This window comes from Shewanella fodinae (genome assembly GCF_014651955.1).
GTDB lineage: Bacteria > Pseudomonadota > Gammaproteobacteria > Enterobacterales > Shewanellaceae > Shewanella > Shewanella fodinae.
In genome coordinates this window covers 167,908-398,593 of sequence record NZ_BMXW01000001.1, presented here as the reverse complement: position 1 = coordinate 398,593, position 230,686 = coordinate 167,908, and the positions used below count along the sequence as shown (strand labels likewise).

The following is a 230,686-nucleotide window of genomic DNA, read 5'->3' as shown; positions in this document are numbered from 1 at the left end:
AAGTTTAAAAAGGACAATCACTAAGATGTTTCTGCCTGCAACCATAGTCAGAGACACTCAGCAACGGCTGCCTAATATCAGTGAGTGGTTTATGTGCACTGTCTAATATTTTTATATTTGGCCGCATGTCTTTCGCTGGAAAAGCAGTACAATCTCTGCAGTACTTGCATGTTAGCAGTTTTGATGTGGGTCATTTTTTGATTATCTGAAATCCGGCTCGTTCCCTGTTTTTCTGACCAAGCACACAAAGTTGCTACAAACAGCAGTTTATTTTCATCTGGCCGTTTATTCCTTCAGGGTTTTGTCACATAATACGGACACAATTGAAAATTATTATCGTTTACAACTGGCGCTAATAATTCACGCGGAAGCAGTCGTGTTAGCGGCTGTAAGGCAGTCAAAGTGGTAGAGGCAATGAAGTTAAGTGAATTGAACCCCGGCGATCGCGCAAAAATCTCCGATATTGGACGTCTGGAGCTTCCATCCGCCGTTAAGCGCAAGCTATTGTCACTGGGTATCACGCCCGATACTCATTTCTCACTTATTCGTCGCGCACCGATGGGATCAGGTCTGGAACTTGAAATCCGTGGTAGTAAATTGTGTGTGCGCCAAGAATTGGCACAGATCATCGAAGTGGAGAAGGCCAATGATTAAGCAGTTTCATTGTGTCACGGTTGGTAATCCCAACGCCGGTAAGTCAACTCTATTTAATGCCCTGACGGGTGCTAATCAGCAAGTGGGCAACTGGGCCGGCGTCACGGTTGAGAAGAAAACCGGTCTGTTCACACTCAACGGTGTTGATGTTTACCTGACGGATCTGCCCGGCATTTACGATATTTTGCCATCAGAAAGTGACTGCGATTGTTCACTAGATGAACAAATAGCCCAGCAGTTTCTGGCAACCCAAAAAATGGATGGCATTATCAACATGGTCGATGCCACCAATATTGAACGTCACCTTTATTTGACCGTTCAGTTGCGGGAGCTCGGTATCCCCATGGTGGTGGTGCTGAATAAGATTGATGCGGCCATTAAACGGGGTATCAAAGTTGATACTGAGGCCATGAGTAAAGAACTCGGGTGTCCGGTGATTGGTGTGACGTCCCGCGAGCCTAAAGATGTTGAAAAAGTGAAGGCTTTGGTGGTGCAGTTTTTCGAAGGCCAGGTATCTTCAGCACCGTTAATCTTGGACTATGGTCAGGAAATTGAAGCAAGTGTAGCGGCGTTGCGTGCTGCCGAACCCAATCTAAGCCGTGGCCGGGCGCTGGCAAAATTGGCTAATGGCAAGGGCTGTAATGCTTGCCATCGCGGTAGCAATGATCAGGAAGTTGAGCAATGCACAGAAAGGTTGGCACGAGAAGGCAAGGACATTGAAGTTCATGCAGCCGCCACCCGATTTAATTTTGTCGAAGCATTATATCAGGCGGCGATTCACACAGAAGATAAACCCACCCTGAGCGACCGTTTGGATCAGGTTGTATTGCATCCGATACTGGGGGTACCGATCTTCCTGCTGGTGATGTATCTGACATTTATGTTCGCCATTAATGTCGGCAGCGCTTTTATCGATTTTTTCGATATTGCTGCGGGTGCCTTGTTTGTGGATCACCTGGGGGCTTGGCTACAGAGCGTTAATTCGCCTGAATGGCTGATCACCCTGTTGGCGGGCGGACTCGGACAGGGGATCCAGACCGTTTGTACCTTCATTCCAGTGATTGCCGCGCTGTTTCTGGCGTTGTCAGTGCTTGAGGGCTCAGGCTACATGGCACGTGCGGCGTTTGTGGTTGATGGCCTGATGCGGCGTATCGGCCTTCCCGGCAAAGCGTTTGTGCCCATGATTGTCGGTTTTGGTTGTTCCGTGCCAGCGATTATGGCGACCCGCACTTTGGGCAGCGAACGTGAACGTATTGTGACCGGCATGATGGCGCCCTTTATGTCCTGCGGTGCGCGGTTACCTGTATATGCACTGTTTGCCGCAGCATTTTTCCCTAACTCTGGTCAGAATTTGGTGTTTTTGCTGTACATCATTGGCATTATTGCTGCCATTGGCACTGGACTGATGTTACGTAAGACATTGCTGCCGGGTAACAGCAGTGCGGTAGTCATGGAGCTGCCAGGGTATGAGTTACCAAAGCCGCGTATGGTGTTAGGTCGTACCGGAAAACGTACCAAGAGCTTTATCCTCGGCGCTGGCAAAACCATTGTACTGGTGGTCACAGTGCTGAACTTCATCAACTCCATCGGGACCGATGGCACCTTTGGTCATGAAGATAGTCAGGAATCTCTGTTGAGTGTTGCCAGCCAGAAAATTACCCCAGTGTTTGCCCCCATGGGCTTGCAACAGGATAACTGGCAGGCGACGGTTGGTATTGTCACCGGTATTTTTGCCAAAGAAGCGGTTGTTGGCACTCTCAATAATTTATACAGCAGTCATGGGCAGGATAAAGGGGAACTGACGCCACTGACCGACAGCTTTAAAGAAGCGTTGGCCACTATTCCGCAGAACCTCTTGGGGATCAATCCGAGTGATCCTTTATCGTTGTCGCTTGGACACGTTGATAATCTGAATGAGGCAGCGGAAGAACAGGGTGTGGCACAAACTACCTTCAGTGCCTTGCAAACCGGGTTCAGTGGTCAGTTGTCGGCGTTCACTTACCTGTTATTCATTCTGTTGTATACCCCATGTGTGGCAGCAATGGGGGCGCTGGTGAATGAATTTGGACCGCGCTGGGCCGGTTTTGCTGCGAGTTGGACCTTAGCGCTGGCCTATGGTACCTCAACAGTGGTTTATCAAGCGGCCACCATTCCCGAGCATCCGTTGCAGTCAGCTGCTTGGATTGCATTTTTCGCTGCGGCATTGGTAGGTTTCTACGCTTGGCTGAAACGCAAAGGGAAACGGACGCAACAACTCATTCCTGGGATAAAAATTATCACCGAGTAATGATTGGACATTTGATTGAAAAAGCAGCGCTATTTGCTGCTTTTTCTTTTTGACAGAACGTTGACGGACGTAACGACAGTTTTTATCCTAGAAGCATTGTCAGCGGGCATGATCTGTAGGATCATGCCCGTTTTATAACGATTGCACGGTTCGCAAAGAGGAATTACATGAGTCAGCTGGACACTGAAGTACGTCCGAGTAACTTCATTCGCAATATCATTGATGAGGATTTGGCCAGTGGCAAGCACACTAGTGTGCACACCCGGTTTCCGCCGGAGCCTAACGGTTTCCTCCATATCGGTCACGCAAAGTCTATTTGCCTGAACTTCGGTATTGCCCGCGACTATCAAGGACAATGCAATCTGCGTTTTGATGATACCAACCCGGAAAAAGAGAATATCGATTACGTCAATTCCATTAAGGAAGACGTGCGGTGGCTCGGTTTTCAGTGGAGTGGTGATATTCATTATTCATCTGACTATTTCGATGCTCTGTACGGCTATGCAGTTGAACTGATCAACAAAGGTTTGGCTTATGTCTGTTTCCTTAATGGTGAACAGATGCGTGAATATCGCGGTACCTTGAAAGAGCCGGGAAAAAACAGTCCTTATCGAGATACGCCGATAGCAGAAAACCTTGCACTGTTTGAAAAAATGCGTGCCGGAGGCTTTAAGGAAGGCGAGTGTAGTCTGCGCGCTAAAATTGATATGGCATCGCCTTTTATGTGCATGCGCGACCCGGTACTTTATCGCATTAAGTTTGCCCATCACCATCAGACTGGCGATAAATGGTGCATCTACCCCATGTATGACTTCACCCATTGTATCTCTGATGCGCTGGAGCATATTACCCACAGTCTGTGTACGCTGGAGTTCCAGGATAACCGTCGACTGTATGACTGGGTTTTGGATCATCTGGACGATTTCAATTATGACGGCCGTACCCGTCAGTATGAGTTTTCACGGCTGAATCTTGAATATACCGTTATGTCCAAGCGTAAACTGAATGAACTGGTTACCCGTAAACTGGTGAATGGCTGGGATGACCCGCGGATGCCAACGATTGCCGGTCTGCGTCGCCGTGGTTTTACACCTTCATCTATTCGTGAATTCTGCGACCGTATTGGTATCACCAAACAGGATAACTTAGTAGAAATCGGTATGCTGGAAGCCTGTATTCGTGAAGAGCTGAACGATAACGCGCCGCGGGCAATGGCAGTGATTAATCCTATCCGCATGGTGATTGAAAATTACCCGCAGGGGCAGACTGAAATCATCAGTGCGCCAGTGCACCCGAATAAACCGGAACTGGGCGAGCGCCAATTACCTTTCAGCCGCGAACTGTACATCGACGCAGAAGATTTCCGCGAAGAGGCCAATAAGCATTATAAACGCTTAGTGCTCGGTAAAGAGGTCCGTTTGCGCAACGCTTACATCGTTAAAGCGGAACGTTGTGATAAAGATGAACAGGGCAATGTGACCACGGTTTATTGCAGCTATGATGCTGACACTAAAGGTACTAATCCCGCTGATGGTCGTAAAGTAAAAGGCGTGATCCACTGGGTAGAACAAGCCAGTGCCTTGCCAGCAGAATTCCGCTTATACGATCGTTTGTTCTGCCTCGCCAATCCCGCTGGCGCTGAGACATTAGATGAGGCATTGAATCCTGATTCGTTGCAGATTCGCCATGGCTTTGTGGAACCAGATCTGAAAGTCGCCGTTGCTGAAAAGGCTTATCAGTTTGAACGTGAAGGATACTTCTGTGCTGACTGTAAGGATTCTTCTGCAGAGCATCTGGTGTTTAACCGTACCGTGGCCTTACGCGACTCTTTCGCGTAATCGCCAATCCAAGAGGAGGCGCCTAATGGCGCCTTTTTTATGCTTATCAGCTGTTGTGTCATTTTATCGCTGTCATGCTGTTGCCAGCCATTCTAGTGTGGCGGACTTCAAGCCGTTGGTTCTCAGTAACCAAACCAATAAAATTGCATCAGTAAGCACTAGATAAGTTTAATCTTCCGCTATATATAGCCTCTACCGTTTCCATAAGTGGCTACGGCTCGCTGAGCCTTGCTGCCGACTGTATACCCGCTTAGCAAGATGTCGACGCCAGTTCAGGCTGTTGTCAGGGTGCGACAATATGCCACGCCAGCTGTGATCCAGCTCTCGTTATAATGCGCGCAATTTTCCCAGATGATTGACATTGAAGGTGATCATTGTGCGCAGAAATACTCAACAACAGGAATACCACTTTTACCGAAAGCCCTCTGCTATCGCGGTTGCTGTTGGCCTGGCATGGTCGATGCCTACGTTGGCTGACGACTATACCAATCAACCCATAGAACGACTACAAGTGCTGGGGCAGCAACCTGAACACCACAGTACTCTGGGGGCGGTCGATACCCTATTAACCCAGCAAGGTGTTGATTTTTCTGCTGCGGGCGGTATGTCAGCGCTGCCTGTGCTTAACGGCATGATGGGCGATCGCGTAAAAGTGCTTATCGATGGCAGTGATGTTACCGCCTCCTGTGCCAACCAGATGAACCCGCCCTTGTCTTATATTTCGGCAAATCAAGTCGCTACTGTTGATGTAGTAGCCGGGGTGTCGCCCGTGAGCGCTGGTGGCGATAATATCGCTGGCGTTATCAAGGTCAGCAGCGTTAATCCCATATTTGCCGATAGTGACACGCTGCAGTGGCAAAGTGGATATGTGTCAGCCGGATACCACAGCGTTAACGATGCTATGTTACTCGGGGCTGGCGTTAAATTGTCCAGCAACAGCGTTAGTGTTGATTATCAGGGCGCGTATGAAGATGCCAATAGTTATCGAGATGGTCATGGTGACAAAGTGCTGGACACCTTGTACCGGGCACAGAATCATGCGCTGACGGCTGCCTGGCGCGATCAAACTCAGCAATTTGCGGTGAAGCTAACACATCAAAACATCCCGTTTCAGGGTTTTGCTAATCAATATATGGATATGACGGACAACCACAGCTATGGGGTCCTGGCTCGCTATCAGCGGCAGTTAGCCGATGATGGTGAATTCAGCGCCCAGGCCAACTGGCATAGTGTCAGCCATAAAATGGGGTTTTTCAGCCCTGAGAAAACCGGCATGATGCCGATGAATACCGACGGCGATGATTACAGCTATCAGTTGCACTGGCGTTTGCCTGTTAGTGCCAAAGATACCTTGTTGTTGGGGCAGGAAACCTATGATTACCGACTGGATGATGAGTGGCCGGCGGTGGTAGGTTCCAGCATGATGGGGCCCAATAACTATATCAATATTAATGATGGTAGGCGCTTACGGGCGGCGGTATTTGGCGAATGGCAACAACAGTCGACTACGCGCTGGTGGTGGTCTGCCGGTGTTCGGTATGAATATGTGACGACCAATGCAGGCGACGTTCAAGCCTACAACACCATGGCGATGATGGGCATGATCAATGCCGATGCTGCGGCGGCCAGTGCGTTTAATGCCACTGATCGTAAACGTAGTGACAATCTGCTGGATGTCACCTTGTTGGCGCGCTACCAACTGACGACCGGGCAGCAACTGCAATTGGGACTCGCCCGCAAGAATCGTGCGCCCAATTTATACGAACGATACAGTTGGGGACGAGGGACCATGGCGGCCACCATGATAGGTTGGTTTGGTGATGGCAACGGTTATGTTGGCGATATTACCCTTAAGCCGGAAACGGCCGACACATTGAGCTTTGCTTACAAAGCCTTTGCCGATGATTGGCAACTGGCAGCAACAGTCTGGTACACCAAGGTAACAGATTACATTGATGCAGATGTGATAGGCAGTTTCAATAAAAGTGGTTTAGCCAATGGCCAGCGTAATTTGCTGCAATTTACTAATCTGGATGCGACGCTCTATGGTGGCAGTGTCAGCAGCGTTTATCGTCTGGCAGATAATTACACGGGACTGTGGCAGCTAAATGCCAGTGTCAGTGCGACACATGGTGAGCGAGATGATGGCGGTCAGCCTTTATATCAGATAAAACCTTGGCAAACAGAACTGGCGCTGCAGCAACAGTTAGGGGACTGGCAAAATAGTATTGCCTGGCAATGGGTTGCTGCTAAAGACCGTGTGGATATTAGTCGATTGGAAAATGCTACGGCCGCCTATTCGCTGCTCAATATCAGCAGTCGTCTGCAATGGCAGGGGGTTACTCTGACATTCGCCGTCAATAATTTGCTTGATCATAACTATGAGTTGCCACTCGGCGGCGTCAGTATTGCGGAATATAAGGCCGACAGCAGTCAGGGCTTCCCACAACTGGCTGGTGCCGGACGCTCTTTGGAGTTTGGCGTCAGCTGCGCTTTTTAATGTATGCTGTTGGCAAATAGATAGTGGAATAAACCGCAATGATGCTGTTGATCGTGATGCTGCTGTGGCGCCGGCCATCACCCAGGCAAATGCTGTTTCTGTTGCTGGCGGAAGTGCTATTGGTGAATACAGTGATAGCCATAAATGGTGCCGCCAGTAATCCATTTAATGCTGTGTTGTTGCTACCCGTAGTATTGGCTTTTATGTTGTTGTCTTGGCTTAGCGCCGCAATGGTGCTGAGTGTGAGTATTGCCTTTCAAATTGGCCAGTTATGGCTATTGCCTCGACATGGCGACCATGCGGCGATGATGCTCAGCCATTACTACGGTATGGTGGTGGGTTTTGTTTTGACTGCTGTGCTGGTAGCGGCAGTGGTGCGGTATCTGCGGCAGCGGTTAGCGTCACGCGAGGAAGCGATTCATCAGTTGCGGGAGCGGCAACTGCGTAACGAGCAGTTGCTAGCCATCGGAACTGCTGCCGCCCAGCTTACTCACGATGTCGCCACCCCGGTACAGTCTATGCGCTTATTGATCGACGAAATTAAAGAGCAACAAACTACCAGTGTTGCGCTGACAGAACTGGATGTGCAATTGCAGCGTGTTGAACAGCAATTGCGTAATTGGCGTGAGGTTGCTGACGATGTGCGCGAGTCCCGATTGCGACCTTACGCGATTAAACAGTTGTGGCATTCGTTGCAACATTTACTGTTATTAGCCCGACCAGAAACCCCCATCCGCTGGCACTGGCTTATTACCGCCGAGTCGAGACGAATATACGCCGACGGTACGCTATTGCCAGCGTTGAGCAATATTATCATCAACGCCTGTGAAGCTGCGCAGGGACAAGCTGCTGCCTTGGTTCACGTTTCTGCCAATACAACGGACAGCCACTGGCGGCTAAAAATTGAAAACCCTGCCAACGGAGTGTCACCAGACCTTCTGCTACAGCTTGGTTTCCGGTTATTGCCCAGCGATGGTGGTCATGGTGTTGGCGCGGTATTGACCAACGCAACCATTGAAAAATTTCATGGTGAGGTTAATTGGTGTCGTGAAGGCGATATGATAGTTACCCTTGTTGAGCTACCACTGGAGTTTCATGCAGAAAATCATAGTGATTGATGATGACCTTAGCTACTTGCAAGTGTTACAGCGGCGTTTGCAGCAGACGGGGGCCTATGAGGTGGCAATTTATACTTCGATTGCCACTGCCTTGTACCACCCAGCGCAGCGGGTGCACGCCATTTTACTGGATATGATGCTGGAGCAAGAATCAGGCATCGCGGGGATCCCCGCGCTCAAGGAGCATTTTAAGCCAACGCATCTCATTATGTTGACTGGCTATGCCAGTATTGCCACAACTGTCGAAGCGATGCGGCGCGGGGCCACCGATTATTTGGCAAAACCGGTTGGCCTGAACGAAATACTGCAACGGTTGCAGGGATGCGTTGAGGTGGACTCTGTTGGGGATACCCAACCGCTGACACCAGCGCAGGTCGAATGGGAACATATCCAGCGCACATTGCTGACAAATGACGGTAACATTTCTGCGACCGCCAAGGCACTGGGGTTACACCGGCGCACACTACAGCGTAAATTACAGAAACACTCGCCAGTACGCGTACGCCATTCCTGAGTTTTCGCTGATGATGGTGTGGTGCTGTTCCAGCGCATGGGCACCACGCAGGTTTTTGTGGCGGTTGGATTCCGTTGCCGATTAAGCGTTTTTTTGTTCTAAGCTCATCGTTTATCTTACTAAGGTATTACCCGTCTTATAACAATATGATTGCTTAATAATAAGCTGCTGTTTTTATTTAATTTGTTTAAAGGTGTGAACTCCCTCTTTGTTTCAGGTATTACGTTTTTATAGAAAATATTATTAAGTATGACTTTGATCAATTTTCGTAATACTAAAAGTCCTTAAACTTTTCCCTCGCGCTAATTTTCTAACCAAATAACAACTGATGTGAAATTGACTTCAACAGTAATTTACGGGGTGCCCGTGCTGTTTGTCGCGGCACTGGTGCAGGCAGAAGATACCACTCAAACATCTACCTCAGCCTCACAGCCCATTGAACGGGTAGCAGTTTTTGGACGGCAGCTCAATTTGTTAGGGCAGAGTAGTTCCGCATCTGAGGGCATAGTGGGCGAGGGCGAGATTGAAGCTCGGCCATTACTGCGTACGGGAGAGGTGCTGGAGTTTGTGCCGGGAATGATGGTGACTCAGCACAGTGGCTCGGGTAAAGCCAACCAGTACTTTTTACGGGGATTCAACCTAGATCACGGCACCGACTTCGCAACCTCGGTTGATGGTATGCCCATCAATATGCGCAGCCACGGTCATGGTCAGGGCTATACCGATCTCAACTTTCTGATCCCCGAGTTAATCGGGCAGATCCATTACTACAAAGGGGCATATTACCCTGAAGTGGGGGATTTCTCGGGCGCTGGCTCCGCGGCTATTTCACTGACAGACGATTTGCCTTATCGCCAAATGGCGTTAACGCTGGGGGAATATGGCTATCAACGCTTGCTGGCGACCGGGCAACAGCAGTGGCAGGATAACAAGTTTATTTTTGGCGGCGAATTGCAACGTTACGATGGCCCTTGGAGTGATGTAGAAGAAGATGTCCGTAAAGTGAACGCTGTTGGCCGTTATCTGACACACGTAGGTAATGGACAACTGGCCGTCACGGCAATGGCATACAGTAATGACTGGAACTCAGCCGATCAGATCCCTGAACGTGCGGTAACTGCCGGTATTATTGATGAATATGGTTCGCTGGATACGGATTTGGGTGGGGATTCCAGCCGTTACAGTTTGTCGGCCAGTTATGTTGACAGTGACTGGCAAGCCAGTGCTTATGTGATCCGCTCACGCTTGAACTTGTTTTCTAATTTCACCTATTTTCTCGATAATCCAGTAGATGGCGATGAGTTTCAGCAAATGGATAACCGCGAAATTTGGGGCGGCAAGTTGGCGCGTGACTGGCATGTAGCACCATTCGGCATTACGACGGATATCACCTCCGGCATTGATGTTCGCTATGATCATATTGGTAAAGTGGCGCTGTACCACACCAAAGCTAGGCAGCAGATTGGTACCGTGCGAGATGACGCAGTGGATGAGTTTTCCAGCGGTCTGTTTAGCAAGCTGGAAGCCGAGTTGACCAATGACATCAAGTTCCGCCTCGGCGCTCGCTATGACTACTACAACGCTGATGTGGATAGCGATAACACATTAAACAGTGGTAATGCTAACGATGGTATCTGGAGCCTGAAAGGTGGTCTGTCTTACTTGGTAAGTGATGATCTGGAGCTCTATGCCAGTGCCGGGCAGGGCTTTCATTCTAACGATGCGCGAGGGGCTACTATCAAAGTCGATCCGGCCACTGGTGAAGCAGTGAACAAGGTGGATTTGCTGGTACGTTCTACCGGGGCAGAACTGGGTTTTCGCTACTATGATCGGCGATACATCAATCTCTCGGCCGCATTTTGGTATCTGGATCTGGATTCTGAACTGCTGTATGTGGGCGATGCCGGAACGACTGAACCCAGTCGAGCTTCTCGGCGTTATGGACTCGAGATCTCTGCCTATTACTGGCTGAGTGATGCCTTCAGTGTCGATGCGGAACTGGCAGTAACCCGTGCCCGCTTTACCGAGGATGAGACCCTAGAGGGTAAGTATGTCGATGGCACTGTCCCATGGGTTGCCAGTGCCGGTATTAACTATGAGCCAGATGCCTCGGGCATCCACGCTGCGCTGCGACTGCGCTATCTTGGAAAACGGACGCTGGACAGTTTCAAAGAACATGAAGCTGATGCGACAACCCTGGTTAATTTGTCGCTCGGATATGCTTATCAGGATTGGGACGTGAAGGCGGAATTGCTTAACCTGTTTAACAGTGACGACCATGATATTGACTACTGGTACAGCTCTCGTCTGTCCGGTGAAGATGCCGAGGGTGTCGAAGATTTACACTATCATCCGGTAGAACCTCGCATGTTACGGTTGAGCGTCAGCTATCATTATTAAGAGTTTGTGTGTCCAAGCCTGCCGTGGAGGGCTGCCCGGCAGGCTTTTTTTGTGAGCATTATCTGGTATTTGCTAACACTTGCTGCAGTCTGATAAAAAGCTGTTACTGTCTGATTCATAACCATTAATGGTAAAATCAGGCGCGCTGTAATGACGTCAGACATTGATTTAGATGGGCAATGCGATGGGCAATAAAGGCTATCAGATACTGCTATCTCTACTGATACTAATGTCATCGGCAGCGCAGTCTCAGGTGTTGCTCACCGCAGATTTTCGTTTGCGACCGCCGTTGATGACCTATGGCAAAACACCAGGAACATTTTCCGGCGACTTGGTTAATATATTGGAACTTGCCTGTCAACGGGCCGGTTGCGAGCTGCAATGGCAGGAAATGCCATTCCAGCGCTCACTGCATCGGCTACAATCCGGCGAAGTGCATCTGGTGCCGCGGCTAATCCGTAATGATGAACGTGAGCACTATACCGCCTTTATTGGCCCAGTCGCGGTAGAAGACAACCCGATTATCTTCATCAAACATAAATACGCTAAGCTGGATACGGAACAGCAATTGTTTGCCGGTACGCTTGGCGTGAAGTTAGGCACCTATTATTCTGCATTTATCAATGACGATCCCCGGTTAAAAAAGTATCAGGCGGCTGATGACACCAATCTTGCCAAGATGTTTGCTGCCAACCGTTTTGATTATATTGCGGTAATTGATAAAAGCAGTATTGAAGCGGCATTTCAGCGTCTTGGATTCCGTGATTATGATTACGCTGCGCTGCATTATGCCAATCATGTACCCGTCTATTTTGGGTTTTCCAAACATGCTGATCACCAGGAGTTTGTTGGCAAATTGCAACAAGAGCTGCAGCAGATGGTCACGCGCGGCGAAATTGATAGGATGTTTGCTGTAGAGCTGCCTTCTCCGTTAAAACCCTAAGTTTTTGTTCTGACCACGCCTAGTAAATCTCTGCCGAATAGCACTTCATTAGTTAACAAATTTAGGTATACTGACTCGCGCCAAGGGGTGTTTTCCTGTTTTTGCAGGTGAACTGAGATGTCTTATGACGAACCCTTAGAACCTGATCCGGCTAGTACCGGCGTAGGAATGGGCCACAATTTGTGTACTTATCACTTCGCTTATCCCATGCCGGATCTCAAACATGCAAATATTTGAGGTCCAAATGTCTAAATTTTTTTATCCGGGTGTTATTGCCACTGCCGTACAACTGGCATTGAGTGCCCCGGTCATTGCCGCCGATAATCCCAGTAACAGTGATTCGCTCAAAACTGCAGACTCGCCCATTGAGGTGATGGTGGTCAGTGCTGACTTTCGAGGAACATCGGTCGAAAGCACGCCCTCCAGTGTAACAGTGGTTGATCAGCAGCGGATTGATGACCAGGCCGCCGAACACTTTGAAGACATGATCAACAATGTTGCCAACTTCAATTGGTCGGGTGCCACATCGCGGCCGCGTTATTTCCAGATCCGTGGTGTGGGCGAACAGGAAGACTACAAAGGCGCACCCAACTCCTCGGTGGGTTTTATCGTGGACGACATCGACCTTTCTGGTTTGGGAACTGTGTCCAGCCTGTATGACCTGCAGCAGTTTGAAGTGTTGCGTGGTCCACAGGGTACTCGCTATGGTGCCAATGCGCTTGCCGGGCTTATCTATCTCAAAAGTAATGATCCTACCCAAGTGTTTGAGCATGGACTGGAGCTATCGCTCGGGGATGACAATCTGCGTACTCTCAGCGGCTACAGTTCTGGGCCATTAACTGATTCGGGCAAGTTGCTGTACCGTGTGGCACTGCAACAGCATAAGCAGAATGGCTACATGGATAACCAGTATCTGCAGCGTGATGATACCAACCAGCGGGATGAATTCAGCGGACGTTTGAAACTGCGCTGGTACGCTACCGACAATCTGCAAGCGGATCTCACTGTGTTGCACGCCGATTTTGACAATGGCTATGATGCCTGGACGCTGGATAATAATGGCAAACACACGCTAACCGATCAGCCGGGTGTAGACAGTCAGCGCACCACAGGTGCCAGTCTCAAACTCAATTACAGCGGTTTTGAATCATTTGAGCTGATTTCTCTCACCAGTTGGGCGAATAGTCATTTCGATAATGGCTATGACGGAGACTGGGCCAATCCCGAATACTGGGCAGCGCGTGATTGTGACGGCGAGGCTTGTGAGTACAACTACTGGTGGGATAAGCAAGGCAAGCGCCGCACGGTTACGCAGGAATTTCGTATCACCTCTAATGAAGCTGGGCGAATTTTTGCTGGCAGCACTGACTGGCTTGCGGGCATCTATCTAATGGATTTGCATGAAGACAATGACCTGTATTCCGAATACAACGGCTGGCCGGATGAGGTACTGCAATCGGATTATAATGCGGATAACTACGCGATCTTTGGCCAGTTAGATAGCGCTTTAGGCCAGGGTTATCGTTTGTCCACAGGGCTGCGACTTGAGAAGCGTCGTAGTGATTACAGTGACAGCAATGCCGATAATTTCAGTCCATCCGAAAACATGTGGGGTGGTCATATCGCGCTGTCAAAACAGTTGACGACAGGGCAGGAGGCATATGCCCGCGTTGCTCGTGGCTATAAAGCTGGCGGTTTTAACATGACACTGCCACAGTCGCTAGCAGATAAAAAGCAGTTTGATGCCGAAACCCTTTACAACTATGAACTTGGGCTGAAATCACAGTGGCTTGATGGGGCAGCTGATACTCGTTTAGCGCTGTTTTATATGGATCGCCGCCACCAGCAGGTTTCAGCTTCTTTGCAAGATCCCGTCGACCAGCAGCGTTTTATTCTGTTTACCGATAACGCCGGTAGTTCGCGAAATTATGGTGCCGAACTGGAAGCTAACTGGTACCTGTCTGATTCTCTTGAGCTTTACGGCAGTGTTGGTTATTTGCAGACGGCATACGGGACGTACCTCTATCACGATAAATACGGCACTAGCGTCGATCTCAGTGGCCGTGAGCTGGCACATTCTCCACGCTGGGCCTATAGCGTCGGCGGCAGCTGGCATGCTGACAAGGGCTGGTTTGTCAATATCAATGCCAGCGGCAAGGATAAGTTTTACTACTCTGACAGTAACGATTCGCAATCTAAGCCTTACACCATTGTCAGTGCCAAGGTGGGTTACGATGCTCAAAGTTGGGCGTTGTATTTTTGGGGCCGTAATCTGTTTGACAAACAATATGGCGTCCGTGGGTTCTATTTTGGTAATGAACCGGATCAGGACTGGGCGGACAAGCAATACATCCGTTATGGCGACCCGCGTCAGTTAGGTGTCACCTTTAAGCTGAAATTCATCTAATACAGTATGTCCCTGCTGTCGGCCGGGACTCGTTGGAGGAAAATGTATGCAACTCACCGTTGATATCAGCATGTATCCATTGCATGACAACTATAAAGACCCCATCCGCTGGCTGATAAAGCGTCTGGACAGCTACCAAGGCATTGAACGGGTGACTAATTCGCTATCGACCCAGGTGACTGGTGATTATGATGCCGTGATGCAGATGTTGTCTGTGGAGATGAAAGCCGCGTATGAACAGTTTGGTACTGCGGTTTTTGTCTGCAAGTTTCTGCAAGGTGAATTTGACTTGCGGCGTAGGACCTGAACATGGCGCAACTGTGGCAGATGTTCAGCCAAGCAGTGACTGAAGCGCAGGGCATGGATCTGTGGGAAGGTCTCGCCGTTATACTGGCACTAGCGTATCTGTTGTTAGCGATGAGGGCCAGTGTTTGGTGTTGGGGCGCGGCGCTGGCTAGTACTGCCATCTATACCGTCTTGTTCTGGAAAGTGTCACTGTTGATGGAGTCGGTCCTCAATGTTTACTACATGGCGATGGCGCTTTATGGCTACTGGTTGTGGCGCCGTGATGGTGAGCAGCAACAGGGCATTACCATTAGCACTTGGTCGTGGCAACGTCATGCCGTTTTGAGCATTATCACCGCAGTATTGTCATTGCCGCTGGGCTGGTTTATGGCCAATCATACCCATGCGTCATTTCCCTATCTGGATGCTACCACCACCTGTTTTGCGGTGATGACCACCTGGTTGGTGGCGCAGAAAGTTTTGGAGAACTGGCTTTATTGGGTCGTGATTGATTTGGTGTCTATCTATTTGTACCTCAGTAAAGGGCTAATGCTGACCTCGTTATTGTTTGTGTTATATGTAGCGTTGGCAGTTGGTGGCTATTTCCTGTGGCGCGCTGACTGGCGAGCACACCAGCTATCGCTGAGTGAACGTTAATGGAACTTGTGAGCATCGTAGGTGAGCTTGCTGAGGCTGTACAACAGGCATTGCAGCAGTTAGATCTTCCCATGCCTAGAGCGATTGAGCGGCAGAGCCTGGGGCTAAGTAACCAGAGTTTTCGCTTGGATTTTCAACAAACTTCGCTGCTGCTGCGGCTGAATTCGCCAGTAACCGACCGTATCTGCAATCGCGAAAACGAGGTGACTTGCTGGCGTGTGGCCCAAGCTGCTGGGCTAGCACCACAGTTGCATTGGGTTGACAGTGCTAAACGTTTTTATCTGAGTGAATGGTTGACTGAATCTGCCAGCGGTGACGCTGCCGGATGTGTGCCTTGGCGTCAGCTCGCAGCCTCTCAGCCTCACAAACTGTCCACCGAGTCATTCGTCAGCTCGCGGCCAGTTGCGGCGTCATCAGCACCGGCCCAGCAGCTATTGCAATTGCTGCTGGGATTACGCGAGTTGCCACCACCTGCATTAGATATCAGCCTCCAATTACAGTGGCAGATTTATCTGGCGCGATTACAACAGATGGCCGCTGACGGTGATTATGCCGGAGCCAATACCCGTGACGCTGCGCAATGGTTACAACGGTTGCAATGGCTGCAACGGCTGTCATTGAATACAAGATTTGCAGTGCTGGATGCTTGCTTGTTGTCGCACCAATATTGCCATCGAGATCTCAGTGCCCACAACTTGTTGCTGCACCAAGATCGCTTGTATTGTATCGACTTTGAATACTGTTGCAGTTCGCATCCGTTGTTCGAACTGGCAGGCGTTATCGCCTGTCATCGATTATCTCCCTCCACCAGACAATGGTTGATACAACAGTACCTGGACAATCATCCACACCTGACGTCAAACAGCGTGCAGGCGTTAGGCGCCGCATTAGACATTTTCTGGTTATATTCCTGTGCCTGGGCGCTGCAAATGGCTGATAGACATTGCAATGACCACCATGAATTTTTCAGTTGGTTTGACAACTACCGGCAACTTATACGAGAGTGATTAGCATTCCGGTAAACAGAATGCCGATGATTATCAGGGATAGGTCAACGGATGAAACGATTCTTGCTACTGCTGACAGCACTGCTAATGCTCAGTGCCTGCTCTACCAAAATGAGCTATCACTTTCTCGATTGGGCGATTGCTTGGCAACTCGATGACTATGTGTCGTTAAATAAAGCGCAAGAGCAACAGTTTGAGCAGGCGTTGCAAGCTTTCATGCAGTGGCATCGGCAACAGGAACTGCCGCGTTACAGTCATGATCTGCGACAGTTACGCAGTGCCTTACAACAACATTCTTTAACACCTGAATTTCTCAGCCGTTTTACTGATAACGCTAGGCAGCATTGGTTGCGGATCTTTTCTCACACGTTTGATAACATCGTGCCGCTGGTGGCGTCGTTCGACGATGCTCAAGTGGCACAGATAAAAAAGCAGTTGGCAAAAGATCAGCAATCTTTGCAGCAAGAGTATCAGGATAAAACTGCCGAACAGCTGCTAACCCAAGCCGATGAACGCTTGCAGGAGCAGTTACAGGATTGGATTGGCCGCTTAACCCCTCCACAAAAGCAACTGATACACCAATATAATCAGCAGCGGCTCGATATCACCAAATTGTGGCTGGATTACCGTCACGAGTGGTATCAACAGTTAGTGATGGCACTGGAGCAGCGCCACGATCCCATCCTATTACGGCAGCGATTACAATTACTATTAACCACACCGGAACAATTGCGCTCGGTGGAATATCAACAACAGCTGGATACTAACCGTCAACGTTTGGGGTTGATGCTGGTACAGGTGGCGCAGCATATGAACGCCAAGCAGCAACGGCATATTCAACGTAAACTGGATGATCTTATCAGTGATTTGGACGACCTGAGCGGAGTGAATGGTTGAGTTCGCAGCAGTTGTTACTGCAAGCATTTTCATTCAGCGGCAATTTGTTATGCTAAAGCCACAAGGGTATCTGTTTTAAAGGACATTATTTTGGATGCTTTAACACTTCTTCTGACCCGTCAATCCTGCCCGCGCCTAGTAGCGCCAGCGCCGGATGATGCGCAACTGAAAGTCATTCTGGATGCGGCCGCCAGAGTGCCTGATCATGGTGGTCTAGCGCCTTGGGAGTTTATTATCGCGACAGGTGAGGGACTGAATCGACTGGCAGATGTGTTTGTTGCCGCGGCCACTGAGGCCGGCGAAGACGATGATTTTATTGCCAAGGCGGCCAACATGCCATTGCGGGCACCTATGGTTATTACCGTGGTCGCCAAGACCCGAAGTGATATTAAAAAAGTCCCAGAGCTGGAGCAACAGTTGTCGGCCGGGTGTGCAGTGATGGCAATGCAGCAAGCGGCCTTTGCACAGGGTCTGGGGGGGATCTGGCGTACCGGCAGTTTTGCTTTTGATGAAACGGTGAATAAAGCGTTAGGGTTGGACGACACCGATCAGATAGTAGGTTTTTTATACCTTGGAACTCCTGCCATTGAAATGCCGCTAAAACCGCAGAAAGATGGTAGCACGTTTGCTCGTTATCTGTGAGTGCTATTAACCGCGTAAAAATGCCGACAGTTATGTCGGCATTTTTGTTTCACTGGCAGTGATCCTTTGTTAAGCCATCCCATGTATGTTCTGAGTTACTGGTCTATGGCCATTGCTTATATATCTAATGATTAGATTTGTAACTATTTGATTTGAAATCGTAATTTGTTGCTAAGTCAGTGATTTCAGATTAGCTTCATGCTCCTTTTCTTGGTGTCTGATACAGTGGAGCAGCAGATGGCCGATATGAGCAATGAGGCTTTTTTTGATCGGGTAGCTGCGGCATTGGAACAACCTGGTTATTTGGTATTGCCACAACTGGTTGATCCGGCACTGGTTGCGCAATTGCAACAGCGTTTGACACAACAACATAGCGCTGAATTTCGTGATGCGGCCATTGGCCGTGGCAGCCAGCAACAGCAAAATCAGACAATTCGTGGTGATCGTATTCGCTGGCTTAGTCATGATGTACAACCAGATGCTCAGTGGCTGGTGCTCATGGAGCAGTTGCGGGTGGGACTGAATCAACGGCTATTCATGGGGTTGTTTGACTATGAAAGTCACTATGCTTGGTATCGCCCCGGCGCGTTTTATCGTAAACATGTGGATGCCTTACCCGGCAGTCGTAATCGCATTCTCACCACGGTGTTGTTTCTCAATGAACAATGGGGCGCAACTGACGGTGGTGAATTGCAGATCTTTGATACGGAAAACAATCTGTTGCAACAGGTGGTGCCGGAGGCCGGAACTCTGGTGATTTTTCTGAGTGAGCGTTTCCCACATGAAGTTCTGACCACTCACCGGGGCCGTGGCAGTATTGCCGGGTGGTTTCGCTTGAGCAATAGTCACTACGGTTTCTGATAGTGCTAAGTCCCTGAATTTGTATCTCAACAGCTTGTCCTTTTGTCTGAGTTTCATGCTAGTCTGATAACAAAAGGCCTGCCGCTTATGAACACTGCGGCAGGCTACCAAGAAAGATGACGCGAGAAGGAGAAACATTGTGGGACAGGACGGTTATTTATCTGGCGAGTATGTCATTCTTGAACCTCTGAGTATGGATCATTTACCAGCGCTATCACTGGCGGTTGCTGACGGTGAGTTATGGAATCTGTGGTACACCAGCGTACCTCATCCTGACGAGATGAAAGCCTATATTAAGGCCGCTCTGGAAGCTGAAAAGCGGGGCGAAGCCTTGGCCTTTGCGGTGCGTTGTCGTGATAGCGGGACGATAGTGGGCTGCACACGGCTGTGTCATTGGGATCAACCCAATCGCCATATCGAAATTGGTTACACCTGGTATTGCAAGAGTGTGCAGCGCACCGCCGTGAATACCGAAAGTAAATTACTGTTGCTCAGTTACGCATTCGAGACACTGGATGTGATAGCCGTGGAATTTCGCACCCATTTTCACAATGAAGCCAGTCGCCAAGCGATTGCAAGGCTGGGAGCCAAGCAAGATGGCATCTTGCGCAATCACAGAATATTGAAGGATGGCACCGTGCGCGATACTGTGGTGTATTCCATCATTGATAGCGAGTGGCCAGAGATAAAACAACACCTGAAAATCATGCTGCAACATCATAATCATAGTGAAGTGTGATTTAAGGACGATGTTGATGTCCTCTATCTAACCACTGCTGCAACATCGCTTGGCACATAGAAAAAGTGATCCAGATCAACTTGAAATTCATTTTTGACTAAAGTAGTTTTTGATCATCCAACCGAAAAGGAAGATCAGGATGACAGTCAAAAATATCGTGTGGGCAGCATTGGTACTCGCTAGCAGTTCGTCGGCTTGGGCGGGTGAGGCCGAGCAGGCATTTACTGGTGAATTGCACCAGTGTGCAGCCTATTATCAGCTAGGTTCGCAGATGGTGGCGGCAATGAATGCACCCCAAATGGCCGCTGTGGGTGAGCGTTTGAAAAACAATGCTAAGGAAGCGGAACAGCTGGCGGCAAAGTATGAAGCCGTTGATGCCACGCAACAAGCCGTAGCCAAAGCCACCGAGCAGATGATGCAGTCTACTGGCGGCAAAGGCATGGGGGCACTGATGCAGCAGTATAAAGATAAGTGTCAGGAAATACTCAATGATCCGCAAAAACGGCTGGATTACTGGGTGATGGCAAAAATGTAAGCATTTGGGGCCCGCGATTGCGGGCTCGACTTTTTACTAAGCTCCTTAATCTCTAATCAATTGTTGCTGTTTACCGATTATTCCTTGATTTTATTTATAATTAGCCTTCAAACTAGAGCCAGTTTCAGCCACTGGATACTCGGTTATGGATCAACGCATGAGGCATAAGTCGCTGCTGTATCATTGGTATCAGCAAGGGGCGCTCTCTGAAGAGACGATGCCGCAAGCACTGGCAATGACAAAAGCGCAACCGCAGCAATGGCAGTCTTTTATCAGCCAGTTGTTGCTGGGAGGTGTGGTGCTATGTTTAGGCTCAGCGCTGATCTGCTTTATTGCCTACAACTGGCAACATTTCGGCCGTCTGGGCAAATTGGCACTGCTAGAAGGTATCTGGCTGCTGTTAATGGTTGCGCCCCTGTTACTGCAGCAGTATTCCGCGCGTTTTGCCATCTGCAACATTGCGCTGCCTTGGGTCTGTTTGTTAACCGCGATAGTGACAGGTGGCGTGTTGGCGTACGTTGGTCAGGCTTACCAGCAAGGCGCGGACGACTGGCAACTGTTTGCTTTCTGGTCTCTGTTGGCGCTGCCGTGGCTTTGGCTTGGCCGTCGCGATTGGCACTGGGGACTACTGGCTGTTTTGTTGAATCTGACGTTGTCACTATGGTTTCAGATACATGGTTGGCCAGCGTTCCAACGTTGGTTTCCCGGTGAACAATCCACTTGTTTACTGTGGTGGCAGGTGCTGTTAAATCTAGCGTTGCACCTGACTTTATTTCGCCTTAACCGCCTGTCCATTGCTCAGTGGCCAACGGCTAAAGTGGCTGAAGCCTTATGTGGTGCCGCGCTATGGCTGTTGATGTTGGTAGCGATTGCTAATGCGATTTTCTCCGGTGATTTGTTGTTCGACGGCGGTGCCAGTCCAACATTCTGGTCTTGGTCACAAGCTTGCTGGTGGTTAATCTCAGCAATGATGCTGATGATTTATTGGCGGGCTCACTGTCTGTATGGGCTGGCTTTGCTGATGTTTGCCCAATTGTTTTATTTACATATGTGGTTGCTGCGTGTGCTTGGCGAATATCACCTTGAATCTTCCGGCTATCTGCTGATGTCGGCGTCGGCGGTGGGCTTGTCGGTGACGATAAGTTTATGGTTGATGAAGCTACAACGGCAATTCGGAGAAACGCCATGAGCCGACAGATATTGTGGCAGCAGTTAGTCGAGCAACATATAGTGCAAGGTGAAATGCCTGTGTTGCCCCCAGTACCTTGGTATGTGGTGCTGCTACAAACAATGGCTGCATGGGTAGCTAGCGGCTTTATGTTGGGGTTCCTCGGCAGCCTGATGTTGCTTTTACCAATCCGTGAAAGCGATGGTTTTGGGATTGGGGGAGTCACCAGTTTTGCAATTGCTATTTTTATTGTGACGCAGCAGCGACGTCGCGATAGCGGCTTGTTTGTGTCGCAGTTAGGTTTCTGTTTTGCTATGGCCGCCATTGCAGGAATCGCTATCTGGTTGGTGGAGCGCCTGCATCTGAACAGTAGTGACATCTACTTGATGCTACTGTTGTTGGGATTGCTGCATTGGTTGACACTAGCGCTTTTCAGTATTCGTTTTTGTTCAGCGTTACTGATGTTGGGTGCGGCTATCCTGTGGTTACTGGAGCAGGGCCTTGGCATGCTGTTATCGCCGATGCTACTGGTCAGCAGCTTTTGGCTATGGCGACAGGAACATGATTTTGGCTCTTGGCGGCAATTGCTGCGGCCATTGGCATATGCCTGCGCTGTATGGTTACCCTGGGTGCAACTTCCTTTGCTGGAGTATACCAGCCGGGCATTTCATCAAACCCAATGGTTGTTATCATCACCTTGGTCAGCGTTACTGAATCTATTGCTATTAGCTGCCATGTTTCATGTCATCTTAGCGTGGCGACCACGGACAACCGGACAAAAATGGATGACGGTGACACTGTTGCTGTTGTTGGGCTGGTGGTTATATTGGATCCCTGGGTTGATGGCCGGATTTGCCTTATGCGTGTTGGGTTTTGCTGTCGCTGAATGGCTGTTGTTAGCAACGGGCGTATTGTCAGTGTTGGGATTTAGCAGTTGGTTTTATTATTCTCTGAGTTATACCTTGCTGTTTAAATCCCTGCTGTTGTTGGGCCTTGGTTTAACCTTGCTGCTGTTGCTTGGGTTTATGAATACTCAGTGGTTTAAGAGAAAGCAGTGGCTAACGTTCACTATGCCTCAGGAGGCAGATTAATGGCTGCTACTTGCTATCAGCCACCGCGGAAGACCGTATTGTGGGCATTCATGCTGGGATTGTGCAGTTTGTTGCTGGTGAATTTTTCCGTGTGGCACAAAGAGCAGTTATGGCGCAATGGTGAGCCAATCATATTGGCGCTAGCACCCAAAGATCCTCGCTCGCTGATGCAAGGCGATTATATGGCGTTGGATTATGTGGTTGCCAGAGAGCTACGGCAGGCGTTGCAGGATGATGGTAACTGGCAGCCCAATTTGCAGGGCTGGCTGCTACTGACACTACAGCTGCAGGGGCCAGCGCTTTATCGTGGTTATCGTTTCAGCAATGCTGATACTGATATGACCGGACAACAGCGATTACTACCTTTTAAAGTGCGTAACAATCGGGTGCGTATTGCTAGCAATGCCTGGTTTTTTGAGGAAGGCCAGGCAGCACATTTTGATGCGGCCCGCTATGGTGAGTTTCGCTTAGCAAATGATGGCGAACTACTGTTGGTCGGTTTGCTGGATGAAAATCTACAACCGCTGTGAATTGCCGTCATTGTTAGCGCCCTCTGAGCAAATCATTTGTCATTAAAACAGGTCTGCCAGTGCCTGTTCCAGTTTCGGAAATTTAAAGTGAAATCCCGCTTGCATGGCTCTACTTGGGATCACATATTGACCTTCTATCAATAGCTCGGCCATTTCCCCAAACAGCAGTTTTAGCATAAAGGCTGGTGCGGGCAGAATTGCCGGTCGCTGCAATGCTTTCCCCAACGCGTGGGCAAATTCCGCATTGCTAACAGGATAGGGCGCTGTCGCGTTATAGACCCCTTGAGCAGTGGTGTGTTCCAGTAAAAACAGGATCAATTCAACCATATCCGCTAAATGGATCCAGCTCATCCCCTGTCGACCATTGGCAATGGGACCGCCCAGTCCGACCCGAAAGGCTGGCAGCATTTTGGCGAGTGCACCGCCTTTCGCTGCCAATACGATGCCCGTCCGCAAAATACACACGCGGGTAGCATTTGATTGCGCCGCCAAGGCACGGCGTTCCCATTCGGCACAGATATAGTGGCTGAATTCTTCTTGTGGCGTTGCGTCCTCGTCCAGCAGCGTATCATCTTGTCCACCGTAATAGCCGATGGCCGAACCACTAATAAAACAGCTAGGTGGATTACTTGAGGATTTTATCAATTGACTTAGTCTGGAAGTGATATCCCAGCGGCTGCGGCAAATCAGTTGTTTTTGGGATTCGCTCCAGCGTTTCCCCACAATAGGTTCTCCTGCCAAATTGATAACCGCGTCAATGTCGTTGAGATGTTGTAAGCCATCTAAAGACGGCAGGTATTGATGGTGAAACCCCAGTTTTTGTCTGGCAAGTAAGGGATTACGACTGACGATTAACAGCTGATGATCAGTTTCAAGGTTTGCCACCAGTGCAGTTCCAACTAACCCTGTGGCGCCGGTAATCAGTATCTTCATCACACTTCTCCCCGAGATATCACTGTCTATGCTGATGATAGGATTGGGCTGCAAAACTGCATGTAAATCATTCTGGTCGTTGCCAACTCAGTTGTAATGATACGGAATCGGCAAAACGCAGCGCATGTGGCTTGTCTACTTCCACCGTAGCGTATTCTACCCAGGGATGTTCACTGGCTATTTCCAGAATTTTGCCGGTAAGATGCTCCAGCAGTGAAAACCGGTTATCTTCTACCAATGTAATAATGGCTTTGGTGATTGTCCGGTAATTAAGCGCATGCTCCATGTCATCTGTTTTTCGTGCTTTTTCGGCGTAGTAATGCATGGTGACATTGATGATCACGTCCTGTCGGTTGTTGATCTCTTCATCTTTGATCCCGATAAAAGTGCGCAATCTGAGATTTTTAATGCGTATAATAGCCAATTCTGGATTCGTCATGTGATTACTTGTTGTTTGATTTGCAGTTTTATCTAAAAGATTAGCAACTTTATCTGGGAACAAGAAGGATTTTAGCAATGTCACAATCGTACAGTCCGTCAATGACGTTACGCACTTTTGCCTTGATGGCGTGTATGGTGGTGGTGCTGGCTGGCATCAAAGCTGCTGGCAGTATTGTCGTGCCGTTTGTGTTGTCGGTTTTTATTGCGGTGATCTGTACGCCAGCGATTGCGGCCATGACGCGTTATCGCCTACCGCGCTGGCTGGCAGTATTGTTGTTAATGGCACTGATTGTGCTCGCTGGTTTATGGCTCGCATCTGTAGTGGGTGGATCAATCAATGAGTTTTCCAAACAACTGCCGGTATACCGAGCGCAATTGGTTGAGCAGTTTTCCTGGGTGCTGGATAAACTGCAGCAGTTCAACATCCAGATCTCTAAAGAAAAAGTCCTAGCATATTTTGATCCCGGGATGGCCTTGTCGCTGACCACCAATACGCTATCCAGTGTCGGCAATGTAATGGCTAACTTGTTGCTGATTGTCCTGACAATTGTGTTCATGCTGTTTGAAGCGGAGTCGTTGCCGCGTAAGTTGCATATGGCGTTAGATGACCCTGATATGCGTTTATCACAAATAGACCGCTTCTTGCATTCTGTGAACCAATATATGGTGATTAAAACTCTGGTGAGTTTGGCAACTGGTGCCATCGTTGGTATCGGTTTGTGGCTGATGGGAGTGGACTATCCACTGCTATGGGCCGTGGTTGCATTTCTATTTAATTACATCCCCAATATTGGTTCCATTATTGCCGCGCTACCCGCGGTGTTGCTGGCATTTGTGCAGTTAGGACCGACAGGCGCTGGTGGCGTGGTACTGTTGTATGTGGCGGTGAACATGGTGATGGGAAATTTTGTAGAACCTCGTTTCATGGGGCGAGGCTTAGGCTTATCTACGCTGGTGGTCTTTTTGTCGTTAATTTTTTGGGGTTGGTTGCTGGGCTCTGTAGGTATGTTGCTTTCGGTACCTCTTACCATGATAGTAAAAATTGCACTGGAGTCAGGTGAGGGTAGCCGTAAGTTGGCGGTGTTGTTAGCTGACGACGCCAGCGCCTTTGCCTTGAATAGTGGAGAAAATGGCGCTGATGCTGCTACTGCTAAAGATAAAAAGGAAATTTGACCAATATGCAGTTGTTACTGGATGCTATCAAACAGCTGGCGTTACCCAGCGATGCTGGGCGTTTATTTCATGGGCGCGGCGGCCTTTATCCAGGGTGTGAACACCTGAATCTGGACTGGTATGCGCCGGTGTTGTTACTGACTTCCTTTAAACTGCTCGCAGAGACTGAATTACAAACGCTAGAGCAGGCGGTGTGTCAGCGATTAGGTGTGTTGCAGTATCCATGCAATTTGGTCTATCAGTATCGTGCTAGCTACCAGACCGAAACCCGATTGCTGTGTGGTGAAGTCCCTGAACCACACGTGGTTACCGAGAATGGCTGCCGTTTTCAGGTGCATTTGTTAAGAGGGCAGAACCACGGATTATTTCTGGATATGGCCAATGGTCGCGCATGGGTGAAAGCGCATGCTGCGCAGTGTAAGGTACTGAACTTATTTGCTTATACCTGTGGTTTTTCCGTTGCCGCTATAGCGGGTGGCGCGGATGAAGTGGTTAATATCGACATGAGCAAAGGCGCATTGGCTATTGGTAAGCAAAATCATCTGCTAAATAATATGCCTGCTGGTGTACGGTTCTTGGGCCATGACATCTTTAAATCTTGGGGTAAGTTAAAAAAACTCGGGCCTTATCAATTGTTGATAGCCGATCCCCCAAGTAATCAGAAGGGCAGCTTCGTTGCCACTAAGGACTATTTGCGGTTATTAAGGCGTTTGCCGGAATTATTGAGTCCAGGTGCAAAAGTGTTGTTGTGTCTCAATGCCCCGGAACTGGATCGTGCGTTTCTGCAGGCACAAGTGGCTGAGGCTGCGCCGCAGTTGTCGCTGTTATACCAGTTGGAAAATCCGCCAGTATTTGCCGATAGCAACCCAGAACGAGCCCTAAAGGCGTTGGTGTATTGTTATGAGGCGTGTTAGTAACGCAAATGATCGGGCACAATGCTCTGGCTGTCACTTTCTAATATAGATGCAATGCTAGCGGCGTCGGCATGGGTCATAGCGGCAAATTGAAATAACAACCGATCTTGTACATCCAACGGCAGATGAATGCGTTCCATAAACATCCTCATCCCGAGAATGTCGCCATTATCTATCAGACCAGCCAGTGTCCGTGCTTCCATGTCCAACAGATGATTCATGATGCAGATCTCCAAAACAAATTTAGCCATATATAAGCAATAGCAGATATATGCGGAAGGTGATGGAATAAATTGCTTTAAAAACATCTGCAGTCAGATCTTAAAAGCATTATTTTTGATTATAATTCTCAATTAATTTTGAAAGTATTACGAAATTTATTACTAAAATTGCGCAACATTGCGGCTTTAAATAGCATTTTTCATTTAAAATGCTGTTCAAAATTGAAACAAAACTGTAAGTCTAGCAACTTTGGCGCTATAATTTTCCTGCCAGTGCGTTAACAGACGTGCTGAATTATGCACTGTCATTGCCACTGGTAATAACTGCGAGGTGGCGTTGATGCTGATTGATTCACAACTGCCAGATGACACCGGAGATTTTATGGACTTGCACGAATATCAAGATGCTTACTATCAGATCCAGGACGAAGTGATTGATTCTTTACCAGTAGATGCTGATGAAGAATCATTTCTTGATTAATGTGCAACGGCTGCATTACTCCTGAAAGTAAACCCTCCACCGCTGGAGGGTTTACTTTTTCTATGCGTGTTGTTGGGTAATAACGACCAATGAATTATCACGTTACATGCGTTAAATCACGTTATAAAAACAACAATGCAAATGATAATAAATATCATTTGAAATAATTTTTGGATGTGTTATCGTCCCCCGAAATTTTGATGCTTCTACTGTTGAAACCAAAAAGACGCTGGATTTCAGCAGGATATTTTTGTCCGTAGATGTGGAATTAGGGGACTGAACATGCAAAAAGGTGTAACTGCACAGGTATTGAGCGTTCTGGCATTAGCGGTCAGCAGCCAACTATGGGCTGATGATGGGGAGATGGAGCGCATGGTGATTACCGCCAGTGCCAAGGATCAACAGTTGAGTACTGCCCCGGCGTCAATTTCTGTGATTGACGCTGATGAAATAAAACTGCTGCCGGTGAAAGACTTAGGGGATGTCTTGCGTTCAAGTGTTGGCGTCAGCGTTAATACCGGTACCGGCGGACGTAACGATATCTACATCCGTGGTATGGGGCAGGGTTATGTGCTAATGCTGATTAACGGCAAGCGCGTCTCGTCCTCCAATGGCTTGTGGCGTGGAGGTAACTTCGATATCACTGCCATTCCCGTTGATGCCATTGCCCGTGTTGAAGTGGTTCGTGGTCCAATGTCAGCACTTTATGGTTCAGATGCCGTTGGTGGCGTTATTAACGTCATTACTAAGCAACCGGATGAAAACTGGGATCTGACTTTGGATACAGAATATAGTGCGATGACTGACGGTGATGGTGGTGATCGTACTCGCTCAAACCTGTTTGGCACTGGAAAATTAACCGACACCCTCGGCATGATGTTCACCGCAGAGAAAGCGGATCAAGACACCTGGAATAATGATGAACTGACCCCAGGTTATGATTCCATAGAGGAGCGTAATACCAAAAAACTGTATACCGCCTTCAACTGGCAGGTGGCTGACAACCAGACCTTGGATCTCGATTATCAATATGATAATGACAAAGTCCCTCTGACAAGTTATTCCGCGACCGCCAACCGTGAGCAAAAAATTGAACGTAATACTTTCAGCCTGACCCATAAAGGTGAATGGGGCTGGGGTGGCAGTGAGTTGATGGCTTATCGCGAAAAATCACAGATGTATGACTATAACACTCAGTACCGTCTACAACCGCCTTTGGGTCGCAATATAGATGAGACTAATACGATTTTCCGCGGTACGGCATTTTTCTCGGCGCTGGCCCAAGACTGGACCGTCGGGGGTGAATACCATAAGACTGAGGTCGATGACATAGTGCAATATCCTGTCACTGGTGGTGATAGCACAGAGCAACATTCGCTATTTATTCAGGATCAATTGGATTTTCTGGAGCAGTTTAGTTTAACGTGGGGCGGCCGCTACGACGATAACCAGGATTACGGTTCACGTTTTAGCCCTCGAGCATATCTGGTTTTCAATGCTGAAAATGGCTTGGTACTTAAAGGTGGCGTCGGCACCGCGTTTCGTGCGCCATCCCTATTTGAGTCTTCGCCAACCTTTGCCTCGGTCAGCTGTGGGGGCGCCTGTAACCTTACCGGTAATCCAGATCTGGATCCAGAAACCAGTGTCAACTATGAGCTCTCAGCCATGTGGAGCCAACCTCGTTATGAACTGTCCGCTACCGTTTACCATAATCGGGTGAAAGATTTAATCACCGTAGGCGCTTGGGATCGCGTCAGCCCGACACGCACATACTATAACGAAGACAAGGTCACATTGCAGGGGATTGAGCTGACCGGCAGTGTTGACTTGACCGAAGATCTTAGCCTTAAAGGCAACTACAGCTATTTGGATACCGAGACTGGTACCGGTGAAGAACTCACTGGTCGGCCGCGGCAGACCGCTAACCTCAAGCTCGACTGGCATGTGACTGATGCCTTGATGTTGTATGCCGCGGGTAACTACTATGGGTCTCATCTTAACAGCAGTGCTGAACGCAAGAGTGGTTATACGTTGCTGGATTTAGGGAGTAGTTATCAGTTTAATGAGCACGTGAAATTCCGTGCCGGTGTCACCAATGTGACCAACGAAGAACCCGCTAAGGATGACGAGGACTCAGAAATCATTCTACCTGGGCGCGCGGTATTTGTCGGGCTAAGCCTCAGTCTGTAATCCGTTAAAACACGGTAAGCGGCCAACTGCAGTTATGCTGTAGATGGCCGCTTTTGTTTACGGCAATTCTGCATCATTGTGGTGTTTGCTGAATTAAAGTTCCTGTCTAACCCGGCATTGTTGGTTATATTCATCAGTAGATGAATTAAAGGAGCCCTCGATGCCAATCAAACCGGGAAGACCTAAAGGTGATCCGCAAACCCGTGCAGCACTGGTTGATGCCGCTAGGGCTTGTTTCTTACACAATGCCTATGAGCGCGTGTCTATTCGCGAACTCGCCAGACGGGCCAATGTTGACGCCGCCATGATCCGCTATTATTTCGGCTCCAAGGCAGGATTGTTTGAAACCATGGTGCGAGAAACGATAGCGCCAGTGGCACAAATACTTAAACACAACCTCAGTTGCGAACTACATTCTCCAGAAGAGCTGATGCAAGCGTACTACCAGATGATGGCAGCCAATCCGGCTTTACCACGACTGATTTTTCAGGTGCTGAATAATCAGAATGATAACGAAGCGTTTGCTGTTCTCTCAGGTGTATTTCGTGAAATGCTGGGCAACGCTTCTGGTTGGGTACAGCAATTGGCCGCTCGACGGCAACTTAATGTCAATCTGGACCCACAACTCATTCGTCTCAGTTTTATCAGCCTGATGGTGTTCCCTCTGATAGCCCCCAAGGTATTAATGCAGGAATTTGGTCTTGAGTTGACCGATAACTGGTTAACTAAGTTGCTTAATCATAACCGTATTGTAATGCGTGAAGGATTGTTTAACCCGGATAACTTGCCGCCTACCGGGCCAGGAGTATACAAATGAATTACCAACATTATTGCGGGGTGCTGCTGTTGTTATTGAGTGGCTGTTCAGGGGGAGATGGTAGCCGCGCTATGGGGACGCTGGAGCGAGACCGGATGATATTGTCGGCCCCGGTCGCGGAGCAGATCAGCGCTATTGATGTCACTGAAGGGCAGCAGGTACACGCGGGTGAGCTATTGCTGCAACTGGACAGTCGTAGTGCCAGTGCCGTTGTAGAACAGCGCCGCGCCAGTCTGGAGCAGGCCAGAGCGAAGCTGCTGGAGTTACAAACTGGTGCCAGAAATGAACAAGTTGCGGCGGCTGAAGCTGCTATGCAAGCGGCCAAGGCGCAGGCAGAGGATGCTGCCAAGCAATATCGCCGGGCACAAGAGTTGTATCATGCGCAAATGATAGGTAAAGCCGAATTGGACTCAGCTACTGCTCTGAAAAACCAGACTCAAGCACTTACCGAACAGGCGCAGCAGCAGTGGCTAGAATTGAAAAACGGAACCCGCAGCGAGCAACTGGCTCAGGCTCAGGCGCAAGTGGATGAAGCGGCTGCCGCCTTGGCTGCAGCCGAGAAATCGTTGGTCGATCTTAGCCTTAAGGCGCCGAGGGATGGCGAAGTAGACATTCTTCCATGGAAAACCGGCGATCGGGTTGCTGCCGGGGCACAATTGGTGACCCTCCTAGCATCCGATCGCGCCTATGCGCGGGTATATTTGCCGCAAACCGCGTTAGCCCAAGTGCATCGAGGCGATAAAGTGCAAGTGTGGGTAGATGGTCACTCACAACCGTTTGACGGCACTATCAGCAATATTCGCAGCCAGCCAGCGTTCACCCCCTATTTCGCTCTGAATGAACGGGATAGAGCGCGGCTGATGTATCTCACCGATATTGATTTACCCGGCGCTGCTAGCCTACCGGTAGGGATTGCACTGGAGGTGCGATTACCATGACCGAAGCCGCAACTTCCCCCGAACCTACCGTGGCCATTAGCGCCAGCGGATTAACGCGGCGTTTTGGGGATCTGGTCGCCGTCAATCAGCTGGACCTGACCGTTCCTAGGGGCACTATCTACGGTTTTCTTGGCCCCAACGGTTGTGGCAAGTCTACCGCGATTCGGTTGCTGACCGGGTTACTGGAACCCAGTGCTGGCGAGGTAACCGTTCTTGGGCAATTGCTGAGGGGGCATGAGGAAGCGCTTAAAAGCCGCATCGGCTATATGACGCAGAAGTTCTCGCTGTATGACAACTTATCAGTGTTGGAAAACCTGCGATTTGTCGCCGCTATTTATGGCGTCAGAGGCCAAAAAGGCCGTGACCGAATTGATGAATTGTTGCAGCAGTATGGGCTTGAGCACAGGTGCCAGCAGTTGGCAGGCACGATGAGCGGTGGTCAGAAGCAACGACTGGCGCTTGCCTGTGCCACGTTACATCAACCGGAGTTGCTGTTTCTTGACGAACCGACTTCGGCGGTCGATCCGCAAAATCGCCGTGATTTCTGGGAGCAATTGTTTGATCTCAGCGCCGCGGGAACCACCATTTTGGTGTCCACCCATTACATGGATGAAGCGGAGCGCTGCCACCGTCTGGCAATTATGGAACACGGCTTCAAACGCGCCGACGGTACACCTAGAGAGCTAATGCAATCAATGGGGGCAACGGTCATTGAAGTCAGTGGTGATGGTCTTCGGCAACTGAAACAGCAGTTGACCGTGCAAACCGCAGTAATTTCGGCATCCCAGGCGGGTAGTCGTTTGCGGGTGTTGGTGAAAGATGAACAACGGGATCCGCTTGGCCTGCTGCAACCCTTCTGTGGCGCACACCAGTTAGAGATCGTACGGCCCAGTCTGGAAGATGTGTTTGTAACATGTACCGGAGGCCGCCATGTGGGCTAGATTACTGGCTATCATCACCAAAGAGTTGAAACAGCTGGCGCGTGACCGCATGACCTTTGGCATGATTGTCATGATCCCGCTGTTGCAGTTGATGCTCTTTGGTTATGCCATCAATACCGATGTGCGGCATGTGCCTGCGGGTGTTGTTGATTTGAGTCAGAGTAGCTACAGCCGGGCGTTATTGCAGGCACTATCCGCGTCGCAGGTGGTGGATTTTACCCACAACTACAGCTCCGCAACAGCGGCAGAACGGGCGATTACTAATGGCGAAGTGAAGGCCGTATTATATCTGCCAGCGGATTTTGGCGAGCGATTAGTGAATCATCCCGCATTTGACAGTCACCGAGAACGTTCGGCGCTGACCCGCCCCGTTGCCCAATGGTTGGTGGATGGCTCAGACACCATGGTCGCAGCAACCATTCGGGCGCTTCGTACTATGCCTTTAGATGAGTTGGCTGACCGCAGTGTCAACGCAGTGGTGCCAACATTTGAGGTGGTGGAGTACTTTAATCCCGAGCAGCGTTCCGTGGTGAATATCGTGCCTGGCTTGCTGGCGGTGATACTGACCATGACCATGATTATGTTTACCTCTGCCGCCATCGTTCGCGAGCGGGAGCACGGCAACATGGAGTTTTTGATTGCCACGCCAGTAAAGCCGCTGGAACTGATGCTGGGCAAAATCATTCCCTATGTATTGGTGGGTTTGATCCAGGTAACCATCATTCTCTGTGTGGGTCATTGGGTTTTTGCCGTTCCTGTACGCGGAGGCCTGGATTCTTTACTATTGGCGTCACTGCTGTTTATCTGTGCCAGTCTAACGTTAGGGCTGGTGATAAGCACTATTGCACAGACCCAGTTGCAAGCGATGCAGATGACTGTCTTTGTGCTGATGCCATCGATTCTATTGTCCGGTTTTATGTTCCCTTATGAGGCGATGCCTTCAGCGGCGCAGTGGATAGCCGAAGCGCTGCCAGCCACCCATTTTATGCGGATGGTGCGGGGCGTAGTGTTGCGCCAAGCAGAGGTTATGTCATTGGGGGAAGATGCATTGTGGTTATTGGGTTTTACCTGTATCGGGGTGCTTATCGCCTCAAAACGCTTCCATAAGCGGCTAGGATGAGGCGTTTGTTAAGATTTAGTCGTGGTCAATGGGTTTTTAGGGCGGCGCGTTGGGGGAGTAGCACAATAAGCAATACAATGGTTGTTAATAGTGCCGCTGTGGCGGAATAACGGCTCAGATCCAACCCGCCTTGCGCCACCGGTTTATCCAGAAAATCCCCAACAACCGCCCCTAATGGGCGCGTTAGCACAAATGCTGCCCAGAACAATGCGGTACGTGATATATGACTGAAATAGGTGAGCAATACAATAAGTAACAGCAAACTACCGAAGACTCCAGCGGCAAACAGATACCCCAAATCAGCACTGTCTGCGGTCCAATCGCCGAGCGCCGTCCCCAGTGTTTGCGAAAACATGATAGTCAACCAGTAGAAAAACTGTGCTTTAACGCTGCTGACCGATGTAATGTCAATACTGCCAAGCTGTCGGTGCCAGAAAACTAACGTAAGCGCTAACAGCGTGAGTAACAGCAAAGTGCCACCACCATAACCAATGCCCAGTGAGCGGGTGGCAAAGTCGGCTAAGGTGGTGCCCACGGTGGTTGATGCCAGAATGGTGGCCCAGTAGCGCAGCGGCTGAAAATCCGTAGCACGGATCTGCCATAGCACCATAGCGACAAACAGCAGCATAAATAGAGCACTGCTGATGAGATAGCCCAGATCCATCGACATGGAAACGGCATCACCCCCGGTTTCGCCGAGCGTCGTTGCCAGAATCTTAATGATCCAGAACCCCAAGGTCACCGCGGGTACTTTGATTAATGTTGCTTGGGTAGTGCTATTCATCACAAGGTCTCTCCGTTAAGTCTGCGTTGTTCTGCTCACTGGCAGGCTCGGCCGTGTGGCGCTTCCATCATAAAATGCGATGGGGAAGCAATTTACTATTAAAAACGGAACGCCAAATTGACACCAAAGTAATGCCCTGTTTCACCGTCTTTGTGGACAGTGGGTGTCAGCAGATAGTGATCCGTGCTGTAACTGCCAATGAGCGCGCCAACCGCAAAACAACTGGCATCGAGCAAGGCTTCACCGGCGGTGTTATCGCCAACGGCAAATTCACGAAACTCTTCTAGTGTGCTAATTGTTGTTGGCAGCCAAAAACCATTCCAGGCTCTATCTTGTTGCGGTAGATAATAATTACTCAGTGCCGTGACGGCACCGGAGGTAAACAATCCCCCAGCAAAATGCCCAAGTTCGCTGTTCAAACTTGAATTACCGTTGGCATGTGCCTGAGTGCAGCACAACAGTAATCCGGCAATAACTAACCCTGTTTTCATGATGATGCCTTCCTAGTGAGCGCATTTGCTCTTTCATTACCCGCTTATCGCGTGATATCCACGGCGCAGCGTATGCTCGATAAACTACAATCTGCTTGTGCGTTATAGTGAATCTAGCCTTGGTATTCTTAACAGAGAGTTAAGGGAAACATTTGTTTGACACCGAGCGTGCCACCAGAGATTTGTGCTATTACAAGCCTTGCCGTTAATATGTTGCAACAATGAGCCTACTTAACTAATGGAGATTGCCGTGGCTCAACACCCCGTTGAACAACAGATTGCTATGGCTGATAAGGCGATAATGGCCGAAGATTTTGATACCTTAATGCAGTTTTATGCAGCAGATGCGTTACTGGTGATTAAACCCGGAATGAATGCCAGCGGTAAGGCCCAGATCCGTAAAGCCTTTGAAGCCATCGCCGGCTATTTTGAGCATTCATTGCAAGTCACACAGGCCGGAATGGTGTTACTGCCTGCGGGAGATACCGTGCTGGCGTTAGCGCGAACAATGGTGAGTGCTAATAATCTGCCAGCCACTGAGCGACAGGCGACTTATGTGTTTCGACTGATTGACGGACAATGGCTGTGTGTGATTGATAACTCCTATGGGCATGCGTTGTTAACGGAAACTGCCTAAAAGAACGCCGGCAAATGCCGGCGTAATCATTTATTTAAGATGACCTGCGTTATGCAGTTGCCGCTGATCTTTTGGCGGTGGATTCCATTGATACAGCCAGGTTTCTGATAATGGTTGTCCATCGGCCTCCAGATACAGGCGAATATTGATTGGGTCTGTGCTGTCGTCTGACGGTACCAGATCAAACATGGCGCGATAGCCATCGATAGCATGCAGTGGACGGGCAGATTCTATTTCTGTGCGACCACGAGACACTGAAATGACGGCTTTCACGTCAGTGTCTTTACTGAGCATTGGCAGTGAGCCACCGGCAAAATCCACGACGAAGCGTTTGCTGTAATAAGGGCGTTTTTTGCCGATTACGCCACCGATACCAGTGAAGGTGTCCACCACTCGTGCTTTGGGCGATTGTTCTGGTGGGATCCCCCCCCAATACATGTTGTAACTGAACAACAGCTCCTGACCTGCAGCTACCGGTTGTGCCGGATTCCAAAAAGCCACTATGTTATCGAACGTTTCATCTAAGGTCGGAATTTCCACTAGTTGCACTGAGCCTTTGCCCCAGTTGCTGGTGGGTTCAATCCATAGACTTGGACGTTTTTCATAGAAGACGCCATCATCCTGATAGTGATCAAAGTTACGGTCACGCTGTAGCAGACCAAACCCCTTGGGATTGTCATCGCTGTAAGCATTAAAGCGTAATTCTGCGGGGTTATTTAACGGCCGCCAGATCCACTCACCATTGCCGGTGTGCATCGCCAGACCATCCGAGTCATGGATCTCTGGGCGCCAGTCATAGTCGGTACGGCGATCGTTTTCGCCAACCATATACATGCTGGTTAATGGGGCAACGCCAAGCCGTTCGATGGTTTTACGAGGATAAATAGCTGCGTCAACTTTTATCTTTAATTTGGCCCCAGGCTGGATATCAAATCGATAAGCACCAGTGACACTGGGCGAGTCCATTAGTGCGTAGACAGTGGTCACATCGGAATTGTTTTGCGGATGTTCCAGCCAGAAGTCGGTGAACATCGGGAACTCTTCTGGATGATCCATCGCGGTATCCACGGCTAAGCCTCGGGCAGAAAGCCCGTATTGCATCTCCTGACCGACAGCGCGGAAATAACTGGCACCGAGGAAGGCAATAACATCACGTTCCCAGTCGGTGTGAAACTGCATTCTGAAACCGGCAAAGCCAAGATCTTTCGGCAGTGCTTTACCATCGACTTTGGATTTACCGTAATCAAACATTGCTGATGAATACTTGATAGGAGAGGCTTTGCCGTCCCGCAGTTCATACATCTGTACTGGCGTATCAAAATATAATCCGAGGTGAAACAGTTCCACCCGAAAATTCACATCATCATTACGCCACAGCGCCGCCTTTTTCTTAAAATGCAGCTGTTGATAATCGTCCCAATCCAGATGTTTAAGGTTGTCAGGTAATTCACCTTTGTGGCTGACATAAGCTTGCGTTGCCAGATTGCGGGCGTAGCCTTTAAGCCAGGCATAGCTAAAATTTTCTCCCTCTGCTGGTGACGCCTGCAAGCCAACCGCGCAGGCCGATAAACTCAGCAGCACACCACAGGAAATCAATATGCTGCGGGTAAATTTCAGCGCCCGCCGCCGTCGTCCCGGCATCTCCCTGTATTGACTCACAGGGCCCGTTACCAGTGAATTTTTCATAATTTCTTTTGCAGACAATAAGTTGAATTGCATAAGCAGACTCTGAGTTAGGTGACTTTCCGGTATCTCCCGCCTGAGCGGGTTCCTTAACGCTATATGTTACAGGTAATGATGAAACCTGTGGAGGTGCAGCGAGGGCAACTTTTGCCACAATCTGCATAAAAATCAGTACGCCAGAATCTAGCACATTTTTGTCACAATGGAATGCTGTCGCCGGATTAGGTTCAGGAAAAAGTGGTTTGCTATCAGCATTGTGAATAGTTGTGCTTAAATATTATGAGGTTGTAATAACTAGCTGAATTTAATTGTAAAAAAAGCCACCTCCGAAGAGGTGGCGACGGGTTGGAAAGTGCTAAATCTAGTGGATATCAATCTGATGTTTACTATCGACTTTCACCGCAGTTTTCGGCAATGTCAGATACAACATGCCATTGTCGAATTTCGCATCAATGGCATTTTCATCCACGTTTTCAGGTAACTGAAAACGACGGACAAACTGGCCGTAATAACGTTCGGTCAGATGCTGTTTGTCATCTGTATGTTCATGTTTACGTTCGCCACTAAGCACCAGACAGCCATCTTCTATATTAAGGCTGATATCTTCTTTCTTCATTTCTGGTAACTCTACTTTCAACAGATAGTTGTCAGCGTTTTCGCTGATGTCTGTTGCTGGCAACCAATGGCGATCACCCGCCATAAATGGCGTGGGCCAATTCACCAAAGATCCGAAACGGCTGAACAGGTTGTCGAATTCTTCTGCAGGATTCCAAGGACGTAATTTCATATGACCTCCTTATGAGTTGTTATCCCAAGTTGATTCAACATCTCGGTAATTCTCGATTACCTGTTTTGTAATATGGTAGCGCTAGGCGTTTTTTCAAGGATTAACCCACAATTTTTTTATGGTATTTTGTGCATAAAAGGTGGGTGCTTATGGCAAATATAAAGGCAGGTTCATTCCTGCCTTTTGCTATTGTTATTTAACGCTGGCTTTTTAGGCGGCAGCTTTCATCGCTTTAACAAATGTCCCCAGTTTTTCCAGCATCACTTTAGGGTTATCTAGGTTGGCCGCAATAATCTTGACTACTGCTGAACCAGAGATCGCGCCAGCGGCTCCGGCTTCAATAGCCGCGGTGATCTGTTGGGGTTCAGCGATACCAAAGCCCAGTAATGGTGGTGGTGCGTTAAATTGTTTCAACATATCCAGAATCTCATGGACCGGCATACCTGCGGCGTTGTCAGCCCCGGTAACCCCTGCCCGTGATACCAGATAAGTGTATCCTTCCCCGCTGTTCGCAACTTTTGCCAGCGTATCGGCATCGGCATTCGGTGGTGCGATAAAAATCGGTGCTATGCCAACGCTTTTGGCCGCCGTAACAAAGGGGACAGATTCTTCAACGGGCACATCGGCAACCAATACTGAATCGACCCCAGCTGCTTTGGCGCGCTGATAAAAATTCAGTACACCATTGGCATACACCAGATTGGCATAAAGCAACAGACCAATGGGCGTGTTTGGGTGCTTAGCGCGGATTTTGCTGATCATTTCAAAACAGCGACTAGGAGTGGTGCCACTGTGGAGTGCGCGCAGGTTTGCGCCTTGGATCACCGGGCCATCGGCTAGGGGATCTGAAAATGGAAAGCCTAGTTCCAGACAATCGGCACCGTTGGCAATTAGGGTATCGACAATTGCCAGCGACAGTTCAGGATTAGGATCTCCCAGGGTAACGAAAGGCACAAAGGCGCCGCGTTTTTCTTTCGCGAGCCGGGCAAAACAGTGTTGATAACGTTCGCTCATTTTAATCCTCCTGGCTGGCTTCGCGGGCGGCCAGTATGTCTGAAACGGTAAAGATATCTTTGTCGCCACGACCGGAAAGATTCACCACCAAGATGGTGTCATCGCTGCATTCGCGGGCATAACGCAGCGCGTAAGCGACTGCATGTGCTGACTCCAGCGCCGGAATAATACCTTCATGACGCGCTAACAGCTGGAACGCTTCCAGTGCTTCTTCATCGGTAGCCGATTCATAATTGGCGCGGCCAGAAGCATAAAGATAGGCGTGTTGAGGGCCCACGGATGGGAAATCGAGACCAGCAGAGATGGAATAGGATTCTTCAATCTGCCCCTCTTTATCTTGCATTATCGGTGATTTCATGCCGAAGAAAATCCCAGTCTTACCGTGGCGCAGCGGGGCCCCATGCATATGGGTTTCGATGCCTTTGCCTGCAGGTTCCACGCCTATCAGTTTAACGGATGGCTCATCGATAAAATCAGCAAACATACCGATAGCGTTGGAACCGCCCCCTACACAGGCGATTACTGCATCTGGCAACCGGCCTTCTCTTTCCAGCATTTGGCGTTTGGTTTCTTCGCCGATCATTTTTTGGAACTCTCTGACAATGGTCGGGAATGGATGCGGTCCGGCGGCGGTTCCCAACAGGTAATGGGCTCGTTCATAACTGCCTGACCAATCACGCATGGCTTCGTTACAGGCGTCTTTCAGTGTGGATGAGCCTGCGTGTACCGGGATCACTTCGGCGCCCATTAAGCGCATGCGGAACACATTAGGACTTTGACGTTCGACGTCTTTGGCACCCATATAAATACGGCATTTGAGCCCTAGCAATGCACAGGCGAGGGCGGTCGCTACACCATGTTGTCCGGCACCGGTTTCAGCGATGATCTCATTTTTACCCATACGTTTGGCCAGCAACGCCTGTCCAAGCACCTGATTGGTCTTATGGGCACCGCCATGCAGCAGATCTTCACGCTTTAGGTAGATTTTCACCTTAGGGTTGGGTGACAGATTGCGCGTCAACGTTAGGGCTGTTGGGCGCCCGGCATAGTTCTTCAGCAGATCGTGAAATTCCGCTAAAAAAGCTTTATCTTCCCGCGCTTCGACAAATGCCCGCTCCAGCTGTGTAAGCGCTGGCATCAATATTTGCGGCACATACATACCGCCATATTCCCCAAAATAAGGGTTGAGTAACATTTCGCTCATGCTATTTCCTTGAAGCGGCTTAGCCGCAGTCAAACAGGTGATTACGCTCTGACGGCAGCCAGTACGTCGTAAATTTTATCGCTGTCTTTGATCCCCGGTGCGACTTCAACCCCAGAGTTAAAATCCAGTCCGTAAAAGCCTTGCATCGCAGCCGCGGCCGCATTCTCTGGCCTTAAGCCACCCGCCAGCATTGCCTCGTGCTTACGGGGCAGTGGTTGTTGCCAATCAAAAACTTGGCCGGTACCGCCGAAGCTGGCACCACTTTTACTGTCATAAAGGATGCGGTCAGCAAATTGTGGCAAAGAGGTAATGGCGGTTTGTTGTTCAGTACTGACGGCGATGGCTTTCCAGATCTCTGTTGCCGTCATCCCAGCGTTATCAAGTGCTTGCCGCAGTTTTTCCAGTGTGGTGTCATCTTCGTTGCCATGCAGTTGCACGGCGCTTAACTGCAGTTCGGCAGCAATAGCCGCGATTTCGGCAACTGGGGCATCCACAAACACACCGACTAACTGTAATCGTTGTGCTTGCTGCTGATTGTTTTCGGCGAGTTGACGTGCTTGCGCTAAACTGACTTTGCGAGACGATTGCGGTGCAAAAATCAGTCCGCCGTATACAGCGCCCGCATCGGCAGCGGCGTGAATATCGCTGTTGCGGGTGAGCCCACAGATCTTGTGATGACCAAAAATCAATTTGCGGCAGGCCAGATCCAGATCTGTCTCGGCCATCAGTGAACTGCCCACCAGAAATCCATTCACCAGCGGTGCTAACTGTCTGACATCGGCATGGGTATAAATGCCGGATTCGCTGATGACCAGCATTTCCGGCGGCAGTTTCGGTGCCAGTCTTTCGGTGGTGGCGATGTCCGTGGTTAAATCGCGCAGATTGCGGTTATTGATCCCTACCAGCGGTGCATTCAGGGCGATCGCCCGATTCAATTCCTCTTCATTAGAGACCTCAGTGAGGACATCCAATTTGTATTTGGCCGCTTCTGCTGCCAATTGCCGGTACTGCACGTTATCTAAAACCGACAGCATTAGCAGAATGGCATCTGCCCCCTGATGCGCAGCGAGCTTCACCTGATAGGGAGAAATAAAAAAATCTTTGCACAGAATTGGCTGGTCTACCTGACTGCGAACCTGCGGGATAAAATCGAAATCCCCTTGGAAAAATTGCTCGTCTGTCAACACGGATACAGCACTGGCGTAATGACGATACACAGTGGCGATGGCTTGCGGGTCAAAATCGTTACGGATTAAGCCTTTTGAGGGGCTGGCCTTTTTGCATTCCAGAATAAAACTGGCTTTGGGGCCGCTAAGTGCCCGATACAGACTCCGGTGTGAAATCTGCGGCTGCAGGCTCGCTTCAGGAAAGCGTTGTTGCAGTTTGGCAATATGGTCTTTTTTGCTGTCGACAATCCGAGTTAACACATTACTCATTAGCCGTCTCCAGTTGACTGCCCACCGCCAGTTGCTGGACTAACGCAGCACCACGGCCGGCATCGAGTGTTTGCAGCGCCAGTGCGGTGGCACTGCGCAGATCATCCGCCAAACCACAAAGATAAAGGGCACAGGCGGCATTCACGGCAACGGCATTGCGCTGGGCAAGAGTGCCTTGACCGTTGAGCACCGCTTGGGTGATAGCGGCGTTATCAGCAGGTGAGCCACCTTCCAGATCTTTGATGGTGGCAGGTGCCACACCAAAATCTGAGGGCATGAGTCGGTATTCTTCAATATCTCCCTGCTTGAGCTCAGCGACAAGCGTTTCGCCGTGCAGCGCAACTTCATCCAGTCCCGCACCGTGTACCACCATCGCCCGTTTAACCCCTAGTGCCTGTAGAACTCCGGCAATCGGGCGGACCAGTTGCGGGCTGTATACTCCCAGCAACATATAATCGGGGCGCGAAGGATTGATCAACGGCCCCAGTACATTAAACAGGGTGCGGGTTTTTAATGCTTGGCGTACCGGTACCGCATGACGCACACCACCATGATAATGGGGCGCAAATAGAAAGCAGATCCCCAGTTCTTCTAGACAGCGGGCGGCCGTTGCCGGAGACATAGTGAGCTTTATTCCCAGCGCTGACAATAGATCAGACGCGCCAGATTTGCTGGAGACGCCGCGGTTACCATGTTTGGCGACTTTGGCGCCCGCCGCTGCGGCAACAAAGCAAGCAGTGGTGGAAATATTGATAGTGTTATAACCATCACCGCCTGTGCCAACAATGTCGATAACGCCGTGGCCGCTAACCGGAAACGGTTTAGCGGCGGCTAGCAGTGCGTCTGCAGCGCCGCTTATCTCATCGACCGTCTCCCCCTTAATCTTTAACGCAACCAATAGCGCCGATATAGCCGCTTCGCTGAGTTCTCCCGCTATCAGTGGTGTAAACAATGCCTGAGTCTGACTACGGCTCAGCGATTTACCCGCGTAAAGCTGTTCCATTAACGGTTGTATATCAGACATTGGTGGTCTCCCTGCTGGCAGATGTTAAATACTGCAGGGTTTGCACCAACAGTGTACTGCCCTGGGTGCTGAGAATAGATTCAGGATGGAATTGGAAACCTACCGATGCATGTTCGCGATGCTCTATGGCCATTGGCATGTCTTCAAAGCTGGCAATAACCTCAAGACAATCTGGCACCTTGGTTGCCACTAACGAGTGGTAACGGGCAACCGACAACGGCGATGGCAGGCCGGAAAACATACCTTGACCATTGTGGCTGACTGGGCTGGCTTTACCGTGCACTATCTGCCCCGCACGGCCAACGGTGCCACCGTAGTATTCGACCAATGCTTGGTGACCAAGGCAGATGCCCAAAATCGGCAGTTTGCCAGCGACTTTGCCTATCAGCGACAGCATACAGCCAGCTTCGGCAGGGGCACCTGGCCCAGGAGATAATACCAATGCTGTGGGCGCCGGTTCTGCCAGCATAAGTGCTGACAGATAATCGGCGCTGATGTCGTTGCGGTAGATGACCACTTCAAAGCCGAGGCTGCGGAACTGATCTACCAAGTTGTAGGTAAAAGAATCAAAATTATCCAGCAGGTAGATTTTCATAGTGCGCCTCCCATTTTGATTGCGCTGATAACGGCTTGCGCTTTCTGGCGTGTCTCTTCGGCTTCTGCCAACGGCTCGGAGTCATACACTACACCGGCGCCGGCCTGGATATAGGCGATGTCATTACTGACAAACGCTGAACGGATAACAATACAGGTATCCATATCACCCAGACCGTTGATATACCCCACTGCTCCGCCATAGCTGCCACGGCGTTTTTGTTCCACTTCGCGAACCAGTTGCGCGGCGCGTACCTTGGGTGCGCCTACTAACGTCCCCATGTTCATACAGGCTTGATAGGCATGAAGTGCGTCCAGATCCTGGCGTAATTGGCCAGTGACGCGGCTAACCAGATGCATCACATGTGAATAACGGTCCACTTTGAGTAAATCGGCCACTTTGCGGCTGCCACTCTCGCTGATACGAGCAATATCATTGCGCGCCAGATCAACCAGCATGATGTGTTCGGCTAACTCCTTTTTATCGAGCCTGAGTTCCAGCTCGATTCGACCATCCAGATCGGCATCAATATTACCGTCAATATCTTTGCCGCGTTTGCGGGTGCCAGCAATGGGATACATTTCCACTTGATTGCTATGGGTTTCATATTTCACGGCGCTTTCCGGTGATGCGCCAAACAGGGTGAAATCGGCGGCACGTAGATAAAACATGTAGGGGCTGGGGTTGGTCAGCCGCAGTGCCCGATAAGCGCCCAGCGTATTGGGGCAGGGCAGACTGAAGCAGCGAGATGGCACTACCTGGAAAATATCGCCAGCACGAATATGTTCTTTGAGTTGCGCCACTTGGGCACCATATTGCGCATCGCTGATGTTGGCCTCAACCTCAGCATGCACCCCTTTAAGCTGGGGAATTTCCTGTTGCTGTTGGCAGCGTTCGCTGATCTCAGCAACTCGTTGTTGTAGCTGTTTGTTGACTCGGCTGTCTGCGGTAAACGCATGACTGATCACTTCAGCATTTTGGCGCTGGTGATCAACGATAATCAGCGTTTCTGCCAAATAGAACAGGTAATCCGGGCAATGGTTGTTGCCACTTGCGACGTCTTGTAATGGTTCAACAGTGGCAATCAGGTCATAGCCTAGTACACCGCCAAGGAACAAGCCTTCAAAACAACTACCGCCGTCCATTGCTATGCCTTGTTGCAACAGTCGCAGACCTTCAAGCGGTGACAGGGCTTTAAGCCTAGCGTCTTCGTCCAACGCTTCGGTTACCTTGGTAAAGCTGACGATTAATAATCGGTTACTTTCACTCACTTGCGCTAATGGTTTGAAGTAGCTGGCAATCGCGGGTAACAGCGTGGCGCCATTTTCAGAAAGGGCGTTAAAGCTGACGGTTTGCCCCATGCAGGTGACGCTCAGCGCTGCATGGGTAAGAATGATGCTTTTAAGATGATCTTTACTGTCAATTTCGGCGGATTCCAGCAGCATGGTGTGCGGCCGGTTGTCGGTCAGTTGCTGATACAGTCGTAGCGGGTCGTCTTGATAGGGCAAAGGGTGATGGTTGTAATTGACTGTCGCGATTGGCTTAAGTCTGTTCATATATAGGTCCTGTGTTGCCTAACGTTTACCTGCTGCGGATCTTCTTGCTTCAGAAACGCAAGAAGCCCGCATTTCGCGGGCTTCTTCGTTGAATCTTACTGTTTTCGTTTAGATACAGCGCTTCACACCACCCGCGTTTAAGGGAAGTGCCACCACCATACGATGCTAAGAGAAGCGATGTTAAACATAACGAAAGATTCCTGTTCAGTGATTGGCTTATAGAAAACCGCAGTCGGCTGCTAAAGTCAACGAATTATTCGCAAGTTTTTCGAAATAATCTTGAGCCTTAATAAGATAAATCGCTTTTACCGGGCAAACTCAAGTACAATAAGCAGATGATTACCGAACAAACCTGTATTGATCTGCACTGTCACAGCAGCGCCTCTGACGGAGCTTTGGCACCATCTGAAGTGGTCGCCAGAGCCCTCAACAATGGCGTTGATGTCTTGGCGATTACTGATCACGACACCATTGCGGGGCTGGCCGCAGCTCAGCAGTTTAACCAGCAACAGCCTCAGCCTCTGCAACTGGTGACCGGTGTGGAGATCTCTACTCGTTGGCACGCGTATGATATCCATATCGTTGGCTTGGCATTTGACTGTGAGCATCCACCTCTGCTGGCTTTTTTGGCACAACAATGTCAGCTAAGAGAATTGCGGGCGCAGGAAATTGGCCAACGGCTGGAGAAAGCTGGTATTGAAGGCGCTTACCAAGGGGCCAAACTGCTGGCTGGCGATGCAGCATTGAGCCGTGGGCATTATGCTCGCTATTTGGTTGAAACTGGCGTGGTCGACGATATTAGCAAGGTATTTAAACGTTATCTGGCGCGTGGTAAGACTGGCTATGTACCCAATACCTGGGGCGATATGCAGACAGCGATTGCGGCGATCCACGCAGCGGGTGGTATCGCGGTATTGGCACACCCCAGTGGTTATCAGCTGAAAGGCAAATGGTTGAAGAAGTTGGTGCGAGAATTCAAAGACGCCGGTGGCGAAGCTATGGAAGTGGTGTTGGGACAACAGTCGCCTGACGACTTAGTGCAATTAGCGCAGTTAGCCAATCTCAATGGCTTGATGGCCTCGGTGGGCAGCGATTTTCATTTCCCCGGACGCTGGCTGGATCTCGGTAAAAATTTACGTCGGCCCAAAGGGTTGAATTGGGTCTGGCAAACAGAGCAATGGACAGTTGAGTAATGAGTCAGTTTTTTTATGTACATGAGGTCAATCCTCAACCGCGTTTGATCAATCAGGCGGTGAATATCCTCAAAAATGGCGGTGTTATCGTTTATCCCACCGACTCTGGTTATGCCTTGGGTTGCACGATAGGTAATAAAGACGCAATGACTCGCATTGCTCGCATCCGCCAGTTAGGAGACAACCACGAGTTTACTCTGGTATGTCGTGACCTGTCTGAATTGTCCACCTATGCCCGAGTGGATAATCAGGCATTTCGATTACTGAAAAATAATACCCCAGGCCCTTATACGTTTATTTTTAAGGCAACTAAAGAGGTGCCACGGCGGTTACAGAATGAGAAAAAACGCACTATTGGCATTCGGGTGCCAGACAATGTGATTGCGGCGGCGTTGTTGGAAGCGCTGGGCGAGCCATTGATGTCTACGACACTGGTGCTTCCAGGAAATGATGTGGCTGAATCGGATCCTGAAATGATCCGCGATGAACTGGAACACCAAGTTGATGCCATTGTGGCTGGTGGTTATCTCGGTGAAAAGCCCACCACAGTGATTGATATGTCAGAAGACAGCATTGAAATTGTCCGTGAAGGCGCTGGTGACATAACGGCGTTTCTTTAACCGATATTAGTCGTTATAATCGCGCGTTTGCTGGAAATGGCGTAGCAGCAAGGAGAAACGGATGGCCGAAGGCGTTCAGCAGAGTTTACCGCTTGCCATTGTGCGTGGTGAAGTGCTGCAGGAGTTGCCGTCCGATCTGTTCATTCCCCCTGAAGCGTTGGCGGTGTTTTTGGAAGCCTTCGAAGGGCCGCTGGATCTGTTGCTTTACCTGATCCGTAAACAGAAGTTGGATGTGGTCGATCTGCCGCTAACACAGATAACCGCACAATACTTGGAATATATTGAGATGCTGCAGGGCGCCAGAGTGGAACTGGCAGCCGACTATCTGGTGATGGCAGCAACACTGGCAGAGATTAAATCGCGGTTATTGCTACCAAAGCCGGAGCTGGAAACGGACGAAGAGGAAGATCCTCGTGCGCAATTGATCCGTCAGTTGAAGGCTTATGAGAGTATCAAGGATGCGGCCATGCAGTTGGATCAACTGCCACGGTTGCAGCGAGATGTGTTTCAGGCAGGGGCTGCGCCCTCGCCAGCAATTCGGCCGACATTGGTGCCACCGGATGTCAGCTTGTTGGAATTGGCAAGAGCCTTTGCTGATGTGCTAAAGCGGGTGGAAGCCTATGGCGATCATCAGGTACGCAAAGAGCAGTTATCAACCCGGGAACGCATGAGTCAGATCTTGGCGCAGCTTTCCAGTGAGCGATACACCTCTTTTAGCGAGCTGTTTTCCATCAGCGAAGGACGTGCTGGGGTAGTAGTGAGTTTTCTGGCGTTGATGGAATTGGTCAAAGGGCTGCTGGTGGAATTAGTGCAAAGCGAACCGTTTGCACCCATTTATCTGAAAGCATTTTAATCAGAACGGAGAGTTGAGTGCCTCAAATCAATGACTTGCAACTGAAACAATTGGTTGAAGCCACACTGTTTGTGTTGGCAAAACCGGTGTCAGTCAAAGCATTGCGAGACACGGTGCTGGCGGATTTCACTGTGTCATTGCCACGCTTGAAGGCAGTGCTGGATGAACTGGTTGTGGATTACCAAGAACGCGGCGTACAACTGGTGAATGTCGCAGGAGGCTACCGCTTTCAAACCCGTGATAGTCTAAGCGAGATACTGCAGACGTTGTGGCAGGAGCAAGCGCCTAAATATTCGCGGGCGACGCTAGAAACACTCGCGGTAATTGCTTATCAGCAACCGGTAACCCGCGGCGAGATTGAAGCGGTGCGGGGCGTGGCTGTCAGCAGCCAAATCATCAAGAATTTAACGGATCGCGGCTGGGTGCGCGTAGTGGGACACAAAGAGGTGCCGGGACGGCCTGCGTTGTTTGCCACTACTGCGGAGTTCCTAGCCTATTTTGGCCTCGATAAGCTGGCGGATTTGCCGCCGTTAACCGATGCTGAATCATTAGCGGCAGTGTTTTCAGGAATGAAGACCATGCCGGAAACCATAGAAGAGTCAATTAATGAGTGAAAAATTGCAGAAAATCTTGGCCCGTGCTGGCCATGGCTCCCGTCGTGAGATGGAGGCATGGATAGCTGCAGGCCGGGTGAGTGTCGATGGCGAAATTGCTAGTCTTGGTGACCGCATTGAAGCGGATGCCAAGGTCCGTATCGATGGTCGCCAGGTATCGCTCAAGTCAGCCGACGAAGTGATCTGTCGCGTGCTGGCTTATCACAAACCTGAAGGCGAGATTTGCTCTCGCAAAGATCCCGAGGGGCGTCCAACCGTGTTTGACCGACTGCCACGTACCCGTGATAGTCGTTGGGTTGCCGTCGGGCGTCTGGATATCAATACCTCGGGGTTGCTGCTGTTTACCTCTGATGGTGAACTGGCGAATCGCTTGATGCATCCCTCTAACGAAGTAGAGCGTGAATATGCGGTGCGCACCTTTGGTGAAGTCAGCGATCTGGTGGTGCAAAAGCTACGCACTGGCGTCATGCTGGAAGATGGCCCAGCACAGTTTGATCAAATCAAATCAGCCGGTGGTGAAGGTATCAACCAGTGGTGGCATGTAGCATTACATGAAGGCCGTAACCGCGAAGTTCGGCGCTTGTGGGAAGCGGTAGAAGTGCAGGTCAGTCGTTTGATCCGTGTGCGTTACGGCATGATTGAATTGCCTAAAACCTTGCCGCGTGGTGGTTGGATGGAATTACCGTTGGAGCAGGTGAATTATCTGCGGCAGCTTGCCGGACTGGAACCGGAAACCCGCTCTATGCTGGGTATGGATAAGCACAGTGTGGCACGGGCCAAAGTGCGTAGCGCTAAAGTGCGCCGAGCGGTGCGCAAACAGAAAACCACCCAAGGTAAACCAACCCAGCAATAGTCTGAAAATAACACAAAAGGCCACGGTGCAAGTGGCCTTTTCGTGAATTAAGCAGAAGGTTAACGGTTGTACCGCAGGAAATCGAGCGCGCCACAAACCGCAGCCACTTGTGCCTGATTGCAGATATCAGCCGTGGCTTTAGGGCTGTCTGGATACACTTCGGTGGTACAGGTGTAGGGAGCACCGCTGACACTGGCACATAAGCCCAATGCTTTGAGGGCATATTCGATAACCCCAGGTTGCACCACTGTTGAGCCAATGATATTGCCGTCCTTATCCGCCGGGGCGATGTGTGTCACTTTCGCAACTGCATCGATGATGGCTTTTTGAAATGCAGGTTGAGGGTGCGCGCTGTCATCAACCACATAAAAACCATCGGGAATTTCACCGGGCTCATAATCTTTGCCATCTCTGGCAGACAGTGCTGGCCGAAACTCGCTTTCATCGGTGTCAGTGGTTTCATGCAGATCGATATGCGCTAAAAATTCGCAGTTCTGCGCAGCAACCAATGCCATCAATGCGGCAGATTCCTCGGCAGGGCTATCAGCATAAAAGGAACGGTTAGGATCAATTGCCAGCGGATTCCAGCGGTTGATCACCTCATAGCCCCAGGGGCTGACGCAAGGAGCGATAAGTAAGTTAAAGTCGTTGATGTACTGCTTAGCTTGCGTTTGGGCAAACAGTAATGCCCCCTGAACCCCCGACGTTTCGTAGCCATGGACACCGCCGGTGATCAATACGCAGGGTTTTGCTGCATCCCAATCCTTTGATTTCAGTGCCAGCAACGGATAACGGGCGGGGTCATAGCTGAGCGCACCATATTGTAGTAGCTCAAATTGATCACCAAGTGCGTTGATTTTCTCGACCACTTGTTGCTGATAGCTACGCTTGATAACTTGGGATTGACGCCACTGTTGTTTTTCATTATCACCCCAGGGAATACCTGGTGTTCCGATGGGATAGCTTGATTCTTGACTCATCATCGATGCCTTGTTGTTGTGTTTCTTGTGAAATCATTGGGTGTTTAGGGCTTGGGCTGCGCGCTGAATTGCTGACCATTTTCGTGGCGACTGTCATCACCCATAAGGTACAAATATAACGGCATGAGTTGTTCAGCGGTTTTAAGTGTCAGCGGATCTTCAGCCGGGTAAGCGCTGGCGCGCATGGCCGTGCGAGTCGCACCTGGATTGATGCTATTGCTGCGCACCGTGCTGCCATCACATTCATCTGCCAGCACCTGCATCATGCCTTCAGTGGCAAATTTGGAGATAGCATAGGCGCCCCAATAAGCACGCCCCTTGCGCCCGACACTACTGCTGGTAAACAAAATGGAGGCCGCTGGAGCGCGTCGTAGCAGCGGCAGTAGCGGTTGGGTCAGTGCTAATTGGGCCACCACATTGACCTTTAACAGCTGTTCTAACGTTGTCATGGGAAGCTGTTCCAGCGGAGTTAGTGTTCCTAACAGACTGGCATTGTGCAATAAACCATCGAGTTGGCCGAATTGAACCGCAATCAGGTCTGCTAGGTGTTGGTAGTCATCAGGCGTTGCGGTGGCAAGATCCAGCGGCATGATAACCGGTTCAGGGCTGCCTTGAGCCATAATGTCATCATACACCAGCTCCAGCTTATGTTGTGTCCGTCCGAGTAGAATGACGGTAGCACCATATGCCGCGAAGGTGGTTGCCGCCGTACGGCCGATGCCATCGCCTGCGCCTGTTACCAAAATAATTTTATGCTGCAATAAATCTTTTTTGGCCTGATAGTCCAACATCCGTCTACTTCCCGTTTTTCCAATAACCCGCTACCAGATTGGTGTTGGCGGGGATTGTTTGGTTTGTTTAAAACAAATGACCGATTAATGGTGTAAAACCTTGGTTTCATTTGTTTCTGTTTGGTAGCTAAACTGATAATTTTGCATTAACTTGTTAAGGATTGAGACTTAGGTCTCATCTCTGTGGTCGCTGTATTTGGGGTATTGTGACCAATTTGTCAGGGAAACAAAACTACTACAACAAGACTTGGGGTTACAAACATGAACAGACGGATAGTAGTTGCTGCGGTGATGGCAGCATTCGGACTCACAGCCTGCGGCGGTGACAGCTATGACGAGCTGAAAGATAACACAGAACCATTGGTGCCAGAAACGCATCTGGTATTTGATCCCGCGAATTCAGCGGTACCGATACCGAATGATCTGCTGCTCAGTGGTACGCTCGACGGTACGCTGAACATGCCGGGTGAAAGTTCGGGCGATTATACCGACCCGCAACTGGCGTTGGGCGCATTGGACGGTTGGTCGACTACGCAACCTATCACGATAGGGTTTGCACCAGCAAAGGACGGTAGTGGCAATCCAGTAGGTTTATTAGCATCTTCCGTTGCCCAGCCTGGGGCGGTGCGGTTATTCGAGGCAACCAGTGGTGGCCCACTGTCAACCGACAGCAGTTGTCAGTCGGCACCAGCGGTCAGCGCTTGTGCTGTGGGCGATGAATTGACCTGGGGAGAGGATTTTGTTACGCAGGTTTCAGGTAACAATATTGTCGTGGTACCGTTGAAGCCGCTTAAACCTGCCCACTCTTACCTTTATGCTGCAACTACCTTAATCAAGGACACAGAAGGCCGCAGCGTCGCGCCTTCCACAACCTATGCTTTGCTGAAAATGGATATTGCAACCCATCCACTGGAAACGCCCGATCAGCTGATGTTACAGACACTGGTCAACAGTTACGAAAAAGGGTTGAGCAGCAGCCACAGTGTTGACAGCGACACTATTATATACGCTGGCTTGTTTACTACGCAGTCAGTCAGTGATGTTTATGAAACCGTCAAACTGCTGATGTTGCAAACTGGTTCACCCTATGCGCCAACTTGGGTACAAGCGCCTATGCCCGCTGGCTATACAGCCGCGACGGCAGCAGGACTGACAGCCGCCGATGGCACTGCGTACGTACTCGCGGATATGGCCGATATTTATACGGCAGCGATAAAATTGCCCATATACGGTGACTGTTCATCTGCCAGTTGCGATGGCATTGATGGCCACTGGCAAGCATTAGGTGACAGCCCGGTGGCAGTCTTACAAGCGTTGCAGAATGGCACTATGAGCCAAAGCCATTTCGCAACTCAGGCGACAAATTATGGCATAGATCCCAGTGCAACTCTGGCTAATCCCTCTTTGCTTGCGGGAAAAACTTGGACCTTGGACGATGGTAGTAATGCTGATGTGAATCGGCATCTGACACGTTTCAATCCTATTCCAGCTATTAAGGGCTATGAGACGGTTCCATTACTTATCAGCGTGCCTAACGCCACAAAACTCGCGTTATTTTATGCCAGTCAGGGCAAAACCTTCAGCGCGCCTGCCAGCGGATGGCCAACTACACTTGCTATGCACGGCCTCGGTGGTGGCAAGGAAATGGCGCTGGCTTATGCCGGCAGTTATGCCGCTGCAGGTGTAGCGCTGGTAGCGATGGATATGCCACTACATGGTGCTCGATCATATGATGCAAATAATGATGGTGTTTATGAGGTCTCTGCCTCCGACCCGTCATTTGGTGCTGTGATCGGCAAGCCTCACGCTTTTGATAATGGCAATGCGTTGGTATTTGTTAACATCGCTAGTACCTTATCTGTACGTGATAACTTCCGACAGGCGACAGTGGATCATTTGGCGTTGCGGCTAGCCATTGGCGGACTGAGTGCTTCTCAAGCCGCGGGTGGCGCCACACCGCTGTTTGATGTGAATAAGATCACCGCGCAAGGGTTAAGCCTCGGTGCTATTGTCGGTACTGATTTTGCGACTTATGCCAGCAGTGGATTGGTGGATCCCAGCAGTGGCAGTGCCTTGCCAAATTATTACGGGATAAAAGGCGTATCGCTGGTAGCACCAAGTGGTGGACTTGCTGGCAGTTTTGCTGGCTCCGCCACCTTCTCGCCGGTGTTGTTTGCCAATATCACAGCATCTAATACGTTTAAGGCGTTAGTCACTGCGGCTAATACTGCCGGTTACGCTGAGGATTCTGCTGAGTATGCCGCATTGGTGCAAACCGTGTATCAAAGCTTTATTCCAACCTTTGCTTTCGCGGTGCAGACAGCCATAGACAGCAGCGACCCCATCAGTCAGGCGGCAATGTTGCAGGCTTCTGGCTTGCCAGTGCATTTGATAGAGGTGGTCGGTGATGGTGCTGGTAATAAACCTGATCAGGTATTGCCAAATAGTGTGAGTGGATTTCCATTGTCGGGAACCGAGCCTTTAATTGCTAACCTTGGGTTGAGTTGTGTCGATAGCAGTGGTAGCAATGGGGCGGTACGTTTTACCAAGGGGCACCACAGCTCTATTGTCAGCCCATCTGAGATTAGTGGAGTGACTGATGGTATGGCGGCGGCAGCAACCGCAGAGATGCAGTCACAAGTCGCAACGTTTGCAGCGTCAGCGGCGGCTGGAGCACCCGCAATTGTGGTTACTAATCCGCAGGTGATCCAGAGTTGCGGCAGCTAAATTAAGCGAGTCACAAGGAAACGCCCGGCTTTAGCTGGGCGTTTTGTCATGTAGGGTCTTAGCCAGAAAGCTACGCTCTGCAGTCAAACGTGCTCCATATTGGCGCATGATCTGACGGTTTTTCCATGGCTCGCAATTCATAGTCAACGTCCGCTTCTTTCAAACGTTCCGCTAATGGTGGCGTTGCCAAAATGGTGTCTATACGCAATCCGCGATTCTCGTCAAAGCCTTTACTTCGATAATCAAACCATGAATAACGTTGTTCTCGCTCTGGGTGTAATTGCCTGAACGTATCGACTAGCCCCCAGTCCAGCAGCGTTGAGAACCATTGACGTTCTTCGGGTTGGAAACTGCATTTGCCAGTTTGTAACCAGCGGCGGGCATTTGCAGCGCCTATCCCAATATCCAGATCGATTGGCGAAATGTTCATGTCACCAATGATGGCAATATCTTGCTGCGGGCTAAAGCTGGTGTTAAGCCAATGCATCAAATCTGCATAAAACTTACGTTTGGCAGGGTATTTCACTTCATGATCAATGTTTTCGCCCTGAGGGAAATAGCCGTTGATAACGGTGAGTATCCGGCCATTAGGCTGCATAAATTCGCCCGCTATTAGGCGGCGCTGGGCATCTTCTGAATCGGTGGGGAACCCTTTCTGGATCTGCAATGGTGCAATTTTTGACAGCAGCGCTACGCCGTAGTGAGCTTTACCGCCGTGGTAATGTACTTGATAGCCCATGGCCGTGACTTCATCATGCGGGAAGGCTTCGTCGTGAACCTTGGTTTCCTGCAGGCCAATAATGTCGGGCTGATGGCTGTCAATTAAAGCTTGCAGTTGATGCAGGCGCGCACGCAGGCCATTGATATTGAATGAAACAATCTTCATTTATGGTAAAACCGGTTTGAAGGGTTTGACGACCACATTGGCATACACGCCAGCGGCGACATACGGATCGGCATCGGCCCAAGCCTTGGCTGCTTCCAACGATTCAAATTCAGCCACTACTAGTGACCCCGTGAAACCAGCAGCGCCAGGATTGTCACTGTCTACTGCCGGGTGCGGCCCCGCAACCATCAATCGACCATCATCGGCAAGCAACTGCAGGCGTGCCAAGTGTGCAGGTCTTACTGATAAACGGTTTTCTAAGCTATTTTCAACGTCTTGTGCTGAGATCATGTACCACATTATTTGAGTTCCTTCCGTTGCTCTTCCGGTATATGTTTAAACAGATATAACACTGTCGCGACAGTGTTTAGCAGCGTGACTGCTGTAAGGCCAAACACCTTAAAGTTCACCCAGGTGGCCTGGCTTAAGTGAAAAGCGACATAAATATTGGCGAGGCTACACAACATAAAAAATGCTGCCCAATACCACGTAACTCTAGCCCAGATATGGTCGGCAACTTTTAGCTCATTGCCTAACATGGATCTCAGTACTGGGCGTTTAAGCCACAGGCTGACAACTAATGCCAGAGCCATCAGCGCGTAGACGATAGTCACTTTCCATTTTATGAAAACATCGTTATGCAGAAACAGTGTCAGCGAACCAAAAATAGCGACCACCACAAATGTGATGATATGCAGCTTTTCTAACTTGCGGTATATCGCGTAGGTGATGACTAATTGCAGTGCGGTTGCCGCCACCAATACCCCACTGGCGACGTAGATGTCATATAGCTTATAGACAGCGAAAAAAATGATGAGCGGGAGAAAATCCAGTAACTGCTTCATGATTGACCAGGGAATTCCAAAACTTGCTCGAGTGTAGCACGCTCTGTGAGGAAGGATAACCCTAGACTAGAAGGCTCCGACGTTGGTTTTGCCTGTTTCTGGCACAATCTCAACAATTATCCAGCTGTTACCTCTTTTTTTTAGTTTAAGCGAACGGTCATCTATCCATTTTTCTCCTGCCTTTTTCCCTACCAGTTTTACGACTACGGTAACTTCGTCGGAGAACTTACGGAAAAAATCGATATCGATGTCTTCAATTGACAGTGTTACGTCAGTCATGGACAAGTTGAGCATATAACGCTGTACCGATGGCGCAATGTAATAGCTGCGCAGCACCTCTTTAATGGGCGCATCAACATATTGCATAGCTTCTTGGACATCACGATCCACATAGATCGCCTGAAAAAAGCCGAGTGCAACTTGTTCCGGTGATGCCTCGCCATCTTTGGTCGCATCGCTACAGCCAAACAGGCATATCATAAGGAGAAATATTACGTATCTCATGGCTTTACCGATGTAGACGGGTGTGGTCAGTATCCGGTTTTTTGTGGCGGACCGCAAGTCGCTGTAGAAAGTCGATGACCAATACTGAATTGCGGCTGAATAAACCTGATGGTTATCCACAAAATCTGTGGACAACTTTGTTGAATACTCACAGCGTCTTGTCTAACTTTTTGAAATAACGTTTAAATTACTGATGGTCAATTTTTGTCGCGCACGGAAAAACAGTTGCAATGTCACACTGCGGACTGACTCAAATAAAAAAGGCGCCACAAGGGCGCCTTTACTTATGCTCATTTAGTTCTGGGTCGCCTGGATGGCTGTTAACGCGATGGTATACACAATATCGTCTACCAATGCGCCACGGGACAAATCGTTAACCGGTTTACGCATTCCTTGTAGCATTGGGCCGATACTGATCAGATCAGCGCTGCGCTGTACCGCTTTATAGGTGGTATTACCTGTGTTTAGGTCAGGGAAGACAAACACTGTTGCTTTACCAGCAACTGGGCTATCAGGCGCTTTGGAGCGGGCTACGTTTGGCATTACCGCAGCGTCATACTGCAACGGGCCATCAATCACCAGATCAGGACGTTTCTCTTTCGCGATCCGCGTAGCTTCACGTACTTTATCGACATCAGAGCCGCTGCCTGAGTTACCGGTAGAGTAACTGATCATCGCGACTCTTGGCTCAATCCCAAAAGCCTTCGCGGATTCGGCAGACTGGATAGCGATGTCCGCTAACTGCTCCGCATCTGGATCTGGGTTGATAGCGCAATCACCGTAAACCAGCACCTGATCCGGCATCAACATGAAGAAGATTGAAGAAACCAGATTGGATCCTGGCGCCGTTTTAATCAGCTGTAGCGGTGGGCGGATGGTGTTGGCGGTGGTATGCACTGCGCCAGACACGATGCCGTCCACTTCGTCCTGTGCCAGCATCATGGTGCCGAGCACCATGTTGTCTTCTAACTGTTCGCGGGCAACAACTTCGGTCATACCTTTGCCGCGGCGCAATTCCACCATCGGCTGAACATAACGTTCGCGAACTTCATCAGGATCCACAATATCTATGCCGTCACCGAGCGTTACGCCTTGCAGGTTGGCAATACGCATGATTTCATCGCGTTTACCCAGTAATACGCAGTGGGCGATACCGCGCTCGGCGCAAATAGCAGCGGCTTTAATTGTGCGTGGTTCATCACCTTCTGGCAGCACCACGGTTTTATGGGCGGCTCTTGCCAGTTCTGTCAGTTTGTAACGGAATGCGGGTGGAGACAGTCTGTGCTCGCGAGGCGAGTTTTCGGTAACACTTTCAATCCAGTTCTGATCGATATGACTTGCGACATATTCCTGAACCAGATCAATACGAACGGCGTCATCGACAGGAACTTCATGGTCAAAGCGCTGGATGTTGAGCGATGTCTGCCAGGTATTGCTGTCAATCAGGAATACTGGAAGGCCGGTTTCGAAGGCTTGTTCACACAGTTCCATAATGGCTGGTTCCGGCTCGTAACCGCCACTGAGCAATAAGGCGCCGATTTTTACGCCATTCATGGCGGCGAGACAAGCAGACACTATCACATCTGAACGGTCACCCGAGGTGACTAGCAGCGAATCCGTTTTGATGTGTGTGACCATATTCGGTAAGGAACGAGCACAAAACGTGACTTTTCGCAGGCGACGAGTGTGCATCTCGCCAGCGTTGAGAATTCTGGCACTCAGATGTTTGGCTAAGTCGGATGCTCGTGGTGACACCAAGGCAAGGTTATAGGGCACGCTGCCTAAAATACGGAGCGGGCTCTTGCCGGGGAGTTGGAACATGCCAGCAGTATCAATATGCTGACTAGGATCATGGTCAAACATTTCAGACAGATCTGGACGCATCCGTCCTTCTTCATCTACCGGAGCGCCTATCTTGTTGACGATAGCACCGATCAGGCGACGATTCTGGGCACCGCCCCAGGAGTGATAGGCGATTTCTAAGCGGTTCATCAGTCCGATAGGGGTATCATTGCCTGGTGTTGCGACAAAAATGATATCGGCATCTAATGCTTTGGCAACGGCATAATTGATGTCATCGGCAAAGTGATGGCTACGGGTATGCACCAGACCTTCTACAATCAAGGTCTCAGTGGCACCAACCGACTCTGATACTCTGGCGATTATCTGTTCCATCAGCACATCTGTCTGATCGGCACGGATCAGTGATTCTGCATGCGCCATGTCAAATGGCTCGAGCGGATTAACTGTAGGTGATTTGCTGAGAATAGTGGTGGAACGCTCCGGCCCTTTATCGTCGGGGCGCAGTTGCGCAATGGGTTTGAAAAAGCGAACTTTGACGCCATGACGTTCAAGCGCACGTACCATCCCCAGACTAATTGAGGTAAGGCCGACGCCTGTACCTATGGGGATCAACATAATGTTACGGGACATAAAAACCTCTTCTGAAAACCGTTGCTGCGATAACTACTTGCCCGCAAGGTTTTGTTGTTTGTCCAGACACCGCGCCCCGCAAAGGTGAGCAGTTGACGCGGTATAACTGTTGATTACTCAATGAGTTTTAATGCATCTGCCGCAATAACCCATTCTTCATTTGTCGGGATCACCATGGCAACAGGGCTGGTATCAGCGGTAATAATGCCGCTGTTACCAAAGCGGGCCGCTTTGTTACGCTCATCGTCAACCTGGAATTTAAATATAGCCAAGTTTTCTAGCACCTTACGGCGTACCAAATCAGAATTTTCACCAATGCCACCAGTAAACACTACTGCATCCAGTTTTCCGAGCGGTACTGTGTATGATGCAATATATTTGGCGAGACGATAGCAGAAGATCTCTAGTGCTAATGTGGCACCTTTATGGCCTTCAGCATAACCCTCTTCGATCCCGCGACAATCGCTGGTTAACTCCGAGATCCCCAGCAGTCCACTCTGTTTATTGAGCATGGAGTTGACTTCATCTACTGTGTATCCCAACTGATGCACTAGGTGGTAGACAATGGACGGGTCCATATCGCCGCAACGCGTGCCCATCACCAGGCCTTCCAGTGGTGTCAGTCCCATAGAGGTGTCCACACTTTTGCCACCTTTGATAGCAGTAACTGACGCGCCGTTGCCTAAATGAGCTGAAATCAGACACAGCTCTTCGACAGGTTTTTCGAGCATTTGCGCGGCTTGGCGGCTGACAAACAGATGGCTGGTACCGTGCATGCCATAGCGACGGATACTGTGCTCGCGGTAAAGTTTATAGGGTAGGGCGTAGATATAAGCTCTTTCCGGCATAGATTGGTGAAAGGCGGTGTCAAACACAGTCACCTGGGGTAAGTCAGGAAAAGATGCGATAGCTGCGCGGATACCAATAAGATGCGCCGGGTTGTGCAGTGGTGCCAGTGATGCACACTCTTCAATACCATCAATGACCGTATCATCAACAATCATCGAATGGGTGAACTTTTCCCCGCCGTGCACAATGCGATGCCCGACGGCCAGAATTTTGGATAATAATTCCGGTAATGGCCCTAATATATTTTCAACAATAAATTCAACTGCTTCGCGATGAGCCGTATAAGCACCAAGTGACATTTCATGTTTTTCGCCATTGTATTTCCACTTGATGCGCGAGTCTTTTAGACCAAAACACTCTGCCAGCCCAGAAATTTCTGCATCGCCAGTGATGGCGTCGATGACCGCAAATTTCAGCGACGAGCTGCCACAGTTTAAAACCAATACCAGTTTATTTGACATCTTAATAAACCTTATGCCGTTTTAATAACTGATCCGGGAAAGCCAGCTTCCGAACCTGTGTTCATTTAGCATTTCCTTACCCAGTTCTATATTGGGTCAGTTTTTGGAAATGTGCTAAGGTAAAAGCATTCACTTCATTGCAGGGGCGTTCCTTGAATTCCGGCATCCTAAAGACCCTGAGCGACGGTCAGCACTATATGAAGACCTGGCCCATGGTGCGCCAACTGGGATATCACTTTCCCGAGTTTCGCGTGATCCGCGCAACCCGCTTAGCGACTACCCTTATGCCGGGCTTAGCCCTGCTTGCTGGTGGTAGCCAGCTGTATTTATACGGATGGGCTTATCTGCCGCAGGCACTTGCCACCATCCTGTTTTTTATTAGCATGCCGCTCCAAGGAATGTTCTGGTTGGGATGGCGAGCCCGTCATCCGTTACCCTTATCACTGCTGGAGTGGGGCAATCAACTCAACGCCAGGCTGGTAGAGCAGGGCGCAGGTTCGCGTCCACTTGGCGCAAAGGCCTGTTACATGGACATGGCGGTTATTCTGAAACTGGCATTTGAACGTCTTGAAGCCAGTTTCTGGGACGAAATCTAGCCTTAGTAACTGGCATTGATCCCGCGTTTTGTGAATACCGCTTTAATTTTTTCCATCGTATCGTGGCTGGGTGGGGATACTCCTTCTAACTCGTAGGTTTCTCCCATTGCCTGCCACTTATGTTTTCCCAGCTCGTGGTAGGGCAGCAACTCCACTTTTTCCACATTACTCATGGGCTGGATGAACTCAGCCAGCATCTCCGCTGACGCTTCATCTTCGGTGTAACCACCAACCACTACATAACGGATCCAGGTTTTTTGTCCCCGTTTGGCAAGGTATTGCGCAAACTGCAGCGTCCGTTGATTACTCACTTTGGTCAGATCGATGTGTTTGGCATCATCCATCTGTTTTATATCGAGCATCACCAGATCCGTGTTATCCAGTAATTCATCAATCACAGGTGTGTACTTACGTACAAAACCATTGGTATCGAGACAGGTGTGGATCCCATGTTGTTTGCAGGCTTTAAACCAGGCTGCCACAAATTCAGCCTGTAGCACGGCTTCACCACCGCTGGCCGTCACACCACCATTACTGGCTTCATAAAACGGTCGATAACTGAGGATCTGTTCCATCAATTCGTCGACCGTTACATCTTTGCCGTCGTCCAAATCCCAAGTATCACGATTATGACAGTATTTACAGCGCATCAGACAACCTTGCATAAACGCGATAAAGCGTATGCCGGGGCCATCAACTGTGCCGAAAGACTCTATTGAATGGATTCTTCCTGTAACTGTCATCAATACTCCTGAAAAGGCTGCAATGTTACCATTGCAGCCAATCTTATCAGACGGATTTGGTGAAAGTACGGGTAATTACATCTTGCTGCTGTTCAGGCGTCAGTGAATTAAACCGTACCGCATAGCCAGACACACGGATGGTGAGCTGAGGATATTTCTCAGGGTGCACCATGGCATCTTCCAGCATTTCGCGGTTCATCACGTTGACGTTCAGGTGTTGACCACCTTCGTGACCAGGTCTATGGGCAAAGTAGCCGTCCATCAGCGCCGCTAGGTTTGCACGGCGAGCACTATCTTCTTTACCTAACGCATTGGGTACGATAGAGAAGGTGTAAGAGATACCGTCTTGCGCATGGGCAAAAGGCAGTTTAGCAACAGAAGTCAGCGAGGCGACAGCACCTTTTTCATCGCGACCATGCATTGGGTTGGCCCCTGGCGCAAATGGCGCTCCGGCACGACGACCATCAGGTGTGTTACCGGTTTTCTTACCATAAACCACGTTAGAGGTAATCGTCAGAATTGACTGGGTTGGGATAGCGTTACGATACATCTGTTTGTGGCGGATTTTATCCATGAAACGATGTACCAGATCGCAGGCGATGTCATCTACACGGGCATCGTTGTTACCGAATTTCGGATAGTCACCTTCGATTTCAAAGTCAACGGCAATGCCGTTTTCATCACGTACTGGTTTTACCTTGGCATACTTGATGGCAGACAATGAGTCGGCAGCAATAGACAGACCCGCAATACCGCAAGCCATAGTACGACGTACGTCGCGGTCATGCAGTGCCATCAGCGCCGCTTCATAGCTGTACTTATCGTGCATGTAGTGGATGGTATTCAGTGCTGTGACATACTGAGTTGCCAACCATTCCATCATGTTGTCCAGACGGCCCATGACTTCGTCAAATTCCAGCACATCGGCTGTGATTGGGGCACTTTTTGGACCAATCTGCTTTTTCAGTTTTTCATCAACACCACCGTTGATGGAGTACAGCAGGGTTTTTGCCAAGTTGGCACGAGCACCGAAGAACTGCATTTGCTTACCAATAACCATCGGACTAACACAGCAAGCAATGCCGTAATCGTCAGATTCAAAATCGGGGCGCATCAGATCATCGTTTTCGTACTGGATAGAGCTGGTATCAATAGAGACTTTGGCACAGTACTTCTTGAATGCTTCTGGGAGATTTTCAGACCACAGCACCGTAATGTTCGGTTCAGGGCTGGGGCCCATGTTGTACAGGGTATGCAGGAAACGGAAGCTGGTTTTGCTCACCAGTGTTCGGCCATCTAAGCCCATACCACCAATGGATTCTGTTGCCCAGATAGGATCGCCAGAGAACAGTTCATCATATTCAGGAGTACGCAGGAAACGCACCATACGCAGTTTCATCACGAAATGGTCAATCATTTCCTGAGCCTGTTCTTCAGTCAGCAGGCCTTTCTTCAGATCACGTTCAATGTAGATATCAATGAAGGTAGAGGTACGGCCCAGTGACATGGCGGCACCGTTCTGGCTCTTCACTGCTGCCAGATAACCGAAATATGTCCACTGAATCGCTTCTTTGGCGTTAGTCGCGGGGCCAGAAATATCAATACCGTACTTAGCCGCCATGTTCTTCATCTGTGCCAAGGCACGATGTTGTTCAGCGATTTCTTCACGTAACTGGATAACGTCACTCAGGTTTTCACCTGCTTCCATCTGTGCTTGCAGCGAGGTGAATTGGGCAAATTTGTCCTTCATCAGGTAGTCGATACCATAAAGCGCAACACGGCGATAGTCACCGATAATACGACCACGGCCATAAGCGTCAGGCAAACCGGTCAGTACGCCTGACTTGCGGCAAGCGAGAATTTCTGGGGTATAAACGTCAAACACACCCTGGTTATGGGTCTTGCGCAGCTCACTATAAATATATTGCAACTGAGCATCTAATTCACGACCGTAAGCTTGGCATGAACTTTCTACCATACGGATACCACCGTTTGGCAACAGTGCACGTTTCAGTGGGGCATCGGTTTGCAACCCCACAACTGTTTCCAGTTCGCGGTCAATATAACCGGCATCATGCGAATCAATAGTGGAGACTTTATCGGTGTCAAAATCGACGGGGGCGTGAGTGCGGTTTTCCAGCTTGATGCCTTCCATCACTTTTTCCCACAAAGTGTTGGTGGCCGCAGTTGGACCTGCTAAGAAGGATTCATCGCCTTCATAAGGAGTGTAGTTGTTTTGGATAAAATCACGCAGGTTAACTTCAGATTTCCAGTCACCAGGTACAAACCCTTCCCAGGCTTTTTGGAACAGATCAGTTGTATCGGTCATCGTACTTCACCTTTTGTTTGATAAAGTGGGCGGGATTGCTGTCCTGTCTGTTTCCTCGGGACGTTAACCCCTGTTCAGTCTCGCTGCCTGGTTCTCTGGTCGGAGTGCCAAGCTTGCAGGTACAAAATCAACCAGTCTTTTACCGATTGAAGAATATCTGTAAATGCCCTTAACCATAAATTGGTAAGACCAATTGTCCAAAAAGATATTAACATAAGATTGCCAGTGGTCACACCACTAAACGAACTCTCGGCTTAAGTTAATGCTAAATTTGCTACTGAGTTATCAATTTTTGAACAATTAAGATCTGTATCTGCCAGTGATATTCACTATTAAAACGCAAAAATGTAGAGGATTCACATGGCAAATGTATGAGTAATTGCTCTAATCAGTTAATAACCAGCTGTTTACATTAATCTTTGAACAACTCCACAGACAAACAACTGATGGGGTTGAATAGCCTCAATTGCATTGCTCATTCAGTATCAACTCCCCTTGTAACATAAAAAATATGCACTGAATCACGGAACCGCCATGAATTTGTGTTATGACGGCGACAGTTATTTCAGTTGTAGCTAAATAATGGTGTTAGCGGCTAGCGATTTAAGTATGATGTATGGCGCACTTGATGGTTAATTATTGGTCAGCGTTTGTGAGTGGTAAAGCCTGATTGATATAGCGGAAGATGGTGCCAGATATGCTAGTTATGGGGCAAATTTTGAACTGTTAGTCAATATTAAACTGAACTGAGAGGCGGCTAGCATCTTTCGCAGTATTAATTGATTTCCGCTGGTAAAAAGGGGGATAAATACTTCGACGATGATGTAGTTTTGCAATATTTGTTTCTAAATCAAAAGTTTCTAATTTTTGGTAACTTTGCGGTCGAAAATTAATTAATGTTTCGGCAGACCGAAGTATTTATGGCCTGTTCGCTGAGTATGTGCCTGGCTAGGGCTTCGGTTACTGCCCAACAAGGTGGTAAAAAATGAAACTGTTTTCTGAACATTTGCAAACCGTCATCGCCAGTGGTGAAGGAAAAGTTAACAAGCCGTCCCTTTATCGCTTCATTCAGGCGATCTATGCCGGATTTTTTATCGGTCTGGCTTTCGTTTTTTATGTCACCGTGACTACTGGTAGTCCAGACGCACATTGGGGGACAGTCCACCTGATGGGCGGTGTTGTCTTCAGTCTGGGATTGATCCTAGTAGTGCTATTCGGTATGGAGCTTTTTACCAGTACAGTGTTGTCGGCCGTGGCTTGCGCGCAAGGGCGCGTCAGTTGTGCCCGGATGCTGTCTTGCTGGATTGAAGTGTATGTTGGTAATGCAGTTGGTGCGTTGATCTTGGTGGGATTGGTATGTGGCGGTGGCTTGTATATGACAGATGGTGGTATGTGGGGCCTGAATGTCATAGGAATAGCGTTGCACAAAGTACATCACACGTGGGGTCAGGCATTTGTACTGGGGATGATGTGTAACATCATGGTGTGTCTGGCGGTATGGTTTGCTTATATGAGCAAAGATATTGGTACCAAAGCACTATTGATGGTGATGCCTGTCGCCTTGTTTGTGGCAACCGGGTTTGAACATAGTATTGCTAATATGTTCATGCTACCTGTTGGTATTGCGTTTAAATATCTGTTACCGACAGAGCTGCTGTTGAGTCATGGTTACACTGAACAAGCACTTGAGGCGTTAAGCTTCAGCCATATTTTCACTGCCAATCTGATCCCAGTAACGTTGGGAAATATTGTGGGTGGCGCGGGCTTTATTGGCTTGGGCATATGGGCAACTGAAAAAGCCTCTGGGGCACAGGATCCTAAAGTGGTTGAAAATAGCAAATCCGCATCCGAGTTCCATAGCTAAAGCAGCGCTATTAAAAATTGCTTAGATTAAAAATGTATGGTCCGCCTCGTTGTTGCAAAAATAAAATTCAATAACGAGGTGGGTCTGCGCTAGTACCGCTAATGTATTCAGCGTCTCTGCTGTAGGTGCTTGCCTCCCATCCCACGATGAATTCCGCGCCGGAATATCCTCAAAGCCCAACGCATTTTTCTGCTGTTTTTTGTCAGGTTTTACGCCAGTGGCCATACCGTTTTCGTCGTCTTCTCTCTATTCATGGAACTCGGGTTAAAGCTTCACTGCATCAATGAAGTCGTTCGTGTTGCCTTTGACGTAGGGTTTTATATATTGCGGTGCGATAAGTTTGGCTTGCCTAAATTGATCCCGAGTACTTGAGTAAATATGGTGGTCTACCTCCTGTCTAAGCCTAATCTCGGTATAGTTGCTGAGAAAGGGGGCCGACGACCATATTAAGCCGATGATATGAGGTCATTGGATGTTGATCTTTTCAGCAAGAGTGTCACGTGTTCGCTCTTAACAGATCAACATTAGGCCATAGCCGATTTTGGTGTCAGATAGGTGCTAGAGACCGGATAATTCCAATCTTTGTGCCATTGCTTCCAGTCCTTTCAGCCCTTCAATATCGGTAGGCTGCAGCAGCAACCTGAACAGCGGCAATTGCTTGAAACGTTGTTCAATTTCTAGCAGATGTTTGTGCTCCTGCTCGCGTCTTTGTGCGAGAAAATGACCATCAGCAGTTTCAGGTAAAATCCGGTTGATCACTAAGCCTGCTAATGGGAGTTTTTCTGCCAGCAGACTGTCCACCGCCCGGCTAGTTTCAAGAATTGGTAGTTTTTCCGGTGTCAGCACAAACAATAACGCGGTGCGCTTGCTGTCTTGCAGAATTTCCCTGGTCCTTTGTAACAAACGTTGCCGCGCCAGTAATGTTTCGGCAATCGCTTTGTTGCGCGGATCCATGCCTGCGGTGGCATGTTCAGCGGGATCGTCAAACGGATTATCAATATCGCGGCCAGCTTTCGGCGTCAGATGATCCAGTACCGCGCCGAGTTTTTCTGAGCGCTCATTGGCTTTCAACAATCCTTGTGTCCAGGCTGCCATTGCTTCCGGCAGACTCAGCAGGCGCAGTGTATGCCCCGTTGGCGCAGTATCAAAAATAACCAAGTCATATTGTTGCTGCCCCAACTCAATAGTGTGGGCAATACGTTCCAATAACGCAGCTTCCTGGGCCCCCGGTGATTGACGGGTAAGCCGCATCTGCCGTTCAATTTCGCCATACATCTCTGGCCGGGTAAAACGTTTCAGTTGGCTGGTGACTTGCGCTAGATGCTGCTGCACTTCATGATCAGGATCGATTTCAAGGGCATCCAAATTAGGTGCCATGCGGGTGATATTATCGCCAATTTGTTTGGCAAACGCATCGGAGAGGCTGTGTGCCGGATCGGTGGAAACCAGCAGCACTTTCTTATTACGGTTAGCTGCCAGCAACGCCAAGGCCGAAGACACGGTAGTTTTGCCCACGCCACCTTTACCACCCACCCAAATAACTCGTTTATTGGTTAGAACGTCCATTTAACGGTACCACCGTTCTGTTTAACAACATTTGAACTGGTCAAGTGGCGAATGAGGCAGACCCATTCGCAGATGCCAGTCGTGAAACTTCTCCAGCATGATGGGCTGCAGCTCCAGCGTGTAATAGCTGGCTGGATTTGGCACACCCATCATTTCGGAGAAAATCAGTAGCATGAAAAGATCGTCCTGCTCCCGACGTGCGCGAGCCACTGCTGCGCGAAATGGCGCATTATAGGCTTCTTCAGCTATCAGGCTGACGTCACGGAGCAGTCGACGGATCTTTTCCAGTTTCATCATTCACCTTCGGTAGTGGCAGCGTTACGCTCTTTAATAGTTTTGCTGAGGGTAGCAACACATTCAAGCGTAATAATAATGGCGGCAATCAATACAATCAGATCCAGGGTAAACAGGAACCAATCGGCTTTGACGTAGAAGCCTTTGAGCTGGATAACCAGACCAGAAATGGTCATCACTAGCAGGAACACTAAAGGTGCTAGCGTATAAATCATTGGACGACCTAATTTCACCAGCATCACAGTAATCACCAACAGTGTCAGACCACCAAGCAGTTGGTTAGTCGTACCAAACAATGGCCAAATCAGCAAACCACCAGCACCATCGCCACCAGCACCAAACGCCAACAGCAGACAGGAACCGACCGCCAAGAACGTCGCAATGGAACCTTTGTTCATCCAGTTGATGTTATAAATGGCCCCCCATTCCTGGAAGATGTAACGCTGCAAGCGTAGACCGGTATCCATGGTGGTACCCGCGAACAGCACTACCATAACGGTTAACAGCGTTTGTGCCATGGTTTCATCTAGGCCTAGACCAGATTCAAGGATATTGGCGCCACCGCGAATAAAGGCGCCAACTCCACCTTGGCCGAAAGAGTGGTAGATATTCTGCCAATCGGCGAGGGTGGCAAATCCAGCAGTGGAAGCAATGATGGCGGCTAGCGCCAGCGAACCTTCACCGATTGCGCCGAAGTAGCCGACGAAACGCAGGTCGGGCTCTTTATCCAGCTGTTTGGAGGTGGTACCACTAGCGACCAGTCCATGGAAACCGGAAATAGCACCACAGGCAATGGTGACAAATAGCAGTGGCACAATCGATGGTGTTCCTTCTGGCACATTGGTATTAAATGCGGGGGCGACGATGTCAGGACCTGAGATAATCACGGCGCCATACAGTAGACCTAAACCGATGAACAGCTGAATACCGTTGATGTAATCACGTGGTTGCAACAGCATCCATACCGGTAGCAATGATGCGATAGCTGCATAGACAAACAGCAGGATAATCCAGGTTTCGTTATCGGTCAGCGGTCCTACCATTTCGGGTAAGGAGATCGGCATCATTGGTCCAACATAGATCATGGCGTACAAAGCAATTACACCGACAATCGATACCACCAGCAAATTGATAAGCTTGCGATAGATTAACTGGCCTACTACCAAGGCTACGGCAATGGCGCCCCAAACCGGGATGGTGGCACTGGGGAAGTTAATGAGCTGCTTGGCAATCACTACGGCAAATACAGCATTCACCATCAGCAATACTAAGAAAATAACCACCATGAAAATAGAACGTGCGCGGGAACCGATGACATCTCCGGTAACTGCGCCAATGGACTTGGCTTTATTGCGGTTACTGGCCCAGATAGCACCGGCATCATGAACCCCTGCGAAGAAAATGGTACCAAGTGTGACCCATAAAAATGCGGGTACCCACCCCCAGATCACCGCAATGGCAGGACCAATAATCGGTGCAGCCCCGGCAACAGAGGTAAAATGATGCCCCCACAACACGTACTTGTTGGTAGGTACATAATCCACACCATCCTGCATCGCATGGGCTGGCGTGACGAAGTTAGGATCAACCTTAAAGATTTTTTCGCAGATGAACTTGGAATATACGAAGTAGCCTACGGCCATCGCCCCCAACCCCATTAACATCAAAAAGATAGCATTCATGCATCACCTCTGGTGTGTAATTGTAAATGTAACTCATTGATGTTAATGGATACCACTTTTGGCTAATATCCGACCAATGTCTAAGTTGAAACGCCTTGGCAACAATTCAGAAACATTAATCAATAGCAAGGATAGCCATTAGCGCACAGTGTCTTTGATTTGCGATCCAATTGACAGGCGCCGTGTTAGCAGTGGACAGCAACCTCATAGCCAGTGAATTTACGGATATTGATAACACCGGTATCAAATAACAGATATTGGCCCTTGATGCCCTGCAAAGTGCCGGTAACGGTGGCAGTTTTATCAAAATTTAGAGAGTTCACTTTGGTGGGATACTGAAGCACGGGGTAATGAATGTGCGTGGTTGCCGCTGTCAGCGGCTCAATCATAAACTGCTTGGTACTATCTAGTTCATGTAATCGGTCGTGGATTTGTGGTAACAGCGATGCGGCTTCTGCCGCGAGATCCAGCGCATCGTTATCGCCTTTTAGCATGGCTTGCCAGTTGGTTTTGTCGGCAATTAATTGGGCCAACGTTATTTCAATCAGCCCTGACAGGTAGCGGGAATTGACACGAAACAGCGGCATTCCTTGAGTTGCTCCTTGATCCAGCCAACGGGTGGGTAACTGCGTATGACGGGTAATCCCGACTTTGATCCCAGAGGTGTTTGCCAGATATACAAAATGTGGCACAAAGCAGTGTTCGAGTCCCCATTGCGGTTCGCGACAGGTTCCTTGGGAAAAATGGCAGGTTTCCGGTTTCATGATACACATGTCGCAACTGGCCAGTTTCTGCATGCACACAAAACAGTGGCCCTGGGCATAACTTTTTTTGGTGGGTTTGCCGCAATGGCAACAGAGAATACGGCCAGTGAACTGTAACGTGAGAGTCTTTCCTAGCCGTGGGTTTAGCGGCAGTTGCTGTTGTCCTACTCGCAAAGCATATTGCGCCAGGCCGGAGTCATCCAGACTCACGGCCATTTTATCCAGCGTTCCTAACATCGTGTTTTAGCTTATTAAGTGATTTTTAGCAGTGTATCAGGTTAGTTGGACTTGCACTGACCGAAATTTTCGATTGGCAACACACAGTTAACGGCTGCGTACTTTATCAATCACCACGTCATCACCGATGGCATAGAGCGCCTCAGTCAACAGTTCTTCCTGATGCGGGTCACTCAGTCCCAAACTAATGGTGGCACGAAACAGCGCAATTCCGGTATGGCTGGCGCTTTCATATTTACTGCTGAAGCGTTCAATGTTGATCCCGAGGCTACTGAGCTTATTGGAAATCTCTTTCACCAATCCTGGACGATCATAAGCCACCAGATTGTAGGTGAGTCGTCGCCGTGGCGGGTTGAATTGCGCCGCCAAGGATGATGTCATGGTCAGACCATCAATGCATTCCAGAGAGTCTTGCAATTCGTCCCAATGCTGCTCGTCGATTTCCAGCAACAGAATCGCGGCAAAGATGCCATCGATGTGTCGCAGTTCAGAATCGAGCCAGTTACCTCCGTGATGACTGACGGCATTAGCAATCTGTTCGACCAAGCCTTTGCGGTCAGGAACCTGCAATGTAATGAGATATCGGCGCATATTGGGACGGCTCCTGTATGCTGTTAAAAACAGACGGTGTAACATTACTGTCATTTTTGCGTCATATAATCCGGAAAATGCCACCTGTGCGGAAGCAAACCGGTTTTGCTGGTCGCATTTGCAGATGATTGCGACCGGGCTGACACTAATAGTGACACGCCTTATAGATTAAATAATAGAGGTTTTCGATGGAAAGTCAGGTCTCTAAGCCTGCTTCAGCATCCCATGATTTTTTGATGGAAAAACGCGGCAATCGCCGGGCGTTGAAAGATCTGTTGGCCAAGATAGGTGTCACTGTAGGTGGCATCATGGTATTCGTGGCGTTGTTGCTGATATTTTTCTATCTATTATATGTCATTAAACCAGTATTTGATGCTGCAAAAGTAACACCTTTGAGCAGTATCCCGGTCGTGGCAGACAGTAAAACACTGATGGTCGGTACCGATGAACAGAATGAAATTATCTATCGGGCCAGCGAGCAAGGCTCCGTGGATTTTTATCGGATTGCCAATACCTCTAAACAGACTATGCAATTGCCAATCCCTGCTGGTGCCAAAGTGGTGAGCAGTGCGGCATCGGTGCCTAATCAGCAGTTATTTGCTTTGGGGCTAGATAATGGTCAGGCGTTGCTTGCCGGGGTTAATTTCAGTGTCAGTTATCCAGATAATAAACGACTGATTACGCCTGGGCTGCGTTATCCGATGGGTGAGCCCTTGATTGCGGTGGCGGAAGACGGTGCGCCGTTACAGCAATTAGTATTCGCTTACAGCAGTAGCAAAGTCAGCTTTGCCTATCGTGGCAATCAGCAGCAGTGGTTTCTTACGCGGCTTGATGGTGAACAAAATATGCTGACGGAAGAAACGGAATGGCAGCATCATAGTAAGCTGCTACCCAATACCCCTGCGTTAGTGGAGCATCAGTTGCTGACACCCGATCAACGCCAGTTGATGCTGCAGTCTGGCAATAAAGTCTTCATCTATGACATTAGTGATATTGACGATGTCAGCTTAATGCAAGTGCTGGACTTGGAAAGGAACAAGGCCAAGGTTAGTAATATCAGTCTGTTGGCGGGTGCCAGTTCCTTACTTGTCAGTTATAACACCGGTGTGGTCGCACAGTATTTTCAGGTGGCAGGTGAGCACGGCCGCTTGTATCAGTTCATTCGTGAATTTAAAGGCCTGGGCAATATAGAGGTGCTGGCCAGTGAATATTACCGTAAGAGTTTTGCCACTGTCAGCGAAGATGGTCGTTTAGAGCTGTTATATACCACCAGTGAACGCGAGTTATTCTCCAAGAAATTTGATTTAACTAAGCCGGTCGCTATGGGATTTAGCCCCCGAGCCAACGCGCTGGTAGTCCTGGCGGATGACAAGTTGCAACTGTTAGGTGTGAGCAACGCCCATCCAGAAGTGTCTTGGAGCGCGCTGTGGAATAAGGTTTGGTATGAAGGTTATCCAGAGCCGCAGTATGTCTGGCAATCGACTTCTGGCTCGGATGATTTTGAAGCCAAACTCAGTTTGATGCCACTGGCATTCGGCACCATTAAAGCGGCATTTTATGCCATGATTTTTGCGGTACCTTTGGCGATAGCAGGGGCTATTTACACCGCCTATTTTATGTCAGCAAAGGTCCGCTCATTAGTAAAACCGACCATCGAGATTATGGAAGCGTTGCCTACAGTGATCCTCGGTTTTCTCGCTGGCCTATGGTTGGCGCCTTTGATAGAAGACCATCTGCCGGGTTTGCTGATATTGCTGATCTTGCTACCGGTGACCATATTGCTCACTGCATTTATCTGGTCGAAACTCCCGGTGCGGATCAAACTGCTACTGCCAGAAACCTATCAAGAGTTATTGCTGATCCCGGTGATTTGTTTTTTCGGTTGGCTGTCATTTGCCATCAGCCCATCTATCGAATTGTGGCTGTTCCACGGCGACACCCGTCAGTTCATTACCAATACACTGGGAATGAGTTTTGACCAGCGCAATGCCTTGGTTGTCGGTATCGCCATGGGATTTGCGGTCATTCCCACCATCTTTTCAATTGCCGAAGATGCCATTTTTTCGGTGCCACGCCATCTTTCTAACGGCAGTTTGGCCTTGGGTGCTACCCGTTGGCAGACGCTTACCCGTGTGGTGCTGTTGACTGCCAGTCCCGGTATTTTTTCTGCCGTGATGATGGGGCTTGGGCGTGCAGTAGGCGAAACCATGATTGTGCTGATGGCAACGGGCAATACGGCAATTATGGATTGGAGTATTTTCCAGGGCATGCGCACACTTGCAGCTAATATTGCGGTAGAAATGCCCGAGTCAGCTATCGGCAGTTCGCATTATCGGGTGCTGTTTTTGGCCGCCTTTGTACTGTTTGTTTTCACCTTCTTTTTCAACACGATTGCCGAAGTGGTGCGCCAACGGCTGCGTGAACGATACAGCTCGCTGTAAGGGTATTGAGCAGATGACGCGTTTATATAAGCAAGGGGCTGTGTGATGGGGAAATGGTTTAAATCCGGTGCACCTTGGATTTGGATGACTGGCGGCGCCGTCAGCATTAGCCTGATTGCCGTATTAGGCTTGCTGTTGTTAATCGCTTGGCGCGGACTCAGTTATTTCTGGCCAGCGACTATTTATCAATGGCAGATGCAGGATGAGAACGGTAAACCCTATACGCTGATTGGGGAAATTCACGACCGCGAACAGGTGCCTACTGAGCGTTTAGTCGCCGCGGGGCATCACTTCGCCGCTAATCCCGGTGAGTTTGTGAATCGTTTCCTTGTCAAAACGGGTAATCGCGAATTTGTCAGTCTAGATTTTCGCTGGATCCTGCAAACCGACATTGTTAGCCGCAGCGCGCCAGTTGGCGTGGCAATGATCGAGCGCAGCCAAAACGGTAATTTTTATGGCTATCCCGTAGCGATTGTTGAAGCGGGGCAGCGCTTGCCGGCACAGGGCGACATTGCCGATACGTTGCAGCAGTATATTCAGCGGGCGGTTGGGCTGAATAAACAAGCAGAGCAGTTGCAGAAGCAGGACATCGGCTCAGTCAATTATGATCTGGAGCGGTTACGCCTTAAAGGTCGTAAATATGAACTGGATAATGCATTGACAGCAGAACGTCAGGCAGAACTGGCGCAGCAGCGTCAACAGTTGCAGCAAAAGTATCAGGTGTTGGAAAAACAGCTATTTTCTCTGCGTGAACAGGCCGGACGCGACGCCGTAATTGTTAAAGATATGCGCGGCCAGGAAGTGACTTTACCGCTGGATACGGTACTAGATGTCAGTTATGTCAATGGCATGGGCTTCTGGCAGAAATTGACCACATGGTGCGTGCGCATCGGCCATTTTGTCAGTGACGATCCCCGCGAAGCCAACACTGAAGGTGGAGTGTTCCCGGCTATTTTCGGTACCGTATTTATGGTGTTGTTAATGGCCATTATCGTGACACCTTTTGGCGTGATTGCTGCAATTTATCTGCATGAATACGCTCGCAAAGGGATTTTGACCAAAATTATCCGGATTGCGGTGATTAATCTTGCTGGCGTTCCTTCGATTGTGTACGGGGTATTCGGGCTGGGCTTTTTTGTCTATATGGTGGGCGGCTCTATCGACAAATTGTTTTATCCAGAAGCGCTGCCATCCCCCACATTTGGTTCGCCGGGCGTGATCTGGTCAGCATTGACTTTAGCTATTCTGACGTTACCCGTGGTGATTGTCTCTACTGAGGAAGGGCTGTCACGTATCCCGAGTGCTATTCGTCAGGGCAGTCTGGCGTTAGGCGCGACCAAGGCGGAAACCTTGTGGCGGATAGTGATCCCAATGGCAAGCCCAGCCATTATGACCGGCTTGATTTTGGCCGTAGCACGTGCTGCTGGCGAAGTCGCGCCGCTGATGTTGGTGGGAGTGGTGAAATTGGCGCCCAACCTGCCGGTAGACATGAATTTCCCCTTTGTGCATTTGGAACGTAAGTTTATGCATCTCGGGTTTCATATTTATGATGTGGGCTTTCAGAGCCCCAATGTAGAGGCCGCGCGGCCATTGGTGTACGCCACTTCGTTCCTGTTGGTAACCGTGATAGTGGCGCTCAACCTGACGGCTATTAGCGTGCGTAACCATCTGCGTGAAAAATATCGTTCGCTGGAAAACTGATAACCGCCAGTGCAAGAGACAGGACAGAAACAACCTATGATTTCGATTGATGCCTCATTAATGACCGCTGTAGCCAAGGTTGATCTAAAAAATCTGCCGCCGGAACAGACGGCGCTGGAGATCCGTGACCTTAATCTGCACTACGGTGACAAACAGGCGCTGTTTGATGTGTCGATGAAAATTCCCAAGAAGAAAGTTACCGCCTTTATCGGTCCAAGTGGTTGTGGTAAATCCACCTTGTTGCGCTGTATTAACCGCATGAACGACCTAGTAGATAACTGCCGTATCGATGGCGAAATTCTGCTTAATGGCCACAATATTTATGATAAGAAAGTGGATGTTGCCAAACTGCGGCGCAATGTGGGCATGGTATTTCAGCGCCCAAATCCGTTTCCCAAATCGATTTATGAAAACGTGGTCTATGGCTTGAGACTGCAGGGCATTAATAATCGGCGCGAGCTGGATGAAGCCTGTGAGCGCTCACTGCGTGGTGCCGCGATTTGGGATGAGGTCAAAGATCGTTTACACGATAACGCTTTTGGCTTATCAGGCGGTCAGCAGCAACGTCTGGTGATTGCCCGTGCGATTGCCATTGAACCAGAAGTGTTATTGCTGGACGAACCAACATCCGCGTTGGACCCGATCTCGACACTGACAATTGAAGAGTTGATCACCGAACTGAAAACCCGCTTTACCGTGGTGATCGTCACCCACAACATGCAACAGGCGGCGCGAGTGTCGGACCAAACTGCTTTTATGTATATGGGTGAACTGGTGGAATATGGTGATACCAACACCATTTTTACCACGCCACGGCAAAGCAAAACTGAAGACTATATTACCGGTCGTTATGGTTAACGGCTCACACTGAACCAAGGCAGATTTTATGGAAAATAAAAATCTTAATAAGCATATTTCCGGTCAGTTCAGTGCCGAACTGGAAGATATTCGCAATAAAGTGTTGGCGATGGGCGGTTTGGTTGAACGCCAGTTAGAGCAGGCACTGGATGCACTGGGCGCGCTGGATGCTGAGTTGGCACAACAAGTAATTGACGGCGACCATCGTGTGAATGGCATGGAAGTGGACATTGATGAAGAATGCACACGTATTATTGCCAAGCGTCAACCGGCTGCCAGCGATTTACGTTTGGTTATCGCCATCTCTAAAACCATCGCTGACTTGGAACGTATAGGCGATGCCTGTGTGCGGATTGCCAAAGCCGCTTTGGAAAAACGCAATAATAATCAGCAACCTTTGCTGGTGAGTATCGAAAGTATGGGCCGTCATGCCACTCGTTTATTGCACTCAACGTTGGACTCATTGGCACGCATGGATGCTGAATCTGCCATTGAGTTACATAAAGAAGACGCCAAGCTGGATAAAGAGTACGAGGGTATCATTCGCCAGTTAATGACCTACATGATGGAAGATCCCCGTTCTATTCCCGGTATTCTCGATGTGCTATGGGCTGCAAGGGCTGTTGAGCGAGTAGGGGATCGTTGTAAGAATATTTGCGAATACGTGATTTATTACGTTAAAGGCCGCGATGTCCGGCATGTCTCCTATGAAGAGATGGAAAAGGACTGATAGTGAAATCAGTCTGTGAACGCCAGCCATTGCTGGCGTTTTTTATGGCGGCGGCTTTTTGGACAAATGCCAGCCAATGTTCAGCATGATGCTGCTGAAATGACTGACAGAAGCGTTGTTGGCATAGAGGTCTATAGGGCGGCGGTGTTAAGATAAGCGCCGCAGCGTCATGTCGACGTTGTTGATGTGAGGGAAACATGAAACAAACCCTAATCCGTGGTCTGCTCAATCTGTTGCCGATGGCGCTCAGTCTGTGGCTGTTCTGGTCGTTGTTCGCATCATTGGATGAGCTGGGGAAATTATTGCTGACGCTGGTACATGCGCCCTCGTTATTTCTTGGCGCGGGTTTCCTGTTAGTGGTGGCCTTGGTATTCATTGCGGGATTGCTGTTTTCGGTAAGTCCTGTGGTGTGGTTATGGGGATGGATTGAGCGGCAACTGATGCGTTTCCCGCTGTTTAAATCCGTTTATGGCAGTATCCGCGATATCGCTTCATTGATGAATCGCGATCCCTCCAAGCCGAAGTCACAGCAAACCGTGTTAGTGCGCCAAGCTAATGGCGGTTATGTGGTGGGGTTTATTATGACAGATACGCCACCGCAGCCGCTGATAGATGCTTTACCTGAAGGCGATTGGGTGCCAGTTTTGTTTCAGTTGTCCTATCAGATGGCCGGGGTTACTAGCTTGGTCAAACGGGAAGATCTCATCAAAGTTGACTGGTCATTTGAAGAAGCCATGCGTTTTAACCTTACAGCGGGGATCTCGCAATCACCCGTGGCAGATCATGAACCTCACCACAAACTGGGCGATTAACCGTATAAACGGTTATAAACGTTCCCCCATCTAGGCAAAATTTGTGTATAATCGCTGCGAATTGTTGCCAAAACAGTAGTAATCTCAGTGGTTGATCGGTTCTGTACCCCGATAGCCAAAATTCCCGCCCCATAAGCCGGCGGGAGTGTTGCTCCATTTTCAAAGGTTGTCCTAGCCTTGCCGCGGAGCAGCGTAGTAGCTGAATTTCTTTTGCTGTTGCCCATTGGCAATGTTTTGGTTGCTGCAGTAAATAACAACATATCGGTAAAGGGTTGAACAAGCAGCAACCTGTCATCTGATGGGAGCATTTATGTCTAAAAAATCGAGTATCAATCCACCTGTGTTCTTTTCGTCCGTTATTTGTCTGGTGGCTTTAGTATTGACGGCGGCAATCTGGCCGCAACAATCACAGCTATTGTTCAGTAACGTGCAGACCTGGTTACAGCTAAAGGCTGGTTGGCTCTATGTATTGGCCGTTGCCATATTTTTGCTGTTTGTGGTGTTCATCATGCTGAGTCGTTACGGCGATATTAAGCTGGGACCCGATCATTCAGAGCCTGATTTCAGTTATAAAACCTGGATATCCATGCTGTTCTCTGCTGGCATGGGGATCGGGCTGATGTTCTTTGGCATTGGGGAGCCTGTGATGCACTTCCTCGCGCCTCCTGATGCGGATCCGCAAACGATGGCCGCTGCGAAAGAAGCATTAAAAATTACCTTTTTTCACTGGGGACTTCATGCCTGGGCCATCTATGCCATCGTGGCGCTGAGTTTGGCTTATTTTAGCTATCGCCATAAATTGCCTTTGCTGCCTCGTAGTGCGCTTTATCCACTGATCGGCAACCGGATATATGGGCCAATAGGCCACTGTGTTGATACTTTAGCGGTACTTGGCACCGTGTTAGGGGTTGCGACCTCTCTTGGGTTTGGGGTGGCGCAGGTTAACTCTGGTCTACATTTTTTGTTAGGCGATCGTTTTCCAATATCGGCGGCAGTGCAGGTAGGACTTATCTGTGTCATCACGCTGATGGCGACGGCTTCAGTGGTATCTGGGGTCAATAAGGGCATCAAGATTCTTAGCGAACTCAATATGGGGTTAGCATTTTTATTGATGATGTTTGTGCTATTAGTGGGGCCTACGGTGGACCTATTACAGCATTTTGTTCAGAACACTGGTGCATACCTCAGCGATATTGTTAATAAGACTTTCAATTTATATGCTTATCAGCAGAAAAATGATTGGCTTGGAGGATGGACGCTGTTTTATTGGGGCTGGTGGATCTCTTGGTCGCCTTTTGTGGGGACATTCATCGCCAGAGTTTCTCGTGGTCGCACTATCCGCGAATTTTTGGTCGGAGTGATGTTTGTACCAACCGGTTTTACCTTTTTATGGATGACGGTATTTGGTAATTCGGCCATTGACGCCATTATGAATCATGGTGCTCAATATCTCGCCGATGCAGTGTCTTCAGATGTTTCAGTGGCGCTATTTACCTTTTTCCAGCATTTGCCTTGGTCTGGATTTTTGAACATCTTAGGGGTGTGTTTGGTGGTAACCTTTTTTGTCACATCGTCAGACTCTGGCTCTCTGGTGGTGGATAACCTCACCTCAGGTGGTGATGAGAATGCGCCGGTCTGGCAACGGATCTTTTGGGCGTTGCTGGAAGGTGTAGTGGCATCGGTACTATTGCTCGCAGGAGGGCTGAAAGCGTTGCAAACCGCTTCAATCGCCAGTGCGATGCCGTTTCTCGTGGTGATGCTGCTGATGTGTATTGGCTTGTTTAAAGCACTGAAGGACGACAGACTGAAGCTGATGAGCGTGCGCTTACATAACACCAGCGTGCAGTATTCTCAGACCAGTGTCCCTTGGCAGAAGCATCTGGAGGTACTGGTTTCACACCCGAGTTATGCTGAAGCCAGAAGCTATTTGAACGAGGTCGCGGAGCCGGCGCTGAGCAACGTTGAGCGCGAATTCACGCAGCGTGGCATCGATGTCAAGTTACAGCATGAACAGGATCGTGTGCGACTGATGATCGATGATCCAGAGCTGCAAACCTTTGTATACGCCTTGCGAATTCGCAGTTTTATCCTGCCAGGATTGCCTGAAACCGAGGATAGACACTATTATCGCGTCGAAGTATTTCTCGAACATGGTGGTCAGTATTATGATGTCATGGGGTATACGCCTGAGCAGCTACAGGCTGATGTGGTGACCCAGTATGAGAAATACCTGCATTACCTGCATCTTTCCAATGCAGAGTATGTCAGTAATTAAGGTTGCAAACGTCGTAAAATGCAGGAATAGGTGGCATGACAACTCAGAGCAAACTGGATCGAGTTCTGGCTGAAGCCAGAGAGTACCGGGCTAATCGGGAAAAGGGATACCGAGAGCAGGCACTAAAGCTATATCCTTGGGTATGTGGTCGCTGTGCCCGTGAATTTACTCATAAAAATCTGAGTGAACTCACGGTGCATCATCGTGATCACAATCATGATAACAATCCAGCGGATGGCTCTAACTGGGAGCTGTTGTGCTTGTATTGTCATGACAACGAGCATGCCCGTTTTGAGGAGTTGGTGTCATACGGCGATACGTCTGAAACCAAGCAGGCTCCCGCAACTTTTAGTCCATTTGCCGATCTCAAGGCAATGATGGCCAAAAAGGATCAGAAATGACCAAGACGCACCTTATTTCGGGTGCGTTTTTTAGTGCGGTTGGTAAATGTCGGACAGTGGATGTGACCCACGCCATAATAAGCACTTTTTTGGTATAAAAAACACTCAGGGCTTTTGTAACAAAGTCTGTTTTGCCGATTTACAGCATTGGTTTACATCGGCGCTCGACTTATACTCTTGGCCTTAAACATTACTACAACAATGATGGAAGCAAGCAATATGACTCTTGGCGCAGCTAAGGTAAGCAAGACACACTCGTTTATGACTGTGTCCCTTATTGAACTATGGGAACGCTTTGGTTATTACGGCATGCAGGCGCTGATTGTGTACTTCATGGTACAGCGTCTCGGCTTTGATGACAGCCGTGCAAACTTGGTATGGAGTGCCTGCGCGGCATTGATATACGTTTCTCCCGCCATCGGTGGATGGGTTGGGGATAAAATCCTTGGTACTAAACGTACTATGTTGTTGGGTGCCGGTGTGTTGTCCGTTGGTTATGCACTGATGACGGTACCAACAGAGAATACTTGGTTCTTGTTTGGTGCCCTTGGCGTTATCGTGGTGGGTAATGGTTTGTTTAAACCTAACGCCGGTAACTTAGTCCGCAAAATCTATGAAGGCGACGATTCAAAAATCGATTCTGCTTTCACTATCTATTACATGGCGGTTAACGTCGGCTCTACCTTCTCCATGTTGTTGACCCCATGGATTAAGGATTACGTTAATGCAACCTATGGCAATGAGTTTGGCTGGCATGCGGCGTTTGCTGTTTGCTGCGTGGGCTTACTGGTTGGGTTAGGTAACTACGCTATTATGCGTAAGACCGTTAGTGAATATGGTTCAGAGCCAGATTCTCGCCCGGTGGACAAATCCAAGCTGGCTATTGTGCTGGCAGTTGCTGCAGCCTCTGTAGTGTTGTCTGCGGTAATTTTAGAATATCAGACAGTTGCGCGTATCTTTGTTTATGCTGCTGGTATTGCTGTGCTCGCGATCTTTGCTCATCTGATCCGCAGCAGTGAAGTTAGTGAACGCGCTGGATTGATTGCGGCCTTGGTACTGACTGTGCAAACGGTATTCTTCTTCGTGTTCTACCAACAGATGTCTACATCACTGGCATTGTTTGCGTTGCGTAACGTCGACTGGGAATTTAATGTGCTGGGCATGCACCTTTGGACTTGGTCTCCCGCACAGTTCCAGGCGCTGAACCCTATCTGGATTATGGTGCTGAGCCCTGTGTTGGCATGGACCTATTCTTGGGCAGGACGCAATAACAAGGATTTTTCGATCGCCGGTAAGTTCGCCCTTGGTTTTGCGGTAGTGGCCGTTGGCTTCTTTATCTATGGCTTTGCCGGGCAGTTTGCTGTTGACGGTAAAACTTCATCTTGGATCATGATTTGGGGCTATGGTTCCTATTCTTTGGGTGAGCTATTGGTGAGTGGGCTCGGTTTGGCAATGATCGCCCGCTATGTACCAGCTCGCATGGGCGGCTTTATGATGGGGGCTTACTTTGTGGCCTCCGGCATTTCTCAATATCTTGGCGGGGTAGTGGCAAACTTTGCCAGTGTGCCAGAAGATATTAAGGATCCGTTACAGACCTTGCCGATTTATACCAGCTTGTTCAATAAACTGGGGATTGCTGCTGTCGTTTGTACTTTGATCGCGCTTGCCGTATTGCCGCTAATGCGCCGTCTGACAGAAACTCACCATTCTCACAATGGTAATGGTCATGACGATAGCGCTGCTGCAGCATTATCAGATGTGAAAACCGAGCAATAAAATAGCACTGTCATTTTAGTCAAAAACCGGAGGCAATATGCTTCCGGTTTTTTTATGTAAGCATCAACATCCACTAGCTGCGTAGTTTTGGTTGGGTTTACCAAGGTTTAAAGAACGACAAGAATTGTCTGCTGATATAAGTTGGCCATGCAGCCTTCGACGTAAATCAGTTCTGCAGTCACATATCCAAACGAGGCATAGGCAGATTGCTTAAATAAAGCCGTTTGACGCTTAGTGTAAGTATATGCGTCGGAGTGAGAAGGTCGATATGCAGGTTTAGCATTAAAACGCTGTGTTGTTCCTACACTGGGGCAATGATGAATAGCCTAGAACTGCTTTTGATGCGCGGCATCAGGGAAAGAAAAACGGTGGCAGGAGAGGAGCCACCGTTTTGTCAATTAGCAATCGTAGATTAGAGTTTGAAGCTCACGGTAGTGTAGTAGTAACGCCCAACGTTATCGTACATGGCAGAACCTGTGCCGGTGCCGATTGTGCCGAATGGCAAATCACGGTCAAACACGTTGTCGATACCAAATTTCAGTCCTAGACCGTTATCGAACTGGTAGCCAACAGACATATCACTGATGAAATAGGAGCCGTAATCCATCAGACTATTGGGGTTGGCATTGCGTTCCAGATCCTGAGGTGTATACAGGTCTACGCTGTCAATATAGCGGGTGCGCCATTTTGCTTGCCAGTTGTCCAAGGTATATCTCAGGTCAACGTTAGCCTGCCATTCAGGGGTCCCAGAAGTTCCAGCGTAATCCTGATAATTAGTCGGGTCATCTTGGAAGTCATAGCTGCGATTGCGAATGAGCTTAGTGGCGATCAGGCTAGAAGACAAAGTGCCCTTACCTAGATCCATGTCGTATCCAAGGTCAAAGTCTACCCCGGAGGCCTCCAATTTTGCCAAGTTCAAAGAATGGCTCTGGATCAGAGTGATTTCGTGAGTATCTGGATCACGAGTGATCAACGCACAATACTGGTTGTTGATACCATTTTCTGAGTCAAGACATTTGTTAATAATGTCTTGAGCACCGATATTGCTAATGGCGTCATCAATCTTGATATTCCAGTAGTCAACCGATAAAGACAAACCAGATATTGCCGTAGGTTGGAAGACCGCACCCAACGTATAACTGGTGGACTTCTCAGGATCCAATTCATGATTACCACTTAGCTCACCTTTGATGGACGCTGCGTCGTAATTTGAGTTGAAGTCACCAGGAATACCCAATGCAGCACAGTTTTTACGACGTGTACTGGAGTTGGCCAAGTTATTCAGATTGTCGAGTTTACAAGAATCATCAACTCCGAAATAGGTCTCGCTGGAGGCGCCATAGAGTTCGCTGATATTCGGCGCACGAATAGCTTTGGAATAAGTACCGCGCATACGCAACTCATCAGAGATTTCCCAGTTTAAACCGGTCTTCCAAGTAGTTGCAGAGCCTATAGAGCTATAGTCGGCATAGCGTGCGGCTAGATCCAGATCCAGTTGACGAATTAATGGCAAGTCCGCCAGTAATGGGATAGAAAGTTCTGCGTAAACCTCTTTTACATTAAATGAGCCATGATCTTCACCTAAAGAGTTAAAGAATGTCTCTTTTGGATAATCTGGTTCGTGAATGGCACTTTCTTCCTTGCGATATTCAACACCAGTAGAAAATCCGACATAACCAGCTGGCAGCTCATATAAGCCAGAATTAGTGATGTTACCACCAACAACTGTCTGTTTGATGACGGAAGTTCCTGTCAGGTTAACATTGATATAATCAATAGCAGCTTGGCTAGGGGCACCTTCACCGAAAATGTTAATAGGTACACAACCATCAGCTTGAGCAGCTTCACTGCGACAAACGATGTTTCCATTTTCGTCCGTCACAGCATCCAGTGCATTAATATAGTTGTCGTATATCAGGTTGTTTTCGTTCTCACGTTTCAGGTCGGTCTGACCGTAAACGGCGTAAACATCGTAATTCCATTCGGAGGCAATTGTGCCTTCCATGCCCAATACATACCGCTGTGTCTCACGGGTATCGTTTTCAACACGTAAACCTGTATCTGTCATGAAGCGGTTAATGGTCAGCGATGTTTTCCCTGCATCTTGCATCATTTTGCGTAGCGCAGGATCCATAAACGCATTATCTATCGAGACTGTGTTAACGGGATCAAAGAAGAAGAATGCGGGCTGGAAGTTATTGGTTGCATCGCTACGTACATATTTCGTCTCAAAGTATACTGAATCGCTCTCAGTGATATCGTAGTTGCCTTTGAAGTTGAAGTTATAGCGTTTGAATTCTGGTTGTAGTTCGTTGAATTGATTCAAGTTAATGGAATCACAATCAGTACAGTAGTAGTTGTAAACATTACTACCTAGATTTACATCGCTGATGCTGCCATCGGAATTGAATTTTTTCCAACCATTCAGATTAAAGCGCCCATCGTTAGCGATGGCGTAGTAACCAGAATTTGCAGTATAGATTTTGTCTGGGTTGTTAGGATTGTTATCATCAATTCGCCCCGGAGTATTGTTAGCCATTGAGGCATAAGCAATGCTGGTTTGATTGCGATCCATTGCTGAAAGATTATTCTGGCCTGAATATTCAGCTGAGAATGCAATATTACCACGGCCATTATCTATATCTGTACCGTATGAGAAGGATGCACGTTTTTTACTAAAATCGCTATCGTCAGCTGTGCCAATGGAGGCATTAAAATCAAGACCGGTGATATTTTTCTTTAGGATGAAGTTCACCACCCCAGTCACAGCATCTGCGCCATATATTGCTGAGGCGCCCCCAGTAATAATCTCAACTTTATCGACCCATGCGCTGGGGATAGTGTTAACATCGACAGCCGCGGTGCCTGCCTCGCTAGATACATGACGTTTACCGTTTACCAGCACCAATGTTCTGGATGTTCCAAGATTACGAAGATCCAGAATGTTTAAACCCGCAGTACCAATAGAACTACCGCCCGAGTTTGCTAGTGAATAAGTACTTCCGAGAGCAGGTAGTTGGTTCAGCGCTTCACCTATGTTGGTGACACCAGTACCTAGTAGTTCTTCGCCAGTGACTACAGTTACCGGTGTCGGTGCATATGCACTTTCTCTGACGATGTGAGATCCTGTCACTTCAATATGTTCATACTTTTGTGAATCTGCATCTTTCTTATCGTTCTCGGCGGCTTGAACTGAGATGGATATTGCAGCGCTGCCCAACAGCGATATAGCAATCCATTCTGCCAATTTAGTTTTGGTTGGCATAGGTCTCCCTTTTTTATGTTGTTATATATTTGTTAATATAAATTAAATTTACAGTTAGTGAGTTAACTATACATTTATTGACAATAAGAAAGGAAATATATCATTCATCGTTAAAATCACAACGTTGCTATTACAAATGTTAGCTATATCTTAGGTGGCGGCTATCCGATATGTTGACAAAATATATATTTCGAGTTAACGCCTGTTATTTTGATAATCCATTCAATTTTTTTGCATATTCATTTTTAAATGTAAATTTATAGCAATTAAAAGATCATGTAATTGTTAAATTAAATATTGATATTTGTTAATAATTGTATGATTAATAATGGTTATAATAGAACTATTTGTATGGAATGAGATCTACAGCTTGTTTTCATCATTGTGTCTAATTGTGTTAAATGCCTTTTATTATTGTTGGACAGTTAATTTATTTATTTAAAATTAATATGTTATGTAATGGCTATTGTTTTTTTTGATAAACAAATGCGTCATTAACTATGGATGGTTAATAATGCAAATTTTTTATGATGAAAAAATATTTGAGCTATCAGTCTGGGATTTTTAACTGTTCACCGATTTTTTGTCGTGGCAGTTGCAATCTTATCGCTACGTTAACGACATATGCTGACGAGTATTCGTATTTCATCAAAGTCAGCAAATGTTATTGTTTAGTTATTAATTGATTAGAATGAAATCGATAAGTGAGTGGTATACTTAGCTTATTTGGATTCTGGATTTACTTTTGTAATACATAAAGTACTTGGTACTAATACTTGGTTTAATAAATAATTGGAAATACTATTGCTTGTTTATTGAACAACCCCTTCGGTTAGCATCATTAATAATAATGAACAATCTTCATTAGGAATAGTTGACGTAACTGTTCTTAAACGCGAAAATTTTTGCAGATGAACTCCTGCAGATACCAATATGTATACCCAATTGCTTGTTCCCATAGAGCGCTTTTTAGGCTGTAACACGCCGGACTCATGGATTGTTGAAGCGAGAAAGCCGGAAAATCTAGCAACGTTATTGATTGACCATTGTAATTGCGAATGGAAGGCAGCAGCGACTGCGGGCAAATTGCTGCGAAAATATGCCGTATCATCACAGGATGTAGTGGTGAATATGTTGAAACCTTACGAGTTTTTTCTGTTCCGCTTCGACAAGTGGTCCATTGATGAATTTCAGCATTGGTTTTTCCCCGAGAGTGCTGCAAATGCCAGCAGTAGTGATATTAAAGCCGCCAAACAGGCGTTATATCTGTTAGACAAACATGGGGCTGACTTGGATTCTGCATCAACGGTATTGCAATGGGCGAGGACTCAACCGAATTTACAGGTGCAACAGTCAACTGATACCAAGGAAATTGAGACGTTTTACAATCCATTGCAGGCGCGTACTGATTTTGCGCAAAGTGATGATCTCATTGCCAAGATGGTGCGATTAATTAAGGAAGAATTACATCATTTTGACCAGGTGTTAGAGATCATGCAGGCACGGAATATTCCGTATAGCAATCTGCTCGCAGGACGTTATGCCAAAGGTCTGTTAACACAAGTGATTACTCATGAGCCGCAAACCTTAATTGATAAATTAATTGTGGGGGCGCTAATTGAAGCGCGTTCCTGTGAGCGCTTTGCCAGACTTGCGCCCCATCTGGATGAAGATATTGGCCGTTTTTATATCTCCCTGTTGCGCTCAGAAGCCCGCCATTATCAGGATTACCTGACGTTAGCCCAATCAGTTGCTGGACAAGATATCAGTGGCAGAATTGCAGAGTTAGTTGCGTTGGAAGCGAGCCTTATCCAAGCCAAAGACACTGTGTTTCGTTTCCACAGCGGTATCCCAGCTTAGTCGACTCATTATCTAATTATGCGAAGGGCAGAGTGTTTAGTTCTATGGCATCGGCACTGACTTTCAACACACTGCCTTGCTGATACCAGTCGCCTACTACCGCACGTTGCTGCCCATGACCTAGTTCATGAATGGCGGGGCGGTGGGTGTGTCCATGGATCAGCAATGATGCGTTGGATTGGGCCAATAAGTTGGACACCTCATCAGCGGTGACATCCATTATTTGCTCAGGTTTCATCCGATTCTGCTGCTGACTATTGCGACGTAGTTTTGCCGCAATATTCAAGCGCAGTGGCTTCGGTAGATGACGATAACACCATTGTACAAACAGACGATTACGAAAGCGGCGAAAACGCTGATAATCGTCATCCAAAGTACATAGGCTGTCACCATGCAGAATCACGGTTTCTCGCCCATATAAGGATAGCTTTTGAATTTCAGGTAACAGTGTTAAACCTGCTTGCTCGGCATAACACTGGCCCAACAGAAAGTCGCGATTACCGTGGATAAAGTAGATGGGTAACTGATGACTGAGTGCTTTAAGATGTTGCGCAATGTCCATAGCAAATGGTTCTGCCAGATCATCACCCACCCAAACTTCAAACAGGTCGCCGAGAATATAAAGCGCTTCAGTCTCTTTGAGCTGAGTCTCGAGAAAATTGATGAATGCCTGCGTGATATCTGGGCGATCTGCGCTCAAGTGCAGATCGCCGATAAAGAGAGTGTGCATGCGCGCTTATTCGCTGATAGTCACTTTTTCAATGACCACAGCTTCTAAGGGCACGTCCTGATGCATGCCGCGATTGCCGGTGCTAACTTCTTTGATTTTGTTGACAACATCCATGCCTTCAATCACTTCCCCAAATACGCAATAACCCCAACCTTGGGTGGATTCACTTTTGAAGTCTAGGAAGGTGTTGTCGTTAACATTGATAAAGAACTGCGCGGTAGCAGAATGAGGATCGGAGGTCCGTGCCATTGCAATAGTGCCAGTCTTGTTTGATAGACCGTTGTTAGCTTCGTTTTTAATGGGAGCGTTGGTAGGCTTCTGCTGCATGTCAGCAGTAAAACCGCCGCCTTGGATCATAAAACCATCAATCACGCGGTGAAAAATAGTGCCATCAAAAAAGCCTTCACTGGCATATTGGGCAAAGTTGGCTGCTGTTTGCGGAGCTTTCTCTTCATTCAGGGCCAGTTTGATGTCGCCATGATTAGTGTGCAGTGTGATCATAATTTTACCTTTGAACAATTTTCGTGGGCGGATTCTAACTTATCCGGGAATGCCATTAAAGGGCGGTATTCAACTGCTTGCGCCAATGCTAAACTCTTGGGCCAGTTTACCCTTTTCGCTATTTTTGTTTAAGAGAACGTCAATGTTGAAGATCTACAACAGTCTGAGTCGCCAGAAAGAGGAATTCAAACCGATTATCCCCGGCAAGGTGGGAATGTATGTGTGTGGCGTGACCATTTACGATCTGTGTCATATCGGCCATGGCCGGACTTTTGTCTCTTTCGACATGATAGTACGTTATTTGCGATATGCTGGCTATGACGTTAACTTTTTGCGGAACATCACCGATGTTGATGACAAGATCATCAAGCGTGCTAATGAAAATGGCGAGAGCTGTGAGTCACTCACCGAACGCTTGATTGGTGATATGCATGCGGATTTTGATGCGCTTAATATGCTACGCCCGGATTTAGAGCCGCGAGCAACGTTGCACATTGCCGACATCATCAAAATGGTGCAACAGTTAATAGACCGTGGTCACGCCTATGTGGCGGCTGATGGCGATGTGTTATTCAGCGTGGAATCCTTCCCTGAATATGGTCGATTGTCTGGTCAGGATCTGGATCAATTGCAAGCAGGGGCTCGAGTAGAAGTCGACCAAAACAAGCGCAATCCGATGGATTTTGTGTTGTGGAAGATGTCCAAACCGGGCGAACCAACCTGGGATTCACCTTGGGGGGCCGGCCGTCCTGGCTGGCATATCGAATGTTCCGCAATGAACAGTAAGCATTTGGGTGCCCATTTTGATATTCATGGTGGTGGCTCTGATTTGATGTTCCCCCATCATGAAAATGAAATTGCTCAGTCCTGCTGTGCCCATGATACCAAGTATGTCAACTACTGGATGCACACCGGTATGGTGATGGTAGACAAAGAAAAAATGTCTAAATCATTGGGCAATTTCTTCACTATTCGTGATGTGCTGGCGCACTATGATGCCGAGACCGTGCGCTACTTTTTACTATCTGGCCACTATCGCAGCCAGTTAAATTACTCTGAGGATAATCTCAAGCAGGCGCGAGCCTCACTGGAACGTATGTACACTGCGCTGAAAGATCTGGATCTCACGGTTGTCCCGGCGGCGGCAACTGAATATGTCGAACGTTTCAAGGCGGCCATGGATGATGATTTCAATACTCCGGAAGCTTACTCCGTCCTGTTTGATATGGTGCGTGAAATCAACCGCCTGAAGGCCAATGATATGGCGGCGGCCGCAGCTTTAGCGGTGGCCATGAAGCAACTTGCGGATGTACTCGGTATTCTCAGCTCATCTCCTGAAGCTTTCTTGCAAGGAGAGGGTAGCGATGAAGAGGTTGCCGAAATTGAAGCGCTTATCGTTGAGCGTAATCGCGCCCGTAAAGAAAAGGACTGGCCCGCTGCCGATAAAGCCCGGGATCGCTTGAATGAACTCGGGGTTATTCTCGAAGATGGGCCAAGCGGAACCACCTGGCGCAAAAAGTGAGAGTGTTTGAAATGAACAAGGCCAGCAAATTGTTGGCCTTAATTTTAATCTATAGATTGCACCTCAGTCGTGATAGCGCTCTGCCGCGTATAACGTGTTTTCTAGCAGACTAGCAATCGTCATCGGGCCTACGCCGCCGGGCACTGGTGTAATAAATGAGGCACGTTCAGCGGCAACATCAAACTGTACATCGCCCACTAGGTGACCATCTTCTAAGCGGTTTATCCCCACATCAATCACAATGGCACCAGGCTTAACCCAGTCACCAGGTATAAAACCGGGTTTACCAACGGCTACGACCAACAGATCGGCGCGGCTGACTTTTTCCTGTAAATCGTGTGTAAAACGGTGACAAGTTGTGGTGGTACAGCCCGCCAGTAACAATTCCAGCGTCATGGGACGGCCAACAATGTTGGAGGCCCCAACCACCACCGCATCCAACCCATGAAGATCTACACCAGTAGATTTAATTAATGTCATAATCCCCATTGGAGTGCAGGCGCGCAGTTGCGGAATACGTTGGGCTAAACGGCCTACATTATAAGGATGGAAACCATCGACATCTTTATCTGGGCGGATACGTTCGATGACTTTGGCATCTTCAATCTGCTCTGGCAGCGGCAGTTGCACTAAGATGCCATCGATAGCTTTGTCATTATTGAGTGTTTCAATCAGCGCTAGTAATTCAGCTTCTGAAGTCGATTCTGGCATGTCGTAAGAGCGCGACACATAGCCTACTTCTTCACAGGCTTTACGTTTGTTGCCAACATAAACTTGAGAGGCCGGATCGTCACCTACCAGAATTACTGCAAGTCCAGGAAGACGCTTCCCGGCGGCTCGGCGATCGGCCACTTTTTGTTTCAGTTCTTTTCTTATGGATTGTGCTATCGCTTTGCCATCAATTAATTGGGCAGTCATGAGTGTAGGGTATCCTTTTTATATGGCGCGACGTGGAAATTTAAAACGCTAGTATTTTAACAGTGGGACTGCACAGTGTCATGATGAAACGCGACTACGAACACAGAATTTCGTTTTGTGGCGCATTAAAAAACAGCAGCTGGTAAGCACCACCAAAAAAATGATTGACGCTCTTAGGGTGAGTCGCTAAGATGCGCTCCGTTCTTGAGACACGCGGTAAATAATAGGTGTTTAGCCTCAGTTTTTGCTGCTGTAAAGATGATCAGAACAGTTCTCGGTGATTAGCGCAGTCCGGTAGCGCATCTGGTTTGGGACCAGAGGGTCAGAGGTTCGAATCCTCTATCACCGACCAAATTTTAGATAGCGTCAATGCGTTGTCTGGCCTGGTTAGGATGCAGGCATAGCCTGCAGACCCTGCGCCCGTAGCTCAGTTGGATAGAGCATCCGCCTTCTAAGCGGATGGTCGCAGGTTCGAATCCTGCCGGGCGTACCAATTTCAATGGTGACTGTAGCTCAGTTGGTAGAGTCCCGGATTGTGATTCCGGTTGTCGTGGGTTCGAGCCCCATCAGTCACCCCATTATTGATTTAAAAAAAGCGACCTAGGGTCGCTTTTTTTATGCCTTTCTCGGGCCAATGTGGCTCGACTCAATAGATAACCATCGATATAATGCTGCGTCTTGATAACTACGAACATTGTGCGACCGGAGCCGCAATTCAGTTGTGATGGGCATTCCAGTCAAATACAAGATCAAGAGACGAATACCTGAATAGTTGAATGAGTTCGGCTATTAAAAGGACGTTAGACACATTTCGAGGTAAAACAATGCAAGTTTCTGTTGAAACAACCCAAGGCCTGGAGCGTCGCCTGACCATTTCTGTTCCCGCCGAGCAGATCGAGAAATTGGTTAAAGACAGTCTGCAACGTGAAGCCAAGCGTGCCCGTATTCCCGGTTTCCGCCCAGGTAAAGTTCCTGCAAGTGTGATTGAAAAACGTTATGGCAAGGCCATTCGCCAAGACATCACTGGTGAAGTGATGCAACGTAACTTTGTCGAAGCCATTATCGCTGAGAAACTGAATCCCGCTGGCGCACCAACACTGGTGCCAGGTGCTAACAACGCAGAGAATTTTGAATTTACTGCCACTTTTGAAGTGTATCCAGACGTTGAACTGAAAGGCCTGGATATCATCGAAGTTGAACAGCCAGTGGCCGAAGTACTGGACGCCGACGTTGACAACATGATTGAAACCCTGCGCAAGCAGAACGCAACTTATGCTGCGGTAGAACGCGCAGCCGAAGACGGCGATAAAGTGGTTATCAATTTTGTGGGTAGCATCGACGGTGAGGAATTTGAAGGTGGTAAAGCCGAAGATTTCGAACTGCAGCTCGGTAGTGGCCGCATGATCCCTGGCTTTGAAGAAGGCATTAAAGGCCATAAAGCAGGTGAAGAATTCGACATTGACGTGAACTTCCCAGAAGAATATCACGCTGAAAATCTCAAAGGTAAAGCCGCCAAATTTGCGATCACTCTGAAAGAAGTGAAAGGCGCTGAACTGCCAGAAATCAACGATGAATTTGCTAGCCGTTTTGGCATTACTGAAGGCGGTATCGATGCGCTGAAAGCGGAAATCCGCAAGAATATGGAACGCGAGCTGCAACAGGCATTGAAGGGTAATGTTAAAGAGCAAGTGCTTAACGGTCTGCTGGCGGGTAATGAAGTTGAACTGCCGAAAGCCTTAGTGGATGGTGAAGTTGATGCGTTGCGCCGTCAGGCTCTGCAGCGTTTTGGCGGTAATAATGCGCAGATGCCAGAATTGCCAGCCGAGCTGTTCACTGAACAAGCCGAACGTCGTGTAAAAATCGGGCTGTTGCTGGGTGAAGTGATCAGAACTAACGAACTGCAACCAGAAGATGAACGGGTGCAAACACTGATTGCTTCTATGGCTTCTGCATACGAAGATCCGAAAGAAGTCATTGCATATTACAACAGCAATAAAGAGCTGATGCAGAGTATGCGTAATTTGGCGCTGGAAGAACAAGCTGTTGAAGTTATTTTGAAATCTGCCAAAGTGACCGAAAAGACTGTTGCTTTTGAAGATTTTATGAACAAGGCTGCCGGTCGTGCCTAAGCTGCGCTTGACTTGTTAAGCCGTTAGCCATTTATAATGGCCCGTATGAGGTCCCTCATGCGGGCCATTTTTTATCAGGGAATATCAGGAATGCACAAAGCACCGGAATCCATTATGAATGCGTTGATCCCTATGGTGGTGGAACAAACTGCTAAAGGTGAACGTTCTTACGATATTTATTCTCGTTTGTTGAAAGAGCGAGTGATTTTTCTGGTTGGTCAGGTTGAAGAACATATGGCTAATCTGATCGTTGCCCAGTTGCTGTTTCTCGAATCGGAAAATCCTGATAAAGAGATCTCCCTCTATATCAATTCTCCTGGTGGTTCGGTAACTGCAGGTATGGCCATCTATGACACCATGCAGTTCATTAAGCCAGATGTCAGCACGGTTTGTATTGGTCAGGCGGCCAGTATGGGCGCGTTTTTGTTAGCGGGCGGCGCTAAAGGTAAACGCCACTGTTTACCTAATGCTCGGGTGATGATCCATCAGCCCTTAGGTGGTTTTCAGGGGCAAGCTTCTGATATCGCCATCCATGCTCAAGAAATCCTTGGGATTAAAAACAAATTGAACCAAATCCTGTCTGAGCACACAGGTCAACCGCTGGAAGTGATCGAACGGGACACTGATCGCGATAATTTTATGAGTGCCATTCAAGCGATGGAATATGGTTTAGTGGACTCAGTTATCAGCAAGCGCGACTGATAAATATAGCTAAAGGCTGAATTTTGCTGTTTGCTGGGCTATGCTCAGAGAGTAGCGATAAGCGGTGCCAAGATGTTGCACTGCAGATGAGGAATAGTAATGGGTGACAATAAAGGCAACGGTGATAACGGTAAACTGCTGTACTGCTCTTTCTGCGGCAAGAGTCAGCATGAAGTACGTAAACTTATTGCCGGCCCTTCTGTATACGTATGTGATGAGTGTGTTGAGTTATGCAACGACATCATTCGTGAAGAAATCAAGGATATCTCGCCAAAGAGAGATCACGATAAATTGCCTACACCGCATGAACTGCGGGCACATCTGGACGATTATGTTATTGGTCAGGAACAGGCAAAAAAAGTGCTATCTGTTGCAGTCTACAACCACTATAAACGTCTAAAACACGCGGTACCCAAAGATGGGGTCGAGCTTAGCAAGAGCAATATTCTGTTAATAGGCCCCACTGGTAGTGGAAAAACCTTACTGGCTGAAACGTTGGCGCGCTTTCTCGATGTCCCCTTTACCATGGCGGATGCCACGACGTTGACTGAAGCTGGTTATGTGGGGGAAGACGTTGAAAACATTATCCAGAAACTGCTGCAGAAGTGCGACTATGATGTGGAAAAGGCGCAGCGCGGTATCGTGTATATTGATGAAATAGACAAGATCAGTCGCAAGTCTGACAACCCGTCTATTACCCGTGACGTTTCCGGTGAGGGCGTACAGCAGGCGCTGTTAAAGTTGATAGAAGGCACGGTTGCGGCCGTACCACCACAAGGCGGGCGCAAACATCCGCAGCAGGAATTCCTACAAGTGGATACCTCGCGTATTCTGTTTATCTGCGGTGGGGCGTTTGCTGGCTTAGAAAAGGTCATCGAACAGCGTTCCCATGTTGGCAGTGGTATTGGCTTTGGCGCCCAGGTGAAAGGCCAGGCAGACAAGAAAAATATCAGCGATACCTTGTTAGATGTTGAACCTGAAGATTTGGTCAAGTACGGGCTTATCCCTGAATTTATTGGCCGTTTGCCAGTAGTTGCTACCTTATCAGAGCTGGATGAAGCCGCTTTGGTGCAAATTTTATCAGAGCCTAAGAATGCCATTACTAAACAGTTTGCCACCTTATTTGAGATGGAAAATGTTGAGCTGGAATTCCGTGAAGATGCGCTGAAAGCCATTGCCCAAAAAGCAATGGCAAGGAAGACTGGTGCCCGTGGACTGCGTTCTATTGTGGAGGCCATTTTGCTGAATACCATGTACGATCTGCCATCGTTAAAGAATGTAGCAAAAGTCGTGGTAGATGAATCTGTGGTAAAAGGTGAGTCTGCACCTATCCTGATTTATGAAAGTAATGAGTCTCAGGCGGCCTCTGGCGAACACTAAATAAGCATGTGTTTATCTTCATAAAATAAAGGGAGTCCTCGTGGCTCCTTTTTTTATATTTGCCATTGAAAGCCATAAACACGCCCCAATATACTCACAGTAATATAGTTAACTAAAAACGGAATCGAACTATGACCATAGAGCGTGAAGCGCGAATCGAATTACCCGTGCTGCCACTGAGAGATGTGGTGGTATATCCCCATATGGTAATTCCGTTATTCGTCGGACGAGAAAAGTCCATCCGTTGTCTAGAATCGGCAATGGCCCAGGATAAGCAGATTATTCTGGTGGCTCAGCGTGATGCTGATCTTGATGAACCAACTGCCGATGATATCTTTGATGTAGGCACCGTCGCCTCTATTCTGCAGTTGTTAAAGTTGCCGGATGGTACGGTTAAGGTGCTGGTTGAAGGTGGTCGTCGTGCCAAGCTAGAGCGTTACATCCAAGAAGATGAGTTCTTTATTGCAACGGCACATTATCTGGAATCGGAACCGCTGGAAGAGCGCGAAGAAGAAGTGCTGGTGCGCAGTGCTATCGGTCAGTTTGAAGGCTATATCAAACTCAACAAGAAAATACCGCCAGAAGTGCTGACGTCTCTTAGCGGTATCGAAGAGGCAGATCGGCTTGCTGACACCATGGCAGCACATATGCCTTTGAAACTGCAAGATAAACAAGCAGTTCTTGAGATGGTAAACGTCGGTGAACGGCTGGAATATCTGATGGCCACCATGGAAGCGGAAATCGACCTGTTGCAGGTGGAAAAACGCATCCGCTCTCGTGTCAAGAAACAGATGGAAAAAAGTCAGCGCGAGTACTATCTGAATGAGCAGATGAAGGCGATTCAGAAAGAGCTCGGCGATCTTGATGAAGGGCATGACGAATTTGAAGTTCTCAGTCGCAAGATTGAAGAAGCAGGCATGCCAGAAGAAGCCAAAGAGAAGGCAACTGCTGAGTTAAACAAGCTGCGCATGATGTCCCCCATGTCTGCTGAAGCCACCGTAGTGCGCAGTTATGTGGATTGGATGACCTCAGTCCCTTGGAAACAGCGCTCCAAGATAAAGCGTGATCTCTCCAAAGCTGAGGTGGTGTTAGATACTGACCACTATGGCTTGGAAAAGGTTAAAGAACGTATTTTGGAATATCTGGCGGTACAGAGCCGGGTAAAACAACTTAAAGGCCCCATTTTGTGTTTGGTTGGCCCGCCAGGGGTGGGTAAGACTTCGCTGGGACAATCCATCGCCAAGGCCACCGGACGTAAATATGTGCGCGTGGCGTTAGGCGGGGTGCGCGACGAAGCGGAAATCCGTGGGCATCGTCGTACTTATATCGGTTCTATGCCCGGCAAGATTATCCAGAAAATGTCTAAAGTTGGGGTGAAGAACCCGCTATTCTTGCTTGATGAAATCGACAAGATGAGTTCAGACATGCGCGGTGATCCAGCTTCCGCCTTGCTTGAAGTATTGGATCCTGAACAGAATTCAACCTTTAACGATCATTATCTGGAAGTTGATTATGACCTGTCAGATGTGATGTTTGTAGCAACGTCGAATTCGATGAATATTCCGGGGCCGTTGCTGGATCGTATGGAAGTTATTCGGTTATCCGGTTATACCGAAGACGAAAAACTCAACATTGCCAAACAACATCTATTGCCGAAACAGATAGAGCGTAACGGTCTGAAGCCACATGAGATCAATGTTGAAGACAGCGCCATTGTCGGCATTATCCGTTATTACACCCGTGAAGCTGGGGTGCGTGCATTAGAACGTGAGTTGTCCAAGATCTGCCGTAAAGTAGTGAAGCAGATTTTGCTCGATAAGAGCGTTAAGCATGTGGATGTGAACCAGGAGAACCTTAAGTCTTTCCTTGGCGTGCAGCGCTTCGATTATGGTAAGGCCGAATCTCGTAATCAGGTAGGACAAGTGACTGGATTGGCCTGGACCGAAGTTGGTGGTGACTTGCTAACGATTGAAGCCACTTCCGTGCCAGGTAAAGGCAAACTGACATATACCGGCTCCCTTGGGGACGTGATGCAGGAATCCATCCAGGCGGCGTTGACAGTGGTGAGAGCGCGTTCTGAGCAATTGGGTATCAATGCGGATTTTTATGAAAAACGCGATATCCATGTGCATGTGCCGGAAGGTGCTACGCCTAAAGACGGCCCATCTGCTGGAGCTGCAATGTGTACGGCCTTGGTCTCAAGTCTGACCGGTAACCCGGTGCGAGCGGATGTCGCTATGACTGGTGAAATTACCTTGCGAGGGGAAGTATTGCCAATTGGTGGACTCAAAGAGAAACTGCTAGCCGCACATCGTGGTGGTATTAAATTGGTACTGATCCCCAAAGAGAACGAACGCGACTTGGAAGAAATTCCGGCAAATGTAATCGCAGATTTGGCGATAAAACCGGTACGCTGGATTGACGAAGTGCTTAAATTTGCGCTGGAAAGACCTGTCGAAGGCTTTGAAGTTGTAAAAAGTATGGGCTGACGCAAAAAATTGTCCAGCCAGCTGAAAAAAAATGAAAAAAGGTGCTTAACAAAGTCCCGAGCTGTGGTAGCCTAGGTTCGTGGAGAGCCAGTCGCTCCAATCCCTTGGAGTGACTGGCTTTGAGCTGTATCCGATTTCATAATTTTGGTTTTCCTACGGGGCTTGAACTTTCAAATCAAGCTTGTTATAAAAGCCTCCGCAGACCGCTCTAGATAAGGACTTGGTTGCGGCGCATAAAATTACATTCAAGGGGATGACATGAACAAATCTGAACTAATCGAGAAAATCGCTTCTGGTGCTGATATTTCCAAAGCCGCTGCTGGCCGTGCACTGGATTCCTTTATCGCTGCTGTGACCGAAGGTCTGAAAGACGGCGAAAAGATTTCTCTTGTTGGTTTCGGTACTTTTGAAGTACGTGAGCGCGCTGAGCGTACTGGTCGCAACCCACAGACTGGGAAAGAGATCAAAATTGCAGCCGCTAAAATTCCTGCTTTTAAAGCAGGCAAGGCTCTGAAGGACGCAGTAAACTAATTCGTCATAGCAGCCTTTGTAAGGCTTCTGTAATAGCACTGCCAATTGCAGTGCTTTTTACGGACTGAAGGACAGCGAGTTACATCCTGTCTGGAGTGTTTTATGAAGCTGGTGCAGCGTCTCTTGATACACTCCACTAATCATTACAGATAGGCGCATCCCTTCAGTGATGCGTCTTTTTTTTAGAATTTATCGCATAAGCGAGACCACTGATGTTAGATAAAATCCGCGACGGAGCACAAAGCGCCATTGCCAAAATCATTTTGGTACTGGTGATCCTATCTTTTGCGTTTGCCGGTGTCAGCAGCTACTTGGGTCGTTCTTCGCAGTCGGCTGCGGCGACGGTGAATGGCGAAGATATATCCCAGGCCGAGCTGGAAAAAGCATACCAGAACGAGAAAAATCGTCTTCAGCAACAGTTAGGTGACATGTTCGATGCGCTGTCCGGCAACGACGCCTACCTAGCCAATGTTAAACAGGGCGTATTGCAGCGTCTCATTGCGCAGCGGCTGTTAGATCAGGCGGCAAAAGATCTGGGGCTGCGCGTCTCTGACGAACAGATTAAAGAGTCAATTCGCAATGAACCTGCATTTCAGGTAGATGGGCAGTTTAATAACGATCGATATCTGGCTCTGCTGCAGCAGTTAGGTTTCACGCCCTCCAGTTTCCGCGAAACTATGCGCGCAGATATGAGCCGTAGTCAGCTGATTAATGCACTTATCGGCAGTGAGTTTGTGCTGAAAGGGGAGGCCAGTCAGTTAGCTAAACTGCAGGCTCAGACCCGTGATATTCGTTTACTGAAAGTGGATTCAGATCCATTTATTGGCGATGTAAAAGTCACTGATGATGAACTGAAACAATTCTATGATGCTAATCCAGATCAGTTCCAACGGCCGGAAATGGTGAGTCTGGAATATGTCGAGTTAAGTGCTAAGGCATTAGCAGACAAGATCAACGTCAGCGATGCCGATGCACAGGCATACTATGACGAACATAAAGCAGAGTACAAAACGGTCGAGAAACGTCTGGCGGCTCACATCCTGATTACCGGTGATGATGCAGCAGCAAAAGCCAAGGCTGAAGCTATCTATAAACAACTGCAAGATGGGGCCGACTTTGCAGCGCTGGCTAAGCAGGATTCTAAAGATACGCTGAGCGCTGAAAAGGGTGGTGAGCTAGGTTGGTTTGAACCTGGTGTTATGGATCCGGAATTTGACAAGGCGCTATTTGCACTTAAGAAAGGTGAATATTCTGACGTGGTGCAAACCTCCTACGGCTTTCACATCATTAAAGTGTTGGATATTCAGCCAAGTGTTATTGCCGCCTTTGCAGATGTCAAAGACAAGATTTTAGATAAACTGAAGATGGATAAGGCGGTTAACCAGTTCTATGGTTTGCAGCAGAAATTGTCCGATACCAGTTATGAAGTGCCAGACACGCTCGCTGAAGCCGCGAAAGCAGTTGATGCAACCGTGAAGTCCACAGAGCTGTTTAGCCGTGACTCTGCACCTGCGCCATTTAACGAGCCTGCTATTTTGAAGGCTGCGTTCTCCAGCGACGTGCTGTCAGGTATGAACAGTAATATGCTGGAAGTTGGCAGCAATGATGTCATGGTGATTCGCCTTAAGAAACATCAGCCAGCAGGGCTGATGGGGTTCGATGAAGTGAAAGCTGATATCGAAAAACGCCTGAAACAGCAGAAAGCGAATGAGTTGGCTAAGGCTAAAGCAGACGAGCTGAAAGGCAAGTTACAACAAGGCGCAAGCGATTTGGCGCTGGAAAGCCACTCAGCAGTCACTCGTACTGCACGTGATATTGACCCAGCGGTTGTGTCCAAAGCGTTTGAAATGGCTAAAAAAGCAGATGCTTTGAGTGTTGATACCGTAGCGCTGGCGAAAGGCTATGCGGTGGTGGTGCTGGATCAGATCCACAATGTGGATAGCGTTCCTGCTGATCAGTTGACTGCAGTACAACAGCGATTGTCTAGTCAATATAGTGAAGCGGATTACCGCGCATTGGTTGAGTTACTGAAAGCCAAAGCCGATATAAGTTATCATACCGCTAACTAAGATCTGATACTGAGAAAAGCCGACAGTTGTCGGCTTTTTTTATGGCGGTAATTTATTAGATTTGCCAGTTAATGGGTGTTTTTCCCTGTGATTGCAGATATTGGTTTGCCAAATTGAAGTGATTACAGCCGAAGAACCCCTTACTGGCCGATAATGGCGAGGGATGGGCGGCTTTAAGTACCAAATGTTTACGAGTATTCACGCGTTGTGCTTTTTCGCCCGCATGACGTCCCCATAAAAGAAAAGCTACGCCTTGCTGGTAGTTATCTACCGCTTCAACGACTTTATCGGTAAACTGCTCCCAACCTAAATGGGCATGAGAATGTGCTTTCCCTTCCTCAACACTGAGCACAGTGTTAAGTAGCAATACGCCCTGTCTAGCCCAGGCGCTAAGTTCACCATGTGTCGGATAGCTAAATCCCGGAATGGTATGGCACAACTCCTGAAAGATATTCTGTAGTGATGGTGGTGGCGCTACGCCTTCTTTGACAGAAAAACACAGTCCATGCGCTTGCCCAGGTCCATGGTAGGGGTCTTGCCCTAAAATCACCACTTTGACATGTGCCAGCGGTGTATAGCGCAAGGCGTTGAATGTGTCCGCTTTAGGGGGGTAAATGTGTTTATTTTGGGCGCGTTCTGCATCAATGAAATTCAACGTGCGAACAAAGTATTCTTGGGTTTTCTCAGGCCCCAGTATATCGGCCCAGGTCGGGATTTGCGTCATCAGTGGATTTGGTGGCGCAAAACGCCACCACCTTGTTTAATCTTCTACACCTACCATAACACTGGTCGCTTTGATCAGGGCATAGGCACTGCTGCCCACGGTTAATCCGAGCCGTTCAGCAGAGGCTTTAGTCACGACTGCGGTAATCTCGACTCCCGGTGCCAGTTCTATGACAACTTCGTTGTTAACCATACCGACTTCAATCGATTTAATGGTGCCACTTAAACAGTTACGTGCACTGACTTTCATCTTGTGGTTTCCTCTCGTTGACAGTAAGCCATTACAGTATAGAAACACCTATGTAGAATTTGGAAATAAAAACGCCACCTAGCGGTGGCGTTAGTCGTTACAGTTCGATAACGTCAAATTCTACTAACGGATTAACGTCCTGCTCATAATCAATTCCTTCGATACCGAAACCAAACAAGCGCAGAAATTCAGCTTTATATTCACGATAATCGGTCAGCTCACTGAGGTTCTCTGTGGTAATTCGCGGCCACAAATCACGGCAGTGCTGCTGAATATCTGCTCGTAATTCCCAATCATCCAAGCGTAAGCGGTTTTCATCGTCTGTCGCAGGTTTTTGTCCATCAGCACGATACAAGCGTTCACTGAACAGCCGGTATATTTGCTCCATGCAGCCTTCATGGAGGCCTTGTTCGCGCATCTTCTTGAACACCATAGCAATATATAGCGGCATCACCGGTATAGCAGAACTGGCCTGAGTGACTACGCTTTTTAACACGGCAACATTGGCACTACCACCTTTTACGGCCAGCTCACTGTCCAGTGCATGTGCCGCTCTGTCCAAGTCCATTTTGGCTTTACCAAGTGCACCATGCCAGTAGATAGGCCAAGTCAGCTCTGTTCCTATGTAACTGTATGCTACGGTCTTGCAGCCATCGGCCAATACCCCGGCCTTTTCCAGTGCATGCAACCACAATTCCCAGTCCTGACCGCCCATCACGGTCACCGTATCCTGAATTTCCTGTTCAGTTGCGGGTTCTACGGTTGCTTCAATGATAGTGTCTTTGTTGGTATCGACAGCTGTAGAGGTGTAGGGCTTACCAATCGGTTTGAGTGCGGAGCGCACCAGTTCGCCACTATCGGGCATTTTACGCACGGGAGAGGCGAGCGAATAAACCACTAAGTCTATCTGGCCTAAATCCTGTTTGATCAGCTCAACAACTTTGGCTTTCGCTTCATGGCTGAACGCATCACAGTTAAGGCTCTTAGCGTAAAGACCTTCAGCTTTGGCGAATTTGTCGAATGCTGCAGAGTTATACCAGCCAGCGGTGCCAGGTTTGCCTTCAGTGCCAGGTTTTTCAAAAAATACCCCGATAGTGGCGGCCCCTGAACCAAAGGCAGCAGCAATTCTTGAGGACAAACCATAACCACTGGAAGCGCCTACTACCAGAACCCGTTTGGGGCCGTTAGCAAGCTGTCCCTTAGTTTTGGTGTAGTTAATCTGTTCCAGAACATTGGCTTCACAGCCAAGTGGGTGAGTGGTGGTACAAATGAAACCACGAATTTTGGGTTTAATAATCATCTTGTTAACTTCTTCCAGCAAAATTGACACTAGGATAAGTATTTCCGCTGCAATTGGTACTTTTTTTTGCGTAAATAGCTGTCAGCGGACAGTGGTTGGAGCAGTTTGTTTAACCCCTGCGGCGGTTCAACTGCGCCTGTTCCTGCAGCAGTCTTTGAGTGTATTCATGCTGCGGATTATCAAATAGTTCCTCGGTGGTAGCAGACTCAACGATCATGCCTTTGTGTAACACGAGGACTTTATCGCTGACATGACGTACCACGTTTAAGTTATGGCTGACAAAAATATAAGCCAGTCCCAGCTCTCGCTGCAACTTCAGTAGTAGATTAAGAATCTGTGCCCGGACAGACAAATCCAGCGCACTCAAGGCTTCATCAGCGATGATAATTTTAGGATCAAGCATTAGTGCCCTGGCCACCGCAACTCGTTGTTTCTGACCTTCGGAGATCATATTGGGATAAAAGTCGCCATGCTCTGGTAACAATCCCACTTTACGCAACGTTTCTGCCACTAAATCATGACGCTCCTGGCGGGATAGTTTAGTGTTAAAACGCAATGGCTCATTTAGCAGTTCGCCGATGGTGAGTCTGGGGTTCATTGAGGTGTTAGGATCCTGAAAAATCATCCGAATTAAGCGGCAGCGCTGCTTGAGATTTTTCTTATCCCATTCTTGCCCTTGATAAAAAATCTCGCCTCCACTGCGATACTCAGCCCCCACCAGTATTCTCGCTAGGGTACTTTTTCCGGAACCCGCTTCTCCGACAATCGCCAGCGTTTCACCAGCGTTGAGTTCAAAGGAGACAGGTTTGAGCACTTCAGCATACTGGCGCTTGAAGCCACGATAACCCGTGAAATAGGTTTTGCTGAGGTCTTTGACTTTAAGCAAGGGGGTCATCTTCTATCGGCTCGCTCTGATACGGGAAATGACAGGCAAAATACCGGTCTTTGTAGTGTGAAAGCAGTGGCTGTGTGACACATTTCCTGCGTGCTTCTGGACATCGTGGTCCAAGACGACAACCGATGGGCAGATGCTGCAGCGCTGGCACTGACCCCGGTAAGGTCGGCATCAGGATCTTATGGATTTTAGGGTTAGTATAATCCGGCATGTTATCCAGTAGCGCCTTGGTATAAGGATGGTTTGGCTGTTCCAGCAGGTCGGCGGTTGGCCCTGATTCCATCACTTGACCACAGTACAACACTGTCATGCGATTACACCAGTTTGATAGGGTGTCCAGTTCATGGCTTATCAGCAAAATCGTGACATTCTGTAGCTGATTAAGCTGTGTCAGCAGCCGATAGATTTGTGCTTGTGTGCTTGGCTCCATCGACGCGGTAGGTTCGTCAGCAATCAGTAATCGTGGCTGTTTTGCCAGTGCCATGGCTATCATGACTTTTTGGCATTCGCCTTCTGATAACTCCCATGGGTAACTTGACAGCACTTTACGCGGGTGTTTTATCCCAACTTTATGCAACCACTTCTGTGCCAGATACATCCGCTCCTGTGGGCGGCGCCAGAATGGCAACTTACGATTTGGCGGAATAGCCTCTAGCAGCTGTTGACCTACGGTGAACGCCGGATCAAAACTTCCTGACGGGTCTTGAAAGATCATCGAAATATCTTCACCCATCAGGCTGCGGCGTTGCTGCCGATTCATATCCATCAGATTCTGAGCATCCCACATCATACGGTCAGCGGTGATGGTCCAGTTTGGTTCATAAAGCCCCAGAATCGCCCTTGCTAACATGCTGCGACCTGAGCCTGACTCACCGATCAACCCATGCACTTCGCCAGCATTGACGGTAAGACTGACTCGTTCTAACGCTCTGACCGGCCCATGCGGGGTGGCAAGTTCAATGGTGAGATTGCGAATATCAAGTAGTGGCATCGTCAGTTTCTCATTGGTGTCAGCGCAGATCTCAGCCCATCGCCGACGAGGTTAACGGACAATACACTGAGCAAAATGGCCAAACCTGGAATGGTGACAGTCCAAGGGGCGGTTAGGAAGCTATCTAGCCCCTGGAGCACCATTGTGCCCCATTCTGGTTGTGGCGCCTGAGCGCCCAGATTCAGGAACCCTAACGCTGCAATATCCAATATGGCCGCGGAAACTGCCAGTGTTGTTTGGATAATCACAGTTTCCCAAACGTTTGGCATAATGACGTACCAGAAAATCTGTAAGGCATTGGCACCATCAAGCCGCGCCGCCGTGACATATTCTTTCTGTAGTTCTTCGTGAACCGTCTGATGAATTGCGCGTACAAACTGAGGCGTCAGCGAGATCCCCACCGCCCAGAACACATTACTGAGCCCTGGGCCTGTGACTGCAACCACTAATATTGCCATTAGTAGCGATGGAATAGACAGCAGCGCATCCAGCAAATGTCCGAGAATACTGGATTTAAGTCCACTCATCATGCCCGAAATTGAGCCAATAATCACACCCACGACTAAGGCCGAACTGACGATAGCAACCGCAGTACCAAATGTGAGTTGGACACCATACAGCAGGCGGCTGAAAATATCGCGACCCAGATCATCGGTACCCAGAAAATGTTCCACCGTGCCGTTGCTGTTCCAAGAGGGCGGTAACAGCAGCGCATCGGGATCCTGGAACTCTGCGGCGAAAGGTGCAAGATAATGACCGACCAATGTCAGTAATAACAGCATGCCCACGCCCCATAAACCTGCCAATGCCTGCGGTTTAGATGCGAAAACCCGCCAGACTTTCATCGCTGGAGAGGGAATGGCATCATCCAGATAAATTTTAGTTTGAGCCATAAAATTCCTTGCGGCTTAGCGGGTTGGCTAAGGTGTACAACACTTCTATCAGAATACTGGAAAACACAATAAGCAATGCCACCGCCAGGATACCGCTTTGAATAACGGTGTAATCACGCTGATAGATACCGGAAACCAACCACGAACCTATTCCAGGCCAGGAAAATATCACTTCTACCACAATGGCGTAACTGGCAAAAGGGCCGAGCATCAGACCTATGTGCTTCAGTAGCGGGATCAGCGCATTGGGAAGCGCATGGCGTAGTACGATTTTAGAGTAGGGCAACCCACGAGCTTCTGCTGCGCGAATATAGGTTTGCCCCATCACGTTGACCATGGCAGCGCGGGTGATACGCACCACCACAGTAAACGGTAAAACGGCTAACGTAACAGCAGGCAATATAATGTGTAGCAGGGCATCACGAAAAGCGGCAATACGGTAAGGCGAGTCCGATAGCAAGGTATCCAGCAACATAAAACCTGTGACTGGACGGATCTCATAAAGCAGATTAATTTGACCGGAAATCGGCAGCCAGCCAAGTTTTACGCCAAACCATAAAGCGAGCGTCAGTCCGAGCCAAAATACTGGGATGGAATAACCGGTAAGCGTGCCCGCCATAATAAATTTTTTCAGCGCTGAGTGGTGCGTTAGCGCCGCAATAACGCCCAAGGGAACACCGAACACCAACGCAATGAGGCCAGCGACAAATGCCAGCTCAAAGGACGCAGGTAAGGCGAGTAGCAACTCTTCTGAAATTGGTCGTTTTGAAGTAACCGAAACGCCTAGGTTGCCACTCAGGCGTTCGCCCGTATAGGCAAGAAACTGGCGCACACTGCCTTTGTCCAGACGGTAATCCTCAATTATCTGGGCTTCTTGGGCATCGGTTGGATATTGAATACCACTGAGGGCGTACCCCAGATCCACCGGAAATAGATGGGTGGCATAAAATAGAATCCCTATCAGTAGCAACGAAGTCGCAATAAACAGGTTAAGGCGTCTTATTAGATAATTAGCCATTACTGCTGCCCCTTATTGCCCATATCATTAAAACCTATGCCGCCAAATGGCATCAGCAGAATGGGCGGCGCATCTGTGTGTTTGAGTAACATACGTTTTGCATACGCTAAAGGTACTAATGGTACCTCCGCATCGATGACTTCTTCTGCCTGTCGATATAATTCGGTACGCTCGCCCTTATCGGTAATCACTTTGGCACGGTTTATCAGCTTATCGTACTGGGCATTACACCAGTTTGACCGATTACTTTTTGAGGCCACTGAGCCACAACTGAGCAACGGGGTATAAAAATTGTCTGGGTCGCTATTATCAGCACTCCAGCCGATCAACACTGAATCATAGTTACTGCTGGATAATTTACGGGTAAATACGCTCCAGTCATAACTTACAATATTGGCCCTGACGCCTACGGCGGCCAAATCTGCTTGAATAAGCTCGGCCGTTTTTTGAGAATTAGGGTTATAAATACGTGCCACTGGCATGGCCCAGATATCAATGCTGAGATTACGTATTCCCGCTTGTTTTAGTAGATCACGTGCTTTTTGCGGATTGTATTGATAATCCAAAGCGGTTCCCGTATACGCCCAAGATGAAGGCGGGAGAATACCTGAAGCTTCAACGGCGGTATCCTGATATACGGCGCGCAGCAAGTTTTGTTTATCAATGGCATAAGCCAACGCTTGGCGTACTTTGATATTATCTAACGGCGGCTTGCGGGTGTTGAACGCCCAATAAGCCACATTCATCCCTGGCTGACTTTCAAGTGTCAGATTCTCATGAGCGGCCACCACTGGCAATTCTCCCGCTTTGGGGAGCGCGGAAATACTGCAGTCACCCACAATCAGTTTCGATAGGCGAATGGTGCTGCGAGGGGTGATATCAAACACCAATTGATCAGCGGATGGAATGGTGCCCCAATAACCTGGATGGCGGCGGAAACGGATATATTCGTTCTTAACGTAATCCACTAACATAAATGGGCCGGTGCCTACCGCCTTGCTGTCAATGTCTGACATATGTCCAGATGCCTGCAACTGGTCGGCATATTCCTTTGACAGGATCACGGCAAAATCAGTCGCCATGTTGGCCATAAATGATGCGTCAGGATAATTGAGCTCAAAGCGCACTTTGTCACTGTCGAGCTTAACAACCCGCTTGATTAGTTTTTCGAACCCAATGCTTTCAAAAAAAGGATAGCCGGTGCGTGATACAAAATGGAATGGGTTGTTCTTGTCGATGATCCGTTCAAACGAAAATACAACATCATCGGCATTAAACTGGCGGGTAGGATGGAAATAAGGACGATCCTGGAAATTGACGCCGTGGCGTAGCTCGAAATCGTAATTCAACCCATCTTTACTGACATGCCAGGATGTCGCCAGCGCGGGGATGAACTCGCCAGTGTAGGGGTTATCATCAATGAGGCGGTTATATATTTGATGTGAGGTGGCATCAATGGTGGTCCCAGAGGTCACTGTTTGTGGATTAAAAGACTCAGGGTTACCTTCGGAACAATAAACCAAGCCCGAAGGCACCGGCAGAGGGCCACAACCAACCAGTGCCAACCCCAGCAGTGTGCAGCTTGACAGTCGCAGTCTTAACTTGCCTGTGAACCTGAGCATTCTCAATCGTAGCCTTTTAACCAGTGAAATACCCGTAACGGCAAGCGTTGTCGGCCTGGTGTTGAACATCCGCAGATTCATTGCACATTGCTAATTATCGGTACATTGACCCGCAATTCTAACAGTGTCAGGTTGCCTTGGGCAATTCCCTCAGTTTTTGTCCAGCAAATTGTATTTTTTGAGGATCCCGCGTAGTTGATGATAGCTGAGTTGTAATAGGTCGGCGGTTTTTTTCTGATTGAACTGACTGGCGACCAGCGCTTTCTGGATCAATTCCACCTCAAATGCTTCGCAGCTTTGCTTAAAATCCACTGGGAATTCAAATGAACTGGGTTCACTTATGGTTCTGAGTTCATCATTAAGCGGTAATACTGGCTCTGATGGGCTAGCTGCAGTGGTGTCTGTGGCAATGACTGGTTGTCTCGACAAGGTACGGATCCGCTGTTGTGGCCGATAGGGCGAGTCAAACGGATCCAGCACAATTTCGCGGATCGGTTTTTCTTCATTGCCGTGGCGGTAGACACTGCGTTCAACCGTATTTTTTAACTCACGAATATTACCCGGCCATTCATAATTCAATAATGTATGCACCGCGCTGTTAGTAAATCCAGGAAAGAGCTTCAGCTTGAGCTGTTTAGCCATGCCAAGCGCGAAATGTTCTGCCAACGGCAAGATATCTTCCTGGCGGTAGCGCAGCGGTGGCAGGGTGATCACGTCAAATGCCAAGCGGTCCAACAAATCAGCTCGAAATTCCCCTGCCTCGGCTAAAGACGGCAAATCTTCGTTTGCTGCACAGATAAGCCGCACATCAGCAGTGAGCGTTTTACTGCCGCCAACCCGTTCATATTCGCCATATTCAATGACCCGTAGCAGTTTTTCTTGGATCAGCCCGGAAGTGTTGGCCAGTTCATCCAGAAATAAAGTGCCACCATCAGCCCGTTCGAAGCGGCCTTCATGGCGTGCACGGGCGCCGGTAAAGGCGCCAGCTTCATGACCAAATAGTTCACTTTCGAGTAAATTTTCACTGAGCGAAGAGCAGTTAAGTTTGATAAAGTTCTGTTCCCAGCGCTGTGAAAGAAAATGCAAACGCTCGGCGATAAGCTCTTTGCCGGTGCCGCGCTCGCCAATGATCAATACGGGTTTGGATAACGGCGCCAGCTGAGAGACGTGCTCCAGCACTTCCAGAAATGCGTTGGACTGTCCGATAAGATTATCTTGCTGATAGGATCTGCTCACGATAACTGTTGGTCTTTAACGCTAATAAGTGGTGAAATTCATAATATGTGGCTGGTAAAAATAAATAAAGAAAAACTTTATTTTAATCTAACATTATGAAAAATAATAACATATACAACTTGGCACGGTATCTGTATTACAATGTCCGCAACCCACAATAATTTTTGAGGACAGGATTATGGGAATTTTTACGCGTTTCGCTGACATCATTAACTCCAATATCAGTGCTTTGTTAGACAAAGCAGAAGATCCGGAAAAAATGGTGCGCCTGATCATTCAGGAGATGGAAGACACTCTGGTGGAAGTCCGTTCTACTTCGGCCAAAGTGTTAGCCGAGAAAAAAGAACTGCTGCGCCGCATTGCCAAAATGCAGACTCAGGTGCAGGACTGGCAGGAAAAGGCCGAACTGGCGCTAACTAAAGAGCGTGAAGACTTAGCAAAGGCGGCTTTGGTGGAAAAACAGAAAGTCGCAGCAACAGTACAAAACCTTGAAAAAGAGTTGGAAGTTGTTGAAGAACATATTGTCCGCCTGAAAGAGGAAGTAGGACAATTGCAGGAAAAACTGGCAGATGCCAAGGCTCGGCAGAAGACTATTATTATCCGTAAGCAGTCAGCATCTTCGCGCTTGGAAGTAAAAAAACAGCTGGACTCCAGCAAAATTGATAATGCTATGCTGAAGTTTGAACAGTATGAGCGGCGCATTGAAGGGCTGGAAGCCGAAGTGGAATCCTATGAACTGGGCGGGAAAAAGAACAGTTTGGATGCTGAATTTGCAGCCTTAAAAGCCGACGATGAAGTCAGCGAAGAGCTGGCGGCACTGAAAGCCAAAATGAAAGGCAAAGTCGCCAAGTCTGAAAAATAACAATTAGATAGAGCTGAGGTGAATTATGGATATGGATCTGTTGATGGCACCACTGATTTTGTTCATGATCTTTGTGGCACCCATCTGGCTGATTCTTCATTATCGCAGCAAGCGGCAGGTGGGCAAGGGGCTGACCGATGAAGAGTTCAAACAACTCAATGAGTTGGTTGATAAAGCTGAAAAAATGAGCCAACGTATTACCACGTTAGAGTCTATTTTGGATGCTGAGTCACCAGAGTGGAGGCAACGCCATGACAGATAAAAGAAAAACCTTATATCGCAATAAGCGTAACGGTAAAATTGCTGGGGTATGTGCCGGGATTGCCGACTACTTTAATCTCGAAACCTGGTTGGTCAGAGTGGCGGTTGTCTCTATCTTCCTGCTGGGAGGCTCCGCAGTCATGGTGGTAGCTTATGTGGCACTATGGATGATCCTAGATGAGACACCACGCGACTTTGATTCGGAATATCGCGAGCTAGGGATTAAGAAAAAAGTGTGGCAAGCGGGTGAACCTGCTACCCAAGCGCTCAGAGATCTGAACCAACGTTTTGCCGGGTTGGAACGCAAATTGCGGGATATGGAAACTTACGTCACCTCAGAACAGTATGAGTTGAAGCGCCAAATTAATAACCTGTAATCCTCATTGAGGGCGGTATAACCGCCCTTTTGTTTTTGGGAGCGCTATGAGCCACTGGCAGCAACTAAAGAACAAAGCCCTTGAACTTACCTATAGAACGGCTGATCAGCATGTACGTTTAGCGGTAACCGGGCTGGCGGGGGCCGGTAAAACCGCATTTATTACCGCCATTATTAACAAACTGATCAATGCCTCCCCTGAACATGCCAGTCAATTGCCATTATTTACGGTGTGTCTGGAACACCGTTTGCTGGAAACCAAGCGGGTACTACAACCCGATCTGCAACTGGCTAGCTTTGCTTATGATGCGGCGTTGGCGCAACTGACCGGGGAGCAAGCACAATGGCCTGCCTCTACAACGAATATCAGCGAGTTACGACTTGCCATAAAATATCGCCCGAAGCAGGGATTTCGAGGTCGTCTGCTCAATGGTGCCAGTGCGACATTACTCTTGGATATTGTCGATTACCCTGGTGAGTGGTTACTGGATTTACCCATGCTCGAACAGGATTATCAGCAGTGGTGTCGTACTATTTGGGCAACGGCAACTAACTTAAATCGTTCACCATTTTATGATGAATTCAAGGCCAGTGTGATGGCGCTACAGCCAGCGGCTGATGCCAGTGATGAGTTGCTCGCAGCGATAGCTAATCATTATCAACGATTGTTGCAAGATATGGTGCAACAACAGGGATTTTATCTGGCTCAGCCGGGACGAATGCTATTACCTGGCGACCTCGCTGGGGCGCCTATTTTGAGTTTTTTCCCGTTGCTTCCGGAACAGTTGACCGCAGCAGATGCTTTTGGTCGCAATAGTATCTACCAGATTTTGGAACATCGTTATCAGGAATATGTAGCCAAGGTTGTCCAGCCGTTTTACCACGACTATTTTGCCGGATTTGATCGGCAACTGGTGTTAGTTGATTGTTTCACAGCACTCAATCGTGGTAAGGCGCAGTTTGACGACATGACCAAAGCGTTAAACGCCATCACCCAGAGCTTTCGTTTTGGTCGCCGCAGCTTATTGCGACGCTTGTTTGCCCCAAAAATCGACCGTTTGTTGTTTGCCGCTAGTAAAGTGGACCAGATTACCCGAGATCAACAAGGTAATGTGCTGGCGCTGTTAAATGCCATTCTGGCTCCTGGACGTAATTTTGCCGACAGTGCAGGCTGTGCCGTGGAAACGATGGCCGTCAGCGCCATTCGAGCCACTAAACCCGGAATGGTCCGAGACAGTGAGTACGGTGAACAAGAGGTGGTTGTTGGTAATCGCCTTAGTGACCGACAACCGGTTACACTTTATCCAGGACAAGTGCCACGGCAATTGCCGGATGCTGCTTTTTGGCAGCAACAGGGCTTTCGCTTTTGTGACTTCGCGCCGCCGCAATTGCAGCCAGGGCAGACTTTTGAGCATATTCGCCTCGACTATCTATTGAACTTCCTGCTGGGAGATAAACTGCAATGACTCGCAAAATTGTCACCTCTGCAGAGGTCGCGGAATCTCAACCACCTGAGCACAGTAGCACCGATAACCTGCGACCTTTTCGTGAGTATCAACGTGATAAGGTTCAGTTTGAAGACCGCGAAACTTCGTTACTGTCGGTGACAGAAGATGCTGATATAGAAGCAATATTGGAGGGAGACTCAACTACCAAACAAGCGTCACTGCGGGCGTTACTTCAGCCCAAAAAACTCTCAGTACTGGCAAAGTTGGCATTAACAGGCTTGTTGGCCGCGGTGCTGGTGCAGACAGGACTCGGGTTAGCCGATGCCTGGCAACAGAGTCCATGGCTATTTGCATTTTACAGTGCTGTTATCTCTTTTGTGCTGGCATGGGCTGGCCACACAACTGTTGTCGAGTGGCAACAATTGCGGCGGCTACGGCAAGTAGAAGACGCCCGCGTACAAGGGGAGCGCTTACTTGGCAGCATGCAGATGGGCGAAGCTGTGCCTTTTATTCGCCACATCACCACCGCCATGCCGACGTCAGCAGCTGCATCTATTCGGCAGTTGGAGAAATTGTTGTCAGCGGAGCAGAACGATGCCGAGCAGGTGATGTTATTCGAGTCAATTGTGCTGCGTCAACGCGATAGCGCTGCGCGGAAAATTGTCCGACATTTTGCCGCAGAGTCAGCTTTATTACTGGCCATCAGCCCGTTTGCCATGCTTGATATGGCGCTGGTGCTATGGCGTAACCAGAAAATGATCAGTCGCATAGCAGAATGTTATGGCATAAAGCTGGGGTATTGGAGCCGCATTCGATTGTTTCGCGGCATTCTGCTCAATATCTTGTATGCAGGAACAACTGAACTGGCGATGGATATTGGCAATCAACTGTTGTCAGTGGAGTTGACTGGAAAATTATCGGCGCGCTTAGGGCAGGGTCTAGGGGCGGGTTTGTTAACGGCCAGATTAGGCTATCAGGCAATGGCGTTGTGCCGTCCGTTGGCGTTTGATGAAAAATCCCGTCCTCGGTTATCTGGCATTCATAAAGAGCTGTTATTGGAGTTACAACAACTAAGACACAAGGCAAAACAGTCTGCGGATGAGACGCAATGAGGTGATTAAGCTACTTCATGTTTGGCTAATTTTTAAGCATTAACTACACTTTCTTAGGGCCAGGGATTTGGAGATTTAGGCCCATTATGAATATGGATGATAAAAAGGAGAGAGTGATGAACCCATACCTGAAGACGTTTGTAATTGTCACCGCATTACTGACACCTACTCTTGCCGCTCCACTGTTAGCTGAAACCCCCAAAGCTGATATGGCGATGCAAAAGGTTAATCCTCAGAAAATCAGTATTAATACTGCCACTGCCGCCGAGTTGCAGATGCTTAAAGGAATTGGCGAAGCGAAAGCTAAGGCGATAGTGGAATATCGTGAGGCCAATGGCAAATTTTCGTCGCTGGAAGAACTGACCAAGGTGAAAGGAATTGGGGCTAAATTCCTTGAAAAGAACGCTGAATTGCTAACGCTATAAGCAATACTGCGATTATCAAAAAGTCTGCTTTGTCGGACTTTTTGCTTATCTAATGTGCAGTTACACCTATCTTTTTGAGGAATAGGGTATTTATCCTTGATCCTCTCGAGGCCTTCAGGGATAATCGGCGCCGTTGCAGTGGTTCTGCAAATCTGTGGCGACCCCAGGGTCCCCCCGCAATGATAACTTGTGAACCCGGCCAGGCCCGGAAGGGAGCAACCGTAGCAAGCGACTCATGTGCCGGGGTGTTGGCTCTGGGGGAGCCTCCAATTTTCCGCTCGTTTATTTATTCGTTCAGACCGCGGTCTTATCATCTTTAATGAGTTTTGATTTCAAAAATGCTCGTGATTTTTCCAGCGCATGGTAGATTTCCCGGCGCATCTGCTCTTGTTCATTGAGATCTTCATAAAAATAGGTATCCACCAGATGATGAATATAGCGCACCGGTAACTGATTTAGCGTTATGCAGGCTAAATCCGCCAGATAGCTTTCCGGCAGTTCATCAAGCAGTCCCTCATCAGATAAAATTTCCATCAACAGCACTTCATAATAGTTGCGGATATCCAATTGCATTCACTATTCTCCTTCAGTTAGCAAAACACTCGGTGGCGCCAAAGTATAACTGACTGTGTCCGGACACTAATTGTAGAATGTCCCGGCAATATCCGCCGCCACTAACGCAGACAATTGGGATCTCCATTGTAGTGGCAAGATGTAGTATCCACTTATATCTCTGATAAATATCCTGAACTGTCAGCGCCAATAGACCGAGTTCATTATCTTGGCGTACATCAACTCCAGCATCATAGAAAATTAGTTGTGGCTGGTGCCTTTGTAATATTAAAGGCAAGGTGTGCTGTAATGACACCAAATAGTGGCTCCCATCGGCACCAGGTGACAGCTCTAAATCGTAGTGTGAATGTGGTTTATGTGCTGGGAAGCTTTTGCTGCAGTGCCTGGTATTTCTGGTGCAGTGCTTGGTATTTCTAGATGGAAAAGCGAAGATGCGGAGGTAACGCCAGCTTTAAATAGCTGGCGTGGTAGATGACCGGGATCACAGCGTTAGCTTATTACAGCTGTTTAATCGCCCAACTCATAAACTCTTTGCGAGTGGCCGCATCAGCGTGTAACCACCAATACTGCAGCATCTGTCCGGCATGGGCCGCACTATCTGCTTTTGTGGCGGGAGAATTGGCTTCTGTCGTGGACATCGGTGCCGTCATAGCTTCTACCGCCGTTGGCTGTCGCATTGTCGCCACCGGGACCTCTTTGCCTGCAGTCACTGCCGCTGATGCAGAATCGATATCCACCCCAGTATCGGTGCCCAGCAACTTGCTTACGAAAGAATCTTCTTTCAACTGTGTTTGTACAATACTGTAATCTACCGTGCCGCCATCCTTACGGGTAATGACCACGTTCGGCGCTTTTGCATAGTCTTTGGGACTGACCACTTTGTTTTTGGGGGCGAGCAGATATTGATAATCACCATTAACGTTCAAGGTGACTATAAAAGGTGACGATTTCACGAAGTTAGGGCTATCACTAATGCCATCTTCATACACATCACTGTAACGTATCGCAATTTTATGCTCGCCTTCGCTTAACGTCAGCTCGCTCTTGTGGGTGAAATGGTTGGTTTCGACCTCTTGTCCATCCAGTGCCAGATATTCGAAAGACATAGGAATATTGAGATTGGCCGCAAATACAGAGGATGAACTAAGAAGCGCAAGCAGCGCTGAAGCGGTCAAAGTGAATTTCATTGTTGCTCCTTAACGATGGTTATTTTGCTGCGGACGTTCGAACACTTGAATGCGATCTTCAATGTAACTGATGGCCTGCCTGCATTTGCCCAAACGGCGGTGCATTAAAAGCAGGTCATTTTGAAGTGCAATTTTTGCAGTACTATGACAGGTGTCTAGTTGCGATTGCAATTGTTCGATTTTGAATAAAATTTTTTTCTCCCAATTCAGATGTTTATTTAGCTCCTCGTAGAGTCTGTGACTACTATGCATCACTTGATTGGCAATCCAGTCGAAGCCACTTGATTGATGCTGTTGCGATTGCTTGTTCTGGAAATAGCGTTGTTTGCTGTTTTTTTGTTGCTGCTGCTCTTTGACATCAATAGCAGTCGTTGCCATGGCTCGTTTCAGTGCCGAGAAGCGATCTTGGATCCTCTCACAGGTTCTGGCGACTGTGGCAGCAGACATCTGTAACTGCAGTTGTTTTTCCAGTTGATTAATATTGTCCCGGATCTGCTGCACACAAGGTGTGAGTTTGGCTCCATGCTGGTGGAATAACTCATCATTAAACCGTTCCAAATGTTCCAGCAGTTTATAATCATGTGCAGGCAATGAGGCATCATATTGGAGTACCTGCTGTTCCAGTTGTTGCAACTGTACTCTCAACTTGGCAATCAGTTGTGACTGGTTCATAGCCAAGCGCTCCAGGTCAGATGCAGCGCCATCGCTATTACCACAGTAATAAACAATGGTCGGATAAACGGCAGACCAAAGCGAATGGCTGAATGTGCTCCGACGAATGATCCAAGCATCATGCTTAGTCCCAATAACAACCCAATCGCAATATCGACCTTTCCCAGTAATAAGAATACCGTCAGTGCGGTAGTGTTACTGGCAAAGGTCATCGCGCGCGACAAGGCGCAGCTTTTCAGAAATGACAGTTTATGTAGTGCTTTGGAGCTTACTATCCAGATGGCACCAATACCAGGACCGGCGAATCCATCATAGCCACCCAATATTAACCCTTGCAGAATCTTACGGCTACGCTTGGGATATTTTTCATTGTCGCTGGTGGGACTTTCCTCAAGAATTTTTCGGCTCAAGAGACTGTATAGCGCAATCACCATTATCAACACTGGCAATAATTTTTCCAGCCAAGAGGTATCGACCAGATACACCAGAATGCTGCCACACAACGCACCGGTAGTTGTTGCCGCAAAGCTGGAACGCCACAATCCGGGCTGCAACAATTGCTGTCGATAATAGGTATAAGCCGCCATGGATGAACCAAAGCTTGCCGCGAGTTTATTGGTGCCAAGTGCCATATGTGGTGGCATGCCAATGGTCAATAATGCCGGTATTGACAGCAATCCGCCACCGCCGACGACGGCATCAATAAAACCGGCGATAACCCCAACTATGCTAAGCAACAGCCAATTGCCAGAATGAGTAACTAGTTCCACGAATTTCCCGGCTTATTCGATGACTCGGCGGTAGGGGGGCAGTGCATCCAACAGCGCTTTACCATAACGCTTGCTGACCAGACGGCGATCAAGAATGGTAATGCGGCCATAATCTTCCTCTTTCCGTAGTAACCGCCCACAACTTTGAATTAGCTTGCGACTAGCATCGGGAATCGTCAATTGTAAAAAAGGATTACCTCCTTTTAGCTTGATATATTCTGAATGTGCCTGTTCTACCGGGGAGGTGGGAACTGCAAATGGGAGTTTGGTGACAATAAGATTCGTCAGGTAATCGCCTGGTAAATCCAACCCTTCAGAAAAGCTGCCGGTGCCGAATAAAATACTAGGCTGCCCACTATCACAACGCTGCTTATGGGTTTCCAGTAGCAGTTGTCGCGGAGCATTGCCCTGAATAAGCGGCTCGGCTGGTAATTTGTCTTTAAGTAACTCTGTCACTTTCTCCATTTGCCAGTAGGACGCAAACAGCACTAATGTTGCTTGTTCTTCTTCGACCAACGCTTTGATCTGCTGTGCCAGTTCATCGGTATAAGCGTCATCAGCAGGCTCCGTTTGCATTTGCGGTAAAAACAACGTCGCGTTATTCGCAAAATCAAATGGTGACTGCAGTGCCAGATAGCGACTGCCATCATTGAGTGATAATCCCACTTGGTATGTAAAGTGTTCAAAGCTGTTAAGCGCTCGCAGCGTGGCACTGCATAACACGACGCCAGCGGCTTTCTCCCAAAGCATTTTTTCCAGCATGAATCCCACTTCAATTGGCGATGCACTGCACAGATAGTCAGGCTGCTTGCCAGAAATCACCTCAATCCAACGTGCCAGTGGGGCGCCTTTGGGATTATCTTCCCGAGCCATCATTTTCCAGAGCTTTTGCAGATTTTCTAGCCGCTGCAGCATAAAACCGCATTCAGTCAGTAAGGCTTCTGCCTGATGCTTAGGGAGTTCGCCGTCTTTAAAACTCTCATTGAGCAGCAACTGCATCTTGTTAAATTGTTTGACGGCATCACTGCTTGCCGTGGACAGGTTTTCCGCCAGGATTAATAAGGCCCCAGGCAATTTGCCGTGCTCAAAACGCCAGCGTTGATCTTCATTAGCAAATAACTTGGGTTGGGTTTCGCAAAAATGCGCCACCTTATTGAGTAATGATGTGAGCTCTGCAACGCGATCCAGCATGGCTTGGGCCGGAGCAATGATATTGTTGCTTTTTATCTGTGCTTGCAGCTTTCCTGCAAGTTTACCGACCTTTTCTAACCAGTCTGTTGCTCCCCGCACCGTGGCTTGCGCACTAGAGAAATCTCGCGCAACAATCGGCAGATGATGAGCCTCATCAATGACATAAAACAGATTTTCCGGTTCTGGCAGGATCACGCCGCCTCCCAACTCCAGATCGGCGAGAAGCAAACTGTGGTTGGCAATCAGTACATCCCATTCATCGAGATCTTCTCTCGCTTTGTGAAATGGACAGTTTGCATGGTTTGCCAATTGTTTATGACAACTGTGCTTATCTGAAGCTATCTGTTGCCACAAGTGATCAGGTAGCGGTGTTTCCAGCGTATCCCACTCACCATTCCAGCGTCCGGCGCGATAATCCTGTAACAGCTGTTGTAGCGATTGTATCTGCGACTGGTCTGGCTTGGTTTGCCACATCGCCATCTGTCCTGTACTGCTCTCGCCAATCAGCATCTCCAGCTTCGCTAGACAAACATAGCGTTGTCGGCCTTTTACTAGTCCGAATTTAAAATCGATACCCGAGTGCTGTAAAAAGAAGGGGAGGTCCTTGTGCAGCAACTGCTCTTGCAATGCTACAGTTGCCGTGGAGATGCAGACTTTTTTCTTAGACGCCAGTGCCAGCGGAATGGTACCGAGAATGTATGCCAAAGATTTACCGATACCAGTGCCAGCCTCGATAACGATGATACGCCGCTGCTTGTCATATTCCCCTGCCAACGTCTTTGAGATTTCTGCCACCATGTAATTCTGTTCCCGACGGGAACGAAAATTAGGCAGGGCGCTAGAGATTGCCTTATAAATCTCGCGGATCTGGTTTTTTACATTGGCAGCAAGCATTGAATGGATCCTGGAAAATAATCCTGTATATATTAACAGTAATTTCTTATCCTAATAAACCTTTAATGTCAGCGGATGTGTTTTATGCCCGCCAGTGGTTTTACAACAGTCAAAGGCCGCATTCTTACCCGGCAGACGTTATATTCTGCGGAGGGTATGAGTCTGCGTTACTGTTTGAAAACCGATTCAGGACCGTTGACCGTGGACGTCCCAGACCAGGCACAAGTGGCCTTTGTTCCACAATTTGCGGTCGCTGCGGTAACTCACAGATTTCCCACTATCTCCTGTCGCTCTTTGTCGCTCAAGGATTTTCAGCAGCAGCCTATGGCAGCGGTATATTGCCATAACCGTAAATTGTTTCGTGATCTGCAACGTTGGAGTCGGGAACATAATATCGCATTGCATGAAGCAGAAATTCGCCCTCATCAACGGTATCTGATTGAACGCTTTATCGCCTTGGATGCCGAATTTTTTGGACGATTTGCTGACGATGATGCAACCCATTTCATTGCTAGTAAAGCGCGCCCCGTGACCTTGGGCGATGATATCAAACTGAGAGTTGTGTCACTTGATGTGGAATGCAGTTTTACTGGAGAGCTGTATTCCATCGGCTTGTATGGCGAGGATGAGCAGAAGCAACCTTTACGCAAAGTTATTATGGTCGGGCCAAAGCAAACGGCCGAAGAGTGGATAGACTGGGTGGCGGATGAGCGACAACTGTTAGCGGCTTCGGTCGCTTGGTTTGCTGCGTGGCAGCCGGACGTGATACTTGGATGGTCGGTGGTGACCTTCGACTTGGCGCTGTTATGGCGGCGTTTCACCTTTCATAGCATACTCCCTGCTCTTGGCCGTGATGGTGCTGTGCTTGAATGGCTGGTAGAAGACAAATTTCGCCCTGAAACACTGCAATTGCCTGGAATCGTTGTCCTTGATGGTATTGATTGGCTCAAAGCCGCATTTTACAAATTTGACCGTTATTCATTGGAATATGTATCGCGACAACTGTTAGGTGAAGGTAAGCAGATCCATGATGTCGGTAATCGTGGACAGGAAATTACTCGACTTTTTCAGCAAGACAAATTGGCACTAGCCCGTTACAACCTTAGTGATTGTCGATTGGTCTGGGAGATTTTTGGCAAAACGCATTTACTGCCATTTGCCATTGCCAGAGCGCAATTAACCGGACTAGGGTTTGGTCGGGTAGGTGCTTCTGTTGCGGCGTTTAACAACCTATATTTACCGCATCTGCACCGCGCCGGGTACGTTGCCCCAGCGAGTCCGCTGAGTGACGGACTGGAAAGCCCTGGCGGCTATGTGATGGACTCCATACCAGGGTTATATCGCGATATTCTGGTGCTAGATTTTAAAAGTCTGTATCCCTCTATCATCCGAACCTTCTTGATTGATCCGTTAGGTATGATCCTTGGACTGCAGCAGCCAGCCAGTGAAACCGTAGAAGGTTATCGCGGTGCCCGATTTGCCAGACAACAGCATATTCTACCGCAGCTAGTGGAAAAGCTAGCACAGGCTCGAGAACAGGCGAAGCTAAATCAAGATGCGCCATTATCCCAGGCCATCAAGATCATCATGAACTCGTTGTATGGAGTGTTGGGTTCCCGCGGCTGCGTATTTCACGATGCGCGGCTTGCCAGTTCCATCACCATGCGCGGCCACTGGATCATGCAGACCACTAAGGCTTGGATTGAGCAGCAAGGCTATCAGGTCATCTACGGTGACACCGACTCCACATTTGTCTGGCTTGGTGAACATCACGGAATAGAAGACCCCGTGGCTTTTGGGCACCAACTTGCCGCGAACATCACGCAGAAGTGGCGAGAGCACATCAAACAGGCTTTTGCGCTGGATAGCTCGCTGGAGTTGGAATTTGACAGTCATTATCAGCGTTTTTTGATGCCGACGTTGCGAGGTTCCTCTGAAGGCTCAAAAAAACGTTACGTCGGTGCAGTTCGCAGTAGTGACGGAGAACTCGAACTGGTGTTTAAAGGGATGGAACAAGTGCGCAGTGACTGGAGCCCACTCGCTAAGCGTATTCAATATGAACTTTATCATCGCTTATTTAACGATTGCGATGTAACAGAGTATTTAGCAGCACAAGCGGAATTGTTACAACAAGGTAAATTGGATGAAGAGCTGGTGTTCAGCAAACAGTTGAGACGTTCACTCGATGCGTATCAATCCAATGTCCCGCATGTGAAAGCTGCTCAAATGCAGGTCGATGCTTTGAATGACCCGTCATATGGCAAAAAGGGCCAACGCATCGATTATGTCATCACCGTCAATGGCCCGGAACCTCAAGCGCTAAGGCGCTCTGCTATTGATTACTCCTACTATCTGGATAAACAGATAAAACCCATTGCGGAGCCAGTGCTTTCGCTTCTGCAGCTGTCCTTCGAGCAGCTAGTTCTCAGGCAGATGACATTGATCTGAGATCTGAAGCAGGTTTCCCTTCATTTTTCATTATTTAACTGATTTTCAATAATTAACATTCGTCGGGAGATATTGTAAGTAACTGTTAATTTGCCTATTTTTCAATTAAATTGCTCATTTGGTGTTTAGGTCTAATTTGAGTTGATAAATCAGAGTAAAAATCTATAAAATTCATAAAATTTACAAAAAAATATCGAAAATATTTATATTTTCAACATTTAATGCTTTTATGTGTTTCTTCCGGATTATTCTGGAGTGTTCTTCTGTGTTTATCAATAGTTTTATTTGCGTTGATAAAATGTTTTTTATGTGATTTTATTTGTGTTGGAATTTACATGATGTTCTTAAATGTGAGCATTGTGTTTACATAAATTGCGGCCAAAACGCTGACAATTATAAAATTGAAAAGTCCAAGGGAGAATAGTATGAACAACAAAGGTTTCCTTGCAAAATCGATAAGATATGCATTATTGGGAAGTGTGGTAACGGGTGTTTTTGCAAGTGGCTTTGCTATCGCTGCAGAAGAAGAAAAAAAAACTGATAAGGACGAAAATGCCAAGGTTGAACGCATTGAGGTTACAGGTTCTCGCATTAAACAAGTCGATATGGAGTCAGCTTCTCCTGTAACGGTTATCACTGCTGCTGACATTAAAGTTACAGGCGAAACTTCGGTGGCTGACGTACTGAATAACACTAGCGCCAACAGTTTTGGTTCTTGGCGCGGGATGTCTGGCTATGGCGCAGGCGCGAGCGCTACCAGTGATATCAATTTGCGTGGATTAGGGGCTCAAGCGACTCTAGTGCTTTTGGATGGGCGTCGTATGCCTGGTACCTCTTCCAGCTCTGGCACAGTGGCTGATACTTCCACTATCCCTATGGCCATTGTAGAACGCATCGAAATTTTGCGTGATGGAGCATCAGCTGTTTATGGCTCGGATGCAGTTGCAGGGGTAATTAATATTATCACTAAAAAAGATTTTGATGGTGTTGAGCTTAACTACGATGGTGAAGTTCCTAAAGTTGAAGGTGGTAACTCTAACCGTTTTTCCATTGCAACTGGTTTTACAACTGATCGTGGTAACATCAATGTGACTTTTGAGCACTATGATACTCAAGCGGTGATGGATCGTGATATATGGAAAGTTAATGACCCAGATTATTATGGGTTTAGTTCTTTCAGTTCTGTACCAAATGGTTATTACAATACCGGAAACTTAGATGAAGATGGTGACCCAATATACTCATATTACGGCAATTCTGATTTATGTAGTCAAACAGAAAATGTTGTAGATAGTACAGATGGCGTAAATAATGGCCGTTGTTTATATAACTATGGTCAAGTTACCAAGCTATTCGGTGATGTTAATAAAAACAACCTGCTTTCTAACTTTAATTATAAGTTAGGGGATGATTTAACTATGCGCGGTCGCTTGATGGCAAGCACATCTGAAACCCAGGCCCGTTATGCAGGTACTCCTGTCTCCACGAATTATCCAGTGATGGCAGCAGATAATCCAAACAATCCAACTGGTAAAGATATGACGTTGTATATGCGTTCTGTACAGATCGGTGAACGTGATTCAAGTATTGAAAATACGTCAATCGATGCTCTACTAGGATTGCAAGGTTATATTGATATTGGTAATGGCATTGACTGGGAAGTTAATGCACAACATACACGCTCGAAAACCAATGAATTTAGTTACAATCTGATCAACGACAATATTATTCAGTCGCTGATTGATACTGGTGATTACGATATCTTCAATACTACGGGCATGAGTTACACTGATTGGAATGCGCAGATGGAAGATCTGTATTACCAAGCGTCTCATACTGGTGCATATGAAGGTAAGTTTATCAGCTCACAAATTGATGGGCTTGTATCCACAACACTTGCCACTTCTGGTGATTTCTCCCTGGCTGGTGTACTTGGTTCTGAGTATGAAAAAATCAAGTATGTGCAGAAGAGTGATCCAGAATCGGCGCAGGGCATTATTTCTGGAGGATCTGGTGGTGATGACGTAGATGCCACGCGTGACCGCACCTCCGTGTATGTTGAGTTACAAGCTAACCTTCCATATAACATAGATCTGTCAGCAGCTGCGCGTTATGAAAAGTATGAGCAGGAAGGGAATATCGCCTCTGGTCATGCATCTTCGACCTTTGATGACTTAGTACCTAAATTGTCTGCCAGCTGGCGGCCAATAGATGATTTGCTAGTTCGAGCTAGCTGGGGTAAATCTTTCCGTGCCCCTAATATGGGTGAAATGTTTTCCGGTGAAGCGCTGAGTTTTGAAAGCACTTATGATACGGTTTATTGTTCCGACAATACAGATGCCAACTATTGTCGTTCTGGTCAACAGCATAAAACTCTCTACGGTGGTAACCCAGATCTGAAAGCAGAAGAAGGTGAATCAGCAACAGTAGGTTTTGTATGGAACATTCTGGACAACCTGAGTTTAGAAACATCTTATTACCACATTACATATGACAACAAAATTGAGGTTGTTGATGTAGCTGATTTGGTTCGCGAAGAAGTTGAAAACGGCGGGTCTCCATATATTGTTCGTGGTGACGATGGAAAGATTGAGACCATTCACTCTCAGTACCGTAACCTGTCAGGTGTGAAGACCAGTGGTATCGATTTAGTCTCACGTTACAAACTCGAAACAGGCGTGGGCGACTTCGGTTTCAAACTGGAAGCTTCGAAGATCTTTGAATACAAGCAACAGAATGAAGCCGGTGCCGAATACTTCGATTATTCTGGGCTGCAAGATTACCCAGAACTTCGTGGTAATATATCGGTAGACTGGAATTATGATAACTGGAGTGCTGCGTGGACAACTTATTATATTAGTTCACAGAATTCTGGTAATGAAGAATATGGCGTTGACTATCTGAAGGATATCCCTTCATATGTTAAGCATAACGTGCAGGTCAGTTATACACATCCATGGAATGGTAGCATTACACTTGGTGTTAATAACTTGTTTGATAAAGAAGCACCAAACTGGTACAACGATGGGTATGATTTCCGTGATGCTAATACTGGACTATATGACGTACTTGGCAGGACTCTTTATGTAACTGTTAATCAGAAGTTCTAGTCATTTTATTGGTTGTTTTAAGGTTAAGTCCTCGGCTTTGCCGGGGACTGTTTCTGAGCTTGATAAACATCCACTGTAGATAAAACATGCAATTAGTGATCTATGTCAGGAATAGAGCCTCGTACGGACATTTGTATTTTTAAGGGTTCTATAGGAGTATTTATGGTAGGTAAAATATTAATGGGGACTTGTGCTGCGGTTATACTGAGCGCTTGCACTTCGACAACAAAAGCTACAAAAGATGAACAAGCAAAAAGTGCGGCTAATGGATATCGTTGCGAAACCGTTACTGTTACTGGGTCAAGAATGCCCCAAAGGCGTTGCACCACTGAACAAGAACGTGAACAAGAGAAACGTGAAGCTGAAGCATTGATGCGTCAAAATAGGGTTCTTACGAAAGAGAATTAAGATTAGGAAGGATGTTTTCTAGCATGCATGCGAGGGCGTTCAAAAGTCTGTGTCAGCTAATTAGAGCTAGATAAGACGGAGGGGGTTCAATATTCCGTGTCAGATATAGTCAGAACTAATACACCAATCACAGTTCGATATGAGCGTCTAAGCGCCCCTCGAAGTGTATCGACAACTGTGACATTGTTAGATTACTGTCCGGTGAATAACTCATTGCCCAGCCTATTGGCTTGCGGGCAAACAGGTCGAGTACCACAGCCAGATAAGCCCAGCGGTTGCCCGTCCAGATGAAACTGACATCACCACACCAGACCTGATCCGGCGTTGTAACGGCGAACTGCCTGTCGAGCAAGTTTGGAATAGCAACGTGCTCCTGCGTTGCTTTCCTGTAAGTATGTTTTGGCAACTGACAGCTGAATAAACTCAGCGCTTTCATCAATTTTCCTGCACGGTATCGGCTCAGCGTAATGTCGTGGGACTCATCGTTCGTGATAATGTCTGAGAGGGTTCTGGCCCCGGCAGAACCGCCACTCTGTCGATACGCTTCACGTACTAAGCTACGCAGCCGGATAGCTTCCGTCGATGGTCGCTTATCGCGCTGCTGCCAGTATTTAAAGGTGCTACGGTGGACATCCAGTACCGCACACAGATGATTAACCGAATAACGGTGCTTATTTATTGCTCTGACTCAGCTTCTCGATTAACGAGAGTGTTTCATGGAGTCCGACATCAACAGAGCAGAAGCCTTTTTTAAAATTTCCTTTTCTAATTCAAGGCGTTCAATTTGCTTTTTCAGTTCACGAATTTCGCGTTGCTCAGGCGTCATGGGTGAGGCCTGAGGTGTTTTCCCCGCACGCTCTTCTCGCAATTGTTTAACCCATTTACCCAGCGTTGAATAACCAACGCCCATCGCTTCAGCGGCTACTCTATTCGTATAACCTTGGTCAACTACCAGTTGTGCTGTTTCCAGTCTGAATTCAGGGCTGAAATTCGGGCCACTCCATTAAATTTAGGGTTAAATTTTTACTGTTTTTTCGCCTCTCCATTAGTTGACACCGGTCAACATTTTATGAAATGATTCCTGCGGGTCTATGCCTTATATAAGGTATAGAAAGGGAAGAAAAATCTAACAATCACAAGAGAAAGATGTACTTATGGGCGGTAAAAGCTGAGTAAAAAGCAAAAAACGTCGATAAGTTGACCTGTTTATTCACTTCAAATTGGTTGGGAACTATGTCCAAGGTAAGCAATAGAACCAAAATCGCTTCTGCGCTTGTTGGCGCGCTGGCATTAGCCAGCAGCAACTTAGTTGTTGCCGATCCTCTTGCTGATGCCCAAAAAGCAGCTAGTCAGATCCATGCTGATGCTGCGGCGTCTCAGAAGAAGATCGATAAGTACTTTGATCAGGCTCAGGATATGCTTTTTGAATATTCTAACGTAGCAGATCAAAGAGAATCGCTGAAAGCCTATAATGATTATTTGGCAACGCTGGTTGCCGATCAGGATAGAACCATGAAGGGCATTCAGGACGACATCAACGGCGTAGATAAGCTGCGTCAGGGTGTTGTGCCTTTGATGTTCAAGATGGTAACTGCACTGGAAAAATTCGTAGCGCTGGATCTTCCTTTCAGAAGTGAAGATCGTCATGAGCGTGTAGAAAATCTCAAAAACCTGCTGAATAGCGCCGATGTTACTCTCGCAGAAAAATTCCGTATGATCTTGGATGCGTATAGCATCGAGCGTGATTATGGCAATTTTGTTGACGTTGAAACCGGTAAGCTAAATCTGGATGGCAAAGAAGTGCTGGTTGACTTCTTCCGCTTGGGTCGCGTTGCTCTGTATGCACAGAGTTTGGACCAGAAGACTGCCTGGATGTACAACACTGAAACTAAGGGTTGGGATAAGCTGGACGACGGCTATCTGCGTGACATCACCAAAGGCATTCGTATTGCCCGTAAGCAAGGGGCAATGGATCTGTTCGCGTTACCTATTCCAGCTGCGGAGGCTGCTAAATAATGAAGAAGTTAATCACTACAGCGCTAGTTGCTGCAAGTTTCTCTTTGGTCTCTGGAATGGTTAGCGCTGCTGACGCTCCAAAAACCATTGATCAGTTATTGCAACAAATCAAAACTGAACGTGCCGATCAGGGTAAGATTAACGCGAAACGCGAAGCTGAGTTTCAGGCTGAACGCGGTGACAAAGCTGCTTTGTTACAGCGTGAAAAGAACGCTTTAGCTGCCGAAAAGAAACGTGGCGAAGATCTGAATAAACAATTCAGCGACAACGAACACAAAATCGCCCAGTTAGAAGACGACCTGAAAACTGCTCAGGGTGACCTTGGTGAAATGTTTGGGGTGGTTAAAGGTGAAGCTGGTGATTTTGCCGGTAAGCTGATCAACTCTAACGTCAGTGCTCAATATCCAGGCCGTGACAAGTTCATCGCTGATTTAGGTGCTCGTAAACAGCTGCCGAAAATTGAAGAGCTGGAAAAGTTCTGGGAAGAAGAACTGTTTGAAATGAACCAGAGCGGTAAAGTGGTGAAGTTTGATGGTTCTGTGACTGATATTGATGGTAACGTTCAGACAACCTCTATCACGCGTATTGGTGCGTTCAACTTACTGGCTAACGGCAAGTATGTGGTATGGAACCCTAACCTGAACCTGATTCAGGAACTGTCTCAGCAGCCTGAAGGTTATATGGTTAGCGCTGCCGCTGACTTTGAAAAGGCGACTTCTGGCACTGCAAAGGTCTATATTGATCCGGGTCGTGGTGCTCTGTTGAACATCTTCACTCAGAAAGCCAGCCTTGAAGACCGCATTGAGTCTGCAGGTATTATCGGTTACATCATCATGGCAGTATTGGCCTTAGGTCTGGTGATCGCGATTGAACGTATGATTACTCTGTCAGTTGTTGCTGCCAAAGTTAAATCTCAGGCTAAGCACATTGACAAACCTGGTAATAACCCACTGGGTCGTGTCCTGAAAGTTTACTTCGATAATAAAGATATCGATGTTGAAACTCTGGAGTTGAAACTTGACGAAGCAATTCTGAAAGAAACTCCGGCGTTAGAAGCGCGTATCTCTATCCTGAAAGTGATGGCAGCGATTGCACCAATGTTAGGTCTGCTGGGTACCGTAACCGGTATGATTGCTACCTTCCAGTCAATCCAGCTGTTCGGTACTGGCGATCCAAAACTGATGGCGGGTGGTATCTCTATGGCTCTGGTAACGACAGTTCAGGGTCTGATTGCTGCGTTGCCGCTGATGCTGGCTCATGCTTTGTGCGTAACTCGTAGTAAATCCGTTGTTCAGATTATTGAAGAACAGAGTGCTGGTCTGATCGCGATGCATGCTGAGAAGAGGGCTGACTAATGATGCTATACCTGATGGACGTTTGGGCAACCGTCAGGGGCTTCATGGCCGCCGGGGGAAATATCCTTTGGCTGGTAGCGCTTGTGCTGTTCCTTATGTGGGCATTGATGCTTGAACGTTATTGGTACGTCAATTGGGTCGCACCGAAAGTTCATAAGCAGATCATAGCCTCATGGAATGCCAGAGAGGACAGACATTCTTGGTATGCACACCGCATCCGTGAGGCCTGGGTGTCCCAGGCAACTCAAGAGATTAGAGCTCGTATGCTGATCATTAATACCCTAGTAGCTATCTGCCCGATGATCGGGTTGTTAGGTACGGTAACAGGGATGGTGTCAGTGTTCGATGTGATGGCAGTTCAAGGGACGAGTAATGCTCGTCTAATGGCTGCGGGTATTTCATTAGCAACCATGCCAACTATGGCGGGAATGGTGGCAGCATTGTCAGGTGTGTTTTTTAGCACGCGTCTCGATGCCAAGATGAAGATCCGCATGGAAAAGTTAAAAGACAGACTGCCTCAGCACTAGAGAGAGATTTAACATGGCACGTAAGAAGCATTCCAGTATAGACGAGGAAGCGCAGATCGATATGACCCCGATGCTCGACATCGTGTTCATTATGTTGATCTTCTTCATCGTAACTACGTCGTTTGTGAAGCCATCAGGTTTGGACTACAACAAACCTCAGGCGGCACATGCGACTTCTAAACCATCGGCTAACATCTTTATCGGCGTCAGTAAAACTGGTGTGATTATGATGGAAAACCGTCAGGTTGATATTGAACGGGTGTCAGCAAACGTTGAACGTATGCTGGCTGAGGCTCCTGAAGCCGCAGTGCTGATCCAAGCTGACAAAGAAGCCAAACATGGTTTGGTGGTTCGTGTTATGGATCAGGTTAAAGCTGCTGGTGTAGACAAGATCTCGGTATCTGCGGGGAAAGACTGATATGTTTAGAGCACTAGTATCTATCATTATTGGTGCTGCTGTTACATTTGGTCTGTTTTGGTTTATGGCTACTCTGGTTGGTGGCGGCGCGAAACGTGCCGACACCTCCGCTGACTCGCCGGTCATTGAGATCACAATGGATAAGCAGGACTCCCAGGCGCAGAAGAAGGTCAGAGAAACCCCTAAACCACCACCACCACCAGAGCAACCGCCTCAGATGGATGAAACTCCACCTGATGACTCCTCCAATATTGATACTTCTATGAGTTTCAGTTTTGGCGCTGTTGCATCAGGTCCGGCTAGCACCGGATTTAAGCTGGGCAATATGATGACTCGTGATGGCGATGCGACTCCTATCGTTCGTATCGAACCACAGTATCCGATTGCTGCAGCACGTGACGGTAAAGAAGGTTGGGTGCAGCTGAGTTTCACGATTACTGAAACCGGTAGCGTTGATGACGTAGAAGTTATTGACGCCGATCCTAAGCGTATCTTCGATCGTGAAGCGATCCGGGCGCTGAGGAAGTGGAAATACAAACCAAAGATTGTTGACGGCAAGCCCCAGAGACAGCCTGGTCAGAAAGTTCAATTGGACTTTAAGCTGAATAAGGGAGGCAACTAAGATGCATAAAGTGACAAAACTTGCTGCAGCTTTAGTGTTGACTTTTTCAGGCAGCATAGTGATGAATACCGCAGTTGCGGCTGAGAAGTGTCCTATTGACCTTCGTCAGTCAAAAGCTGTGGGGGAATCATCTGCGCGTAAGGTTCAGAAGGCTTTTGAAGCATACCAGGCTGGTAAGTTGGATGATGCTATTGCAACATTGCTGGAAGCTGACCCACGTGGCGAGTTTGATAAAGCTTATGTCGACCGTATGCTGGGTAACTTCTACGCAGAGAAGGGTCAGATGGATAAAGCCATCAAGTACCTGAAAGTTGCAGTAGATGCTGATGTGTTGGGCGGTGTAGACCACGCTGCGACCTTGCGGCTTTATTCTGACCTGTTGTTGCAGGAGAAAAAGTACAAGGAAGCCATCACCTACTATCGTAAGTGGATGAATTTCACCTGTAAGAAAGATGCGATTGTCTATCGTCGTATGGCGATTGCTTACACAGAAATGCAGCAATGGGATAATGCGTTAAAGACCGTAAATGAAGGGATATCTGTTATGGATAAACCGGATAAAGGTCTGTATCAGCTGAAATTCCAATCACTGTTCAACCTGAAAAAATACAAAGATGCTGTTGGTGTGTTAGAGGTGATGGTACCGCTGTTCCCTGACGATAAACGTCTGTGGGTACAGTTGGCGCAGCTCTATCTGTTGACAGAAGACTATGACCGTTCTCTGGCTACCTATGAAATCGCCTATGAAGGTGGTTTCTTAGAAAAATCAGACAACATCGTTCGTTTATGTCAGCTGTTGGCTTCTAAAGGGTCACCATATCGTGGTGCAACAATCCTTGAGAAGCATATCAAGAGTGGCGTAGTGCCTAAAGATGAGAAAAACCTTAGCATGCTGGCAGGTTTCTTCCATCAGGCTAAAGATCTGAAGGATGCGGCTAGCTATTATGGTCAAGCTGCATCTATGAGCACAGGTGGAACCCTTTATCTGAAACAGGGACGTTTGTTGTCTCTGGATCAGAAATATAAAGAGTCTATCCCAGTGTTTGAACAGGCTCTGAAGGCCGGCTTGGATAATCCAGGTGAAGCTCAGTATGAATTGATGTTGGCGTATTTGAATCTGAAGCAATACAAGGAAGCATATCGTTATGCGGAATTGGCTGCCAAAGATAAGAAGACCGCAAAAAGTGCAACCAACTATATCTCCTATATCAAAGATAAGGCGCGTATTCATAAGGTTTCGCTGTAAATTGAAAAGCCCCGTAAGGGGCTTTTTTATGCGCATTAATTACCTGTGATATGCAACACATCGTTGTTGGTTCTATCATTTTTCATGCAGCGGCTTTCCGCTTCAATAAATAACAACTCCGGCTTTATGTCAGTATTTGGCAGACATAGACAAGCGGCAATTCTGTAGTCCAATCCAATACCATGATGTTGTTTGTATTCGGCTGAAAACTCTCGCAGCTGGAGGTTTATTCTTTCGAGAACGGTGCGAGTACCTGCCTCATCGGTATTAAATAGGCCAACGGCAAAAAGTTGTTGATTCAGCCTGGCGAGTAAGTCGGTGGCTCTTAATAAAGATGCTTGAACTCTGCCAGTGAAAAAATCGAGTAAATGCGGTTGATTAATCATCCCGGGCAATAACGGCGACAAATATAGCAACGCCAAGCTTTGCTGTTCACGTAAATGTCGATACCATTCGCGATGAAAAACTTCCATGAAATAGGTTTGGTTATATACGCCGGTTTCAGGATCACGAAAGCCTGAATTGCTAAATGAATAGATCATGGAGCCCCGCCCATAGTTTGGTGTTTTCAAAGTATAGTGGAGCTTTTGCGACGAAGTGTCGTCTTGGAGAATTATCATAATGAACAAAGGGTTTAAGTTGGCTGTGGTAGGTTTTGCGGCGTTAGTCAGCACAGCATGTAACGAGCGGACAAATGCGGCAGCGGTTGCTCCATTGGCAACAGCAATACAAGCTCAAACGGTAGACAAGCAATATCTGGATATTGTCGATCAATATTTCAAAGCGTACCTGAAGCTGGAACCTCTTTACGCAACTTTTGCTGGTGTTAACGACTATAACGCTGAGTTTGGCGGTGATCTTACCGAACAATATTTGCAGGACAGTCATCAGCTTAATAGTCGGTATTTGGCGCTAGTGACGGCGTTGGATAGAAACAAATTATCGCCACAGTTGCAACTCAGTTATGACATGTTCATCTATGATCGGCAGATGGCTTTAGCAGGAGAAACGTTTCCCAGTTATCTGATGCCTATTAGCCAATTTTACAGCACTGTTATCACTATGGTGCAGCTCGGCAGTGGTGAGAGCGCTCAACCATTTAAAACTTCGACAGATTATGCAAATTGGCATCATCGGGTCACCGGGTTTGTACATTGGATGACATTGGCGCAACAGCGAATGAACGAGGGCATTAGCGCCCGGGTGGTGCTGCCCAAAGTGTTGGTGGAACGCATTATTCCACAATTGGACGCCCAACTTGTCGCTGCACCGGAAGATAGTATCTTCTTTGCTCCCGTAAAACATCTGCCAGCGCAGTTGTCAGATGTAGAGCGTACTAAAATCACGGCAGAATACCGTAATATGATTGTCGCCGAGTTATTGCCGGCATTTAAATCACTGCGTGATTACTTTCAGAACACCTATTTACCAGCCGCCAGAGACTCAGCTGGATTTTGGGATCTGCCCGATGGCAAAGCCTGGTATCAATACTTAGCCAATTTTCACACCACGACCACCATGCCCGTTGAGCAGATCCATGCAATAGGTCTGCAAGAAGTGGCGCGTATCCGCCAAGAAATGGATAAAGTACGTCAGCAAGTAGGGTTCCAGGGTGATTTACCCGCGTTTTTTGCCTCGCTGTCTTCTGAACCGCAATATTTTTTCAGCACTCCTGACGAGCTAATTCGTGGTTATGACGTGATTAAACAGCGAATTAATGCAGTATTGCCGCATTACTTTAATGTGATGCCAAAAGCGGATTATGTGGTCAAGCCAGTAGAAGCGTTCCGACAACAGTCTGCGGCGGGTGCATCTTATGATGCGCCTGCGGTAGATGGCAGTCGCCCGGGAATATTCTACATCAACACCTATAATCTCAAGGCGCAACCCAAATGGGGGATGACTACTTTGTCACTGCATGAGGCATCACCTGGGCACCATTTCCAAATCTCTATCAAGCAGGAACTGACCGGTGTCCCCGAATTTCAGCGTTTTGGCAGTTATACTGCCTTTGAAGAGGGCTGGGCACTCTATGCGGAATATTTAGGGATTGAAATGGGGATGTTTAACGATCCGTACCAGTATTTTGGCAAGTTATCAGATGAAATGCTGCGGGCCATGCGCTTAGTGGTCGACACCGGGATGCATGCTAACGGTTGGACTCGTGAACAGGCGATTCAATACATGAAAGACAATTCCCCTATGGCCGAGAGTGACATTATTGCCGAGGTGGAGCGTTACATGGCAATCCCAGGGCAAGCGTTGTCTTACAAAGTCGGACAGTTGAAAATCCTTGAGCTACGGCATAAGGCGGAGCAGACCTTGGGGGATAAATTTGATTTGAAAGCATTTCATGATCAAATGCTGACCTCGGGATCACTGCCACTGGCAGTGATGGAAGCCAAGATAAACAGCTGGATAGCGAGTCAGCAGCAATCCTGAGTTATTGCTCGCCTTCTGGCGGCATTTTGTGGACATTTACCGCTGTTGCAATTAATGATAATTGTCAGAAATTGCAGCTTGGCTGGAGAGTTTACGATTGTCTTCCTACATCGCACTGAGTGAGCGTATTTGTCTGCGGTTGATGGCCGCGCAGGATTGGCCGATTTTTTTACGCCTCAATCAGGATCAACAGCTTAACCAATATATCCGGGAAGTCGATACGGCGGATGTTCTACTAGAACGCTTTAAGCAACGTTGCAAAGGTCTGGACATCGATTGTGGTGAGTGGATTTCATTGGTGGTGGAGTCCGTCAGCGGTGATTTTATCGGACTCATGGGAATTTGCCTGATTGATGAAGCGCTGCAGCAATGGGAAGTAGGTTATCTAATCGCTCAGGACCAGCAAGGAAAGGGTTACGCCACTGAGGCGTTACAACTGTTGCTGCCATGGGCTATAGCGCATTTTGCTGTTCATAAGGTCGTTGCTCGTTGTGTTGCAACTAATCTGGGCTCTGCAAGAGTGTTGCAAAAGTGCGGCTTTAAACAGGAGGGGCTGTTACGACACAACCATCGGATTTTTGGTGAGTGGTTGGATGAATGTTATTTTGGTTTACTGGCGGAAGATGAGGTGATTGCCGAGCAATCGAGGTGACGGTTCATATCTGTCATTGTTATAATCAGCCACAGTTTTTCTGATAAGGCAAACCGAGTGTCACAAATATCTGAATTTTCCCTGAGAGCAGACGAAGCGTTTATTGAGCTTTATAAACTGTTGAAGGCGGAAGGTCTAAGCGCTGATGGCGCTGAAGCCAAACATGTCATTGCCGAAGGCATGGTAACTGTTAACGGCGAAGTTGAAACCCGAAAGCGCAAAAAACTGCAGGCAGGCGATCTGGTGTCATACCAGGGCAAGCAGGTTAAAGTTGTGGCTGCGGCCTAAACGAGGATTAATGATGCAATTTCCTGATGATGATAACGGCCAGATGCTGCAGGCAATGAGCGATTCCGGTATGGATTTGAGCCGTGCGATGGCGGTGGATTTTTTTCTAGTGTTTGCTGACCAGCGTGATGCTGAATCGGCGCTGGAAGACTTAACCGCAACCGGTCACGGTGATGATATAGAACTTAATTTCAATGACGAAATTGAGAAATGGGAAGTGATCGTTTCGGTAGAGATGGTGCCAGAGTATGACGCCATTGTCGCCAAAGAAACGGAATTAAATGATTTCGCAGCAGAATTTGATGGTATGACCGATGGCTGGGGCGTGATGCAGCATCAGGACGGCGATGAATTTGCCGACGATGATGATGAGCATGAATGCGACGAACACTGTCACCATTAGTCACTGTTCCATCTGAAAAAACCACCTTCATCGGTGGTTTTTTTATCGTTGGTTCCTTTGCCTTTTACTACGAAACACCGTCTAATAACGGTCTTGCCTGAATATGCTGACAACAACTCAAGATGGAAATCGAATTTACCCTGCAATTAGCGTTAATTTTATTTTTGGTGGCATTAGTCGCCGGTTTTATTGATTCAATTGCAGGCGGCGGTGGGCTGTTGACCATCCCGGCGCTGATGTGGGCCGGCTTACCGCCTGCAGCCGCTCTGGCAACCAATAAGTTACAAGCTTGCGGTGGCAGTTTTTTTGCCAGCGTGTATTTCGTGCGTAAAGGCACGGTTAAGCTCAGCGACATGAAGCTTGCCATCGGCTGTGCGCTGGTTGGGGCCGCCATCGGTACCACCTTGGTACAGATGATCGATGCCAACATATTGAAGACGATACTGCCATTCCTGATCTTGGCGATTGGCGGCTATTTCTTGTTTTCCAAAAAAGTATCCGACGGTGATCGGGCTCGAGTACTCACTCCCACCGCATTTGCTTTTACTGTAGCGTTGGGGGTGGGGGTATATGATGGCTTCTTTGGCCCTGGAACCGGCAGTTTTTTTGCGTTGGGATTTGTGACGTTGGCTGGCTTTGGCTTGGCGAAAGCTACTGCGCATGCCAAGGTGCTGAATTTTGCTACCAATATCTCATCACTATTATTTTTTGCGCTGGGCGGTAAAGTAGTGTGGCTACTTGGCCTTATCATGCTCGCGGGACAAGCGCTAGGCGCTACACTTGGCTCACGTTTGGTGCTGACACAAGGTACTAAAATCATTCGCCCGCTGGTGGTGACAATGTCACTGGCGATGAGCATCAAATTGCTCGCAGAACAGTACCATTGGCAGCTGTTTTGACCTCAGCGGCATTGTCTTAATTAGCAGGGATAGTCGATGAAATTTATCCATACTTCTGACTGGCATCTTGGACGGCAATTGCATGGTGAATCTCTGCTAGAGCAGCAGCGCCTTGCGCTGGCGCAAATCGGCGCATTGGCCGTTGAACATCAAGTGGATGCACTGATTATTGCGGGGGACATTTATGATCGCGCGATTCCACCTGCTAGTGCAGTGATCTTGCTGTCAGAATTTCTGGATGAGCTGATTGAAAAGCATAAAATCCAAGTAGTTATCACTTCCGGTAACCACGATAGTGCCGAGCGTCTAGGCTTCGCCGCCAAGCAGATGCGCAGCAGTGGCCTGCATATGGTGGGCAGTCTGAGCTTGCCACTAACGCCGATAAAACTGCACGGCAAACAATCCGATGCATGGTTTTATCCCATCTCTTATGCGGAACCTGCGGTGGTGCGTCATGCGCTAGCAGATGACACTATCAACAGCCATGAGCTGGCGATGCAAGCGGTGCTAGAACAAGTGACGCAACATGATAGCGAAAACCTCCCCAAAGTGGTGGTGGCGCATTGTTTTTTGGACGGTAGCACTGAATCAGAATCAGAGCGGCCGCTGAGTGTGGGCGGTGCTGACCGTATTGCTCCAGCGTTATTTGCGCCGTTTGATTATGTTGCACTCGGGCACCTGCACGGGCCGCAATATCGCGGTGTTGAACATGTGCGTTACAGCGGCTCACCACTGAAATACTCTTTTAGCGAAGCCACCCAGAAAAAATCTGTCACCTTAGTAGAATTAAGCACCGGTAAGGCACCAACCATCAAACTACTGCCAATCAATACTGGCCGCGATGTGCGCATTATTGAGGGCAACTTGGCCGACCTGCTAGTGCGGGCTAAAGATGATACGCACGCCGATGATTACCTGATGGTACGCCTCAGCGACACCCATGCCTTGCTCGATCCTATGGGTAAACTGCGCAGTGCCTATCCCAACGTGTTGCACCTTGAGCGTACTGGTTTGATGGCGCAGCAGCAACAGCGCGACATCGGCCGTGACCGCATTAAAAAAGGTGAACTGGAGATGTTCAGCGACTTCTTTGAGCAAGTGGCGGGTGAGCCATTATCCGCTGCGCAGCAGCAACATCTACACCATTTGCTGGATGAACTGCATCAGGGAGAAGACGCATGAAACCGCTAGTATTGACCATAAGCGCCTTTGGCCCGTTTGCTGATCGCCAAACTATCGATTTTCGGCGCTTGGGTGATAACCCGCTGTTTTTGATTAACGGCCCAACAGGTGCCGGTAAAACCAGTATCTTAGACGCCATCTGTTTTGCGCTCTACGGCAAAACCACCGGCAATGAACGTGAAGCACCGCAAATGCGCTGCGATTACGCCGATGATAACTTGCTAACAGAAGTAAGCCTTGAATTTACACTAGGCGAACGACGTTACCTGATAAAACGGTTACCGGATCAGCAGCGGCCGAAGGCTCGTGGTGATGGTTTTACCAACCAAAGTGGCGAGGCAGAGCTACAGCGGCTGTATGACGACGGTCGCAGCGAAATTCTGGTCGCCAGTAAAGTGACCGAAGCTACCCAGATGATCGAGTCATTAACCGGGTTGGATGTCGATCAATTCCGCCAAGTGATGGTGTTGCCGCAAGGTAAGTTTCGTGAGTTATTGCTGGCAGATTCCAAAGCGCGCGAGAAGATTTTTAGTCAGTTATTTCAAACCAATATCTATAGCCGTATGGAAGAGCGCTTAAAGCTGCAAGCGGCAACCATTCGTAAAGATGCGCACGATTTGGAGCAAAAACGCCTTGGCATTTTAGAAGCGGCAGGCGTGGCATCAATCGAAGCACTGGCACTAGCTATCAGCGAACTAACACCACAATTCGAACAAGCCAAAGCCCAAAAACAGCAAGCCAACATAGCACTCGAACAAGCAAATAAACAGCTAGAGCAGGGCAAGCAACTCAGCGCTGAACTAGCAGAAAAAACGCGGCTTGCCGCCAGCCTGGCTGAGCAACAAGCACGTAAAGTAGAAATGGATGGCCTAAAGCAACAGTTGTCGTTGGCGCAATTAGCCCAGCAAGTGCTACCGGTGTATCGGCAGCAACAGCAACGTAGCCAAGAACTCATTAGTCAGCAGCAAGCTCTGCAAGCGGCAGAGCAGCAACTCACCCACACCACCACGCAAAAGCAGCAGGCAGATAAGCAAGCTGCCAACATTACTGAGTTAGATCAACAGCTACAACACAGCCGCAGTGAGTTGCAGCAAGCTGAGCAACTGCAACCATTGCTGCAGAGCTATTACCAACAGCAACAGCAGCTTAATCAGGCCAATCAGCAACAGCAGCAAGCGGCTAACGCCCACCAAGCGGCGGAACAACAACTGCAGCAATTGCAAACACAAAAGACACAACTGGCGCAAACCATTGCCGAATTACAGCAGCAAGCGAACCGCCAAGCCGAACTGCAAACCCGGCAATATCAGTTAGAGCGGCAGTGCGACCAAGGACGACAAATACTGGAACTACAGCGCCAACAGCAAACCTTGCAGCAACAACTGGAGCACAAGGCGCAGCATGGAAAACAGGCCAAGGCACAGTTTGATGCCGCCGAGCAGCAACTCACTACGTTACGCCTGCAATGGCATCAGGGCCAAGCAGCACTGCTGGCGCAACAGTTGGGGCCGAATACGCCATGCCCGGTGTGCGGCAGCGCCGAGCACCCCAATCCGGCCCACAGTGAAGTGGCAATTCCGTCAGAGCAGCAGCTAGAAGACGTACAGCAACTGCTTGAGAGTGAGCGCCGTCACTGCGAGCAGTTACGTAGTGACTATCGCAGTCTGCGTGAGCAAATTGCCGCGATTGATAAGCAGCTTACGCCGTTATTTACTGCCCTAAATGCTGATAGCAGCGTGGCGCTGCCAGTGACGGAATGGCAGCAGGCGTTGACGCAAACGCAGCAACAGTTGGCCAGCGCGCAGCAGGCCGCGCAACAACTTAAAAACCAGCAACAGCAACTGACGAACTTAGAGCAACAGCTTGAGGTGCAGCGACAACAGCTCAATGACGCCCAGCAGCAATTAGCTGCGCAGCAAAGTCGTAGCAGCAGTTTGCAAGGCGCGTTGCTGGAGATCCAACAGCGCTTGCCGACAGAGCTACAGAATTTGACCGCTGAGGTGGCGCTGGCGCAGTTAACCCAGCAACGAAAAGCGTTACAGCAACAGCAAGCAGCGTTGCAGCAGCAGATACAACAGCTACAGCAGGCGCAGCAAACAGCGGCGTCACAGTTGGCACAAGCACAAAGCGCGTTGAGCGAACGTCAGCAGCAGTTGCGCCAAGCAACACAATACCGTGAGCAGGCGCAGCAAGAGCTAGATACCGCGCTGCAACAGGCAGGTTTTACTGATGTGCAAGCGTTAACAGCGGCACAACGCGAGCCGCAGTTGCAGCAACAGTTAACTCAGCAAATTGAACAATGGCAGCAGCAATGCCATGCGTTAGCGGGGCAACTTGAAGCGCTAACACAAAAACTCCAAGGTGTGGTGGCACCAGATATTACCGCGTTAACGGCGCAATTGGCGCAACAACAACAATTGCTACAAGCCGCCGATGAGCAATATCAACAACTCAGTAGCCGCTTGAGTAACCTGAACAACTGCCAGCAAAAGCTCACCACGGATGCCAAGACATTAGCTGCATTAGAGCAGCAGTTCGCGGTGATTGGCACCTTGGCCGATATCGCCAACGGTAACAACCAAAGTAAACTCAGTTTGCAGCGCTTTGTCTTGAGTGTGTTACTGGATGATGTGTTGCTAGAAGCTTCTGAACGGTTGGCGCACATGAGCAAAGGCCGTTATCGCTTGCTGCGTAAAGAGGAACGAGCCAAGGGTAACCGCGCGTCAGGGTTAGATTTAGAAGTTGAAGATGCCTACAGCGGCAAAGTCCGCCCCGTGGCGACCTTAAGTGGTGGCGAGAGCTTTATGGCGGCCTTGTCATTAGCGCTGGGGTTAAGCAATGTGGTGCAAGCATACGCCGGTGGCATCAAGCTCGATACGCTGTTTATTGACGAAGGCTTCGGTAGTTTAGATCAGGATTCGCTAGAGCTAGCGATTCGAACCTTGACCGATCTGCAGTCGGCAGGCCGCATGATTGGGGTTATCTCCCATGTCACCGAAATGAAAGAGCAAATACTGACGCGAGTCGATGTGCATAAGCAGGCACGCGGCAGTCATATTCAGGTGGTTACACCGTGAGATAGTGTACAAAATTGGCGAAATTTGTATCTAATGTGACATAGGTAGCATGTAGCGCTTGTATCTCGACCTTTTTTTGATATAACTTTGGCGTTTCCCCCTATTTCTGAGGGGGTTTTATTGATGTCAGTGCAGGAGAGAAGTGTTGCAAGCAGAGAAAATCTCATGGTTGAATTTTAACCCGGTGATGCGTTTGCAGGCGCTTCCTTCTATTCATAAAACCTTATTGTTGGCTAGCGGCTTGTTAATCGGTGCCGCTATCTTGTGGCCCACGAGTCAGGACGTCAGCCCTCAGCGTGTACCGTTGCAGCTAGATGTTGAATCCATTCTGACCCAGCCCGCACCGATAACTGCCCCTTTAATCAAACATCCTTCCTTTGTGCATACTATTGAGCCTGGTGATACTTTGAGCGCTTTGTTTGCCAAGGCCGGGGTCGATCAGCAAACTATGTATAAAGTGCTAGAAGCGGATCTGGATGTGCTGGCATTAGACACCTTGATGCCGGGTAACCGCATCAGTTTCTGGCAGGATGAGCAGGGCAACCTCAGTAAGTTGGAATTGTACTTTAACGCCGCGCGGCAAGTGGTGTTCAACCGCTATCCCGAAGGTGGTTACGAAGTTAATGAAATCAACATCCCCGGGGATTGGCAGGATCGTATTATCAGTGGTGGCATCCAAGGGTCTTTCTATCGTTCCGCTGAAAAAGTTGGTTTGAGTGCGGCAGAAATTCAGCGTATTGAAATGCTGCTGAAAGATAAACTAAATTTTGCCAGAGATTTACGTGCAGGCGACAGTTTTTCAGTCTTGCTCAATGATCAGTATGTGGCAGGAGAATCTACCGGGGTTAGCCGTATTCTTGGTGTCAGCATCAATATGGGCCGGAGCCATGTCACGGCGTTTCAGAACAGTGATGGCAACTTTTATGACGAGAATGGCCAGAGTCTGGTTAGAGCGTTCCAGCGTTTTCCATTATTGAAGCAGTATCGCGTCAGCTCGGCATTTAACCCCCATCGGCACCATCCGGTCACCGGACGCATTGCACCGCATAACGGCACTGATTTCGCGACACCAGTGGGCACCAAAGTGGTTGCGACCGGTGATGGCGTGGTAACGCTGGTGACAAATCACCCTTATGCCGGTAAATACATAGTGATTGAACATGACAGTAAATACACCACCCGTTACTTGCACCTGTCAAAAGCGCTGGTACATAAGGGGCAGCGCGTTAGTCGTGGCGATGTGATTGCCTTATCTGGTGCTACTGGGCGTATTACCGGGCCACATCTGCACTATGAATTCCATATTAATGGTCATCCGGTGAATCCGATGACAGCTCAAATCCCAATGGCAGGGCATTTGGCTGGTCATGATAAACAGTCATTCGAACAGTTAGTTGCTTCCCGTAAACATATGATGAATCTTGGCTGATGCCATGTGAATGAGATAAAACAAGGCTGCCATCAGGCAGCCTTGTTATTTCTAGCATTGTCAATGCGTACCTGCGTGGTGGGCCGCGGGTTACGACTGATATGGGTCGCTGTCTGTATCTGCCAGCATCAGGTACAGCCGTAATTCAAATTCCAATTGATGGTAATCCGGCTGCATATGGCAGCAAAGCTGATAAAAAGCTTTGTTGTGTTCTTTCTCTTTCAGATGCGCCAGTTCATGTACGACCAACATCCGCAGAAACGCCTCAGGTACCCGTTTCAGGCGTGACGAGATACGGATTTCATTTTTGGTTTTTACCTTATTACCTTGCCGCCTAGCGGCGTAGGTATGCAGGCCTAATGCTTGGTGACTAAGGGTGATTCTGTCGTCAAAACATACTTTTGCTAATGGCGCTGCTTGCCGCAAATAGCGGTTTTTTAGGGCTATGGTGAAGTCATAAAGCGCACGATCGGAGCGGATTTGATGCACATCTGGATGGCGCTGTAACAAAAATGGCGCTAGCTGACCCTGCTGCTGTAATGCGGCGATTTTAGCGCGCACCTCTTCACTGTAATGGGCCAGATAGTCAATTACCATCAGTCTTCTTTGGCAAAACGTTTTTGGGTGAGGTAGGCGTAAGCGGCTTCAAAGGCCGGTTGCTGGAACTTACGCAACTCCAATGCTGCAAAATCTACCAGTGGTGGATTCCGTTTGTTCTGTTCGCGGATGGCTTGGGGGGTCAGCATCGCGACTGGTGTCTTTCCGAGCTGGATAGCACTCTCTAGCTTGTAGCTGACGGCACTACCAACAAACTTACCTTTGTACTCGCGGGCAATCACGACCACTTCGTCAACCTGATAGTCTTCCAGCAATTTATGAAACGCGAAATGAAATTCGCGAATGGCTTCCAAATCAGCCGGGTCTGTCAGGGTAAAAGAGTGGCGGCGGCATTCTGGGACGTTATAGCTGTCACCTTTATAGCTCACCAAACAGATAACAGCTTCGCTGCCTTTTAATTCAACACCACAAACGCGCATAAATATCCTTGCATTGGTTGTTGGCTTATCGCCATTATTCTTCTGATTCATCAGTATTTACCGTCTGCGCCGGTTTACGGCGCATCGGCATATCCCCAGCATCTACGGCCGTGAGGAAACGCTTGTCGCGAGCCTGTGATTTACGAGGTTTATCAACAGTCGCGCCTAGCTTAGCGGTAGACTTACTCGCAACTCGACGCTTGGCCTGTGGCTGTTTGGGTGCCAGTCCGTTAAATGTCGGTTCCAGGCCTGCTATCACCGCTGTTTCCGGCGCTTGTGCCAAGAAGGCAACCACGCGGGTATAGGCCGCCCAGTCCTTTGGGCCCACTAATGATATAGCATCACCTTTTGCACCTGCTCGTCCCGTCCGTCCGATGCGATGCACATACTCTTCGGCAAACTTCGGCATATCGAAGTTTATCACCAGCGACACGTTGAGCAGATCCAAGCCTCGGGAGGCAACATCGGTTGTCACTAGGATCTGCTGCTGACCACGACTGAACTGATCCATAATCTGGTTACGGCTAGCTTGTTTCAGTTCACCACTGAGCGCGATGGCCGAGTAACCTTGCTGATCCAGTTTAGTCGCCAGTCTTTCAGTATCATCTCGGGTAGCGGTAAAAATCATTATCTGCTTGTGTATCCCCGCTTTTAGTAGTGCCAGCAGCAAGGATTCTTTATGATCTAGATGGTCGCACAGATAGACCCGCTGATGAATGTCCTGATGGGTTTCATGACTGGAACCAATGGCCACATGCTCAGGCGAGTTCAGTAACTCTGCCGCCAGTTCGTGAATATCATCATGAGCCAGTGTGGCAGAAAACATCAAGGTCTGCCGTCGCCGATGATCAGCAGCCTGATGAATAGCGCGCAATTGCGTGGCAAATCCCAGATCCAGCATACGGTCTGCTTCGTCGAGGATCAGCAATTCCAATCCGTTAAGGTAAAGATGACGTTGCGCCAGATGATCAGCGATACGCCCTGGCGTTGCCACAATAATATGGGGATTCCTTGCCAGCGCCTTGGCTTGATCGTTGAAATTCTCGCCACCAAGAATGCTTACGGCTTTGAACTGAGTATTGGCCACTAACAGCCGTAATTGACTGTATACCTGATTGGCCAACTCACGGGTAGGCAGCAGGATCAACGCGCGCGGGTCTTGTTTACTGAGGGCGCGGGTCGCCATCAGCCTTTGCAATGCTGGCAACAAAAATGCCAGGGTTTTACCCGAGCCAGTTTGGGATGACGCCATCAAATCGTGTCCTGCCAGCGCTATCGGGATAGCACTAGCTTGGATCTCGGTTGGCTGATCAATACCCAAATGTTTAAGGGATTGCAGCAGGCGTTTATCCAACGAAAAATCGGAAAATTGCAAAGATTGTCTCCATAAAATTCAGCGGCGCGTATTATAGCGGTTTTTACAGCGTTAGGCAGTTTTCATGTTAGTTCTGTTGGAATTTTCTGCCAGTCAGCATTTGATATGCTTGAGTTTGATTTTGTCACCCCGATAGAATGGGGGCGCTATAACCTTGCATGAGTTATTGCCAACGAGGAGAAACACACAGATGGAAAACGCTTCACCCATCATAGGTATTGCCTTGGGCAGTGGCGCCGCCAAGGGCTGGGCACACATTGGTGTGCTTAAAGGGTTGGCGGATATGGGGATCCATCCGCAAAAGATTGCCGGTTGTTCCGTTGGTGCTTTGGTCGGGGCTGCCTATGCTAATGACCGACTGGAAGAGTTGGAAGAATGGGTCTGCAGTTTTTCCAGCTGGGATGTGCTTGGCCTAATGGATATTAGTTGGCGCCGAGGTGGACTTATCAGCGGCGATAAGGTTTTCGATGCGATCCAGAGCCGGATTGGTGACTTGTTAATTGAAGATCTGAAAAAACCGTTTATCGCGGTTGCCACAGATCTGTATTCAGGGCAAGAAGTCTGGTTTCGTAATGGCGATTTACGGCAGGCGGTGCGCGCTTCTTGTTCGATGCCGGGCTTCATGTCGCCAGTACGGCAGGGCAAACGGTGGCTGGTGGATGGTGCGGTGGTGAATCCTATTCCGGTATCTGTGGCGCGAGCGATGGGCTGTCAGGTGGTGATTGGGGTGGATTTACATGGCTACCGACGTGAAAAGCTGCAAGTGTTGCCCGTGAATGTGCAAGGTAAAAATACCCGCCAGGAAGTCGTGACAGCGACTGCAAAATCAGGCAACCACAATGACTCTGGCTTTATGGATCTGTTGGCAAAAGGGAAAGACTACATTGCCGGCCTCACCAACAAGTTCTCCTTGGGGAATAAAACTGAGCCCGGTATGCTGGCGGTGATGTCGCAATCGATGGATATTTTGGAACAGCGTCATAAACGTGCGCGATTGGTGGGCGATCCACCAGACTTCTGCTTGCTGCCCAAAGTATCGGAAATTGGGACTATGGAATTTCATCGCGCAGTAGAAGCCATTGCCGCTGGAGAAAATGCGGTCAAGCAATCAGCGCATTTAATTGATGCGGTATTGGGTGAGTTATAACACGCGATCCAGTTATACACAGCCGCCGGTTCGTATGACCGGCGCTTGTGTTTGGAGTCAGATATTTTCCGCAGCATTTGCGTTACTATCGCTGACTGGCCATTGGGTCAAGTAGCAAATGGTCACAATTAGCTGACCGCAACAACAATTTCTGCCAAGTTACGACAGCCGTCCTTTTACATGATCCAGATCAATATATCCCTAGTGGTTTTGTAGCCTAATCTTACCACATATAGTGTTTAGCTAAAAAATGAGCACTATATATGGTGATAACAATGACAAAACGGAGTGAAGATCATGCCAGTAGTGATAAAGAGGGATGGGTGCCGTACCCAATTCGATGAAAACAGAATCCGGGATGCGGTGCTGGCAGCCTCGACGCACTGTGGTATTAACGATGTCGACTATGCTGCAACTGTCGCTGCTGTTGTCTCTGCGGCAGTGAGAGAAAAACCAGAGGTTGCTATCCAAGAATTGCAGGACCGAGTAGAAAACCTGCTGATGGATGGCCCCTATAAAACTGTTGCTCGAGCTTATATCGAATACCGTCACGATCGTGACATCTGCCGGGAAACCGGTAGTAAACTGAGCCTAGAAATCCGTGGCTTAGTGGAGCAGACCAATACTTCACTACTGAACGAAAATGCTAACAAAGACGCCAAAGTCATTCCAACTCAACGCGACTTGTTGGCCGGAATTGTGGCAAAACACTATGCCAAGCACCATATCCTGCCCAAAGACGTGGTGGATGCCCATGAACGTGGCGAAATCCATTATCACGACCTGGATTATGCACCTTTCTTTCCGATGTTCAATTGTATGTTGATCGATCTGGGTGGCATGCTGAACCATGGTTTCAAAATGGGTAATGCGGAAATTGAAACCCCTAAATCTATCTCTACCGCCACAGCGGTGACAGCACAGATTATTGCGCAGGTAGCCAGCCATATTTATGGCGGTACTACCATCAACCGTATCGATGAAGTATTGGCACCTTTTGTGACCAAAAGTTATGAAAAACATATGGAAGTGGCGCAAAAGTGGGGTATCGAAAACGCGGCAGCTTACGCTGAAGAACGCACTGAAAAAGAGTGCCACGATGCCTTCCAGTCGCTGGAATATGAAGTCAATACGCTGCACACTGCCAATGGCCAGACTCCCTTCGTTACCTTGGGGTTTGGATTGGGCACTAGCTGGCAGTCGCGTCTGATCCAGCAGTCAATCCTGAAAATCCGCATGGAAGGCTTGGGGAAAAATCATAAGACTGCGGTATTCCCGAAACTGGTATTTGCCATTCGCGATGGCGTTAACCATAAGCCCGGTGATTGCAATTATGATGTGAAACAGCTAGCGCTGAAATGCTCTACCATGCGCATGTACCCAGATATCCTGAACTACGACGAAGTGGTACGGGTAACCGGCTCCTTCAAAACGCCTATGGGATGCCGTAGCTTCCTCGGTGCCTACGAGCAAGATGGCCAGTTACAGCACGAAGGTCGCAATAACCTAGGGGTGGTTAGTCTTAACCTGCCACGGATTGCACTTGAAGCAAAAGGCGATGAAAAAGCTTTTTACCGGATACTGGATGAACGTCTGGCGATTGCCCGCAAAGCGCTGGATACCCGCATTGATCGCCTGAAAAATGTCAAAGCTCGGGTGGCTCCAATCCTGTATATGGAAGGCGCCTGTGGCGTGCGTTTGCAAGCGGATGACTGCATTGCGGATATCTTCAAAAACGGCCGCGCTTCTATTTCACTCGGTTACATTGGTGTGCACGAAGCGATCAATGCCCTGTATGGCACTGCAACCCATGTTTATGACAGTGAACAACTACGGCAAAAGGCGGTAGATATAGTGGCCTACCTAAAAGCGGCTACCGTGCGCTGGAAAGAGGAAACCGGCTATGGTTTCAGCCTGTACGCTACACCTAGCGAAAACCTCTGTAACCGCTTTGCTAAACTCGATGCAAAAGCATTTGGTTTAGTGCCGGGGGTAACTGATAAGGGCTACTATACCAACAGTTTCCATCTGGACGTGGAAAAGTCCGTTAATCCTTACGATAAAATCGACTTTGAACAACCTTATCCAGAAGTATCGAACGGTGGCTTCATTTGCTACGGTGAATATCCGAATATGCAGCACAATAAGGAAGCGCTGGAAAATGTTTGGGACTACAGTTACAGCCGTGTTCCGTACTATGGTACCAATACACCGATAGATGAATGTTATGACTGCGGCTTTACCGGTGAATTCAGTTGTACCAGTAAAGGCTTTGTCTGCCCGAAATGTGGTAACCATGATCCCGCTCGCGTCTCGGTTATCCGCCGTGTGTGTGGTTATTTGGGAAGCCCTGATGCTCGTCCGTTTAACCAGGGTAAACAGGAAGAAGTCAAACGCCGCGTTAAACATCTCTGAGCTGACACAGGTGCGCCCATCGGGGCGCACTGGAGGGCAAGTACCATGAATTATCATCGTTATTATCAGGTCGATGTTGTTAATGGCCCCGGAACGCGGTGCACGTTGTTTGTTGCTGGCTGTGAACACCAGTGTCGCGGTTGTTATAACCAGTCCACATGGGATCCGCGCTCAGGTCATCTATTTGATCAGCCAATGGAAGATCAGATTATCCATGACTTAAACGATAACCGTATTCATCGGCGAGGATTGTCTTTATCGGGCGGCGATCCATTATTTCCTGGCAACGTTCCGGCGGTGTTGCAGTTAGTGAAACGGGTTCGGCAAGAGTGCGAAGGCAAGGATATCTGGTTATGGACCGGTTACAAACTCAATGAATTAACTGCCGCGCAACGCGCGATACTGCCTTATATTGACGTATTGATTGACGGTAAATTTGAGCAGTCGCTGGCAGACCCTTCACTACTGTATCGCGGTTCCAGTAACCAGATAGTGCATCATCTGCACGAACATCAGTAATGACGTGAGGTTTAATCGGTTATATCGAACAATAAACTTCATTTTTTGCGTCTGCAAAACACTGTCGCGGTGGTTGGAAGTTGCTATACTGCCGAACCAGCAGATTCAGCTAACGGTAAACACCCGGCAGTGTTATCTGGGTAATCCCAAGCCAATGCCTTCGGGTATTCCTATCCGTTGTGAAACAGCCTAAAATGGCCCGCTTGAATCAATGTATATGTAAAGTCTCTTCAACGAGAGACATTAACCGTCTCATGATCTGAGAGCAGTAGTTAAGGTTAATTCATGTCAATTAAATATATCGCCACCGCCAAGTTGCCCACTCCCTGGGGTATTTTCTCTATGCACGGTTTTGAAGACAGCGAGACCGGCAAGGAACACGTGGCGTTAACCTTTGGTGAACTGAGTGCCGATGAGCCTATGCTTGGACGTATTCACTCTGAATGTTTGACCGGAGATGCGTTATTCAGTCTGCGTTGTGACTGTGGCTTTCAGTTGCAAACCGCGATGCAGAATATTGCGGCTGAAGGTCGTGGATTTATTCTGTATTTGCGTCAAGAAGGACGCGGTATTGGTTTGTTGAACAAAATTCGCGCGTACGCGTTGCAGGATCAAGGTGCCAATACCGTTGAGGCTAACGAGCAGCTCGGATTTCCGGCGGATATGCGTAAATACGATATGATCGCGCCGATGCTGGAAAAAATTGGAGTGCACAAGGTGCGTCTGATGACCAACAATCCGCGTAAAATGAAAGCGATGAAAGATTTCGGGATGGAAGTGGTAGAACGTGTGCCGCTGCAGGTCGGTAAGAACCGCTATAACGAGTTTTATCTTAAAACCAAGTCACACGAATTAGGCCATTTGATCCCCGATTCCTATTTTGAGGAACACCAGGATTAACTGTTGCTCAATTGTCAACTTTAAGGCCGGGATCCCGGCCTTTGTTGTTTTTGCGCCCCATCAATCAACTGTGCGCAGAGAACACCTAATAATCGAGATACCCACTTTTGACGCCAATGCTTCCTGACCGACAACCATGTCATGTTTGGCTCACGCCGGACAAGTGGTAACTATTCCGCTGTCGATAGCAATATCCAGTGTTGCTATCTGTGGGAAAAATAATGTTGCTTGCTAGGCCTGATGTCAGCATCTGTGTGTATAACTGCGCTTGGTGCGAACGAGGTGTGAACCTTTACACTTGCAATCTTTTCTTGGTCGTTATAGATCATGAAAAGCCATGTGCCGAGGACTGTTGCATAACGCAATATCGTTTAGAAAAAAGGAACATAATTGCAAGAATCAATATGGAAATGCCAATTTATTGAGGATATATCCAAGGTTCCTGCCACCGCATGGGATGCCTGTATGGCCTCGACTAATCCATTTACCCATCACGCGTTTCTGCTAGCGTTGGAACTGAGTGGCAGTGTGGGAGGGGACAGCGGCTGGCGCCCATATCATCTGTTGTTATACCGTCATCAGCAATTAGTGGCCGTGATGCCGCTATATCAAAAGTCAGATTCTTGGGGCGAATATGTGTTTGACTGGGCTTGGGCGGATGCTTATCAGCGCTATGGTGTGGCCTATTACCCTAAACTGGTGGCGGCCATCCCATTCACCCCCATCAGCGGTAAGCGCCTAGGCATTCATCCTCAGGCAGCGGCTTATGCTACAGAGATATATCAACAGGTAAATCATATTATTGCGCAACAGTTGTCGCAGTTTTCCTCTTGGCATGGCTTGTTTTTAGCGCCGGTTTCCTGTGAACAATGGCAAGGTGCCGGTGGTTTAAAATTGCTGCGCCGTGAAGGGTGTCAGTTTCATTGGTTCAACCGTAACTATAGTGATTTTTCAGATTTTTTGGCGGCTCTTACGTCGCGTAAGCGTAAGAGTATTCTCAAAGAGCGCGCTAAGGTGCAGCATCTGCATTATCACTGGTTTGACGGCGCGGCGGTCTCTGCTGAACTGTGGCAGCGTTTCTATTACTGCTATCAGATGACGTACCTGAAGCGTGCCGGTCATGGCGGCTATCTGTCCGGCGATTTCTTTGTGAAATTAGGGCGCTTGCTGGCTGAGAACGTACGTTTGTTGTTGGTGTGTCGCGATAATGAACTGCCAGAACAAGCAGTTGCTGCTGCGCTGTATCTCACCGACGATCGACAACAAGTACTCTACGGCCGATACTGGGGCACTTTACAGGATGTGGATGGGCTGCATTTTGAAGCCTGCTATTATCAGGGAATTGATTACGCCATCCGTCATGGTTTTAGCTGTTTTAACGCGGGGGCTCAGGGCGAACATAAGCTAATTCGGGGTTTTGAGCCGGTGATAACGCTGTCACTGCACGCGATTGCGGACGAGGCTTTTTGCCAAGCTATTGAGCGTTTTTGTGAACAAGAACGGCAACATAATCAACAATACTTCAGTGCTATGCAGGCGGCGTTGCCGTTCAAGCAGCAAGTGGCTGACTAATCAGCGACGATCAGCACTTGCCGATAATCCAGATGATGCATGATTTCCCGTAGGATCAACAGTGCCGCATAAGCCTGTTTGCTGGTTTGCAAATTGTCGGTCGTGGTTGCGCGTCCCATCGATAACCACGCATAGCGAGTGAACAACTGCTCTACCTGTTCGCGGCTGAACTCCGCCATTCCCTTATCCACGTCAAATAATGCCGCATGCAGCTTGTCGGCACTGATCAGTTTTCGGCCACCACTAGTTAGCACCAAATTGCGCATCAGTTCATCTTCAATACAGTTGATTGCATGGTCCAGTTCCGGTTCACCAGGAATATCGTGCTGAAAATAGTCATTAGCAAGCTGTTCGACGCCGATGTGAATGTCATGGGATAAAATGCCGAACTCGATTTCTTTCGATTGTGGCTGGGGCAGTGGCACAAAGGTGGTGCTGTTTCGCCCCAGATGCACCAACACGCTTTCGTTTTGCGGTAGCCGATGTTGTATTGCGGCAAGTTGCGTATCCAGATTCTGCTCTTCAACAGTATACATAGGTTTCATCTTATGCGGGTGACGTGAGCGCTTTGTGTAAATCATGGCGCGGATACCGGGATCATGAAACCTGTGACCGCCAAAATCCAGTACAAAAACGGTTTTTAGTGGCTTGCTTGCGAGCCATATTTGCTGAAATCCGGTCTGAACCGCTGATAATCGCTAGATTAGAGTAATCGTTTACACTTTATAAATTTATTAAAAACAATAATATATATTTTCTGTTACCTGATTTTAGACTTTTGTATAGTAAACGTTTACCTTATGCTGCGGTAGATTTGTCTTCGGTGTGGACCTCTGCACATATATTTACAAGTAAAAGCACCGTGCCTGGCGTGATTGGGGATTTTTCGCCAAGTATCTGAATTTCCAGAAAACAAGAACTATTGCCTGCCTAAGAAAGGGGTAAAAATGAAACGACAATTCAAATTGAGTCTGACTGCATTTGCAATCGCTCAATGCTTGTCTCTGGCATCTGCACAAGCACAGGAAACAGTACAAGAACAACAAGCCACCACAACCAATAACGCTCAGAAGGTTAAACCTAAAGACACGGACAAACAGCAGAATATAGAAGTACTGACGGTCCAAGGCTTTGGTGCCACCTTACAGCGTTCCTTACAGAACAAAAAACTGGCGGACTCTACCGTAGAAGTGATTTCCGTAGACGATATCGGCCAGTTACCAGATGTGACTATCACGGATGCACTGGCGCGGCTACCGGGGATTGCCGCTGAACGTGACCGCGGTAATGCCAGTACCATCTCTATTCGTGGTTTGGGGGAACGGCTGAACTTAGCCACCATGAATGGCCGTGAAATCGTGAGTGGCGAACCGAGTCGCAGCGTGCGTTTTGAACAGTTCCCCGCTGAACTGATCAATTCGGTAGAAGTATATAAAAGTCCACTGGCCAGCAATATCGAAGGGGGTATTGCTGGATTGGTGAACATGAATTTTGTCAATCCGCTGGATAAAGACAAACGCCAGGTGAATGTCAGTGGCCATGTTATGGATTATCCGATGGCCGATGATATCCCAACGGCTGATAGCAAGGGTTATCGCACCAGTTTCAGCTACGTGGACCCGATTGCTGACAATTTCGGTGTGGCATTTGGTGTCGCTTATCAGGATCAGCCATCGATTCAACGCGATGTGACTTCTTGGTCTTATAACAAGCAGACTGCGGAGCAAGGTGATGTCAATGGTGACGGTATCACCGAAGCGGCCCCCTGGGGCGCGCAAACCGCGACTAAAGGTGGTACTAACAAGCGCCTTGGCGCGATGACCGTTTTACAGTGGCTGCCAACCGACCGCCTGCAACTGAAATATGACCTGTTTTACTCCAAGTTTGATATTAAAGAACGTGAAGATCAGATGTGGTTTGACGGCTGGGGTAACTGGGGAGGCGGAAGTAACTGGGGATATCAAAACTCCTCTCATCCCACGCAGATAGTGACCAAAGCGGATGGCTCGGAGCAGATCACCGCTGGTGGTGTTAAGCTTTGGCGAGGTGATGATAGTAGCCCGATTAGTGCTAATAACTCGACTTGGTTCCAGAAAAATGAGTTAGTGAGTACCGGTCTGAATGCGGAATGGCAGGGCGATGACTGGACCGTGGTTGCTGATGTCGGATATTCCGAAGCGTCTATCAAATCCCGTTGGGTTAACATCTCATCGCTATTTTGGAACGATAGTCTGGGGACTCCTGGAATTGATGTTGGTTGGGATGCCACCGGCGATAAGCTAGGAATTACTACCGATTATGCTTTGGACAACAGCAGCGATTACGGACTCAACTACTTGCAGGTAGATAACGACCGTATTCTAAAAGACGATATGATCAATGCGCGGCTGGATTTCTCGCGGATGGTGGAGTGGGGCATCATTGACAAAGTCAGCTTTGGTGGGCGCTGGGCTGATCGTGAGAAAGATAATGATGTGGTGAGTTGGAAGCAGACCAACCCTAGTGCTGCCAATGTAAACTCATCTTTTTATGGCCTGGGTAGTGGTTACAATGTGCCGGTGATGTACACCATCAATAATTGGTCTGAAGTAGTCGACAGCGCTTTTGGCGGTATCGACAGTCGTAACGATCATGCCAAGCTCACCAGTGATTATTTGGATAACTGGAATGTGCAGGAAACCAATAAGGCCCTGTATGTGATGTTTGATCTCAGGGGCGAGCTTGGTCGTATCCCTTACACCGGTAATATTGGTGTGCGTTATGTGCGTACCAACTCTACCTCCAGTGGTTTCGATCAGGTGCCGAATACCGGCACAGTCACTCCGGTGTCTTTTGACCATGATTATGATGAAATTCTGCCCGCGTTGAACCTGCGTTTCAGCGTTACGGAAGATTCACAGGTTCGCTTGGGACTATCTCGCGCCATGTCTCGACCACCGCTGGTGGAGATGCGTTCTGGATTGGGGTTGAATAAGTCTTCTACGGTAAATAGCGCTTCCAGCGGTAATCCTAATCTGAATCCGTTTATCGCCAATCAGGCGGATCTGGGTTACGAGTACTATTTTGCTGAAGATGCCGCCTTTACAGTGCAATTGTTCTTCAAGGATCTGAAGAAACATATCGGCGAGTCCACCAGTACCATTACCGTGGACGGTGAACAGTATCAACTGAATGCACCGGTCAACGGCGATGGTGGACAAATCCGTGGCTTTGAAGTGCTCTATCAACAGGCCTTTAGCATGCTGCCTGAGCCTTTTGATGGCTTAGGTGTATATGCCAACTATAGCTATACCAACAGCAACGTTAAGGAATTCCAACCCGTAGATAATCCGCTGCCTTTGGCGGGACTGTCAAAAAATGTGGGTAATCTGACACTGTGGTATTACAAAGCTGGTGTCGATGCCAAGGTGTCTTACAACTACCGCAGTGAATACACTCGCGTGGGGAGTTGGGATCCAACCGAGATTTACACCATTGGGTCAGAAGCGACGGTAGATGCCAGCATCTCCTATCAGCTGACTGACAATTTCAAAGTGATGCTGCAAGGGCAGAATCTGACCAACGAAGCATCCACTTCCTACTTTGATAACGATCCATCCCGCCCTCGTGGTTACGTGGAATGGGGCCGCCGTTACCTGCTCGGCTTCCAGTTCAACATGTAATGACACGGCAAGCTGTTCCGGTTGATTGCCGGAACAGCTTCAACCCAACTGCTGTCGGCAGATGGGCGCAAATTTTATCCGGAGGATGTTTCAGGGTGCGAATGACCAAGCAGTTAACGGCCATATTACTGGGCTTATGTCTTCTCAGTGGGTGTCAGGTAGAAACCACCGACACTGATATTTCGACCACCAAGGCGACAGCAGCGAGCAGCAGTCAGAACTTGGCGTTCAATCAACACTGGCAGTTTAAGAAATCTGCTCAGGCGCTACCGTTGGCACAGCTGACCGTTCCGTGGCAATCCGTGAGCTTGCCGCATACCCCACGACTAGAACCCGAAGTTGTTAATCAGCAGTGGCAGGGGATTGCCTGGTATCAGAAGCAGTTTGATGTACCTGACGCTTGGTTGCAAAAAGTGGTGTTAATCCGTTTTGAAGCGGCAATGAATCAGGCCGATGTCTGGCTCAACGGCCAGAAAGTGGGTAGCCATTTGGGTGGCTACCTGCCGTTTACCTTAGATCTCAGTCATGCATTAAAGCCTGGTAGCAATACGCTACTGGTGAGATTGGATAACCGCGATAACCCCATAACTGGCCCTAAACCTTTGCATCTGTTGGATTTTAACACTTATGGTGGTCTGTATCGTAGCGTCTCTGTGCAGATCAAAGATAAGCTCATGATCACCGATGAAATGTTGGCTAACAGTGTGGCGGGCGGTGGTGTGTTTGTCACCTATCCTGAAGTGAGCGACCAGCGCGCCACGATTGCGATCAAAACGCAACTACAGAATCAGTATACCGAGAATAAAACGCTGCAATTGACACAAACCTTATTGTGGCAAGGGCAGACGATTGCCAGCACCACCCAGCCGTATCAATTGGCTGCAGGCGAAGTAGCGGATGTCAATCAGCAGATAACAGTGACAACACCTAAACTGTGGAGCCCGCAGTCACCCAATTTATATACCCTGCAAACAGAGTTGTTCAGTGGTGAGCAACTGATTGAACAGCAACAACGGCAGATAGGCATTCGCAGTTTTACCTTCAACGCCAAGCATCAATTGTTGATCAATGGCAAACAAACGTTTTTGCGCGGGGTGAACCGCCATCAGGAATACCCGTTTGTCGGCTATGCGTTGTCTGCTCAAGCAGATTATCGTGATGCGGTCAAAATCAAGCAAGCCGGTTTTGATTATGTGCGACTGTCACATTATCCCCATTCTCCGGCCTTTATGCAGGCGGCCGATAAGCTGGGGCTGGTGGTGTTGGACGCAGTACTTGGCTGGCAGTATTACAATCCTGATCCTGCTTTTGCCAATCATGTGGTAGACAGTTGTCGCGATCTCATCCGGCGCGATCGTAACCATCCGAGTGTGCTGGCGTGGGAATGCTCGTTAAATGAAACCGAGATGCCAGCGACACTGATCAAGCGTCTCAATGATGCGGTACATCAGGAATTTCCCGGCAGTTTTTCCGCTGGCTGGCAAGCTGGCTATGACATTTTTGTACAGGCACGCCAGCATCGGCTGCAGCATTATCAAACGCCGCAGCAGCCCTATATTGTGTCCGAATATGGCGATTGGGAATATTACGCGCAGAATGCGGGTTTTAACCAGGATAGCTGGGGCAACTTGAAAGAAGAGCAACGCAGTAGTCGGCAGTTGCTGAACAGTGGCGAAAAACGGCTACTACAGCAAGCGCTGAATATTGAAGAAGCCCACAATGACAATTTCACCGTACCAGCGTTTGCTGACGGTTATTGGGTGATGTTTGATTACAACCGTGGTTATACCGATGATATAGAAGCGTCCGGTATTATGAGCCTCTACCGTCAACCCAAGTACAGCTATTACTTTTTTGCCAGTCAGCGTGATGCCGCAGAAGTCAGCCCGCTTTCCCAAAGTGGGCCGATGGTGCATATTGCTAGCGAATGGCAAGCGGACTCCAGTACCGATGTACGGGTGTTCAGTAACGCCGATGCGGTGGCGCTGTATCTCAACGGGCAGTTAATTGCTCGGCAAGCCGCAACGCGGGATCACTACTCGCAACATCTGGCGCACCCACCTTTTATCTTTCATCTAGGAAAGTTCACCGCCGGAACATTGCGCGCTGAGGCCATTATTGACAATAAAGTTGTCGCCACCCATGAAGTGTCTACACCCGGTAAAGCGGCTTCCATCCGCTTGCAACTGGATACCAGTGGGGTTGCACCTGTGCCGGGCGTCAACGACATACTGTTTGTTTATGCGCAGTTACAGGATAAAGATGGCCACCCTCTGTGGCGCAACGATATCCCGCTGCAGGCCAAAGCCAGTGGCGATATCGAAATTCTTAACCAAACTCCGATAGTGACTTCTATGGGACAAGGGGCGCTGTTGATCCGTATTGGTAATAGTCTCAAACATGCGCAAGTTACGGTTACGGCAGCAGGCCTGCCGCCCGCTACCTTAATGTTAGCGCCGGAGGCACACTGATGCAGATCCTTGTTACCGGTGGTGCCGGTTATATTGGGACTCATACTTGCGTTGCGTTGTTGCAAGCGGGGCATCAAGTTGTGGTGCTGGATAACTTCAGCAACAGCCAGCCACAGGCGTTAGTGCGGGTGCAGCAGATTTGCGGCCAGCCGTTGCCTTTATATCGAGGAGACGTCGGCGATGCGGCACTATTACAACAGATTTTTGCGGAATGGCAGATTGATGCAGTAATGCATTTTGCGGGGGCTAAAGCGGTTGGTGAGTCGGTGGCGCAACCCTTGGTTTACTACCGTAATAATGTCACTGCGAGCCAAACGTTAATCGAGACGATGACCGCAGCCGGAGTTAAGACATTGGTTTTCAGTTCGTCGGCCACGGTTTATGGCGATCCACATAGTGTACCAATTCTTGAGGATTTTCCGTTGGCACCAACCAATCCTTATGGCCGCAGTAAGTTGATGGTGGAGCAGATTATCCGCGATCACTGTACCGCAACCCGTGCAGACCTTGGATTTAATGGTATTATCCTGCGTTATTTTAATCCGGTGGGCGCGCATCCCAGCGGTTTGATTGGCGAAGATCCTCGCGGTATCCCCAATAATCTGATGCCGTTTATTGCCCAGGTCGCCGTGGGGCGACGTCGAGAACTATCGGTGTTTGGCAACGATTATCCAACCGTTGATGGCACCGGTGTGCGCGATTATATCCATGTGTGTGATGTGGCTGAATGTCATGTGCGGGCGCTAACGCAACTGCACGGGCAGCCGGGCTGCCATGTGTTTAATCTCGGTACTGGCAGTGGCGTCTCGGTGTTGCAACTGCTGCAGGCCTACGCCAAAGCCAGTAGTTGTGACATACCCTATCGGATTGTGGCGCGGCGTGCTGGTGATGTGGCGCAGTGTTTTGCCGATGCCAGCCTCGCCCGAGAGGTGCTGGGCTGGCAGGCAACTCGAAATTTAACCGATATGGTGGCTTCCAGCCGGCATTGGCAGTCAATGAATCCAGACGGTTATTGCAGTACAACAGTTTGACAGAAATTGAGGTTTGTATGTCAGAGTTTGACGTAAAAGATCATCCCCATCGCCGTTATAATCCGCTAACGGGTGATTGGGTGCTGGTATCACCACACCGGGCAAAGCGGCCATGGCAGGGGCAGGTAGAAGCCCCGGCAACGGATGATATTCCGCATTACGACAGCAGTTGTTTCCTGTGCCCGGGAAACAAACGTATCACCGGTGATATCAACCCGGTTTATAGCAAGCCTTATGTATTTACCAACGATTTTGCCGCGTTGCATCAGGATACGCCAGTGGCCAGTCGCAATGATGATGGGCTGTTTGTGTTGGCATCTGAGCGCGGTACCAGTCGGGTGGTGTGTTACTCGCCGGATCACAGCCTGACCATGCCGGAGTTGTCGAACGAACAGCTTGTTGCGCTGATCCATGAATGGATCCAACAGTATCGAGAGCTGTCACAGCACTATGCTTGGGTTCAGGTGTTTGAAAACAAAGGCGCGATTAACGGTTGCTCGAATCCGCATCCACACGGACAGATCTGGGCCTGCTCTTCGATACCCACCTTGCCAGCCAGAACCGATGCGGCGCAACAACAATATTTGGCGCAGCACGGTAAAAATCTGCTGCTAACCTATGTGGAACGTGAACTTGCCGATGGCGCACGTACTGTGGTGCAAAATGAGCATTGGTTGGTGGTTGTGCCTTATTGGGCATCTTGGCCGTTTGAAACGCTACTGCTGCCTAAAACCCACGTAACGCGGATGGAGGAGTTGTCAGCACCACAACAAGCGGCACTGGCTGATATCCTTAAACAAATCACTATCCGTTATGACAACCTGTTCCAGTGTGCATTCCCGTATTCAATGGGATGGCATGTTGCGCCTTATACTCAACAATTTCAGGAAGCTGCAGCTCGGGCGCACTGGTTACTGCACTGCCATTTCTATCCGCCACTATTGCGTTCTGCTACGGTGAAAAAATTCATGGTGGGTTACGAAATGATGGCGGAAATCCAGCGTGACATGACCCCCGAGCAAGCGGCAGAACGTTTACGCCAACAATCACCCATACATTATAAATCTGCACAAAAAGGTGACGCATGAGTCTGACAGTCGCTGAGCTACATCAGCTATTTTCATCACATTTTTCGGCGACTGCCGATTACCATTTTCGCGCCCCAGGCCGAGTTAACCTGATTGGTGAGCATACCGACTATAACGATGGTTTTGTGCTGCCCTGCGCAATCAACTTTGATACCCATGTGCTGGCGCGCAAGAACGGTCTAAACCTTATCCGTGTCGTGGCGGCAGATTATGCTAACCAGATGGATGAAATCCCGCTGGATCAGGTGATTGCGCATCATCTTGACTATCAATGGGCTAACTATGTCCGCGGAGTAGTGCAGAGCTTGAAGCGTCAGGGCATCAGCTTAGTGGGCTGTGATCTTGCTATCAGCGGCAATGTGCCGCAAGGCGCCGGTCTTAGTTCATCGGCGGCGTTGGAAGTGGCCTTGGGACTGACCTTTACCACGCTAGCCGAACAGGCGATGAGCTTGAGTCAGATCGCGCTCACTGGGCAGCAAGCTGAGAACCATTTTGTGGGCTGTAACAGTGGCATCATGGATCAGTTGATCTCCGCGCAAGGGCAGGCGGGTAACGCGGTGTTGATTGATTGTCGTTCGCTTGAATGCCATGCCGTTGCTATGCCACAGGAACTGTCGGTCGTCATCATCAACTCCAATGTTAAACGAGGACTGGTGGGCAGCGAATACAACACTCGCCGCGCACAATGTGAAGCAGGTGCGGCCCACTATGGTGTGAAGGCGCTGCGGGATCTGGATACTGCGGCTATCGGCAATATCTTCAATGAACTGGATGATGTGACTGCACGCCGTGTCCGTCATGTGGTGACTGAAAACGCCCGGACACTGGCGGCCGCCAAGGCGCTGGCCAACGATGATATTCGTACCCTTAGCCAGTTGATGGCACAATCTCATGCCTCGATGCGTGACGATTTTGAAATCACCGTCGCGCCTATCGACTATCTGGTGTCTTTGGTCGACAGCATTATCGGTAATCGTGGCGGTGTACGTATGACCGGCGGCGGATTTGGCGGTTGTGTGGTGGCATTGGTGCCACACGATTTAGTTGCCGACGTCAAAGCGCAGATTGCGGCCAACTATCCTGAACACTTTGGTTTGATGGCCGATGTGTTTGTCTGTCAGCCGTCGGCCGGTGCCGAGATCGTCACCCAACCTTAAAGACGCCAAGGAGAAAGCTGTATGTTGTTAGCCCCATTGGATTTTGCCATTTTGGCGGCCTACGTGGTCATTCTGCTTGGACTGGCCTGGTGGGTGTCGCGGGATAAACCCGGGCACGATAAAAATACCAGCGATTACTTTCTGGCCAGTAACAGTCTGCCATGGTGGGCCATCGGTGCGTCGTTGGTGGCCTCCAATATTTCCGCCGAGCAAGTTATCGGTATGTCCGGTTCTGGCTATGCGATAGGTTTGGCGATTGCCTCTTATGAGTGGATGGCGGCCATCACTCTGATCATCGTTGGTGCCTGGTTTTTGCCGATTTTCTTGAAACGCAAGATTTACACCATGCCGCAGTTTTTGTTGCACCGTTATGACAATCGGGTGCGGCTGACGATGGCGCTGTTCTGGATGGCGGTGTATGTGTTTGTGAATCTGACGGCGGTACTATGGCTTGGCGCCTTGGCAATCAATACCCTGACCGGACTGAATATTACTGCGAGTCTGGTACTGCTGGCGGCATTATCACTGGCTTATTCGCTTTATGGTGGCCTCAAGGTTGTGGCGCTGACCGACATTATCCAGGTGCTGCTGCTGGTGGCCGGTGGCCTGTTTCTGTCCTATGTGTCGCTGCAGATGGTCAGTGACGGGCAAGGCGTGATCGCTGGTTTTGATATTCTGATGACCCGATTACCGGAAAAATTCGACATGATCCTCACGCCGGATAATCCCAATTACGCCAGCTTGCCGGGGATTTCGGTATTGATTGGCGGGCTGTGGGTCATGAATCTGTCTTACTGGGGCTTTAACCAATACATCATTCAACGAGCGTTGGCAGCCAAGGATTTGAAAGAAGCCCGCAAAGGGATTGCTTTTGCCGCTTTCCTCAAGCTATTGATGCCGGTGTTGGTGGTATTGCCGGGGATTGCCGCGGTGCTGTTGTTACCGCCGCTTGACCGACCGGATCAAGCATATCCACAGTTGATGGGGTTGATGCCTGTAGGCCTGAAAGGGCTCATTTTCGCCGCGCTGGTGGCGGCAATCCTGTCCAGCTTAGCCTCTATGACTAACAGTATTTCCACGATTTTTACCATGGATTTGTATGCGCAGGTGCGCCGCCACCAAAGCCAGCATCATTATGTCAAAGTTGGCCGTATTGCCAGTGTTACTGCACTGGTAATCGCGTTGGTGACCGCGCAACCACTGCTGGGTAAATCGGAGCAGGCATTCCAGTTTATCCAAGAATTTACTGGGTTCTTCACTCCGGGAATTGTGGTGTTGTTTGTGCTCGGCATGTTTTGGAAAAAGGCGACGGCTAACGGGGCCTTGGCGGCGGCTATCGGTTCGGCGGTGTTATCGGCAGCGGCTAAATTCTGGTTGCCACAAGTGCCATTTATGGATCGGGTTGGCTATGTGTTCCTCTGCTGTTTGCTGCTGGCGGTAGTGATTTCGCTGCTGGAAGGCAAAGGTAAAGACCATGAGCACAGTATTCCGCTACATGATATCGACTTCACGACTGACGGCAGTTATCGCGTTTGTGCTGTGGTGATCAGTCTGATCCTTATTGGTTTCTATACAACTTGGTGGTGAACATGATGCTGACAGTGACCGTCCGACAATCGCTGGTGGCTATCACCGCCACCATACTGACTGCCGTAACCTCGCCACTGTTGGCGCAACCAACGCCGATGAGCGTTAGCGTTAAAGACGGTGTGATGCAATGGCAAGACGGCTCGCAGGTAGCGCTATTTGGCGTAAACTATGCCATGCCGTTTGCCTATGGTTATCGCTCAGTGAAACAATTGGGACTGGACCCTCAAGCGGTTATTGATATGGACGTTGCCCATATTGCGCGTATGGGATTGGATGCTTATCGGGTGCATGTGTGGGACCGGCTTATCAGCGATAAGCAGGGTAACCTGCTGGATAACGAACAATTACGTTTGTTTGATTATCTGCAACAGCAATTGGCACTGCATGGTATCAAAACCATTATCACGCCCATTGCTTGGTGGGGTTCAGGTTATCCGGCGCCCGATCCCCAAGAGCCAGGTTTTGCGACCGATTACAGCAAAGCGCAGATGAATCAGGATCCGCAAGCCATTGCCGCCACCCAAAATTACTTACGGCAGTTGCTGACTCACAAGAATCCCTATACTGGGAAAACCTTGGCAACCGATGACAATGTTATCGCTTTTGAACTGTTCAATGAGCCGAAACATACGCAATCGGCCGCACAAAGTGCCGCCTATGTGGAACAACTGCTGGCAACCGTACGTGATTTAGGTGTGACTAAACCGCTGTTTTACAATATCAGCGAACAAGGTAATGATCAGGCATTCGCCAGCGCCTTATGTAACAGTTCTGTCGATGGTGTGGCGTATCAGTGGTATCCCACGGGCCTAGTGAAAAACTCGTCACTGCACAGCAATATGTTGCCAGCCGTGGCGCACTACACCGATCCGTTTAAGCAGATCGCCGCCTGTCAGCATAAAGCCAAAATGGTGTACGAATTCGATGCGGCCGATGTGACCCGCAGCGTAATGTATCCGGCGATGGCTCGCAGTTTCCGTGAGGCCGGCTTTCAGTGGGCGACTCAGTTTGCTTATGATTCAGCAGCACTCGCTCAGACCAATTCTGAATACAACACTCATTATCTAAACCTGCTGTACACGCCTGCTAAAGCTATTAGCTTTATGATTGCTGCCGAGGAGTTCCGGCGGCTGCCTTTGGGGTATCAGGCTAAGGAGTATCCTGCCAGCAATCGCTTTGATTATACTTTGCTGGATTATCAGGCAGATCTCAGTCTGTACGATGATGGCCGTCACTATTACTATTCCAACAACACTCAGCAGGCACCAGCGGATACGGCTCAGTTACAGCATATTGCTGGGGTTGGCAGTTCGCCACTCGTGACTTACCGTGGTAATGGTGCGTATTTCCTTGATAAACAGCAAGATGGCGTATGGCGACTGGAAGTTTATCCTGATTTATTGCCGTTGCAGGACCCGCATCAGCCACCTAGTTTGCAGCGCGAAGTCGGCAGGCTGTATCTGCATCAACGGCCAATGACACTCACATTAGCCGATTTGGGGCCAACCTTCGCGATTAAAGGGATCAACGCCGGTAATCACTATGTTGCTAACGCCGAGCACGGTCAGATAACCGTGCAGCCGGGCGTTTACCTGCTAGGGCGTACGGCAGCACTGGTCAATAATGCCAAGCAAGCCACGGCTCCTTATTACTTGCCAACCATTCCAGCGCCTGAACTCGCTTTGGTTCATCAGCCGCAACGTCAGCGCAATTTGGGGGATAAACTCAGTTTTACTGCACAAATTGCGGGAAAGTTGCCTCAGTATCAAGTGACGCTATATCTGCGCTATCAGGGGTATAAAGACTTTACGGCTTTACCCATGACAGTGGTTAATGGTGACACCTATCAACTGACGTTACCCAATACAGCTGAATGGCAACATCCTGGCGTGCTGGAATATGCCATTAGTGTCAGTGACGGCCAGCAACAGGTCACTTGGCCGGGGGCCAAAGCGGGCACTCCCGCTGATTGGGATTACGTTGACGCCGGTTATTGGCATACCTTGCTGACACCTGAAGGCACACCGGTAACTTTATTGGCACCGACCACCGATCGCGGCGGTTATTACACACCGAAGAACACGGTTTCTTGGCCCGCGACGTCAGCCACAGTTGAAGGTGCCACCTTAAAATTATCAGTGGAACCACAGGCAATCAGCACCGGCGGCACATTATTGCGGTTGGATCTTGCTAACGACAATCAACTCATAGGCCGTGATTTGCATGGCTACAATGCTTTGGCATTGCGGCTCCGCTCTCTTGGTAAAGATGATCGCTTACAGCTGGGTATTATCGCCAACGATGGCCTAGCTTGGGGCACAGATTTCCTCGTGGCTAATGATTGGAAGACCTTGTTGTTACCACTGGATAAGCTTAAACCGATGGGCATCATGCTTGGTCAGGCTTACCCGACTTTTATGCCGGTTGCCGTGGGGCCATTTGCGTCACAAAAGGCATTTTCACTGAACGCCATTGAGGGCATGCAACTGCTATTGCCAGCGTTGGGGCCGCACCAGACTATGCAACAGCGTGGTATTGAGATTGCAGAGGTGGCGCTGGTACAGATGTAACGTAAGATAACCCTAGGCTAAACCAAAGGCGGACTGGCACCATCGCCCACGCAAGGTATAATCCTGCCAGTACTGATATTTTTCAGGGAGAGGGTGGTTGGTTGACAGTGTTTTCAAAGGGTTAACCCAGCAAAAACTGGCACTGGGTGCCGGCTTTTTTGCCATGCTGTTTGCCAATCAGAGTGTTCAGGTACTAGCGATCCCGTTTTACCAGATGCAGTTAGGCGTGGATCCATTCCTGCTGAGTCTGGCGCTAGCAGTGCCAGTGGTTGTTGGCACGCTGATAACGCCTTGGATCGGTTATGTCAGTGATCATTGGCAAGGGGGAACGGCTAAGCGACAGCCGCTGATCATTGCGGGTAGCTTGTTGAGCGCAGTGTTATTTGGTTGTATTTGGATGGTGCCTGCACATTGGCCAATGTTATGGCAGCTTTGTTATTTTGCGTGGTTTTATTTGCTGTTTTCGTTAGCGGCGGCGTTGGTGGCAGTGCCGACGACCAGTCTCAGTTATGAGATCACTCACGATGAGCGACAGCGCGCCGCTATCATGGCGGTGAACACCTATTTTATTAAGCTGGCCTCAGTGTTGTATCAGTGGTTATTTCCGTTAGCGAGTTTAGCGCTGTTCGGCTCAGTGGTAATAGGGATCCGCTGGGTTGGTTGGGGGGTTGGGCTGTTGTTAATCGGGGGGCTGGGTCTGCTACCGGCATTGTTTTGTCGAAGTCGCGCTATCACTATCAGTCACGCGGCCACGCCAGGATTCGCAACAAGTTTACGGCAGCTGGTGCGCCATAAATCGCTGATGTTGCTGATGGCTATCTGTTTATTACAGCTTGGTGGTAGCGTGTTTGCCGCCAGCATGGATTATTACCTGTTGGTGTATTACGTCTGTCATGGCGATATTGCTCAGGGAGCTTATCTAAAAGGCGTGCTGTCCAGCGCTTATGCATTGGCAGGTTTTGCCAGTGTACCCTTGGTGAATTGGCTGCGTAGTCGCTGGGGCACTGTTGCGGCGCTGCGATGGGTGTTGCTGCTGTCGCTGCTGGGGGGCATAGCCAAGTGGTTTTTGTTTGTGCCAGGCATAGGCTTGTGGATTGCGTTGGATGCTGTGTTATGCACCAGTATTTGGACCGCCATGACCATCATCATTCCGTTATTAAATGCCGGATTGAGCGATGCTGAAAGTCAGCGTCAGCGTCATCCCACTGCTGGAATATTTGCCTCCATACATAATGCCGCTACTTCACTAGCGAGCATTCTGGCATTACTGGCTTCTGGTTTAGCGTTGAATTTTATCGGTTTTGATGCCACCGCAGGCGGAGCGCAGAGCAACAGTAGTATCACCGCTATGCGCTTGATCCTCGCCGGTGGTACGGTGTTATTCGGATTTTTATCCTTGTGGTGTTTACACAAGTATCATATTGGTTCACAAGATAAACTTGCTTCATCTGGAGCAAAGGACTGACGAGAGAGAAGTTATGGTAACCATCAAAGATGTTGCTCGGATCGCCGGAGTTTCGACCGCTACAGTATCGCGTGTCATCCATAATGGTAGTCAGGTGGGCGATGCTTGCCGAGCCAGAGTGAAGAAGGTAATTGCTGAGCTGGGTTATCAGCCGAATGCTAATGCGCAAGCGTTAGTGAGTAAGACGACTAATACCATAGGCGTAGTGACACCGCGTCTGTCTATGTCCTTTTTTGGTACCTTGGCCAGCGGCGTTGAAAATGCGGTCAGAGAAAATGGTTATAAGCTGCTGATGGCCAACTCCTTGTATGAGACACAATCCGAGCTTGATGCCATTCAGTCGCTGCGACAACACAACTGTCAGGCGATTATTCTGCACAGCGAATATTCTGACGAAGCCACACTGATCCGTTTGGCGGCGGAAATTCCTGGATTAGTGCTGGTCAATCGTTATATTCCACAAATCGCTAATCGCTGTGTGTGGTTGGATAACATCCGTGGCGGGCAGTGGGTAACTGAGTATCTGTTGTCCAAAGGCCACAGGCAATTTGCCGCCATTACCAGTATCTATCAAAACCGCGATCCAGCGGAGCGCTTAAAGGGCAGTCGTCAAGCGTTGCTGGAGCAAGGTTTGTCATTACCGCAAGAACTGGTGGCGGAAGGGACCGCTAATATGGCAGGTGGCGAACAGGCGGTGAAGGAATTATTAGCGCGTGGACAGCGGTTCACGGCATTGCTGGCCTATAACGATTTAATGGCGATAGGTGCCATTCATGCACTGTTTGCGGCGGGCATTCGGGTGCCTGAAGATGTGTCGGTGGTTGGTTTTGACGATTTGCCAGTAGCCCGCGCCTGTCGCCCAAGGTTGACGACCATGCATTATCCCATTGAAGAGATGGCCGCCTATGCTGTGAACCTGGCCATTAAACTCAGTAATGCTGACAATAAAGCGGTGGGGCAAACCCATCTGTTTATGCCTCAGTTAGTGGCGCGCGATTCCGTATGTGGCATTGCGACAGTCGCTCATGGCTTGTAGTGACATATTGTGTTTAAAGATAGTGCGGTGTAGCACTCAATTGGAGAGCGTATCAGCTAATGCAAGGCGTTTCCGCCTGTGTTTAACCAATGCCAGAGCTGAATGTAGGTGAATAGCGCATTTCGGCTGCTATCGATACGCGGCTTTATCCTCGTGGGCACTGAGGTGGTGGAGTTTTGCAAGATTATTGTATGGCGACTCTTGGTGTTCGGTGTTCCCAAGTTATCGTGCTTATAGCAGTAATTCTTCATCAATCTCCATAAAACGGCTGGCGGCATTCACCAATGAAATAGCGCTTAGCTGTGGCACGCCGTACACCTCTACGGTTTTACCATGATTCTGCCGTAAGGTATCGACCAGTAAACTGAAATCGCCATCGCCTGTCACCAGAATGACCACGTCTGCTGCTGCGGTCTGCTCTAAAGCATCAATCGTAATGCCAACATCCCAGTCACCTTTCGCCGAGCCGTCAGATCGTTGAATAAAGGGTTTTAATTTCACCTCAAAACCAATGGCGCGCAAAATATTCTGAAATTCACGTTGTTTTATATCACCACGATCAATCGCATAAGCATAAGCCGCTACCACTTCACGCCCGTCACTTATCTGGGCCCAGAAGCGGTTATAGTTGAAGTGACGACCATAAGCCTGCCGCGTGGTGTAATAGACATTTTGTACATCCACAAACAGGGCAACTTTATCCATCAAAATGCTTCCAACAATGCTATATCGGCCAGTACCTTAACACGTTATAGAGTGGTTCACACAGTAATCGTTGGCCGCGATTCACTTGCCTGAATTGAGCGCTTAACGGGTCTAAGGTAGATACGGTAACCAAGCCCCATACGTTGCGCGACAGAATGGGATGCTGTTGCTAACACGATGCAGTCAGTGCTGATGTCTGAAAATATCCAGAGACAAAAATAGCGGTTAACAGTTTTATTTGGTGAGCTTTGTGTGTTTTATGAGCATTGTGAAGCGTTGCCGGATTTCCCGACAACGCCTAAAGCATTAAAGTGCTATATCGGCCATATTGCTGGGCGGCAGCATAAAGCTGTTATCAGGCTCTGGCACTTTGGTGATCGTGGCTCGTGCCTGACGGCGTAATTGTAACACCTGACTGGTGTAAGCCAGTTCCTGCTCAGTGGCTTCTGCATTACCATCCAGACGTATGCCATAAGATGGAATGATCTGCTGCAACTTGCTACGCCAAGCGTTGCTAGCAACTTTCTCAGGGAAAACTTTCTCCAGCAACTGCAACATGATGGGGGCTGCTGTTGACGCGCCGGGAGAGGCTCCTAGCAACGCGGCAATGGTGCCAAGTTCATCACTGACAACTTCGGTTCCCAGTCGCAACACGCCACCCTTGTGAGGGTCTCGCTTGATTATTTGAACCCGTTGTCCGGCCGTCCACAATTTCCAGTCGGTTTTAGTCGCATCGGGATAATATTGTTTCAGCGCGTTATAGCGATCATTTTCCGATAAACGAACCTGGCTGATGAGGTATTTCACCAAGTCGAAGTTATCTAGGCCAACGCGAACCATGGGCATCAGATTCGACGTATTCGTGGATTTTAGCAAATCCAGCAATGAGCCATTCTTCAGAAAACGGGTTGAGAAAGTGGCAAAAGGGCCAAATAGCAGAACTTTTTTACCGTCGAGTATCCGTGTATCGAGATGGGGCACTGACATTGGTGGTGCACCCACTTCGGCACGGCCATAGACTTTGGCTGAGTGCAGCTTGACGACATCTTCGTTTTCGGTGACGAGAAACTGGCCGCCTACAGGGAAGCCCGCGTAATCTTTGGCTTGAGGAATACCCGATTTTTGCAGCAATCGTAACGCAGCACCGCCAGCACCAATAAACACAAAACGTGCCCGGATCTTGCGTTTGTTGCTGCGATCTTTGGTATCGGCAACGGTCACCGTCCAGCTGTTATCGCTGTTACGCTCCAGATCGCGCACTTCGGTATTGAGCTGCAGTTTGAAATCCGGCTTTTTCTGTAATGATGCCACCAACTGCCGAGTGATTTCGCCAAAGTTAACGTCGGTGCCATTATCTGTGCGCGTAGCGGCAACTTTCTGTGCGGGATCTCTTCCTTCCATGACCAGTGGCGCCCACTGACGGATCTGTTCATGGTCTTCGGAATACTCCATTCCGGAAAACAGGGTGCTGGCCTGCAACGCTTGGTAGCGAGCCCGCAGAAAATTTACATTAGCATCACCCCAGACAAAGCTGATGTGAGGTTCACTATTGATGAACTTATGAGGCTCTTGCAGCACATTCTGGCTGACCTGATAAGCCCAGAACTGGCGTGATACCTGGAAAGCTTCATTGATGTCGACCGCTTTTTGGATATCGACACTGCCATCAGGTTGTTGCGGTGTGTAATTCAGTTCCATTAGCGCGGAGTGTCCGGTACCCGCATTATTCCAGCCATTGGAACTCTCTTTCGCTACGCCATCAAGGCGCTCGATCATGGTCATTGACCAATTTGGTTCCAGAGTTTGCAAGAAGGTACCCAAGGTGGCACTCATGATGCCGCCGCCGATAAGTAATACATCGACGGGGGGCTCCTCACGGGCATTTGCCTTGGAGGGGGCTCCGGAACTTACCAAAGGAGTAAGCAGCATTACGGCAGTCTATCTCATACGTCCAAGAATAGGTGGCCGGATTTTTTACCTTTCCCAAGTTCCTGTCAAGATGCTGAAAAATGGAATAACTCTCTAGAGTTACACAAAAAAATCAGCTTTTACTGGGCTAAATCAAGTCATCTTTTACAGGCTTTTGCGAGCGAAAAAGCAAACTCGTAACGCGAGATAGCCAAGTCATTTTTATGCCTGACAACTACATCTTAATTAGCGTAAATACACTAACTTAATAAGTGATTCAGATCACTTTTTTACTGGTTTTTTGGCGTTATGTCGATACTATCGATTGATGCTTTTAGCTCTTTCGTAAGGGATATTGGCAAACGATCTTGATCGTTTGTTTTTTGGTCTATTGGTCTGACCAAAAAATTTACAAACTTTTACAAATTTAATGAAAAGAACTTGGCGTTTTGGTTTTTGCATGTTCCTATTTTATCTAGGATGAATATAACTGGTCTTTAAGACCAACAGGGAAGTTGTGCTATGCAATGGTTCGCAAGATTTATAGTCGCTGGAGCGCTGGTTGTAGCTTTGCTGCTTTTCATGCGCGTATCTGAGGCGCCACATTCCACACATCATCAAACGGATCCTCAGTTGTTGTCGGCACTGCAAAGGCAGCGAGCGCTCTATATACAATTGATGGGGATGTATCGGCAGGATGCCCCGTTATTTTCAATAAATTCGCAGTTTATGGATCCTGAACACGCCGTCGACGAAGGGCGCTGGCAACAGTATCAACAGTTGTTTTCGCTACTGTCCCTAGACGGTGGCATGCGTGGCTGGGGCCAAGGCGGTATTATGTTCATCCGCTCTATACTTCCCGTTGCCGAAGGCAATAGTACTAAGGGGTACGTGTATCACCCACAAAATCCTCTGCCAATATATGCTGACTTGGATAAGGCTGCGGCACAGATCCCTATAAATACGGTGGCGTACCGCAAAATAGATGATGACTGGTATCTGTTTTATCTAAAAAGCCACTGAATTCTGAAACATCCTATTGATTGTTTGGTGCGGTTAAATTGCTAATGGTAAAAAGAACAGACCATTTTTGTAGAATTTTGTGGTTGTCAACATTGGAGAATCATCTTGAAAGTATCAACGACAGAGAACATTGCCGGTTATCGGGTCATCCAAACCGTGGGAGTCGTTACCGGTAATGTGGTGCGGAGTAAGCATATTGGTCGGGATATCATGGCTGGTCTAAAGACTATCATTGGCGGTGAGATAGTCGGTTACACCGAAATGCTAGCGGAAGCGCGTGAAGTTGCTACGCAGCGAATGCTGGCGCAGGCGGAACAGCTGGGAGCCGATGCCGTAGTGAACGTTCGTTATACGACCAGCGCCATTGCGCAAGGTATGTCGGAAATGCTGGCGTACGGGACGGCAGTAAAGCTTGGCATTGAAGCCTGAGAGATGCTGCTTTTGATTGCTGGTGCTCGCTACCCGTATCGAGGTGGCTGAGCGCCAGCCGAGCTTGAGCAGCGCTAATTACCTGCTTCTGTCAGTTTGGCTAACTCGGTGGGGGATAGTTGCAGTTCCATCGCTTTGGCAAAACTGTTGATATGACTGACTTGGGTGGCACTGGCGATTGGGGCTGTTACACCTTTAGCGGCAATCAACCATGCAAGGGCCACTTCGGCTGGTTTTACATGGTGTTGCGCTGACACTTCATCCAGTGCCGCCAGAATACGCATACCTTTGGCATTTAGATACTTGCTAACACGGCTGCCGCCGGCACTTTTACTTAAGTCGGTGTCACCGCGGTATTTGCCAGATAGAAAACCGGATGCCAAGCTGAAATAAGTCACTACACCAATATGTTCTCGTACACATAGTTCCTGTAGCGCGCCTTCAAAACTGCCGCGGTCGTACAAGTTATATTCGGGTTGTAACACTTGGTAAGCGGGCAACTGTTGGGCTTTTGCAACATCCAATGATGTTTGTAACTGCTCGGCATTAAGGTTGGAAGCGCCAATGGCGCGAATTTTCCCGGCGTTAAGTAGCTTATCGTATGTGCCTAAAGTTTCAGCATAATCAACTTCTGGATCGGGCCAGTGGGAAAAATAGAGGTCGATATAGTCTGTTTGTAAGCGTTTAAGCGAATCTTCAACCGCCTGTGCAATCCACCTGGCAGATAGCCCCTTATGACCCGGTTGCCCCATATCGGAACCAACTTTAGTGAAAAGTTTCAGCTTATCTCGTCTACCTGGACGCGCTTTTAGCCAACGACCGATGATCGTTTCTGATTCGCCACCTTTGTTATTGGGTGCCCAAGCGGAATATACATCGGCTGTATCTATGGCATTAAAGCCAGCATCAACGAAAGCATCAAGAATGGCGAAGCTGGTCTTTTCGTCTATGGTCCAACCAAACACATTGCCACCAAATACTAGCGGCACGATGTTGAATCCTGTCTTGCCTAATGCTGTTGTTTGCATATTCATTCTCCTTTCTAGCCATTGTTGCGAGTGTTGATGCGTGCTGTATGCTATGTATCAACAAGCGGATAACCTCATTAAAAGATCGCCACTAAAATATTGCGGGAGTCTTGAAGTCATTGGCGGTTGCCTTACAGAATAACATCACGCTATGTCCTGGATGCGAGTTACTGACGGGGGTAAGCGACAGCCGCTGCGTTGCGGTCAACATCGCCGCTGCTGTTTGTCGCAACGCTGAAGCGTACAACGAGTGCTTAACTAGCCGTAATAATGTTGTATGCTCATTGCTACACAATATCATCGACCACGCCACCATCTACTCGTAATGCCGCACCGCTGGTGGCGGACGCCTGAGTCGAACAAACATAAACCACCATATTGGCCACTTCTTCAACAGTTGCCGCCCGTTGAATAACCGAGCTGGGACGGTTTCCCATCACAAACTCCTTGGCGAGTGTGTCTATAGATTTGCCTGTTCTGGCCATTTCTTCAGCCATCATCGACTCAAAACCGTCAGAGATGGTCGGGCCAGGAAGCACACTGTTAACGGTAACGCCGCTGCCCGCCAACCGTTTTGCCAATCCGCGAGCTAATGCAAGCTGCGCGGTTTTTGATACGCCGTAATGCACCATATCGGCTGGGATATTGAGGGCTGACTCTGAGGAGATAAATACCACTCGTCCCCAGCCTTGCTGCTGCATGGCGGGCAGATATGCACGTGCCAAGCGCACGCCCGACATGACGTTGGTTTGCCAGTAACGTTCCCAAGTATCATCACTGGTTTCAAAGAAATCTTCTGGTCCGTATATGCCGGCATTATTGACCAGAATATCGACGGTTGGCACCTGCGTGCACAAAATGTCGCAGCCATTCGCATTGGAAAGATCTGCTACCGCGGCGATAATACTGGCGTTGGGATAGTCTCGCAGTAGGCGTTCTTTGGCGGCATTGACGGTCTTTTCGCTGCGGCCGTTAAGCACAATTTCGGCACCGCTGGCTGCCAACTCTTTTGCTATCGCAAAACCAATACCACCACTAGATGCGGTAACTAATGCTCTCTTCCCGTCTAATCTGATATCCATTTTCCCCTCCATTTGTTGTTGATATCGCAGTATTTCGCGAATCAATTACTGCTAAGCAGGTGGTGCTTATTGTAGAAGTGCTGCTGACTTGATTAAATGGACATAATCTGAATTCATACTTTCCCAAAGGTTAACAATGAGTGGCTTGGATGATTTACCTGCGTTAAGGGTATTTGAAAGGGTGGTTAGCCTTGGCAGTTTGACGGCGGCAGCGGCAGAACTTGGCCTGTCGCTAGCGGCAACATCAAAACGTCTGGCCAATCTTGAACGGCGCAACGGCATACAGTTGCTGCACCGCAGCACCCGCAAGTTATCTATAACGCCTGAGGGACAAACACTTTATTTGCATGCGCAGCGGATCCTATCTGAAGTCCGGCATGCTCAGGATGCCTTATTGCAACAGCAACAGTTATTATCTGGAAGTCTGCGGATCACCTCTCCTAACAGTTTTGGTTATCGCCATCTGCTACCATTAGTAAGCGAATTTAGCCAGCGCTACCCGCATATTCAGTTGCAACTGCTAATGAGTGATGATGTGAAGGATATGCTGGCGGAACGGCTGGATTTAGCGATCCGTTACGGCTCCTTACCCGACTCTCGGCTGGTGGGCCGACATCTACTCCCCAACAAGCGGGTGTTATGCGCAGCTCCTAACTATTTACAGCAATACAGGGCACCGATGTCTCTGACTGAGTTAGCTCGACATCGCTGTATTGTTATTGGCACACGTAATGAAACTGAATGGCGTTTTCGTGATAGTAGTATCCATGTGAAGGCATTCATCCTGTGCAACGATGGTGAAGCGTGTCATCGATTGGCGTTGCAGGGATTAGGGGTGGTGATGAAGTCCTATTGGGATGTCGCCGAAGATCTGCAAAAGGGGAATTTGGTACAGTTGCTGGCGGACGAAGCTGTTGCTGATGCTCCTATCAATCTGATATACCCTCGTAGCCAGGATTTGGCACCTCGGGTTAAAGTGTTTATGCGTTTTTTGCAGGAAAAGATGGCGCAACTCGCGCAACAGATGGGCTGAATTCAGGTTTAGCCGAGTAGTGCATTTCACTTTAATAATTGGCATACAAATATGTATCACTCTCTGTTTCTATCCATGTAGCGTTATTTGAACATCACGGACCGTAGCGGCGCAGCTATCAACGGTTGCAAGAGACTATTAGCCTGTAAAAAGCTGGTATATTATTTCGATTTCTAGCATATGATAGAAACTATTGATTTGCATGATATTTTTCTAATGTTTAATGATGAACTATGCAATGATTAATATAAAATTAATTAAATAAAATCAATATTTATATATTTAATGCTGTTACCATTTTCTTATAGTTTTACGTTTAATAATTAGCTTATCTAGTGATGGAATAAAATAAATATACTACTGTAAGTAGATAACGGTTATGGAATGTTTTTATTATTAATAATTTACAGCATGCTATATATGAAGTTAATGTTTTATTTCAATAAATTATAAAAATTAAATTCACTACGTTGACTTTTTGTACATGCGTTATTGTAGCGCTGTGTAACGGCTAACATATAACCTTTCGCTTTAATGAAACAATAAGTATCACTATTTGAGATAAATAAAAATTTATCTCGCTATTCACTAAATAGCTGGATCTGATAAATATTCAGGAGTAAGGTTAAACCCGATAGTAATGATGATGGAAATATCATCATTATTTTCCGTGTAATACGGATAATAGATCAGGAGGTCTTATTTATGAGTTATGCAACCGTTAACCCTTACACCGGTGAGCTGGTAAAGAAATTCCCAGATGCAACAGATGAACAGGTTGAGCAGGCGATCACTGATGCTCACGCCGCATTCTTGAAATGGCGTGAAACCTCTTTTGCTCATCGCGCTGAGATTTTGCAACGTGCCGCTAACATTCTGCGTGACAACAAGCGTAAATATGCTGAAGTACTGACCCTAGAAATGGGGAAGGTGATTGCTGAAGCCGAAGCTGAAGTTGAATTATCAGCACAGATCCTTGAATATTATGTGAAATACGCTGAAAAACTGTTGGCCCCAGAAAAACTCGCCGTTGCCGATCCTGCAGAAGGTCAGGCCACATTGGTGCATGAACCTCTGGGTATCATTCTGGCGATTGAACCTTGGAACTTCCCCTATTATCAGATTGCTCGTATTTTGGCACCGCAGTTGTCAGCCGGAAATACCGTCATACTGAAACACGCATCCAATGTACCTCAAGCCGCCGCAGCATTTGAAAGCCTGATGCGCGATGCGGGCTTGCCTCATGGCGCGTTCCAGAATCTGTATGCGACCCGTTCCCAGATTGAAAAGATTATCAACGATCCTCGGGTACACGGTGTGGCCTTGACTGGTTCTGAAGGTGCGGGTGCCGTGGTTGCCGCCCAAGCCGGTAAAGCCATGAAAAAATCCACACTGGAACTTGGTGGCGCCGATGCTTTTGTGGTGCTGGAAGATGCCGATATGCCAAAAACCGTTAAATGGGCGGTATTTGGTCGACATTGGAACGGTGGTCAAGTGTGTGTATCGTCTAAGCGCATGATTATTGTTGATAAGGTATATAACCAGTTCCTGAGTCAATATACAGAAGGTGTCGCTGGCCTGAAAGCAGGTGATCCAATGGATCCAACCACCACCTTGGCGCCTTTGTCATCTCAATCTGCCGCAGATGAAGTGAAAGAGAAAATTCGGCAAGCGGTTGCTCACGGTGCAACTGCGACTGAAGTCGGGCCTAAAGTGCCGCAAACCGGTGCTTTTGTGCAGCCAACTATTCTCACCAATGTAACGTCTGATAACCCAGCATTCTATTGGGAATTTTTTGGTCCGGTATCGATGATTTTACGGGCTAAAGATGAAGATGATGCCGTACGTATTGCCAATGATTCCCCGTTTGGCCTTGGGGGCTCGGTATTTACTTCTGATCTGAAACGCGGTGAAAAGGTAGCGCATCGGATCTCTACCGGAATGGTGTTTGTAAACCATCCAACCATGGTGAAAGCCGATTTACCGTTTGGCGGTATCCGTAATTCCGGTTATGGCCGTGAGTTGCTGGGACTGGGTTTGAAAGAGTTTGTGAACCACAAACTGGTTGATGTAGTCGATATTGACGCACCGTTCTAGGCGCGCTGATAGGGCAAGAGGGTGGCATGATGCCACCCTTTTTTATGATGACTTGTTGTTGCAAAAGCGATTATCGGCGGTGGTTATCGTTTTAGCATGTTCAAACCACCCAAATCTAGCTCCCTGGCGATGATCAAATTCACCCACATAAGGTTTGATATCAAGCACGGGAGTCCCATCCAGCAGATCCAAATTCTGGATGTGCAGCAGATTGTTTTCGATTGATAATAATTCGACAACAGAGAGACCTATTGGGTTAGGGCGACGTGGCGAGCGAGTTGCAAAGAGTCCCCGTTGATTGTCGTCCAGATAAGGGGTCACCTTCATCTGAAAACCACTGCATTGGTGCAGATGACATAGCAGTACAATATGGGAAAAACCTTGCAGATCGGCTAAACCTTCAACATATTGGGGCAATAATTCAATATGCCCCTGTACATTATTAGCCCTGGATGGCTGCACTGGTGTCCCCGCTTGTTGCTGAAATGGGCTATGAACAATACCAATAGGAGAGTACTCAATTTTCATCCGAAATCATTCCTGTTAAAGCAGTTACGGCCTAATTGCATCTTCGGCGCAATTATCCTCGTGAACAAGCGACCACATCACAACTTGCCTGATACTATCAATCAAATGCCAACCACAGCCCCACAGTTATCATTAATACTGCGGAAATCCTATTCATCCAGCGTACATTGTTGCCTCTGCTTAAAAACAGTCGCAGACCTTTTCCACCACTGGCATAAGTCAACAGACAACTAAATTCTGTCACCAAGATGATACCAACTAACGCCGTCAATTGCGGGGCCATTGCCATATCACGGTCAATAAAGGGCGGTAACAGTGAGATCATAAACGCCCATCCTTTAGGATTGGCGATAGCGGTAACAAACCCTTGGGATATTAAGGTATAAGGGCGAACATCTGCTAACGGTAACGCCGCACCTATATCGGTATGGGTGCGCCACATATTGATACCTACCCAGATGAGATATGCGCCACCTAAATATTTCAGTCCCTGAAATAGCTGTGGATGTTGCAGCATCAACGCCGCAACCCCCATTGCCGAGGCTACTGCGACAAGCGCAACGCCAGTCAGTTCGCCTAACATCATCCATAGGGTGCGACGAACGCCTATGCTCATCCCCAGCGTCATCGCCAGTGTCATACACATGCCAGGCGTAGCAGAAACCAGTAGAAATGTTGGAATAAATGCTGCTAACAGAGAGTAGTTTTGCATCTGTCGTTAGGAATTAAATCAAAATGAAGCCTAGTCTAAACTGGTTGGTGCTGGAAACAAGTATCGAGAGCCTTCGGCTACAAGCATCTGAAGTCTTAGTAACAACTATACGTAGTAATTTTTTCTGCATCAGCCAAATCATAATTGCCACCTATGACATTTTATGTCATAACAACAGCACAATCGATTAGGCTACTGAGGGCAGGGCTGCCTGCCAAAACGTGAGGGATGGTAAATGAGCAAACGTTGTCATGAAGTGGATTACGAAATCATTGGTGAAAGCATGCAACTGGTTGAGGTAGAGCTGGATCCTGGCGAAACCGTAATTGCCGAAGCTGGCGCGATGACATACATGGAAGAAGGGATCAGCTTTGAGGCGCGTATGGGCGATGGCTCGGAACCTGAATCCGGTTTCTTCGGTAAGCTGATGGGCGCCGGTAAACGAGTGCTTACCGGCGAAAGTCTATTTATGACTCATTTTACGAATGCGGGTTATGGTAAGCGGCGAGTATCGTTTGCGGCCCCCTATCCAGGGACAATTCTGGCGATAGACCTCGAACAAGTGGGCGGCGAGTTAATCCTGCAAAAAGACAGTTTCCTCGCGGCAGCGCTAGGGACCAATGTCAGTATGAAATTTAATCGTAAACTCGGTGCGGGTTTTTTTGGCGGCGAAGGTTTTATTTTACAGAGCCTTAAAGGTGATGGGATGGCCTTTATTCATGCTGGTGGCACCTTGATCCGTAAAGAACTGCAAGGGGAAACGCTACGGGTGGATACTGGCTGCCTGGTAGGGTTTACGCCTGGAATTGACTATGACATTCAGCGTGCTGGCTCATTAAAATCGATGTTATTTGGTGGTGAAGGGTTGTTCTTGGCAACATTACAGGGGCATGGCACCGTTTGGTTACAGAGCTTGCCGTTCTCACGTATGGCCGACCGGATTATTGCCCACGCACCGTCAATGGGGGGCTCTGATCGGGGTGAGGGGTCTGTGCTGGGCGGCATTGGCCGTATGCTCGATGGTCGTTAGTCTATTGTGTTGGCATATTTAAAAAGCACCGCTGACTGTGGTGCTTTTTTGCTGAAAAACGGTTGTCGTCAGTGGGTAAGAATCTCAACAATTTGCCGGGTTTTCTCGTGTAAACGAAACAGGGTTCCTTCAATGCTTACTGTGATAAGTCCATCACTATCAAGTGGTATCACCACTTTGGCCCGACCATAGATATCATTATCGAGAATATCTCCCTTGTGATAACGTTTTTGCCACCCTGGTGGTAACGGTTTACCTTGCTGCACCTTTTTTTGCAGTCCTGGTGGTAAATCCTGATGTGGGTTAGCACTGGCGGCTAACGGAGTTATCAATAGCGTCAACGATATTACTGCTAACGCTGACATGATTACGGTAGATTTCATTTTTCACCTCCCATTGCCATTATATGTTGCCATTCTTGAGCGCTAACGGGCTAAATGCTCAGATAACCACACTTGCTGACTAACCCCATATCCGCAAATGCGGGATCTGCTTATAATTGTTTCAGTGTCAGGGGTGTTTTAAATTGGCTACTAAAACGCAGATAAACCATCAGCCAGCAATTCAAGCTTGCATCGCCTCGGTTGTTATATGGCACCTTTGCCAATTGATAAAGATCTATTCATTAGGATGTTTTGAAGCATAGATTTTGCCATCACCGGTGACAAATCATTCTTGTTTAATTGTTATAAAAATGTATTAAACATTGTCAAGGTGTTTTCAATCTAGCCGGATAACCTAATGAGCAAATGGCTGTGATTTAGCTGTTGCAGTCGTGGAAAGGGGCCGAATCGGTAGGACGATTTGCGGCAGCTCAGCTGTCACTGTTTTCAAACAGGCAACAAGCTAGGCTGTTTCTTCAGCGGCTCGTGTCTATTGCAATTGCGAATATGGCCTCCGTGTTTATGAGAGGCCTCAGGAACGTTAATGTGAAGACACTACTGTTTTACCAATAGGTGTCAGACTTAACAATGCCAGTTTCAGATGCTGGATACCAAAAGGGATTCCTATGATGGTAATAAAGCACCCCAATGCATGGACGATGTGACCTATTGCCAGCCAGATACCAAACAGAACGAACCAGACAAGGTTGCCAATGAATCCCAAAGGGCCAGTACCTATATCTTCACGACCATAAAGCTGATCACGGCTGACGTGTTCTTGACCGAATGGCCAGAATGTCATCTCTCCTATAACAAAGCAGGCGCGGCCAAAGGGGATGCCGATGATGCTGATAAAGCAGATCAGTCCCGCCAGCCACCAAGCTAAGCCCATCACAAAGCCACCCAGTACAAACCAAGCGATATTAAAGAGAAGACGCAAAACGCCCATGTCATAGCTCCTGTTATCATAATTAGGATTTATCACTTATCTAAGTGTGACATTAGCTATATTTGTGCCAAAGTTTAACTATTTGAATATAAATGAATTATTATTTTATGTGGAATCTCATTGGTAGATTTGACCAGTTAGTGGTTGTTTTAACTTGGCGCTGTGACGGCGGGTATTTTACAATCGCAAGTACTGAAAAACCGTTGTTGCATCTATGCTGATAGCCCCATTTTTACTGGCACAAACCCCAGTGCAGTCTTTTGAATTTCGTGGACAGCAGTTTTATCTAAAACGCGATGATCTGTTGCATCCGCAATTTAGTGGGAATAAAGCCCGCAAATTTCGTTATTTCCTAGATCAGGATTTTTCAGAAGTTCGTCTATTGATAGGCCATGGTTCAGCTCAGGCCAACTCCTTGTACTCTATGGCGGCGTTAGCGGCACTAAAAGGTTGGCAATTAAAATTTTATGTTGATCACCTGCCACAGTGGTTACAACAAACTCCGTCAGGTAACTATAAAGCAGCACTGGCTCTGGGGGCGGAAATTGTTCCAGTGGCTGCGAAGGAACTATATGGCCTAACGGTTGGTGAATATCTGCGTGAGTCCATTTTACCAACATTGTCAGCGGCATTGTTTGTACCCGAGGGGGGGCGTTGCCAAGCGGCAGAATATGGCGTTAGGCAATTAGCACAGGAAATCCATGACTGGGCTGTTGGTGAGAATATTACCGGACTTAAATTATTTCTGCCGTCGGGAACTGGCACTACCGCATTATATTTAAGCAAATATTTTTATGACAATAAAATTAATATTGAAGTCATCACCTGTGCTGTGGTGGGCGGAGACAATTATCTGCGACAACAGTTTGCAACGCTTTGCCCAGATGACCGTTGTCATCCCAGGATAATAAGTTCCCCCAAAAAATATCATTTCGGCAAGCTCTACCCTGAGTTTTATCAAATATGGCAGCAGTTGGCTCAGGCAGGGGTGATGTTTGAATTATTATACGATCCATTAGCGTGGTTATTGATGCTGAATTACAAACAACAGCATCCTCAACAGCCCATAATGTATATTCATCAAGGGGGATTATTGGGCAACGAATCCATGTTGCCAAGATATATGCGAAAGTTTGATAAAAAGTAAATTTATACCAATTTGTTACGTTGCAATATTTTGAAAGTTCGCTGCGCCAGTTGTTGCAGGTTTTTTAAATCTGCCAATGAGGGTTGCTGCCATTCAATAACAGATTCCCAATAACCTACTTCGGTATCCAGTAACTCCAGCATTTTCTTAGAGCAGCCGCGACAATCACCACCGCAAATTGTGGTTTCAGGTAGATCAAAAGGGATCTTTGTCCTGATTTCATGCAGCATCAGTAACATCGCATCGTGACAATTAGGTTTAGTCAAGGGCATTTCCTAACAACTATCGCTAGTACTTAGCGCATTATAACGCTTTCGATGGGTAATTTAGATGATGATTATAGAACTTGCAGAATATTCCCATTTGGTCAGGCAGTCATCCGTGAACGGATCCAGCCTGAACCAAATGTGATATTGCCCGATTGCTGATCTGTTACATCAGTCCCATCTGCACAAGGCATTCGGTAGTTTGAGAGGATTATTTACCGAACCGGCGATAAAGCAGGTTTACTTGTTAGCGCTTACCAGCCATTTCATAAAAGAGATGACATCGCTGCGTTTTGAGAAGGTTTGTTTTTTCTTGCCTTTCCTGTCGGTGAAGGCGATTGAATTTTTATTTATGGAAATAGAATCTACAGGGAAATTAACTGTAATTTCATGTCCGTCTACTTTGTATGACATAGGCCACACTCCTTTTTTACTTGAAGCCACGCTGGCTTTTTAAATTTAACTATAGAATATCCTTAGCTTTTTTAGCGAAAGAACTCATTGCCTGACAAAACACTGTAATCGCCTTTTTAAAAAAATTCAAGCACCTGCATACCAATCTTGTGCTTAATGATTTTACCGCAACATTTCAGGTTTGCTAAAACAACCCATACTCCATCATATCTTTATGACAGCCATATGATAACTATGCCCTGATAAGCGATTTCCACTTGATATTATCGACAAAAAACTTACTTTCTTTAATTGAGATGTCACGGCAGCGTAGGATATATAAGGATTGGGGCAAATAAATTCAAGTATGGCTATCAGAGGAAGTTTATGAAACTTAATAAGCTGGAACGTTATATCGTCCGTCATCCTGCAAGGTTATGGTTGCAAAAGCAGCTGGAGCAGCCTCTGTTGTTGGGATTGTTTAACCATAATCTACCCTCAGTAGAACATGCGTTGGAGATTGGTTGCGGCTTTGGTCAGGGGATTTCACTGATCCGTGAGGGTTTTGGTGCGGGGACGGTTACTGCAGTTGATCTGGATGACGAAATGCTCAAATACTGTGGGGCTCGTTATCAGCAGAAGTCCTGGTTAAGCTTGTTTCAAGCCGATGCCACACGCTTGCCTTTTGCCGCTAATAGTTTTGAACTGGTGTGTGATTTTGCGGTGTTTCATCATGTCCCAGACTGGCAGGCTGCAGTGGCAGAAGTCTTCAGAGTGCTGCGCCCTGGTGGTGCATTTGTCATCGAAGAGTTGTACCGCGCCGCTATCTGTAACCCGCTGAGTCGCCGTTTATTTGAACACCCGCAGCAAAATCGCTTCAATCATGCAGAATTGCATGACTGCTTGCGTGCTAACGGGTTTGATATCATGAACAGTCGCCATTTGTGGGGGCTTGCTGGCGTTACACTGGCAATCAAGCCCAGTGGCATCTGTCAGCTGGATTATTCTGCCGGTGTCAGCGCCGGTGTCTGAGCTACCCAAATAAGCTGTTGAGGGTTAACGCCTAAAGCCGCCGCTTGTTCAACAAAGGTTTGTTTGACATCGTCGCTGACTTGCCGCTGGCGTGACAATAGCCACAAATAACTGTTGTTAGGTCCCATGATAATTGCATTTTGGTACTGACCATTTTGTGGCTGAGATGGTAACAATGCGTGTATCTGGTAGGCTCCGTAGAAGGGACGGAAAAAGCTGACTCTTAGCAGTCCTTTATCGCGTTCGTCAATGAAGTAGGCGATACCATTGGCACTTTGCCACTTTTCGGTTTGTGGATCATAGCCCTGATTCAGTACCAGCAGCGCATCTCCCTGTTCGCGATAGCTTGCTTGTACATGAGTTAATCCTCGTTCAAAGCCGTGATCAAGTCGGGCGATTTCATACCAGGTGCCTAGATAGGCATTTGCTTGAAAATGACTGACAACAGGGATCTGTCGATCGATAACGGTGCAGGCTATGATTAGCAAGGGCGTCAGTAACAGCAGCAACAATGTACGTTTGGTCATATGCAAATGGCTCCAGCGTGGTTATGCTCTTTTTATCGTGTACCTACAACATTATGTTGCATAAGAAAATTTGCTCTGGCTCATGCAGAGCATTTCATTATGTCGTTATAATAGTCGCCTATTCTGTACATTCAATGCAGTCGAGTGGGAAACTTCAGTTATGGCAAATATTTTGGAATCAGTGGACCAACATACGCAACTGGTGGGTGAAAACCGTCTAGAGCTGCTGTTATTCCGTATCAATTCAACCCAGCTTTTTGCCATTAACGTGTTTAAAGTTAAAGAAGTGGTGAAATTACCGCGATTGTCGCAGATGCCAGGCAGTCATCCCTGTATTTGTGGGGTGGCCAATATCCGGGGGACTTCTATTCCGGTTATCAACTTGCGTCAAGCGATTGGTTTTAAGCCGATGCCGCTGGATGCTGATACCAATCTGATCATCACTGAATATAACCGCAGCGTGCAGGGATTTCTGGTGGGGAAAGTCGAGCATATCGTTAACATGAACTGGAACGAGGTGATGCCACCACCACAGAATGCCGGTCACAACCATTATCTGACCGCTATTACCAAAGTGCAGCATCAGGAACGTACCGAACTGGTGTCGATTATTGATGTCGAGAAAGTGCTGGCGGAAATTATCCACTATAACGTGCGCTTGGACGAATCAACGCTGGATGAAGCGCTGTTGCAGCAGATGCTCGGGCGTAAAGTGCTGATAGTGGATGATTCGCCCACTGCGCGGCATCAGGTTCGTGACACTTTGGGACAGATAGGATTGGAGGTCATAGAGGCGTGTGATGGGCAGCAAGCGTTGGATATGCTGCAAGGCTGGTGTGATAAAGGACTGAAGCCGACGGACGAAATCCTGATGATGATCACCGATGCAGAGATGCCGAAGATGGACGGTTATCGCCTTACCCATGAGATCCGTTCCGATAAACGAATGGCTGGATTATTTATTGTCCTCAATACGTCATTAAGCGGCAGTTTTAATCATGCAATGGTGGAGAAGGTGGGATGTGACCGCTTTATCTCTAAGTTCCAGCCAGATTTGTTAGTGGAAACGGTACAGGAACGCATGCGTCAGCTTGCGGTTGACTGATCCTGCAACAACTCTCTGATAACTTGACGTTTTGTGGCAGCATCGGACACAAGATGCAAGCGTGCTAAACGAATAGCGTAACCAAATCGTTGTTTGCCGATGATAGCCACAATACCGCTGAGAAAACTCTTATCCAGCGCCATGGCTTTACCGTAATGCTCAATGGCGGCAAAAACGGAACTAAAGTTTATGCCATCGAAGCTAAAACGTGTATCAGGCAACGTCTGTGCTAACGGAACGCCATCAAGTACCAGCGGCCATCCTGCAAAGTTAATCCGGTCTTTTGCAATCTCGTACATGAACCAAGCGCTACGCTGAAAACTCTGCAGGGTTTTACAGGTGAAGTCAGCCTGTTCTAACTCCTCTTTGGTCCAATTAAGGCCAATAGCTAAATGTTTAACATAGCGGCGCATCAGGGCATCTTTTACCGCAGTGCGGCATTCATAGAGGGAGGTCAGTGGCTGAATCTTTGCCAGATCACGGCATTCTTTACAGGCAGGAACGGACAGCGATGGATGGCCGGCATGCGTGGGCGCATGATAATCAAACTGCAAATTACAAGGTTCGCCACAGAACCAGCAGTGGTGACGAACCTCAAAGGGGATATCGACAAGCGGCAGAGACATCAGTCTTCGTCGGCTTCTACATCCGCCAACAGTTGCCCAAGGTCAAATGCTTCTATTTCTTCGCAGTCGTCATCGCTGCGCCAGTCAATACCAACCAGCACATCATCCTGGTTCAGATCTTCAACCCAAAACTCCAAGAAATCATCGACACTGATAGCAACTGGCACAAATCCACTCCAGTCTTCCGTACAATGAGTCTGCGCCAGCGTCGCTTCCGACCACAAGGGCATCACATCAGCATCTTCGTATTCGCCGGAATCGCACACTAACCACTCTTCATTGGTGGGATCTTGCAATCCCCAGAGCTGTTGAGATTCACTAATGGTAGCGATAAAGCGTTGTACAACCGGACTTACATCATTCATGGTTAAGGTTCCCTAAAAGGTTATCGTGCCATTATACGTTATCGACAGCGCCAACCAAGGAGTTCTTGGTGTTGATGCGCAATCGTTCAAAATTCAGCTGATTGGTACGGGATTTGTGTCGTGGGGCTTAAAAAACACCGAACAAGGAGTTCTTGGGATTGATGCGCAATCGTTCAAAATTCAGCTGATTAGTACGGGATTTGTGTCGTGGGGCTTAAAAAACACCGAACCTGTGGGTAGGATGTGTAGCAGTACCCAACGGCAGCAAGGAGTCTGTTTGTGGTGAAAGTGATTACATGGTTACCCTTGGTGTGGGTCGTGCAGGCCTGTGCCAGCTCTTCCGCTGCAGATATTGATTCGGCCGCCGCCAAGGTCGAGGCGGATTTTCCCCAATGTATCGTGACATTTGCCGATAAGGCCCGTAGTGAGGGGATTTCTGAAGAGACCATCAAAACGCATCTGCAGAATCTGCAGTTTGTTCGGCGGGTTATCGAACTTGATCGTCAGCAACCTGAATTTACCCAAACCTTCGCAGGTTACTTCAATCAGCGAGTAACGGATTGGCGAGTGATGAAGGGGCGGCAATTACTGACAGAACATCGACAGTTTTTGCAGGAACTGCTGCAAAAATATGGTGTTCCACCGCAGTATCTGCTGGCGTTCTGGGGGATGGAAACCAATTTCGGGGGTTACAAAGGCAAGATGCCCGTGCTGGATTCATTGGCCACACTGGCCTGCGATCATCGCCGCAGTGAATTTTTTACCCAAGAACTGATCACCGCCTTAAAACTCAGTCAGCGTTATGGTTTCCCCGCATCAGAGATGCAGGGCTCTTGGGCGGGCGCCATGGGGCATACCCAGTTTATGCCTAGTGCTTATGCCAGTTATGCAGTGGATGCCGATGGTGACGGCAAAGCTGATTTGTGGAATAGCGTTGAGGATGCGTTGGCATCCGCGGCGAATTTCTTACATCATCTCGGCTGGCAACGTAACGAGCGCTGGGGCCGAGAAGTTCGGCTACCTGCCGGGTTTGATTATCGGCTATTGGGTGACAAACAATCGTTAGCTCAATGGCAACAACTGGGCGTGACGGATGCAAATGGACAGCCGTTGCCGCAGACAGAGATGTTGGCGACCTTGTATCTGCCAGCCGGCCACTCTGGTCCGGCATTTCTGGGTTATGACAATTTTGATGTCATTAAACGTTGGAATCGTTCTGATTTTTACGCGATCAGTGTCGGTCATCTGGCGGATCGTATTGTCGGTGCCAGCAAACTGGTCAAGGCGCCACCTCAACAACCGCGTTTGAGCCATCAGCAGATTAAGGCGTTGCAGCAACGCCTTAATGAACTGGGGTTCGATACCGGGAAACCCGACGGTATTCTCGGCAGTAATTCGCGCAACAGTTTGCAGGCGTTTCAAGTAAGCAAAGGGTTGGTGGCCGATGGCTTTCCCGATAAGCAGACTTTTAAGGCGCTGGGGCTTAATTAATTGCTAATCAAAATGATTGCTTGAAAGTTGTCTTTTGGTTAACGTGGTGTTTATCTTTAGGTTCGCAAAGAGAACATCATGGAGCCATTACAAGCGTTGAATCATGGTCAGCGCCAACGGCTGGCCTTTATAGACTTCTGCCTGCAGTATTTCGGACAGATTAGCCGTCAGGATTTGATAGGTAAATTTGCGACAGGACTGGCGGCGGCTACCCGCGACTTCAGTCTTTATCGAGAATTGGCTCCAGAGAATATGAGACTGGTGCATCCTTCGCGCCATTATCAACGGCAACCCGGATTTAAAGCGCTATTTCAACACGATGCCGAAGCTGTATTGAGCGGCCTAGCGCGTGGTTTTGGCGATGGTCTATCTCAGCCGCTGGTGCCAAGTCAGGTGTGTATCGATGCGGTGCGTTTAATTCACCCAGATACTGAGATCATCGCAGCATTGATGCGGGCAATTCAGCAGGGCGAAGCGCTGGATATGCAGTATGTCTCAACGTCTTCGGGGGAAAGCCAAAGGCAGATTGTGCCCCATGCCTTGGTGAATAACGGCCAGCGTTGGCATGTGCGGGCATATGATCGGCAGTCTCGGCAGTTTACCGATTTTGTCGTGACCCGTATCAAAGCGTTGCAGCCTTGTGCTGAATCGCCGAAAACAGCCGAGCAACCCGCAGCTGATAGCGCCTGGTTACAGCCGATAACATTAGTGTTAATCCCCCATCCAGGATTAAAACATCCTGAAGCGATCATGTTGGATTATCGGATGCAAGACGGTGAACTACATCTTAACAGTAACGCCGCCTTGGCCGGATACTTGCTGCGCGCTTGGAGTGTTGATTGTTCGGCCAGACATCAACTTAGTTCCGGGGTGTGTCAATTGGCGCTGAAAAATTTGGACGTATTGTCCAGCATTGAACATCTGGCGATTGTGCCCGGAGCCGGACACTAAGCTGCCGCAAAGACACTAAGCTGCCGCCAAGTAGTGGTGAAGGCGGGTAGCTTCTGCTAAGCTGCGGCGAAATTTTTTGCGGTCTTGAGGATGATTTATGAGTATTACCAAGGACAAAGTTGTGCAGTTAAATTACACCCTGAAGGATGAACAGGGTAACGTGATTGAAAGCAATGAAGGGCTGGCACCAATTGCTTATTTGCACGGGCACAAGAATATGATGCCAGGGGTGGAAAAAGCCTTAGAAGGCAAAGATACCGGTGATAAATTTACCGTGACACTGCCCGCGGCCGAAACTTATGGTGAACGGCTTGCTGATGCTGAGCAGCGGGTTGCCGTCAAACACCTACAAGGTGCTAAAGTATGGAAGCCAGGTATGATTGCGGTGATTAACACCGATCACGGACAACGGCAAGTAACCGTACTCAAGGTTGGCAAATTCATGGTAACCGTTGATACTAACCACCCGCTGGCTGGCCGTGAATTGACATTCGATCTGGAAGTGATCGATGTGCGTGACGCGAGCGCCGAAGAAGTAGCACATGGTCACGCGCATGGGGATGGTGGTCATCACCATTAAATCCTGCGGTTTTACCGATAACAAAACGGCCTCAACATGGAGGCCGTAACCACATCAGCGGAATTATCAAGTACTTCAAGAAGCGTTTTGAGGATTAAGCGTCCTAGGTCGGGTAAACAACTGACAGACTCCAACCAGCATGATGGCTGCCAACATGATGGCCGCAAAGGGAACCGCCGTTCCGGTATAAAAGAAGGCCAGAATTGGGCCCGCCATTGCGCCAATGCCAAAACGCAGCGTGCCGATAACAGCCGTTGCGGTACCGGTTTCCTGCTTGAATTTCATCAACACAATGGCATCGGAATTGACGGACATAATCCCAAGCGACCCCATCAGCGGTGCCAGGGTAATCACGGTCCAGTAATATTCGAGTCCCAGCAGATTAACCAATACTAAGGCGCTGGCGGAGATAGTTCCTGTGAGCGTTGCCACCGCCAGCATACGTTTGGGGCCATAACGACCGACCACCCGTGAGTTAATAATGTTGGCCAGCGCCAGCGCTCCCACATTGCAGCTGAATAAAATCGCAAACAGCGACTTATCCAGATGAAACACCTCCATATAGACAAATGGCGATGCTGTGAGATAACAGAAAAATGCCAAGGCACACAACAGACCGCTGCCAAGGTAGGGTTTTACCCCGGCGCGGGTCAGCACCACTGCATAGTTGCCAAAAAATGAGCGAGTACTGTGCGGCGCGCCTTTTGCGTCTGACGGCAGTCTAAGTTTAAGGCTGACCAATAGCAGTAGCAGTCCGGCATAAACCGCTAGGATGAAAAATATTAAAGGCCATTGACCAAATCCCAGAATAAAACTGCCGATGCCGGGTGCCAGCAACGGCGCCAGCATCATGATCAGACTGACATAAGACATGCCTTTGGCGGTGTTGTCACCGTACAGTTCTTTGATATAACCGGGAACCACAACCGTAGCGGCTGCACCGATAAATGCCTGCACGAAACGCAGCACCATGAACAGCTTGAGTGACGGTGACAGCGCTAACCCAATACAGCACAACAAAAAACCGCTGAGGCCAACGATCACCAGTGGGCGACGACCAATGCGATCTGCCAGCGGGCCAAAGGTCAACATACCGATGGAATATCCCGCCAGATAAACACTCAGTGATTGTTGTACCGTTGTGACATCCGAATGAAAACTTGCCGCAATAATTGACATTGCTGGCAGGTACATATCAATGGTAAGCGGCGTGATGGCCATAATCGCCGCCAGCATTGGCAAAATTAACATCAGCGGCAAGCCGGGTGTTGTTGACGGTGTCGAAACTGTTGCGCTCAAGGAAACCTCAGGAATAACTCTCAACCCGATGCGGGTTTTGCGGGACCGACATAGTAAAGCGTCTGTATGGGTCTGCCAACCAGTAAGAGTGTTACAAACTACGTCTCTGAGCACTGCCATCAGCCTTGTCATCGCCCGTTAATATTTCTGCCTTCTGACTGTCATCAAAGCCCTTTAGCGTGTTGCTGATTTGTAATAAACATGGATGACAAAATGAAACTGCAACGCTCTGTGATTTGCTTATCATTGACACTTGCACTGACGGCCTGTGGCAGTGGTGATGACGGTAAAGATGGTAATAATGGTGCCAATGGCAGTAATGGTCTGAACAGTTTGGTGAACGTCACCGAACTTACTGCTGGTAATGTCGCCTGTCCTTATGGCGGACAGCAGATTGACACTGGGCTGGATAGCAATGGCAATGGCACCTTAGAAACCGATGAAATTACGGCTACCCAGCAGTTATGCAAAAATAGTGGCGACACCTTGAAAATGGAGCTGATGGCACGTCATGTCAGCGGTGTTTACGGGTTGAGTGCAGCCGAAATTGTTGATTATGACTCCGTGGCTGCCAAGGTTTTGGTGGTAAATGCTCGCAGTGGCAAAGTCGATATTCTAGAGGCTTCTGGACTAGCGAACACCACCGCCGTTAGCGGTGACGCGGCTTTGGCACTGAATAACATGCCATTGCTGAATGAATTGGATGTGGCTGCTGATATAGGACTGGAACGCTTAGGCGGAGTTAACAGTCTGGCACTGCATGGCGATTTGTTAGCGGTTGCTATTGAGCGTGCGGATATCAACGGCAATAAAACACAGGATAAAGGCTTTATCGCCTTTTATCGTCGCGGCGACAGTGGCTACAGTTACCTTAGCGCTGTAGAAGTTGGGGCGTTACCTGATAACGTGGTCTTCAGCCCTGATGGCAATTGGGTATTGGTTGCCGATGAAGGTGAGCCTGCTACCGATTACAGCGTCGATCCAGAAGGTTCGGTCGCCATTATCAAGATCACCGGTGGCGTTCCGGCAAGCAGTGCCACATTAGTTTCCTTTACTGATTTTAACGTAGGCGGCAGCCGCGCGGCAGAAGTCAGCCCAGAGATTAAAATCAACGGTCCTGGTGCGTCTGTTGCACAAGATCTGGAGCCGGAATATATCACCGTCAGTGCCGATTCAAAAACCGCTTGGGTAAGCCTACAGGAAAACAATGCGTTAGCTCGAATAGATATTGCATCTGCAACCGTCGAGAAACTGATTGCACTGGGAGCCAAAGATTATGGGCTCGCGGGAAATGCCCTTGACGCTAGCGATAAAGACGACGGCGTTAATATTCGCAGTTATGCCGGGGTTTATGGCCTGTATCAACCCGACACCGTTGCCAGCTATCAATGGCACGGCGCCAATTTTGTGGTGATGGCTAACGAAGGTGATGCTCGTGATTATACGGCGTTCTCGGAAGAAGCTCGCGCCGCTGATCTCGTGCTCGACCCGAATAATCCTGAAGTGGCCGCTGCTGCTGACAAAACCTTGTTGGGGCGTCTGAAAGTGACTACCTCAATGGGGGATGAAGACGGTGATGGTGATTACGACAAGCTCTATTCATTTGGTGGTCGTTCATTCTCTATTCGCGATGCAGACGGGCGTATGGTGTTTGATTCTGCCAGCGACTTTGAGCGCATTACGGCCGCAGTGCTGGGGAATGACTTCAACAACAATAATGATGAAAACAAGGGCGACAGCCGCAGTGACGATAAAGGCCCAGAGCCAGAAGCGCTGGCAGTTGGTCAGGTTGGCGATAAAATGTATGCATTCGTCGGGCTGGAGCGTACCGGTGGCATCATGATTTATGACATCACCAATCCATTTGATGTTAGCTTTGTCGATTACGTTGTAAACCGTGACTTCAGTACCGACTTTTCAGTCGATACCGACACTGGTGAATATCAGGGGAATATTCAACTGGCTGGCGACCTGGGGCCTGAAGGCATGAAGTTTGTGCCTGCCGACAAGAGTCCATTTGGTACACCTATGCTGGTGATTGGTAATGAAGTCAGCGGTACTACAGTGGTTTACCGTTTTCGCTAAAGGCGTGCGCATATGATGTGCACGCGACATGTAATAATCATCAGGGCTGGCATTGCTGGCCCTGTTTGTTTTAAATCGTTGTAATTTTCATCAAATACATTCAAGGGGCTCGCAACTGCACAATTTCCATGTCATAACTTGTGAAAAGACAGTTTTCCATATTTGTTGACGGGAGCAACATGGATAGCAAAGTCACCTTTTCCGCCATCACTCAAAATTCCAGATTTTCCCAGTGGTTTCCCGGCCTGGCTGGATTACTGCAGTATCAGCGTGACTGGCTGAAAGATGACTTGCGCGCTGCACTGTCGGTAACCGCAGTCGCCTTGCCAGTGGCTATCGCTTATGCCCAACTGACCGGTGTCAATGCGGTAGCTGGGCTATACGCCTGTATTTTGCCTATGCTCGCCTATGCGATATTTGGCACCTCAAAACAGTTGATCGTCGGCCCCGATGCCGCTACCTGCGCCGTGATTGCGGCGGTCGTCACGCCGCTTGCGGGTGGCGATGCTGTACGGCAATGGCAGTTGGTGATGACCATGACGTTATTGACCGGATTTTGGTGTTTGCTGGCGTCACGTTTCAGCTTTGGGGTATTAGCGGAATTTCTTTCAAAACCAATTCTTATCGGGCTGCTCAACGGGGTGGCAATTACCATCATTGTTGGGCAGGTGGCGAATATTTGTGGTTTTACCTATACCGACCGTTACTTGTTGGAACGTTTGTATCACAGCGTTGAATATTTGCAGTTAACCCACTTGCCAACGCTAGGCGTCGCCTTGGTGACGTTAGGGATTTTTTTGCTCTGTCGCTGGCTAAGTCCACAATGGCCTGCCGCCATGGTTGCCATCGCAGGCGCAACCTTGTTGTCGTGGTTGTTGAATGTGGCGCACTATGGTGTTGATGTGGTGGGTGAAACCAAAAGTGGTATTCCAGAGTTTCAAAGTCCGGTGTTTGATTTGGGACTCATTCGTGAATTAGTTATGCCAGCGCTTAACTTAGCCATGGTTAGCTTTATTAGCATGATGCTGACCGCTCGCAGTTTTGCAGCTAAAAACGGCTATGATATTGATGCGGATAAAGAATTTAGGGCGCTTGGTATTGCCAATATTGCAGCCGCTATCTCGCAAGGATTTGCGATCAGTGGTGCCGATTCGCGTACCGCAGTGAACGATGCCAACGGCGGCAAAAGTCAGTTGGTATCGGTATTCAGCGCCTTAATGATCTTGCTGGTGGTGCTGTTTTTTACCGCCCCGTTGCAATTTATTCCCGCACCAGCCTTGGGGATTGTGTTGGTGATAGCATCGTTGTCGCTGATTGACTTTCATGCGGTTTGGAGCCTCCGAAAACGGGATAATGGCGCTTTTACGCTGGCCACGATAACCTTGTTCGCGGTGCTGTTTATCGGGATCATTCCCGGCATTACGCTGGCAGTTTTGCTCGGACTATTTCAGTTTATTCGGTTGGTGATGCGTCCTTCCGACCAACTGCTGGGTATCAGCCAGAAGGGGATCCTGCGCAGCCTAGACAAAACGGACAAAGCTAAACCTATCCCCGGGATCCTGATCTATCGTTTTAACTCACCCTTGACCTATTTCAACGCGGTCTACTTCAAGCGCCAGCTATTACACCGTATTACCGAACAGGAAACTCCAGTGGAATGTGTGGTCGTAGATGCCGTGAGCTGTTTCAGTCATATGGATATCAGCGTGATGTCAATGATTGATGAACTGCAAAAACAGTTGCGCAAACAAGGTGTTAATTTGATTCTTGCCGGCCGCAAACGTGAGTTAATCAAATGGTGCGAAATGGCTGGCATTAAAACGGGCGGGGAAGGGCGGTTAACTATCCGCTCAGATCTCACGATGGCAGTGCGTATGCACCAGAACTATAAACAGGCATTGCAGCAGGGGATTGCACCGCAATTGCGGAGGTCTGAAGACCCAGATCAGGCACTTACTCATGCCATCCTATAGTTATTCCTCGCAAAACAGTTCACTGGGGAGAAATCCTTGCACAGTATAATAGCCAATCGGGCCGAATATCAGGCTGGCCATCAGCCAGTGATAACGCCGACTGAAACTCAACCGCAGGCGGCTAGTGTACGCGCGCCAGGCAAATAGAAGATTGAGTGCTACCAGTATTGCGGCTCCCACTAAAATGGCGATATCCATAAATGCGTTCCTTTTTATTAAACGCAGACGAGAGAACTCCCGTTACAACAGCGCTCCATTTACAACTTCCTTGGTATCGGTACAACTTGTACTGATAACGACAATCTAGGTTTTGCCACACTTTAGAAAAGATGAATTTGATTTAAAACAAATTTGTCAATTTTTCGTCTCAGACTGTGACACAGGTTTCCCTTATATATCAATATGTCGAAGTGGATGTGACGACTCCTTGGCCGCAGTATTCATTAAGGTGTTGCCTTCCATAAAACGTAGACCGTGAGCTTTTTATCGGCTACGTCAGCGAAAGTATGGAATGGCTCCTAATTACAACAATGAACGGGCTCATCAGGGGAAAATGGGTAACTGTCAGATCAGGTCTGAGCTAGTACATATAAGTCACTTTAGCGATGCCAAATATATGAGTTCTTGAACTACATTCCTTATATCTGCCATGACGTTGTCTATGTCCCTTCGCTGAGCGATAAATCTTCTACTGTGGGCTGATTTATCGCCAATATCTTTAAGTGCTTTGAGCGATTTTTTTGCATTCCGCCCAATATTCCATGAACTCTCAGACAAAGTAGCTGAAATTAGGTCACTTAAATAAATAAAATCTCCGGTTGTATTTTGTATCTTGTGCGCGATACCTTTCGATTCAAAACACTCAATGATAAGAGTTTCTATTAATCTGCGAATCATTACCGCGCAGCCATCATACCAACCGTTTTCATAGGTGCCATTAATTTGATGAGACAACTTTTCTATGTATCCACGTGTACCTTGGACTAGAGACATATAGATTATTGGCTGCTCAGTACTATGCCCGGTATCTTCAGGAGGGAGATTATTAGCCCTTAATTCATCGTTCAGTACTTTTACCTTAGCTAGTACATTCGAGATATTATCTTCCAACATTAGCTCTTGAAGTCCTTGAGGTGCTTAGCCATAGATTCAAATATCTTATCAATTTGCTCAGGCGAACTTTCTGGAGAGATATGCACTTGAACGTCGATATGCAAACGAGGGGAAAACCCATGTGCTTTTCCAGCATCTGCTGGATTCGAATTTGGTGCATCAGAAGGCTTAGGTTTACTCTCTGGCTCTTTTTTCTTTGTTGTCGCTGCCTTTTTGGGACTGTCGGCCTTTGGTTTAGCTGCCTTGGGCTTGGTGACATCTTTAGCAGCTTGAGGCGTTTTCTGAAGAAGCATAATGTAGGTGGTCGCGAACATTTTTGCTGCCGGCTCCCCAACTTTTGCATCTCTCATAAACCAAGAAGTCACATCTGATAGCTGGGCATCTGGAGTGTGAAAAAGATCCTGCAATTCTTGCGGATAAATTGATTCAATTATCTTTTCGCACACTTCTGGATATTTGGAATCATCACGCCAATCGTAAGCGAGTTCGGTTGGCTTAGAATCCTCACTAACTATTCCAAGTGCCTTCAGCGGGGAAACCACATTAGCTCTGGCCGATCCCTCTGCCATTCCCATTGCACTGGCGACATAAGATGCACTCATTTCTCCAGGGACTCTTTGCTTCAATTTGTCCCGTAGTCCAAACCAGTTCGCTTGCGCAATTTTTGGATATCCCTTTTTCTTTTCTTCTGCCATCTTGTGATTTCCTACATTGTTTCGATTGACTTATAACGTCGCAAATCACCAGCGCTGAGCGAAAGCGAAGCGTCCGAGTGGATTTGCCTTGTTATGCCTAGCATACAGAAGAGACCCATTGCTCCTGCTTCTCTGAAAGAGGGTATTCCAGGCGCGAAAGATATTTCCGTTCCATTTCAAATAATTTTACTCTCTTCGTCTGGTTGCCATCGTACGAGATACGTGACAAATGGCATTCCCGCCCCCTATCTATCCAAAGGTCTTCATAATTTTCCACCTCGGTTTCGTAGAAGAAGCAGAACTTCAATTTTCGTTGCTTATTACGGCTTTTGCTAGGAAGAAAATTGATTAGCGTCACGTACACATAAGGAAGAAGCGCCGGATCCAAATCCACATACCCATAGACGTTAATTCGCCTGCCCTCCTCTAGAATTGAAACAAACTCCCTCAGATCTAGGTAGGGAACCATTTCATTTAACCTACTCCATATAGCGTTGATATTGCTCCTTGCAAACTCGCGGTTCCGTGCGGCGGCAGCTGGATCTGCGTTAGCAGGGGTTTTACCAAGATACGGTCGTGACGCAGGATCTTTAGTTGGACAGAACAAGCTGTCATTGTGATAAAAATGCCCGTCATCTTTTTTGTGACCAGCCCTTACCTTCATTCGCCTTTTGCAGACGGGGCAACGGCCACCCACATATTCATTGGGCAATTGGAAACCATTCTTAGCAGCAAGCTGAATATATTCCGGATGAGTAATTAGTTCGTTTTTGTGCGGGTGAAGTACTTCAAACATAGTTTAGCTTCCTTGTTTACAAGGCATAACGCTTTGCTAAGGGGCCGGAGCAGCGAAGCTGCGTAGGTCCCACGGAGGGCCAAAGGCCCGGAGTAAACTTGAGGAACTTGTTAGCCGTCGCGCGTTCTTTGCAAGATGAACTCAACCCTTTCCTCAACCGAAGCCTTGGGAACTTCTATTAGCTCATAACCAAAATATTCGTAAGCCCTCACCATTTCATCATACGTTGCAACAGCCTCATTAAAGTCCTGTTTACGCTCCTTATCATTCTCGTAAATCAGCTCCCATGGAGGAAAAATAAAAACCTTTAGGTTATAGGCCAATTCATGGCAACTCTTTAGCAAGCAATCGGATATTGGTATTTCCTCAAGCTTACTGTACCCGTATGAGTCAATTATGCTTCGGTCAAAAAAGGTAAGAATAGAACTACCATAGTTTTTGTAATTGCTAATTTCTTCAGAAACCATCTCGTCTCTAAACGCTTTCTTATCCATCCAAGGTAACGCAACACCTTGAGAGTTAACTTGTGACTGGATGACTTTCCGCCCCACCTCTGGCGCACTCTGATAACCAAGACGACATAGAAAGTCAATGACGGCGGTTTTCCCTGAGCCAGGTCCACCAGTAAAAACTACTCGATAATTCAAGCATACCTCTCTAGACGGCTAACGCCTGAATTAAGCCGACCCGAGAAGCGGGTTCGGCTTGAATGAATTGTTAGGGGATAGACGACGCACTGTACGAGCAAGCCACCAGACGATTGCAGCAGCGAACAAATTGAATCCAATAGACCAAGTTTGCTCGGGTTGCATAAGCGAGTAGTTAAATTCGCTGCCAATCATGAAATTGCCATTGAGCTTAAGAGGCGCTACTTGCAGCGATTCACCGTTACGTGGAAGCCGCTTGATAAGAAGTAACCAATAATTGGTGAGCTGAAGGACGGGACCTGCACGAACCAATACTTAAGCGTGGCGCGCTCCGCGCCCTTTGCCGCCTCCAATAGACGCATCCCGCAGAAGACGGCCATAAATGCGATACAAAACAACCACTCGAGTGGATTGCTGCGAGATATGAGCAGCGTCAATCCCGCCGCGAAGCCAATGGCACCGCCACCAAGAGTAAGAATTCCAATTGTCCGACGCAGCCAAAGCTTCATCCTGTCCCCTAGACATAATGATTCCCTGAGCAGGTGTCGGCCTCCGTGTTTTCTCGTGGATTAGTTAAACCAGAACCACACTGTTTGTTGATCCAATAGGCAAACAATCACAGGAGGCCGACATGTCTAAAGCTAACACACTTTTTATCGGGTTGGACGTACACAAGGAGACCACTGACGTGGCCTGGGTTTCTGATAAGTCTGCTGAGACTGTGCATTACCATGGCACAATCCCAACCAACCTGCGTTCATTCGATAAACTCATTAAGAATCAAATAGCCAAGACCAGCAAGCTCTGTGTTATCTATGAGGCCGGGCCCTGCGGCTTCTGGCTCTATCGTCATCTGTTGCGCCGTGGCATTGAATGCTGGGTGGTAGCACCGGCACTCATCCCCAAAGCTCCGGGCGACCGGGTCAAAACCGATAAACGCGATGCCATGACATTGGCCAGGTTAGCGCGTAGCGGCGATTTGCACTCTATTTATGTTCCGGATGAGCGGGATGAAGCTATCCGCGACCTTATCCGCTGCCGGGAAGATGCCATGCTCGATTTGCGCCAGGCACGGCAACGGCTGAAATCCTTTCTGCTGCGTCATGGTCATCCCTGCACAGGTCGGCAAAACTGGACCGAGGCCTATCGACGCCACCTGGCTGATATCAACTTTCCGCAAAGTGCTACTAAAATCACCTTTCAGCATTACATTCATATCGTTACCGAGCGCTATGAGCGCTTGCAACGGCTGGAATTGGAACTGCAAAGCCTGGCCGAAAGCTGGCGTTGGTACCCACTGGTGCAACGTCTGACGGTACTGCGTGGAGTACGTTTCTTATCCGCTATGACCCTATTGGCGGAACTGGGTGACCTCAGACGCTTTGCTTCTCCGCGTTCACTGATGAACTTTGTCGGTTTGACACCCAGCGAACACTCCAGTGGTCAGCGGGAACGGCGTGGTGGCATCACTAAGTGCGGCAATAGCCACGCCAGACGCATCCTTATTGAATCGGCCTGGGCCTATCGTTTCCCTGCTCGGGTCTCAAGGGAATTGGAAAGTCGCCAACAAGAGCACTCTATCAAACTGCAAACTCGCTCATGGGAAATCCAGCAGCGCCTATGTCGACGTTTTCATACCTTAAAAGCAAGAGGCAAAGAATACAATAAAGTCGTTACCGCTGTGGCTCGCGAACTGACAGGTTACATTTGGGATTTAGCCCAAGGTTTTGATGCCGATATGCCACAACAAGCGTACTGAATTACATTTAAAAATCACTCTGGCAGCGCCGGACGGCGGCAGCGGTGCGAGCAACCCTCGAGGGCGTTAAGCGGTCACATCCGCGCTCCTAGACTGAGGCAAGGCTCCTGCGGCGAACACAAGTAATGCGAATAACCAAACTCGCGGATATCAGCAAGGTCAACCGCCGACACTTACTCGCCAAAGTCCGACTGTCAGAGTGTCCTTACCGGAGATTTTTGGGTCTCCGGTAAGGACACTCTTATCTATTTGACAATGGGAATCATATCAACGCCCGCCTAAACGGCGAGCAACTTGTTGCGAGTCCAGCGGCCGCAGGCCGTGTTGTTTAAGGCGCTTGTTATATTTTTCTTTCAATGACGAACTCTGATTCGTCGCCGTTATGAATGAATATTTCGCCTTCGCCTTTAAAAGGAGTTGTGAACTCGATTTTTCCACGACCACACAGATCATCGCCTTCACATTCACCTTGCCATGAAAACTCCATATAGGGTAAGCGTGTAGATACACGGGCATCAACCCAGCCTTTTACCGCACCGAAAACAAATTCCCCTAAGCCGTCATCAGTAAATTCAAAGTAACCGGGTTCAACTAAATCTACATAGTCTTGACCCCAGTTTGACATCCAAGTGATACACCACTTACCAACGAAATCGTGCACTTAAACTCTCCGAAAAATATAACGTTTGAGTTCAGCGGATGGCAAAAGCGGAGCTTTTGACAGTCCGCTGGAACGCATTGTTAGCCTAGAGTGCGTTGTTCATGTCAACAACATATCCAGAATTTAACATTTCTTTGGCTACAGCAAAGCGCCATCCACCGTTGCCGTCAAGCTGGACATAGACAACGCCGCTGATGTCGTTTGGAGTTTCAACATCACCTTTTACTAAAGCGCAAACGTTCGAGCGACCTAATTTTCCGATCAGGTAGCCATGCTCGAATACAACATTTTGTCGGGCTCGTGGCTTGGTACTGCTCTCCCCAGCAATGCATCCAATATCGCAGGGCGTATACAATACAATGGCAAAGCCGACGTTTGTATGGGCCTCAATTTTCTCAATTATTGTTTTTCCGGAACTCGCCTGCTCATGGAGAATAATTGCACTAAAACCTAGTTTTTCAACAAAGCGCGCCACCTCTGTTTTTGCATGATCATCCCTGCCATGCACAATAAAAACCTTGTTTTTATCTGCTCGGATTGATTTTTCAGACGAGGTGCTTGGCTTTAAGATTTCACCTACGGATCTAAGAGCTTCTTTTGTGATGTCATGGACGTATCTATCGTTATTCACAACAGTTATCGCTGTGTGCACATAAAATACGTTCGGGCTTACTTGGCTCTGGGCGATGTCGCGCAACTCTGCTAATGACCTGTCAGATGACTTTATTTTTAGTGACCTAATATTCTGGCGGTTTATGTGCCTGCCGTTGACGTAAATTTGTTCGCTTTGTGAATACGGTCGAACAATAAGATCAATAATATCGTCAAGATTTTCGCAATCCAGTTCATAACAGCGTTCGTAATCACCCTTTTTGTTCTTGTCTGTGGTTTCTACTATTGCGTGGTAATACATATTGTCTCGCTTTAATTTAGCTAGTTTCGACGGCGGCTAACTTCTGTGGATTATGGCTAACGTTAGCCGTAACCGGCGCATTTGTAGTGAGCGCAGCGAACGAAAAATGCGTCCGAGTTTACGGCATTGTTAGCTTGCTGCGCACCATGCGTTAACCCCCATTTTCCCAACTAGGTGCAGCAACACAGCTACAGCAGGCGCAAGTAACGTGGCTGTATAGCCTAGCGTAGCGCCAAGTGCAGTTGATATAACGCTCACATAGATTGTTTTAACAACAGGCGACTCTGCGCCAAGTTGTTTACGAAAATCTTCATAAGCCTCATCACCACAGATAAACTTGCGAAATTCCTCCATGAAACGGTCGAAGAATGGTTCGGGATTAGACACACCGCCAAATCCTACTGTAGAGCTTGGCCCTTGTGCAGAAAGCCATTTTTTCGCTGTTTCTTCTTCGCTGCACTGATTGGTAAGCGCTCTGATTGTAGATTTCTGATACGGCTTAAGAGTGTCAATCCATTCATCAAGAGGAGAGTCTTCGATGTTCATTAGATCATCTCCTTTATGTATTCAGCTGATATACATTGGGTCGTTTGATGCAACTCTCTTGGATTAATTCCACCAAGAGAAATTCCAGCTCCCTCTGGAGCGTATGCACCATTAAGCATTCCAACGATTTTTTGCAGTTTAGGGGAGAAAATTAGAGAGCCAGACTGTCCTGGGCGTGCTTGAGTATTAATAACAGCATATTTACTTTTAATGCCAGTAGATTCAAGTAACACCTTTGAGCCTATCTCGGCTCTTTGGAAGGTCAATACGCGACGTCCCTCAACGCAATGCGGAAAACCAAAAATACCCACGGATTCCGAAACCTCTACCTCATCAAAACTTCCTATTGTTGGTAGCTGCCCATTAAATTGAGCGTCAACTTTTAGGATTGCGAGATCCTTGACCGGATCAATTTCTTGTATTTTTACTGGCATAGCCTGACAGCTTGTGTCAGAGGTATCTTGAAACGCATTAATATCGTTGATGTGGGGCGCCAGAATTACTAGACCTTGCTCTGAGTCTCCAACCACATGTCTAGTAGTAGCTATCAATCCATTATTCTTTACAAAGAATCCTGTACCAAGCATAGATATGCCATTTGTTCCGACTCGTCCTATCACTACTACTATTTGTGTGAAAATCTGCATGCGTTCTCCATGGTTTGATTTTGCAAGCTAACGTTGCCAACAGCGGCCGAAAAACCGCGTAGCGGGTTTGAGGTCCAGCGACCAAAGGGAGCGATGCTGCTTGGCCTTGTTAAGCACTGAACCTCTCCGACAGTGATTTACATTGAGCCAACGAGAATTCCTTTGCCCATTTTATTGATTCTTGAATTTCTGGTTCATCGCGTTCAAGAGCCTCTTTTGACCAATATTGCCTAGGTGCACCTATTGGCAGATGATCAATTTCAGAAGCGACAGCTGTGAATGCTAAAAAATCTTGATCGTCTTCTGATACCTCAACTTCGAATCGAAGTGAGGCTAATTCAACTACTCCTTCAAGATAATGAATAGACCCATCAAGCATGCCCGAGGCAAGCTCGTGAACTCTTGCCCTCTTTTTCTCGACGTATTCTTCGTGGCTCATTTTCATAGGGTGCTTAACGCCCAAAGCACAGGCGCGAACGCAGTGAGCGTCCAGCCGCGCTTTTTGCGGGCGATTGTGCCTTTGTTTGTTAGGCATTGACGGTTGCAGTTTGACCAATATGAACAGCGATACGCCAAAAATAGAAAGCCGTAATAACAGTAGTAATCAGTACATCCCACATAGTAGTTCCTTCAGGAATGTCAAAGCCAACGCTCGTCATCACAATTCCAGTAACTACGGCCAAAGGAAGAATAACAACCAGAAGCCTAACAGTGACGACCCACCCAATAGCAAAATACTTGGCGAGGAAATTAGTTCCTGAGTCACCGCCATTGCTGGAATATGCGTATAGAAGACCTATCACCGAAACAGGAATAAGAAGTAATGCTGAAAATAAATCAAATTCATTCGTCTCACTGAAGGGAATCATGGCCAAACCTACAAATATTGTGTAGGCGACTAAGTATTTGAGCATGCTTTTCTCAGATACATTCCCAGCAATAAAGTCCTCTTTTAGTTTATTAATTTTCCAAAAGTACATCGTTTCTCCTTGGTTTAGTTTTAATATTACCTAACGCCGCCAACACGGGCCGAGCGAAGCTAGGTCCAGCCCAATGCGTTTTTTTGCATTGGGCGCCTGTGCTTGGCCTTGTTAAGCTTTTTTAGAATTCTGGTAAATTCTCTAGATTATCTTCTTCCTTGCCGTTATCCACCGTTTTTAAATAGCCAACCCCTTTTACAGTTATGACGTAAACTTTTTGCCCTTTGTCATAATTTCCTGAACTATTTTTGTAGATCGTAACGAATGTGGTTCCATTTTTTATTGCGTCGACGATTGTTTGGCGAGCGTACACTTTGCCCTCACCAACTGAGTCTCCTGTATCTTCATGAGCTCTAACCTGATCAATATGGGTATGATCTGAGTTATACCGTACAGCTGAAATAAGATAATCTGCCCACTTTGCCATGTACCTTTCTCCTTGGTTGTATTCGGTTTGAAGCTTAACAGTGTATTAGACGACAAAATGTCGTGTTTAATTCCGACATTTTGTCCAAATTCGTGAATTTACATAAATAAGATCTTACTGACATTCTTTTGATATATAAAAATATTTTCATTTTTTGAACAATCTTTCGTACGTCAAAATACCCCGAAGTGTCTAAAATTTGCCCATTTTGCGACATATGGGTAATACTGTTTATAAATACAGTGTCGAAGGTTGCTATGACATCACCATTTTTACAGGCATTTGCCGAACATATGACCACGCGCCGATATGCCAAACGAACAGTACAAGGCTACCAGTATTGGGTCGCGGTCTTTATTCGATATCACCAGATGCGGCATCCTAGTGGGTTACATAATGCGGAAGTCGAACAATTTCTATCCTACTTAGCCAATGAGCGAAATATGGCGGTTAAATCTCAGGCCACCGCGCTGAATGCATTGGTGTATCTGTACCGAGATTTTTTAAATAAGCCATTGTCATTGCAACTCGCATTTGTCAAAAGTACTCGCCAGATGAAATTACCCACTGTATTGACGAAATCTGAGATTAGCCTTGTGTTGCAGCAGGTTGCACTCCAACACAAGTTATGTATTTCGCTGCTGTATGGCAGTGGTCTGCGGCTGATGGAGGCCGTAAGACTACGTGTAAAGGATATCGATCTGGATTATCAATGTATCCGCATTTGGAACAGTAAAGGTGGTAAACATCGCACGGTAACCTTGCCACAAAGCCAGTTATCTTCCTTAAAGCAACAGATTGAAACTGTGGTTCAATATCTACAACATGACATCATTCATCGAGATTGGGCCGGCGTATGGATGCCACACCGTTTGCGTGATAAATACCAAAGTCAGAGTCGCTCACTTGCTTGGCAGTATCTATTCCCCTCAGCAAAATTAGCGGTAGATCCAGAGTCTGGACTCGTTCGACGCCATCATATTAATGAAAAACAGATACAACGCACCATATCCGCCACGGCTAAACGAGTGGGCATTCAGAAACATGTTTCGCCACACACATTGCGGCACTCTTTTGCCACACATTTACTGGAGTCGGGAGCAGACATCCGTACTGTACAAGAACAGCTCGGTCATGCCGATATTCGAACTACGCAGATTTACACCCATGTTTTATCGCGAGGAGCTAACAGTGTGAAAAGTCCGCTAGACGGGCTAGAACTTAATTTCTAACAAACTGTTATGTATAGCTACCGCACGGGTGAGATATTGCAATATCCATCCTTGATAATTGTAATTGTTGGCGTCCTTTACTTATTGATAACAATTTACTGCAGATAATGGCCATGAACAAGTGGCATTTATGGGAATGCGGAATGTCGATGATGCACATACGATAGCTGTGAATGTTAGCCTCATGATGAGCTATCCCATACTAAGTCAGTGAGCGGCGAGAGCCCCACGAACGGATGCGTTATAACTTGAGCGATCCCATTGCAGTTACTCATCAAGCATACCTCTGGCGCGTAGGATCGCAGTTTTAAAGTCCTCCACATAGTCTTTCTGCAATCCGGGGATTGGCTGATTTTTATCGGTTTCACGCATTTTGAGGTGATAAATCAATACATCATCGGATAAATCCTGAAGCTCGCCTTTATAACCCGCTTCTTGCGCCAGCTGTGCCAATAATTGCAGTAAACTCAGGTCTGGCGATTTTTGCCAGACTGGGGTCAGCAGTTCCAATAATTCGTTGATACGATGGCAATTCATTACATTATCCTTGGTGGCGGCATGACCATCAACATAGCAGTGATAGTCGCCTCTGCAAAGCGGAATGGGTGAGTGTGGAGTGATGTGACTCAGAATTAAGGATTAAGCCAATAAGGTTTAGCGCTAATAACCAATGAGCAACACGAAGGGGTACCCATTGGTTAATTCTACTGTGTATTTATAAGATGATTGCGCTCATGCGCCCAGCGCTGCGTGATAGCGAGTAAACGCGGCTTGTAGATCAGCAATCAGATCCTCGGTGTCTTCCAGACCAATATGTAGCCGGAACATCGGTTTACTGCTGTCCCACTGGGTCACTGTGCGAATTTTATCGATGCCAAATTCAGCAACAATTAGGCTTTCATAGCCGCCCCAAGAAAAGCCCATCTTGAAATGTTCCATGCCTTCGACAAAAGCCTTCATCGCTTGGCGATCGCCGGTTTTCAATACAAACGAAAACAGGCCGTTACTGCCGAGATAGTCACGTTTGAAAAACTCATGACCGGGGCAGGAGGGAAAAGCGGGGTGGCGGATATGATCTACTTCTGGACGAGTTTCTAGCCAATGGGCAATCGTTAACGCATTTTTCTCTTGCTGCGCCATGCGTACGCCCAATGTCCGTAGACCGCGCAGTGCTAGGTAGGCATCGTCGGCTGAAACACACTGGCCAAGCAGATAGCTGTTTTCCCGTAGCTGTTCCCAATGCTGTTCATTAGCGGTGGCGGTCCCCATCATTACATCGGAATGGCCAACAATATATTTGGTGGCAGCTTGAATCGAGATATCAACGCCTAATTCAAATGGACGGCAATTGATGGGCGATGACCACGTGTTGTCCAGCATTGCAACCAGCCCATGTTGATGGGCTATTTGGCATAGTGTTGGCACATCCTGAACTTCCATGGTGATAGAACCGGGAGATTCCAAATACAGCACTTTAGTGTTCGGCTGTATCAGCTCAGCAATGCCAGCGCCTATCATCGGGTCGTAGTAGGTGGTCGTAATGCCCAGCCCGGCCAGCAGTTTGTCACAGAGGTCGCGGGTAGGTTCATAGACGCTGTCAACCATCAGCAGATGGTCACCACTTTTTAGAAAAGATAACAGCGCGCCGCTAATGGCGGCAGCACCGGAAGGGTAGAGCGCGGTACCCACACCGCCTTCAAGTTCAGCGATTGCGGCTTGCAGGGCGAAGTGGGTGTCGGTGCCTCGACGGCCATAAAACAGTTCACCTTTGCCACGACCCTCGGCGGCTTTGGCGAGATGTTCCAGACTTTCAAACACAACGGTTGAGGCGCGGACGACCGGCGGATTAATAACACCTTTGGTCCATTTTTTATCCCGTCCGAGGGAAACAATTTTTGTCGCTCTTTTCATTATTGGGCTCTTGCACGGCTTGGCATTCTGAATGGTCAACAGTTTCCCCAATATTTAGGGAAGTAGGCATCTTAACACTGAAATCGCTGTTGAGAAGCACTGCGTGGCTGAGAGTTGTTCATGTTAGCCCGGTAAGGGCAGGGTCAGGGTAAACATTACGCCGGAACCATCGCCCAAGTTGGCGGCTTTTATGGTGCCACCATGAAACGCCGCAATCAGCCGCGCAATATACAATCCCAGCCCCAGATGGGGTTTTTCCTGAGCCCCGGCTGGCCGCACGGATACCATGGACTCGAAAATCTGCTCACTCATGTTTTCTGGTAGCAGTGGTCCTTTGTTTTCCACGGTGAGAATGGCCTGTTTTGCCTGAGTACGCAGCACCAGATTGATAGGCGTTTCTGGGCTATGAAATTCCAGTGCGTTACTGATAAGTTTATCCAGTAACTGAGCAATGTATTCTGGCACGCCGAGCATCATCAGCGGTTCATCTGGTTGTTTTAAAGTGAAATGTTGCTGCGGATAGGTCATTTGATAACCCGCCACACAGCCACTGACCACTTTAGTCAACGGAAATTGGTCGGCGTCGCTATTGTTAAGTGATTCTTCCAGGCGCGTGGCTTCACTCATATTGGCAAGGATCAACGACAACCGTTTTACCCCTTCCTGTGCCCGGTCAACATATTTCATGGCATCGTTGTCGATGGGTTGCAGGCTGAGATGCTCCAGCGAGCTACGTACCACGGCAACCGGCGTGCGCAGCTCATGGGATAACCGCGACGACATGTTTTCTAAGTAATGCGTATATTGTCCGAGCCGTGACACGATATTGGCAAAGCTGCGTGACAGATCGCCAATTTCATCGCGAACCGCTGAAGACGGAATGGTATCGCGCACGCGCCCCTGGCTATCAATGGCCTTTTCGGCCTGATCCCTAAGTTTACGGATGCGGCTGGAGATGCTAGAGGCAAAAAAGAACAATGACAGAGTGCCGACACTCATCACGATCAGAATGATATTGAACAGTTTTTCCAGTGCCCGGTTACGCAAGGTACGAATGCCGTGGGTGGTTTCTTCAGCCACTACCGCGCCCATTACCTTGTTGTCTATCCAGATTGGGCTGGCGGCGGATAACACCACCGCTTTGCTGTCGGGCGTCAAACGCCAAGTGGAGGCTAATTTGCCCGCCAACGCTTGCTGAATTTGACTGCCTTGCAGTTCGGTTGAGTCCTGCAAGGCGTCAATGAAATCGTTGGGTGGGCGGGTCAATATTTTGTAGTAGATGGGGTTGAGATACTGTTTTTGTAGACGGCTCCAAAAGGTTTCGGGTTCGTCGTCTACTTCGCCCCAAACACCATTACTATTGCGAATGTCGCCAGATTTTGCCAACACCCGCCCATGGGTATCAACGACCCAGATGCGTGAACTGTTATGGCTCATGCCTTTAATGATGTTTTCAATTTCAGGTGACGGAACTAACACAGTACCGAGCCGATCGACGCTATCGGTGGCGGACGTGCCAACAATCGCTTCTAGCTTGCGAGTCTTGCTGTCATTGACATCGTGAATGGCAAATCCCAATTTACTGCCCACCATCTCCAGCGGCATACGCAGTTCAATGTTGTAACCTTGTTCGGTCTTGCGCCATTGTCCCTGGATACGATTTTCTGGCGTGGCGGGAGAACTGAGGCTGGCATCGGCAGGCAGTTCATAACTGCTGAGCCAGCCGTCTTTCATGTTGGCCACCACATAGCGGTGAAAGCTGCCATCCTGGGCTTGGGTGGCAATATCCAGATAATCATTACGATCAACGGCTAAGCTATTACGGCCGCGGTAAACTACATGCGGATCGGTGACTTCAAAAAAGCCATAAAGATAGCCGCTGTATTTACCGACCATATGACGGAAAGACAGCTTGGAGTCGCTGTTCTGTGCCAGAAATAGGCGGTAACCATCGCCATATTCCATAGACTTACTGCGGTATTGCTCCCAGTCATCCAGCTTGCCGTCCAGTTGAATGGGGCCTTGCAGCGGATACGCGTAAAGATCGCGACCTTTTTCCACTTGTTTGAGAAAACTTGCTTGGGAATCAAACAGCTTTGGCCGTTCGTGTAATGCGGTAGCTAATGCCTGTGTGGTGCCTTCGAGGGTCTTTTCTTGGCCGTGGCGCAAGTACTTTTCCATCTCCCAGACGTACTGATAACCGAGCCAAGGCAAGCCTAACAGAAATAGCGACAGCACCAGAGTTTTGCTGCGTAGCCCAATGGGCGGATGATAAACCGGTATCTTCACGCGTGACTATCCCAACGATAACCCATGCCATATACCGTATCGATGCAGTCAAATTCTGGGTCCAGCGCCAGAAACTTTTTGCGGATACGTTTAACGTGAGAGGTGATGGTACTGTCATCTACATAGATCTTGGCTTCCTGCATTAGATCGCCACGACTGCGTACATGGCCGGGATGTTTGGCTAAGGCATGCACCATCCAGAATTCGGTAACCGTGAGTTCAATCGGCGTGTTTTTCCAACACACCTGAATGCGGTTGGCATCAATGGACAGATGCCCACGTTCCATTAATGATTCGCTGGAATTGCTGTTGTCAGCCAAATCGCTACGGCGGAATAGCGCTGCTAACCGTGCTAGCAAGTGGGGAAAACTCACATCTTTGCTGAGGTAGTCATCGGCTCCGAGTCGCAGCCCACATACCGTATCAAAATCGCTGTCGCGCGCCGTCAGGAAGATAATTGGCAGAGTCCCGGACATGGCCCGCAACGCCTGACACAGGGTAAAACCACCATCAATTTCATGCTCCAGCCCAATATCAATAATGGCCAGATCTGGCAACCGAGTATTGAACGCTAACATCGCCTCAGCGCGGTTCGCATAACCTTGCACGTTATAGCCCTGATTCTGTAATACGTCCTTATAGTTCTCACGAATGGCGGCTTCATCCTCCACGATAGCGATGCGTTTCATATGCGCGGAAATCTCTTGTTCTGAGTGATTAGCCGTGACTATACAACAAATTGCCTGATAAAAAAGCGCCTGTAGGCAAATGCCATTTTGTTGCCACAATTGATCGCCGAACTGCCACTTTTGCTCCCTTTCACTGCCATTTCACTCCGGTTTAATGACTCCATCGACACCTCAACACATTAACGTTTACAACAAGGAAACCGTGAAATGAAACAGCACATTATCTCTGCTTTAGTGATCTCTTCACTCATGACGCTGCCCGCGATGGCTCAGGAACGTCAGGACAATCAAACCGAAGCCGCCGTTGGTTTTGGCGGCGGTATGGTTTTGGGCGCGGTGATTGGTGGACCAGTGGGCGCGATAGTTGGTGCGTTCAGTGGCAGTTTGGTGGGAAAAAGTGTTGGCGATGACAAATACATCCAAGCGCAGCAACAAACGTTAGAGACTCAGGCAATACAAATCACCGCGCTTACTCAAAAACAACAGTCACTGGAACAGTTACAAGCACAATACACCGAAGCACAGCGGCAACTGAAAACATTGCAGGCGGCAAGGGTCTCCAAACTGGAAGAGTTGACCGTTGGTATGAACGTGCAGTTTCGCACTGGCACCGCAGAAATTGAACCACATTTTGCCGCGCAGTTGAAAGACATTGCTTATGCCATGAGCCTGGCACCGGAACTGACATTGGATCTTTCTGGCTATGCGGATCGCCGAGGTTCTGCAGAATTCAACCAACAGTTATCGGAACAGCGAGTACAAGCGGTACGTGATTTTCTTATTCAGCAAGGTGTAGATGGTGAGCGTCTAACCGCGAGTGCTTATGGTGCCAGTGCCCCACTGAGTCAAAAAGAAAGTCTGGAAGGCGATTTCTTTGACCGTCGGGTGACACTGCGCCTGCAAAATCCCGATGCGGCATTAGCTGCCAATAATCAGCAATAAGCCGAGGATGCGCCAATGAAAAAGGAATTTTCCGCCTCTTTGGCGGCAACGACCACGGGCGATGATTGTGCGGTGGCATTAGCGCCCAATCATCAGTGGTGGCCTGATTGGCTATTCGACCTGCTGCAAGGCTGCGGTCTGTTGCTGTTAGCGGTGTTGCTGTTTAATTTGTTGACATCGGTATCTGCTATTGCATCTACACAGAGCCCTGAAGATATGGTGCTTAACCCCGAATGGCCGGGGGCGGGGACGCTGGAGTGGCAAGGGGATAACACCAACAATAATATTGCGCCGGGTTTGAAAACCGATGTGAATATGCAGGTGTCTGGGCTGACCAACAGGGTTACCGTTACCCAGCATTACACCAATCATAGTGAGCAGTGGCTCAATGGCCGCTATCTATTCCCATTGCCCGAAAATGCGGCGGTGGACAGCTTGCAGATGAAAATAGGCGAGCGGCTGATAGCAGGGCAGATCAAACCCAGAAAAGAGGCGCGGCAGCTCTATGAACAGGCGAAAGCTGACGGCAAGCGCGCTAGCTTGCTGAGTCAGCAGCGGCCAAATCTGTTTACCGCCGAAGTAGCAAATCTGGGACCGGGACAAACGCTGGAGATCCGTTTTAGTTATCAGCAGGCGCTGGATTATCGGGATGGTCAGTTTAACCTGCGATTCCCGATGACGCTGACGCCACGCTATATTCCGGCAGCTATGCTGACATCCGCAGCAAAATTGCCAGAGGTGTTATCGCTGCAAACACTCATGGTGGATAACACGGCATTGCGACAAGAACAGGCCAGTGCCAACCGTACCAGCATTAACATCGTACTGGATGCCGGTCTGCCGTTGGCTTCGGTGAGTTCTGCCAGCCATCAGATCCAACAGCAGCCTCAGGATGATGGCAGCATGGTCATTACACTGTCGAACGCTTTGCCAGATCGGGACTTTGTACTGGACTGGCAACCGCAGGCCGCTAATGCCCCCACCGCGGCGCTATACAGCCAGTTAGGGCAGACCTACAACCACAGCTCTGACAATCATGATGCGCCTGACACCAGCCGCTACAGCCTGCTTATGATGATGCCTCCGGCCGTCAAACCGCAGACAGACAACCCCAGAGAACTGATTTTAGTGATCGACACTTCGGGTTCGATGGCTGGCGACGCGATGGCTCAAGCCAAAAGTGCCGTGCTTTATGCGCTGTCAGGTCTTAAGCCTCAGGACAGTTTCAACATTCTGGCATTTAGCTCAGATGTGCAGCCATTAGCCCCCCAGGCGTTACCGGTGACCGCACACAATATTGGCCTAGCGCAGCAGTTTGTGCGCAGTTTGGAGGCTAATGGCGGTACCGAGATGGCCAAAGCACTGCAACTGGCGTTGCCATTCACAGGTGATACCGTGGCGAATGAGTCTGATGCGGCATTGCGACAAGTGATCTTCATGACCGATGGCGCGGTGGGTAATGAAGATCAGCTGTTTACGCTGATCCGTGACCGCTTGGGAAATAATCGACTGTTTACCATCGGTATTGGCAGCGCTCCCAACAGTCATTTTATGCGACGCGCGGCGGAATTGGGGCGGGGCACTTTCACCTATATCGGCAACATGCAGCAAGTGGAACAGCAGACGGTATCGTTACTCAACAAAATTGCTGCGCCAGTGCTCACCGATGTGCAGTTGCATTATGCCGATGGTACGGTGCCAGACTATTGGCCGGCGCATATTCCCGATCTGTATATGGGCGAGCCGATGTTACTCAGTTTGCGTGAGCGCAGTGCCGAGCAAAAGGCGTTGATTGTTTCGGGCAATTTGCAAGGCCAGTTTTGGCAGCAACAGGTGTTGTTGCAAGCTGACACTGAAAAACGCGGACTGGATCTATTGTGGGCAAGGCAACAGATAGCTTCGCTGGAATTAGCCCGCAGCAGTGACAATGCTGAGCGCACCGCTAAACAAGTCACAGCATTGGCACTGACCTACCATCTGGTGAGTAGTTATACCAGCTTGGTGGCGGTGGACATCACGCCAGTCAATACCGATCCTCAGCACAATGCTGTAGGCGAAGTAGCCAATATGAATCCCGCCGGTTGGCAAGCGCCGGGCAACATGCCACAAACCGCCACCAACAGCCGTCTACGGCTACTGATGGGAACATTGTTGCTTATTGTCGCAATGTTGCTGGGGATCTGGAAACGGCAGTTTGCAGCGACAAGGAGTTGCTGATGTCATTTACCAATATTTGTCGCCCATTATTTGTGTGTGATTGGTCAGCCGAGATTAAGCCGTTGTGCGTCAGTCTGGCAATGATACTGCTGTTATTGTCGGGACTGGTGTTGGTAGCAAAAGGAGGATATATGCAGGCTAAGGCAATGTTTGCCCAGTACCTGATTGAGGATGCCTGGAATAAAAGTTTGCAGGATGGGCAATCACACAAACCCTGGTTCTGGGCTGATACTCACCCTGTGGCCAAATTATGGATTGGTGACAATCCGCCGTTATATGTATTGGCGGGGGCCAGTGGTCGCAATCTGGCTTTTGGCCCAGCGCAGATGATGGGCGGCGCGAAGCCTGGGGAACTGGGAAATACCGTGATTGCTGGGCATCGAGATACCCATTTTGCGGTGTTAGCTTATGCTCGGCGCGGACAGATAGTGCGGTTGCAGACGATGAACGGTGACACACATTTTTACCGAATCCGAGCTACCCGTATCGTCCATGAGTCACAAACCCAGTGGTTGGCCAATGGCGACGAATCGCTGTTGACGTTGGTGACCTGTTACCCCTTTAATGCCTTAACGGGCGGTGCGGAATTACGTTTTTTAGTGGAAGCGGAAGAATTCATACCTTTGCAGCATTCTGCCTGACATAGCGTTTTGTCGGGAAAATCAAAAAGAGTCGCTGTAGCTGTTGATGCTACGGGCGTGTTCCTTGTCGTGGTGAATCTCAATATACCAGCGGCTAAAACGTTAACGCTCTGGCTGATGATAGCCACCTAAATAGCTGTTCCTAATTGCGTGTCACCCGAGGAATAGAGGTTATTCCGATAAGTCTACCCTCCGCGTCAGGGATGACGCGGTGGAGCCTCATGGATGGGGTTATGCGTGTCGACGCTACTTATTTAGTTGCAAGAGCTTTGGAATACCAATATAGCTGCAGTGAGCTCATAGGTGACCGTTCGTTCCTAATGCTTTGTGGCCGGTGATATAGAATTTGAAGATACTTTCCGGTATCTTGGCGGTTTTATTCTGGTCGCCACTGTTTTGGCATTACCTTCACGAACAAAGGCTTAGGCGTAACTTCTGCAATGACTGACAACTGCTGCTTTGATGACATTCGCCCGTACCATGATGGCGAGGTGTCTGAGGTTCTGGCGCGAATCATGGACAGTCCCGATCTGAGCCTAGTTCTGGCTCGTTGGCGTTTCCCTCGATTGTCCCGCTGGCTACCCGCTGTAATGGCTTGGGCGGTGCGCCGCCATCTGCGGCGGCAGCTAGGACAATTAACCTCTGTGACAGAGGTGCAATTGGTGGTTGCCCGCTACATGCAGCGAATGATGGATGCCACTGTCACTGAACTATCGGTTTCAGGGTTTGACCGATTACCAACCGATAAGGCGTACCTTTTTATCAGCAATCATCGAGATATTGCGCTAGATCCGGCATTCGTGAATATGGCGTTGTATCAGTACGGCCAACAAACCGTGCGGATTGCTATTGGGGATAATCTGCTCACCAAGCCGTATGTGGCGGATTTGATGCGCTTGAACAAGAGCTTTATTGTGAAACGTTCAGCAACTAGCCCAAGGGAAAAACTCAAAGCATCAAAGCAATTATCGGCTTTTATTCAGCATTCGTTGCAGCAGGAGCATAGCCATGTGTGGTTAGCGCAACGAGAAGGGCGGGCAAAAGATGGTAACGACTGCACTAATGCCGCGATTATCTCGATGTTGACGTTAAATCGCCCTAAAACACAGGAATATGCCGACTATATCCGCGAGCTTAACATTGTGCCGGTGGCTATCTCCTATGAGTGGGATCCTTGTGATGCCGCTAAAACCCAAGAGTTGTTCAGCTTGTGTCAGACGGGGGAATATCGCAAACAGGCCCATGAGGATATTGCCAGCATCGCCGCCGGGATTGCTGGTTTCAAAGGGCATGTACATCTGGCTTTTGGCGAGCCTTTACAGGGCGATTACGCCAACGCTGAGGCGGTAGCGGCCGAGATAGACCGCCAGATCTGGCAAAATTACCGCTTGTATCCCAGTAATCTGCTGGCGTATCAGCAAATGACAGGCAAAGACTATACGGCAAAGGATATGGTTGCTTTAACGGATTGCCAGCAACAGACCGCGCAATTTCAGCGGCGGCTGCAGTCGATTGCCAGTGACCAACAACAAATTTTTCTGGCGATGTATGCTAACCCGGTTTTGAACAAACAACGTGAAGTGCCACAGGCCATACCGAGTGAACAGGAAGCGCCATTGTCATCGGCCAATGCAGTAAATTAAACTTGGGACTTGCGTCAGGTCAGCCGTTTATGGGCATCACCCGGTTACGTCCCAGACGTTTGGCTTCATACAAAAGTTGATCAGTACGTTCAATCAGACTGGCAGTTGAATCTTTGGGCTGCCACTCACTGACACCGAAACTGGCACTGATATTACCCACACTGGCGTGTTGCTTTCTATCCCGCACGGTTACTTTTTCCAGAGAGCGTCGCATCGATTCAGCGAGCTGTCTGGCAATGCGCTGCCGACTTTTTGGCACAATAATGGCAAATTCCTCACCGCCAAAACGGTACAGTTTGATACCGTCACGACAACTATCTTGCATTCGCTTGGATACCGCTTTTAATACTTGATCGCCCAACACATGGCCGTAGGTATCGTTAAACTCTTTGAAATGATCGATATCGCTGAGGATTAAACAGGTGCCTTCCGGCGATTGTTGCAGCAGCGCGTTCAGATCCAGATTAAAGGCGCGACGGTTAAAACAACCGGTTAGGGCATCATACATGACATCGTGTTCTGCCGCTGACAGCCGTTGCCGCAATGCTTCGATTTCTTGCTGGGCTTTATCCAACTGGTGGGTAAAGTAGGCGGTACTGTTGATAATGTCATCCGAGTCTTGTACCAGATTCCGCACCATGTCCATCACCTGCTCCAGACTGATGGCCTCTTGCTCTAACAGACTCAGCTTACCAAAGTTTGCTTCCAGTTTGTTGCGGAACGAATCAGTATCGATACTGGTATCACGCAGCGATTGCGACAGTTCCGTGGTCATCGCTTCCATATTCTGTCGTAGATTATGTACGTCAAGGTCCTTCGGATCGCCGATATGCTGCTGGTACAGCACTTCTGCGGTGGTGGGCGGACAGGTTTGGTATTGCGCTATCACTTCATCAAGCTGTGAATTGAGTTGCGAGTTCTGTTCGCTGACATAGGTGTACCACAACGTATAGTTGGTGGGCGTAGTCGGTATCTGATATTTAAGCATCAACGGTAGTGCTTTTTTCAGATATTTTGCCGCTTGCTGCAGTAGTGACTGGGTCATTGAGGTTGCCGCCGATGGTTATGCCGACATGTTAACACGTTGCGAGCAACTTATTACAATTTTACAGTAGGTTGCCCGAGGTTAAGATTGTCGGCAGCTTATTCGCTGTTACAATGAAAATCCAACGGAAAAATATCGAAAGTAAGGAATAAGTAGTGAAACCCTCACATCTGGTCGGTTTGCTGGGCATCTTATGCTTGCCAGCTGTCAATGCCGCCACTTTTCACTTTGATGCACCCACCTATCGGCAGGATGTTAAAACGCTTGCCAGTGATAAGTTTGAAGGGCGTGGCCCCTTGTCTGAAGGCGAAAAGCTCACCATCAGTTATCTGGAAAAATCGTTTCGCGAAATAGGGTTGAAGCCCGGATTCGGTGACAGTTACGTACAGGATGTGCCGATGGCCAAAATCACGGCGGATCAGCAGATGCAATTGCGGGTCGGTGGTCTGACGTTTACCAATGGTCGTGATTTTACCGCACGTACTGAGCAGGTAGTGCCGCAGGTGCAGTTGGCTAATAGCGATGTGGTCTTCGTCGGCTATGGGATTAACGCGCCGGAATACGGCTGGAATGACTATGCCGGTGTTGATGTCAAAGGCAAAACCGTTATTGTGCTGGTGAATGACCCTGGCTTTGCTACTCAAGACCCGCAGGTGTTTAAAGGCAACGCCATGACCTATTATGGCCGCTGGACATATAAATATGAGGAAGCCGCGCGGCAGGGGGCTAAGGCGGTGTTTATCGTGCATGAAACTGCGCCTGCCGCCTATGGCTGGAACGTGGTAGAGAGCAGCAACACCAACAGCAAATACACCTTGGTCGATGACCAGAAAAATCTCTCGCATATCGGCGTCATGGGCTGGATCCAGCACAATGTGGCGCAGCAGATTTTTAAGGCGGCAGGATTGGACTACGACCAGTTAAAGCTGACTGCCGTAAAAAAGGGTTTTAAAGCGGTTACGTTGCCGTTGCAGGCTAATCTGACTATCAACAATCACATCGAATTGGCCACTTCCCATAACGTTGCTGGATTATTGCCAGGCACAACGCAGCCAGATGAATGGCTGGTGATGCATGCTCATTGGGATCATCTGGGCAAGGCTATAGTTGATGGCAAAGAAGCCATCTACCACGGTGCGGTTGATAACGCTTCTGGAGTCGCTGGTGTGTTGGCGTTAGCGCGTCACTTTAAAGGCTTACAAGGTAAGGCTGCGCCTAAACGCTCCATTCTATTTGCCAGTTTTACTGCAGAGGAAAACGGTTTATTGGGCGCGCAGTATTTTGCTGAGCATCCACCAGTTCCTACTAAACAATTGGTGGCCTTTCTCAATATTGATGGCATGAATGTTGGCAAGCCCACCCACTACGTGTTGCGCTACGGCGAGGGCGTTTCTGAGTTGGAAGGTTATCTTGCCGATGCCGCCAAAGCGCAGGGGCGTGAAGTCAAAGCTGATCCCAGACCGCAGAATGGTCTGATGTTCCGCTCAGATCATTTTGCATTAGCAAAAGAAGGGGTGCCGGGATTGCTGTTTCTCAGTCTTGGTGATACTGACCCAGATTATATTGCCCATAAATATCACCAGCCCGCAGACCGTTACGATCCTAACTGGAACTTAGGCGGTGTAGCGCAGGATCTGGATTTAATGAGTGATATCCTCGACAAACTGGCCAATAGCGATGACTGGCCTAGATGGCTAGAAGCGTCAGATTTTAAAAAGCGTCGCGCGCAGGATGGGCTGTAACGCTTGCGGTAATAACATAAGGGAGGCGTAACGCCTCCCTTATTCTGAGTCAGCTAAGCGAAAGATCAGGCCTTTTCTTCCGCTTGGGGTTCCTCATCTTCGTCAGCAACATCGGAATCGGTGTCCAACAAATCCAGATATACGTCGGCTTCAGATGGCCGAACCAGATTGGTGCCAACAACCGCATAAAACGGCCGTCCTTGCGCCAACGTGGTGTATTTTATCCAGAGTTTTTCCATCGGGCTGGATGCTGCCTGCAATCCCTTGACGACATCAACAAAACGTTGTTCATCAATGGTGCGGGGCAATAGACTGCCATCTGCCAGTGATTTCATGGCAACGCCATGTGCCTCAAGCAGCTCGGCTTCTTTTTGGGTAAAATCCCCACAACGACGGAAACCTTTGGGAAAGTTAGCATCATCATAGAAACGGCGTGTCGAGGAAAAGCTCACGGCATTGTTCTGTGGCACTGACGATGATGAAGAAGTCGTAGTTAACATGGTCATATCCTTGCAAAATTACCGGTGACAGAGATTTGCAAGCAGAGTATTGGCTAGTATGATTGATTTATAAATCAAAAAAATTTGTCTTGTTTGATAAAGAATTTTTATGGATACCGATCTGCTTAAGACTTTTCTGGAAGTCTCACACACGCGTCATTTTGGCAAAGCCGCTGAAAATCTCTACCTGACTCGGAGTGCTGTTTCCTTTCGCGTTAAACAACTGGAGATGATTCTGGGGGTGGAGCTGTTTGAACGGCAGCGGAATAACATTCAGCCCACACCTGCCGGTGAACGTATGCTGGTGCATGCAGAAGCGGTGTTGCTGGCGTGGGAGCGCGCCAAGCAAGATGTGTCGTTGAGCCAGGTACAATCTGTACAACTGGCAATTGGTGCGGCCCCTAATATTTGGGACGCTTACCTGCAAGACTATCTGCAAGGGCTGCATAAGGGACTTTCCGGGGTAGCATTACGCACCGAAGTGCAAAATCAGTCGGTGATGACTCGGCAACTGATGGAACGCACCTTAGATCTGGCGATTTCATTTGATCCCCCCAAACTGGAAGAGTTTGAGTTACTGCAGGTGGGCGAAGTGGTGTTGGGGCTGGTGAGTAATATTGCCATCAACTCATTAGCGGAAGTGCTGCAACAGCAATACATCAAAGTTGACTGGGGCACCGCCTTTAATATTCAACATGCGCGTGATTTTACTGAGCTGCCGTTGCCAGTGCTGCATACCGGCTCAGCTAGAATTGCACTGGACTTCCTATTGAATAATGGCGGCAGTGCTTTTCTGCCTCAGAAAATGGTGCAACCTTATATTGATAAAGGACAACTGCATTGGGTGCCAGCTACTGACACTATCCGTCGTAATGTTTATGTCTCTTATCTGACCGGCAACGATCGTCTGCCGCAGATTATACAGGCAGTCAATTATTTGAAAGCGCAGATATGATGCGGAACGCCTTTACATTGCGGCCTTTAGCAAAGGCCACAAGATAACCAACCAAGTGACACCACATAGGCACAGACTCATAAAGACCGCGGCTGAGGCAATGTCTTTGGCTTGGCCGCTGAGCGGATGATATTCATCGCCGATGCGATCCACCACCGCTTCCACGGCGGAGTTCAGCAATTCGACGATCAGCACAATAAATACTGTTAGGATCAGCCAAAGCTTTTCAACAGTAGGTACGTTTACCCATAAGGCAAATGGCAGCATGAGCAGCGCCAGGATTGCTTCCTGACGGAATGCGGCTTCATGCACCCAAGCTGATTTAAGTCCCTGCATGGAAAAACCGGTTGCACGAAAAATTCGCTTAATCCCGTGGTTATTGGCTGGTTTCATAATCTCGATATGGGCCCAAACTAGAGGAAATACCCCACAATCACAGTCATTTACTGGGTTGCGGCGAAAAAACCGCGACAGTATACCATCTGTTGCCGCTAGGGAAAGTGTCAGCGATGATTTACCTCTCTGCGGGGTGATACGCTAGACTGTCACAATACCCATTCAGGCATGGAGGCCGACAATGCGCTTAATTATCTCAGCAACAAAATTCGCAATACTGCTTGGCATAATAGCCGGATGGCTAGTGATACCTCTGGTTGTGGCCGCCACTATGCCTGCGCCGGAACTTGCTAAAGTCTGGCAGTCGCAGGACGATATCCGTGCTTTTTTAGTCAGTGAAAAATTGGATGGCGTCAGGGCGCGCTGGGACGGCTCGCGGCTGCTGAGTCGTTCGGGATTGGTGATTAATGCACCAGAATGGTTTACCCAAGGATTTCCACCACAGCCGTTAGAAGGCGAATTATGGGGTGGTTACGGCAGTTTTGAGGCGGTCTCTGCCGCCGCTAGAAGCAAGGGCAACGATGAAGCTTGGCGTGCCATCAAACTGTATCTGTTTGATGCGCCCACCATTGCTGGCGGTTTTTCAGAGCGTTACCAGCAGTTTGTCGCATTTTCTGAGTTTACACCTTACCTTACGGTGATCCCGCAGCGTGACATTGCGGATAATGCTGAGTTACAGCGTTGGTTGAAAGAGGTTCTGGCCCGCGGTGGCGAAGGTTTGATGCTGCATCGCCGCAATGCGCTGTATACCAGTGGTCGCAGTGATAATCTGTTTAAACTCAAAGCGGTGCTGGATGATGAGGCGCAGGTGCTGGCGGTGCTGCCAGGTAAGGGCAAATACCAAGGCATGATGGGGGCATTACTGGTGGAGACAGCAACTGGTGTGCAATTTCGTCTCGGCAGCGGCTTTAGCGATGCTGAACGCGCTAATCCTCCGGCTATCGGTAGTTGGGTCACTTTTGCGTACTCGGGGTTAACCAGTAAAGGTAAACCCAGGTTTGCCAGATTCCTTCGACTGAGATCTGACTATCAATTAACCCATGAAACAGCGACTGTTCCCGCGGCCAATACTGGTACACCGCCAACCAATCCAACCACTGAAACGGAACCTTGGTGAAAGATATACTCTTTGGCCAACGCTTGGCGCGGCAAGGTAAATACAGACAACCGCCATTGCAGGAAGCATGAGCACTCGACGTGTCATCGAAAATCGCGTTATGCAAAAAAGTGGCAATGATCATCTGCATTTAGCCACTCTTTGACTTGGTCGCGAGTTAAAATATGGCGAGGCTAGTGTGTGATGATGTGAAGGATGTATGGCACATTTTAGGCCGGCTGGCTGACGAGCTTTAGTTTGAGATTGCCTCAGTGACCGCCAGATAGCCCCGCGTCTTGTGGGGAGCCTCTGGCGCGACCTAGAGTTGCTGTGAGCAATGACGCTACTACTGACACCATCACAGAAAATCCGTTAATTGATAGAGACAAACTGCTGAACATCAACCCAAGGGAAGTGCTTTTGCAGAATATGCAGCTCGCTGTCTACTATTTCTTCAGAAAGGGTGATCTCGATAGCATGAGCCTCGGCGTTATGCTCATATTCATGCCAGTCATTCAGGTAAGAAAACAGTGCTTCCAAGCGTTCCGGTGCATCCTGCGGATATCTCAACTGTAATTCATAAGTCATCGTTGGATCCAAGCACGCAGTAAACGTTAATATGAGTATAGATCAGGTGAGGTCACTGGTTATCTCATTCGACCAGTGGCCAAAACTGTGCTGGGACGCCGGACTTACTGATTAGCGACCAACCACCTGCCGTGGCAGGTGGTGATTTATTGGGATGATTGGGAAATAGTGTTGATTAATGGCGTTTACCGGAATGCTTACGTTTTAGTTCAGCGCGGCGAGCTTCTTTTTCAGCTTCTTTCAGCGCCAGCATTTCAGCAACTTCGACCTTCTCTTTTTCGGCCATGGCTGGCGTTTCCAGCGACAGTAAGCCAATTTTCCCGGCGCGGTATTCGTGCAATAACAATTCTGATGCTTTATGCAGATCCAGATAACCACCAGAGCGCAATGCGCCACGGCGGCGACCAATCTCTTCTAGCAGTTCAATATCGGTTTGCGGCAGTTCATCCAGCTTATAACGTTCTTTGATCTGTTCTGGATAGGCTGCCAGGAAATAACCAGCGGCAAACATGGCAACATCGTCATATTCAATCGCAGTATCTTTGATGGCACCAGTCACTGCCAAACGATAACCTGATGCCTCGTTATCCACTTTGGGCCACAGGATGCCTGGGGTATCAGACAGTACAATGCCGTTTTTCAGATTGATACGTTGCTGGCCTTTAGTCACCGCCGGTTCATTACCGGTTTTTGCCACGACCCGACCCGCCAGCGTATTGATGATGGTGGATTTGCCTACATTGGGAATGCCCATGATCATGGTGCGGATGTCGCGTACATTACCTTCGGCTTGTGGCACTAGTTTACGGCACAGATCTGGTAGCGCCTTTAAGGCCCCTGGCTGCAAGGTGGTTGAGATGGCTTGAGCTTTAACCCCTTGTTCTCGCTCTAAATATTCAATCCATTGGGCGGTCACTTGCGGATCGGCCAAATCGGCTTTATTCAGCAATTTTATACAAGGTCGGTCACCACGCAGCTTGGCCACCATAGGGTTTTCGCTGCTGTAGGGAATGCGGGCATCCAGCACCTCGATCACTAGATCGATTTGTGGCATTGCCTCTTCAATCTCTTTGCGGGCCTTGTGCATATGCCCCGGATACCATTGAACCGCCATCGCTTGTTCCTGCTGAATCTGAAAAGTCGCGTATTGTACCATCCCATTTAGCAAAAAGCGCCCGCAGGCGCTAAGCGTAGTCTCAGATAACGCCAAGCTCTCGGAGGCGTTCTAGCAGGTAGCTGTCTGCTGTATACCGTTCCGATAACACAACTTCTGGCCGAGGGTGCAGAAACAATGGCAGCGAAATCCGCGATTTGGCCATGTCAGCACCTTTAGGATTTATCACTCTATGAGTGGTAGACGGAAAATAACCGCCGGACGCTTCCTGTAACATATCGCCGATATTGATGATGATATTGCCAAAATCACTGGGCACATCCAGCCATTCGCCTTCCAGCGATTTAACCTGTAATCCCGGCTCATTTGCGGCGGGCAGTACGGTGAGCAGGTTGATGTCTTCATGGGCCGCAGCGCGGATAGCGCCCGGCGTTTCATTACCCGTCATTGGCGGGTAATGCAGCACTCGTAGCAGCGTTTTCTGGCTGTCTTTAATCATCTGCGACAGTGGTTCACTGTAGTTGGCGGCAACTGCTGTCGGAGAGTAACGTTCGACCCAATCTAATAACTGTGCGGCAAAGGCATTGGCTTGCTGGTAGTAATCCAGAATCTTGGTTTTTAGCTCTGGCGGGATCTGTCCCCAAGGATAAACATGGAAGTACTCTTTGATATCTTTAACACTATAACCCTTGGCGGTTTCCGAAACGCGTGACGGGAAAAATCCATCTTGGGTGCTAGGATTAAACAGATATTGCTCTTTGGCTTCCGAAAGGAAAAAAGCCTGCCATTCTTGATAAATTTCTTGTACCAGTTGTTGTGCAATAGGATGGTTGCTCAACACGCCAAAACCGGTGTGGTGCAGCGACTCAACAAAACGTTGTGGTGCATCTGCCGCACGAAAGTCTATGGTTTCTAATTTCATGTTTACCCTGCGTTTGTCAGATAAAATGGCTGCCGGTGTACCTGAAGAGACTGCGGTACTAAAGATTATTGTAGAAGTTTTAGTCCGGCGTTGGTTCGGTCGCAAGTCTACCTTGATGTTGTAACAGCGGCAACGTAAAGTGATCACGATCACAAGTGTAACGCCGTCACTTAGGCGGCAGCAGTGCGGTATTGAGAATAGCGCTGATCAATGCAGGAGTAATCCCATGAAAACCATGCCACCACTAGATGACTTGGAACGTTATGTCATTGAAGGGAAGGGCACCGAGCGACCCTTTAGCGGCAAGTACTATCGCCATACGGCGAACGGGCGTTATTTGTGTCGTAAGTGTGGGGCACCTTTGTATCTCTCTGAACACAAGTTTGAGGCACACTGTGGCTGGCCAGCTTTTGATGACGAAATTCCAGGGGCGGTCACCAGAAAAACGGACGCCGATGGCCAACGCACCGAAATCCTGTGCGCTCACTGTGGCGGTCATCTTGGTCATGTGTTTGCCGGTGAATATCTGACGCCGAAAAATCTGCGACACTGCGTCAATTCGGTATCGATGGTGTTTGAAGCGGCAGACGCTGCCGAGTCCGCAGAGTCCTCCACTGCATTGGCAACCTTTGGCGGTGGTTGCTTCTGGTGTACGGAAGCGGTATTCAAATCGTTGCACGGTGTTTTGCAAGTGACTCCTGGTTATGCCGGAGGCGAGCAGAGTACCGCCCATTATCGCCAAGTGTGTAGCGGAGATACCGGTCATGCTGAAGTGGTGCAACTGGTATTTGATCCCACACAGATCAGCTATGAGCAATTACTGGAAGTATTTTTTGCCGCCCATGATCCGACCACGCTGAATCGTCAAGGTAACGATGTGGGCACGCAGTACCGCTCGGTGATTTTTGCCCATGATGCGCAGCAGCTTGCGATTGCAGATGCCTATATTAAAGCGTTGGCGCAAAGCGGTGAATATCGCGCGGGTATTGTAACTGAACTCAGTGCCTATCAAGGTTTTTTTCCGGCAGAAGCCGAACACCTGGACTATTATGCCGGTCATCAGCAACAACCTTACTGCTCGTTGGTGATCGGCCCCAAACTGGTGAAAATTCGTCACTATTTTGCTGATTGGCAAAAAAAGGATGAGCAAAAATAGCCGGACCGTTGGTTTCTAAGCGGGGATGATTGTTCCCAGTTTTGCAAGATGGTTGGTTGTTGCAGGTATGTGGTCCAACGTGCGTTGGTATTTCTTCAGCTGGTTAAAAATAAGCGGTAATGGCTGACAGAGAAGCGGTAACGGAAACTATGCGGTACATCCAAAAGAAAAGCCATGCACTAAGGCATGGCTTTTACTCAGTTTCGAGAATTACTCAGGCTTTGCCATATCCGACGTCGCAGCATTGCCTGCATTGTGCTTAGGTGTTACTGGCATATCTTCGGCTTGATATTCGTGGCCGTGAGGTACCTCCACCTTAGCTCTGACTTCAACCTGCGGTTTGGACATGCTGGCTCCCACCATCGCGCTGAAGCGACTCACTGTCGCCACAGGCTCTGTTATCTGAGCCGGAGTTGCTAGCTGTGCCTCCTCTGCGGCTGCTGGCATCGCAACTTTTACGGATTTAGGCGCCGCAGCACTTGGTTTTGCCATTGGGGCTGATGCCGCACTGCTGGCGTGAACCACAGCGGCAGCCTCAGCAAGCTGAGTCTCTTCAACTGTGACAGTGTCTTCCGCCTCTGCCGAGCTGTCCGTTACCGTTGTTACCGTTGGTGTTTCCACGGTGACTGCCACTTCTTCAACTTTCGCCTCTGCAGTGACATCACTCTTGGGCTCGGCCTGTGGTGTCGTTGTTGGGGGCGTTGCTTCTTTTTGAACTTCTGGCGACTCAGTCTTAGCAACTACTGCGGGTGTTTCGACAACTTCAGCAGGGGCTGCAGATGCAGTATTTTCAGGTTCGGCAACGTTGCTCACAGTTGTTTCTGTGCCTGCGACTGGCGAGTCTTGCGCCGCAGAAACCTGCGGTTGTACATCATCAGCTACCGGGGCGGGCTCCGCTTCAACCTTGCGGGTAGCACCCTCATCGGCAGCTGTGACTTCCGCTATCGTTGACGCCGTTTGCTCGCTACCCAGTTCCAACGCAATCTGTTGTTGTACAGGTGCAGTTGCGGCGGCAGACTCTTCGGCTTCAGTGTTTACTGTAGTTTCGGTATTTGCGGTGTCTTTCTGCTCATCACGACGGCGGCGCTGTCCGGCAGCTCGCAAGTGACGCGGACTGCGACGATTGCGGCGCTGACCTTCACGCTTGCTATTATTGTCTTGAGCGTCAGTATCACTAGCACCTTCGGTTTCGGTAACAGTCATGTCAGCGTCAGCTTCCGGCGTAGCGACTTGCACTTCAGCAACTTCTGCTACTTCGGATTCTACGATTACTGAATCCGTGGTTTCTATAACAGGCTCTGCTGTTTCAGTACGGTTTGCTGTCTTATCTACTTCAACACTATCTACAAGTTCATTAGTGACAGCTTTTGCTTCGGGCTTGCGGCTGCGACGTGCGGGTTTTTCTTCAACCGCAGCGCTTGCTTGAGCGGTGTTTGCTACCACTTCAGCATCTGGCTGTGCAATTGCAACGTCTTCCGTTGGTTGTTTCTCAATACGCACTTTGCGGCGCAGATCCCGGCGCTGACGCCGCTCACGAACAACTTCTTGGATCGGCTCTTCGACGATGTCTGCTTTAGCCGATTTGTTGCGAGTATTATCTTCTTTGTCCTTGGTTTCTTTGGCTTTACCTGCATCAACTTTGTCGGTGTTGCGGCTGTTTTTTGCCGGACGTTTGCGTGCTGGTTTGTCGGTTGTTTTATTATCTTCCACCACTGCCGAGGTAACCGCGCTGACTTCTTCCGTCTCTTTGTCTTTAATCTGTGCAGGTCGGCGACGGCGATTGTTACGGTCATTGCGATCATTGCCACGAGATTGACGACGTTTATTGTCACCATCAGGTCGTTTTTCGCTGGTCGTTTTTTCACTTGTTTGACGGGGTTCTGCTTCAGAGGATGCAAACATGGCCGCCAGTGTTTTGAATAAACGGCTCAGTAAACCAGGTTTGACTTGTTCCACTGTCGTTTTGCTAGCTTTAACCGGTGCTGCTTTAGGCGCTGGGGTTGTTACCACCGGGGCGGCAGGTGTCGCAAAACCACTAAGGACGGGTTGTGGGGTTGCGGCTCGTTCCAGCTTGCGTGGTTCATATAACTGAGACTGCGGCGTTTCAACGCGTTTATAGCTGGCCTCATCAATTTCATCATCGTCACGATGACGTACCACCCGGTAATCTGGTGTGGTCATGTTAGGATCTGGGATGATATAGACTTCAACATCGTGACGTTCTTCTGTGATACGAATAGCTTTACGCTTTTCGTTCAGTAAGAAGGCGGCTACATCGACCGGCACAATGGCTTCAATCTGAGTGGTGTTGTCCTTAATCGCTTCTTCTTCAATCAGGCGCAGAATGGACAATGCCAATGACTCGGTGCCGCGGATAGTGCCCTGTCCATGACAACGAGGACAGATATGGGCCGCAGATTCTTCCAATGATGGACGCAGACGCTGGCGGGACATTTCCATCAGGCCAAAACGACTGATGCGCCCCAACTGAATGCGTGCACGATCATGCTGTACGGCGTCACGTAGGCGATTTTCTACTTCGCGCTGATGGCGTACCGGTGTCATATCGATAAAGTCGATAACGATCAGGCCACCTAGGTCACGCAACCGTAATTGCCGGGCAATTTCATCGGCCGCTTCTAGGTTGGTGTTCAGTGCCGTTTCTTCAATATCTCCCCCTTTGGTAGCGCGGGCAGAGTTGATATCAATAGAGGTTAAGGCTTCAGTTGGGTCGATAACGATAGACCCGCCGGAGGGCAGTCGCACTTCACGTTGGAATGCGGATTCAATCTGTGACTCAATCTGGTAGTGAGTGAACAGTGGCACTTCTGCTTTGTAGAGTTTGACTCGTTCAACAAAGTCGGGACGTACCAGTGCGACATGCTCTTTCGCACGTTCAAACACTTTAGGATGATCAATCAGAATTTCACCGACTTCGCGCCGCAGATAATCACGGATAGCGCGTACAATGACGTTACTTTCCTGGTGAATAAGAAACGGTGCTGGGCGACTGGCAGCGGCATCTTGAATGGCGGCCCAGTGCTGCAACAGGATTTTTAAATCCCACTGCAACTCTGCCGCGGCTTTGCCAACACCCGCCGTACGAATAATAAGGCCCATGCCATTGGGGACTTCCAGTTCTGACATGGCTTCTTTCAGTTCGGTGCGCTCATCACCTTCTATGCGACGAGAGATACCGCCAGCACGAGGATTGTTGGGCATCAATACCAGATAAGAACCGGCCAAGCTGATAAAGGTCGTAAGCGCGGCACCTTTGTTGCCACGTTCTTCTTTATCAATTTGAACAATCACTTCTTGGCCTTCACTGACCACTTCTTTAATGCTAGGGCGGCCCTGGAATGAATAACCTTTGGGGAAATATTCGCGGGCAATCTCTTTCAATGGCAGAAAGCCATGACGCTCAGCACCGTAATCGACAAATGCGGCTTCGAGAGAGGGTTCTACGCGGGTAATTTTGCCTTTGTAAATATTGGCTTTTTTCTGTTCGTGACCGGGGCTTTCAATATCCAGATCGTACAACTGCTGCCCATCTACGAGGGCAACACGCAACTCTTCAGATTGAGTTGCATTAATTAGCATCCTTTTCATGATGACGTCATTCTTCTCAATGGGTCATCAAACATCTCAGTGTCGCTGCATTACGGGCCTCGGGTATTATTACTAGTGCCTCACGGCAGCGTCCCAGGCGAAGGTGCGCATTAGCTGTTAGACGCAGTCACTGCGTGTCGCATCCTATTTATGGCTTATTTTTCAATGATTACAAAAACAAGGAATTCGTTGTAAAACATCAACCAACCCCATAAATTCTTTACATTCTGTCCAGTAATGCCAATTTCGCACGTAGTCGTTTGATAACTGGTTAATAATAAAATTCTTTTAAATGGCCTGGTTTTTGTGTGAAGAGAACCCAAAATACTTGTTCTTTGTTGGTTTGACTGTAAAAGCGCCATTTATCTTATAAGCTTTTAACAACAGCCTGCAAATCAATGAGATGCTACCAAAATTTGTAAGGTTAACTTCTATCTGACCAGAAAGTGAACAGTGGAATTACTAACTTCTAGGCTAGGCTAAGCCAATGTTCGCTGCTGAAATATAGCCGAAATGAAAAATTAGAGCAATCAAATAGCGGTACATCATGTACAATGAGGCGCTTTCTTTTTTTCGCGCATGAGTTATGAATAACCAAGAATCTACCGCCAGACAGGTACAATTGCTGACTATTGACGAAGACAATGTCGGTCAGCGCATTGATAATTTTCTGCTATCAAAATTAAAAGGTGTACCCAAAAGTATGATTTACCGCATTGTTCGCAAAGGCGAAGTGCGGGTCAATAAAAAACGTATCAAGCCGGAATTCAAATTAGCGATTGGCGATGAAGTGCGCATTCCGCCAGTTAGAGTCAGCGAGGATAACCCGCGCCAGGCGCCCTCTGCGAATTTGCATCGGGTATCGCAATTAGAACCCAGAATACTGTATGAAGATAAGCATATTCTGGTGCTGAATAAACCTGCTGGGATTGCCGTGCATGGCGGTAGTGGAGTCGACTACGGTGTGATTGAAGCCTTGCGCGCTTTACGTCCGCAACAGAAGTTTCTGGAGTTGGTACACCGGATAGATAAAGAAACCTCAGGTGTGTTATTGGTGGCTAAAAAGCGCAGCGCCTTAAGGCATTTGCACGACCAGTTACGCAATAAGCAGATGCAAAAGGACTATCTGGCATTAGTTCGTGGTGAGTGGCAAAGCCATGACCGAGTGATAAAAGCACCTTTATTGAAAATTACGCTACCCTCCGGCGAACGTATCGTACGGGTGAATAGTGAAGGCAAACCGTCGGAAACCCATTTTCGTATCATGCAGCGTTACGAGGGAGCAACGCTCATTAAAGCCAGTCCTGTCACCGGCCGTACCCATCAGATCCGCGTTCATTGTCAGTATGTTGGGCACCCGATTGCTTGTGATGAAAAATACAGCGAGCAGAAATTTGATGACAGTATGCGAGCTCTGGGGCTGAGTCGCCTGTTTCTACATGCGGCACAACTGCGTTTCATTCATCCGGAAACCGACGTGGTAACCGAAGTCCAGGCGCCTCTGGACGATGAATTGCAACAGCTGCTGAATAAACTCACGCGGGTGTAGCCAGTGGTGCGTTTTAGCGATTTTTGAGCGGTATTGATGAAACATTACGATCTGATCATTTTTGACTGGGACGGCACCTTGATGGATTCCATCGGCCGTATTCTTACCTGCCTGCGCAACGTGGCTCGTGATATGGGGTTTATCGAGCCGCCAGAAGCCGCGCAGCGGGACATTATCGGCATGTCACTGGCGCAAGCGATGCAGACGCTATTTCCTGGGAGACCTTCCCAGGAATATCCGTTAATGCAGCAGAGTTACCGAGATAATTACCAGCGCCAAGCGCATGTTGCCACGCCGCTTTATCACGGTATCACGGAACTATTAACGCAGTTACAACAGCAGCAATACCAATTGGCGGTTGCCACCGGTAAATCACGTCCAGGACTGGATCGTTCTTTGCGACAGACAGGATTGGATCAGTTTTTTCACCTCAGCCGCTGTGCCGATGAAGCCCACAGCAAGCCGCATCCGGATATGTTGCAGCAACTGCTGGCCCATACCGGAGTGCCAGCATCACGGGCGTTGATGGTGGGCGATTCTATATTGGATCTGCAGATGGCAAATGCCGCAGGTGTGGCTGCGGTTGGTGTTAGTTACGGCGCCCATAGTTGCGAAAAATTGCAGTTACAAAATCCCAAAGCCATTATCAGTGAGCCATTAGCACTGTTATCGGTGTTAACCGCCTGAGCGGCTAGCCGAGTACATCTATACCTTTATTGGCTAGCAACCGAGTGAGGGCAATCAAGGGCAAGCCAATTAAACTATTGGGATCGTCTCCCTGTAAGCGTTCAAACAAGGCTATCCCTAGGCCTTCACACATAAAACTGCCCGCGCAAGATAGGGGTTGTTCGCGCTTAACATAGTTGGCAATTTGCTGTGTCGTCAATTGGCGAAAGTGTACGGTAAAGGGATCGAGTATCACTTCGGCATCGCCTGTTCGATCATCATATAGCGCCAGCCCGGTATAAAAGGTGATAGCTTTGCCTGATGCCAGTGCCAATTGCTCGCAGGCTTTCGCCTCTGTATGTGGTTTGCCGATAATTTTCCCGTCAATGACGGCGACCTGATCAGAACCTATGCAGAGCGCCCCTGGGTGCAGTTTGCCACCGGCAGTTGCTTTAGCCAGCGCGAGACGTTGCACCAGCATTGGCGCAGATTCCTCTGCTAATGGCGTTTCATCGACTAATGGTGCACAGCTAATGAACTCCAGTCCCAGTTTTTGTAACAGTGTTTTACGAAAACTAGAGGTAGACGCTAACACCAATGGTCTTGCGGGAGATATTACGCTAGTGGTTGACACATTTTCTCCAGTCGTTAGTTATATTGTGTTGGTACTTAATACGTCGGCGGTATTGTCGGTATTTCTGTGCGAGCTTAGCAAGTAAAGATTTAGCGGTTTCTTACCTTGTTTGCTTCTATTTTATGCGTGTGCTGCTTGTACAGCTGCGGCTGCTTGAGTAAAATTTGCCTCCGTCAATTTCGAGTAAGCGGAAGCCAAGCCCCGTTAGCGTGTATTTTATTCGCGTTAACACTATATTTTCTTTGACTCCGTAGGCTCCAAACTATAAGATGCGCGCCTGCTTATGCAAACAGTAAAAATACCGGTTTCAATTGATCCTATTCGCGCTGCCAGCAGTCGTCTGAGTTATCAGGGGATTGTTTCTGGGAAAGTGTTAAAAAGATTAAACGAATTATGTGCCGGCGACTGTTCCGATGTGGCAGTGTCGCTTGAGTGTGGTGTAGATTTACAGGGGATAGTCTACCTGAAAGGGAAGGCTGTGACGGAGCTCACTCTGTTATGTCAACGTTGCATGACGCTGTTTACCACGGAGGTTACGGTCGAATTTTGCTTTAGTCCGTGTCGGACACAGGCAGAAGTCGATGAGCTCCCGGAAACGTACGATCCTATTGAGTGTGATGAAATTGGCGAAGTTCGTCTTCATTCACTGATTGAAGATGAGTTAATCCTGGCTGTGCCATTGGTACCGTCCCATGATGTGGCAACATGTCATGCGGGTTCCAACGATATGGCCGTTGGCGAGATTGCAGACGCTCAACAAGAACGTCCGAATCCATTTGCAGTGTTAGAAAAACTGAAGAGCAAGTAATCCAGGAGACAGATCAATGGCTGTTCAACAGAATAAAAAATCCCGTTCAAAACGTGGTATGCGTCGTTCACATGACGCTCTGAGCACTGCTCAGCTGGCAGTAGATGCAACCACTGGCGAAGTTCATCTTCGTCATAATGTCACTGCTGACGGTTTTTACCGTGGCAAAAAGGTAATCAACAAATAATTTGTTGATTGTCCTATGACAGATCTGACGCTTGCGTTGGATGCGATGGGTGGCGATCATGGCCCCCGTATCACGGTGCCTGCAGCTGTGCAGGCACTTAGAATATATCCACATCTCAAGTTGATTCTGGTTGGCGATGAAAACCAGATAACCCCCTTGTTGTCTCAAGTCGAGACAAGCATCACATCAAGAATTGATATCCGCCATGCACCAGAAGAAGTGGAAATGGGGGATAAGCCAGCGTTTGCTTTGCGTTGTCGTAAGCAGAGTTCGATGCGCTATGCGCTTGACTTAGTCAAAGAGCATCAAGCGGATGCCTGTGTCAGCGCTGGTAATACTGGGGCATTGATGGCCATGGCAAAAGTGGTGCTAAAAACCTTGCCTGGAATCGATCGTCCCGCGTTAGTTAGTTGTTTACCGACCATTAATCATCAGCCCGTTTATCTGCTTGATCTGGGTGCCAATGTTTCCTGTGATGCCGAAACCTTGTTTCAGTTTGCGGTAATGGGGTCTGTATTGTGTGAGGCTGTGACCAAAAAGCAGCATCCCTCTGTTGCCTTGCTCAATGTGGGCAGTGAAGAAATAAAAGGTAATGGCCAGGTACAACAGACAGCGCAATTGCTGACGCATACACCACAAATCAATTACCAAGGTTTTATTGAAGGCAATGAAATCTACTGTGGCAATGTTGATGTCATTGTTTGTGATGGTTTCGTGGGAAATATCACCCTAAAAACGTCAGAAGGTATTGCCCGTTTGCTATTGCATCAACTGAGGCAGGGGTTGACTCAAGGGTTTTTCGTTCGACTGCTGGCCAAAATGTTGGCACCAAGTATCCAATCGGTGCTACGCCAAATGAACCCCGACCACTATAATGGTGCAAGTCTGATAGGATTACGCGGAATAGTGGTTAAGAGCCATGGCAATGCGGATGAAACAGCCTTTCTTCAAGCGATTTGCCTGGCAGTAACCGAAGCTACGCGTCGACTCCCTGAGATGATTGAACAACGTCTCGAGTCGATACTTTTAGACATCAATAGCTGATTTCTCCTATGCATACAAAAATTCTTGGGACTGGCAGTTATCTGCCGGCGCAGGTGCGTAGCAATCAAGATCTGGAAAAAATGGTGGAAACCAGTGACCAGTGGAT

General features: G+C 48.5%; 213 protein-coding genes, 3 tRNA genes, 1 other RNA gene, 1 pseudogene and 1 riboswitch (1 of these 219 cut by a window edge). Of the genes and pseudogenes, 125 read left to right on the top strand and 93 right to left on the bottom strand.

Translation table 11 applies throughout. From position 1 onward, the window contains the following. Positions 1-414: 414 nt before the first annotated feature. The 20 genes from IE064_RS01970 (at position 415) to IE064_RS01875 (ending at position 23,073) form a co-directional block, all read left to right on the top strand. Positions 415-654 carry a FeoA family protein gene (locus tag IE064_RS01970; RefSeq protein WP_133037734.1) on the top strand — a complete coding sequence of 80 codons (240 nt, stop codon included), beginning with the start codon at positions 415-417 and terminating at the stop codon, positions 652-654. After that, positions 647-2,941, top strand: coding sequence for a Fe(2+) transporter permease subunit FeoB (gene feoB / locus IE064_RS01965; RefSeq protein ID WP_189615912.1), 2,295 nt, complete (start codon positions 647-649; stop codon positions 2,939-2,941). Before IE064_RS01970 ends, feoB begins: the two co-directional genes overlap by 8 nt. Before the next feature lie 167 nt (positions 2,942-3,108). After that, complete coding sequence (gene glnS / locus IE064_RS01960) at positions 3,109-4,779, top strand: glutamine--tRNA ligase (RefSeq protein WP_189615911.1); 1,671 nt, start codon at positions 3,109-3,111, stop codon at positions 4,777-4,779. Positions 4,780-5,155: 376 nt separating this feature from the next. Then, positions 5,156-7,279 carry a TonB-dependent receptor gene (locus tag IE064_RS01955; RefSeq protein ID WP_229799830.1) on the top strand — a complete coding sequence of 708 codons (2,124 nt, stop codon included), beginning with the start codon at positions 5,156-5,158 and terminating at the stop codon, positions 7,277-7,279. A gap of 38 nt (positions 7,280-7,317) precedes the next feature. After that, a complete protein-coding gene (locus IE064_RS01950) occupies positions 7,318-8,397 on the top strand; it encodes an ATP-binding protein (protein WP_189615910.1) in 1,080 nt (359 codons plus the stop codon). Beyond that, on the top strand, positions 8,375-8,911 hold the full coding sequence (locus IE064_RS01945) for a response regulator transcription factor (RefSeq protein WP_189615909.1): 537 nt from the start codon (positions 8,375-8,377) through the stop codon (positions 8,909-8,911). The genes IE064_RS01950 and IE064_RS01945 overlap by 23 nt, the downstream gene beginning before the upstream one ends. 330 nt (positions 8,912-9,241) lie before the next feature. After that, complete coding sequence (locus tag IE064_RS01940; protein ID WP_373295238.1) at positions 9,242-11,311, top strand: TonB-dependent receptor; 2,070 nt, start codon at positions 9,242-9,244, stop codon at positions 11,309-11,311. A gap of 184 nt (positions 11,312-11,495) precedes the next feature. Next, positions 11,496-12,254, top strand: a complete 759-nt coding sequence (locus IE064_RS01935) for a substrate-binding periplasmic protein (RefSeq protein ID WP_189615906.1) — start codon at positions 11,496-11,498, stop codon at positions 12,252-12,254. A 73-nt stretch (positions 12,255-12,327) separates the two neighbouring features. Continuing rightward, positions 12,328-12,440: riboswitch (TPP riboswitch) on the top strand. Between the two features lie 58 nt (positions 12,441-12,498). Next, positions 12,499-14,661: a TonB-dependent receptor gene (locus IE064_RS01930; protein ID WP_189615904.1), complete on the top strand. Its 2,163-nt coding sequence runs from the start codon at positions 12,499-12,501 to the stop codon at positions 14,659-14,661. Positions 14,662-14,707: 46 nt separating this feature from the next. Continuing rightward, entirely contained in the window at positions 14,708-14,968 is a 261-nt protein-coding gene (locus tag IE064_RS01925; RefSeq protein WP_189615902.1) for a hypothetical protein, read from the top strand. Between the two features lie 2 nt (positions 14,969-14,970). Then, positions 14,971-15,603: a nicotinamide riboside transporter PnuC gene (gene pnuC / locus IE064_RS01920; RefSeq protein ID WP_189615900.1), complete on the top strand. Its 633-nt coding sequence runs from the start codon at positions 14,971-14,973 to the stop codon at positions 15,601-15,603. Continuing rightward, positions 15,603-16,610, top strand: coding sequence for a phosphotransferase (locus tag IE064_RS01915; protein ID WP_189615898.1), 1,008 nt, complete (start codon positions 15,603-15,605; stop codon positions 16,608-16,610). The genes pnuC and IE064_RS01915 overlap by 1 nt, the downstream gene beginning before the upstream one ends. A gap of 51 nt (positions 16,611-16,661) precedes the next feature. Next, complete coding sequence (locus tag IE064_RS01910) at positions 16,662-17,507, top strand: DUF6279 family lipoprotein (protein ID WP_189615896.1); 846 nt, start codon at positions 16,662-16,664, stop codon at positions 17,505-17,507. A 90-nt stretch (positions 17,508-17,597) separates the two neighbouring features. Next, positions 17,598-18,149 (top strand): NAD(P)H nitroreductase, encoded by a 552-nt coding sequence (locus tag IE064_RS01905; RefSeq protein ID WP_133037722.1) that lies wholly within the window; start codon positions 17,598-17,600, stop codon positions 18,147-18,149. A gap of 237 nt (positions 18,150-18,386) precedes the next feature. Beyond that, the gene (locus IE064_RS01900) at positions 18,387-19,010 is read left to right on the top strand and encodes a 2OG-Fe(II) oxygenase (RefSeq protein ID WP_189616007.1); all 624 of its coding nucleotides are present in this window, start codon (positions 18,387-18,389) and stop codon (positions 19,008-19,010) included. A gap of 139 nt (positions 19,011-19,149) precedes the next feature. After that, positions 19,150-19,749 (top strand): GNAT family N-acetyltransferase, encoded by a 600-nt coding sequence (locus IE064_RS01895; RefSeq protein WP_268244720.1) that lies wholly within the window; start codon positions 19,150-19,152, stop codon positions 19,747-19,749. A 133-nt stretch (positions 19,750-19,882) separates the two neighbouring features. After that, positions 19,883-20,284, top strand: coding sequence for a hypothetical protein (locus tag IE064_RS01890; RefSeq protein ID WP_165900070.1), 402 nt, complete (start codon positions 19,883-19,885; stop codon positions 20,282-20,284). Positions 20,285-20,429: 145 nt separating this feature from the next. Further along, positions 20,430-21,473, top strand: coding sequence for a DUF2157 domain-containing protein (locus IE064_RS01885; RefSeq protein ID WP_189615893.1), 1,044 nt, complete (start codon positions 20,430-20,432; stop codon positions 21,471-21,473). Then, positions 21,470-22,543, top strand: a complete 1,074-nt coding sequence (locus IE064_RS01880) for a DUF4401 domain-containing protein (protein ID WP_189615891.1) — start codon at positions 21,470-21,472, stop codon at positions 22,541-22,543. The genes IE064_RS01885 and IE064_RS01880 overlap by 4 nt, the downstream gene beginning before the upstream one ends. Continuing rightward, positions 22,543-23,073 carry a GDYXXLXY domain-containing protein gene (locus IE064_RS01875; protein WP_189615889.1) on the top strand — a complete coding sequence of 177 codons (531 nt, stop codon included), beginning with the start codon at positions 22,543-22,545 and terminating at the stop codon, positions 23,071-23,073. Before IE064_RS01880 ends, IE064_RS01875 begins: the two co-directional genes overlap by 1 nt. A 42-nt stretch (positions 23,074-23,115) precedes the next feature. On the opposite strand, the gene IE064_RS01870 is transcribed toward IE064_RS01875, so the two are convergent. Both IE064_RS01870 and folX read right to left on the bottom strand, forming a co-directional pair. Then, positions 23,116-24,006 carry a TIGR01777 family oxidoreductase gene (locus IE064_RS01870; protein WP_189615887.1) on the bottom strand — a complete coding sequence of 297 codons (891 nt, stop codon included), beginning with the start codon at positions 24,004-24,006 and terminating at the stop codon, positions 23,116-23,118. 67 nt (positions 24,007-24,073) lie between these two features. Beyond that, positions 24,074-24,445 (bottom strand): dihydroneopterin triphosphate 2'-epimerase, encoded by a 372-nt coding sequence (folX, locus tag IE064_RS01865; RefSeq protein WP_189615885.1) that lies wholly within the window; start codon positions 24,443-24,445, stop codon positions 24,074-24,076. Positions 24,446-24,522: 77 nt separating this feature from the next. Between folX and IE064_RS01860 the strand changes: the two genes are divergently transcribed. Continuing rightward, positions 24,523-25,620: an AI-2E family transporter gene (locus IE064_RS01860; RefSeq protein WP_189615883.1), complete on the top strand. Its 1,098-nt coding sequence runs from the start codon at positions 24,523-24,525 to the stop codon at positions 25,618-25,620. Positions 25,621-25,625: 5 nt separating this feature from the next. Further along, positions 25,626-26,534 (top strand): class I SAM-dependent methyltransferase, encoded by a 909-nt coding sequence (locus IE064_RS01855; protein ID WP_189615881.1) that lies wholly within the window; start codon positions 25,626-25,628, stop codon positions 26,532-26,534. On the opposite strand, the gene IE064_RS01850 is transcribed toward IE064_RS01855, so the two are convergent. Next, a complete protein-coding gene (locus tag IE064_RS01850; RefSeq protein ID WP_189615879.1) occupies positions 26,531-26,755 on the bottom strand; it encodes a hypothetical protein in 225 nt (74 codons plus the stop codon). The two genes, IE064_RS01855 and IE064_RS01850, sit on opposite strands and share 4 nt — an antisense overlap. Positions 26,756-27,095: 340 nt before the next feature. Between IE064_RS01850 and IE064_RS01845 the strand changes: the two genes are divergently transcribed. The 6 genes from IE064_RS01845 (at position 27,096) to IE064_RS01820 (ending at position 33,242) form a co-directional block, all read left to right on the top strand. Then, a complete protein-coding gene (locus IE064_RS01845; RefSeq protein WP_189616014.1) occupies positions 27,096-27,236 on the top strand; it encodes a hypothetical protein in 141 nt (46 codons plus the stop codon). Positions 27,237-27,518: 282 nt separating this feature from the next. Then, positions 27,519-29,426, top strand: a complete 1,908-nt coding sequence (locus IE064_RS01840; RefSeq protein ID WP_189615877.1) for a TonB-dependent receptor domain-containing protein — start codon at positions 27,519-27,521, stop codon at positions 29,424-29,426. 160 nt (positions 29,427-29,586) lie between these two features. Further along, entirely contained in the window at positions 29,587-30,243 is a 657-nt protein-coding gene (locus IE064_RS01835) for a TetR/AcrR family transcriptional regulator (RefSeq protein ID WP_189615874.1), read from the top strand. Then, entirely contained in the window at positions 30,240-31,181 is a 942-nt protein-coding gene (locus tag IE064_RS01830; RefSeq protein WP_189615873.1) for an HlyD family secretion protein, read from the top strand. The genes IE064_RS01835 and IE064_RS01830 overlap by 4 nt, the downstream gene beginning before the upstream one ends. Continuing rightward, entirely contained in the window at positions 31,178-32,122 is a 945-nt protein-coding gene (locus tag IE064_RS01825) for an ABC transporter ATP-binding protein (protein WP_189615870.1), read from the top strand. Before IE064_RS01830 ends, IE064_RS01825 begins: the two co-directional genes overlap by 4 nt. Beyond that, the gene (locus tag IE064_RS01820) at positions 32,112-33,242 is read left to right on the top strand and encodes an ABC transporter permease (protein WP_189615869.1); all 1,131 of its coding nucleotides are present in this window, start codon (positions 32,112-32,114) and stop codon (positions 33,240-33,242) included. The genes IE064_RS01825 and IE064_RS01820 overlap by 11 nt, the downstream gene beginning before the upstream one ends. Before the next feature lie 25 nt (positions 33,243-33,267). Here the strand turns inward: IE064_RS01820 and IE064_RS01815 are convergent, their stop codons facing one another. Then, positions 33,268-34,026 carry a COG4705 family protein gene (locus IE064_RS01815; RefSeq protein ID WP_189615866.1) on the bottom strand — a complete coding sequence of 253 codons (759 nt, stop codon included), beginning with the start codon at positions 34,024-34,026 and terminating at the stop codon, positions 33,268-33,270. A 98-nt stretch (positions 34,027-34,124) separates the two neighbouring features. Continuing rightward, positions 34,125-34,517: a hypothetical protein gene (locus IE064_RS01810; protein ID WP_189615865.1), complete on the bottom strand. Its 393-nt coding sequence runs from the start codon at positions 34,515-34,517 to the stop codon at positions 34,125-34,127. Positions 34,518-34,767: 250 nt separating this feature from the next. Here IE064_RS01810 and IE064_RS01805 point away from each other — a divergent pair, with 250 nt between their 5' ends. After that, positions 34,768-35,154: a YybH family protein gene (locus IE064_RS01805; protein ID WP_133037705.1), complete on the top strand. Its 387-nt coding sequence runs from the start codon at positions 34,768-34,770 to the stop codon at positions 35,152-35,154. 30 nt (positions 35,155-35,184) lie between these two features. On the opposite strand, the gene IE064_RS01800 is transcribed toward IE064_RS01805, so the two are convergent. The 8 genes from IE064_RS01800 to IE064_RS01765 form a co-directional block, all read right to left on the bottom strand. Next, on the bottom strand, positions 35,185-36,840 hold the full coding sequence (locus tag IE064_RS01800; RefSeq protein ID WP_229799827.1) for an OpgD/OpgG family glucan biosynthesis protein: 1,656 nt from the start codon (positions 36,838-36,840) through the stop codon (positions 35,185-35,187). Positions 36,841-37,198: 358 nt separating this feature from the next. Beyond that, complete coding sequence (locus tag IE064_RS01795; RefSeq protein ID WP_189615859.1) at positions 37,199-37,624, bottom strand: Hsp20/alpha crystallin family protein; 426 nt, start codon at positions 37,622-37,624, stop codon at positions 37,199-37,201. A gap of 210 nt (positions 37,625-37,834) precedes the next feature. After that, positions 37,835-38,638, bottom strand: a complete 804-nt coding sequence (trpA, locus tag IE064_RS01790; RefSeq protein WP_189615857.1) for a tryptophan synthase subunit alpha — start codon at positions 38,636-38,638, stop codon at positions 37,835-37,837. Between the two features lies 1 nt (position 38,639). Further along, positions 38,640-39,842, bottom strand: a complete 1,203-nt coding sequence (trpB, locus tag IE064_RS01785) for a tryptophan synthase subunit beta (RefSeq protein WP_189615855.1) — start codon at positions 39,840-39,842, stop codon at positions 38,640-38,642. Positions 39,843-39,883: 41 nt separating this feature from the next. After that, entirely contained in the window at positions 39,884-41,278 is a 1,395-nt protein-coding gene (gene trpCF, locus IE064_RS01780) for a bifunctional indole-3-glycerol-phosphate synthase TrpC/phosphoribosylanthranilate isomerase TrpF (RefSeq protein WP_189615853.1), read from the bottom strand. Beyond that, on the bottom strand, positions 41,271-42,302 hold the full coding sequence (gene trpD / locus IE064_RS01775) for an anthranilate phosphoribosyltransferase (RefSeq protein ID WP_189615852.1): 1,032 nt from the start codon (positions 42,300-42,302) through the stop codon (positions 41,271-41,273). Before trpD ends, trpCF begins: the two co-directional genes overlap by 8 nt. Beyond that, positions 42,295-42,897, bottom strand: a complete 603-nt coding sequence (locus tag IE064_RS01770; RefSeq protein ID WP_189615849.1) for an aminodeoxychorismate/anthranilate synthase component II — start codon at positions 42,895-42,897, stop codon at positions 42,295-42,297. Before IE064_RS01770 ends, trpD begins: the two co-directional genes overlap by 8 nt. Continuing rightward, positions 42,894-44,453 carry an anthranilate synthase component 1 gene (locus IE064_RS01765; protein WP_189615847.1) on the bottom strand — a complete coding sequence of 520 codons (1,560 nt, stop codon included), beginning with the start codon at positions 44,451-44,453 and terminating at the stop codon, positions 42,894-42,896. The genes IE064_RS01770 and IE064_RS01765 overlap by 4 nt, the downstream gene beginning before the upstream one ends. 335 nt (positions 44,454-44,788) lie before the next feature. Here IE064_RS01765 and rnm point away from each other — a divergent pair, with 335 nt between their 5' ends. The 5 genes from rnm (at position 44,789) to rluB (ending at position 48,586) form a co-directional block, all read left to right on the top strand. Then, positions 44,789-45,646, top strand: a complete 858-nt coding sequence (rnm, locus tag IE064_RS01760) for an RNase RNM (RefSeq protein WP_189615845.1) — start codon at positions 44,789-44,791, stop codon at positions 45,644-45,646. Then, a complete protein-coding gene (locus IE064_RS01755) occupies positions 45,646-46,266 on the top strand; it encodes an L-threonylcarbamoyladenylate synthase (protein ID WP_133037695.1) in 621 nt (206 codons plus the stop codon). The genes rnm and IE064_RS01755 overlap by 1 nt, the downstream gene beginning before the upstream one ends. 61 nt (positions 46,267-46,327) lie before the next feature. Then, positions 46,328-47,119: a segregation and condensation protein A gene (locus IE064_RS01750; RefSeq protein WP_189615843.1), complete on the top strand. Its 792-nt coding sequence runs from the start codon at positions 46,328-46,330 to the stop codon at positions 47,117-47,119. Positions 47,120-47,136: 17 nt separating this feature from the next. Continuing rightward, positions 47,137-47,733, top strand: a complete 597-nt coding sequence (gene scpB / locus IE064_RS01745) for an SMC-Scp complex subunit ScpB (RefSeq protein ID WP_189615841.1) — start codon at positions 47,137-47,139, stop codon at positions 47,731-47,733. Further along, positions 47,726-48,586, top strand: a complete 861-nt coding sequence (gene rluB, locus IE064_RS01740; protein WP_189615839.1) for a 23S rRNA pseudouridine(2605) synthase RluB — start codon at positions 47,726-47,728, stop codon at positions 48,584-48,586. Before scpB ends, rluB begins: the two co-directional genes overlap by 8 nt. 59 nt (positions 48,587-48,645) lie before the next feature. On the opposite strand, the gene IE064_RS01735 is transcribed toward rluB, so the two are convergent. Then, the gene (locus IE064_RS01735; protein WP_189615837.1) at positions 48,646-49,566 is read right to left on the bottom strand and encodes a M14 family metallopeptidase; all 921 of its coding nucleotides are present in this window, start codon (positions 49,564-49,566) and stop codon (positions 48,646-48,648) included. A 44-nt stretch (positions 49,567-49,610) separates the two neighbouring features. Further along, on the bottom strand, positions 49,611-50,357 hold the full coding sequence (locus tag IE064_RS01730; RefSeq protein ID WP_189615835.1) for a YciK family oxidoreductase: 747 nt from the start codon (positions 50,355-50,357) through the stop codon (positions 49,611-49,613). Between the two features lie 261 nt (positions 50,358-50,618). On the opposite strand from IE064_RS01730, the gene IE064_RS01725 reads away from it, so the two are divergent. Beyond that, the gene (locus IE064_RS01725) at positions 50,619-53,084 is read left to right on the top strand and encodes a VolA/Pla-1 family phospholipase (RefSeq protein ID WP_189615829.1); all 2,466 of its coding nucleotides are present in this window, start codon (positions 50,619-50,621) and stop codon (positions 53,082-53,084) included. Positions 53,085-53,154: 70 nt separating this feature from the next. Here IE064_RS01725 and xthA read toward each other — a convergent pair whose 3' ends face one another. The 6 genes from xthA to ackA form a co-directional block, all read right to left on the bottom strand. Next, positions 53,155-53,970, bottom strand: coding sequence for an exodeoxyribonuclease III (gene xthA, locus IE064_RS01720; protein ID WP_133037688.1), 816 nt, complete (start codon positions 53,968-53,970; stop codon positions 53,155-53,157). Continuing rightward, positions 53,971-54,270 carry a YciI family protein gene (locus IE064_RS01715; protein WP_133037687.1) on the bottom strand — a complete coding sequence of 100 codons (300 nt, stop codon included), beginning with the start codon at positions 54,268-54,270 and terminating at the stop codon, positions 53,971-53,973. Then, the gene (locus tag IE064_RS01710; protein ID WP_189615827.1) at positions 54,270-54,815 is read right to left on the bottom strand and encodes a septation protein A; all 546 of its coding nucleotides are present in this window, start codon (positions 54,813-54,815) and stop codon (positions 54,270-54,272) included. Before IE064_RS01710 ends, IE064_RS01715 begins: the two co-directional genes overlap by 1 nt. A 66-nt stretch (positions 54,816-54,881) precedes the next feature. Next, on the bottom strand, positions 54,882-55,319 hold the full coding sequence (locus IE064_RS01705; RefSeq protein WP_189615825.1) for a hypothetical protein: 438 nt from the start codon (positions 55,317-55,319) through the stop codon (positions 54,882-54,884). 294 nt (positions 55,320-55,613) lie between these two features. Beyond that, positions 55,614-57,752 carry a phosphate acetyltransferase gene (gene pta / locus IE064_RS01700; RefSeq protein ID WP_133037684.1) on the bottom strand — a complete coding sequence of 713 codons (2,139 nt, stop codon included), beginning with the start codon at positions 57,750-57,752 and terminating at the stop codon, positions 55,614-55,616. Positions 57,753-57,865: 113 nt separating this feature from the next. Next, positions 57,866-59,062 (bottom strand): acetate kinase, encoded by a 1,197-nt coding sequence (ackA, locus tag IE064_RS01695; RefSeq protein WP_189615823.1) that lies wholly within the window; start codon positions 59,060-59,062, stop codon positions 57,866-57,868. A gap of 152 nt (positions 59,063-59,214) precedes the next feature. Between ackA and yfbV the strand changes: the two genes are divergently transcribed. Further along, a complete protein-coding gene (yfbV, locus tag IE064_RS01690) occupies positions 59,215-59,658 on the top strand; it encodes a terminus macrodomain insulation protein YfbV (protein ID WP_133037682.1) in 444 nt (147 codons plus the stop codon). A 2-nt stretch (positions 59,659-59,660) separates the two neighbouring features. On the opposite strand, the gene pflA is transcribed toward yfbV, so the two are convergent. Further along, positions 59,661-60,401: a pyruvate formate lyase 1-activating protein gene (gene pflA, locus IE064_RS01685; protein WP_133037681.1), complete on the bottom strand. Its 741-nt coding sequence runs from the start codon at positions 60,399-60,401 to the stop codon at positions 59,661-59,663. Between the two features lie 46 nt (positions 60,402-60,447). Further along, positions 60,448-62,730, bottom strand: a complete 2,283-nt coding sequence (gene pflB / locus IE064_RS01680; protein WP_189615821.1) for a formate C-acetyltransferase — start codon at positions 62,728-62,730, stop codon at positions 60,448-60,450. A 985-nt stretch (positions 62,731-63,715) separates the two neighbouring features. Between pflB and focA the strand changes: the two genes are divergently transcribed. Then, positions 63,716-64,594 carry a formate transporter FocA gene (gene focA / locus IE064_RS01675; RefSeq protein ID WP_133037679.1) on the top strand — a complete coding sequence of 293 codons (879 nt, stop codon included), beginning with the start codon at positions 63,716-63,718 and terminating at the stop codon, positions 64,592-64,594. 21 nt (positions 64,595-64,615) lie between these two features. Here focA and IE064_RS01670 read toward each other — a convergent pair whose 3' ends face one another. From IE064_RS01670 to IE064_RS01645, 6 genes are all read right to left on the bottom strand, one after another. Continuing rightward, positions 64,616-64,819, bottom strand: a complete 204-nt coding sequence (locus IE064_RS01670) for a hypothetical protein (protein WP_189615819.1) — start codon at positions 64,817-64,819, stop codon at positions 64,616-64,618. A 333-nt stretch (positions 64,820-65,152) separates the two neighbouring features. Then, positions 65,153-66,160, bottom strand: a complete 1,008-nt coding sequence (locus IE064_RS01665; protein WP_189615817.1) for an ArsA family ATPase — start codon at positions 66,158-66,160, stop codon at positions 65,153-65,155. 21 nt (positions 66,161-66,181) lie between these two features. Further along, a complete protein-coding gene (locus tag IE064_RS01660; protein WP_133037772.1) occupies positions 66,182-66,454 on the bottom strand; it encodes a cory-CC-star protein in 273 nt (90 codons plus the stop codon). Continuing rightward, the gene (locus IE064_RS01655; RefSeq protein ID WP_133037677.1) at positions 66,454-68,136 is read right to left on the bottom strand and encodes a carbon starvation CstA family protein; all 1,683 of its coding nucleotides are present in this window, start codon (positions 68,134-68,136) and stop codon (positions 66,454-66,456) included. Before IE064_RS01655 ends, IE064_RS01660 begins: the two co-directional genes overlap by 1 nt. Before the next feature lie 185 nt (positions 68,137-68,321). After that, positions 68,322-69,137, bottom strand: a complete 816-nt coding sequence (locus IE064_RS01650; protein WP_189615815.1) for a DUF2797 domain-containing protein — start codon at positions 69,135-69,137, stop codon at positions 68,322-68,324. A gap of 87 nt (positions 69,138-69,224) precedes the next feature. Continuing rightward, the gene (locus tag IE064_RS01645) at positions 69,225-69,728 is read right to left on the bottom strand and encodes a glycine cleavage system transcriptional repressor (RefSeq protein ID WP_133037675.1); all 504 of its coding nucleotides are present in this window, start codon (positions 69,726-69,728) and stop codon (positions 69,225-69,227) included. A gap of 188 nt (positions 69,729-69,916) precedes the next feature. Between IE064_RS01645 and IE064_RS01640 the strand changes: the two genes are divergently transcribed. The 8 genes from IE064_RS01640 to IE064_RS01605 all read left to right on the top strand — a co-directional run bounded on the left by IE064_RS01640 (position 69,917) and on the right by IE064_RS01605 (position 80,722). Continuing rightward, positions 69,917-72,169 carry an ABC transporter permease subunit gene (locus IE064_RS01640; protein ID WP_189615813.1) on the top strand — a complete coding sequence of 751 codons (2,253 nt, stop codon included), beginning with the start codon at positions 69,917-69,919 and terminating at the stop codon, positions 72,167-72,169. Between the two features lie 45 nt (positions 72,170-72,214). After that, on the top strand, positions 72,215-73,870 hold the full coding sequence (pstA, locus tag IE064_RS01635; protein WP_189615810.1) for a phosphate ABC transporter permease PstA: 1,656 nt from the start codon (positions 72,215-72,217) through the stop codon (positions 73,868-73,870). A gap of 36 nt (positions 73,871-73,906) precedes the next feature. After that, complete coding sequence (gene pstB, locus IE064_RS01630) at positions 73,907-74,728, top strand: phosphate ABC transporter ATP-binding protein PstB (protein WP_189615808.1); 822 nt, start codon at positions 73,907-73,909, stop codon at positions 74,726-74,728. 28 nt (positions 74,729-74,756) lie between these two features. Then, complete coding sequence (phoU, locus tag IE064_RS01625) at positions 74,757-75,458, top strand: phosphate signaling complex protein PhoU (RefSeq protein ID WP_133037671.1); 702 nt, start codon at positions 74,757-74,759, stop codon at positions 75,456-75,458. A 197-nt stretch (positions 75,459-75,655) separates the two neighbouring features. Beyond that, positions 75,656-76,270, top strand: a complete 615-nt coding sequence (locus IE064_RS01620; protein WP_189615807.1) for a DUF502 domain-containing protein — start codon at positions 75,656-75,658, stop codon at positions 76,268-76,270. A gap of 310 nt (positions 76,271-76,580) precedes the next feature. Continuing rightward, complete coding sequence (locus tag IE064_RS01615; RefSeq protein WP_189615804.1) at positions 76,581-78,545, top strand: BCCT family transporter; 1,965 nt, start codon at positions 76,581-76,583, stop codon at positions 78,543-78,545. 35 nt (positions 78,546-78,580) lie between these two features. Continuing rightward, entirely contained in the window at positions 78,581-78,946 is a 366-nt protein-coding gene (locus tag IE064_RS01610) for a YajD family HNH nuclease (RefSeq protein WP_189615802.1), read from the top strand. Positions 78,947-79,165: 219 nt separating this feature from the next. Further along, entirely contained in the window at positions 79,166-80,722 is a 1,557-nt protein-coding gene (locus IE064_RS01605; RefSeq protein ID WP_189615801.1) for a peptide MFS transporter, read from the top strand. 412 nt (positions 80,723-81,134) lie between these two features. Here IE064_RS01605 and IE064_RS01600 read toward each other — a convergent pair whose 3' ends face one another. Beyond that, on the bottom strand, positions 81,135-83,987 hold the full coding sequence (locus IE064_RS01600; RefSeq protein WP_189615799.1) for a TonB-dependent receptor domain-containing protein: 2,853 nt from the start codon (positions 83,985-83,987) through the stop codon (positions 81,135-81,137). Between the two features lie 933 nt (positions 83,988-84,920). Here IE064_RS01600 and miaE point away from each other — a divergent pair. Then, on the top strand, positions 84,921-85,847 hold the full coding sequence (miaE, locus tag IE064_RS01595) for a tRNA isopentenyl-2-thiomethyl-A-37 hydroxylase MiaE (protein WP_189615797.1): 927 nt from the start codon (positions 84,921-84,923) through the stop codon (positions 85,845-85,847). Between the two features lie 16 nt (positions 85,848-85,863). Here miaE and IE064_RS01590 read toward each other — a convergent pair whose 3' ends face one another. Next, positions 85,864-86,577 (bottom strand): UDP-2,3-diacylglucosamine diphosphatase, encoded by a 714-nt coding sequence (locus tag IE064_RS01590; protein ID WP_189615795.1) that lies wholly within the window; start codon positions 86,575-86,577, stop codon positions 85,864-85,866. Positions 86,578-86,583: 6 nt separating this feature from the next. Continuing rightward, positions 86,584-87,078 carry a peptidylprolyl isomerase gene (locus tag IE064_RS01585; RefSeq protein ID WP_189615793.1) on the bottom strand — a complete coding sequence of 165 codons (495 nt, stop codon included), beginning with the start codon at positions 87,076-87,078 and terminating at the stop codon, positions 86,584-86,586. A gap of 142 nt (positions 87,079-87,220) precedes the next feature. Between IE064_RS01585 and cysS the strand changes: the two genes are divergently transcribed. After that, complete coding sequence (cysS, locus tag IE064_RS01580; RefSeq protein ID WP_189615791.1) at positions 87,221-88,600, top strand: cysteine--tRNA ligase; 1,380 nt, start codon at positions 87,221-87,223, stop codon at positions 88,598-88,600. 63 nt (positions 88,601-88,663) lie between these two features. On the opposite strand, the gene folD is transcribed toward cysS, so the two are convergent. Then, positions 88,664-89,518, bottom strand: a complete 855-nt coding sequence (folD, locus tag IE064_RS01575; protein ID WP_189615789.1) for a bifunctional methylenetetrahydrofolate dehydrogenase/methenyltetrahydrofolate cyclohydrolase FolD — start codon at positions 89,516-89,518, stop codon at positions 88,664-88,666. Between the two features lie 275 nt (positions 89,519-89,793). Here folD and IE064_RS01570 point away from each other — a divergent pair. The 9 genes from IE064_RS01570 to ppiD all read left to right on the top strand — a co-directional run bounded on the left by IE064_RS01570 (position 89,794) and on the right by ppiD (position 98,818). Next, a tRNA-Pro gene (locus IE064_RS01570) sits at positions 89,794-89,870 on the top strand. A 64-nt stretch (positions 89,871-89,934) separates the two neighbouring features. Continuing rightward, positions 89,935-90,011: transfer RNA gene (locus IE064_RS01565), tRNA-Arg, on the top strand. A 9-nt stretch (positions 90,012-90,020) separates the two neighbouring features. Continuing rightward, a tRNA-His gene (locus IE064_RS01560) sits at positions 90,021-90,096 on the top strand. Between the two features lie 246 nt (positions 90,097-90,342). Beyond that, positions 90,343-91,647, top strand: a complete 1,305-nt coding sequence (tig, locus tag IE064_RS01555; protein WP_189615787.1) for a trigger factor — start codon at positions 90,343-90,345, stop codon at positions 91,645-91,647. Positions 91,648-91,737: 90 nt separating this feature from the next. Next, a complete protein-coding gene (gene clpP, locus IE064_RS01550; protein ID WP_133037659.1) occupies positions 91,738-92,349 on the top strand; it encodes an ATP-dependent Clp endopeptidase proteolytic subunit ClpP in 612 nt (203 codons plus the stop codon). Positions 92,350-92,448: 99 nt separating this feature from the next. Further along, positions 92,449-93,729 carry an ATP-dependent protease ATP-binding subunit ClpX gene (gene clpX, locus IE064_RS01545; protein WP_189615785.1) on the top strand — a complete coding sequence of 427 codons (1,281 nt, stop codon included), beginning with the start codon at positions 92,449-92,451 and terminating at the stop codon, positions 93,727-93,729. Positions 93,730-93,860: 131 nt separating this feature from the next. Beyond that, positions 93,861-96,218, top strand: a complete 2,358-nt coding sequence (gene lon / locus IE064_RS01540; RefSeq protein ID WP_189615782.1) for an endopeptidase La — start codon at positions 93,861-93,863, stop codon at positions 96,216-96,218. Positions 96,219-96,476: 258 nt separating this feature from the next. Next, positions 96,477-96,749 carry a nucleoid-associated protein HU-beta gene (gene hupB, locus IE064_RS01535; RefSeq protein ID WP_133037656.1) on the top strand — a complete coding sequence of 91 codons (273 nt, stop codon included), beginning with the start codon at positions 96,477-96,479 and terminating at the stop codon, positions 96,747-96,749. A 212-nt stretch (positions 96,750-96,961) separates the two neighbouring features. Continuing rightward, the gene (gene ppiD, locus IE064_RS01530; protein ID WP_189615780.1) at positions 96,962-98,818 is read left to right on the top strand and encodes a peptidylprolyl isomerase; all 1,857 of its coding nucleotides are present in this window, start codon (positions 96,962-96,964) and stop codon (positions 98,816-98,818) included. 55 nt (positions 98,819-98,873) lie between these two features. Here the strand turns inward: ppiD and ung are convergent, their stop codons facing one another. The 9 genes from ung to pspF all read right to left on the bottom strand — a co-directional run bounded on the left by ung (position 98,874) and on the right by pspF (position 107,746). Further along, positions 98,874-99,542: a uracil-DNA glycosylase gene (gene ung / locus IE064_RS01525; protein ID WP_189615778.1), complete on the bottom strand. Its 669-nt coding sequence runs from the start codon at positions 99,540-99,542 to the stop codon at positions 98,874-98,876. A gap of 36 nt (positions 99,543-99,578) precedes the next feature. Next, a complete protein-coding gene (locus IE064_RS01520; protein ID WP_189615776.1) occupies positions 99,579-99,791 on the bottom strand; it encodes a TOBE domain-containing protein in 213 nt (70 codons plus the stop codon). A gap of 97 nt (positions 99,792-99,888) precedes the next feature. Then, positions 99,889-101,091, bottom strand: a complete 1,203-nt coding sequence (fabV, locus tag IE064_RS01515; RefSeq protein WP_189616004.1) for an enoyl-ACP reductase FabV — start codon at positions 101,089-101,091, stop codon at positions 99,889-99,891. Between the two features lie 109 nt (positions 101,092-101,200). Then, on the bottom strand, positions 101,201-101,986 hold the full coding sequence (locus IE064_RS01510; RefSeq protein WP_133037652.1) for a peptide ABC transporter ATP-binding protein: 786 nt from the start codon (positions 101,984-101,986) through the stop codon (positions 101,201-101,203). Continuing rightward, on the bottom strand, positions 101,970-102,977 hold the full coding sequence (locus IE064_RS01505) for an oligopeptide/dipeptide ABC transporter ATP-binding protein (RefSeq protein WP_189615774.1): 1,008 nt from the start codon (positions 102,975-102,977) through the stop codon (positions 101,970-101,972). The genes IE064_RS01510 and IE064_RS01505 overlap by 17 nt, the downstream gene beginning before the upstream one ends. Before the next feature lie 2 nt (positions 102,978-102,979). After that, complete coding sequence (locus IE064_RS01500) at positions 102,980-103,870, bottom strand: ABC transporter permease subunit (RefSeq protein WP_189615766.1); 891 nt, start codon at positions 103,868-103,870, stop codon at positions 102,980-102,982. Continuing rightward, positions 103,857-104,888 carry an ABC transporter permease gene (locus IE064_RS01495; RefSeq protein ID WP_189615765.1) on the bottom strand — a complete coding sequence of 344 codons (1,032 nt, stop codon included), beginning with the start codon at positions 104,886-104,888 and terminating at the stop codon, positions 103,857-103,859. Before IE064_RS01495 ends, IE064_RS01500 begins: the two co-directional genes overlap by 14 nt. After that, entirely contained in the window at positions 104,888-106,510 is a 1,623-nt protein-coding gene (locus IE064_RS01490) for an ABC transporter substrate-binding protein (RefSeq protein ID WP_189615763.1), read from the bottom strand. The genes IE064_RS01495 and IE064_RS01490 overlap by 1 nt, the downstream gene beginning before the upstream one ends. 150 nt (positions 106,511-106,660) lie before the next feature. After that, positions 106,661-107,746 (bottom strand): phage shock protein operon transcriptional activator, encoded by a 1,086-nt coding sequence (gene pspF / locus IE064_RS01485; protein WP_189615762.1) that lies wholly within the window; start codon positions 107,744-107,746, stop codon positions 106,661-106,663. A gap of 178 nt (positions 107,747-107,924) precedes the next feature. On the opposite strand from pspF, the gene pspA reads away from it, so the two are divergent. The 7 genes from pspA (at position 107,925) to ffs (ending at position 112,491) form a co-directional block, all read left to right on the top strand. Further along, entirely contained in the window at positions 107,925-108,608 is a 684-nt protein-coding gene (gene pspA, locus IE064_RS01480) for a phage shock protein PspA (protein ID WP_189615760.1), read from the top strand. Positions 108,609-108,633: 25 nt separating this feature from the next. Continuing rightward, entirely contained in the window at positions 108,634-108,870 is a 237-nt protein-coding gene (gene pspB, locus IE064_RS01475) for an envelope stress response membrane protein PspB (protein ID WP_133037645.1), read from the top strand. Next, on the top strand, positions 108,860-109,246 hold the full coding sequence (gene pspC / locus IE064_RS01470) for an envelope stress response membrane protein PspC (protein ID WP_189615758.1): 387 nt from the start codon (positions 108,860-108,862) through the stop codon (positions 109,244-109,246). Before pspB ends, pspC begins: the two co-directional genes overlap by 11 nt. A 46-nt stretch (positions 109,247-109,292) precedes the next feature. Further along, positions 109,293-110,711 carry a YcjX family GTP-binding protein gene (locus tag IE064_RS01465; RefSeq protein ID WP_189615756.1) on the top strand — a complete coding sequence of 473 codons (1,419 nt, stop codon included), beginning with the start codon at positions 109,293-109,295 and terminating at the stop codon, positions 110,709-110,711. Continuing rightward, complete coding sequence (locus tag IE064_RS01460; RefSeq protein ID WP_189615754.1) at positions 110,708-111,805, top strand: TIGR01620 family protein; 1,098 nt, start codon at positions 110,708-110,710, stop codon at positions 111,803-111,805. Before IE064_RS01465 ends, IE064_RS01460 begins: the two co-directional genes overlap by 4 nt. A gap of 116 nt (positions 111,806-111,921) precedes the next feature. Further along, the gene (locus IE064_RS01455; protein ID WP_189615752.1) at positions 111,922-112,230 is read left to right on the top strand and encodes a ComEA family DNA-binding protein; all 309 of its coding nucleotides are present in this window, start codon (positions 111,922-111,924) and stop codon (positions 112,228-112,230) included. A 163-nt stretch (positions 112,231-112,393) separates the two neighbouring features. Continuing rightward, positions 112,394-112,491: signal recognition particle sRNA small type (gene ffs, locus IE064_RS01450), an RNA gene on the top strand. Positions 112,492-112,524: 33 nt separating this feature from the next. On the opposite strand, the gene IE064_RS01445 is transcribed toward ffs, so the two are convergent. The 6 genes from IE064_RS01445 to dinG form a co-directional block, all read right to left on the bottom strand. Next, positions 112,525-112,803 (bottom strand): late competence development ComFB family protein, encoded by a 279-nt coding sequence (locus tag IE064_RS01445; RefSeq protein WP_133037640.1) that lies wholly within the window; start codon positions 112,801-112,803, stop codon positions 112,525-112,527. 13 nt (positions 112,804-112,816) lie between these two features. After that, entirely contained in the window at positions 112,817-113,236 is a 420-nt protein-coding gene (locus IE064_RS18270; RefSeq protein WP_189616002.1) for an arginase family protein, read from the bottom strand. Positions 113,237-113,300: 64 nt separating this feature from the next. Then, entirely contained in the window at positions 113,301-113,990 is a 690-nt protein-coding gene (locus tag IE064_RS01435) for a DUF2057 domain-containing protein (protein WP_133037639.1), read from the bottom strand. A gap of 9 nt (positions 113,991-113,999) precedes the next feature. Continuing rightward, positions 114,000-114,662 carry a primosomal replication protein gene (locus IE064_RS01430; protein ID WP_189615749.1) on the bottom strand — a complete coding sequence of 221 codons (663 nt, stop codon included), beginning with the start codon at positions 114,660-114,662 and terminating at the stop codon, positions 114,000-114,002. Beyond that, a complete protein-coding gene (locus IE064_RS01425; RefSeq protein ID WP_189615747.1) occupies positions 114,659-115,432 on the bottom strand; it encodes a sulfite exporter TauE/SafE family protein in 774 nt (257 codons plus the stop codon). The genes IE064_RS01430 and IE064_RS01425 overlap by 4 nt, the downstream gene beginning before the upstream one ends. A 12-nt stretch (positions 115,433-115,444) precedes the next feature. Then, entirely contained in the window at positions 115,445-117,517 is a 2,073-nt protein-coding gene (gene dinG, locus IE064_RS01420) for an ATP-dependent DNA helicase DinG (protein WP_189615745.1), read from the bottom strand. An 84-nt stretch (positions 117,518-117,601) separates the two neighbouring features. Between dinG and IE064_RS01415 the strand changes: the two genes are divergently transcribed. The 3 genes from IE064_RS01415 (at position 117,602) to IE064_RS01405 (ending at position 123,483) form a co-directional block, all read left to right on the top strand. Continuing rightward, positions 117,602-119,965, top strand: coding sequence for a DNA polymerase II (locus tag IE064_RS01415; protein WP_189615744.1), 2,364 nt, complete (start codon positions 117,602-117,604; stop codon positions 119,963-119,965). Positions 119,966-120,390: 425 nt separating this feature from the next. Further along, positions 120,391-123,075 carry a TonB-dependent receptor gene (locus IE064_RS01410; protein WP_189615742.1) on the top strand — a complete coding sequence of 895 codons (2,685 nt, stop codon included), beginning with the start codon at positions 120,391-120,393 and terminating at the stop codon, positions 123,073-123,075. Positions 123,076-123,237: 162 nt separating this feature from the next. Beyond that, the gene (locus tag IE064_RS01405; RefSeq protein ID WP_189615740.1) at positions 123,238-123,483 is read left to right on the top strand and encodes a hypothetical protein; all 246 of its coding nucleotides are present in this window, start codon (positions 123,238-123,240) and stop codon (positions 123,481-123,483) included. Between the two features lie 151 nt (positions 123,484-123,634). Here the strand turns inward: IE064_RS01405 and IE064_RS18095 are convergent. Further along, positions 123,635-124,453: pseudogene (locus IE064_RS18095) on the bottom strand (transposase); the annotation flags it as partial. A 263-nt stretch (positions 124,454-124,716) separates the two neighbouring features. On the opposite strand from IE064_RS18095, the gene IE064_RS01390 reads away from it, so the two are divergent. From IE064_RS01390 to IE064_RS01365, 6 genes are read left to right on the top strand one after another with little or no spacing between them, the layout of a single operon-like run. Next, positions 124,717-125,499: a DUF3450 domain-containing protein gene (locus tag IE064_RS01390; RefSeq protein ID WP_189615735.1), complete on the top strand. Its 783-nt coding sequence runs from the start codon at positions 124,717-124,719 to the stop codon at positions 125,497-125,499. Beyond that, positions 125,499-126,854, top strand: coding sequence for a MotA/TolQ/ExbB proton channel family protein (locus tag IE064_RS01385; protein WP_133037631.1), 1,356 nt, complete (start codon positions 125,499-125,501; stop codon positions 126,852-126,854). Before IE064_RS01390 ends, IE064_RS01385 begins: the two co-directional genes overlap by 1 nt. Continuing rightward, positions 126,854-127,381 (top strand): MotA/TolQ/ExbB proton channel family protein, encoded by a 528-nt coding sequence (locus IE064_RS01380; RefSeq protein WP_133037630.1) that lies wholly within the window; start codon positions 126,854-126,856, stop codon positions 127,379-127,381. Before IE064_RS01385 ends, IE064_RS01380 begins: the two co-directional genes overlap by 1 nt. Positions 127,382-127,394: 13 nt before the next feature. Next, complete coding sequence (locus IE064_RS01375) at positions 127,395-127,799, top strand: ExbD/TolR family protein (RefSeq protein WP_133037629.1); 405 nt, start codon at positions 127,395-127,397, stop codon at positions 127,797-127,799. Position 127,800: 1 nt separating this feature from the next. Further along, positions 127,801-128,421, top strand: a complete 621-nt coding sequence (locus IE064_RS01370; RefSeq protein WP_189615733.1) for an energy transducer TonB — start codon at positions 127,801-127,803, stop codon at positions 128,419-128,421. Between the two features lies 1 nt (position 128,422). After that, positions 128,423-129,667, top strand: a complete 1,245-nt coding sequence (locus tag IE064_RS01365) for a tetratricopeptide repeat protein (protein ID WP_133037627.1) — start codon at positions 128,423-128,425, stop codon at positions 129,665-129,667. A gap of 35 nt (positions 129,668-129,702) precedes the next feature. Here IE064_RS01365 and IE064_RS01360 read toward each other — a convergent pair whose 3' ends face one another. Next, positions 129,703-130,209 carry a nucleotidyl cyclase domain-containing protein gene (locus IE064_RS01360; RefSeq protein WP_133037626.1) on the bottom strand — a complete coding sequence of 169 codons (507 nt, stop codon included), beginning with the start codon at positions 130,207-130,209 and terminating at the stop codon, positions 129,703-129,705. 79 nt (positions 130,210-130,288) lie between these two features. On the opposite strand from IE064_RS01360, the gene IE064_RS01355 reads away from it, so the two are divergent. From IE064_RS01355 to IE064_RS01320, 9 genes are all read left to right on the top strand, one after another. Next, positions 130,289-132,109: a DUF885 domain-containing protein gene (locus IE064_RS01355; protein WP_189615731.1), complete on the top strand. Its 1,821-nt coding sequence runs from the start codon at positions 130,289-130,291 to the stop codon at positions 132,107-132,109. A gap of 97 nt (positions 132,110-132,206) precedes the next feature. Then, complete coding sequence (locus IE064_RS01350; protein ID WP_133037624.1) at positions 132,207-132,761, top strand: GNAT family N-acetyltransferase; 555 nt, start codon at positions 132,207-132,209, stop codon at positions 132,759-132,761. 57 nt (positions 132,762-132,818) lie between these two features. Then, entirely contained in the window at positions 132,819-133,049 is a 231-nt protein-coding gene (locus IE064_RS01345; RefSeq protein WP_133037623.1) for an RNA-binding S4 domain-containing protein, read from the top strand. Positions 133,050-133,062: 13 nt separating this feature from the next. Further along, positions 133,063-133,452 (top strand): ribonuclease E inhibitor RraB, encoded by a 390-nt coding sequence (locus IE064_RS01340; protein ID WP_189615997.1) that lies wholly within the window; start codon positions 133,063-133,065, stop codon positions 133,450-133,452. After that, positions 133,428-133,553 carry a hypothetical protein gene (locus tag IE064_RS18215; RefSeq protein ID WP_268244718.1) on the top strand — a complete coding sequence of 42 codons (126 nt, stop codon included), beginning with the start codon at positions 133,428-133,430 and terminating at the stop codon, positions 133,551-133,553. The genes IE064_RS01340 and IE064_RS18215 overlap by 25 nt, the downstream gene beginning before the upstream one ends. A 21-nt stretch (positions 133,554-133,574) precedes the next feature. After that, positions 133,575-134,351 (top strand): TSUP family transporter, encoded by a 777-nt coding sequence (locus tag IE064_RS01335; RefSeq protein ID WP_189615728.1) that lies wholly within the window; start codon positions 133,575-133,577, stop codon positions 134,349-134,351. Positions 134,352-134,387: 36 nt separating this feature from the next. Then, complete coding sequence (locus tag IE064_RS01330; RefSeq protein ID WP_189615727.1) at positions 134,388-135,533, top strand: exonuclease SbcCD subunit D; 1,146 nt, start codon at positions 134,388-134,390, stop codon at positions 135,531-135,533. Beyond that, positions 135,530-138,610 (top strand): AAA family ATPase, encoded by a 3,081-nt coding sequence (locus tag IE064_RS01325; RefSeq protein ID WP_189615725.1) that lies wholly within the window; start codon positions 135,530-135,532, stop codon positions 138,608-138,610. Before IE064_RS01330 ends, IE064_RS01325 begins: the two co-directional genes overlap by 4 nt. 145 nt (positions 138,611-138,755) lie before the next feature. Continuing rightward, complete coding sequence (locus tag IE064_RS01320; RefSeq protein ID WP_229799825.1) at positions 138,756-140,039, top strand: peptidoglycan DD-metalloendopeptidase family protein; 1,284 nt, start codon at positions 138,756-138,758, stop codon at positions 140,037-140,039. 90 nt (positions 140,040-140,129) lie between these two features. On the opposite strand, the gene IE064_RS01315 is transcribed toward IE064_RS01320, so the two are convergent. The 3 genes from IE064_RS01315 to IE064_RS01305 are packed head-to-tail and all read right to left on the bottom strand — an operon-like array spanning position 140,130 to position 142,451. Beyond that, positions 140,130-140,639, bottom strand: a complete 510-nt coding sequence (locus IE064_RS01315; RefSeq protein ID WP_229799837.1) for a M48 metallopeptidase family protein — start codon at positions 140,637-140,639, stop codon at positions 140,130-140,132. Further along, positions 140,636-141,076: a DUF3010 family protein gene (locus IE064_RS01310; protein ID WP_189615995.1), complete on the bottom strand. Its 441-nt coding sequence runs from the start codon at positions 141,074-141,076 to the stop codon at positions 140,636-140,638. Before IE064_RS01310 ends, IE064_RS01315 begins: the two co-directional genes overlap by 4 nt. 34 nt (positions 141,077-141,110) lie before the next feature. After that, positions 141,111-142,451 carry a DEAD/DEAH box helicase gene (locus IE064_RS01305; RefSeq protein ID WP_189615721.1) on the bottom strand — a complete coding sequence of 447 codons (1,341 nt, stop codon included), beginning with the start codon at positions 142,449-142,451 and terminating at the stop codon, positions 141,111-141,113. Between the two features lie 190 nt (positions 142,452-142,641). Between IE064_RS01305 and rssA the strand changes: the two genes are divergently transcribed. The 5 genes from rssA (at position 142,642) to IE064_RS01280 (ending at position 149,004) form a co-directional block, all read left to right on the top strand. After that, positions 142,642-143,598 (top strand): patatin-like phospholipase RssA, encoded by a 957-nt coding sequence (rssA, locus tag IE064_RS01300; RefSeq protein ID WP_189615719.1) that lies wholly within the window; start codon positions 142,642-142,644, stop codon positions 143,596-143,598. 297 nt (positions 143,599-143,895) lie between these two features. Continuing rightward, positions 143,896-146,013, top strand: coding sequence for an anaerobic ribonucleoside-triphosphate reductase (gene nrdD / locus IE064_RS01295; RefSeq protein WP_189615717.1), 2,118 nt, complete (start codon positions 143,896-143,898; stop codon positions 146,011-146,013). Between the two features lie 45 nt (positions 146,014-146,058). Further along, complete coding sequence (gene nrdG, locus IE064_RS01290; protein ID WP_133037614.1) at positions 146,059-146,532, top strand: anaerobic ribonucleoside-triphosphate reductase-activating protein; 474 nt, start codon at positions 146,059-146,061, stop codon at positions 146,530-146,532. 285 nt (positions 146,533-146,817) lie between these two features. After that, positions 146,818-147,432, top strand: coding sequence for a GTP cyclohydrolase II (gene ribA, locus IE064_RS01285; protein ID WP_133037613.1), 615 nt, complete (start codon positions 146,818-146,820; stop codon positions 147,430-147,432). 390 nt (positions 147,433-147,822) lie between these two features. Then, positions 147,823-149,004 carry a GNAT family N-acetyltransferase gene (locus IE064_RS01280; protein ID WP_229799824.1) on the top strand — a complete coding sequence of 394 codons (1,182 nt, stop codon included), beginning with the start codon at positions 147,823-147,825 and terminating at the stop codon, positions 149,002-149,004. On the opposite strand, the gene IE064_RS01275 is transcribed toward IE064_RS01280, so the two are convergent. Next, positions 149,001-149,540, bottom strand: a complete 540-nt coding sequence (locus tag IE064_RS01275; protein ID WP_133037611.1) for a hypothetical protein — start codon at positions 149,538-149,540, stop codon at positions 149,001-149,003. The genes IE064_RS01280 and IE064_RS01275 overlap by 4 nt on opposite strands. A gap of 411 nt (positions 149,541-149,951) precedes the next feature. Between IE064_RS01275 and IE064_RS01270 the strand changes: the two genes are divergently transcribed. The 9 genes from IE064_RS01270 to IE064_RS01230 all read left to right on the top strand — a co-directional run bounded on the left by IE064_RS01270 (position 149,952) and on the right by IE064_RS01230 (position 165,074). Beyond that, positions 149,952-152,666 (top strand): TonB-dependent receptor, encoded by a 2,715-nt coding sequence (locus IE064_RS01270; RefSeq protein ID WP_189615714.1) that lies wholly within the window; start codon positions 149,952-149,954, stop codon positions 152,664-152,666. Between the two features lie 101 nt (positions 152,667-152,767). After that, positions 152,768-155,137, top strand: a complete 2,370-nt coding sequence (locus IE064_RS01265) for a glycoside hydrolase family 2 protein (RefSeq protein WP_229799836.1) — start codon at positions 152,768-152,770, stop codon at positions 155,135-155,137. After that, positions 155,137-156,168 (top strand): UDP-glucose 4-epimerase GalE, encoded by a 1,032-nt coding sequence (galE, locus tag IE064_RS01260; RefSeq protein ID WP_189615712.1) that lies wholly within the window; start codon positions 155,137-155,139, stop codon positions 156,166-156,168. Before IE064_RS01265 ends, galE begins: the two co-directional genes overlap by 1 nt. Positions 156,169-156,185: 17 nt before the next feature. Next, positions 156,186-157,256 (top strand): UDP-glucose--hexose-1-phosphate uridylyltransferase, encoded by a 1,071-nt coding sequence (locus IE064_RS01255; protein ID WP_189615710.1) that lies wholly within the window; start codon positions 156,186-156,188, stop codon positions 157,254-157,256. After that, positions 157,253-158,413 (top strand): galactokinase, encoded by a 1,161-nt coding sequence (gene galK, locus IE064_RS01250; protein ID WP_189615707.1) that lies wholly within the window; start codon positions 157,253-157,255, stop codon positions 158,411-158,413. Before IE064_RS01255 ends, galK begins: the two co-directional genes overlap by 4 nt. 21 nt (positions 158,414-158,434) lie before the next feature. Then, positions 158,435-160,000, top strand: a complete 1,566-nt coding sequence (locus IE064_RS01245) for a sodium/sugar symporter (protein WP_133037605.1) — start codon at positions 158,435-158,437, stop codon at positions 159,998-160,000. Positions 160,001-160,002: 2 nt separating this feature from the next. Beyond that, positions 160,003-162,573: a glycoside hydrolase family 5 protein gene (locus IE064_RS01240; protein WP_189615706.1), complete on the top strand. Its 2,571-nt coding sequence runs from the start codon at positions 160,003-160,005 to the stop codon at positions 162,571-162,573. A gap of 97 nt (positions 162,574-162,670) precedes the next feature. Next, complete coding sequence (locus IE064_RS01235; protein WP_189615705.1) at positions 162,671-164,038, top strand: MFS transporter; 1,368 nt, start codon at positions 162,671-162,673, stop codon at positions 164,036-164,038. A 13-nt stretch (positions 164,039-164,051) separates the two neighbouring features. Then, positions 164,052-165,074, top strand: coding sequence for a LacI family DNA-binding transcriptional regulator (locus IE064_RS01230; protein WP_133037602.1), 1,023 nt, complete (start codon positions 164,052-164,054; stop codon positions 165,072-165,074). Between the two features lie 231 nt (positions 165,075-165,305). Here IE064_RS01230 and IE064_RS01225 read toward each other — a convergent pair whose 3' ends face one another. Next, complete coding sequence (locus IE064_RS01225) at positions 165,306-165,779, bottom strand: NYN domain-containing protein (RefSeq protein WP_189615704.1); 474 nt, start codon at positions 165,777-165,779, stop codon at positions 165,306-165,308. 306 nt (positions 165,780-166,085) lie between these two features. Next, positions 166,086-167,708, bottom strand: a complete 1,623-nt coding sequence (gene mqo / locus IE064_RS01220) for a malate dehydrogenase (quinone) (RefSeq protein ID WP_189615703.1) — start codon at positions 167,706-167,708, stop codon at positions 166,086-166,088. 561 nt (positions 167,709-168,269) lie between these two features. Here mqo and IE064_RS01215 point away from each other — a divergent pair. Both IE064_RS01215 and IE064_RS01210 read left to right on the top strand, forming a co-directional pair. Then, positions 168,270-168,710 (top strand): hypothetical protein, encoded by a 441-nt coding sequence (locus tag IE064_RS01215; protein ID WP_189615701.1) that lies wholly within the window; start codon positions 168,270-168,272, stop codon positions 168,708-168,710. Between the two features lie 105 nt (positions 168,711-168,815). Then, positions 168,816-169,139 carry a heavy metal-binding domain-containing protein gene (locus IE064_RS01210; RefSeq protein WP_189615699.1) on the top strand — a complete coding sequence of 108 codons (324 nt, stop codon included), beginning with the start codon at positions 168,816-168,818 and terminating at the stop codon, positions 169,137-169,139. Between the two features lie 74 nt (positions 169,140-169,213). On the opposite strand, the gene IE064_RS01205 is transcribed toward IE064_RS01210, so the two are convergent. Further along, the gene (locus IE064_RS01205) at positions 169,214-170,167 is read right to left on the bottom strand and encodes an aldo/keto reductase (RefSeq protein WP_189615697.1); all 954 of its coding nucleotides are present in this window, start codon (positions 170,165-170,167) and stop codon (positions 169,214-169,216) included. Between the two features lie 287 nt (positions 170,168-170,454). Next, positions 170,455-171,249, bottom strand: coding sequence for an SDR family NAD(P)-dependent oxidoreductase (locus IE064_RS01200; RefSeq protein WP_133037596.1), 795 nt, complete (start codon positions 171,247-171,249; stop codon positions 170,455-170,457). A 136-nt stretch (positions 171,250-171,385) separates the two neighbouring features. On the opposite strand from IE064_RS01200, the gene IE064_RS01195 reads away from it, so the two are divergent. Beyond that, positions 171,386-172,282 carry a LysR family transcriptional regulator gene (locus tag IE064_RS01195; protein WP_189615695.1) on the top strand — a complete coding sequence of 299 codons (897 nt, stop codon included), beginning with the start codon at positions 171,386-171,388 and terminating at the stop codon, positions 172,280-172,282. Between the two features lie 705 nt (positions 172,283-172,987). Then, positions 172,988-174,379 (top strand): NAD-dependent succinate-semialdehyde dehydrogenase, encoded by a 1,392-nt coding sequence (locus tag IE064_RS01190; RefSeq protein WP_189615693.1) that lies wholly within the window; start codon positions 172,988-172,990, stop codon positions 174,377-174,379. Positions 174,380-174,421: 42 nt separating this feature from the next. Here the strand turns inward: IE064_RS01190 and tsaA are convergent, their stop codons facing one another. Both tsaA and IE064_RS01180 read right to left on the bottom strand, forming a co-directional pair. Further along, the gene (gene tsaA, locus IE064_RS01185) at positions 174,422-174,907 is read right to left on the bottom strand and encodes a tRNA (N6-threonylcarbamoyladenosine(37)-N6)-methyltransferase TrmO (protein ID WP_133037593.1); all 486 of its coding nucleotides are present in this window, start codon (positions 174,905-174,907) and stop codon (positions 174,422-174,424) included. A 97-nt stretch (positions 174,908-175,004) separates the two neighbouring features. Next, positions 175,005-175,619, bottom strand: a complete 615-nt coding sequence (locus tag IE064_RS01180) for a LysE family translocator (protein WP_189615691.1) — start codon at positions 175,617-175,619, stop codon at positions 175,005-175,007. Positions 175,620-175,854: 235 nt separating this feature from the next. Here IE064_RS01180 and IE064_RS01175 point away from each other — a divergent pair, with 235 nt between their 5' ends. Continuing rightward, positions 175,855-176,649, top strand: a complete 795-nt coding sequence (locus IE064_RS01175) for a TIGR00266 family protein (RefSeq protein ID WP_189615688.1) — start codon at positions 175,855-175,857, stop codon at positions 176,647-176,649. Positions 176,650-176,717: 68 nt separating this feature from the next. Here the strand turns inward: IE064_RS01175 and IE064_RS01170 are convergent, their stop codons facing one another. Together IE064_RS01170 and IE064_RS01165 are read right to left on the bottom strand one after the other, a co-directional pair. Continuing rightward, on the bottom strand, positions 176,718-177,032 hold the full coding sequence (locus tag IE064_RS01170; RefSeq protein WP_189615686.1) for a hypothetical protein: 315 nt from the start codon (positions 177,030-177,032) through the stop codon (positions 176,718-176,720). A 541-nt stretch (positions 177,033-177,573) separates the two neighbouring features. Beyond that, positions 177,574-177,981, bottom strand: a complete 408-nt coding sequence (locus IE064_RS01165) for a YccF domain-containing protein (protein WP_133037589.1) — start codon at positions 177,979-177,981, stop codon at positions 177,574-177,576. Between the two features lie 214 nt (positions 177,982-178,195). Between IE064_RS01165 and IE064_RS01160 the strand changes: the two genes are divergently transcribed. Beyond that, complete coding sequence (locus tag IE064_RS01160) at positions 178,196-179,128, top strand: pyridoxal-phosphate dependent enzyme (protein ID WP_189615684.1); 933 nt, start codon at positions 178,196-178,198, stop codon at positions 179,126-179,128. Between the two features lie 2 nt (positions 179,129-179,130). Here IE064_RS01160 and IE064_RS01155 read toward each other — a convergent pair whose 3' ends face one another. After that, the gene (locus tag IE064_RS01155) at positions 179,131-179,394 is read right to left on the bottom strand and encodes a hypothetical protein (RefSeq protein WP_133037586.1); all 264 of its coding nucleotides are present in this window, start codon (positions 179,392-179,394) and stop codon (positions 179,131-179,133) included. A 240-nt stretch (positions 179,395-179,634) separates the two neighbouring features. After that, a complete protein-coding gene (locus IE064_RS01150) occupies positions 179,635-179,808 on the bottom strand; it encodes a hypothetical protein (RefSeq protein ID WP_133037585.1) in 174 nt (57 codons plus the stop codon). Between the two features lie 366 nt (positions 179,809-180,174). Between IE064_RS01150 and IE064_RS01145 the strand changes: the two genes are divergently transcribed. Further along, on the top strand, positions 180,175-180,819 hold the full coding sequence (locus IE064_RS01145; RefSeq protein ID WP_189615682.1) for a class I SAM-dependent methyltransferase: 645 nt from the start codon (positions 180,175-180,177) through the stop codon (positions 180,817-180,819). On the opposite strand, the gene IE064_RS01140 is transcribed toward IE064_RS01145, so the two are convergent. Beyond that, on the bottom strand, positions 180,789-181,346 hold the full coding sequence (locus tag IE064_RS01140) for a lipocalin family protein (RefSeq protein ID WP_189615681.1): 558 nt from the start codon (positions 181,344-181,346) through the stop codon (positions 180,789-180,791). The two genes, IE064_RS01145 and IE064_RS01140, sit on opposite strands and share 31 nt — an antisense overlap. 160 nt (positions 181,347-181,506) lie before the next feature. Here IE064_RS01140 and IE064_RS01135 point away from each other — a divergent pair, with 160 nt between their 5' ends. After that, a complete protein-coding gene (locus tag IE064_RS01135) occupies positions 181,507-182,451 on the top strand; it encodes a chemotaxis protein CheV (RefSeq protein ID WP_189615679.1) in 945 nt (314 codons plus the stop codon). On the opposite strand, the gene IE064_RS01130 is transcribed toward IE064_RS01135, so the two are convergent. Together IE064_RS01130 and IE064_RS01125 are read right to left on the bottom strand one after the other, a co-directional pair. Beyond that, positions 182,433-183,080, bottom strand: a complete 648-nt coding sequence (locus IE064_RS01130; RefSeq protein ID WP_133037581.1) for a hypothetical protein — start codon at positions 183,078-183,080, stop codon at positions 182,433-182,435. The genes IE064_RS01135 and IE064_RS01130 overlap by 19 nt on opposite strands. Continuing rightward, a complete protein-coding gene (locus tag IE064_RS01125; protein WP_189615677.1) occupies positions 183,077-183,442 on the bottom strand; it encodes a DUF2750 domain-containing protein in 366 nt (121 codons plus the stop codon). Before IE064_RS01125 ends, IE064_RS01130 begins: the two co-directional genes overlap by 4 nt. 306 nt (positions 183,443-183,748) lie before the next feature. Here IE064_RS01125 and IE064_RS01120 point away from each other — a divergent pair, with 306 nt between their 5' ends. The 3 genes from IE064_RS01120 to IE064_RS01110 all read left to right on the top strand — a co-directional run bounded on the left by IE064_RS01120 (position 183,749) and on the right by IE064_RS01110 (position 186,464). Then, entirely contained in the window at positions 183,749-184,933 is a 1,185-nt protein-coding gene (locus IE064_RS01120) for a lytic murein transglycosylase (protein ID WP_283166066.1), read from the top strand. A gap of 78 nt (positions 184,934-185,011) precedes the next feature. Next, entirely contained in the window at positions 185,012-185,884 is an 873-nt protein-coding gene (locus tag IE064_RS01115) for a helix-turn-helix transcriptional regulator (protein ID WP_189615675.1), read from the top strand. 97 nt (positions 185,885-185,981) lie between these two features. Then, a complete protein-coding gene (locus IE064_RS01110) occupies positions 185,982-186,464 on the top strand; it encodes an FKBP-type peptidyl-prolyl cis-trans isomerase (protein ID WP_189615673.1) in 483 nt (160 codons plus the stop codon). Between the two features lie 75 nt (positions 186,465-186,539). Here IE064_RS01110 and IE064_RS01105 read toward each other — a convergent pair whose 3' ends face one another. After that, entirely contained in the window at positions 186,540-187,715 is a 1,176-nt protein-coding gene (locus tag IE064_RS01105; protein ID WP_189615988.1) for a multidrug effflux MFS transporter, read from the bottom strand. 261 nt (positions 187,716-187,976) lie between these two features. Here IE064_RS01105 and IE064_RS01100 point away from each other — a divergent pair, with 261 nt between their 5' ends. Both IE064_RS01100 and IE064_RS01095 read left to right on the top strand, forming a co-directional pair. Next, positions 187,977-189,848, top strand: coding sequence for a choice-of-anchor I family protein (locus tag IE064_RS01100; RefSeq protein WP_189615671.1), 1,872 nt, complete (start codon positions 187,977-187,979; stop codon positions 189,846-189,848). A 179-nt stretch (positions 189,849-190,027) separates the two neighbouring features. Further along, a complete protein-coding gene (locus IE064_RS01095) occupies positions 190,028-191,821 on the top strand; it encodes a SulP family inorganic anion transporter (protein ID WP_189615669.1) in 1,794 nt (597 codons plus the stop codon). Here IE064_RS01095 and IE064_RS01090 read toward each other — a convergent pair whose 3' ends face one another. From IE064_RS01090 to IE064_RS01065, 6 genes are all read right to left on the bottom strand, one after another. Further along, positions 191,822-192,019: a hypothetical protein gene (locus IE064_RS01090; RefSeq protein ID WP_189615666.1), complete on the bottom strand. Its 198-nt coding sequence runs from the start codon at positions 192,017-192,019 to the stop codon at positions 191,822-191,824. A 396-nt stretch (positions 192,020-192,415) separates the two neighbouring features. Further along, on the bottom strand, positions 192,416-192,934 hold the full coding sequence (locus tag IE064_RS01085; protein WP_189615664.1) for a DUF4145 domain-containing protein: 519 nt from the start codon (positions 192,932-192,934) through the stop codon (positions 192,416-192,418). Further along, complete coding sequence (locus IE064_RS01080; RefSeq protein WP_189615662.1) at positions 192,934-193,629, bottom strand: DUF5343 domain-containing protein; 696 nt, start codon at positions 193,627-193,629, stop codon at positions 192,934-192,936. The genes IE064_RS01085 and IE064_RS01080 overlap by 1 nt, the downstream gene beginning before the upstream one ends. Before the next feature lie 97 nt (positions 193,630-193,726). Then, complete coding sequence (locus IE064_RS01075; protein ID WP_189615660.1) at positions 193,727-194,425, bottom strand: hypothetical protein; 699 nt, start codon at positions 194,423-194,425, stop codon at positions 193,727-193,729. Between the two features lie 110 nt (positions 194,426-194,535). Then, on the bottom strand, positions 194,536-195,072 hold the full coding sequence (locus IE064_RS01070; RefSeq protein WP_189615658.1) for an AAA family ATPase: 537 nt from the start codon (positions 195,070-195,072) through the stop codon (positions 194,536-194,538). Between the two features lie 221 nt (positions 195,073-195,293). Continuing rightward, complete coding sequence (locus IE064_RS01065) at positions 195,294-195,581, bottom strand: hypothetical protein (RefSeq protein WP_189615656.1); 288 nt, start codon at positions 195,579-195,581, stop codon at positions 195,294-195,296. Positions 195,582-195,703: 122 nt separating this feature from the next. Between IE064_RS01065 and IE064_RS01060 the strand changes: the two genes are divergently transcribed. Continuing rightward, the gene (locus IE064_RS01060; RefSeq protein WP_189615655.1) at positions 195,704-196,831 is read left to right on the top strand and encodes an IS110 family RNA-guided transposase; all 1,128 of its coding nucleotides are present in this window, start codon (positions 195,704-195,706) and stop codon (positions 196,829-196,831) included. 340 nt (positions 196,832-197,171) lie between these two features. Here the strand turns inward: IE064_RS01060 and IE064_RS01055 are convergent, their stop codons facing one another. The 7 genes from IE064_RS01055 to IE064_RS01025 form a co-directional block, all read right to left on the bottom strand. Continuing rightward, positions 197,172-197,492: a hypothetical protein gene (locus IE064_RS01055; RefSeq protein ID WP_189615652.1), complete on the bottom strand. Its 321-nt coding sequence runs from the start codon at positions 197,490-197,492 to the stop codon at positions 197,172-197,174. Positions 197,493-197,577: 85 nt separating this feature from the next. Further along, positions 197,578-198,405 (bottom strand): TIR domain-containing protein, encoded by an 828-nt coding sequence (locus IE064_RS01050; protein ID WP_189615650.1) that lies wholly within the window; start codon positions 198,403-198,405, stop codon positions 197,578-197,580. Positions 198,406-198,534: 129 nt separating this feature from the next. Beyond that, positions 198,535-198,951 (bottom strand): hypothetical protein, encoded by a 417-nt coding sequence (locus IE064_RS01045; RefSeq protein ID WP_189615648.1) that lies wholly within the window; start codon positions 198,949-198,951, stop codon positions 198,535-198,537. Next, positions 198,951-199,598 (bottom strand): S1 family peptidase, encoded by a 648-nt coding sequence (locus tag IE064_RS01040; protein ID WP_189615646.1) that lies wholly within the window; start codon positions 199,596-199,598, stop codon positions 198,951-198,953. Before IE064_RS01040 ends, IE064_RS01045 begins: the two co-directional genes overlap by 1 nt. 109 nt (positions 199,599-199,707) lie before the next feature. After that, positions 199,708-200,133: a DUF2489 domain-containing protein gene (locus IE064_RS01035; protein WP_229799823.1), complete on the bottom strand. Its 426-nt coding sequence runs from the start codon at positions 200,131-200,133 to the stop codon at positions 199,708-199,710. Beyond that, on the bottom strand, positions 200,126-200,578 hold the full coding sequence (locus tag IE064_RS01030; protein WP_189615642.1) for a hypothetical protein: 453 nt from the start codon (positions 200,576-200,578) through the stop codon (positions 200,126-200,128). Before IE064_RS01030 ends, IE064_RS01035 begins: the two co-directional genes overlap by 8 nt. Before the next feature lie 121 nt (positions 200,579-200,699). Beyond that, positions 200,700-201,005 carry a DUF3892 domain-containing protein gene (locus IE064_RS01025; RefSeq protein ID WP_189615640.1) on the bottom strand — a complete coding sequence of 102 codons (306 nt, stop codon included), beginning with the start codon at positions 201,003-201,005 and terminating at the stop codon, positions 200,700-200,702. A gap of 257 nt (positions 201,006-201,262) precedes the next feature. Between IE064_RS01025 and IE064_RS01020 the strand changes: the two genes are divergently transcribed. Continuing rightward, on the top strand, positions 201,263-202,237 hold the full coding sequence (locus tag IE064_RS01020) for an integron integrase (protein ID WP_189615638.1): 975 nt from the start codon (positions 201,263-201,265) through the stop codon (positions 202,235-202,237). A 267-nt stretch (positions 202,238-202,504) separates the two neighbouring features. Here IE064_RS01020 and IE064_RS01015 read toward each other — a convergent pair whose 3' ends face one another. From IE064_RS01015 to pdsR, 4 genes are all read right to left on the bottom strand, one after another. Next, complete coding sequence (locus tag IE064_RS01015) at positions 202,505-202,774, bottom strand: YihD family protein (protein ID WP_133037563.1); 270 nt, start codon at positions 202,772-202,774, stop codon at positions 202,505-202,507. A 195-nt stretch (positions 202,775-202,969) separates the two neighbouring features. Continuing rightward, positions 202,970-204,148, bottom strand: coding sequence for a cystathionine beta-lyase (locus IE064_RS01010; protein ID WP_189615636.1), 1,179 nt, complete (start codon positions 204,146-204,148; stop codon positions 202,970-202,972). A gap of 123 nt (positions 204,149-204,271) precedes the next feature. Continuing rightward, positions 204,272-206,437, bottom strand: a complete 2,166-nt coding sequence (gene pdsS / locus IE064_RS01005) for a proteobacterial dedicated sortase system histidine kinase (protein ID WP_229799822.1) — start codon at positions 206,435-206,437, stop codon at positions 204,272-204,274. After that, positions 206,434-207,126, bottom strand: coding sequence for a proteobacterial dedicated sortase system response regulator (gene pdsR, locus IE064_RS01000; RefSeq protein ID WP_189615634.1), 693 nt, complete (start codon positions 207,124-207,126; stop codon positions 206,434-206,436). The genes pdsS and pdsR overlap by 4 nt, the downstream gene beginning before the upstream one ends. Before the next feature lie 207 nt (positions 207,127-207,333). Between pdsR and pdsO the strand changes: the two genes are divergently transcribed. The 4 genes from pdsO to IE064_RS00980 all read left to right on the top strand — a co-directional run bounded on the left by pdsO (position 207,334) and on the right by IE064_RS00980 (position 212,569). Further along, positions 207,334-208,068, top strand: a complete 735-nt coding sequence (gene pdsO, locus IE064_RS00995) for a sortase-associated OmpA-like protein PdsO (protein WP_189615632.1) — start codon at positions 207,334-207,336, stop codon at positions 208,066-208,068. 15 nt (positions 208,069-208,083) lie between these two features. Continuing rightward, a complete protein-coding gene (locus IE064_RS00990; RefSeq protein WP_189615630.1) occupies positions 208,084-210,285 on the top strand; it encodes a marine proteobacterial sortase target protein in 2,202 nt (733 codons plus the stop codon). 80 nt (positions 210,286-210,365) lie between these two features. Continuing rightward, on the top strand, positions 210,366-210,926 hold the full coding sequence (locus IE064_RS00985) for a class GN sortase (RefSeq protein WP_229799834.1): 561 nt from the start codon (positions 210,366-210,368) through the stop codon (positions 210,924-210,926). Positions 210,927-211,366: 440 nt separating this feature from the next. Next, positions 211,367-212,569, top strand: a complete 1,203-nt coding sequence (locus IE064_RS00980; RefSeq protein ID WP_189615628.1) for a 1-acyl-sn-glycerol-3-phosphate acyltransferase — start codon at positions 211,367-211,369, stop codon at positions 212,567-212,569. Positions 212,570-212,588: 19 nt separating this feature from the next. Here IE064_RS00980 and IE064_RS00975 read toward each other — a convergent pair whose 3' ends face one another. Then, positions 212,589-213,614, bottom strand: a complete 1,026-nt coding sequence (locus IE064_RS00975) for a diguanylate cyclase domain-containing protein (protein WP_189615626.1) — start codon at positions 213,612-213,614, stop codon at positions 212,589-212,591. 182 nt (positions 213,615-213,796) lie between these two features. Here IE064_RS00975 and IE064_RS00970 point away from each other — a divergent pair, with 182 nt between their 5' ends. After that, the gene (locus IE064_RS00970; protein WP_229799833.1) at positions 213,797-215,356 is read left to right on the top strand and encodes a M28 family metallopeptidase; all 1,560 of its coding nucleotides are present in this window, start codon (positions 213,797-213,799) and stop codon (positions 215,354-215,356) included. Positions 215,357-215,421: 65 nt separating this feature from the next. Here IE064_RS00970 and IE064_RS00965 read toward each other — a convergent pair whose 3' ends face one another. Further along, positions 215,422-215,856 (bottom strand): MaoP family protein, encoded by a 435-nt coding sequence (locus IE064_RS00965; RefSeq protein ID WP_229799821.1) that lies wholly within the window; start codon positions 215,854-215,856, stop codon positions 215,422-215,424. Between the two features lie 109 nt (positions 215,857-215,965). On the opposite strand from IE064_RS00965, the gene hdfR reads away from it, so the two are divergent. Then, positions 215,966-216,811, top strand: coding sequence for an HTH-type transcriptional regulator HdfR (hdfR, locus tag IE064_RS00960; RefSeq protein ID WP_133037554.1), 846 nt, complete (start codon positions 215,966-215,968; stop codon positions 216,809-216,811). 12 nt (positions 216,812-216,823) lie between these two features. On the opposite strand, the gene IE064_RS00955 is transcribed toward hdfR, so the two are convergent. Continuing rightward, positions 216,824-217,204 carry a diacylglycerol kinase gene (locus tag IE064_RS00955; protein ID WP_189615622.1) on the bottom strand — a complete coding sequence of 127 codons (381 nt, stop codon included), beginning with the start codon at positions 217,202-217,204 and terminating at the stop codon, positions 216,824-216,826. A gap of 184 nt (positions 217,205-217,388) precedes the next feature. On the opposite strand from IE064_RS00955, the gene IE064_RS00950 reads away from it, so the two are divergent. Then, positions 217,389-218,324: a DNA ligase gene (locus tag IE064_RS00950; RefSeq protein ID WP_189615620.1), complete on the top strand. Its 936-nt coding sequence runs from the start codon at positions 217,389-217,391 to the stop codon at positions 218,322-218,324. 351 nt (positions 218,325-218,675) lie between these two features. Here IE064_RS00950 and IE064_RS00945 read toward each other — a convergent pair whose 3' ends face one another. The 3 genes from IE064_RS00945 to IE064_RS00935 all read right to left on the bottom strand — a co-directional run bounded on the left by IE064_RS00945 (position 218,676) and on the right by IE064_RS00935 (position 220,927). Further along, entirely contained in the window at positions 218,676-218,891 is a 216-nt protein-coding gene (locus IE064_RS00945) for a hypothetical protein (RefSeq protein WP_189615618.1), read from the bottom strand. 175 nt (positions 218,892-219,066) lie between these two features. Continuing rightward, positions 219,067-220,005: a ribosome biogenesis GTPase YlqF gene (gene ylqF, locus IE064_RS00940; RefSeq protein ID WP_189615615.1), complete on the bottom strand. Its 939-nt coding sequence runs from the start codon at positions 220,003-220,005 to the stop codon at positions 219,067-219,069. A gap of 82 nt (positions 220,006-220,087) precedes the next feature. Further along, the gene (locus IE064_RS00935) at positions 220,088-220,927 is read right to left on the bottom strand and encodes an isopenicillin N synthase family dioxygenase (RefSeq protein WP_189615613.1); all 840 of its coding nucleotides are present in this window, start codon (positions 220,925-220,927) and stop codon (positions 220,088-220,090) included. Here IE064_RS00935 and IE064_RS18210 point away from each other — a divergent pair. After that, the gene (locus IE064_RS18210) at positions 220,926-221,051 is read left to right on the top strand and encodes a hypothetical protein (RefSeq protein WP_268244717.1); all 126 of its coding nucleotides are present in this window, start codon (positions 220,926-220,928) and stop codon (positions 221,049-221,051) included. The two genes, IE064_RS00935 and IE064_RS18210, sit on opposite strands and share 2 nt — an antisense overlap. A gap of 111 nt (positions 221,052-221,162) precedes the next feature. Next, entirely contained in the window at positions 221,163-222,083 is a 921-nt protein-coding gene (locus IE064_RS00930; RefSeq protein ID WP_189615982.1) for a bifunctional methionine sulfoxide reductase B/A protein, read from the top strand. A 210-nt stretch (positions 222,084-222,293) separates the two neighbouring features. Here IE064_RS00930 and rne read toward each other — a convergent pair whose 3' ends face one another. Further along, entirely contained in the window at positions 222,294-225,692 is a 3,399-nt protein-coding gene (gene rne, locus IE064_RS00925) for a ribonuclease E (RefSeq protein ID WP_189615610.1), read from the bottom strand. Between the two features lie 586 nt (positions 225,693-226,278). Here rne and rluC point away from each other — a divergent pair. Together rluC and IE064_RS00915 are read left to right on the top strand one after the other, a co-directional pair. Next, on the top strand, positions 226,279-227,241 hold the full coding sequence (gene rluC, locus IE064_RS00920; protein ID WP_189615608.1) for a 23S rRNA pseudouridine(955/2504/2580) synthase RluC: 963 nt from the start codon (positions 226,279-226,281) through the stop codon (positions 227,239-227,241). A 36-nt stretch (positions 227,242-227,277) separates the two neighbouring features. Beyond that, positions 227,278-227,928 carry an HAD-IA family hydrolase gene (locus tag IE064_RS00915; RefSeq protein ID WP_189615606.1) on the top strand — a complete coding sequence of 217 codons (651 nt, stop codon included), beginning with the start codon at positions 227,278-227,280 and terminating at the stop codon, positions 227,926-227,928. A gap of 4 nt (positions 227,929-227,932) precedes the next feature. Here the strand turns inward: IE064_RS00915 and IE064_RS00910 are convergent, their stop codons facing one another. Beyond that, on the bottom strand, positions 227,933-228,541 hold the full coding sequence (locus IE064_RS00910; protein ID WP_308427294.1) for a Maf family protein: 609 nt from the start codon (positions 228,539-228,541) through the stop codon (positions 227,933-227,935). A 283-nt stretch (positions 228,542-228,824) separates the two neighbouring features. On the opposite strand from IE064_RS00910, the gene yceD reads away from it, so the two are divergent. The 4 genes in view from yceD to IE064_RS00890 are tightly spaced (at most 16 nt apart) and all read left to right on the top strand, a layout consistent with a single transcriptional unit that may run on beyond the window. Further along, the gene (gene yceD / locus IE064_RS00905; RefSeq protein ID WP_189615604.1) at positions 228,825-229,349 is read left to right on the top strand and encodes a 23S rRNA accumulation protein YceD; all 525 of its coding nucleotides are present in this window, start codon (positions 228,825-228,827) and stop codon (positions 229,347-229,349) included. A 16-nt stretch (positions 229,350-229,365) separates the two neighbouring features. Beyond that, positions 229,366-229,536, top strand: coding sequence for a 50S ribosomal protein L32 (gene rpmF, locus IE064_RS00900; RefSeq protein WP_189615602.1), 171 nt, complete (start codon positions 229,366-229,368; stop codon positions 229,534-229,536). A gap of 15 nt (positions 229,537-229,551) precedes the next feature. After that, positions 229,552-230,580: a phosphate acyltransferase PlsX gene (gene plsX, locus IE064_RS00895; protein ID WP_189615600.1), complete on the top strand. Its 1,029-nt coding sequence runs from the start codon at positions 229,552-229,554 to the stop codon at positions 230,578-230,580. Positions 230,581-230,588: 8 nt separating this feature from the next. Beyond that, positions 230,589-230,686, top strand: the 5' end (the start) of a protein-coding gene (locus IE064_RS00890) for a beta-ketoacyl-ACP synthase III (RefSeq protein WP_189615598.1). Its footprint extends 862 nt past the window's final position; 98 of the gene's 960 nt are visible here — the first part of the coding sequence; the start codon lies at positions 230,589-230,591; its stop codon lies beyond the right edge, outside the window.

Bases quoted from the DNA above. Each gene is read 5' to 3' on its own strand.
- IE064_RS01970 (WP_133037734.1), top strand. From the start codon at position 415: ATGAAGTTAAGTGAATTGAACCCCGGCGATCGCGCAAAAATCTCCGAT.
- feoB (WP_189615912.1), top strand. From the start codon at position 647: ATGATTAAGCAGTTTCATTGTGTCACGGTTGGTAATCCCAACGCCGGT.
- glnS (WP_189615911.1), top strand. From the start codon at position 3,109: ATGAGTCAGCTGGACACTGAAGTACGTCCGAGTAACTTCATTCGCAAT.
- IE064_RS01950 (WP_189615910.1), top strand. From the start codon at position 7,318: ATGATGCTGTTGATCGTGATGCTGCTGTGGCGCCGGCCATCACCCAGG.
- IE064_RS01945 (WP_189615909.1), top strand. From the start codon at position 8,375: ATGCAGAAAATCATAGTGATTGATGATGACCTTAGCTACTTGCAAGTG.
- IE064_RS01935 (WP_189615906.1), top strand. From the start codon at position 11,496: ATGGGCAATAAAGGCTATCAGATACTGCTATCTCTACTGATACTAATG.
- IE064_RS01930 (WP_189615904.1), top strand. From the start codon at position 12,499: ATGTCTAAATTTTTTTATCCGGGTGTTATTGCCACTGCCGTACAACTG.
- IE064_RS01925 (WP_189615902.1), top strand. From the start codon at position 14,708: ATGCAACTCACCGTTGATATCAGCATGTATCCATTGCATGACAACTAT.
- pnuC (WP_189615900.1), top strand. From the start codon at position 14,971: ATGGCGCAACTGTGGCAGATGTTCAGCCAAGCAGTGACTGAAGCGCAG.
- IE064_RS01915 (WP_189615898.1), top strand. From the start codon at position 15,603: ATGGAACTTGTGAGCATCGTAGGTGAGCTTGCTGAGGCTGTACAACAG.
- IE064_RS01910 (WP_189615896.1), top strand. From the start codon at position 16,662: ATGAAACGATTCTTGCTACTGCTGACAGCACTGCTAATGCTCAGTGCC.
- IE064_RS01900 (WP_189616007.1), top strand. From the start codon at position 18,387: ATGGCCGATATGAGCAATGAGGCTTTTTTTGATCGGGTAGCTGCGGCA.
- IE064_RS01885 (WP_189615893.1), top strand. From the start codon at position 20,430: ATGGATCAACGCATGAGGCATAAGTCGCTGCTGTATCATTGGTATCAG.
- IE064_RS01880 (WP_189615891.1), top strand. From the start codon at position 21,470: ATGAGCCGACAGATATTGTGGCAGCAGTTAGTCGAGCAACATATAGTG.
- IE064_RS01875 (WP_189615889.1), top strand. From the start codon at position 22,543: ATGGCTGCTACTTGCTATCAGCCACCGCGGAAGACCGTATTGTGGGCA.
- IE064_RS01870 (WP_189615887.1), bottom strand. From the start codon at position 24,006: ATGAAGATACTGATTACCGGCGCCACAGGGTTAGTTGGAACTGCACTG.
- folX (WP_189615885.1), bottom strand. From the start codon at position 24,445: ATGACGAATCCAGAATTGGCTATTATACGCATTAAAAATCTCAGATTG.
- IE064_RS01860 (WP_189615883.1), top strand. From the start codon at position 24,523: ATGTCACAATCGTACAGTCCGTCAATGACGTTACGCACTTTTGCCTTG.
- IE064_RS01855 (WP_189615881.1), top strand. From the start codon at position 25,626: ATGCAGTTGTTACTGGATGCTATCAAACAGCTGGCGTTACCCAGCGAT.
- IE064_RS01850 (WP_189615879.1), bottom strand. From the start codon at position 26,755: ATGAATCATCTGTTGGACATGGAAGCACGGACACTGGCTGGTCTGATA.
- IE064_RS01845 (WP_189616014.1), top strand. From the start codon at position 27,096: ATGCTGATTGATTCACAACTGCCAGATGACACCGGAGATTTTATGGAC.
- IE064_RS01840 (WP_189615877.1), top strand. From the start codon at position 27,519: ATGCAAAAAGGTGTAACTGCACAGGTATTGAGCGTTCTGGCATTAGCG.
- IE064_RS01835 (WP_189615874.1), top strand. From the start codon at position 29,587: ATGCCAATCAAACCGGGAAGACCTAAAGGTGATCCGCAAACCCGTGCA.
- IE064_RS01830 (WP_189615873.1), top strand. From the start codon at position 30,240: ATGAATTACCAACATTATTGCGGGGTGCTGCTGTTGTTATTGAGTGGC.
- IE064_RS01825 (WP_189615870.1), top strand. From the start codon at position 31,178: ATGACCGAAGCCGCAACTTCCCCCGAACCTACCGTGGCCATTAGCGCC.
- IE064_RS01820 (WP_189615869.1), top strand. From the start codon at position 32,112: ATGTGGGCTAGATTACTGGCTATCATCACCAAAGAGTTGAAACAGCTG.
- IE064_RS01815 (WP_189615866.1), bottom strand. From the start codon at position 34,026: ATGAATAGCACTACCCAAGCAACATTAATCAAAGTACCCGCGGTGACC.
- IE064_RS01810 (WP_189615865.1), bottom strand. From the start codon at position 34,517: ATGAAAACAGGGTTAGTTATTGCCGGATTACTGTTGTGCTGCACTCAG.
- IE064_RS01800 (WP_229799827.1), bottom strand. From the start codon at position 36,840: ATGAAAAATTCACTGGTAACGGGCCCTGTGAGTCAATACAGGGAGATG.
- IE064_RS01795 (WP_189615859.1), bottom strand. From the start codon at position 37,624: ATGAAATTACGTCCTTGGAATCCTGCAGAAGAATTCGACAACCTGTTC.
- trpA (WP_189615857.1), bottom strand. From the start codon at position 38,638: ATGAGCGAACGTTATCAACACTGTTTTGCCCGGCTCGCGAAAGAAAAA.
- trpB (WP_189615855.1), bottom strand. From the start codon at position 39,842: ATGAGCGAAATGTTACTCAACCCTTATTTTGGGGAATATGGCGGTATG.
- trpCF (WP_189615853.1), bottom strand. From the start codon at position 41,278: ATGAGTAATGTGTTAACTCGGATTGTCGACAGCAAAAAAGACCATATT.
- trpD (WP_189615852.1), bottom strand. From the start codon at position 42,302: ATGTCTGATATACAACCGTTAATGGAACAGCTTTACGCGGGTAAATCG.
- IE064_RS01770 (WP_189615849.1), bottom strand. From the start codon at position 42,897: ATGAAAATCTACCTGCTGGATAATTTTGATTCTTTTACCTACAACTTG.
- IE064_RS01765 (WP_189615847.1), bottom strand. From the start codon at position 44,453: ATGAACAGACTTAAGCCAATCGCGACAGTCAATTACAACCATCACCCT.
- rnm (WP_189615845.1), top strand. From the start codon at position 44,789: ATGATTACCGAACAAACCTGTATTGATCTGCACTGTCACAGCAGCGCC.
- IE064_RS01755 (WP_133037695.1), top strand. From the start codon at position 45,646: ATGAGTCAGTTTTTTTATGTACATGAGGTCAATCCTCAACCGCGTTTG.
- IE064_RS01750 (WP_189615843.1), top strand. From the start codon at position 46,328: ATGGCCGAAGGCGTTCAGCAGAGTTTACCGCTTGCCATTGTGCGTGGT.
- rluB (WP_189615839.1), top strand. From the start codon at position 47,726: ATGAGTGAAAAATTGCAGAAAATCTTGGCCCGTGCTGGCCATGGCTCC.
- IE064_RS01735 (WP_189615837.1), bottom strand. From the start codon at position 49,566: ATGAGTCAAGAATCAAGCTATCCCATCGGAACACCAGGTATTCCCTGG.
- IE064_RS01730 (WP_189615835.1), bottom strand. From the start codon at position 50,357: ATGTTGGACTATCAGGCCAAAAAAGATTTATTGCAGCATAAAATTATT.
- IE064_RS01725 (WP_189615829.1), top strand. From the start codon at position 50,619: ATGAACAGACGGATAGTAGTTGCTGCGGTGATGGCAGCATTCGGACTC.
- xthA (WP_133037688.1), bottom strand. From the start codon at position 53,970: ATGAAGATTGTTTCATTCAATATCAATGGCCTGCGTGCGCGCCTGCAT.
- IE064_RS01715 (WP_133037687.1), bottom strand. From the start codon at position 54,270: ATGTGGTACATGATCTCAGCACAAGACGTTGAAAATAGCTTAGAAAAC.
- IE064_RS01710 (WP_189615827.1), bottom strand. From the start codon at position 54,815: ATGAAGCAGTTACTGGATTTTCTCCCGCTCATCATTTTTTTCGCTGTC.
- IE064_RS01705 (WP_189615825.1), bottom strand. From the start codon at position 55,319: ATGAGATACGTAATATTTCTCCTTATGATATGCCTGTTTGGCTGTAGC.
- pta (WP_133037684.1), bottom strand. From the start codon at position 57,752: ATGTCCCGTAACATTATGTTGATCCCCATAGGTACAGGCGTCGGCCTT.
- ackA (WP_189615823.1), bottom strand. From the start codon at position 59,062: ATGTCAAATAAACTGGTATTGGTTTTAAACTGTGGCAGCTCGTCGCTG.
- pflA (WP_133037681.1), bottom strand. From the start codon at position 60,401: ATGACAGTTACAGGAAGAATCCATTCAATAGAGTCTTTCGGCACAGTT.
- pflB (WP_189615821.1), bottom strand. From the start codon at position 62,730: ATGACCGATACAACTGATCTGTTCCAAAAAGCCTGGGAAGGGTTTGTA.
- focA (WP_133037679.1), top strand. From the start codon at position 63,716: ATGAAACTGTTTTCTGAACATTTGCAAACCGTCATCGCCAGTGGTGAA.
- IE064_RS01670 (WP_189615819.1), bottom strand. From the start codon at position 64,819: ATGGCCACTGGCGTAAAACCTGACAAAAAACAGCAGAAAAATGCGTTG.
- IE064_RS01665 (WP_189615817.1), bottom strand. From the start codon at position 66,160: ATGGACGTTCTAACCAATAAACGAGTTATTTGGGTGGGTGGTAAAGGT.
- IE064_RS01660 (WP_133037772.1), bottom strand. From the start codon at position 66,454: ATGAAACTGGAAAAGATCCGTCGACTGCTCCGTGACGTCAGCCTGATA.
- IE064_RS01655 (WP_133037677.1), bottom strand. From the start codon at position 68,136: ATGAATGCTATCTTTTTGATGTTAATGGGGTTGGGGGCGATGGCCGTA.
- IE064_RS01650 (WP_189615815.1), bottom strand. From the start codon at position 69,137: ATGTTAGGAACGCTGGATAAAATGGCCGTGAGTCTGGATGACTCCGGC.
- IE064_RS01645 (WP_133037675.1), bottom strand. From the start codon at position 69,728: ATGCGCCGATATCTCATTACATTGCAGGTTCCTGACCGCAAAGGCTTG.
- IE064_RS01640 (WP_189615813.1), top strand. From the start codon at position 69,917: ATGGAAAGTCAGGTCTCTAAGCCTGCTTCAGCATCCCATGATTTTTTG.
- pstA (WP_189615810.1), top strand. From the start codon at position 72,215: ATGGGGAAATGGTTTAAATCCGGTGCACCTTGGATTTGGATGACTGGC.
- pstB (WP_189615808.1), top strand. From the start codon at position 73,907: ATGATTTCGATTGATGCCTCATTAATGACCGCTGTAGCCAAGGTTGAT.
- phoU (WP_133037671.1), top strand. From the start codon at position 74,757: ATGGAAAATAAAAATCTTAATAAGCATATTTCCGGTCAGTTCAGTGCC.
- IE064_RS01620 (WP_189615807.1), top strand. From the start codon at position 75,656: ATGAAACAAACCCTAATCCGTGGTCTGCTCAATCTGTTGCCGATGGCG.
- IE064_RS01615 (WP_189615804.1), top strand. From the start codon at position 76,581: ATGTCTAAAAAATCGAGTATCAATCCACCTGTGTTCTTTTCGTCCGTT.
- IE064_RS01610 (WP_189615802.1), top strand. From the start codon at position 78,581: ATGACAACTCAGAGCAAACTGGATCGAGTTCTGGCTGAAGCCAGAGAG.
- IE064_RS01605 (WP_189615801.1), top strand. From the start codon at position 79,166: ATGACTCTTGGCGCAGCTAAGGTAAGCAAGACACACTCGTTTATGACT.
- IE064_RS01600 (WP_189615799.1), bottom strand. From the start codon at position 83,987: ATGCCAACCAAAACTAAATTGGCAGAATGGATTGCTATATCGCTGTTG.
- miaE (WP_189615797.1), top strand. From the start codon at position 84,921: ATGTATACCCAATTGCTTGTTCCCATAGAGCGCTTTTTAGGCTGTAAC.
- IE064_RS01590 (WP_189615795.1), bottom strand. From the start codon at position 86,577: ATGCACACTCTCTTTATCGGCGATCTGCACTTGAGCGCAGATCGCCCA.
- IE064_RS01585 (WP_189615793.1), bottom strand. From the start codon at position 87,078: ATGATCACACTGCACACTAATCATGGCGACATCAAACTGGCCCTGAAT.
- cysS (WP_189615791.1), top strand. From the start codon at position 87,221: ATGTTGAAGATCTACAACAGTCTGAGTCGCCAGAAAGAGGAATTCAAA.
- folD (WP_189615789.1), bottom strand. From the start codon at position 89,518: ATGACTGCCCAATTAATTGATGGCAAAGCGATAGCACAATCCATAAGA.
- tig (WP_189615787.1), top strand. From the start codon at position 90,343: ATGCAAGTTTCTGTTGAAACAACCCAAGGCCTGGAGCGTCGCCTGACC.
- clpP (WP_133037659.1), top strand. From the start codon at position 91,738: ATGCACAAAGCACCGGAATCCATTATGAATGCGTTGATCCCTATGGTG.
- clpX (WP_189615785.1), top strand. From the start codon at position 92,449: ATGGGTGACAATAAAGGCAACGGTGATAACGGTAAACTGCTGTACTGC.
- lon (WP_189615782.1), top strand. From the start codon at position 93,861: ATGACCATAGAGCGTGAAGCGCGAATCGAATTACCCGTGCTGCCACTG.
- hupB (WP_133037656.1), top strand. From the start codon at position 96,477: ATGAACAAATCTGAACTAATCGAGAAAATCGCTTCTGGTGCTGATATT.
- ppiD (WP_189615780.1), top strand. From the start codon at position 96,962: ATGTTAGATAAAATCCGCGACGGAGCACAAAGCGCCATTGCCAAAATC.
- ung (WP_189615778.1), bottom strand. From the start codon at position 99,542: ATGACGCAAATCCCGACCTGGGCCGATATACTGGGGCCTGAGAAAACC.
- IE064_RS01520 (WP_189615776.1), bottom strand. From the start codon at position 99,791: ATGAAAGTCAGTGCACGTAACTGTTTAAGTGGCACCATTAAATCGATT.
- fabV (WP_189616004.1), bottom strand. From the start codon at position 101,091: ATGATTATTAAACCCAAAATTCGTGGTTTCATTTGTACCACCACTCAC.
- IE064_RS01510 (WP_133037652.1), bottom strand. From the start codon at position 101,986: ATGACCCCCTTGCTTAAAGTCAAAGACCTCAGCAAAACCTATTTCACG.
- IE064_RS01505 (WP_189615774.1), bottom strand. From the start codon at position 102,977: ATGCCACTACTTGATATTCGCAATCTCACCATTGAACTTGCCACCCCG.
- IE064_RS01500 (WP_189615766.1), bottom strand. From the start codon at position 103,870: ATGGCTCAAACTAAAATTTATCTGGATGATGCCATTCCCTCTCCAGCG.
- IE064_RS01495 (WP_189615765.1), bottom strand. From the start codon at position 104,888: ATGGCTAATTATCTAATAAGACGCCTTAACCTGTTTATTGCGACTTCG.
- IE064_RS01490 (WP_189615763.1), bottom strand. From the start codon at position 106,510: ATGCTCAGGTTCACAGGCAAGTTAAGACTGCGACTGTCAAGCTGCACA.
- pspA (WP_189615760.1), top strand. From the start codon at position 107,925: ATGGGAATTTTTACGCGTTTCGCTGACATCATTAACTCCAATATCAGT.
- pspB (WP_133037645.1), top strand. From the start codon at position 108,634: ATGGATATGGATCTGTTGATGGCACCACTGATTTTGTTCATGATCTTT.
- pspC (WP_189615758.1), top strand. From the start codon at position 108,860: ATGACAGATAAAAGAAAAACCTTATATCGCAATAAGCGTAACGGTAAA.
- IE064_RS01465 (WP_189615756.1), top strand. From the start codon at position 109,293: ATGAGCCACTGGCAGCAACTAAAGAACAAAGCCCTTGAACTTACCTAT.
- IE064_RS01460 (WP_189615754.1), top strand. From the start codon at position 110,708: ATGACTCGCAAAATTGTCACCTCTGCAGAGGTCGCGGAATCTCAACCA.
- IE064_RS01455 (WP_189615752.1), top strand. From the start codon at position 111,922: ATGAACCCATACCTGAAGACGTTTGTAATTGTCACCGCATTACTGACA.
- IE064_RS01445 (WP_133037640.1), bottom strand. From the start codon at position 112,803: ATGCAATTGGATATCCGCAACTATTATGAAGTGCTGTTGATGGAAATT.
- IE064_RS01435 (WP_133037639.1), bottom strand. From the start codon at position 113,990: ATGAAATTCACTTTGACCGCTTCAGCGCTGCTTGCGCTTCTTAGTTCA.
- IE064_RS01430 (WP_189615749.1), bottom strand. From the start codon at position 114,662: ATGAACCAGTCACAACTGATTGCCAAGTTGAGAGTACAGTTGCAACAA.
- dinG (WP_189615745.1), bottom strand. From the start codon at position 117,517: ATGCTTGCTGCCAATGTAAAAAACCAGATCCGCGAGATTTATAAGGCA.
- IE064_RS01415 (WP_189615744.1), top strand. From the start codon at position 117,602: ATGCCCGCCAGTGGTTTTACAACAGTCAAAGGCCGCATTCTTACCCGG.
- IE064_RS01410 (WP_189615742.1), top strand. From the start codon at position 120,391: ATGAACAACAAAGGTTTCCTTGCAAAATCGATAAGATATGCATTATTG.
- IE064_RS01405 (WP_189615740.1), top strand. From the start codon at position 123,238: ATGGTAGGTAAAATATTAATGGGGACTTGTGCTGCGGTTATACTGAGC.
- IE064_RS01390 (WP_189615735.1), top strand. From the start codon at position 124,717: ATGTCCAAGGTAAGCAATAGAACCAAAATCGCTTCTGCGCTTGTTGGC.
- IE064_RS01385 (WP_133037631.1), top strand. From the start codon at position 125,499: ATGAAGAAGTTAATCACTACAGCGCTAGTTGCTGCAAGTTTCTCTTTG.
- IE064_RS01380 (WP_133037630.1), top strand. From the start codon at position 126,854: ATGATGCTATACCTGATGGACGTTTGGGCAACCGTCAGGGGCTTCATG.
- IE064_RS01375 (WP_133037629.1), top strand. From the start codon at position 127,395: ATGGCACGTAAGAAGCATTCCAGTATAGACGAGGAAGCGCAGATCGAT.
- IE064_RS01370 (WP_189615733.1), top strand. From the start codon at position 127,801: ATGTTTAGAGCACTAGTATCTATCATTATTGGTGCTGCTGTTACATTT.
- IE064_RS01365 (WP_133037627.1), top strand. From the start codon at position 128,423: ATGCATAAAGTGACAAAACTTGCTGCAGCTTTAGTGTTGACTTTTTCA.
- IE064_RS01360 (WP_133037626.1), bottom strand. From the start codon at position 130,209: ATGATCTATTCATTTAGCAATTCAGGCTTTCGTGATCCTGAAACCGGC.
- IE064_RS01355 (WP_189615731.1), top strand. From the start codon at position 130,289: ATGAACAAAGGGTTTAAGTTGGCTGTGGTAGGTTTTGCGGCGTTAGTC.
- IE064_RS01340 (WP_189615997.1), top strand. From the start codon at position 133,063: ATGCAATTTCCTGATGATGATAACGGCCAGATGCTGCAGGCAATGAGC.
- IE064_RS18215 (WP_268244718.1), top strand. From the start codon at position 133,428: ATGCGACGAACACTGTCACCATTAGTCACTGTTCCATCTGAAAAAACC.
- IE064_RS01335 (WP_189615728.1), top strand. From the start codon at position 133,575: ATGGAAATCGAATTTACCCTGCAATTAGCGTTAATTTTATTTTTGGTG.
- IE064_RS01330 (WP_189615727.1), top strand. From the start codon at position 134,388: ATGAAATTTATCCATACTTCTGACTGGCATCTTGGACGGCAATTGCAT.
- IE064_RS01325 (WP_189615725.1), top strand. From the start codon at position 135,530: ATGAAACCGCTAGTATTGACCATAAGCGCCTTTGGCCCGTTTGCTGAT.
- IE064_RS01310 (WP_189615995.1), bottom strand. From the start codon at position 141,076: ATGCGCGTTTGTGGTGTTGAATTAAAAGGCAGCGAAGCTGTTATCTGT.
- rssA (WP_189615719.1), top strand. From the start codon at position 142,642: ATGGAAAACGCTTCACCCATCATAGGTATTGCCTTGGGCAGTGGCGCC.
- nrdD (WP_189615717.1), top strand. From the start codon at position 143,896: ATGCCAGTAGTGATAAAGAGGGATGGGTGCCGTACCCAATTCGATGAA.
- nrdG (WP_133037614.1), top strand. From the start codon at position 146,059: ATGAATTATCATCGTTATTATCAGGTCGATGTTGTTAATGGCCCCGGA.
- ribA (WP_133037613.1), top strand. From the start codon at position 146,818: ATGTCAATTAAATATATCGCCACCGCCAAGTTGCCCACTCCCTGGGGT.
- IE064_RS01275 (WP_133037611.1), bottom strand. From the start codon at position 149,540: ATGTATACTGTTGAAGAGCAGAATCTGGATACGCAACTTGCCGCAATA.
- IE064_RS01270 (WP_189615714.1), top strand. From the start codon at position 149,952: ATGAAACGACAATTCAAATTGAGTCTGACTGCATTTGCAATCGCTCAA.
- IE064_RS01265 (WP_229799836.1), top strand. From the start codon at position 152,768: ATGACCAAGCAGTTAACGGCCATATTACTGGGCTTATGTCTTCTCAGT.
- galE (WP_189615712.1), top strand. From the start codon at position 155,137: ATGCAGATCCTTGTTACCGGTGGTGCCGGTTATATTGGGACTCATACT.
- IE064_RS01255 (WP_189615710.1), top strand. From the start codon at position 156,186: ATGTCAGAGTTTGACGTAAAAGATCATCCCCATCGCCGTTATAATCCG.
- galK (WP_189615707.1), top strand. From the start codon at position 157,253: ATGAGTCTGACAGTCGCTGAGCTACATCAGCTATTTTCATCACATTTT.
- IE064_RS01245 (WP_133037605.1), top strand. From the start codon at position 158,435: ATGTTGTTAGCCCCATTGGATTTTGCCATTTTGGCGGCCTACGTGGTC.
- IE064_RS01240 (WP_189615706.1), top strand. From the start codon at position 160,003: ATGATGCTGACAGTGACCGTCCGACAATCGCTGGTGGCTATCACCGCC.
- IE064_RS01230 (WP_133037602.1), top strand. From the start codon at position 164,052: ATGGTAACCATCAAAGATGTTGCTCGGATCGCCGGAGTTTCGACCGCT.
- IE064_RS01225 (WP_189615704.1), bottom strand. From the start codon at position 165,779: ATGGATAAAGTTGCCCTGTTTGTGGATGTACAAAATGTCTATTACACC.
- mqo (WP_189615703.1), bottom strand. From the start codon at position 167,708: ATGCTGCTTACTCCTTTGGTAAGTTCCGGAGCCCCCTCCAAGGCAAAT.
- IE064_RS01215 (WP_189615701.1), top strand. From the start codon at position 168,270: ATGCGCGTATCTGAGGCGCCACATTCCACACATCATCAAACGGATCCT.
- IE064_RS01205 (WP_189615697.1), bottom strand. From the start codon at position 170,167: ATGCAAACAACAGCATTAGGCAAGACAGGATTCAACATCGTGCCGCTA.
- IE064_RS01200 (WP_133037596.1), bottom strand. From the start codon at position 171,249: ATGGATATCAGATTAGACGGGAAGAGAGCATTAGTTACCGCATCTAGT.
- IE064_RS01195 (WP_189615695.1), top strand. From the start codon at position 171,386: ATGAGTGGCTTGGATGATTTACCTGCGTTAAGGGTATTTGAAAGGGTG.
- IE064_RS01190 (WP_189615693.1), top strand. From the start codon at position 172,988: ATGAGTTATGCAACCGTTAACCCTTACACCGGTGAGCTGGTAAAGAAA.
- tsaA (WP_133037593.1), bottom strand. From the start codon at position 174,907: ATGAAAATTGAGTACTCTCCTATTGGTATTGTTCATAGCCCATTTCAG.
- IE064_RS01180 (WP_189615691.1), bottom strand. From the start codon at position 175,619: ATGCAAAACTACTCTCTGTTAGCAGCATTTATTCCAACATTTCTACTG.
- IE064_RS01175 (WP_189615688.1), top strand. From the start codon at position 175,855: ATGAGCAAACGTTGTCATGAAGTGGATTACGAAATCATTGGTGAAAGC.
- IE064_RS01170 (WP_189615686.1), bottom strand. From the start codon at position 177,032: ATGAAATCTACCGTAATCATGTCAGCGTTAGCAGTAATATCGTTGACG.
- IE064_RS01165 (WP_133037589.1), bottom strand. From the start codon at position 177,981: ATGGGCGTTTTGCGTCTTCTCTTTAATATCGCTTGGTTTGTACTGGGT.
- IE064_RS01160 (WP_189615684.1), top strand. From the start codon at position 178,196: ATGCTGATAGCCCCATTTTTACTGGCACAAACCCCAGTGCAGTCTTTT.
- IE064_RS01150 (WP_133037585.1), bottom strand. From the start codon at position 179,808: ATGTCATACAAAGTAGACGGACATGAAATTACAGTTAATTTCCCTGTA.
- IE064_RS01145 (WP_189615682.1), top strand. From the start codon at position 180,175: ATGAAACTTAATAAGCTGGAACGTTATATCGTCCGTCATCCTGCAAGG.
- IE064_RS01140 (WP_189615681.1), bottom strand. From the start codon at position 181,346: ATGACCAAACGTACATTGTTGCTGCTGTTACTGACGCCCTTGCTAATC.
- IE064_RS01135 (WP_189615679.1), top strand. From the start codon at position 181,507: ATGGCAAATATTTTGGAATCAGTGGACCAACATACGCAACTGGTGGGT.
- IE064_RS01125 (WP_189615677.1), bottom strand. From the start codon at position 183,442: ATGAATGATGTAAGTCCGGTTGTACAACGCTTTATCGCTACCATTAGT.
- IE064_RS01115 (WP_189615675.1), top strand. From the start codon at position 185,012: ATGGAGCCATTACAAGCGTTGAATCATGGTCAGCGCCAACGGCTGGCC.
- IE064_RS01110 (WP_189615673.1), top strand. From the start codon at position 185,982: ATGAGTATTACCAAGGACAAAGTTGTGCAGTTAAATTACACCCTGAAG.
- IE064_RS01105 (WP_189615988.1), bottom strand. From the start codon at position 187,715: ATGTTAATTTTGCCAATGCTGGCGGCGATTATGGCCATCACGCCGCTT.
- IE064_RS01100 (WP_189615671.1), top strand. From the start codon at position 187,977: ATGAAACTGCAACGCTCTGTGATTTGCTTATCATTGACACTTGCACTG.
- IE064_RS01095 (WP_189615669.1), top strand. From the start codon at position 190,028: ATGGATAGCAAAGTCACCTTTTCCGCCATCACTCAAAATTCCAGATTT.
- IE064_RS01090 (WP_189615666.1), bottom strand. From the start codon at position 192,019: ATGGATATCGCCATTTTAGTGGGAGCCGCAATACTGGTAGCACTCAAT.
- IE064_RS01085 (WP_189615664.1), bottom strand. From the start codon at position 192,934: ATGTTGGAAGATAATATCTCGAATGTACTAGCTAAGGTAAAAGTACTG.
- IE064_RS01080 (WP_189615662.1), bottom strand. From the start codon at position 193,629: ATGGCAGAAGAAAAGAAAAAGGGATATCCAAAAATTGCGCAAGCGAAC.
- IE064_RS01075 (WP_189615660.1), bottom strand. From the start codon at position 194,425: ATGTTTGAAGTACTTCACCCGCACAAAAACGAACTAATTACTCATCCG.
- IE064_RS01065 (WP_189615656.1), bottom strand. From the start codon at position 195,581: ATGAAGCTTTGGCTGCGTCGGACAATTGGAATTCTTACTCTTGGTGGC.
- IE064_RS01060 (WP_189615655.1), top strand. From the start codon at position 195,704: ATGTCTAAAGCTAACACACTTTTTATCGGGTTGGACGTACACAAGGAG.
- IE064_RS01050 (WP_189615650.1), bottom strand. From the start codon at position 198,405: ATGTATTACCACGCAATAGTAGAAACCACAGACAAGAACAAAAAGGGT.
- IE064_RS01045 (WP_189615648.1), bottom strand. From the start codon at position 198,951: ATGAACATCGAAGACTCTCCTCTTGATGAATGGATTGACACTCTTAAG.
- IE064_RS01040 (WP_189615646.1), bottom strand. From the start codon at position 199,598: ATGCAGATTTTCACACAAATAGTAGTAGTGATAGGACGAGTCGGAACA.
- IE064_RS01035 (WP_229799823.1), bottom strand. From the start codon at position 200,133: ATGCCTAACAAACAAAGGCACAATCGCCCGCAAAAAGCGCGGCTGGAC.
- IE064_RS01030 (WP_189615642.1), bottom strand. From the start codon at position 200,578: ATGTACTTTTGGAAAATTAATAAACTAAAAGAGGACTTTATTGCTGGG.
- IE064_RS01025 (WP_189615640.1), bottom strand. From the start codon at position 201,005: ATGGCAAAGTGGGCAGATTATCTTATTTCAGCTGTACGGTATAACTCA.
- IE064_RS01020 (WP_189615638.1), top strand. From the start codon at position 201,263: ATGACATCACCATTTTTACAGGCATTTGCCGAACATATGACCACGCGC.
- IE064_RS01015 (WP_133037563.1), bottom strand. From the start codon at position 202,774: ATGAATTGCCATCGTATCAACGAATTATTGGAACTGCTGACCCCAGTC.
- IE064_RS01010 (WP_189615636.1), bottom strand. From the start codon at position 204,148: ATGAAAAGAGCGACAAAAATTGTTTCCCTCGGACGGGATAAAAAATGG.
- pdsR (WP_189615634.1), bottom strand. From the start codon at position 207,126: ATGAAACGCATCGCTATCGTGGAGGATGAAGCCGCCATTCGTGAGAAC.
- pdsO (WP_189615632.1), top strand. From the start codon at position 207,334: ATGAAACAGCACATTATCTCTGCTTTAGTGATCTCTTCACTCATGACG.
- IE064_RS00990 (WP_189615630.1), top strand. From the start codon at position 208,084: ATGAAAAAGGAATTTTCCGCCTCTTTGGCGGCAACGACCACGGGCGAT.
- IE064_RS00985 (WP_229799834.1), top strand. From the start codon at position 210,366: ATGATACTGCTGTTATTGTCGGGACTGGTGTTGGTAGCAAAAGGAGGA.
- IE064_RS00980 (WP_189615628.1), top strand. From the start codon at position 211,367: ATGACTGACAACTGCTGCTTTGATGACATTCGCCCGTACCATGATGGC.
- IE064_RS00975 (WP_189615626.1), bottom strand. From the start codon at position 213,614: ATGACCCAGTCACTACTGCAGCAAGCGGCAAAATATCTGAAAAAAGCA.
- IE064_RS00965 (WP_229799821.1), bottom strand. From the start codon at position 215,856: ATGTTAACTACGACTTCTTCATCATCGTCAGTGCCACAGAACAATGCC.
- hdfR (WP_133037554.1), top strand. From the start codon at position 215,966: ATGGATACCGATCTGCTTAAGACTTTTCTGGAAGTCTCACACACGCGT.
- IE064_RS00955 (WP_189615622.1), bottom strand. From the start codon at position 217,204: ATGAAACCAGCCAATAACCACGGGATTAAGCGAATTTTTCGTGCAACC.
- IE064_RS00950 (WP_189615620.1), top strand. From the start codon at position 217,389: ATGCGCTTAATTATCTCAGCAACAAAATTCGCAATACTGCTTGGCATA.
- IE064_RS00945 (WP_189615618.1), bottom strand. From the start codon at position 218,891: ATGACTTATGAATTACAGTTGAGATATCCGCAGGATGCACCGGAACGC.
- ylqF (WP_189615615.1), bottom strand. From the start codon at position 220,005: ATGGCGGTTCAATGGTATCCGGGGCATATGCACAAGGCCCGCAAAGAG.
- IE064_RS18210 (WP_268244717.1), top strand. From the start codon at position 220,926: ATGTTTACCCTGCGTTTGTCAGATAAAATGGCTGCCGGTGTACCTGAA.
- IE064_RS00935 (WP_189615613.1), bottom strand. From the start codon at position 220,927: ATGAAATTAGAAACCATAGACTTTCGTGCGGCAGATGCACCACAACGT.
- IE064_RS00930 (WP_189615982.1), top strand. From the start codon at position 221,163: ATGCCACCACTAGATGACTTGGAACGTTATGTCATTGAAGGGAAGGGC.
- rne (WP_189615610.1), bottom strand. From the start codon at position 225,692: ATGAAAAGGATGCTAATTAATGCAACTCAATCTGAAGAGTTGCGTGTT.
- rluC (WP_189615608.1), top strand. From the start codon at position 226,279: ATGAATAACCAAGAATCTACCGCCAGACAGGTACAATTGCTGACTATT.
- IE064_RS00915 (WP_189615606.1), top strand. From the start codon at position 227,278: ATGAAACATTACGATCTGATCATTTTTGACTGGGACGGCACCTTGATG.
- yceD (WP_189615604.1), top strand. From the start codon at position 228,825: ATGCAAACAGTAAAAATACCGGTTTCAATTGATCCTATTCGCGCTGCC.
- rpmF (WP_189615602.1), top strand. From the start codon at position 229,366: ATGGCTGTTCAACAGAATAAAAAATCCCGTTCAAAACGTGGTATGCGT.
- plsX (WP_189615600.1), top strand. From the start codon at position 229,552: ATGACAGATCTGACGCTTGCGTTGGATGCGATGGGTGGCGATCATGGC.